Annotated in this window: 219 protein-coding genes, 1 tRNA gene and 1 pseudogene (1 of these 221 only partly in view); 133 read left to right on the top strand and 88 right to left on the bottom strand. The window is 66.5% G+C overall.

Annotation, left to right across the window (positions count from 1 at the left end; all coding sequences use genetic code 11):
• Together BLP88_RS06990 and BLP88_RS06985 are read right to left on the bottom strand one after the other, a co-directional pair.
• On the bottom strand, positions 1-2,778 hold the 5' portion of the coding sequence (locus tag BLP88_RS06990) for an aminotransferase class I/II-fold pyridoxal phosphate-dependent enzyme (RefSeq protein WP_084110895.1). 63 nt of this gene lie to the left of the window's left edge; only the first 2,778 of its 2,841 coding nucleotides appear in the window; its start codon is at positions 2,776-2,778; its stop codon lies off the left edge, out of view.
• Positions 2,779-2,908: 130 nt separating this feature from the next.
• Positions 2,909-3,913 carry an Lrp/AsnC family transcriptional regulator gene (locus BLP88_RS06985; protein WP_074588001.1) on the bottom strand — a complete coding sequence of 335 codons (1,005 nt, stop codon included), beginning with the start codon at positions 3,911-3,913 and terminating at the stop codon, positions 2,909-2,911.
• Between the two features lie 131 nt (positions 3,914-4,044).
• On the opposite strand from BLP88_RS06985, the gene BLP88_RS06980 reads away from it, so the two are divergent.
• From BLP88_RS06980 to BLP88_RS06970, 3 genes are all read left to right on the top strand, one after another.
• Positions 4,045-5,490 (top strand): MFS transporter, encoded by a 1,446-nt coding sequence (locus tag BLP88_RS06980; RefSeq protein ID WP_074588000.1) that lies wholly within the window; start codon positions 4,045-4,047, stop codon positions 5,488-5,490.
• On the top strand, positions 5,487-6,650 hold the full coding sequence (locus BLP88_RS06975) for an amidohydrolase (protein WP_217635139.1): 1,164 nt from the start codon (positions 5,487-5,489) through the stop codon (positions 6,648-6,650). Before BLP88_RS06980 ends, BLP88_RS06975 begins: the two co-directional genes overlap by 4 nt.
• A gap of 91 nt (positions 6,651-6,741) precedes the next feature.
• Positions 6,742-7,134 carry a DUF1304 domain-containing protein gene (locus tag BLP88_RS06970; RefSeq protein WP_074587998.1) on the top strand — a complete coding sequence of 131 codons (393 nt, stop codon included), beginning with the start codon at positions 6,742-6,744 and terminating at the stop codon, positions 7,132-7,134.
• Positions 7,135-7,155: 21 nt separating this feature from the next.
• On the opposite strand, the gene BLP88_RS06965 is transcribed toward BLP88_RS06970, so the two are convergent.
• Positions 7,156-7,824 carry a TetR/AcrR family transcriptional regulator gene (locus BLP88_RS06965; RefSeq protein WP_074587997.1) on the bottom strand — a complete coding sequence of 223 codons (669 nt, stop codon included), beginning with the start codon at positions 7,822-7,824 and terminating at the stop codon, positions 7,156-7,158.
• 140 nt (positions 7,825-7,964) lie between these two features.
• Here BLP88_RS06965 and BLP88_RS06960 point away from each other — a divergent pair, with 140 nt between their 5' ends.
• The 8 genes from BLP88_RS06960 to BLP88_RS06920 all read left to right on the top strand — a co-directional run bounded on the left by BLP88_RS06960 (position 7,965) and on the right by BLP88_RS06920 (position 17,465).
• Positions 7,965-8,927, top strand: a complete 963-nt coding sequence (locus BLP88_RS06960) for an NAD(P)-dependent alcohol dehydrogenase (protein ID WP_074587996.1) — start codon at positions 7,965-7,967, stop codon at positions 8,925-8,927.
• A 129-nt stretch (positions 8,928-9,056) separates the two neighbouring features.
• Positions 9,057-10,439 (top strand): acyltransferase family protein, encoded by a 1,383-nt coding sequence (locus BLP88_RS06955; RefSeq protein ID WP_074587994.1) that lies wholly within the window; start codon positions 9,057-9,059, stop codon positions 10,437-10,439.
• Positions 10,436-10,792 (top strand): GNAT family N-acetyltransferase, encoded by a 357-nt coding sequence (locus tag BLP88_RS06950; protein ID WP_074587993.1) that lies wholly within the window; start codon positions 10,436-10,438, stop codon positions 10,790-10,792. The genes BLP88_RS06955 and BLP88_RS06950 overlap by 4 nt, the downstream gene beginning before the upstream one ends.
• 823 nt (positions 10,793-11,615) lie before the next feature.
• Complete coding sequence (locus BLP88_RS06940) at positions 11,616-13,256, top strand: pyridoxal phosphate-dependent decarboxylase family protein (protein ID WP_084110891.1); 1,641 nt, start codon at positions 11,616-11,618, stop codon at positions 13,254-13,256.
• The gene (locus tag BLP88_RS06935) at positions 13,253-14,638 is read left to right on the top strand and encodes a lysine N(6)-hydroxylase/L-ornithine N(5)-oxygenase family protein (protein WP_074587991.1); all 1,386 of its coding nucleotides are present in this window, start codon (positions 13,253-13,255) and stop codon (positions 14,636-14,638) included. The genes BLP88_RS06940 and BLP88_RS06935 overlap by 4 nt, the downstream gene beginning before the upstream one ends.
• Complete coding sequence (locus tag BLP88_RS06930; RefSeq protein WP_074587989.1) at positions 14,635-15,222, top strand: GNAT family N-acetyltransferase; 588 nt, start codon at positions 14,635-14,637, stop codon at positions 15,220-15,222. The genes BLP88_RS06935 and BLP88_RS06930 overlap by 4 nt, the downstream gene beginning before the upstream one ends.
• Complete coding sequence (locus BLP88_RS06925; RefSeq protein ID WP_074587987.1) at positions 15,219-17,078, top strand: IucA/IucC family protein; 1,860 nt, start codon at positions 15,219-15,221, stop codon at positions 17,076-17,078. Before BLP88_RS06930 ends, BLP88_RS06925 begins: the two co-directional genes overlap by 4 nt.
• 111 nt (positions 17,079-17,189) lie before the next feature.
• A complete protein-coding gene (locus tag BLP88_RS06920; protein ID WP_074587985.1) occupies positions 17,190-17,465 on the top strand; it encodes a hypothetical protein in 276 nt (91 codons plus the stop codon).
• A gap of 7 nt (positions 17,466-17,472) precedes the next feature.
• Here BLP88_RS06920 and BLP88_RS06915 read toward each other — a convergent pair whose 3' ends face one another.
• Positions 17,473-17,982 (bottom strand): tetratricopeptide repeat protein, encoded by a 510-nt coding sequence (locus BLP88_RS06915; RefSeq protein WP_074587983.1) that lies wholly within the window; start codon positions 17,980-17,982, stop codon positions 17,473-17,475.
• Between the two features lie 207 nt (positions 17,983-18,189).
• Here BLP88_RS06915 and BLP88_RS06910 point away from each other — a divergent pair, with 207 nt between their 5' ends.
• Positions 18,190-19,491, top strand: a complete 1,302-nt coding sequence (locus tag BLP88_RS06910; RefSeq protein WP_074587981.1) for a flavin-containing monooxygenase — start codon at positions 18,190-18,192, stop codon at positions 19,489-19,491.
• Positions 19,492-19,655: 164 nt separating this feature from the next.
• Here BLP88_RS06910 and BLP88_RS06905 read toward each other — a convergent pair whose 3' ends face one another.
• Together BLP88_RS06905 and BLP88_RS06900 are read right to left on the bottom strand one after the other, a co-directional pair.
• A complete protein-coding gene (locus tag BLP88_RS06905; protein ID WP_074587980.1) occupies positions 19,656-21,095 on the bottom strand; it encodes an SLC13 family permease in 1,440 nt (479 codons plus the stop codon).
• Between the two features lie 46 nt (positions 21,096-21,141).
• The gene (locus BLP88_RS06900) at positions 21,142-22,260 is read right to left on the bottom strand and encodes a PrpF domain-containing protein (protein ID WP_074587978.1); all 1,119 of its coding nucleotides are present in this window, start codon (positions 22,258-22,260) and stop codon (positions 21,142-21,144) included.
• Positions 22,261-22,497: 237 nt separating this feature from the next.
• On the opposite strand from BLP88_RS06900, the gene BLP88_RS06895 reads away from it, so the two are divergent.
• Entirely contained in the window at positions 22,498-23,436 is a 939-nt protein-coding gene (locus BLP88_RS06895; RefSeq protein WP_074587977.1) for a LysR family transcriptional regulator, read from the top strand.
• A 28-nt stretch (positions 23,437-23,464) separates the two neighbouring features.
• On the opposite strand, the gene BLP88_RS06890 is transcribed toward BLP88_RS06895, so the two are convergent.
• From BLP88_RS06890 to BLP88_RS06870, 5 genes are all read right to left on the bottom strand, one after another.
• On the bottom strand, positions 23,465-24,202 hold the full coding sequence (locus BLP88_RS06890) for a nucleotidyltransferase domain-containing protein (protein WP_217635138.1): 738 nt from the start codon (positions 24,200-24,202) through the stop codon (positions 23,465-23,467).
• A gap of 297 nt (positions 24,203-24,499) precedes the next feature.
• Positions 24,500-25,918 carry an aspartate ammonia-lyase gene (locus tag BLP88_RS06885; RefSeq protein ID WP_074587973.1) on the bottom strand — a complete coding sequence of 473 codons (1,419 nt, stop codon included), beginning with the start codon at positions 25,916-25,918 and terminating at the stop codon, positions 24,500-24,502.
• Positions 25,915-27,072 (bottom strand): M20 family metallopeptidase, encoded by a 1,158-nt coding sequence (locus tag BLP88_RS06880; protein WP_074587971.1) that lies wholly within the window; start codon positions 27,070-27,072, stop codon positions 25,915-25,917. The genes BLP88_RS06885 and BLP88_RS06880 overlap by 4 nt, the downstream gene beginning before the upstream one ends.
• A complete protein-coding gene (locus tag BLP88_RS06875; RefSeq protein WP_074587970.1) occupies positions 27,062-27,733 on the bottom strand; it encodes a DUF1028 domain-containing protein in 672 nt (223 codons plus the stop codon). The genes BLP88_RS06880 and BLP88_RS06875 overlap by 11 nt, the downstream gene beginning before the upstream one ends.
• Complete coding sequence (locus BLP88_RS06870; RefSeq protein ID WP_074587968.1) at positions 27,730-28,164, bottom strand: RidA family protein; 435 nt, start codon at positions 28,162-28,164, stop codon at positions 27,730-27,732. Before BLP88_RS06870 ends, BLP88_RS06875 begins: the two co-directional genes overlap by 4 nt.
• A 130-nt stretch (positions 28,165-28,294) precedes the next feature.
• On the opposite strand from BLP88_RS06870, the gene BLP88_RS06865 reads away from it, so the two are divergent.
• Positions 28,295-29,209 carry a LysR substrate-binding domain-containing protein gene (locus BLP88_RS06865; protein WP_074587966.1) on the top strand — a complete coding sequence of 305 codons (915 nt, stop codon included), beginning with the start codon at positions 28,295-28,297 and terminating at the stop codon, positions 29,207-29,209.
• Between the two features lie 10 nt (positions 29,210-29,219).
• Here BLP88_RS06865 and BLP88_RS06860 read toward each other — a convergent pair whose 3' ends face one another.
• The 3 genes from BLP88_RS06860 to BLP88_RS06850 form a co-directional block, all read right to left on the bottom strand.
• Positions 29,220-29,978, bottom strand: coding sequence for a VOC family protein (locus BLP88_RS06860; RefSeq protein ID WP_074587965.1), 759 nt, complete (start codon positions 29,976-29,978; stop codon positions 29,220-29,222).
• A gap of 49 nt (positions 29,979-30,027) precedes the next feature.
• Positions 30,028-30,642 (bottom strand): TetR/AcrR family transcriptional regulator, encoded by a 615-nt coding sequence (locus BLP88_RS06855; protein WP_074587963.1) that lies wholly within the window; start codon positions 30,640-30,642, stop codon positions 30,028-30,030.
• A gap of 79 nt (positions 30,643-30,721) precedes the next feature.
• The gene (locus tag BLP88_RS06850; protein WP_074587962.1) at positions 30,722-32,731 is read right to left on the bottom strand and encodes a primary-amine oxidase; all 2,010 of its coding nucleotides are present in this window, start codon (positions 32,729-32,731) and stop codon (positions 30,722-30,724) included.
• Positions 32,732-32,852: 121 nt separating this feature from the next.
• Between BLP88_RS06850 and BLP88_RS06845 the strand changes: the two genes are divergently transcribed.
• From BLP88_RS06845 to BLP88_RS06830, 4 genes are all read left to right on the top strand, one after another.
• Complete coding sequence (locus BLP88_RS06845) at positions 32,853-33,293, top strand: hypothetical protein (protein WP_074587960.1); 441 nt, start codon at positions 32,853-32,855, stop codon at positions 33,291-33,293.
• Positions 33,290-34,777, top strand: a complete 1,488-nt coding sequence (locus BLP88_RS06840) for an aldehyde dehydrogenase family protein (protein WP_074587958.1) — start codon at positions 33,290-33,292, stop codon at positions 34,775-34,777. Before BLP88_RS06845 ends, BLP88_RS06840 begins: the two co-directional genes overlap by 4 nt.
• Before the next feature lie 134 nt (positions 34,778-34,911).
• Entirely contained in the window at positions 34,912-36,432 is a 1,521-nt protein-coding gene (locus BLP88_RS06835; RefSeq protein ID WP_074587957.1) for an APC family permease, read from the top strand.
• A complete protein-coding gene (locus tag BLP88_RS06830) occupies positions 36,429-37,235 on the top strand; it encodes an SDR family NAD(P)-dependent oxidoreductase (protein ID WP_074587955.1) in 807 nt (268 codons plus the stop codon). Before BLP88_RS06835 ends, BLP88_RS06830 begins: the two co-directional genes overlap by 4 nt.
• Here the strand turns inward: BLP88_RS06830 and BLP88_RS06825 are convergent.
• Positions 37,171-38,253, bottom strand: coding sequence for an FUSC family protein (locus tag BLP88_RS06825; protein ID WP_074587953.1), 1,083 nt, complete (start codon positions 38,251-38,253; stop codon positions 37,171-37,173). The genes BLP88_RS06830 and BLP88_RS06825 overlap by 65 nt on opposite strands.
• 127 nt (positions 38,254-38,380) lie before the next feature.
• On the opposite strand from BLP88_RS06825, the gene BLP88_RS06820 reads away from it, so the two are divergent.
• Entirely contained in the window at positions 38,381-38,872 is a 492-nt protein-coding gene (locus BLP88_RS06820; RefSeq protein WP_074587951.1) for an SRPBCC family protein, read from the top strand.
• Positions 38,873-39,051: 179 nt separating this feature from the next.
• Here BLP88_RS06820 and BLP88_RS06815 read toward each other — a convergent pair whose 3' ends face one another.
• The 3 genes from BLP88_RS06815 to BLP88_RS06805 form a co-directional block, all read right to left on the bottom strand.
• Positions 39,052-39,465 (bottom strand): VOC family protein, encoded by a 414-nt coding sequence (locus tag BLP88_RS06815; RefSeq protein WP_074587950.1) that lies wholly within the window; start codon positions 39,463-39,465, stop codon positions 39,052-39,054.
• 71 nt (positions 39,466-39,536) lie between these two features.
• The gene (locus tag BLP88_RS06810; protein WP_074587948.1) at positions 39,537-41,147 is read right to left on the bottom strand and encodes an MFS transporter; all 1,611 of its coding nucleotides are present in this window, start codon (positions 41,145-41,147) and stop codon (positions 39,537-39,539) included.
• Positions 41,148-41,359: 212 nt separating this feature from the next.
• Positions 41,360-42,223, bottom strand: coding sequence for a putative protein N(5)-glutamine methyltransferase (locus BLP88_RS06805; RefSeq protein WP_084110888.1), 864 nt, complete (start codon positions 42,221-42,223; stop codon positions 41,360-41,362).
• Positions 42,224-42,585: 362 nt separating this feature from the next.
• On the opposite strand from BLP88_RS06805, the gene BLP88_RS06800 reads away from it, so the two are divergent.
• The gene (locus BLP88_RS06800; protein ID WP_074587946.1) at positions 42,586-42,846 is read left to right on the top strand and encodes a hypothetical protein; all 261 of its coding nucleotides are present in this window, start codon (positions 42,586-42,588) and stop codon (positions 42,844-42,846) included.
• A gap of 151 nt (positions 42,847-42,997) precedes the next feature.
• Here BLP88_RS06800 and BLP88_RS06795 read toward each other — a convergent pair whose 3' ends face one another.
• From BLP88_RS06795 to BLP88_RS06770, 6 genes are all read right to left on the bottom strand, one after another.
• Positions 42,998-44,146 carry an ROK family protein gene (locus tag BLP88_RS06795; protein WP_074587944.1) on the bottom strand — a complete coding sequence of 383 codons (1,149 nt, stop codon included), beginning with the start codon at positions 44,144-44,146 and terminating at the stop codon, positions 42,998-43,000.
• Positions 44,147-44,225: 79 nt separating this feature from the next.
• On the bottom strand, positions 44,226-45,152 hold the full coding sequence (locus tag BLP88_RS06790) for an ABC transporter substrate-binding protein (RefSeq protein ID WP_074587942.1): 927 nt from the start codon (positions 45,150-45,152) through the stop codon (positions 44,226-44,228).
• A gap of 327 nt (positions 45,153-45,479) precedes the next feature.
• Positions 45,480-46,835: an aspartate aminotransferase family protein gene (locus BLP88_RS06785; protein ID WP_245679788.1), complete on the bottom strand. Its 1,356-nt coding sequence runs from the start codon at positions 46,833-46,835 to the stop codon at positions 45,480-45,482.
• Between the two features lie 30 nt (positions 46,836-46,865).
• On the bottom strand, positions 46,866-47,939 hold the full coding sequence (locus tag BLP88_RS06780; RefSeq protein ID WP_074587939.1) for a phosphotransferase: 1,074 nt from the start codon (positions 47,937-47,939) through the stop codon (positions 46,866-46,868).
• A gap of 128 nt (positions 47,940-48,067) precedes the next feature.
• Positions 48,068-48,736, bottom strand: a complete 669-nt coding sequence (locus BLP88_RS06775; RefSeq protein ID WP_074587938.1) for an HAD family hydrolase — start codon at positions 48,734-48,736, stop codon at positions 48,068-48,070.
• A gap of 160 nt (positions 48,737-48,896) precedes the next feature.
• Complete coding sequence (locus tag BLP88_RS06770; RefSeq protein ID WP_074587937.1) at positions 48,897-51,440, bottom strand: ATP-dependent DNA ligase; 2,544 nt, start codon at positions 51,438-51,440, stop codon at positions 48,897-48,899.
• A 38-nt stretch (positions 51,441-51,478) separates the two neighbouring features.
• On the opposite strand from BLP88_RS06770, the gene ku reads away from it, so the two are divergent.
• Complete coding sequence (ku, locus tag BLP88_RS06765) at positions 51,479-52,387, top strand: non-homologous end joining protein Ku (protein ID WP_074587935.1); 909 nt, start codon at positions 51,479-51,481, stop codon at positions 52,385-52,387.
• A 13-nt stretch (positions 52,388-52,400) separates the two neighbouring features.
• On the opposite strand, the gene BLP88_RS06760 is transcribed toward ku, so the two are convergent.
• From BLP88_RS06760 to BLP88_RS06750, 3 genes are all read right to left on the bottom strand, one after another.
• Positions 52,401-53,063 carry a DUF6766 family protein gene (locus BLP88_RS06760; RefSeq protein ID WP_074587934.1) on the bottom strand — a complete coding sequence of 221 codons (663 nt, stop codon included), beginning with the start codon at positions 53,061-53,063 and terminating at the stop codon, positions 52,401-52,403.
• A gap of 7 nt (positions 53,064-53,070) precedes the next feature.
• Positions 53,071-53,574: a DUF6328 family protein gene (locus BLP88_RS06755; RefSeq protein ID WP_074587932.1), complete on the bottom strand. Its 504-nt coding sequence runs from the start codon at positions 53,572-53,574 to the stop codon at positions 53,071-53,073.
• A gap of 517 nt (positions 53,575-54,091) precedes the next feature.
• Positions 54,092-54,532: a hypothetical protein gene (locus BLP88_RS06750; RefSeq protein ID WP_074587931.1), complete on the bottom strand. Its 441-nt coding sequence runs from the start codon at positions 54,530-54,532 to the stop codon at positions 54,092-54,094.
• Positions 54,533-54,731: 199 nt separating this feature from the next.
• Between BLP88_RS06750 and BLP88_RS06745 the strand changes: the two genes are divergently transcribed.
• Complete coding sequence (locus tag BLP88_RS06745) at positions 54,732-55,211, top strand: Dps family protein (protein WP_074587930.1); 480 nt, start codon at positions 54,732-54,734, stop codon at positions 55,209-55,211.
• A gap of 73 nt (positions 55,212-55,284) precedes the next feature.
• Here BLP88_RS06745 and BLP88_RS06740 read toward each other — a convergent pair whose 3' ends face one another.
• The 6 genes from BLP88_RS06740 to BLP88_RS06715 form a co-directional block, all read right to left on the bottom strand.
• Entirely contained in the window at positions 55,285-55,563 is a 279-nt protein-coding gene (locus tag BLP88_RS06740) for an HPr family phosphocarrier protein (protein WP_074587929.1), read from the bottom strand.
• A 49-nt stretch (positions 55,564-55,612) separates the two neighbouring features.
• The gene (gene ptsP, locus BLP88_RS06735) at positions 55,613-57,325 is read right to left on the bottom strand and encodes a phosphoenolpyruvate--protein phosphotransferase (RefSeq protein ID WP_074587927.1); all 1,713 of its coding nucleotides are present in this window, start codon (positions 57,323-57,325) and stop codon (positions 55,613-55,615) included.
• Between the two features lie 34 nt (positions 57,326-57,359).
• Positions 57,360-59,447, bottom strand: a complete 2,088-nt coding sequence (locus BLP88_RS06730; protein ID WP_074587926.1) for a PTS fructose transporter subunit IIABC — start codon at positions 59,445-59,447, stop codon at positions 57,360-57,362.
• A gap of 2 nt (positions 59,448-59,449) precedes the next feature.
• A complete protein-coding gene (locus BLP88_RS06725) occupies positions 59,450-60,433 on the bottom strand; it encodes a 1-phosphofructokinase family hexose kinase (RefSeq protein ID WP_074587924.1) in 984 nt (327 codons plus the stop codon).
• Entirely contained in the window at positions 60,430-61,221 is a 792-nt protein-coding gene (locus BLP88_RS06720; RefSeq protein WP_074587923.1) for a DeoR/GlpR family DNA-binding transcription regulator, read from the bottom strand. The genes BLP88_RS06725 and BLP88_RS06720 overlap by 4 nt, the downstream gene beginning before the upstream one ends.
• A 333-nt stretch (positions 61,222-61,554) precedes the next feature.
• A complete protein-coding gene (locus BLP88_RS06715; protein ID WP_074587922.1) occupies positions 61,555-62,574 on the bottom strand; it encodes a LacI family DNA-binding transcriptional regulator in 1,020 nt (339 codons plus the stop codon).
• 165 nt (positions 62,575-62,739) lie between these two features.
• Here BLP88_RS06715 and BLP88_RS06710 point away from each other — a divergent pair, with 165 nt between their 5' ends.
• The 7 genes from BLP88_RS06710 to BLP88_RS06680 are packed head-to-tail and all read left to right on the top strand — an operon-like array spanning position 62,740 to position 69,561.
• A complete protein-coding gene (locus BLP88_RS06710; protein ID WP_074587921.1) occupies positions 62,740-64,377 on the top strand; it encodes an ABC transporter substrate-binding protein in 1,638 nt (545 codons plus the stop codon).
• A gap of 2 nt (positions 64,378-64,379) precedes the next feature.
• Positions 64,380-65,321 carry an ABC transporter permease gene (locus BLP88_RS06705; RefSeq protein ID WP_074587919.1) on the top strand — a complete coding sequence of 314 codons (942 nt, stop codon included), beginning with the start codon at positions 64,380-64,382 and terminating at the stop codon, positions 65,319-65,321.
• Positions 65,322-65,326: 5 nt separating this feature from the next.
• The gene (locus tag BLP88_RS06700; RefSeq protein WP_084110882.1) at positions 65,327-66,220 is read left to right on the top strand and encodes an ABC transporter permease; all 894 of its coding nucleotides are present in this window, start codon (positions 65,327-65,329) and stop codon (positions 66,218-66,220) included.
• On the top strand, positions 66,217-67,041 hold the full coding sequence (locus BLP88_RS06695; RefSeq protein WP_074587918.1) for an ABC transporter ATP-binding protein: 825 nt from the start codon (positions 66,217-66,219) through the stop codon (positions 67,039-67,041). The genes BLP88_RS06700 and BLP88_RS06695 overlap by 4 nt, the downstream gene beginning before the upstream one ends.
• Complete coding sequence (locus tag BLP88_RS06690) at positions 67,038-67,868, top strand: ABC transporter ATP-binding protein (protein ID WP_084110879.1); 831 nt, start codon at positions 67,038-67,040, stop codon at positions 67,866-67,868. The genes BLP88_RS06695 and BLP88_RS06690 overlap by 4 nt, the downstream gene beginning before the upstream one ends.
• 10 nt (positions 67,869-67,878) lie before the next feature.
• Positions 67,879-68,964 (top strand): C45 family autoproteolytic acyltransferase/hydrolase, encoded by a 1,086-nt coding sequence (locus BLP88_RS06685; protein ID WP_074587914.1) that lies wholly within the window; start codon positions 67,879-67,881, stop codon positions 68,962-68,964.
• 18 nt (positions 68,965-68,982) lie between these two features.
• Entirely contained in the window at positions 68,983-69,561 is a 579-nt protein-coding gene (locus BLP88_RS06680) for a hypothetical protein (RefSeq protein ID WP_074587913.1), read from the top strand.
• Between the two features lie 17 nt (positions 69,562-69,578).
• Here BLP88_RS06680 and BLP88_RS06675 read toward each other — a convergent pair whose 3' ends face one another.
• Both BLP88_RS06675 and BLP88_RS06670 read right to left on the bottom strand, forming a co-directional pair.
• Positions 69,579-71,159: an HNH endonuclease signature motif containing protein gene (locus tag BLP88_RS06675; RefSeq protein WP_074587912.1), complete on the bottom strand. Its 1,581-nt coding sequence runs from the start codon at positions 71,157-71,159 to the stop codon at positions 69,579-69,581.
• Between the two features lie 149 nt (positions 71,160-71,308).
• On the bottom strand, positions 71,309-72,295 hold the full coding sequence (locus BLP88_RS06670; protein ID WP_074587911.1) for an Lrp/AsnC family transcriptional regulator: 987 nt from the start codon (positions 72,293-72,295) through the stop codon (positions 71,309-71,311).
• A gap of 106 nt (positions 72,296-72,401) precedes the next feature.
• Between BLP88_RS06670 and BLP88_RS06665 the strand changes: the two genes are divergently transcribed.
• The 6 genes from BLP88_RS06665 to BLP88_RS06640 all read left to right on the top strand — a co-directional run bounded on the left by BLP88_RS06665 (position 72,402) and on the right by BLP88_RS06640 (position 80,203).
• Positions 72,402-73,868, top strand: a complete 1,467-nt coding sequence (locus BLP88_RS06665) for a DUF3100 domain-containing protein (RefSeq protein WP_074587909.1) — start codon at positions 72,402-72,404, stop codon at positions 73,866-73,868.
• A gap of 44 nt (positions 73,869-73,912) precedes the next feature.
• Positions 73,913-75,142, top strand: coding sequence for an amidohydrolase (locus BLP88_RS06660; RefSeq protein WP_074587908.1), 1,230 nt, complete (start codon positions 73,913-73,915; stop codon positions 75,140-75,142).
• Between the two features lie 86 nt (positions 75,143-75,228).
• A complete protein-coding gene (locus BLP88_RS06655; RefSeq protein ID WP_074587907.1) occupies positions 75,229-75,846 on the top strand; it encodes an alpha/beta hydrolase in 618 nt (205 codons plus the stop codon).
• A 166-nt stretch (positions 75,847-76,012) separates the two neighbouring features.
• The gene (locus BLP88_RS06650) at positions 76,013-77,056 is read left to right on the top strand and encodes a LacI family DNA-binding transcriptional regulator (protein WP_074587905.1); all 1,044 of its coding nucleotides are present in this window, start codon (positions 76,013-76,015) and stop codon (positions 77,054-77,056) included.
• On the top strand, positions 77,053-77,790 hold the full coding sequence (locus tag BLP88_RS06645) for an HAD family hydrolase (RefSeq protein WP_074587904.1): 738 nt from the start codon (positions 77,053-77,055) through the stop codon (positions 77,788-77,790). The genes BLP88_RS06650 and BLP88_RS06645 overlap by 4 nt, the downstream gene beginning before the upstream one ends.
• Positions 77,791-77,851: 61 nt before the next feature.
• Positions 77,852-80,203 carry a glycoside hydrolase family 65 protein gene (locus tag BLP88_RS06640; RefSeq protein ID WP_074587902.1) on the top strand — a complete coding sequence of 784 codons (2,352 nt, stop codon included), beginning with the start codon at positions 77,852-77,854 and terminating at the stop codon, positions 80,201-80,203.
• A gap of 8 nt (positions 80,204-80,211) precedes the next feature.
• Here BLP88_RS06640 and BLP88_RS06635 read toward each other — a convergent pair whose 3' ends face one another.
• From BLP88_RS06635 to BLP88_RS18935, 3 genes are read right to left on the bottom strand one after another with little or no spacing between them, the layout of a single operon-like run.
• Positions 80,212-81,597 (bottom strand): MFS transporter, encoded by a 1,386-nt coding sequence (locus tag BLP88_RS06635; protein ID WP_084110876.1) that lies wholly within the window; start codon positions 81,595-81,597, stop codon positions 80,212-80,214.
• Positions 81,598-81,654: 57 nt separating this feature from the next.
• Positions 81,655-82,344: a DNA alkylation repair protein gene (locus BLP88_RS06630; protein WP_084110873.1), complete on the bottom strand. Its 690-nt coding sequence runs from the start codon at positions 82,342-82,344 to the stop codon at positions 81,655-81,657.
• Positions 82,345-82,376: 32 nt separating this feature from the next.
• Complete coding sequence (locus BLP88_RS18935) at positions 82,377-82,526, bottom strand: hypothetical protein (protein ID WP_175453508.1); 150 nt, start codon at positions 82,524-82,526, stop codon at positions 82,377-82,379.
• Between the two features lie 112 nt (positions 82,527-82,638).
• Here BLP88_RS18935 and BLP88_RS06625 point away from each other — a divergent pair, with 112 nt between their 5' ends.
• Together BLP88_RS06625 and BLP88_RS06620 are read left to right on the top strand one after the other, a co-directional pair.
• Positions 82,639-83,448 (top strand): hypothetical protein, encoded by an 810-nt coding sequence (locus BLP88_RS06625; RefSeq protein ID WP_074587898.1) that lies wholly within the window; start codon positions 82,639-82,641, stop codon positions 83,446-83,448.
• Positions 83,432-84,181, top strand: coding sequence for a LamB/YcsF family protein (locus BLP88_RS06620; protein WP_074587896.1), 750 nt, complete (start codon positions 83,432-83,434; stop codon positions 84,179-84,181). Before BLP88_RS06625 ends, BLP88_RS06620 begins: the two co-directional genes overlap by 17 nt.
• Positions 84,182-84,378: 197 nt before the next feature.
• Here BLP88_RS06620 and BLP88_RS06615 read toward each other — a convergent pair whose 3' ends face one another.
• Entirely contained in the window at positions 84,379-84,759 is a 381-nt protein-coding gene (locus BLP88_RS06615) for a hypothetical protein (RefSeq protein WP_074587894.1), read from the bottom strand.
• Between the two features lie 191 nt (positions 84,760-84,950).
• Here BLP88_RS06615 and BLP88_RS06610 point away from each other — a divergent pair, with 191 nt between their 5' ends.
• Positions 84,951-86,387 carry a GntR family transcriptional regulator gene (locus tag BLP88_RS06610; RefSeq protein WP_175453507.1) on the top strand — a complete coding sequence of 479 codons (1,437 nt, stop codon included), beginning with the start codon at positions 84,951-84,953 and terminating at the stop codon, positions 86,385-86,387.
• On the opposite strand, the gene BLP88_RS06605 is transcribed toward BLP88_RS06610, so the two are convergent.
• A complete protein-coding gene (locus BLP88_RS06605; RefSeq protein WP_074587890.1) occupies positions 86,384-87,739 on the bottom strand; it encodes a DUF445 domain-containing protein in 1,356 nt (451 codons plus the stop codon). The genes BLP88_RS06610 and BLP88_RS06605 overlap by 4 nt on opposite strands.
• A gap of 50 nt (positions 87,740-87,789) precedes the next feature.
• Between BLP88_RS06605 and BLP88_RS06600 the strand changes: the two genes are divergently transcribed.
• Entirely contained in the window at positions 87,790-88,701 is a 912-nt protein-coding gene (locus tag BLP88_RS06600; RefSeq protein ID WP_074588108.1) for a glycerophosphodiester phosphodiesterase, read from the top strand.
• Between the two features lie 89 nt (positions 88,702-88,790).
• Here BLP88_RS06600 and ilvD read toward each other — a convergent pair whose 3' ends face one another.
• Entirely contained in the window at positions 88,791-90,674 is a 1,884-nt protein-coding gene (gene ilvD, locus BLP88_RS06595; protein WP_074587889.1) for a dihydroxy-acid dehydratase, read from the bottom strand.
• 103 nt (positions 90,675-90,777) lie between these two features.
• Here ilvD and BLP88_RS06590 point away from each other — a divergent pair, with 103 nt between their 5' ends.
• Complete coding sequence (locus BLP88_RS06590) at positions 90,778-91,566, top strand: helix-turn-helix transcriptional regulator (RefSeq protein WP_074587887.1); 789 nt, start codon at positions 90,778-90,780, stop codon at positions 91,564-91,566.
• On the opposite strand, the gene BLP88_RS06585 is transcribed toward BLP88_RS06590, so the two are convergent.
• The gene (locus BLP88_RS06585; protein WP_074587886.1) at positions 91,563-92,300 is read right to left on the bottom strand and encodes a fumarylacetoacetate hydrolase family protein; all 738 of its coding nucleotides are present in this window, start codon (positions 92,298-92,300) and stop codon (positions 91,563-91,565) included. The genes BLP88_RS06590 and BLP88_RS06585 overlap by 4 nt on opposite strands.
• Before the next feature lie 126 nt (positions 92,301-92,426).
• Between BLP88_RS06585 and BLP88_RS06580 the strand changes: the two genes are divergently transcribed.
• Positions 92,427-93,182 carry an AzlC family ABC transporter permease gene (locus BLP88_RS06580; protein ID WP_074587884.1) on the top strand — a complete coding sequence of 252 codons (756 nt, stop codon included), beginning with the start codon at positions 92,427-92,429 and terminating at the stop codon, positions 93,180-93,182.
• Complete coding sequence (locus tag BLP88_RS06575; RefSeq protein WP_074587882.1) at positions 93,179-93,490, top strand: AzlD domain-containing protein; 312 nt, start codon at positions 93,179-93,181, stop codon at positions 93,488-93,490. The genes BLP88_RS06580 and BLP88_RS06575 overlap by 4 nt, the downstream gene beginning before the upstream one ends.
• 37 nt (positions 93,491-93,527) lie before the next feature.
• Here the strand turns inward: BLP88_RS06575 and katG are convergent, their stop codons facing one another.
• Both katG and BLP88_RS06565 read right to left on the bottom strand, forming a co-directional pair.
• Positions 93,528-95,822 (bottom strand): catalase/peroxidase HPI, encoded by a 2,295-nt coding sequence (katG, locus tag BLP88_RS06570; RefSeq protein WP_074587881.1) that lies wholly within the window; start codon positions 95,820-95,822, stop codon positions 93,528-93,530.
• A 148-nt stretch (positions 95,823-95,970) separates the two neighbouring features.
• A complete protein-coding gene (locus tag BLP88_RS06565; RefSeq protein WP_074587879.1) occupies positions 95,971-96,588 on the bottom strand; it encodes a TetR/AcrR family transcriptional regulator in 618 nt (205 codons plus the stop codon).
• A 94-nt stretch (positions 96,589-96,682) separates the two neighbouring features.
• Between BLP88_RS06565 and BLP88_RS06560 the strand changes: the two genes are divergently transcribed.
• Entirely contained in the window at positions 96,683-97,012 is a 330-nt protein-coding gene (locus BLP88_RS06560) for a thiamine-binding protein (protein WP_074587878.1), read from the top strand.
• Positions 97,013-97,032: 20 nt separating this feature from the next.
• Here BLP88_RS06560 and BLP88_RS06555 read toward each other — a convergent pair whose 3' ends face one another.
• Entirely contained in the window at positions 97,033-97,563 is a 531-nt protein-coding gene (locus BLP88_RS06555) for a YbhB/YbcL family Raf kinase inhibitor-like protein (RefSeq protein ID WP_074587876.1), read from the bottom strand.
• Positions 97,564-97,628: 65 nt separating this feature from the next.
• Here BLP88_RS06555 and BLP88_RS06550 point away from each other — a divergent pair, with 65 nt between their 5' ends.
• The 3 genes from BLP88_RS06550 (at position 97,629) to BLP88_RS06540 (ending at position 101,369) form a co-directional block, all read left to right on the top strand.
• Complete coding sequence (locus BLP88_RS06550) at positions 97,629-98,300, top strand: O-methyltransferase (protein ID WP_074588106.1); 672 nt, start codon at positions 97,629-97,631, stop codon at positions 98,298-98,300.
• Positions 98,301-98,559: 259 nt separating this feature from the next.
• Positions 98,560-99,780 carry an IS110 family RNA-guided transposase gene (locus BLP88_RS06545; RefSeq protein WP_074588104.1) on the top strand — a complete coding sequence of 407 codons (1,221 nt, stop codon included), beginning with the start codon at positions 98,560-98,562 and terminating at the stop codon, positions 99,778-99,780.
• Positions 99,781-100,301: 521 nt separating this feature from the next.
• Positions 100,302-101,369: a UDP-N-acetylmuramate dehydrogenase gene (locus BLP88_RS06540; protein ID WP_074587874.1), complete on the top strand. Its 1,068-nt coding sequence runs from the start codon at positions 100,302-100,304 to the stop codon at positions 101,367-101,369.
• Here the strand turns inward: BLP88_RS06540 and BLP88_RS06535 are convergent.
• Positions 101,366-101,824: a hypothetical protein gene (locus tag BLP88_RS06535; protein WP_074587873.1), complete on the bottom strand. Its 459-nt coding sequence runs from the start codon at positions 101,822-101,824 to the stop codon at positions 101,366-101,368. The genes BLP88_RS06540 and BLP88_RS06535 overlap by 4 nt on opposite strands.
• Positions 101,825-101,895: 71 nt before the next feature.
• Here BLP88_RS06535 and BLP88_RS06530 point away from each other — a divergent pair, with 71 nt between their 5' ends.
• Positions 101,896-103,032, top strand: coding sequence for a winged helix DNA-binding domain-containing protein (locus tag BLP88_RS06530; protein WP_074587871.1), 1,137 nt, complete (start codon positions 101,896-101,898; stop codon positions 103,030-103,032).
• A 4-nt stretch (positions 103,033-103,036) separates the two neighbouring features.
• Here BLP88_RS06530 and BLP88_RS06525 read toward each other — a convergent pair whose 3' ends face one another.
• The 10 genes from BLP88_RS06525 to BLP88_RS06480 form a co-directional block, all read right to left on the bottom strand.
• Positions 103,037-103,450 carry a hypothetical protein gene (locus BLP88_RS06525; RefSeq protein WP_245679787.1) on the bottom strand — a complete coding sequence of 138 codons (414 nt, stop codon included), beginning with the start codon at positions 103,448-103,450 and terminating at the stop codon, positions 103,037-103,039.
• 207 nt (positions 103,451-103,657) lie between these two features.
• Entirely contained in the window at positions 103,658-103,990 is a 333-nt protein-coding gene (locus BLP88_RS19110) for a hypothetical protein (protein WP_245679786.1), read from the bottom strand.
• 162 nt (positions 103,991-104,152) lie between these two features.
• Positions 104,153-105,283, bottom strand: coding sequence for an aspartate-semialdehyde dehydrogenase (gene asd / locus BLP88_RS06515; protein WP_074587867.1), 1,131 nt, complete (start codon positions 105,281-105,283; stop codon positions 104,153-104,155).
• 308 nt (positions 105,284-105,591) lie between these two features.
• Entirely contained in the window at positions 105,592-105,807 is a 216-nt protein-coding gene (locus BLP88_RS06510) for an NF038396 family protein (protein ID WP_074587865.1), read from the bottom strand.
• Between the two features lie 3 nt (positions 105,808-105,810).
• Positions 105,811-106,374, bottom strand: a complete 564-nt coding sequence (locus tag BLP88_RS06505; protein WP_074587863.1) for a dihydrofolate reductase — start codon at positions 106,372-106,374, stop codon at positions 105,811-105,813.
• Positions 106,371-107,174, bottom strand: coding sequence for a thymidylate synthase (locus BLP88_RS06500; protein WP_074587861.1), 804 nt, complete (start codon positions 107,172-107,174; stop codon positions 106,371-106,373). Before BLP88_RS06500 ends, BLP88_RS06505 begins: the two co-directional genes overlap by 4 nt.
• A 161-nt stretch (positions 107,175-107,335) precedes the next feature.
• Positions 107,336-108,319: an NUDIX hydrolase gene (locus tag BLP88_RS06495; protein WP_074587859.1), complete on the bottom strand. Its 984-nt coding sequence runs from the start codon at positions 108,317-108,319 to the stop codon at positions 107,336-107,338.
• Between the two features lie 9 nt (positions 108,320-108,328).
• Complete coding sequence (locus tag BLP88_RS06490; protein WP_074588101.1) at positions 108,329-110,578, bottom strand: RNA degradosome polyphosphate kinase; 2,250 nt, start codon at positions 110,576-110,578, stop codon at positions 108,329-108,331.
• 103 nt (positions 110,579-110,681) lie between these two features.
• Positions 110,682-111,653: a mycothiol synthase gene (mshD, locus tag BLP88_RS06485; protein WP_074587857.1), complete on the bottom strand. Its 972-nt coding sequence runs from the start codon at positions 111,651-111,653 to the stop codon at positions 110,682-110,684.
• Between the two features lie 226 nt (positions 111,654-111,879).
• The gene (locus BLP88_RS06480) at positions 111,880-112,578 is read right to left on the bottom strand and encodes a winged helix-turn-helix transcriptional regulator (RefSeq protein ID WP_070350330.1); all 699 of its coding nucleotides are present in this window, start codon (positions 112,576-112,578) and stop codon (positions 111,880-111,882) included.
• Between the two features lie 289 nt (positions 112,579-112,867).
• On the opposite strand from BLP88_RS06480, the gene BLP88_RS06475 reads away from it, so the two are divergent.
• The 5 genes from BLP88_RS06475 to BLP88_RS06455 all read left to right on the top strand — a co-directional run bounded on the left by BLP88_RS06475 (position 112,868) and on the right by BLP88_RS06455 (position 116,730).
• Entirely contained in the window at positions 112,868-113,602 is a 735-nt protein-coding gene (locus tag BLP88_RS06475; protein WP_074587855.1) for a permease, read from the top strand.
• A 162-nt stretch (positions 113,603-113,764) separates the two neighbouring features.
• Positions 113,765-114,364: a nitrobindin family protein gene (locus BLP88_RS06470; RefSeq protein WP_074587854.1), complete on the top strand. Its 600-nt coding sequence runs from the start codon at positions 113,765-113,767 to the stop codon at positions 114,362-114,364.
• Positions 114,365-114,501: 137 nt separating this feature from the next.
• Complete coding sequence (locus tag BLP88_RS06465; protein WP_074588100.1) at positions 114,502-115,224, top strand: flavodoxin family protein; 723 nt, start codon at positions 114,502-114,504, stop codon at positions 115,222-115,224.
• Between the two features lie 22 nt (positions 115,225-115,246).
• Positions 115,247-116,332, top strand: a complete 1,086-nt coding sequence (ygfZ, locus tag BLP88_RS06460) for a CAF17-like 4Fe-4S cluster assembly/insertion protein YgfZ (protein WP_074587853.1) — start codon at positions 115,247-115,249, stop codon at positions 116,330-116,332.
• Complete coding sequence (locus BLP88_RS06455) at positions 116,329-116,730, top strand: ankyrin repeat domain-containing protein (RefSeq protein WP_074587851.1); 402 nt, start codon at positions 116,329-116,331, stop codon at positions 116,728-116,730. Before ygfZ ends, BLP88_RS06455 begins: the two co-directional genes overlap by 4 nt.
• Before the next feature lie 17 nt (positions 116,731-116,747).
• Here the strand turns inward: BLP88_RS06455 and BLP88_RS18930 are convergent, their stop codons facing one another.
• The gene (locus BLP88_RS18930; RefSeq protein ID WP_175453506.1) at positions 116,748-116,891 is read right to left on the bottom strand and encodes a hypothetical protein; all 144 of its coding nucleotides are present in this window, start codon (positions 116,889-116,891) and stop codon (positions 116,748-116,750) included.
• On the opposite strand from BLP88_RS18930, the gene BLP88_RS06450 reads away from it, so the two are divergent.
• The gene (locus tag BLP88_RS06450) at positions 116,890-118,416 is read left to right on the top strand and encodes a DHA2 family efflux MFS transporter permease subunit (RefSeq protein ID WP_074587850.1); all 1,527 of its coding nucleotides are present in this window, start codon (positions 116,890-116,892) and stop codon (positions 118,414-118,416) included. The two genes, BLP88_RS18930 and BLP88_RS06450, sit on opposite strands and share 2 nt — an antisense overlap.
• Here BLP88_RS06450 and BLP88_RS06445 read toward each other — a convergent pair.
• The 5 genes from BLP88_RS06445 to BLP88_RS06425 form a co-directional block, all read right to left on the bottom strand.
• Positions 118,394-119,125 (bottom strand): GNAT family N-acetyltransferase, encoded by a 732-nt coding sequence (locus tag BLP88_RS06445; protein WP_074587849.1) that lies wholly within the window; start codon positions 119,123-119,125, stop codon positions 118,394-118,396. The two genes, BLP88_RS06450 and BLP88_RS06445, sit on opposite strands and share 23 nt — an antisense overlap.
• Before the next feature lie 190 nt (positions 119,126-119,315).
• On the bottom strand, positions 119,316-120,341 hold the full coding sequence (locus BLP88_RS06440) for a 6-phosphofructokinase (RefSeq protein WP_074587847.1): 1,026 nt from the start codon (positions 120,339-120,341) through the stop codon (positions 119,316-119,318).
• A gap of 171 nt (positions 120,342-120,512) precedes the next feature.
• Positions 120,513-120,770 carry a PspC domain-containing protein gene (locus BLP88_RS06435; RefSeq protein ID WP_074587846.1) on the bottom strand — a complete coding sequence of 86 codons (258 nt, stop codon included), beginning with the start codon at positions 120,768-120,770 and terminating at the stop codon, positions 120,513-120,515.
• A 101-nt stretch (positions 120,771-120,871) separates the two neighbouring features.
• Positions 120,872-121,168, bottom strand: coding sequence for a hypothetical protein (locus BLP88_RS06430; RefSeq protein WP_074587845.1), 297 nt, complete (start codon positions 121,166-121,168; stop codon positions 120,872-120,874).
• 1 nt (position 121,169) lies between these two features.
• Positions 121,170-122,579, bottom strand: a complete 1,410-nt coding sequence (locus BLP88_RS06425; protein ID WP_084110870.1) for a PspC domain-containing protein — start codon at positions 122,577-122,579, stop codon at positions 121,170-121,172.
• 126 nt (positions 122,580-122,705) lie between these two features.
• On the opposite strand from BLP88_RS06425, the gene BLP88_RS06420 reads away from it, so the two are divergent.
• Both BLP88_RS06420 and BLP88_RS06415 read left to right on the top strand, forming a co-directional pair.
• A complete protein-coding gene (locus BLP88_RS06420; protein WP_074587843.1) occupies positions 122,706-124,028 on the top strand; it encodes an ATP-binding protein in 1,323 nt (440 codons plus the stop codon).
• Positions 124,025-124,693 (top strand): LuxR C-terminal-related transcriptional regulator, encoded by a 669-nt coding sequence (locus tag BLP88_RS06415; protein ID WP_074587841.1) that lies wholly within the window; start codon positions 124,025-124,027, stop codon positions 124,691-124,693. Before BLP88_RS06420 ends, BLP88_RS06415 begins: the two co-directional genes overlap by 4 nt.
• Before the next feature lie 64 nt (positions 124,694-124,757).
• On the opposite strand, the gene BLP88_RS06410 is transcribed toward BLP88_RS06415, so the two are convergent.
• The gene (locus tag BLP88_RS06410) at positions 124,758-125,987 is read right to left on the bottom strand and encodes a pyridoxal phosphate-dependent aminotransferase (protein ID WP_074587840.1); all 1,230 of its coding nucleotides are present in this window, start codon (positions 125,985-125,987) and stop codon (positions 124,758-124,760) included.
• Between the two features lie 255 nt (positions 125,988-126,242).
• Between BLP88_RS06410 and BLP88_RS06405 the strand changes: the two genes are divergently transcribed.
• The 9 genes from BLP88_RS06405 (at position 126,243) to rplL (ending at position 132,729) form a co-directional block, all read left to right on the top strand.
• Positions 126,243-126,315 (top strand) — tRNA-Trp (locus tag BLP88_RS06405).
• A gap of 76 nt (positions 126,316-126,391) precedes the next feature.
• Complete coding sequence (gene secE / locus BLP88_RS06400) at positions 126,392-126,673, top strand: preprotein translocase subunit SecE (RefSeq protein ID WP_074587838.1); 282 nt, start codon at positions 126,392-126,394, stop codon at positions 126,671-126,673.
• 115 nt (positions 126,674-126,788) lie between these two features.
• A complete protein-coding gene (nusG, locus tag BLP88_RS06395) occupies positions 126,789-127,544 on the top strand; it encodes a transcription termination/antitermination protein NusG (RefSeq protein ID WP_074587836.1) in 756 nt (251 codons plus the stop codon).
• Between the two features lie 129 nt (positions 127,545-127,673).
• A complete protein-coding gene (rplK, locus tag BLP88_RS06390; RefSeq protein ID WP_070350345.1) occupies positions 127,674-128,105 on the top strand; it encodes a 50S ribosomal protein L11 in 432 nt (143 codons plus the stop codon).
• Between the two features lie 128 nt (positions 128,106-128,233).
• A complete protein-coding gene (rplA, locus tag BLP88_RS06385) occupies positions 128,234-128,941 on the top strand; it encodes a 50S ribosomal protein L1 (protein ID WP_074587835.1) in 708 nt (235 codons plus the stop codon).
• Positions 128,942-129,147: 206 nt separating this feature from the next.
• Positions 129,148-130,236: a GNAT family N-acetyltransferase gene (locus BLP88_RS06380; protein WP_074587833.1), complete on the top strand. Its 1,089-nt coding sequence runs from the start codon at positions 129,148-129,150 to the stop codon at positions 130,234-130,236.
• Complete coding sequence (locus BLP88_RS06375; RefSeq protein WP_245679785.1) at positions 130,215-131,357, top strand: GNAT family N-acetyltransferase; 1,143 nt, start codon at positions 130,215-130,217, stop codon at positions 131,355-131,357. Before BLP88_RS06380 ends, BLP88_RS06375 begins: the two co-directional genes overlap by 22 nt.
• A 320-nt stretch (positions 131,358-131,677) precedes the next feature.
• Positions 131,678-132,271 carry a 50S ribosomal protein L10 gene (gene rplJ, locus BLP88_RS06370; RefSeq protein ID WP_074587830.1) on the top strand — a complete coding sequence of 198 codons (594 nt, stop codon included), beginning with the start codon at positions 131,678-131,680 and terminating at the stop codon, positions 132,269-132,271.
• A gap of 77 nt (positions 132,272-132,348) precedes the next feature.
• On the top strand, positions 132,349-132,729 hold the full coding sequence (rplL, locus tag BLP88_RS06365) for a 50S ribosomal protein L7/L12 (protein ID WP_074587828.1): 381 nt from the start codon (positions 132,349-132,351) through the stop codon (positions 132,727-132,729).
• Between the two features lie 113 nt (positions 132,730-132,842).
• Here the strand turns inward: rplL and BLP88_RS06360 are convergent, their stop codons facing one another.
• Positions 132,843-133,310 (bottom strand): aminoacyl-tRNA deacylase, encoded by a 468-nt coding sequence (locus tag BLP88_RS06360; RefSeq protein WP_074587826.1) that lies wholly within the window; start codon positions 133,308-133,310, stop codon positions 132,843-132,845.
• A gap of 54 nt (positions 133,311-133,364) precedes the next feature.
• Positions 133,365-134,564, bottom strand: coding sequence for an acetyl-CoA C-acetyltransferase (locus BLP88_RS06355; RefSeq protein WP_074587824.1), 1,200 nt, complete (start codon positions 134,562-134,564; stop codon positions 133,365-133,367).
• A 394-nt stretch (positions 134,565-134,958) separates the two neighbouring features.
• Between BLP88_RS06355 and rpoB the strand changes: the two genes are divergently transcribed.
• The 7 genes from rpoB to BLP88_RS19225 all read left to right on the top strand — a co-directional run bounded on the left by rpoB (position 134,959) and on the right by BLP88_RS19225 (position 147,589).
• A complete protein-coding gene (gene rpoB / locus BLP88_RS06350; RefSeq protein WP_074587823.1) occupies positions 134,959-138,480 on the top strand; it encodes a DNA-directed RNA polymerase subunit beta in 3,522 nt (1,173 codons plus the stop codon).
• Positions 138,481-138,577: 97 nt separating this feature from the next.
• Positions 138,578-142,477, top strand: coding sequence for a DNA-directed RNA polymerase subunit beta' (locus BLP88_RS06345; RefSeq protein ID WP_074587821.1), 3,900 nt, complete (start codon positions 138,578-138,580; stop codon positions 142,475-142,477).
• Positions 142,478-142,870: 393 nt separating this feature from the next.
• Positions 142,871-143,245, top strand: a complete 375-nt coding sequence (gene rpsL, locus BLP88_RS06340; RefSeq protein WP_009358312.1) for a 30S ribosomal protein S12 — start codon at positions 142,871-142,873, stop codon at positions 143,243-143,245.
• Position 143,246: 1 nt separating this feature from the next.
• Positions 143,247-143,717 (top strand): 30S ribosomal protein S7, encoded by a 471-nt coding sequence (gene rpsG / locus BLP88_RS06335; RefSeq protein WP_021472399.1) that lies wholly within the window; start codon positions 143,247-143,249, stop codon positions 143,715-143,717.
• 68 nt (positions 143,718-143,785) lie between these two features.
• Positions 143,786-145,900, top strand: coding sequence for an elongation factor G (fusA, locus tag BLP88_RS06330; protein WP_074587819.1), 2,115 nt, complete (start codon positions 143,786-143,788; stop codon positions 145,898-145,900).
• Positions 145,901-146,132: 232 nt separating this feature from the next.
• On the top strand, positions 146,133-147,323 hold the full coding sequence (gene tuf / locus BLP88_RS06325) for an elongation factor Tu (protein ID WP_070350356.1): 1,191 nt from the start codon (positions 146,133-146,135) through the stop codon (positions 147,321-147,323).
• A 140-nt stretch (positions 147,324-147,463) separates the two neighbouring features.
• The gene (locus BLP88_RS19225) at positions 147,464-147,589 is read left to right on the top strand and encodes a hypothetical protein (protein WP_257028426.1); all 126 of its coding nucleotides are present in this window, start codon (positions 147,464-147,466) and stop codon (positions 147,587-147,589) included.
• 8 nt (positions 147,590-147,597) lie between these two features.
• On the opposite strand, the gene BLP88_RS06320 is transcribed toward BLP88_RS19225, so the two are convergent.
• Complete coding sequence (locus BLP88_RS06320; RefSeq protein ID WP_074587817.1) at positions 147,598-149,046, bottom strand: GH1 family beta-glucosidase; 1,449 nt, start codon at positions 149,044-149,046, stop codon at positions 147,598-147,600.
• Between the two features lie 381 nt (positions 149,047-149,427).
• On the opposite strand from BLP88_RS06320, the gene rpsJ reads away from it, so the two are divergent.
• The 28 genes from rpsJ (at position 149,428) to map (ending at position 167,904) form a co-directional block, all read left to right on the top strand.
• A complete protein-coding gene (gene rpsJ, locus BLP88_RS06315) occupies positions 149,428-149,736 on the top strand; it encodes a 30S ribosomal protein S10 (protein ID WP_003803825.1) in 309 nt (102 codons plus the stop codon).
• A gap of 17 nt (positions 149,737-149,753) precedes the next feature.
• Positions 149,754-150,404 carry a 50S ribosomal protein L3 gene (gene rplC, locus BLP88_RS06310; protein WP_074587815.1) on the top strand — a complete coding sequence of 217 codons (651 nt, stop codon included), beginning with the start codon at positions 149,754-149,756 and terminating at the stop codon, positions 150,402-150,404.
• A 4-nt stretch (positions 150,405-150,408) separates the two neighbouring features.
• Positions 150,409-151,026, top strand: coding sequence for a 50S ribosomal protein L4 (rplD, locus tag BLP88_RS06305; RefSeq protein ID WP_074587814.1), 618 nt, complete (start codon positions 150,409-150,411; stop codon positions 151,024-151,026).
• Complete coding sequence (gene rplW, locus BLP88_RS06300; protein ID WP_070350360.1) at positions 151,023-151,328, top strand: 50S ribosomal protein L23; 306 nt, start codon at positions 151,023-151,025, stop codon at positions 151,326-151,328. Before rplD ends, rplW begins: the two co-directional genes overlap by 4 nt.
• A 29-nt stretch (positions 151,329-151,357) precedes the next feature.
• Positions 151,358-152,197, top strand: a complete 840-nt coding sequence (rplB, locus tag BLP88_RS06295; RefSeq protein WP_074587812.1) for a 50S ribosomal protein L2 — start codon at positions 151,358-151,360, stop codon at positions 152,195-152,197.
• A gap of 12 nt (positions 152,198-152,209) precedes the next feature.
• Positions 152,210-152,491, top strand: coding sequence for a 30S ribosomal protein S19 (gene rpsS / locus BLP88_RS06290; protein ID WP_070350362.1), 282 nt, complete (start codon positions 152,210-152,212; stop codon positions 152,489-152,491).
• A 38-nt stretch (positions 152,492-152,529) separates the two neighbouring features.
• The gene (gene rplV / locus BLP88_RS06285; RefSeq protein WP_074587810.1) at positions 152,530-152,895 is read left to right on the top strand and encodes a 50S ribosomal protein L22; all 366 of its coding nucleotides are present in this window, start codon (positions 152,530-152,532) and stop codon (positions 152,893-152,895) included.
• Positions 152,896-153,717: a 30S ribosomal protein S3 gene (gene rpsC / locus BLP88_RS06280; RefSeq protein WP_070350364.1), complete on the top strand. Its 822-nt coding sequence runs from the start codon at positions 152,896-152,898 to the stop codon at positions 153,715-153,717.
• Positions 153,718-154,134: a 50S ribosomal protein L16 gene (gene rplP / locus BLP88_RS06275; RefSeq protein WP_070350365.1), complete on the top strand. Its 417-nt coding sequence runs from the start codon at positions 153,718-153,720 to the stop codon at positions 154,132-154,134. It begins immediately after the preceding gene.
• Between the two features lie 2 nt (positions 154,135-154,136).
• On the top strand, positions 154,137-154,457 hold the full coding sequence (gene rpmC, locus BLP88_RS19220) for a 50S ribosomal protein L29 (protein WP_074587808.1): 321 nt from the start codon (positions 154,137-154,139) through the stop codon (positions 154,455-154,457).
• A complete protein-coding gene (rpsQ, locus tag BLP88_RS06265; RefSeq protein ID WP_070350367.1) occupies positions 154,454-154,750 on the top strand; it encodes a 30S ribosomal protein S17 in 297 nt (98 codons plus the stop codon). The genes rpmC and rpsQ overlap by 4 nt, the downstream gene beginning before the upstream one ends.
• Before the next feature lie 343 nt (positions 154,751-155,093).
• Positions 155,094-155,462: a 50S ribosomal protein L14 gene (gene rplN, locus BLP88_RS06260; RefSeq protein WP_074587806.1), complete on the top strand. Its 369-nt coding sequence runs from the start codon at positions 155,094-155,096 to the stop codon at positions 155,460-155,462.
• Between the two features lie 3 nt (positions 155,463-155,465).
• Positions 155,466-155,828, top strand: coding sequence for a 50S ribosomal protein L24 (gene rplX, locus BLP88_RS06255; protein ID WP_074587804.1), 363 nt, complete (start codon positions 155,466-155,468; stop codon positions 155,826-155,828).
• Positions 155,828-156,406, top strand: coding sequence for a 50S ribosomal protein L5 (gene rplE / locus BLP88_RS06250; RefSeq protein WP_074587802.1), 579 nt, complete (start codon positions 155,828-155,830; stop codon positions 156,404-156,406). The genes rplX and rplE overlap by 1 nt, the downstream gene beginning before the upstream one ends.
• Before the next feature lie 73 nt (positions 156,407-156,479).
• Positions 156,480-156,878: a 30S ribosomal protein S8 gene (gene rpsH / locus BLP88_RS06245; RefSeq protein WP_074587801.1), complete on the top strand. Its 399-nt coding sequence runs from the start codon at positions 156,480-156,482 to the stop codon at positions 156,876-156,878.
• 18 nt (positions 156,879-156,896) lie between these two features.
• Entirely contained in the window at positions 156,897-157,433 is a 537-nt protein-coding gene (gene rplF, locus BLP88_RS06240) for a 50S ribosomal protein L6 (protein ID WP_074587799.1), read from the top strand.
• 3 nt (positions 157,434-157,436) lie between these two features.
• Positions 157,437-157,820, top strand: a complete 384-nt coding sequence (gene rplR, locus BLP88_RS06235) for a 50S ribosomal protein L18 (RefSeq protein ID WP_074587797.1) — start codon at positions 157,437-157,439, stop codon at positions 157,818-157,820.
• A gap of 29 nt (positions 157,821-157,849) precedes the next feature.
• Positions 157,850-158,524 (top strand): 30S ribosomal protein S5, encoded by a 675-nt coding sequence (gene rpsE, locus BLP88_RS06230; RefSeq protein ID WP_175453505.1) that lies wholly within the window; start codon positions 157,850-157,852, stop codon positions 158,522-158,524.
• A 2-nt stretch (positions 158,525-158,526) separates the two neighbouring features.
• Complete coding sequence (gene rpmD, locus BLP88_RS06225; RefSeq protein WP_074587793.1) at positions 158,527-158,733, top strand: 50S ribosomal protein L30; 207 nt, start codon at positions 158,527-158,529, stop codon at positions 158,731-158,733.
• Complete coding sequence (gene rplO, locus BLP88_RS06220; protein ID WP_074587792.1) at positions 158,733-159,212, top strand: 50S ribosomal protein L15; 480 nt, start codon at positions 158,733-158,735, stop codon at positions 159,210-159,212. Before rpmD ends, rplO begins: the two co-directional genes overlap by 1 nt.
• A gap of 201 nt (positions 159,213-159,413) precedes the next feature.
• Positions 159,414-160,724: a preprotein translocase subunit SecY gene (gene secY, locus BLP88_RS06215; protein WP_074587790.1), complete on the top strand. Its 1,311-nt coding sequence runs from the start codon at positions 159,414-159,416 to the stop codon at positions 160,722-160,724.
• Between the two features lie 5 nt (positions 160,725-160,729).
• Positions 160,730-161,299 (top strand): adenylate kinase, encoded by a 570-nt coding sequence (locus BLP88_RS06210; RefSeq protein ID WP_175453512.1) that lies wholly within the window; start codon positions 160,730-160,732, stop codon positions 161,297-161,299.
• Between the two features lie 105 nt (positions 161,300-161,404).
• Entirely contained in the window at positions 161,405-162,430 is a 1,026-nt protein-coding gene (locus BLP88_RS06205) for a 3-oxoacyl-ACP synthase III family protein (RefSeq protein WP_074587786.1), read from the top strand.
• Positions 162,431-162,495: 65 nt separating this feature from the next.
• The gene (locus BLP88_RS06200; protein WP_218871822.1) at positions 162,496-163,239 is read left to right on the top strand and encodes a glycosyltransferase family 2 protein; all 744 of its coding nucleotides are present in this window, start codon (positions 162,496-162,498) and stop codon (positions 163,237-163,239) included.
• On the top strand, positions 163,236-164,414 hold the full coding sequence (locus BLP88_RS06195; RefSeq protein ID WP_084110867.1) for a cytochrome P450: 1,179 nt from the start codon (positions 163,236-163,238) through the stop codon (positions 164,412-164,414). The genes BLP88_RS06200 and BLP88_RS06195 overlap by 4 nt, the downstream gene beginning before the upstream one ends.
• The gene (locus tag BLP88_RS06190) at positions 164,407-166,122 is read left to right on the top strand and encodes an AMP-binding protein (protein WP_074587784.1); all 1,716 of its coding nucleotides are present in this window, start codon (positions 164,407-164,409) and stop codon (positions 166,120-166,122) included. Before BLP88_RS06195 ends, BLP88_RS06190 begins: the two co-directional genes overlap by 8 nt.
• Positions 166,119-167,045 (top strand): NAD-dependent epimerase/dehydratase family protein, encoded by a 927-nt coding sequence (locus tag BLP88_RS06185; RefSeq protein ID WP_074587782.1) that lies wholly within the window; start codon positions 166,119-166,121, stop codon positions 167,043-167,045. The genes BLP88_RS06190 and BLP88_RS06185 overlap by 4 nt, the downstream gene beginning before the upstream one ends.
• Positions 167,046-167,073: 28 nt before the next feature.
• Entirely contained in the window at positions 167,074-167,904 is an 831-nt protein-coding gene (gene map, locus BLP88_RS06180; protein ID WP_074587780.1) for a type I methionyl aminopeptidase, read from the top strand.
• A gap of 67 nt (positions 167,905-167,971) precedes the next feature.
• On the opposite strand, the gene BLP88_RS06175 is transcribed toward map, so the two are convergent.
• From BLP88_RS06175 to BLP88_RS06165, 3 genes are read right to left on the bottom strand one after another with little or no spacing between them, the layout of a single operon-like run.
• Complete coding sequence (locus BLP88_RS06175) at positions 167,972-168,529, bottom strand: 2-oxo-4-hydroxy-4-carboxy-5-ureidoimidazoline decarboxylase (protein ID WP_074587778.1); 558 nt, start codon at positions 168,527-168,529, stop codon at positions 167,972-167,974.
• 35 nt (positions 168,530-168,564) lie between these two features.
• Positions 168,565-170,025 carry a chlorohydrolase family protein gene (locus BLP88_RS06170; RefSeq protein WP_074587777.1) on the bottom strand — a complete coding sequence of 487 codons (1,461 nt, stop codon included), beginning with the start codon at positions 170,023-170,025 and terminating at the stop codon, positions 168,565-168,567.
• Positions 170,022-170,699 (bottom strand): FadR/GntR family transcriptional regulator, encoded by a 678-nt coding sequence (locus BLP88_RS06165; RefSeq protein WP_074587776.1) that lies wholly within the window; start codon positions 170,697-170,699, stop codon positions 170,022-170,024. Before BLP88_RS06165 ends, BLP88_RS06170 begins: the two co-directional genes overlap by 4 nt.
• A gap of 97 nt (positions 170,700-170,796) precedes the next feature.
• Between BLP88_RS06165 and BLP88_RS06160 the strand changes: the two genes are divergently transcribed.
• The 17 genes from BLP88_RS06160 to BLP88_RS06080 all read left to right on the top strand — a co-directional run bounded on the left by BLP88_RS06160 (position 170,797) and on the right by BLP88_RS06080 (position 185,586).
• Positions 170,797-171,888 (top strand): sugar phosphate isomerase/epimerase family protein, encoded by a 1,092-nt coding sequence (locus BLP88_RS06160; RefSeq protein WP_074587774.1) that lies wholly within the window; start codon positions 170,797-170,799, stop codon positions 171,886-171,888.
• Complete coding sequence (locus BLP88_RS06155) at positions 171,885-172,772, top strand: ABC transporter permease (protein WP_084110862.1); 888 nt, start codon at positions 171,885-171,887, stop codon at positions 172,770-172,772. Before BLP88_RS06160 ends, BLP88_RS06155 begins: the two co-directional genes overlap by 4 nt.
• Before the next feature lie 8 nt (positions 172,773-172,780).
• Positions 172,781-173,797 carry an ABC transporter permease gene (locus tag BLP88_RS06150; RefSeq protein WP_074587773.1) on the top strand — a complete coding sequence of 339 codons (1,017 nt, stop codon included), beginning with the start codon at positions 172,781-172,783 and terminating at the stop codon, positions 173,795-173,797.
• A complete protein-coding gene (locus tag BLP88_RS06145; RefSeq protein ID WP_084110860.1) occupies positions 173,797-174,858 on the top strand; it encodes an ABC transporter ATP-binding protein in 1,062 nt (353 codons plus the stop codon). Before BLP88_RS06150 ends, BLP88_RS06145 begins: the two co-directional genes overlap by 1 nt.
• Positions 174,855-175,733, top strand: a complete 879-nt coding sequence (locus tag BLP88_RS06140; protein ID WP_074587772.1) for an ATP-binding cassette domain-containing protein — start codon at positions 174,855-174,857, stop codon at positions 175,731-175,733. The genes BLP88_RS06145 and BLP88_RS06140 overlap by 4 nt, the downstream gene beginning before the upstream one ends.
• Before the next feature lies 1 nt (position 175,734).
• Positions 175,735-177,369 (top strand): ABC transporter substrate-binding protein, encoded by a 1,635-nt coding sequence (locus tag BLP88_RS06135; protein WP_074587770.1) that lies wholly within the window; start codon positions 175,735-175,737, stop codon positions 177,367-177,369.
• 81 nt (positions 177,370-177,450) lie between these two features.
• Positions 177,451-178,506 (top strand): sugar phosphate isomerase/epimerase family protein, encoded by a 1,056-nt coding sequence (locus BLP88_RS06130; protein WP_074587769.1) that lies wholly within the window; start codon positions 177,451-177,453, stop codon positions 178,504-178,506.
• Between the two features lie 104 nt (positions 178,507-178,610).
• Entirely contained in the window at positions 178,611-179,573 is a 963-nt protein-coding gene (locus BLP88_RS06125) for a P1 family peptidase (protein WP_074587768.1), read from the top strand.
• Between the two features lie 210 nt (positions 179,574-179,783).
• Positions 179,784-180,005, top strand: coding sequence for a translation initiation factor IF-1 (gene infA / locus BLP88_RS06120; RefSeq protein ID WP_009358723.1), 222 nt, complete (start codon positions 179,784-179,786; stop codon positions 180,003-180,005).
• 68 nt (positions 180,006-180,073) lie between these two features.
• Positions 180,074-180,187 (top strand): 50S ribosomal protein L36, encoded by a 114-nt coding sequence (gene rpmJ, locus BLP88_RS06115; protein ID WP_011775570.1) that lies wholly within the window; start codon positions 180,074-180,076, stop codon positions 180,185-180,187.
• 197 nt (positions 180,188-180,384) lie between these two features.
• Positions 180,385-180,762, top strand: a complete 378-nt coding sequence (rpsM, locus tag BLP88_RS06110; RefSeq protein WP_074587766.1) for a 30S ribosomal protein S13 — start codon at positions 180,385-180,387, stop codon at positions 180,760-180,762.
• 43 nt (positions 180,763-180,805) lie between these two features.
• Positions 180,806-181,207, top strand: coding sequence for a 30S ribosomal protein S11 (gene rpsK / locus BLP88_RS06105; protein WP_021472435.1), 402 nt, complete (start codon positions 180,806-180,808; stop codon positions 181,205-181,207).
• A 138-nt stretch (positions 181,208-181,345) separates the two neighbouring features.
• On the top strand, positions 181,346-182,356 hold the full coding sequence (locus BLP88_RS06100; RefSeq protein ID WP_070347947.1) for a DNA-directed RNA polymerase subunit alpha: 1,011 nt from the start codon (positions 181,346-181,348) through the stop codon (positions 182,354-182,356).
• A gap of 63 nt (positions 182,357-182,419) precedes the next feature.
• A complete protein-coding gene (rplQ, locus tag BLP88_RS06095; protein WP_074587765.1) occupies positions 182,420-182,974 on the top strand; it encodes a 50S ribosomal protein L17 in 555 nt (184 codons plus the stop codon).
• Between the two features lie 32 nt (positions 182,975-183,006).
• Positions 183,007-183,915 carry a tRNA pseudouridine synthase A gene (locus tag BLP88_RS06090; RefSeq protein WP_074587764.1) on the top strand — a complete coding sequence of 303 codons (909 nt, stop codon included), beginning with the start codon at positions 183,007-183,009 and terminating at the stop codon, positions 183,913-183,915.
• Positions 183,916-183,985: 70 nt separating this feature from the next.
• Complete coding sequence (locus tag BLP88_RS06085; protein WP_074587763.1) at positions 183,986-185,089, top strand: WXG100 family type VII secretion target; 1,104 nt, start codon at positions 183,986-183,988, stop codon at positions 185,087-185,089.
• A gap of 104 nt (positions 185,090-185,193) precedes the next feature.
• Entirely contained in the window at positions 185,194-185,586 is a 393-nt protein-coding gene (locus BLP88_RS06080; protein ID WP_074587761.1) for a hypothetical protein, read from the top strand.
• Positions 185,587-185,808: 222 nt separating this feature from the next.
• Here BLP88_RS06080 and BLP88_RS18720 read toward each other — a convergent pair whose 3' ends face one another.
• From BLP88_RS18720 to BLP88_RS06035, 10 genes are all read right to left on the bottom strand, one after another.
• Positions 185,809-186,015: a Flp family type IVb pilin gene (locus tag BLP88_RS18720; RefSeq protein ID WP_139163316.1), complete on the bottom strand. Its 207-nt coding sequence runs from the start codon at positions 186,013-186,015 to the stop codon at positions 185,809-185,811.
• A 5-nt stretch (positions 186,016-186,020) separates the two neighbouring features.
• A complete protein-coding gene (locus BLP88_RS06075) occupies positions 186,021-186,629 on the bottom strand; it encodes a type II secretion system F family protein (protein WP_306459183.1) in 609 nt (202 codons plus the stop codon).
• A gap of 279 nt (positions 186,630-186,908) precedes the next feature.
• Positions 186,909-187,862, bottom strand: coding sequence for a type II secretion system F family protein (locus BLP88_RS06070; RefSeq protein ID WP_074587759.1), 954 nt, complete (start codon positions 187,860-187,862; stop codon positions 186,909-186,911).
• The gene (locus BLP88_RS06065) at positions 187,859-189,340 is read right to left on the bottom strand and encodes a TadA family conjugal transfer-associated ATPase (protein ID WP_074587758.1); all 1,482 of its coding nucleotides are present in this window, start codon (positions 189,338-189,340) and stop codon (positions 187,859-187,861) included. Before BLP88_RS06065 ends, BLP88_RS06070 begins: the two co-directional genes overlap by 4 nt.
• The gene (locus BLP88_RS06060; RefSeq protein WP_074587756.1) at positions 189,337-190,542 is read right to left on the bottom strand and encodes a CpaE/TadZ family protein; all 1,206 of its coding nucleotides are present in this window, start codon (positions 190,540-190,542) and stop codon (positions 189,337-189,339) included. The genes BLP88_RS06065 and BLP88_RS06060 overlap by 4 nt, the downstream gene beginning before the upstream one ends.
• Positions 190,539-191,306: a Flp pilus assembly protein CpaB gene (cpaB, locus tag BLP88_RS06055; RefSeq protein ID WP_074587755.1), complete on the bottom strand. Its 768-nt coding sequence runs from the start codon at positions 191,304-191,306 to the stop codon at positions 190,539-190,541. The genes BLP88_RS06060 and cpaB overlap by 4 nt, the downstream gene beginning before the upstream one ends.
• 45 nt (positions 191,307-191,351) lie before the next feature.
• Positions 191,352-192,323, bottom strand: coding sequence for a Tad domain-containing protein (locus BLP88_RS06050; protein WP_245679784.1), 972 nt, complete (start codon positions 192,321-192,323; stop codon positions 191,352-191,354).
• A gap of 71 nt (positions 192,324-192,394) precedes the next feature.
• Positions 192,395-192,808 (bottom strand): TadE family protein, encoded by a 414-nt coding sequence (locus BLP88_RS06045; protein ID WP_074587753.1) that lies wholly within the window; start codon positions 192,806-192,808, stop codon positions 192,395-192,397.
• A gap of 99 nt (positions 192,809-192,907) precedes the next feature.
• Complete coding sequence (locus BLP88_RS06040; RefSeq protein ID WP_074587751.1) at positions 192,908-193,123, bottom strand: Flp family type IVb pilin; 216 nt, start codon at positions 193,121-193,123, stop codon at positions 192,908-192,910.
• A 245-nt stretch (positions 193,124-193,368) separates the two neighbouring features.
• Entirely contained in the window at positions 193,369-194,013 is a 645-nt protein-coding gene (locus BLP88_RS06035; protein WP_074587750.1) for a prepilin peptidase, read from the bottom strand.
• A gap of 307 nt (positions 194,014-194,320) precedes the next feature.
• Between BLP88_RS06035 and rplM the strand changes: the two genes are divergently transcribed.
• The 3 genes from rplM (at position 194,321) to glmM (ending at position 196,806) form a co-directional block, all read left to right on the top strand.
• Positions 194,321-194,764: a 50S ribosomal protein L13 gene (gene rplM / locus BLP88_RS06030; RefSeq protein ID WP_074587749.1), complete on the top strand. Its 444-nt coding sequence runs from the start codon at positions 194,321-194,323 to the stop codon at positions 194,762-194,764.
• Between the two features lie 37 nt (positions 194,765-194,801).
• The gene (gene rpsI, locus BLP88_RS06025) at positions 194,802-195,305 is read left to right on the top strand and encodes a 30S ribosomal protein S9 (RefSeq protein WP_074587748.1); all 504 of its coding nucleotides are present in this window, start codon (positions 194,802-194,804) and stop codon (positions 195,303-195,305) included.
• A gap of 136 nt (positions 195,306-195,441) precedes the next feature.
• Positions 195,442-196,806 (top strand): phosphoglucosamine mutase, encoded by a 1,365-nt coding sequence (gene glmM, locus BLP88_RS06020; RefSeq protein WP_074587746.1) that lies wholly within the window; start codon positions 195,442-195,444, stop codon positions 196,804-196,806.
• A gap of 73 nt (positions 196,807-196,879) precedes the next feature.
• On the opposite strand, the gene mscL is transcribed toward glmM, so the two are convergent.
• The 5 genes from mscL to ptsP (BLP88_RS05995) form a co-directional block, all read right to left on the bottom strand.
• Complete coding sequence (gene mscL, locus BLP88_RS06015; RefSeq protein ID WP_074587745.1) at positions 196,880-197,257, bottom strand: large conductance mechanosensitive channel protein MscL; 378 nt, start codon at positions 197,255-197,257, stop codon at positions 196,880-196,882.
• 69 nt (positions 197,258-197,326) lie between these two features.
• Positions 197,327-198,187, bottom strand: coding sequence for a M15 family metallopeptidase (locus tag BLP88_RS06010; protein ID WP_245679783.1), 861 nt, complete (start codon positions 198,185-198,187; stop codon positions 197,327-197,329).
• A 5-nt stretch (positions 198,188-198,192) separates the two neighbouring features.
• Positions 198,193-199,158 carry a type I pantothenate kinase gene (gene coaA, locus BLP88_RS06005; protein ID WP_074587740.1) on the bottom strand — a complete coding sequence of 322 codons (966 nt, stop codon included), beginning with the start codon at positions 199,156-199,158 and terminating at the stop codon, positions 198,193-198,195.
• Between the two features lie 133 nt (positions 199,159-199,291).
• Positions 199,292-199,570, bottom strand: a complete 279-nt coding sequence (locus BLP88_RS06000) for an HPr family phosphocarrier protein (RefSeq protein WP_074587738.1) — start codon at positions 199,568-199,570, stop codon at positions 199,292-199,294.
• 33 nt (positions 199,571-199,603) lie between these two features.
• Complete coding sequence (gene ptsP / locus BLP88_RS05995) at positions 199,604-201,289, bottom strand: phosphoenolpyruvate--protein phosphotransferase (RefSeq protein WP_074587736.1); 1,686 nt, start codon at positions 201,287-201,289, stop codon at positions 199,604-199,606.
• 117 nt (positions 201,290-201,406) lie between these two features.
• On the opposite strand from ptsP (BLP88_RS05995), the gene BLP88_RS05990 reads away from it, so the two are divergent.
• The 11 genes from BLP88_RS05990 (at position 201,407) to BLP88_RS05940 (ending at position 218,214) form a co-directional block, all read left to right on the top strand.
• Positions 201,407-202,129, top strand: a complete 723-nt coding sequence (locus BLP88_RS05990; protein ID WP_074587734.1) for a TetR/AcrR family transcriptional regulator — start codon at positions 201,407-201,409, stop codon at positions 202,127-202,129.
• A 56-nt stretch (positions 202,130-202,185) separates the two neighbouring features.
• Positions 202,186-204,195 (top strand): PTS mannitol transporter subunit IICBA, encoded by a 2,010-nt coding sequence (locus BLP88_RS05985; protein ID WP_074587733.1) that lies wholly within the window; start codon positions 202,186-202,188, stop codon positions 204,193-204,195.
• Positions 204,195-205,343, top strand: a complete 1,149-nt coding sequence (locus tag BLP88_RS05980; RefSeq protein ID WP_074587731.1) for a mannitol-1-phosphate 5-dehydrogenase — start codon at positions 204,195-204,197, stop codon at positions 205,341-205,343. The genes BLP88_RS05985 and BLP88_RS05980 overlap by 1 nt, the downstream gene beginning before the upstream one ends.
• Positions 205,344-205,495: 152 nt before the next feature.
• On the top strand, positions 205,496-207,388 hold the full coding sequence (gene glmS / locus BLP88_RS05975; RefSeq protein ID WP_074587730.1) for a glutamine--fructose-6-phosphate transaminase (isomerizing): 1,893 nt from the start codon (positions 205,496-205,498) through the stop codon (positions 207,386-207,388).
• Positions 207,389-207,392: 4 nt separating this feature from the next.
• Positions 207,393-207,740, top strand: a complete 348-nt coding sequence (locus tag BLP88_RS05970) for a holo-ACP synthase (protein ID WP_074587728.1) — start codon at positions 207,393-207,395, stop codon at positions 207,738-207,740.
• A gap of 15 nt (positions 207,741-207,755) precedes the next feature.
• On the top strand, positions 207,756-209,444 hold the full coding sequence (locus BLP88_RS05965) for an NAD(P)H-hydrate epimerase (RefSeq protein WP_074587726.1): 1,689 nt from the start codon (positions 207,756-207,758) through the stop codon (positions 209,442-209,444).
• A 10-nt stretch (positions 209,445-209,454) separates the two neighbouring features.
• A complete protein-coding gene (gene glgX, locus BLP88_RS05960; protein WP_074587725.1) occupies positions 209,455-211,743 on the top strand; it encodes a glycogen debranching protein GlgX in 2,289 nt (762 codons plus the stop codon).
• 2 nt (positions 211,744-211,745) lie between these two features.
• The gene (gene treY / locus BLP88_RS05955) at positions 211,746-214,061 is read left to right on the top strand and encodes a malto-oligosyltrehalose synthase (protein ID WP_074587723.1); all 2,316 of its coding nucleotides are present in this window, start codon (positions 211,746-211,748) and stop codon (positions 214,059-214,061) included.
• Between the two features lie 47 nt (positions 214,062-214,108).
• Positions 214,109-215,866: a malto-oligosyltrehalose trehalohydrolase gene (gene treZ / locus BLP88_RS05950; protein WP_074587722.1), complete on the top strand. Its 1,758-nt coding sequence runs from the start codon at positions 214,109-214,111 to the stop codon at positions 215,864-215,866.
• Between the two features lie 72 nt (positions 215,867-215,938).
• On the top strand, positions 215,939-216,976 hold the full coding sequence (gene mgrA, locus BLP88_RS05945) for an L-glyceraldehyde 3-phosphate reductase (RefSeq protein WP_074587720.1): 1,038 nt from the start codon (positions 215,939-215,941) through the stop codon (positions 216,974-216,976).
• 152 nt (positions 216,977-217,128) lie between these two features.
• The gene (locus BLP88_RS05940; protein ID WP_074587719.1) at positions 217,129-218,214 is read left to right on the top strand and encodes an inositol-3-phosphate synthase; all 1,086 of its coding nucleotides are present in this window, start codon (positions 217,129-217,131) and stop codon (positions 218,212-218,214) included.
• 50 nt (positions 218,215-218,264) lie between these two features.
• Here the strand turns inward: BLP88_RS05940 and BLP88_RS05935 are convergent, their stop codons facing one another.
• The gene (locus BLP88_RS05935; RefSeq protein ID WP_074587717.1) at positions 218,265-218,933 is read right to left on the bottom strand and encodes a MerR family transcriptional regulator; all 669 of its coding nucleotides are present in this window, start codon (positions 218,931-218,933) and stop codon (positions 218,265-218,267) included.
• A gap of 121 nt (positions 218,934-219,054) precedes the next feature.
• Between BLP88_RS05935 and BLP88_RS05930 the strand changes: the two genes are divergently transcribed.
• Positions 219,055-219,597 (top strand): DUF2306 domain-containing protein, encoded by a 543-nt coding sequence (locus BLP88_RS05930; RefSeq protein ID WP_074587715.1) that lies wholly within the window; start codon positions 219,055-219,057, stop codon positions 219,595-219,597.
• Positions 219,598-219,626: 29 nt separating this feature from the next.
• On the opposite strand, the gene BLP88_RS05925 is transcribed toward BLP88_RS05930, so the two are convergent.
• Positions 219,627-220,124: a uracil-DNA glycosylase family protein gene (locus tag BLP88_RS05925; protein WP_245679792.1), complete on the bottom strand. Its 498-nt coding sequence runs from the start codon at positions 220,122-220,124 to the stop codon at positions 219,627-219,629.
• Positions 220,125-221,000: 876 nt separating this feature from the next.
• Between BLP88_RS05925 and BLP88_RS05920 the strand changes: the two genes are divergently transcribed.
• Positions 221,001-221,462, top strand: a complete 462-nt coding sequence (locus BLP88_RS05920) for a GNAT family N-acetyltransferase (protein WP_139163315.1) — start codon at positions 221,001-221,003, stop codon at positions 221,460-221,462.
• 105 nt (positions 221,463-221,567) lie between these two features.
• Here the strand turns inward: BLP88_RS05920 and BLP88_RS05915 are convergent, their stop codons facing one another.
• Positions 221,568-222,971, bottom strand: coding sequence for a DUF3100 domain-containing protein (locus BLP88_RS05915; protein WP_245679782.1), 1,404 nt, complete (start codon positions 222,969-222,971; stop codon positions 221,568-221,570).
• Between the two features lie 224 nt (positions 222,972-223,195).
• Here BLP88_RS05915 and BLP88_RS05910 point away from each other — a divergent pair, with 224 nt between their 5' ends.
• Positions 223,196-224,683 carry a chlorohydrolase family protein gene (locus BLP88_RS05910; RefSeq protein WP_074587713.1) on the top strand — a complete coding sequence of 496 codons (1,488 nt, stop codon included), beginning with the start codon at positions 223,196-223,198 and terminating at the stop codon, positions 224,681-224,683.
• A gap of 131 nt (positions 224,684-224,814) precedes the next feature.
• Here BLP88_RS05910 and BLP88_RS19100 read toward each other — a convergent pair.
• A pseudogene (locus BLP88_RS19100) lies at positions 224,815-225,015 on the bottom strand (HNH endonuclease signature motif containing protein); the annotation flags it as partial.

Here is a 225,015-nt window from a genome sequence, read left to right as displayed (position 1 = left end):
CAGGGCCGACATGAACGCCAAGGTTTCGGCCGTGATCACCTGGCCCGGCACCAGCACCGGGAAGCCGGGCGGGTACGGGGTGACGAACGCCGCGGACACCAGCTCCTCGCCCGCCGCCACCCGGCGGGCGAGCTCGCCGGCGTCGAGGTATTCCGTGGCCCCCGGCTTGTACGTCTCGAAGTAGGCGTCCCGCATGTTCCCGTCCGGCGTCAGGGCATCCACCCGGAAGCGATCGGCGAAACGGCTGAAGTCCGGCAGCGGCGGCGGGGAACCGGTCAGCGCCGCCACCCGGGCTTCATGCGCCCGCCGGCCCAGGCCGCTCATGGCCGCCTGCTCGTCCTCGAAGGATTCGGCGAGCTTCACCAGCACCTCCACGAGGTACGCCACCGAGCTGCGCGAGGTGCCGATGTTGGTCATGAACAGCACGCTGTTCCGCGAGGTCTTGTTGACCTGGATGCCGTACTTGTCCATCAGGTACTCGTGCTTGAAGGTGTCCCCGTCCACCCCGGTGAGCCCGATGTGCAGGGTCAGCCGGCTCGGGTCCACCACGAATTCGTCCCGCTGCCAGGACTCGGCCATCGCCGCCAGGCCGTCGCGCAGTGGCATCTGCCGTTGCGTTTCGCGGTATTTCGCCGGGATGAGGTCGCGGGTGCCCAGGATCCGGAAGTACTTCTTCAGCAGCGGATGCCGCGCCACGGCCTGGGCGATGCTCACGGCCAGGTCCGCCTGCCGCTGCACCAGCTCGTAGCCTTCGAATTCCACCTGCCGACGCCCCATGTCCAGCGACGCCAGGATCTGGTAGTTCGGCGAGGTGGAGGTGTGCGTCATGTACGCCTCGTGGAAGCTCTCCGCGTTGAGCTGCCCGAAGTCCTGGTCATGGATGTGGATCATCGAGCCCTGCCGCAGCGAGGTGAGGGTCTTGTGCGTGGACTGGGTGGCGTAGACCCGCAGCCGCGCCTGCGCCGGGTCCGGGATGAGCCGGGTCTGCAGCAGTTGCTCGTCACCCACCCCGTCCAGCCCGACGGCGGCGCTGCCGCCACCTGTGCCGGTCAGCCGCCGCTGCTGCTCGGCGTACCGGCGCGCGTACGCCGGATCGCGGAACTGCTTCTCGAGCTTTTGCGCCGCCGCCATGGCCGTGCGGCGCCGGTAGATGTGGTGGAAACCGGCGAACGCGAACCAGGCCTCGTCCCACAGGAACACCAGGTCCGGCTTGATGGCCAGGCACTCCTCCATAACGCGTTCCACGTCGTAGACGATCCCGTCGAAGGTGCAGTTGGTCAGGGCCAGCATCTTGACCTCGTGCAGCCGCCCGGCCTTCCGGTAGTCCAGGAGCATGCGCTTGATGCTCTCCAAGGGCACAGCGCCATAGAAGGAGAACTCGTCCAGCGGATAGGCATCCAGGTAGGCCACCTGCGCACCCGCCAGCATGAGGGCGTAGTGGTGGGACTTGTGGCAGTTCCGGTCCACCAGCACCACGTCCCCGGGCGCCACGATCGACTGGTGCACGATCTTGTTGGCCGTGGACGTGCCGTTGGTGACGAAGAGCGATTTCTGCGCGCCGTAGGCCCGGGCCGCCAGTGCCTGTGCCTTCTTCAGCGAGCCGTGCGGATCGAGCAGGGAGTCGAGGCCGCCTGAGGTCGCCGAGGTTTCAGCGAGCAGCAGGTTCAGCCCGTAGAACTCGCCCAGGTCGTCGATCCACTTGGAATTGACCACCGAGCCGCCCCGCGAAACGGGCAGCGCATGGAAGACGCCGGCCGGCTTGCGGCTGTACTGCTGCACGGCGTGGAAGAACGGCGCCTCGTAACGCGCGGCCGCGCCGCCCAGCAGGGACAGATGCAGTTCCAGGCTGTCCTGGCGGCGGAACAGCCGCCGGAAGCGCCGGGTCAGGGAACCGGCCAGTTCCTCGATGGACACCCCGGCCACCAGGTAAAGGTCCAGCTCAGGGCGGAGTTCCCCGAGCTTTTCCGCGAGCACCAGGATCCGGTCCATGGGCCGGGCGGGCACCCCGCCGCCGGTGAAGCCTTCCAGGAAACCGCGCAGGTCCCGGCTGAGCCGCTGCCGGCTGCGGGCCACGAAGCCGGGGCGCAGCACGCAGGCCTGGATGTCCGGGTTGAGGAGCACCGCCACCAGGGCATCCTCGAAACTGGGCACGAACACCGGCTCGTAGACGAACTCGTCCGCCGGGCGCCGCTGGGCCAGCAGCTCGGCGCGCATGGCTTCGCGCTCGGCCTCGGACATGTCGTCGATCACCAGCACCTCGAAGCGCCGGCGGGTATCCGCCGGGCTGTCGGGCTGCTCGGTTTCACGTTCCGGGTCCGCCGCTGTGTCGGGAGCCGCCTGCCCGTGCCGGGACAGCCGACGGGTCACCGGCTCGATCAGTGCCAGCGCGGTGGCGTAGTCGCCGTCGTCCAGGCTGCGCCGCAGCTCCGTCACATAAGGCTGCCCTGGAGTGGCCCAGTACATTTCCACGGCTTCCAGCATGGGCAGCAGCCGTGCCGCTTCGGCGGGCAGCCGCCCGTTCCCGGAAACCTGCCCGGACCCATGCCCGACGGCGGCCGCCTGCTTAACGGCGTAGCCCACGTATTCCCACGCATCCACGCGCAGCCGCCAGGCGCTGCTGGGCACCTCGCTGCCGGGAGTCCCGGCAGCTGGGGTTCCGGCTCCGGTGACGTTGCCGGGAAGGCGGGTACCGGCGTCGGGCAGGGGGTCTGAAAGGTGCGGTCCGCTTTGCGGGGCGGCTGCGGCACGGGGCTGGCGGAGGGGCGCTGCGGGAGGCATGGGGATCCTGGGTCTCGTTCTGCTGGTGCCGGTGGCGTCGTTGCCGCCGGCTGTTCCCACTAAACGACGAAAGCCCTGTGGCGCGGGCCGCATTACCTGCGCTTCTGTCTGGAACTCCGGAATGGGCCGACTACTGCGCTTCCCGCCAGAGCGGCAGCGGCACCACGCCGGTGCTGCGGCCGCTCTCGTCCAGGACATGCCCAAGCCGTTTGTAGGTGCGCACCACCGCCTGCCGGGAGATCACCGTGCTGCCCGGTGCACGGGACGCGAGCTCGCGTTCGTGCGCCTGGATCTCCAGGTAATCGCGCACCCAGAAGGTGACCACCAGGTTCTGGGCGCCCAGAACCTGGGCGCTGAGCCGGCAGCTGGCCAGGGCGGCGAAGTAGCGGCCCACCTCGTCCACGTGGGTGGCCGGAACGTTGAGGGCCAGGCTCACTTCGCGCAGGTTCTGCTGCACCACGGCCGCGGTGTCGCAGCGCATGGTGATGTAGCCGGAGGCGAGGAAGCGCTCCACGCGCCGGCGCGCCGTCTGGGCGGAGACCCCGCACGCGGTGCCGAGATCGGCCCAGCCCGCCCGGCCGTCGCGGGCCAGGGCTTCCAAGAGGGCGGCGTCCAGCTTGTCCGGGGAATACGCGGGCGGGGGAGCCATGGACCCCTTGGCCATGAGCCGGGCGCGCGCCGGCTCGAGCGTGCCGCTGCGCCATTCCGAGGCCTGCCGGTACAGCTGGGTCACGAACACCACCTCGCGCCGGGTGACGCCGGGCAGGTCCGCGAAGGCGCCGGTGACGATCGCCATCAGCTCCTCGTGGCTGGAGGCGAAGCAGTCCACGAACAAGTCGTGCGGGCCGGACACCAGGGAGACCGTGCCGAAGGCCGGCTCGGCGCACAGCCGCTCGATCAACGCCCCGTGCCGCTCGGGTGTGGAGGAGAGGTTGATGAACGCGGACCAGCCGGCGCTGAGGTAGCGCGGACCCGGGGACGGCGTGATCCAGGCCAGGCCCTGCCCGGCCAGTGCGCTCCAGCGCCGGGCCACGGTGGGGCCGGACAGTTCCAGGACGTCCGCCACGCGGGACCACTCGGCGCGCGGATTGATCTGGAGGGCGTTGACGATTTCTAGATCCAGCTCGGAGATCATGGCAGATTCTTTCAAATTTGTGCCCTCTGTGGCGGTTTGCATCGAAAATCCACCGGTGCGTGACGGGCTGCATAACGTTGTGACTCGCGCCACCCCCGGCGCCCCCAACGCCCCGAACCCCAAGGAAGCATATGGCAAGCAAGGCAATGCCGCCCCGGACCATGCAACCGGCCGCGGCTGCTCTCACCCGCAGGACCATCATCGGCATGATCCTGGCAATGGCCCTGGTCGAATCCCTCAGCGGCGTCACCCAGGGCTACCTGAATCCGATCCTGCCCGCCCTGGGCCCGGTCTTCGCCATCGACGACCCCGCCATCAACGGCATCTTCCTGATCTCCAACGTCAGCTTCGCCGTCCTCACCCCCATCATCTCCCGCCTCGGCGACAGCTACGGCTACCGGCTGGTGCTGCGCTGGTCCACCGCGGTGGTGGCGCTGGGTGCGTTCACCATGGCGTTCTGGCCCTCGCTCTGGACGGTGACGGTCGGCGTCGTGCTGCTCACCTGTGTGGTGGGCTTCATCCCGCTGATGATGGGCATCCTGCGCGTCAGCAGCCCCGCCCACACCCGCACCGGCGTTAGCGTAATGATCGGCGTCCTCATGATCACCTTCGGTGCCGGCGGTCTGCTGGCCGGGATCATCGGCGCGTCCCAGCCGACCGTCGGCCTCTGGGTCGCCGTGCCGTTCGCCGTCGCCGCGCTTGTTGCCTCCTTCGTCCTGCCCGACGCCGGAACCCCCACCCGCGAAGGCCTCGCCATGGTGCCGCTCATGGCCTGCTCGCTGGGCCTGATCGGCTTCGTGGTGGCTCTGTCCATGGGCCCGGAATGGGGCTGGCTCGATGCCCGCACCCTGCTTGCCGGAGTGCTCGGGCTTGGCCTGCTCGCAGTCTGGGCCCGGATCGACTCCCGGCTGCCCGGTGCGGCTGGGAACGCGAGGCGCTTCATGGACCTGCGCATGCTCGCCAAGCCGCGGATCCGTGCGGTCTCGCTCGCCACGTTCTTCTTCGGTTTCGCCTCCATCAGCTACTTCGGCACCAACGGCATCTTCCTGCACGCCAACCCGGAGAAGGCCGGCTACGGCTTCGCCCTGAGTTCCTTCAACATCGCGGTCATCCTGGCCCTCGGCTCGGTGCTGTCCCTGGTGTCCTCGCTGCTGACCGCACGGGTGCTGCGCAGCTTCGGGGAACGGGCAACCCTGGTGTCCGCCGGCGTGCTGCTGGCCGCAGGCTTCGCCATCATGGCCCTGGCCCACGGTTCCCTGTCCGGATACTGCGCCGGCTTCGCCCTGTTCAACCTCAGCCTGGGCATGTACCAGGCGGGCACCCGTGCACTGTCCGTCGAGGGTGTTCCGCTGGAGGAGACCTCGACGGCGGCCGGCCTGAATGAACTGGCGCTGTCCGTCGGGATCGCGGTGGGCGCCGCCGTCGTGAAGTTGATTTCCTCCAGCACCGCGGACGGCGGCCGGATCAGCGAGGGCGGGCTCTTCGCGATCTGGGGTGCTCTCGCGGTGGCCGCGCTGATTGCCTCGGCGGCCTCGGCCCGGTACCCAAAGCGAGTGACGGCGGAGGTGCCGGCATGAGTGCCGCTGTGACGGCAGCTGCGGCAGTGCAGCAGCAGCTGGAATCCGCCCTCGACCGCTGGGAGGCCGACATCCTCGGCCTGAGCCACGCAATCCACGCGGACCCGGAGCTCAGCGGGGAGGAGTACCGGGCGGCCAAGCGCGTCCGTGCCCTGCTCGGCGCCGCGGGATTCGCCTTCGACGCCGTCCAGCCCTCGCTTCCCACCGCGTTCAGCGCGCGGTACGGCGGCGGGAGCCTGGTGGTGGGGCTCTGCGTCGAGTACGACGCCCTGCCGGACATCGGCCACGCCTGCGGGCACAACGTCAACGCCGCCAGTGCCGTGGGGGCCGCCTTGGCGCTGGCCGCCGTCGCGGACGAACTCGGCATCACCGTCAAGGTCCTGGGCACCCCGGCGGAGGAAAGTTATGGCGGCAAGGTGGCGATGATCGAGGAAGGCTTCTTCGACGACGTCTCCCTGGCCATGATGGCCCATGCCGCCGCGGCCGACGTGGTGGGCGGGACCTCGCTGGCGATGTGCAACTGGGAGGTTCTGTATGAGGGCCGGCCCGCGCACGCGGCCGCCGCCCCGGAAGGGGGCATCAACGCCCTGGACGCCCTGGTGGTGGCGCAGACCGCGCTGGCCCTGGCCAGGCAGCAGCTGCCTGCCGGAGCGATCGTGTCGGTGATCGTCACCGAGGGCGGAAGCGCGGTCAACGTGATTCCGGAACGGGCCGGTGCCAGCGTGGAACTGCGGGCGCCGGACATCGCGACGCTGCAGGTCATCGAGGACCGGGTCCGCCGCTGCCTGGACGGAGGGGCGCTGGCCAGCCGCGCGTCGCTGACCGTGACGCCGTCCGGGCACCCCTACGCCGAACTGCGGCAGGACCGCTACCTGTCCGAGGCCTACCGGAAAGCCATGGTGCTCCGCGGCCGCGACGTTGCCTTCGATCCGGCGCCGGTGGCGTCCACGGACATGGGCAACGTTTCGCTGCTTGTTCCGAGCATCCATCCGCTGGTGGGTTACGAGGTGGGCGGCGCGGTGCATCACACCGCCGAGTTTGCGGCACACGGCGCCACCGCTTCGGCGGACCGGGCGGTGCTCGACGCCGCGTTCGGCCTGGCGATGGCAGCGGCGGCTGCCGCCGTGGATCCGCCGGAACGCGAGCGGCTGCTGGGCTGAGCTGTGTTGGAGCGGCGCTGTGACGGCGGGCGGCGCGGCTTTGGCGGGCGGCGTGCGGCCTGACGGCGGGCGGCGCGGCTAGGATCGGTCCATGACCGTAGCTTCCCTGGTATTCGCGCTGCTCGCCGGCCTCCTGCACGTATACATCTTCACGATGGAATCCATCACGTGGACCCGCCCGGCAACCTGGAAGCGCTTCGGGCTCGCATCCCAGGCCGACGCCGAAACCACCAAGCCCATGGCCTTCAACCAGGGCTTCTACAACCTGTTCCTCGCCGTGGGCGCGCTCGCCGGCATCAGCTTCGTGGTTTTCGGGCGTCCTGAGATCGGCTGGACCCTGGTCTTCGCGTCGTGCGGCTCCATGCTGCTGGCCTCGCTTGTCCTGGCGGCCAGCGGGCGGAAGTACCTCCGCCCTGCGGTGCTGCAGGGCACCACGCCGCTGCTCGCCGTCGTGCTCGGCATCCTGGCGGTCACGCTGGGGTGATGGCCTTTGGCAGCTGCGGGGCTAGCCGGCTGATGCAGGTTTCAACGCTTCGAGGATCAGCTCCAGCCCGTAGCCGAATTCGTTGCCGTAGTCGTAGTCGGGCTGCATGACAACCTGCGTTGCGATCTCAACCAGGTAGGGGTATTCCCCGGTCGCAAACCGTTCCATGATGGGGGCTGCCACCTGGGCCATCGGCTCGCCGCCTGAGACAGGGAGCCCGGCCTCTTGGAGGGCGAACCCGTAGATGTAACTGTCCAGCAGGGAGTAGGCGCGGGCTGTCTGTTCCACGGTGAAGCCTCCCGCGCGCAATGTGGCCAAGGTTGCCTCGTGGTGCTTCAGGGTCTCCGGGCCGGGAACCTTGCGGGACTCCAGCAGTCCGATCGCCCACGGATGGCGCCGTAGCACTTCCCGGGCCGAGTGGGCGCGGCGGCGCATCTGTTCCTTCCACTCGCGGCCGGCCTGCGGTGTGCTGATCTCGGCAAAGACGAGGTCCACTAAGCCATCCAGGATTTCCTCTTTGTTGGCCACGTAGTAGTAGAGGGACATCGGCTTGGTGCCGATGCTCTGGGCGAGCGACCGTATCGACAGGGCGGCGATGCCCCGGGCATCGGCTAGCTCGAGGGCCTTCTGCAGAACCTTCCCGCGGCTGAGCTCAGGCCGGCCCGCTGCGCCTTCGCTTGCACCTGTCATTGCCGATCCTCTCCGCCCTTACGCTTTCGTACAGTGTACGGTAGCTTTTTCGTACAGTGTACGAAAGCTGTTGGCTCATAGGAGGGACTGCCGTGAAAACCCAAGAGCGCTCTCATCGTCAGGGCACCGAAACAACGGACATGCGGGCTATCTTCCGGGAAACCTACGGCGGGCCGGAGGTGCTGCATTTGGAGCGGGTGGCCCGCCCGGCCGTCAAAGGCAAGGATGTGCTGGTCCGGGTCCGGGCGGCCGGCGTCGACCGCGGGGCCTGGCACATAATGACCGGCCGGCCGTACATTGCGCGCCTCGCATTTGGCCTCCGGAAGCCGAAAGACCCGGCTTTGGGCATGGACCTTGCCGGCATCGTGGAGGCCGTGGGGCCCGAGGTCACACAGTTCGCTGTTGGCGACGCGGTCTACGGCAGCGGCCGGGGTTCCTTCGCCGAATACGCCGTTGCGCCGGAGACCAAACTGGCCGCAAAGCCCCGGAATCTTTCGTTCGAGCAGGCCGCGGCCGTGCCGGTCTCCGCCGTCACCGCTTTCCAGGGCCTGCGCGCCGGAAAGATCCAGCCGGGACAGAAAGTGCTGGTGACCGGCGCATCCGGCGGTGTGGGAAGCTACGCGGTCCAGCTGGCGAAAGCCTACGGCGCGCACGTCGCCGGTGCCTGCAGCACTGGAAAGGTCGGCTTTGTCCGCGGCCTTGGCGCCGACCAGGTCATCGACTACACCCGTGAAGACTTCGTAGACGCCGGCCCCTTCGATCTCCTCCTCGACATCGCGGGCAACCCCCCGATTCCGCGCCTGCGTCGTGCCCTTACAGCCACCGGAACGGCGGTCATTATCGGCGGTGAGGGTGGCGGGAAGCTGGGCGGGGGACTGCACCGCCAGCTTGGCGCCGTTGCGCTGTCGCCCTTCATCGGCCAGCGGCTGACCATGCTGTTCGGCCTGGTCGGTACTGCCGACCTTCAGGAAGTTTCCCGGCTTATCGAAGCCGGCGAAGTAACCCCGGCCCTCGACAGGAGCTTCACCCTGGCCGAGGCCGAGGACGCGCTCCGATACCTGGAAGACGGGCACGTGTCCGGCAAGGTGGCGTTGTCCGTTTGATGTTGCTGCCTGCCCGCGCCACGGAATCCGATTCGCCGCGCAGGTGCCCGTCCCGCCAAGCCCCCTGCCCTAATCTGCCAACTCGGCGGACAATGGAGCCAACAGGGAGCATCAGCCGCAGGGGGCGCGATGGGATTCTTGAGGCACGGCGGGTCCACGGACCCGGCCAAGGCAGTTGCCGGGCAGGCCGCCACCGGAGCGCGGCGCGATCCGGTCATCGATATCGCCCGCTTCTTTTGCCTCACCCTGGTGGTCCTCTCGCACTGCATGATGGTCAGCCCGGTGCTCCACGCCGACGGCACCGTGACCACGGAAAACACCCTCATGGAGCAGCGCTGGTTCGAGCCGGTGCTCTGGTGCCTGCAGGTCATGCCGCTGTTCTTCGTACTGGGCGGGATCACCGGGCTTGAATCCTGGCGGCGGCTGCAGGCCCGCGGCGGAACCGGCGTGGACTACGCCCAGCTGCGGCTGCTGCGCCTCATCAGGCCCGCCACCGCCCTGCTTGCCGTGATGTTCCCGGGGCTGTTCGCCGCGCAACTGCTCGGCGTCCACCCGCAAGTCGTCCAATTGATGGCGACCGGTGCGGGAATGCCGTTGTGGTTCCTCGCGGCCTACCTCGCCGCGCAGCTGAGCGTGCCGCTGCTGGCCCGGCTGCACGGGCATGCGCCGTGGCTGACGGTCTCCGCACTGGTGGCCGCGGTGATCGCAGTGGACAGCCTGCGCGGGGCGTTTCCCCTCATCGCCTCGCTCAACATGGTGTTTGTCTGGTGCGCGGTGCAGCAGTTCGGCTTCTTTATCGCCGACGGTTTCCTCGCCGGGCGCAGCAGCGGATGGCTGGTGGGGCTGGTGGCCGGCAGCAACCTGCTCCTCGGGCTCATCACAGGTGCCGGGGTGTACTCGGGGAACATGATCGTGAACCTGAACCCGCCCAACCTGTGCATGCTGCTGCTGGGCCTGTCGCAGGCAGCCACCCTGCAGCTGCTCCGGCCGGGGGTCGCCTGGCTGGCCCGCGTCCGCTGGGTGATGTGGATGGTTGCGGCGGCCGGCCGCCGCTCGATGACCATCTATCTTTGGCACCTGCCGCTTCTCGTGGCGATGACCGGCCTGCTGCTGCTCAGCGACTTCCCCAAACCGGCCGCGGGCACGGCCGCGTGGTGGTGGGCCCGGCCGCTGGTGCTGCTCGCCGTCGTCCTGCTGTTGGTGCCCGTCCTGCTGCTGTGCGGCAGGCTTGAGGAACGCCCCACGGCGGCTGTCCACGCGCGGGGCCGCGCGCCCGCTGCCGTGGTGACGGCCGGCGTCGTGGTGTTCATTCCCATGCTGGACGCAGCGCTGAACGGACTGTCCGTCGCCCTCCTGGGCGGGGGAGCGGCATGCTTCATGCTGGCCGTGTTGCTGCTGGGGCGCGTGGTCGAACCGGCGCAGACGCCGGCGGTTGGTCCCCCGGCGAAGCCCGGCGCGGGGCGTCCGATGCCATTGCCAGAGCCCGGATTACGTGCCAATGTCGAGTCATGACCGAGTTCACGGATTCCCTGGCAGAGTCCTTCCACGGTGACGTCACCACCGTCCGGAACGACAAATTCCACCGTTACGAACTCCTCGTGAACGGTGAGATTGCGGTGATCTCGCAGTTCATGGACCGTCCCGGTCACATCGATTTCATGCACACGGAGACCCGGGAAAAGTTCAAGGGCCGCGGCCTGGCACGGGTCCTGGCACGCTTCGCCCTGGACGATGTGGTGGCCTCCGGAAAGCGCATCATTCCGCACTGCCCGTACATTGCCGCCTACCTGCGCAAGCACGAAGGCTACGAACTTGACGTCGACTGGCCGGCCGAACCGCCCGTCGGTGAGCCCGGCAACGAGTAGGGCCGCCCGGGCTGGTTTGCCCGCCGCCTCTGCCAGTGCCACGCGTGCCAGAACAGCAGCGCGACGCTGGTCAAGGCAGTGAGCAGCAGAACTTGCGGGACGGAGTTCATGAGTATGTAGAGCAGCGGGCCGGCGCTGGACTCTGGCACGGCACCATAGTACGCGGGCCCGATAGTCTCACTGTAAACCCAGCCCATAGCCACCATGAGGGCGCCGTTGAGAACCCACAGCGCCAGGATAAACGGGTTCACGCGGAATCTCCTGGTGCCCTCCGGTGCGCTCGCCGGGTCGTGCGGAAGCGCATTTCCGCCTTCGTCGATCTCCCTGAAGCTTGCACTGGCGCTGTTCGTCTCGTGCATCGTTCCCCCTTGGATGCCGTGCCGCGCCGGGCCCCCGCCGGACGCATTTGCTGTGGACTCTACACGCTGCAACGCCGTACGGGCCTCGACCCAGGCTGGTACATTTTTGCTGGATCACCCCGCTCCAACAGACTATGAAGCCGCGTGCTCCGGGCCAACGAAATCAGGCCCGCGCGAGTGATCCAGCGGAATGTCCGCCGATGGCCGCCCTCGCCCGGAAGCCCCGCCCACGCGCTGCCACCTCGTCCGTGCGCCACCCGCGCAAATGCGGCCGGGCAAATTACAGCACGCCGGTTCGTCCAATCCAGTCAACGCGGCCCGCCCCGTCACACCTCGTGAATTAGGGCACAAAAGTTTGACGAAAAGGTAAGACTAAGTAAGGCTTGCCTTGCCTAACAACGCGGGAAGTGTTGTTGGGCATTTGTTCGAACGAGCGGAAGGAGGCCGACGTGACGTCGCCCAGCATGGAAATCCGGCCCAGTGAGGTTGCACCGGTTGACGTTGAGCCCGGTGTGGTTGAACCCGGCGCCGAAGCCGGTATCACCTCGGAAGAGGACTTTGGTTCCAATGTGGAACTGGCCCTCGCGGCCACCAACCAGCTTTTCAATGCGCGCAATTCGCCCAGCTACGTGGCCCAGGTCCTCCAGGGCGTCAATGCCGTCGCCACGAAGGTCCAGCGGACTGCCCGGCCGTTCACCGGCGTCGGGCATGCCGGGCTCAAGGCGAAAGTGGACGCCGTCGACCTCAGCCGCCCGCTCCCGGACACCGCCGCCGCCCTCGAAGAGTTGGATGAGCTCTACCTGAGGGACGCCATCTACTTCCACGACTCCCGCTACGCCGCGCACCTGAACTGCCCGGTGGTGATCCCGGCACTCGTGGGCGAAGCCGTGCTCTCCGCGGTCAACTCCTCCATGGACACCTGGGACCAGAGCGCCGGCGCCACCATGATCGAACGGCGCCTCATCGACTGGACCGCCGAGCGCATCGGCTTCGGCCCGGAGGCGGACGGCGTGTTCACCTCCGGCGGCAGCCAGTCCAACTTCCAGGCCCTCCTCATCGCGCGCAACCACGCCGTAGCCAAGCTCCGCGCCGCCGGCCCCGAGGGCAGTGAAGCCCGCCTGCCGCACCTGCTGGACCGCCTGCGCATCTTCACCTCCCAGGACAGCCACTTCAGCATCCAGAAGTCCGCCTCCATGCTGGGCCTCGGTTTCGACGCCGTCACCGCCATCCCCACCGCCGCGGACCACCGCATGGATCCGGCCGCCCTCGCCGCGGCTTTGGCGGAAACGCACGACGCCGGCCTGGTGCCGATGGCGGTCGTCGCCACCGCCGGGACCACCGACTTCGGTTCGGTCGACCCGCTCGCCGAGCTCGCCGCCCTGGCCCGCGCCTACGACTCGTGGCTGCATGTCGACGCCGCCTACGGCGGAGGCCTGCTCGTCTCCAACCGCTACCGCCACCTGATCGACGGCGCCCACCTTGCCGACTCCATCACCGTGGACTACCACAAGACCTACTTCCAGCCCGTGAGTTCCAGCGCCGTGCTGGTCCGCAATGGTGCCATGCTGCGCCACGTCACGTACTACGCGGACTACCTCAACCCGGAAAGCGCCGCCAAGGCCCAGGTCCCCAACCAGGTGGACAAGAGCATCCAGACCACCCGCCGCTTCGATGCCCTCAAGCTGTGGCTCACTCTGCGCACCATGGGGGCCGAAGCCATCGGCGCCCTCTTCGATGAGGCCATCGACCTCGCCGGCCGCGTCGGCACGCTCCTGGCCGAAGACCCGGACTTCGAGCTCGCCGCCGAACCCCAGCTGAGCACCCTCGTCTTCCGCTACCGGCCGGTTGTGGACGGCCTCCGGCTCGATGAGGCCGCTTCCGACCGGCTCAACCCCGCCATCCGTGCCGCCGTGTTCGCCTCCGGCGAGGCCGTGGTGGCCGGCACCAAGGTGGACGGCCACCACTATTTGAAGTTCACGCTCCTCAACGCCGAGGCGAGTCGGAACGACATCCGCGAAATCATCGAGCTGCTGCGCCGCACCGGCGCCGGCCTGCTCGCCAGCACCACCAGCGCCAGCACCAACAACAAGGAAAACGCAGCATGAGCACCACGGACACCGCAGCCCACGGAGAAGTCCGGGAATCCGGCCGCATCTACGACCTCGCCGGCATCGGACTCGGCCCCTTCAACCTAGGCCTGGCCGCGCTGAGCGAGCCCATCGACGGCCTGGACGCAGTCTTCCTGGAGCGCCGCGAATCCTTCGACTGGCACCCCGGCATGATGCTGGAACCGGCGCACCTGCAGGTTCCGTTCATGGCGGACCTGGTCACCCTGGCCGACCCGACGTCCAAGTACTCTTTCCTGAACTTCCTCAAGCAGACCGGGCGGTTGTACCGCTTCTACATCCGGGAAAACTTCTACCCGCTGCGCGCCGAATTCAACCAGTACTGCCAGTGGGTGGCCGGCCAGCTGGAATCCGTGCGTTTTAGCACGGATGTGCTGGACGTAAGCTACGACGACGGCGTGTACACCCTTTCCGTGCAGGGCCCGGACGGCGCCGAGGTGCTGCGGGCGCGGCGGCTCGTACTCGGCACCGGCACCAGCCCTTACATCCCGGCCGCCTGTGCAGGGATAGTGGCCGGCGAGAACGCCGGCGGACTTGTCCTCCACAACGCCGAATACCTGTCGAGGAAGAGTGAGCTGCAGTCCAAGCGCAGCATCACCATCGTGGGAAGCGGCCAGAGCGCCGCGGAACTCTACTACGAGCTGCTCAGCGAAATCGACGTCCACGGCTACCAGCTGAACTGGGTGACCCGTTCGGGCCGCTTCTTCCCGCTGGAATACACCAAGCTGACCCTCGAAATGACCTCCCCGGAGTATGTGGACTATTTCCACTCCCTCCCGGCGGAGCAGCGGGACTCGCTGATCGACAGCCAGAAGAACCTCTACAAGGGCATCAACTCGGACCTGATCGACGACATCTACGATCTCCTCTACACCAAGAGCCTCTCCGGAATCGTGGACACCCAGCTCTTCACGCACTCCTCGCTCAACGCCGCCGCCTGGGACGCCGCCCAGGGCGCCCACACCCTGGAACTGCGCCACGAGGAGCACGGCCGCGACTTCACCCTCGAGTCCGAGGCCGTCGTCTTCGCCACCGGCTACAAGTACCAGGAACCAGGCTTCCTGGCCGGCATTGCGGACCGCATCCGCCGCGACTACCGCGGACGGTTCGACGTCTCCCGGAACTACAGCACCGGCGTCGAACCCGGCGAAATCTTCGTCCAGAACGCCGAGCTGCACACCCACGGCTTCGTCACCCCGGACCTTGGCATGGCCGCCTACCGCAACTCCTGGATCCTGCGCGAAATCACCGGCCGCGAGGTCTACCCGATCGAGCGCTCCATCGCCTTCCAGCAGTTCGGCGCACCTGTTGCGGCCGACGCCCCGGTCACCCCGGAAGCACCGGTGGCGGTGAAGGCATGAGCTTCACCTTCCGCCCCGTGGATCCGGTGGCCGACGCACCACTCCTCCACAGCTGGGTGAGCCGACCGTACGCCCGCTTCTGGGGCATGCTGTCCGCCAGCGTCGACGACGTTGTGGAGGAATACTCGCGGATCGCCTCGAGCGGTCACCACCAGGCGTTCCTGGGGCTCGACGGCGGCGAACCCGCCTTCCTGATGGAGCAGTACCAGCCGGGCGAGTCGCCGCTGGCGGACGTCTACGAGGTGCAGCCCGGCGACACTGGCATGCATTTGCTCGTGGCCCCGCCGTCAGGCGAGCCGCAGCCCGGGTTCACCACCGCCGTCATGCAGTCCGTGATGACGCACCTCTTCGAGGACCCGCAGACCGAACGGGTCGTCGTCGAGCCCGATGCCCGGAACCACAAGATCCACGTCCTGAACGAGCGCGTGGGCTTCCGGCCCGAACGGGTGGTGACCCTTCCCGCCGTCGAATCCATGGAAACCCACAAGGAAGCCCTCCTGAGCTTCTGCACGCGGGCCGATTTCCTCGCCACCCTGACCCCCGTGCTTGCCAGCGCAACCGACCCCGCAGGAGAGAGCCGATGACCGCCATTCTCGAAGCATCCGCCCAGTCCGCCGCCTCGGTGGAGCACCTCAACCCCGAAACCTGGGCGGCCGCCAACCGGCACCTGGTGCGCAAGGCCCTCGCCGAGTTCTCGCACGAACGCATCCTGGTGCCGGAACTGCTGGAGCCCGCCAGTGGCGAGGGCGCCGGCGTCGGGCTGTACCGCGTGGTGAGCGACGACGCCGCGGTGGAGTACCGCTTCCGGGCCAGCGTGCTGGAACTCGAGCACTGGAGCATCGCGTCCGGATCGATCACCCGGACCCTGTTCGAGGAAGGCGGGCACCGCGAACTCCCGCTCGATGCCCTGGACTTCATCGCCGAATTCCGCGACACCCTTGCGATCCGTGAGGAGCAGCTGCCGGTCTACCTCGAGGAAATCAGCAGCACCCTGGCCGGTCACGCCTACAAGCAGGGCAACCCGCTGCGCTCGGCCGAACTCGCCGCCGGCATCACTGGCGGGGCGGACGTCGCGGCCGATTTCCAGGCGATCGAACGCACCATGAGCGAAGGGCACCCGTGCTTCGTGGCCAACAACGGCCGCCTGGGCTTCGGGATCACCGACTACCACGCGTTCGCCCCGGAAAGCGGTGCGGAGGTGCAACTGCAGTGGATCGCCGTGCACCGCAGCAAGGCAGTGTTCACCTCCAGCGCAGGCCTGGGCTACCGCCACCACTTCGAGGCCGAACTCGGCGCGGACACGCTGGCCTGCTTCGACGCGGACCTCTCCGCCCGGGGCCTGGACCCGCAGGACTACCTGCTCATGCCGGTGCACCCCTGGCAGTGGGAGAACAAGCTCACCGTGACGTTCGCCGCGGAGATCGCCCAGCGGCACATCGTCCACCTGGGCACCGGCGAGGACACCTACCAGGCCCAGCAGTCCATCCGCACCTTTTTTAACACGTCCGCGCCAAATAAGTGCTACGTCAAGACGGCCATGTCCGTGCTGAACATGGGCTTCATGCGGGGGCTGTCCCCGCAGTACATGAAGGCCACCCCGGCCATCAACGACTGGCTGCACGGGCTCATTTCCCGGGATGCCGAACTACAGGAACGGGGCCTGGCGGTCATCCGCGAGTCCGCGGCGATCGGCTATCACAACCACTACTACGAGGCCGCTTCGGCCAAGGGTTCGGCGTACCGCAAGATGCTCTCGGCCCTGTGGAGGGAAAGTCCGCTGCCCCTGCTGGACCAAGGGCAGCAGCTGACCACCATGGCGTCGCTCCTGCACGTGGACCCCGACGGGGGGTCCATGGCTTCGGCGCTCATCAAGCGCTCCGGGCTGGAGCCCGCCGAGTGGCTCCGCCGCTACCTCGAGGCCTACCTGGTTCCGCTGATCCACTGCCTCTTCGAGTACGAGCTGGCCTTCATGCCCCACGGCGAGAACGTCATCCTGGTGCTCGAGGACGGCGTGCCGGTCCGCGCCATCATGAAGGACATCGCCGAGGAAATCGTGGTGATGGGGGAGCGGCTTGAGCTGCCGGAAGAAGTCTCCCGCATCAAGGCCGACATCCCTGCCGAGGAGATGGTGCTCGCCATCTTCACGGACGTCTTCGACTGCATTTTCCGCTTCCTGGCCGCAATCCTCGCGGAGGACGGAACGCTCGCCGAGGACGAGTTCTGGAAGGTGACGGCCGACGTCGTGCGTTCCTACCAGAAGCGGCACCCGGAACTGGCGGATCAGTTCGCCATGCACGATCTCTTTGCGCCGGACTTCGAGCTGTCCTGCCTGAATCGCCTGCAGCTGCGCAACAACCAGCAGATGCTGGATCTCAGCGACCCGTCGGGCGGGCTGCAGATGGCCGGCCGGCTGAAGAACCCACTCGCCAGGTTCGCCTGAGCGGAGGGGTGGCGCCCCGGCCGGGCGCCACCCCTCGTAAATCGCCCTGAACTGTGCTGCACTGAAGTCATCAGGCCTTGGAACTTGCGGGCCGATGGCGAGGTGGTTGGCATGGCCGAGCGGAATGATGACCATTGGGTCCTGATCGGGCGCGATCAGCTGCGGGGGTCACTTGCGGGAACCTGCGCGTTCGTGGCGCTGCTCTGCTGGTGGATCGGGCTGACGGGCTATGTCAACGCCGGCGGATTCGCCAGCGGTGCGGGTGGGGTTCTCGTGTTCCTCATGCCGCCGGCATGGATCACGGCGCTGGCCGTCGTCTTGATGCGCGGCGTCATCCATCATCCTCCCAAGACGGTCCGCCACACCCCGCGGCGCCCGGGAAAATGACCCGGCGCTACCCTTCGTCCGTGCCCTCCGGTTTCTCCAGCAGGGCGCGCGCGTAGTTTTTCATGGAGCGCTGGTACCGCGGAAGGTGGGGCGCCAGCGCCGTGAGCGCGAGCGAGAGGCCTTCGCGTTCCCGCCCGGTGTCGGCGAGGGCCAGGGCCAGGACGGCATCCACGGCGTCGGAAAGCCGGTCGTGTCCGCGGGCGCGCTCGTCCGTCAGCATCGTCACGCTGATGTCCGGGCGGCCCAGGTTCCGCAGTGAGCTCGCCAGCTGGATGACCGCCCGACGACGGCGCTCACCTTCCAGCCCCGTTTCCAGTGCCTTGCCGTACAAGGGGACGGCGCGTTCCGGATAGCCTGTGGAGTCGTAGGCTGCCGCCAGTTCGAAGTCGGCTTCGGCCGTGCCCTCGGGTAGTTCCGCGCAGAGCTTTTTCATCGCGGTATGGAAGTCGTCGCGCCCGTGCTCGTCCAACGAATCCCAGAGCGCCGCGACGCGGTCTTCCCAGTCACCGTTCTGCATAGGCACAAGAGTAGCGGGAGTGGCGCATGGGGTCTGCCGTGCCTGTGCGACTTCCCGGGCAGAGCTAGCAAGTGCATCAGTATTTCCGATCCCATTGACCGGTTTTATTCGCTATGCAGATGCAGGTGGCCGCGTGATGATGGGTAAACCGTCACACAGGGCGCGATCTTTGATGTCGTGCGCCTCAAGTCACATAGGAGTAATGACATGGCTAGCCAAGAGGTTGAAGTCCTCGTTGTCGGCGCAGGTCAAGCCGGGATCGCAATGAGCGAGCATCTGGGCGAGCGTGGAATCGCGCACCTCGTCCTTGAACGGGACCGCATCGCCGAGCGCTGGCGCTCCATGCGCTGGGATTCCCTGGTTGCGAACGGGCCGGCCTGGCACGACCGCTTTCCCGGGCTGGAATTCAGCGGGATCGAGCCGGGCGCCTTCGCTTCGAAGGACCAGGTTGCGGACTACTTCGAGGCGTACGCGGAGAAGATCGCCGCGCCGGTCCGCTGCGGCGTCGAAGTGACCTCGGTGCGCCGGAAGGCCGGCGCGCCCGGCTTCCACGTGGAGACGAGCGACGGGAATTTCGAGGCCCGTTACGTCGTGGCCGCTACGGGACCGTTCCAGAAACCGGTGATCCCCGCCGTCGTGCCCCAATCCCCAGGGCTCGTCCAGATCCACTCGAGCTCGTACCGCAACCCTGAGCAACTGCCCGACGGCGGCGTCCTGGTTGTGGGGGCCGGTTCCTCCGGCGTGCAGATCGCCGCGGAGATCCAGCGTTCGGGCCGCCAGGTCCACCTCTCGGTGGGACCGCACGACCGGCCGCCGCGGAGCTACCGCGGACGCGACTTCTGCTGGTGGCTCGGCGTCCTCGGAATGTGGGACGCCTCCACGCCTCCGCAGGGCGCGGAGCATGTCACCATCGCGGTGAGCGGGGCCGACGGCGGCCACACCGTTGACTTCCGGGCGCTCGCCGAGGAGGGCATTACCCTTGTAGGCCGCACTGTTGCGTTCGAAAACGGAACCATGAACTTCGCCGGGGACCTGCGGGACAACCTCGCCAGGGGAGACGCCCACTACCTGGGGCTGCTCGATGAGGCCGACGCATACGTCGAGCGGAACGGCCTGGATCTCCCTGAGGAGCCGGAAGCCCGTCTGAGGCGTCCGGACCCGGAGAGTCTCACTGACCCCATTCGCGAACTCGACCTCGCAGGCGCCGGCATCCGCTCGATCGTCTGGGCCACCGGCTTCGCCGTCGACTACGGCTGGCTGCAGGTGGACGCGTTCGACGAAAAGGGCAAGCCGCGGCAGCAGCGCGGCGTTTCCTCCGAGCCCGGAATCTACTTCCTGGGCCTGCCCTGGCAGTCCCGCCGCGGCTCGAGCTTCATCTGGGGCGTATGGCACGACGCCAAGTACGTTGCCGACCAGATTTCCATCCAGCGCAGCTACCGGGCCCACAACGAGGAGCATCCGCTTGTAGCGGGTGGAGCGGCCGGAGTGCCGGCCGGGGTGGCGGGCTAGTCATGGACAGGCCGAAGGCAGGGCGGCTGAATCGCCGCCCTGCCTTCGGTGCGTATGGGTGTTCCTGCGCCCGTCTTTCGGGTCTCCTGTTGCGCCGGAGGGCAGGTTCCCATGCGCTGACCGGACATGGGTCCGGCGGTCTGTGCCGGCTAAATTAGTGCCCGCTACATAATCCCGGTCGGCACGAGCAAGGCCCAGGCCAGCGCCGGGGCGACGAGGACAACGCCGCCTGCGTAAGCCATGAGCTGCCGGTAGACACGCTGCCGGTCGGCGTCGCGGGCGTTGGCGACCACGAGCGCTCCGTCCGTCGAGAACGGCGAAACGTCCACCACGGTGGCGGCGACAGACAAGGCGGCGACAGTTCCCGAGGCGCTCAGCGAGCTGGTTGCCAGCAGCGGACCGGCCAGGGGTATGAACGCGGTCAGCAGGGCGGTGGAGGATGCGAAGGCGGAGCCAACGCCGATGACGTAGCAGAGGACGAGGGCGATCAGCAGCGGTGCGCCGAGTGCCAGGGCCTGTTCGGCGAGGGTGTCAATGACACCGACGTGCTGGAGCAGGGAGACGTAGGTGATCATTCCGGCCACAAGCAGAACCGTGGACCAGGAAATACCGCCGATGAAGGTCTTGTGCTCCTTGATGTTGACGAAAGCCAGGATGAGCCCGGCGGAGAGAGCCACGAACCCGATGGGCATGTGGAAGCCCAGTGTGCACACGAGGATTGCGACGATCAATGCCAACGTAAGCATTTGCTGTCCGTTGGGACGTCCGATGCGTGGTGTGTCCAGGCCGGCATATTCGTTGGCGTGCTTGTCGCGCAGCTTGCCCATTAGGGCGAACACCACAATGGTCAGCGCCGACAGGATGAGGTTGAGCGCGAAGCTGGCCAGGAACAATGCCCCTTGGTCAATGGGGAATTCGTTCTTGTGGGCGATGTCGTGGACCAGCACCCCGGCCACGGAGAGCGGGGAGAAGCCGCCGGCGTGTGCGCCGTTGATGACGAACGCACCCATGAGGACGGGGTGGATGCGCGACTCGTAGGCAAGTCCAAGGGCGGCAGGCGCCAGAAGAGCGACGGCGGCCGGGCTGAAGGTACCAAGTGCGGTCAGGGCGGCAGCCATGAGGAAAAAGACCCACGGAAGGAGCATGGTTTTGCCCCTGACCATTCGGACACAGCTCTGCACAATGATGTCGATCGACCCGTTCCGTTGGGCCATGCTGAAGAAGTAGGTGACGCCGATGATCGTCAGGACGATGCTCGCCGGGAAGTCTTCCAGAATCTGCTTGTCGCTCATTCCGAGGACGAAGTAGCCCACGCCAAAGGAAGCAACCAGCCCCATCACGCCGATGTTCAAGGGCCACTTTGTGGCAACCACGAACATCACAACCAGTATGACGAGCGGGATGATCTGCGTGACGGTCATGGTCGGCTCCGATTCCGAGGCAGCCGTTGGATCGCCCAGGACACCGCCAAACAGGAGGGCGAGCAGGCCCAGGACAGTGATGGCGGCTGCCGTCACCAGCAGCATACGACGGCGGCGCTTGGGCCGCCGGGAACGGTCGTCCAGGTCAGTGCTTGGGGCAGTTTTTTCTGCAGTCTTGGTCATGGTGCTCTCTCTTCGTTGAGTAGCGCTGTTCGGTTGGTAGCCGAGCTCAGTTGGTGGCGCCGGCGAAGGAGGCGCCGACAGTGCTGTCGACGTCCTCGGGAAGGTGGATGGTGGTGGAGGCGATGGTGCGGGCTGTTCGGTCCACACCCACGAACTGGGACCCGTCCCGCTCCTCGCTCCAGGTTTCGATCACTCCGGCCGGCGTGCGCAAGCGCAGGGTGGGGTGGATATTGCCGCCCATGAAGTCGTTCAGGACGGTGCCCGGAGTCCGGGCGGCAAGGGTCAGCGCGATGCTTCCGGTGATGGCCAGGGCCGGGTGCGGCTTGCCCATGGAGAGCATCATGACGTTGACGTCGCTGTCCCTGTCGGAGCGGGCGGGGGGAGCGACGATCGCCACCTTGGGTACGGCGCGGGCTGCCTCGCCGGCGGTTGCTGCGAGGCCCATCCTGACGGCGGCTTCACGCCGGATGCGGTCCAGGATCTCCAACTGCAATTCGACGCCGCCGAACCAGCTTTCGTGCCGCTCCGGGTCAAGGCCCAGCTCCTCTGCCCGGAGGATGACCACCGGTGCTCCGGCGTCCACCATGGAGACGGTCCAGCGGGTTCCGCCGGCCGTGATCGTGTCCGAGGCCGATCCGGTGGGCAGGAGCCGGCCCGTGGTTTTGCCCGCGGGATCCTGGAAACCCAGCCCCACCTGGTGGCCCGGAAACGGTACACCAGGCATGTGTGCTTGAGGCATGATCGGCAGCGCTCCTGAGGGAGTGGCCACCCTCTGGATGATGATCTGGCCGGTATTGGTGTTGCGGGTGACGATTCGGGTGACATCGCCGTCCGGCGCCACCCAGCCTTTTTCGATGGCGTAGAGGCCGACCACTGCCGAGCAGTTGCCGCAGTTGCTGCCCCAGTCCACCGCTGCTTCTTCGATGCCCACTTGCGCGAAGGTGAACTCGACGTCGACCTCCCCGCCAAACGGCCGGTTGAGGATCATGGCTTTGCTGGTTGTTGAGGTTGCCCCGCCAACGCCGTCGATCTGCCGGTGGTCGGGACTGCCAAAGAGCCGCGGAAGCAACACATCCGGGCTCGTTTGGGTCTGTTCCAGATGTGCCGTTTCGAACACCCAGCACTTGCTGGTGCCACCGCGCATCCATTCCGCTTCGATCTTCATGATCTCGTCCTTGCTCTCGATGCCCCACTGAAAAAGGGGACACTTCGAGATTGAGCCAGATCACAAATGAAGACAATGTTGGATATCTAGCAGGGGATGTAGGGTTGCTTAATTCATTGTAAGGAAGCCGAGAGATCCCTCGCCGAAGGAAGGCCCCGCGCCGTAGAGGGCACCGGTAGAAGCAAGCCCTACGGCAAGAATGCATAGAATTAACCATTCCAACTGGAGGGTGAAGGAATGCTAAACGACGACGCTGAAAGACTTTTCGACATCCGGCGCCTGGCACTGCTGGTTGAGGTCGTGGAGCAAGGGTCCATCACGGCTGCTGCCGAATTGATGCTGTACACACCCTCCGCGGTTTCCCAGCAACTCAGGAAGCTTGAGCAGGAGGTGGGGCAGCCGCTGCTGAACCGGCGCTCCCGCGGCGTGGTACCCACGGAAGCGGGCCAAGTACTGGCCGGCCACGCCCGGAAGATCGTGGGGCAAATGAAGGCCGCCCAAGCCGACCTCGAGCAAATCGCGGGACTGAAGCGGGGCTCGCTGGCCGTGGGCACCTTCCCGACCCTTGCCGGATCGTTCCTCCCCTTGGTCATCAGGGCTTTCAAGAAGCGGTACCCCGCCATTGGCCTGTCCCTGCGGAGTGCGCGCTTCGATGAACTCGTCAATGATCTGCAGTCCGGACTCACCGGCCTGTGCTTGCTGTGGGACTATCCGTGGAATCGCTTCCACGACGACACCATCCGCTTGACCGAGGTATTTCAGGAAAGCACTGTGCTCCTCGTGTCCGGCAATCACCCTCTCGCCGACCGTGAGGAGATCCGGATGGAGGAACTCCGCAAGGAATCATGGATCGTCCGCGCTGAGGCCCACCCGGTGGTCGAAGTACTGCAGCGCTCCGCCCATGCGGCCGGTTTTGAACCGGCCATCGGGTTCCTGGCCAACGACTACCAGGAGGCCCAGGCCATGGTCAGCGTCGGTATGGGCGTAGCCATGGTGCCAAAGACTGCCGTTGCCCTCCAGCACCCCGATGTCCGCGTCATCAGCCTTGGCCCGGATGCACCCCGGCGGCGGGTCTTGCTGGCCCAACGCCAGGACAAGGTGTACGCCCCGGCGGAGGTTGCGTTCCAGTCCACCTTGTTGGAGATCGCCCGCGAACGGGCCGAAGAGTACCTGTAAACGGTGGCGGGCAGTTCCCTTTCCCGCGTTAGGGCTTCGCTTCCGTCAAAGCCTCGTTGAAGTGGCGGATGGCCTGGTCAACCCGATCCTCAAGCCCGGCCGGGTCCGCTGGCAGGCCGCTGATGAGCCGGTCCATGTCGCGCAATCCGGCGCGCTCCAGGAGCCGTTTTTCATTGGTGACCCACTCACCCCTGGTGGCAAGCACCGCGTGTGCGGTCATCGCGGCGGAGACTGCAAGGGCGCCGGCGAGCTCGGTCACCCGCCCGGTGGCGGCGTAGGCGTTGCGCGCGTAGCCGAGCGTCATGTCCGCCCTGTCGCGCCAGACCCTCGGGGCGTTCTCTCGGAGGGCCCGGGGGTAGTCCGGGCGCGGCAAGTTGCCGCGGAGCACGCGGTTGATGGCGAGTTCGGCGACCACCAGATAGCTGGGGATTCCGGCCAAGTGGAACAGGAGCGGTTCGATGTGGAACCTGCCGTGCTGCGCCTCGGCCAGTTCGTGCTCAACCACGTCGAGGTCCCGATAGTGGATGTCGACCCGGCGGCCATCGATCTCAAGCCACGCCCCGCCGTTAAAAACCCCGCCGCCCCAGCCGCCGAGCTCGGAAACCGTCCCGTGCCAGCCCAGTGCCCCTAGGTCGCCGGGGTTGAAAACACCGGGGTAGTAGAGCGCGAAGTCCCAGTCGCTGGAGGGGCGGTGCGTGGCGCTTGCCCTCGATCCCCCAAGAGCCACCGCGCGCACTCCCGGCAGGGCGGCGAGGCGATCTGCCACATGATCAACAAACGACGGATCGTCCACGGCGGCACCTCTCCTTCAGAGGACTTTTTCAGCGAGCGTTGCGTTGGTGGGACGCAGGGTCGAGCCCAGCCGCAGGATGGTCACCACCGTGCTCCATTATGCTCGCCCGGCTGATCCGGGCCGTGGTCGGCGTCAGGCATCGCAGAACGGCGCGGCGGCTCATCGCCGGACGCGGGAACGGGTGCATCCCGCCAGCGGGACAGGGCCCCGCACGACGAACTCCTCGCGGCCCGCGCCGCAGCCGGGGTCCTGGGAATCGATCCTGCCCGGCTACCCCAGCCCGGCCAATGACCTCGCCGACAGGGCATCCTGCGTCTCCTGTGCACCCAGCAGGCCGCGCCTGATGACGAGTTCTGCGATGCTCCGGTCCGTGGCGAGGGCTTCCTTCGCCAGTTCCGCTGCGGCCGCGTAGCCCAGGAGAGGGGCCAGGCCCGTGACCACGCTGACCGAGGAGAGCATGCGCTGTTCCAGGATCCGGGTGTTCGCCCTGATGCCGTCAACACAATGGGTCCGGAGTTGCCTGCACGCGACCGTGAGCCAGGCGATCGATTCCAGGAGGGCGTCGGCCATGACGGGCTCGAAGGCGTTGAGCTGAAGCTGGCCGGCCTCGACGGCCATGGTCACGGTAGCGTCCGCGCCGACCACCCGGAAGGCCACCTGGTTGACCATCTCCGGGATCACCGGGTTCACCTTTCCAGGCATGATGGATGAGCCCGCCTGCACCGCGGGCAGGAAGATCTCCGCGAAGCCGGCCTGCGGTCCGGACGAAAGCAGGCGGAGGTCGTTGCAGATCTTGGAGAGTTTGACGGCTGCCCGCTTCAACACGCCGGAGACGAGCATGAAGACGCCGGTATCGCCGGTGGCCTCCACCAGATCGGCGGCGGAGACCAGGCGGAGGCCCGCAAGCGAGTTGAGCTCGGCGATGACGGCGTCCCGATAGCCCGGCGGGGCCGTGATGCCGGTGCCGATGGCCGTGGCACCGAGGTTGGATTCGCGCAGGTGGGGGAGCAGCTCCTCGAGCCGGTTCCCGTCTTCACGAAGGGTTTCGGCGAAGGCCCCGAACTCCTGGCCGAGCGACATCGGCACGGCGTCCTGCAACTGGGTGCGGCCCACCTTGAGGATGCCCGAGAACTCCGTGGCCTTGGCCCCGAAGGAACCGATCAGCCTGGCGTGTTCGGCGCAGAGCTCGGCGATTTCCCGCTGCAGGGCGATCTTGATGGCCGTCGGGTAGACGTCGTTGGTGGACTGGCTGCGGTTCACGTCGTCAATCGGATGCAGCGCGGCGTAGTCGCCCTTGGCACGGCCCATCAGTTCCAGCGCCCGGTTGGCGATGACCTCGTTGGCGTTCATGTTGGTGCTGGTTCCGGCGCCGCCCTGGATGGCGTCCACCACGAACTGGCCGTCCAGGAGCCCGTCCATCACCTCCAGGGATGCCTGTTGGATGGCCGCGGACTCGCCGGGTTCGAGGAGGCCGAGGCCTTCATTGGCGCGTGCCGCCGCGTACTTCACCGCCCCCAAACCCCACACGAGGGACCGCATTGTGCCGATGGTCCGCCCGCTGACGGGGAAGTTTTCGACGGCCCGCAGGGTGCTGATGCCCCAATATGCGCCCTCGGGGACCGCGCGCTCCCCGAGGCTGTCGTGCTCCAGACGGGTTCCCGGTTCCCGGGAAGAAGTTCGATCTGTCATGGTTGGTCCGCCAGGAAGTCCAGAGCTGTCAGCGCAAGGGCGGCGGCGCCGTCGTGGATTGCCTGGTTGGCGGCCGCCCCGACACAATGCGCGGCGAACTCGGGCTGGTGGTTGGCCGCGGGGAAGCAGCCCAGGCCGATGTAGGGGTGGATGGCCGGGACCACTTGGGACACATTGCCCATGTCGGTCGACGCCCGGTTCATGGTGGCCTGCCCGGGCGGTGCGTTGAAGTCCCGGCCCAGGGATTCCGCGTGCTTGGTGTACAGCTCCAGGGCCCGCTGGTCCGTGCGGAACTCCGAATACGGCTCGGACTCCGGAGTGACGGAGAGCTCGCAGCCGGACGCCACGGCCCCTGCTTCGAAGCAGCGGTGCACCCGTTGCTCCAGTTCGCCCAGTTGGGCGAGGGACTCGGCGCGGACGTACCAGCGGCCCTCGGTCTTCTCGGGGATAGCATTGGGCGCCTCGCCGCCTCGGGTCTGGATGCCGTGGACCCGGGTCCCGGACGGCAGCTGCTGCCGGAGCAGACCCAGGGCGACCTGCGCCACCACGAAGGCATCGTTGGCGTTGACGCCCTGCTCCGGATAGGCGGCGGCGTGGGCCGATTTCCCGCGGTACTCCACGTGGTTGTGGGCTACGGCGTAGGGTTTGGCCTCGGCGGAATCGACGGGGCTGGGATGGGCCATCATGGCCAGGTCCAGGCCGCGGAACGCGCCCTTCTTCAGCAGCTCGATCTTCCCGCCGCCACCCTCTTCCGCCGGGGTGCCGTAGACCTCCACGGTGAGGTCCCGCTCGGCGGCGAACTCCGCCAGGGCGACGGCGGCACCGCAGGAGATCGCGGTGATGATGTTGTGTCCGCAGGCGTGGCCGAGGCCGGGAAGCGCGTCGTACTCCGCCATCAGCCCGACGCGCCGGGAACCGTTCCCGACGACGGCGCGCACCGCCGTCGGGAAGCCCAAGTATCCTTCTTCGACGGCGAAGCCGTGGCTGGCCAAGTAGGCGGCCGTCCAACCGGCGGCGCAGTGCTCCTGCCAGCCGAGCTCCGGGTTGGCGTGCAGCGTTTCGGAGAGCGCGATGAGCGCAGCTTGCTGCGCAGCTACCGATGTGAGGACCCGCGTGCGGGTCCCGGCTGCGAGGGCAGTTGCCTCAGCGCCCATCGCCCGGCACCCCGTAACCAACCGACGCCGCAGGGTCCAGGCCGCGCATCACGTAGTCGTTGCGCTGCGGAAGCCAGACCTCTAGCAGCCGGCCGAGCTCACCGATGGGGTCCTCGTGCCAGTCGACCCGCAGGTCCGTGTCCCGCCAGCCATGGCCGGAGACCACCGAGAGGCCCGCCGAACGTACGGGCCCCGCTTCACCGCCGGCTGCCTCGGCGGCCCGCAGGGCAGCCATCAGGCGGACCTCGAGCCCGCCGGTGGTGGCCTCGAACTCATCGCAGAGGGCTTGGACAACGCCGGGTCCGGCGAGCATGTTGCCCGCCGCCACGCTGTTGGGGCCGCGGCCCTCGCCGATCACGCCCAGCGAATATTCGCCGCTGAACACCGCGGATCCGCCGCGGGCGTCCAGCACCACCAGCTGCCGGTAAGCGGCCGCCGGGGATTCCTGCACGACGGCGTCCACTGCCTCCTGCGCGGAATAGCCCGCCTGGAGGCGGTCAAGCAAGGCGGTGCCCAGCCGGGGGTCGGTGATGTTCTGCGAGCTGACGGCCCCCACGCCGTCGCGCAGGTGCGCGCAGCGGGCGGCGACTGCCGGCGAGGAGGAGGAAACCGCGAGGCCGAAGCGGCCGTTGCCGTCGGTGGCGGCGATGCTGAAGGTCACGCCGCGCCCTCCGTGGAAGTCGGGGCGGAAACCACGGCGGTGGCATCGATTTCCACGAGCCACTCGGGCCGGGCCAGTGCGGAGACGACGATCCCGGTGGACACCGGGAACACGCCCTTCAGCCAGCGGCCCATGGTGCGGTACACGGGTTCTCGGTAGCGCGGATCGATGATGTAGACAGTCACCTTGACGATGTCCTCGAGGCTGCTGCCGGCTTCCTTGAGCAGCATGTCGATGTTGGCCATGGCCTTTTCGGCCTGGGCCTCGACGTCCCCGATGCCCACGGACTCCCGCGTTTCCAGGTCCTGCCCGATCTGCCCCCGGAGGTACACCACGCCGTTGGCCACGACGGCCTGGCAAAGGTCGTTGTCGAGGTTCTGTTCCGGGTAGGTGTCCTTGGTGTTGAACGTACGGATGCGCTGATGCTTCACTTGGCCGCTGCCTCTTCGTCTCGCTGGGTGGATGCTTGAGACTCAGCTTCCCTCCGCCGACCGAATCTGTCCAACAGTCCTTTTCGAACAGTTGTATCGAAAAAATTGATGAAGCGGGTATCCTCGTGGAATGGATGTCACGCTCACCCAACTGCGGTATTTCGTAGAAGCCGCGGCCCAGCTGTCCATGACCGGCGCTTCGGTCCGGCTGAACGTCGCACAGTCCGCGGTCTCGGCCGCGATCGCCCAGCTCGAGCGCCATGTGGGCACCCAGTTCTTCATCCGGCAGCGGTCCAAGGGACTGGTCCTCACCCCGGCGGGGGAGCTGTTCCTGCGCGACGCGCAGTCCATCCTGGCCCACGTGGAGGAAAGCCTCGACCACGCCCGCGGCGAAACCCAAAGCGTGGCCGGCCGCATCCGCGTGGCCTGCTTCAGCACCCTTGCGCCGTTCCTGCTCCCGGGCATCCTGAGCAAGCTGCGCGAAGACCACCCGGCCCTGGAAGTGGACGTCATCGAGTCCGACACCTCGGGATGCGTGGCGGCCCTGCTCAGCGGACAGGCCGACCTCGCCCTCTGCTACGACCTGGACCTCCCCGAGGCGATCGCAACCTCGGTGGTCGATACTGCGCGGCCCTACCTGGCGGTACCCCCGGACCACAAGGTTGCGGACGCGGCCAGCGTGAAGCTCTCAGCCCTGAAGAACGAGCCCTTCGTGCTGCTGGACCTGCCGCACAGCCGCGACCTCATGCTGTCCATCGCCCGGCTGGGCGGCAAGGAACCGGACGTCAGGTTCCGCTCGGCGAGCTACGAAACCGTGCGCACCTTCGTGGCGCGAGGGCTGGGTTATTCGATCCTGCACCAGCGCCCGCAGCACGGTTTGACGTACGACGGCGGCAAGCTGGCCACGGTGGAAATCCGGGACGACGTGCCGGAACTGAAGACCGTGGTCGCCTACCTGCGGACGCAGCGCCCTACGGCGCGGGTGCGTGCGGTGGCGCAGGCGGTCCGGCACCAGATCGCCGCCGCGAAGGCGGCGCGTTCGTAGGAACCGGGCCTCAGCCCGAAACCCCTGCCTTGTCCGGGGCGAGGACGCAGAACTCATTGCCCTCGACGTCGGCGAGGACCCGCCAGGACACATCGTCACCCTGGCCGACATCGGCGTCGCTGGCTCCCAGGGCCCGCAACCGCTCTACCTCAGCCTCCAGATCGTCGCCGGCGTACGGTTTCACGTCGAGATGGACGCGGTTCCACACCGTCTCCGGGCCCTCGGTCCGGAGCAGTTCCAGGTACGGACCCACCCCGCTGGCCGAACGCAGCCGCGCGTGATCGTCGTCCACCTCGTGCAGGGTCCAGTCGGTGGCCTCGCTCCAGAACCGGGCCATGGCCCGGGGATCGGTGCAGTTGACCACCACGGTGGCGATCGGGCCGGTGTCCCGGTAGATCTCCCGGGGCTCCAGGACACAGAACACATTGCCTTCGGGATCGGCCAGGACCGTCCACGGGACGTCGCCCTGGCCGATGTCGGCGTGCGTGGCGCCGAGCTCCAGCAGGCGGGCCACTAGCTCATCCTTGTGGGCAGCGGAGGTGGTGGCGAGGTCGAGGTGGGCGCGGTACTTCACGGTTTCGGGATCGGGAACAGCAACCACATCGATGCAGAGCGCGGTGGGATCCGGCCAGTCGAAACCCACCGGCTCAACGTTGGTCACACCGGGTCCTTCGCTGGAAACACCCCAGCCGAGCGCGTCGGCCCAGAACCGGCCAAGCGCCGCGTCATCGCGTGCCTTGAAATTCACCTGAACAAGTCGCAGAGCCATAGTGCCCGAGCCTACAACCCCGGCAACAACCGGTACAGGAGGCACGCGCCTAGCCGGACGACCGCGCAGCCTGCAGGGAAAGCCGCGCCAAGGCACGCTCCACGAGGTGCCGCTGCCGGGAGCCCGTAACCGTATCCGGGTCCAGCATGGAGGTCACGTGCAGGCCCATCATGATGTTCAGCAGCTCATCGGCAACCGCATCCGGATCGGCCAAAGGTGCGCATTCGCCGTCGTGCTCGGCTTGGGCGAGGAAGTCCATCACCAGGCCCCGCCAGTGCAGCAGCGCTTCCCGGCCGACGGCGCGCAGTGCGTCCTCCGTCTGGGCCCGCTGCCAGAAGGACACGGCGACGCGCGCTTCCACAACGGTGAGCGGATCCGCCGGGATGATTTCCAGGCACATGCTCCGCAGCGCCGCGAGCCCGCGGCGTCCCTTGGTGCCGGCGGCGATCCGCTCGTTGGTGCGCTCGCAGATCAGCTCGTAGGAGGCCAGCAGCAGCGCGTCCTTGTTGGGGAAATAGTGGGCCAGCACGCCTGGGGCGGCGTATCCGCATTCCCGGGCGATGTCGCGCATGCTGGCGTTCTCGATGCCCTGCCCGGCGATCAGCCGCCACGTGGTCTCGATGATCGCGCGGCGCCGTTCCTGGTGGTCGACCAAGCGGGGCATGCTGCTCCTTTCGGGACGGATGTGCGACGACGGCCGGGCGCCTGGTCATGCGTGTTACCGCCCGGCCGTCGTCACCTTATCAGTGGCAGTGTTTCGCCGGCTCCGCCGCTGCCGCAGCGTCCGTATCCCGCGCCGCGCAGTGCCCTGCGGACGACGGTGGCACGTTCAGTGTGGGGTTCGCGTCGAAGAAGCCGTGCGGCTTCAGCGTGAAGCCGGTAGTGTCCACGGGCATGATGGGCCAGTCCTCCGGGCGGGGGAAGTGGGTCAGGCCGAAGGAGTGCCACACCACCAGGTCCTGCCCGTCGATGTCGCGGTCCTGCGCCACGTACGCGGGCAGGCCGGCGCCGCCCGGGTGCTGGTTGACGAAGTCGCCCGCGGCGTAGAGTTCGTCCTCGGCGTGCCGGGTGACCCAGAGGTGGTGCCGGGCGAAAGCGGCGCGCGAGGCTATGGAGGAGTTGTCCGCCATGGCCAGCGCGGGCTGTCCCTCGGGGTACAGGGTGTAGCCCACGGGGTGGCCGAGCTGGTTCAGCGATTCGGGATTGCTGATGTGCCAGGCGCGTCCCTTGCTGCCGTCGGCGTCGCGCACGGCCTCGGATTCGCGGGCCAGCAGGGTGCGCTTCTGGGCGAAGGCGTTGCCGTGCGGGTTGCCGGGACCCTTCGGGAGGCGCACGAGGTCGAGTTCCTCCACGCGGTTCGTGTCGCCGTCGAGCATCATGTCCAGGCGGGCGCTGAAAAGGTGCTGGTGGAAGGGTGCGCCCAGGCCGGGGGCGATCTCCGAGGCGTAGGCGTAGGAATTGTCCGGCAGGGCCGCCGTGAACACGATCCCCGTGGCCTTGGCTTCGAACTCGATGGTGCCGTCCAGGTAGAGGTACCAGTAGAAGCCGTAATCGTAGTTGCCCACCGTGGTGAAGAAGGACACCACCAGGCGGCGGTTGCGGCGCACCTCGTTGGAACCGGCCCACTCGTCCGTGTGCTTCCACAGGATGCCGGCGTCCTCCTCGTGGATGCAGATGCCGTTCTCGATAGTGCGCGGGTTGCCGAAATCGTCGGCCACCACGGGGGACATGTAGGTGATCTCGCCCAGGCAGTCGCAGCCGAGCTTGAGCGAGTTCGCGTCCCGGCCCACCAGGTATTCGCCGGAGTCGAAATAGTTCTGCCAGCTCCGGTACGGGGACGGATCGCCGTAGGGGACCACCATTTCGGAGATCGATGCGCGGTGCACCAGCGGGCGGCGGCGCCCGGCGTGCGTGTGGTGGAGCTGGTGCAGCACCAGGCCCTCGCGGGCGTCGAAGCCGACCCGCAGGTCCCAGCCGGCCCAGCTCAGGAGATTGCCTTCCAGCGTGAAGCTGGGGCCTTCGGGCTGGGTGATCTCGATCGGTTTCAGGTCGGTGCGGAGTTCCCCGTGGATGGCGGGATCGGTGTAGTTTCCGTTGACCTCCGGGACCGGCACGGGGCCGTCGTCGATCAGGTGGTCCACGCGGCGGTTCTCCACATCGACGAACGCCACGAGGCCGTCGAGCGGGTGCGCCCAGGCGTGGTCGCCGGGGTGGTCCTGCCGGAAGCCCAGGCCGCGGAGCAGGCGCTTGCCTTCCTCGTTTTCGTATTCGAAGACGCCCGCGGAGAGCGGCGCCACCCGGACCTGCTCCGGGGTGAGCCCGCGGTCCGCGAGGGCGGCCTTCCACTGCGGGTCCGCGGCCAGGATGTCCTCGATGATCCCGAATTCTTCGATCAGCACCGGCAGTTGGCCGTCGACGGCGGGATCCAGTTCGCGCTGTTCCAGGACTTCTCCGGCGGCCAGGGACAGCCGGACGTCGAGAGAGCGGGAGAGGCCGGCGTCCCAGAGCATCGCGCGGACCGTGCGGTCCGGGGAATCGGTCCCGGCGTCATCTTCGGCGGCGTCCGCGTACAGGGCGGACTTGGGCGGCTCCACCAGACCGAGGTAGGCGAAGCGGGTGGTGTCGGCCACCAGGCCGGCGTCCGCCAGGATCCGGCGGGCCTCGTGGATTTCCCGGGCCGAGAGCTGCTCCAACGGGTGCTGGGCAACGGTGGGCTGGGCCGCCGCGAGCAAGGGGGTCGTCTGAAGGGTCATGGCACTTCCTGAAGTCTGATTTTGATGGTACAACTGTTCAACCAACGCATTGATATTAGCCACCTCACAGCCCCGGCGTAAAGTCCCCCGACTGATCGCCGCCGGGCAGGCAGGAAAAACCATGGACCAGATTCCCCGGCAGCCCGGGAGCCTCATCCGCGCCCGGATCCCGGCGGGTATCGTCGGCACCTCGGTGACGGCCGGCGCCGCGGCCCACGTTGCTGCCGCCTTGACCGTGCCCGCCGGTGCCATGGCCTGGTGGATGGCGGCGATGGGCGCGGCCTGCCTGGCCTGCGCTTCGCCGCTGACCCTCCGGGTACGATGCGCGGGGCGCGCAGCCGGGCACCTGCTCGCCATGAGCTCCGTCATGATCCTCATCCACCTGATGCTGCTCGTATCGTCCGGCGCGGGAGGCCATCACGGAACGGCCGCAAGGGCGGCGCCCGGCCACGCGGGTTCCATGCTCGCTGTCATCGCGGTTGAACTGGCGTGCCTGTTGGGCGCCTCCGTGGCGCTTCGCCTGCACCGTAGAACCCTTTCCACAACCAAGGAGCAACCATGAACACCACGCTTTCCCTCGACTGGCGCAGCCAGGCAGATTCCCTCGTGATCGACGGCCGGGCCTTCGTTGACGGACGCCGGGTTGCCGCCGGCGGACAGCCGCCGCGTCCCACCGTCAGCCCCGTGGACGGCCGGTTCCTGGCCGAACTGACCGCCTGCGGCAGCGCCGACGTCGACGTTGCGGTTGCCGCTGCCCGGCGCGCCTTCCCGGCGTGGTCCCGGGTGGGGGCCGAGGCGCGAAAGGGTGTGCTGCTCGCGCTGGCCGCGCTCATGGAGCGCCACGCGGACGAGCTGGCGCTGCTGGAAACCCTGGACAGCGGCAAGCCGATCCTGCAGACCACCACCGTGGACGTTCCTGGAGCCATCTCCACGCTGCGCTGGTACGCCGAAGCGGCCGACAAGCAGGCCGGTGAACTGCCGGCAGTGCCGCCGGGAGCCACCGCGCTCGTCACCCGCGAACCGCTGGGCGTGGTGGCTGCCATTGTGCCGTGGAACTTCCCGCTGGAAATCGCCGTCTGGAAACTCGCCCCAGCGCTGGCGGCCGGCAACACCCTCGTCCTCAAGCCTGCCGAGCAGACCTCCCTGAGCGTGCTGCGGCTGGCCGAACTGGCCGCCGAAGCGGGGCTTCCGGACGGCGTGCTGAACGTCGTCACCGGCTCGGGCCGCGAGGTGGGGGCCGCGCTGGCGCACCACATGGACGTCGATGCGCTGGCGTTCACCGGCTCCACGGCCGTGTCCCGCACGCTGCTCGAAGCGTCCGGCCGCAGCAATCTCAAGCGGCTGAGCCTCGAAGCTGGCGGCAAGAGCTCCAACATTGTCTTCGCGGACACCGAGGACCTCGCCGCCGCGGCCGCCAAGGCCGCCTTTGGGGCGTACTACAACCAGGGCCAGGTGTGCTCGGCGAACTCCCGGATCCTGGTCCAGCGGGAAGTCCACGACGAGTTCGCGGCCCTGCTCGCCACCGCCGCGGCCGGCTACGCCCCGGAGGACCCGCTGGCCGGACTGGGCGGCAACGGTGCGCTGATCAGCAGCACGCACGCCGACGACGTCGAACGCTGGATCGTGCGCGGCCGCGCCGACGGCGAGGTGCTTTTCGGTGGCGAGCGGCGGGAGATCCGCGGCTCCGACGCGTACTTGGAGCCCACGCTGCTGGGCGGCCTCCCCGCGGACCACGATGTCCACCGCGAGGAGATCTTCGGGCCCGTGGCGGTGCTCCAGCCCTTCGACACCGAAGCCGAGGCGGTGCGGCTGGCCAACGCCACGGACTACGGCCTCGCCGCGTCCGTGTGGACCTCGAACCTCTCTCGCGCGCACCGGGTGGCGGGGGAACTGCTCGCCGGCACGGTCTCGGTGAACACTGTCGACGCGCTGGGCAACACCACTCCGTTCGGCGGCTTCAAGCAGTCCGGCTTCGGGCGGGACCTGTCGCTGCATGCGTTCGACAACTACACCGCGCCGAAGACCACGTGGATCCAGTTCGGCTGACTGCATCAGGAGAAGTGATGATCCACATCGCCATTCCCTTGTTTACGTGATGCAGCTCACGCTCCTACGCTGAGTTCATCCCTCCCCAAACCGTCTGCGCAGCAGCAAACTTAAGCAGTAGCAAAGGACCGATCATGGATCAGCCAATCTCCTCAACCAGCCTTGCCCGGGAGCAGAGCAAGCATCTGCAGAAATCCCTCGGCCGCTTCGACATCCTCCTGCTGGTGGTCGCGGCCGTCATCTCGGTGGAGGTCCTGGGCCAGGTTTCGGGCTTCGGCGGCGAAACCTTCACCTGGACCCTCATCCTGGCGGTCACTTTCATGGTCCCGTACGGGCTGATCTTCGCTGAGACCGGCGGTGCCTTCACCGAGGAAGGCGGAGTGTACGTCTGGACCAAGATGGCCTTCGGCCGGGTTGTCGCCGCCATCACCTCCCTGTTCACCTGGGTCACGCAGCCCGTTTGGGTGGGCGGCGCCATGGCGTTCGTGGCCGTGGAGACCTGGTCCGAGTACGTGGGCCACGTTGAGGCCGGCAGCCCGGGGGATTACCTTTTCAAACTGGTGTTCATCTGGATTACGGTGACCTCGGCCATCATCAGCCTGAAGCACGGCAAATGGCTGCCCTCCCTCGGGGCCATCCTCAAAGTGGTGTTCCTGACCTTCTTCATCATCGTCACCCTGGTCTACGGGCTGCAGCACGGCTTCAACGGGCTGGACCTCGGCTTCTTCTCGCCCACCCTCGCCGGCTTCCTCGGCGTCACCCCGCTGCTGCTGTTCTCCTTCCTCGGCTTCGAATCAGGCAACAGCGCCGCCGGTGAGATGAAGAACCCGGCCAAGGACGTTCCCATCTCCGTGGCGCGTTCCTCCATGATCGCCGCCGCCAGCTACCTGCTGCCCATCCTGGCCATCCTCCTGGTGGTCCCCTTGGACCAGATCACCGGTATCGGCGGGCTGTTCGGCGCCGTGGCGACCGTCTACACGGTGTTCGGCCCGGCAGGGGAGGCCATGCTCGCGGTCTCGGCCGTCATCTTCTGCTTCGTGCTGGTCTCGCAGGGCGCGGCCTGGATGATCATCAGCGACCGCATGCAGGCCATGGCCGCCGCGGACGGTTCCTTCTTCGGCGGCTTCTTCGGCCGCTTCCATCCCAAGCTCGGCACGCCGATCCGCGTCAACACCCTTTCCGGCGTCGTGGCCACGCTGTTTATGCTGGCCGCCATGCAGCTCAGCGGCACCAGCAGTGCCCTGTTCGGGGTGGTGCTGACCATCGCCATCTCCACCTTCCTGCTCAGCTACCTCCTGGCGATTCCTGCCGCGGTCAGGCTGCGGAGCAAGTACCCGGACACCGTGCGGCCCTTCAGGGTTCCCGTCTCCGACTCCGTGTTCCGCCTCTTCGGCGCCGTCTGCTTCCTCTGGATTCTCATCGGCTCCTGGGTGGCGGTCTTCCCGGGAACCCTGGATGCCCTTTTCGGCCTGGAGTACGACTTCGAAGCGGTCTGGGGCGTCCCGCAGCTGACCTTCGAAGCCTTCGCACTCGGCACCCTCGGCTGCATCCTCGCCCTGGGAATCGTGGGCTACATCCGCGGCAAGAAGGTCCGTGACGCCGCAGGGCAAGGCACCGCTGCTCCCCTCGACGGCAGGACTACGCTTGGCGTATGACCGCCATCGCGAACGCCCTCACCGCACTCGTCACCGGGGCCACCGCCGGACTGGGTGCTGAGTTCGCCCGGCAGCTCGCCGAGCAGGGCCACCACCTCATCCTGGTGGCGCGCGACGCCGGCCGCCTCCGTTCCGTGGCGGAAGTCCTCGAACGCGATTACAGCATCACCGCGGAGGTGCTTCCCGCGGACCTGGCCGACGACGCCGGGGTGGCCGCCGTCGTCGAACGCCTCCTGGACGCCGCGCGGCCGGTGGATGTACTGGTCAACAACGCCGGCGTCGGCCTGCTGCACTCCTTCGAGAAGAACAGCGCCGACGACGAAAAGCGGCACCTCCGCCTCCACGTCCAGACGCCCATGGAGCTATGCCACGCCGCGCTACAGGGAATGCTGCAGCGCGGCTCGGGCCGGATCATCAACGTGGCCAGCGTGGCGGCGTTCGCCAACCGCGGCAGCTACTCGGCCGCCAAGGCCTGGCAGGTGAGCTTCAGCCGCTGGGCGAACCTCGCCTACGCCGCCCGCGGGGTCAAGGTGACGGCACTCTGCCCGGGTTTCGTCCACACCGAATTCCACGACCGGATGGGCATGGACAAGTCCGTGGCCCCGCGGTGGATGTGGCTCAAGGCGGAGCGGGTGGTCAGCGAGGCGCTGGCGGACAACGCGAACGGCAAGGCCATCTCGATTCCCACCAAGCGCTACAAGCTCGTGACCGCGGTCTCCCGCCTGCTGCCCGCCCGCTTTACGGCAGGTCCGCCGAAGAGGCCCCGGCCGGCCTCCCCGGACGGCGCTTCCGGGAACGGATAAGTACCACCACCGCGATCCCGGTCAGCGCGCCTACGAGGGTTTCGGCGGCGCGTTCGGTGATCAGGCGCCCCGGATCCGTATGCGCGGCCAGCTCGGTCATCAGCAGGATCACCGGAGTGAAGAACACCATGGCCCAGCCGTAGTGCCGGGCCATGAACAGCTCGGTGCAGAACTGGCAGGCGATCACCAAAAGCACCAGCAGGGTCGTCGCCGGGAAATACTGCACGGGAGAGAGCGGCCCCGGGAAAAGCACGAGCGCCACGACGCCCAGGCCCAGGAACGTGCCCACGATCCGGTGGATACCGCGGTGCACGGCGCTGGGCATGTCCGCGCCGGCGAGCGGGACCGCCGCGGCGGCCATCGCCCAGTGCGGATAGCCGCTGCCGCTCAGCACGCCGATGCTTCCCGCCACCCCCACCGCCGTCACGTAGCGCGCGGCATGCACGACGGCGGCCTGCCGGAGTGGCGGGGTCAGGGCCGGCGCGCGGCGCGTGGCACCGGATTTCCAGGCGCGGACCCGGAGCCAGCCCGCAAATCCGACGAGCAGCGAGAACGACGCCGAGGCCACCGCGATCAGCACGGCCACACCGAAGGGGACCGCGACGGGCACCGAGGCGCAGGCGCCGAGTGCGAGGATGCCGAAGAACGGCCCGTTGGGCTTGAGCCGCACCCGGTCGGAGTAAAAGGAGCCCACCCCGGCCAGCAGCGCCTCCACCAGCACCAGCCCCCAGGAATGTATGTGGTTCACGGCAAGGAGGGTGCCCACGGTGACGCCGCCCAGCAGGACCACGGCTGCCTGGAGTTGGTGCTTGAGCCTCAGCTGGTGGCTTTCGTTCCGGCCGTACATTGCGGTGAGGCCGCCGAACACCGCGTACAGGGTGAGCTCGGGCCGGCCGATCGCCAGCAGGAACAGGCTGGGCGCGGCGACGCTGAGTGCGACGCGGACGGCGGAGAGGCGGTCATTGTTCGCGGGGCCGATCTGGTGGAGGTCCCGGGCGTGGGAGAGGAGCTTGCGCACCGGGTGATACCGCCGTTCTTCCTGTGACCGGGCCTTCCGAAAAGTACCAAACCGTGCGGACACCCCGCTATCGACCCGGTCACAGTGTGCGCAGCATCATGGCAGGGTTGCGTGGGAAGATCCTCCCATGACGGTCTCGTTTACCTGCCGGACCCGGCTGGCCATGACCCCGGAGCAGGCCTTCGACCTCTCCCGCAGCGTCGATGTCCATCTTGGCTCCATGGCCAAGTCCCGGGAACGGGCGGTGGCCGGAGTGACCGCCGGCCTGATGACGCTCGGCGACACGGTCACCTGGCGGGCAAGGCATTTCGGACTGCCCGTCCGGATGACCAGCCGGATCACGCAGTACAGCTTCCCGGAATCCTTCACTGACGAACAGCAGCGCGGCCCGTTCCGTGCCTTCCGGCACGTCCACGAATTCCTGCCCGATCCTGCCGGGCCGGACGGGTCCCTGCCCGATTCCTCCGGGCCCGACGGCGGCGGCACCCTCATGCTCGACCACGTCGAGTTCACTGCCCCGCTCGGGATATTGGGCCGCCTCGTGGAGAAGGCCTTCCTGGGCCGCTATATGCAGCACCTGATCGAGGAGCGGAACAGCTACCTGCAGGGTCTCGGGTAGGGGGAGCTGCGGGTTTTCCCCGCCTTGCGGTCTTTTCCCCTCCGGGTTACACGGGGAAAAGTCCGTTTGCCGGGGAAATGTGGGCGGGCATGCGGCAGGCCGGGTGCCGGGCACCATCCGCAACTGACCCATGGCGATGCTCTCGTCGGGCTGCTCCAAGGACCGCTCGAGCGGGTACGCTACTCCGCCACCAGCTCCACTTCGTAGCCGTCGGAGTTGATCAGGAAGGCCGCGTAGTGCTCCGGGCCGCCGGCGTGCGGGTATTTGTCCGCGTAGAGCTCGAACCAGTCGGAGTCCACGGCGAGCTCCCGGATCCGGTCCACGTTGTCCCGGCTGCCGCCATGGAAGGCTACATGGTTCATGCCGGCATCCGTGCGCCGGTGGATGGTGCTGGTGAGGTCCGGGGATTGTTCAACCACGATGTAGGCGGAGCCGAGTTTCCAGCTGCAGCCCTTGGCCCACCGCTGAAACGGCGCGTACCCGAGTTCCGCCAGCAGCCAGCCCCATTCCACCAGGGCGCGTTCCAGGTGCGGGACCCAGATTTCCAAGTGGTGCAGGGACCCCACGGATGAACCCACAGAAGCATCGGCCATCTGCCGAGTCTAAGGCGATGGCCGATGCTTCTGGTAGGAGGCGCCGGCGGGCGGGGCGAAGCGGGACGCCCCTAAGCGACGGCTACAGGTACCTTCTTGCCATCCGGCTGCCGGCCCTCGCCGGAGGCTGGTGCGGTCACCAGGTCGTCGAAGGGCAGCTCGTCCAGGTCGATAAGCGGGTTCTCGTCCTGGGTGGCCACCAGTTCGCGGGCCTCGGCGGCGGTGTCCACGCTCGGCATGGAGCCAGGAAGTGGGCGTTGTGCCGATTCCTTCAGGAAGTAGATCGTGACTGCGCCGACTACGGACGTGCTTATGAGGTAGTAGGCGGGCATCATGTCGTTGCCGGTGCCCTGGATGAGGGCATCGACGATGAGCGGCGTGGTGCCGCCGAAGATCGCCACGGAGAAGTTGTAGGCGATGCCCATTCCGCCGTAACGGCTCGACGTCGGGAACAGGGCCGGGAGCGCCGAGGCCAGGTTGGCGATGTAGAAGGTCACCGGGAAGGCGATCAGGGCCAGGCCGGCCAGGGTGGACCAGATCTCGCCGATGCCGATCAGCAGGAAGGCGGGAATCGAGAACACGATGGTGCTACCTGCGCCGATCCACAGCACGGGGCGGCGGCCGATCCGATCCGAGAGCTTGCCGGTGAGCGGAATACATAGGGCCATGATGACCAGCACGGGGATGGTCAGGAGTGTGCCGTGGACGGGATCGTAGCCCTTGGCCGTGGTGAGGTACGTGGGCATGTAGGAGGTCAGGGCGTAGCCCACTGTGTTGGCGGCGGCGGCGAGGATCATGGCGATCAGGATTTGGCGCCAGTAGGCCTTGATGATCCCGATCGGTCCCTTGGCCACGGCGGCGTCGCCGGCAGCGGCCTCGGCGGCGTGCGCTTCCTGGGCGTCCAGGGCGGCCTGGAACTGCGGGGACTCCTCGATCTTGTTCCGGAAGTAGATCGCGATCGCACCCAGCGGACCGGCAATCAGGAACGGCAAGCGCCAGCCCCATTCCTCCATGGCCGCCTGGCCCAGCGTCAGCTGCAGGACGGACACCAGGGCGGCACCGAGCGCGAAGCCGATGTAGGAACCCATGTCCAGGAAGCTCGCGAAGAAGCCGCGGCGCTTGTCCGGCGCGTACTCGCTCACGAAGGTGGTGGCACCGGCGTACTCACCGCCGGTGGAGAAGCCCTGGACGAGCTTCAGGATCACCAGGAGCGCTGCGGCCCAGATGCCGATCTGCGCGTAGCCGGGCAGGATGCCGACGGCGAAGGTGCTTGCCGCCATCAGCAGCAGGGTCGCTGCGAGGACCTTCTGGCGCCCCACCTTGTCGCCCAGCCAGCCGAAGAAGACGCCGCCGAGGGGGCGTGCGATGAAGGTGGCGGCAAAGGTGCCGAGCAGGAACAGGGTCTGCACCGCCGGGTCGGCTTCGGGGAGGAAAACCGGGCCCATGGTGGTGATCAGGTAGCCAAAGACTCCGACGTCGTACCATTCCATGGTGTTGCCGACGATGGTTCCGCCCAAGGCCTTCTTGAGCATCGGCTGGTCGACGACATTGACGTCGGAAACCTTGAGCCGGCGGCGGACGGGAAACTTCAGTTTTGCGGAACCGCGGGGTGTGGATGGAGTAGGTCCGGAGGCGTTCCTGGCGCCATCCAGAGAGTCGGTAATGCTTTGGTCTGTGGGCATTTGGGCCCCTCCTAGGGAGGTCATTTGCTTGCGACGTACAGCTGCCCCGCTCCGGGCAGGGTTTCAATTTTACGCGGGTTCCGGACACGCCGTGGGCTGCCGCAGTGCCGGCTGGACTGTTCCGGGGCCGATCTGTTGCGTATCGCGGAACGGATTTCACGCCGGAAACCCCGCCAATCCGCGGATTTCCGACACTTCGGCGGCGTCGTTACCTAATTGTGACCTTCGACGGTCGATTCGGGCCTGAAACCGAGCACCACAGTCGCATCGAGCTCTTCGGAGCGGAGCACCTCGGATTGCAGGCCGGCGGCCCCGAACAGGGCCGCCGTCAGCGGTGCCTGCCGGACGCTCGTCTCGATCAGCAGCCGGCCGCCCGGAGCCAGCCACAACGGAGCTTCGGCAACCGTCCGACGCTGGACCGCCAAACCGTCCGATCCGCCGTCGAGCGCTACCAGCGGCTCATGCAGGCGGGCCTCCTGGGGCATCGTCCCGATGTCGTCCGACGGCACGTATGGCGCGTTGACCAGCAGAACGTCCACGCGGCGGCGGAGGGCGGGCGGCAGCGCCGCGTAGAGATCGCCCTCGTGGACCTGCCCGCCGGCGGCCCCGATGTTGCGGCGCGCGCAGCGGACGGCGGCGGGATCGATGTCCGCGGCATGCAGTTCGATTCCTGGAACCTCGGCCGCAAGGGCGGTGCCCACCGCACCGGTGCCGCAGCAGAGATCGACGACGGCGGAGCCCGGCCGTGCGAACCGCGCACCCAGTTCGACGAGGTACTCCGTGCGGCGGCGCGGGACGAAGACGCCGGGAAATACGGCGATGCGGAGGCCCCGGAATCCGGCCCAGCCGAGGATCTGCTCCAGGGGCAAGCCGGCGATGCGCTGCTCGGCCATCCGTTCCAGCTCCGCCGGCGAACCCGCTTCGGCGAGGAGCAGGGCGGCCTCCTCTTCGGCAAAGACGGAGCCGGCGGCGCGGAGCCGGGCGGTAAGGGAAATGTGGGTCGTCAGGGCTGCAATGTTAGCCAATAAATTCGGGGGTTCACAGGCGGCCCTACGTCTGCCTAGGGTAGTGGGCATGGGAACACTGATTTTTGAGTAACCGGCCGGCCCGGGGTTCCCCCGCGCCGCCGTGTTTCAGCCGAAGCAAAAATCCATGCCTGTTGAGGCCCTGCCTCCGCGCCGTTCCCTTTCTCGCGTACCCGGAACCGGAAATCCTTTTTGGGGGCATTCCAAGTTCGGCACCGGAAAAGGTTCTCCACCTTTGAACGCCGCACCTCCGGCACCTTCGACGGCACAGAAGCCAAGGAGAGCACTGTATGCCTGCACATTCCATGAACCAACCCCAAGGCGGCCAGCCCGTAAGCCGGCACCACTGGCTACGCACGGCACCGCAAAGTACCCTGAATAATCCCTTCGTTTCACCGTGGAAAGGAAGAACAATGCCCGCCAAGGATGCATCCCAGAAGATCGCTCCGGAGCTCGCCGAGCACCTGGCCGGAGCCATGGACACGGCGCCGATGCCCGAACCCGCGGCTGTAGCCACCACCTTCGGATCGGCGGAAACAAGAAGTTGGCCGGACGGGAACGGCAAGCGCCGGCACCCCAAGGAACGCGGCGTGAGCCACGGACGCGCAGGCCAAAGCGCAGCCGTGGCGGCAGTGCACCGCACCAGCCGCCCCCAGATGCCGCACTCCTCGTAACAGGCTGACCCAGGCCGCCAACTGGAAATCCGGCCCAACTAGCTCGCACTTAACGTCGTTTTGAGGCGTCATAACGACAACAACTGCCAGTTAGTTGGGCCGTCCCACGTCCAGCGGCCGCAGTAGTGGCGCTGGGTTTGGCGGGGTCTTGCTACTGGCTTAGGCTTTCGCGGCTGGCCTCCAGCACCGATTCCCGGAGCCGGGACTGGGCCAAGGCCAGTCCTGCATACGCCGCTCCGCGGGCCACTGATAGTCCGACCTCTTGCGACGCGACCCTGGTCTCCGGAACGACGGGGAGGCTTTTCGCCAGTCGCCTGCGCGCCTCGGGCAGGACTTCATCCACGAGCGGGCTCAGCCGGCCCACAAAGTACACCGACTCCGGGTCCAGGGTGACTGCAACGGCGCCGACAGCGGTGACGATCGCCGTCGTGAACGCCTCCATCACTTTCGCGCGGGACACCTCTTCCTGCGGCTGGGACCAGAGCGCCTCGATGCCCTCCAGTTCCAGCCCCTGCCGCTTGGAAAATTGGAGGAGTCCCTTGGTGCTCAACAGGCCGTCGAGCGGCTCGTTGCCCACGCCGGAGAAGAGTACACCGCCGAGATCACCGAAAGTCGGAGTGCGCCCCTGGGCGATCTCATGATCAGTACAGCTAGCGAACGTCAGCACGGTACTAAGCATGAACAAAGCAGCATTCCCGATGCTCGCATCATCCCTCAGGATCCCGCGGAGAGACACACTGGCATCGCTCTCAAGGGTCACGGGAGCGTGTAGCCGATCCTCAAGCCAATTCCGGAGAGGAGAATCCTTGAAATTCTTCAGTGGTTCTGCTTTCCCAGGCCCCCTAGTGCCATTGATACGTCCGGGCAAGGCCGCGACGATTTGGCGCAACGGCCCCTCTGTGGAATCACCGGTCTCCGCAATCAACTCCACCAGCCACTCGCCAGTGGTTTCAAGGTCACCGCCCTCGAGGCTCGGCACGGTTGTGTGTCCAAGCTCCCGACCCCTGAGGTCCGTCACCAGGACACAAGTGGTTCTCGCGCCGAGGGAGATGCCGACGATGTGCCCCGCCGTGCCGGGTACATCGAGATACGTAGAGGGCCGGCCGCGGCGCACAACGGCATCGACTCCCTGCTCGATGACGAAGCCGTCAAAAAGGAGCTCATCCACCTTCCGGGACACGGTCGCCTGGCTCAAACGCGTCAATTCGATCAGCCTGCTGCGCGTCAAAGGCGCCTCGGAAAGGACCGCATCAAGGACCGAGGCCTTGTTGTAGTCACCTGTCGTGGCGTTGCTGTTCATTGCACAACCTTAATGCGATATCAGAGCAAAGCCGGACGCGACGGGCCTGTCCGGCTTTGCTCTGATAGGGGCTGATGGACTAGCGGATTGCGGCTTCAGTGATGGCTGATTCTCCAAGGCCCCAGTATTCCAGCGACTCCTTGTATTCGGGGCTCTCGAGGACGGACTGGATGGCCTTCTGGAGGGCAGGCGTCAGCGGTGATCCCTTCTTCAGCCCCATGGCGACGTTGGTGTTGGTGCGGGTATCCATCCGCGGCTCCAGGACGGTGAAGTGGCCGGGCTGCTGGGCCTGTGCCCAGGCCAGGCCGCTGGCGTCGTAGAAGACACCGTCAACCCGCTTGGAGTCCAACTGCGTCAGGGCCTCCTGGACGTTGGGCAGCGTCACGGCGTTGATGGCCGGCTTGCCCTTTTCCTCACAGGTCCACTTCGAGACGTTCGGCAGGTGCTTGAGTTGCTGGGTGGAGCCCTTGGTGACGGCGATGCTCTTGCCGCAGAGTGACTCGTTGGTCAGATTCTGCGGGTTGCCGTCGGGTACTGCCACCGCTGAGCCGCCCTTGAGGTAGTTGATCATGTCCATGACCTTGAGCCGCTCTTCCGTGGCGGACATGGTGGTGGCGGTGAAGTCGTAGCGGCCGCCGTCGATGCCGGGGATGATCGTGTCGAACGCCGTGTTTTCGAACTTCAACTTCAGCCCCAGCTTTTTGGCAACCAGGCGGGCGAGGTCCGGGTTCACGCCGATGGGGGTTGTGTTGTCCTCGGCAAGGAACGTCATCGGCGGCGAGCTCAGATCCATCGCCACGGTCAGTTCGCCCTTGGCCTTGTAGGACGCGGGCAACAGAGCCACCGCAGCCGGATCCGCTTGGACACCTTCCGAAATGTCACGGGTGTTCTGCGTCTTGGGGATTTCCGCCTGCTGGCCGCCCGTTACCGCGCCGCCACAGGCCGTCACGGCCAGCAGGACAGCAAGCCCCGCAGCGGCAGCATGGATCTTGGTGATGCTCTTCATGGTGTTCCCTTCAATTGGTTCACCGCCGAGTAATTCATTGGGGAGGTCGGCTGGTTCAGTACATGGGGATTTGTTGCCTTGGCGCCCGCTGGGCGAGCGATTACTGGCCTCTCGCGCTTGACTCCGACTCTGTGTGACCGGCGTCTCACTGATTAATTTTCATCATGAATGTAAATGGCAACTTTGTCAACAATTTTCTGGTTTTTCCTGCTGCGAGATCTTGGAAGTGAGCCTCGACATAGCCCAAGGGCCCGGGCACGGTGCGATACCGTGCCCAGGCCCTTGCGGTGCGGAACGTCGACGTATGGTGCCGATGCGTGTGCCGAGTCAGCGCAGTTCTTGGAGTACGCGGTCCATGGCCTCGATGAGACGGTCAGCGTCGGTCATGGAGAAGGGCAGCGGCGGGCGGAGCTTCAGGACGTTGCCCTGGGCTCCGCAGGCAGAGATCAGGATCCGCTCTTCGCGGAGCCTGTTTACGATCAAGCCGGCGAGATTCCCGTCCGGGGTCAGGCTGGAGCGGTCGGTGACGAGGTCGACTCCGATGAACAGGCCGCTACCGCGGACCTCCGCCACCTGGTCCAGGTCCTGGGTGATCCGTCGAAGTTCGCTTTGGATCTTCGAACCGACCTTGAGGGCGTTTTCCATGAGGGATTCCTCGCGGATGACATCCAGGACGGCCTGTGCTGCGGCGATGGCGACGGTGTTCCCGCCGAAGGTGTTGAAGTAGCGGATGTTCTTCCCGAATTCCACGAGCAGCTCGGGCTTGAACACTGCCGCGGAGATGGGTATGCCGTTGCCCATTGGCTTGCCCATGGTCACAATGTCAGGGACGATTCCGTGGCGCTGGAAGCCCCACCATTCCTCGCCGGTCCGGCCGAAGCCGGGCTGGACTTCATCAGCGATGTATAGGCCGCCTGCGGCGTGGATTTCCTCAACGATCGGGCGAAGGAAGCCGGCCGGGCCGTCGAAGACGCCGTCGGAGGAGAAGATGCTGTCGGCGATGAACGCCGCTACTCCCACGCCGTGGCGGTGCAGGTCGGCGATCGCCGCACGCACTTGGTCCCGCAGGTGCTCCGCGAGCGGTTTTTCGTCCGAGGCGTAGCGCAGGGCGTCAGGCGCGTCGATGACCCGCACATTGGCGCCCAATGGCACCCCGATGCCCAAGGATGGGGAGAATGACGCCACTTCAGTCGTCAGGCCGTGGTAGGCCCCGGCGGTGACGATGATGCCTTGGTTGCCAGTCACATACTTCGCCACACGCATGGCGAGGTCGTTGGCCTCGGACCCGGTGCAGGTGAACATGATGTGCCCGAGTTCGGCTGGAAAAGTCGAGAGGAGCTGCTCCGAGTAGTCGAGGATGGACTCCTGGACGTAGCGGGTATTCGTGTTCAGCTTCTGCATCTGCTCGTGCACTGCGGCCACGACGCGCGGGTGTGCGTGGCCCACGCTGGGGACGTTGTTGTATACGTCCAGGTATTCGTTCCCTTGGCTGTCAAAGAGCGTGACACCCTGGGCGCGGACCACTTCCACGGGGGTGTTGTAGAAGAGCCGGTAGCTCGGACCGAGGCTCTTGTCCCGGCGTCGAATGTTCTCCTGGATGTGATCCGGGAGTTCGCTGAGGCGATTGGGATCAAAGCCGTTGACCATGGCTCTGGATGGCTTACGGATTTGCGAAGTTTCCATCATTGTTTCCTCGAAGCTTGGTGCTGGAATTCAGGGTGTGAAAGGCGGTTTCGGTGCGGGGGCCGCGGCGGTGGCTGCGAGCCGGTCCCAGTCCGGTTTGGAGTGGGAAAGGAGGTACTCGCGTCTTTCGGGGAGCTGGCTTGCCCGCCACTGCGTTATCAGGGCGCGCAGCAGTAGCCGGGCGGGCGCAGACACTGTCAGGGCCGCGAGCTCCTGAACAGGCAGGGGGCGAACCTTCTGGTACCCCGCCACCACGTTGAGGGCCTGCTCCCAGGGGCTGCCCGGGTCTCTTCCCAGGAGATTGGCCATGGTCACGCTGATGTCGAAGATCAGGGGGGTCCGCACCGTGTCTCCGAAGTCGATGATCCCGGTCACGAAGTCGGCTACATCGGGATCGACCACAAGGTTGAAGGGGCTGAAGTCCCCGTGCACCACTTGGGATGTGAGGCTGCCAAGCAGCGGGACCACCTGCTCGTCGAAGCGGTTGAAAATGTCCTCCGCCAGGGAGCGCTTGGACTTTTCGCCTACGTGGTCAAGCAGCGGCCGCATCCGGTGGAAATGCTTCAGGTCCCACAGGAGCATGCGGTCTGCCCGCGGGTGATCGAAGTCCCGCAAAGCCAGGCCCAGGCGGGCGAGGCTTGAGCCCACCAATTGAAGCTGCTCCGCCGATGCTGCATGATTGGCCAGCAGGTTTCCCGACATGAAGCGCATCACGCGAAGCACCCGGTCGTAGGGTCCGTCCGGTGCGGGGATGTGGACTTCGGGTCTCCCGTCAACGCAACTCACGAGGCGCTGGACCGGAAGCTCGGGGGCGGTCCATTCCAGATGCTGCATGCACGCTGTCTGAAGGTGGACGATCATGGGATCCTCATCCGGCGGGGACACCTTGACCAGATAAGTATCCGCGCCGTCCTGGAGCCTGAACGTGTCATCCTTCTCGGTGGGAATCCGAACCAGCTTCCCTGTCAGGCCATAGAACTCCTCAAGGAGATCCAGGACCGTTAGGTCCGGCATATGTGAATTCCCGCCCAGCAGGCCGCTCTCTGCTGCGACGGCGACGATGAAGTCAGGGTCGCTCGTCGTGGAGTTGGGGGTCGTACTCATGCCACCCTTTCAAAGGGAGTTAGGAAAGCCCGCTTGGCCTGGGCTGCTTGCGGAACAAGCGGGTGTCCCCGCCCACGGCTCACGGCCATGTTCGCTTGCCGTGAGCGGGGAGTCTTAGGAAGCCGGCCCTAGAGGCCGAGGTGTTTGTTGATCTCGTCCAGGGACTTGACAACTTTGTAGTCGTAGCCCGGGCCAATGGGGTCGTAGCCACGGTCCAGCACCCAGAGGTTCCGGAAGCCCATGTCGTGCATCGGATGCATGTCATAGCGGGTGTGCGAGGCGATGTGCAGGAAGTCCTCCGGCTTGGCGTTCAGGGTGTCCAGCATGTACTCGAAGGCCTCGTAGCGCGGCTTGTAGGCCTGGGCTTGCTCGGCGGTCAGCACGGCGTGGAAGTGGGCGCCCAGCTTGGGGATGCTGATTTCCAGGAAGCTGTCGTCGGCGTTGGACAGGGCAACCAGCTTGAAGTTGTCGCCCATGAGCTTCAGCGGAGCCGGCACGTCGTCGTGGGCGCCAAAGCTGCGTACCGCGTCGGCGAATTCTGCGCCTGCACCCGGGGTCGGCCCAATGCCGAAGTACTTGCAGACGCGGTCAAAGGAGCGCTGAAGGACTTCCTCGTACGGCCGGTATTCAAGGACCTCGTCGAAGCGGTAACCGCGGAAAACCTTCTTGAATGCAGGCCACTGCTCTTCAGGCAGGCGGCCATCCAGCAGGCGGAGGGTGGTGGCATCCGTGTCCCAGTTGATCAGGGTGCCGTAGATGTCAAAAGAGATGTACTCCGGCCGTGAGGTGTCTGTCATGATTCCGTCCGTTCGTAGGGGTGGGGAGGGGGCCTCGGTCGATGTGAGCCAACGGGCTTCGGTCCGACCGGGCAGGCGGGTTTTGATTCACTATGAATGTAAATCGCCGAAGTGTAAATTGTCAACGATTTTTTCATTCGCTAGCTCACTCACGGAACGGCTAGTGGGGACGGCCAACGTCCGACGGCGACTTGTCCGGCCGCCAGCCTCGCCACACCGGGTGCCGCATGCGCCCACTTCCGGTCCACTCTCCGAAGGTCACCTCGCCGACGAGCTCGGGGGACACCCAGTGCGCCGTGCGGGCGTCTTCGGCCGGGATGTCGAGAAAGGGCGACTCCGGCTGTTCCAGTTCCTTCACCCGTTTCAGGATGTCGCGCAGCTGCCAGTCCTTGAAGCCTGTGCCCACCCGCCCCGCATACCGCAGCTTGCCGCCGTCGGGAATTCCCACCAGGAGGGCACCGATGCTGCCCCGGCGGGCGCCGGCACCGGGCCGCCAGCCGCCAAGGACCACTTCCTGGCTCTGCTCAAGTTTGAGTTTGAGCCAGGAATGGCTCCGCCGCCCGGGCAGGTAGCGGCTGTCGGCGCGCTTGGCCATGATCCCCTCAAGGCCAAGTTCGGCGGCGCTGTCCAGGATGTCCTCATGGTCGTGATCCAGCACCTCCGACATATGTACCGGGCCGCCCTTGCGGACCTCCTTCACGAAGGACATCAGGCGCCTGCGCCGTTCCTCCAACGGCAGCGAAACCAGCTCCTCGCCGTCGTCGTACAGCAGGTCGAAAAGCATCAACTGCACCGGAGCCACCGCGCGGGCACGCTCTACGTCGTGCGGCTTGGTGAGGTTCATCCGTTTCTGCATCTGCTCGAAGCTCGGCCGGCCGTCCTTGCCGAAGGCCACGATCTCGCCGTCGGCCACGAAATCATGCTCAGGCCAGATGGCGGGGTCGCTCAGCTCCGGGTACGTGGGCGTCATGTCCTTGCCGCTGCGGCTGCCGAGCCGGAGCTTCCCGCGCGAGCGTGAGACCAGCACCCGGAAGCCGTCCCATTTCAGCTCGAACAGCCAGCGGCTCCCGGCCAGGTCCCCGGCCGTGCCCGCGGTGGCCAGCATCGGGGCGTAGTCCGGTGGCGCGGCGAGGGTGCGCGGGCTGGAGGTGCGCGACGTGGCGGCGCCGCGTGCGGCGGGGGCCGCCGCCGGAGCAGTGGCATCGCGGTGCAGCGCCCCGGGCTGTCCGGGCTGTTCCTTCATCAGGTGGATGAGCCACTGCTTGTCCGATTCCCCGGTGCGGATGAGCGCGAAGCGCCGCACGCCGTGCAGGCCGCCGCCTGGCTTGCCGGTGAGGGTGGCGATCACCTCCTTGCCCTCGCGCCACTTCTCGCACTCGTACGTGCCGCTGTCCCAGATGCTCACCGTTCCGGCGCCGTATTCGCCCTTGGGAATGATGCCCTGGAACTGCGCGTACTCGAGCGGGTGGTCCTCCGTGTGCACCGCCAGGTGGTTCTTGTTGGGAGTTTCCGGCACGCCGCGCGGCAGGGCCCAGGACACCAGCACGCCGTGGTGTTCCAGTCGGAAATCCAGATGGAAGGCCCGGGCGTGGTGTTCCTGGATCACGAAGATCCCGCCGGCCGGGTTCTCTTCCGCGTCCGCCTGCTTTCCGGATGGCTTTCCCGCGGCGGGCAGCCCGACGGCGGGAAAGGGTTCCGGAGTTCGGCCCGGATCGCGCTTCCGCACGTAGTCGGCGAGCCGCGGGTGCACGCCGGCCGGTCCGCCGCCGTCGTCCTCTTCATCCCCGCCGAGGTGCGCGGGCGCCTTGCCGGAATGCCCGGCCACCGCGGCGAAGGGATCCTTGCCGTCCTTCACGCGCTTCATAACGGCGGTGAAATCCAAATGCTCGAGTTTGGGGGAGGAGAGCTCCCGCCACGTGCGGGGCGCGGCCACCATGGGGTGCGCGCGGCCGCGCAGGGAGTACGGCACGATCGTGGTCTTGTTCCCGCTGTTCTGGCTCCAGTCAACCAGGACCTTGCCGCCGCGCAGGGACTTCTTCATATCGCTAACCACCAGCTCCGGATGGTCCGCCTCGAGGGAGCGGGCCAGCTCGTGGGCGAACGCCGAGACCTGCTCCCATTTCTGGGTGCCGTCCAGGCCCGCGTACAGGTGGATGCCCTTGCTGCCGCTGGTCACCGGAACCGGGTCCAGGCCGATGTCCTTCAGGATGGACCGGGCCAGCTTGGCCACCTCAACGCATTCGGGTAAGCCGGTGCCGGGCCCGGGGTCGAGGTCCAGGACCAGGCGGTCCGGGTTCAGCATGGTCCCGTCGCCATCCACCTTCCACTGCGGCACGTGGATTTCCAGGGCGGCGATCTGCGCCAGCCAGGTGAGCGTGGCCAGGTTGTTCACCAGCGGATAGTCGTTGGTGTGGTCGCTGTGCTGGATGGTCACCCGGGAAACCCACGACGGCGTGGAGGCATCCAGGTTCTTCTGGAAGAACATCTGCCCGGGGTGCTCCGCGGTGCCCACCCCGTTCACCCAGCGCTTGCGGGTGGCGGGCCGGTCGGCCGCGGCGGGGATCAGGAAAGGCGCGACGGCGGCGTAGTAGTCGAGCACTTCGGCCTTGGTGGTGCCGGTTTCCGGGTAGATGATCTTGCCCAGGTTGGTCAGCGTCAGCGCGCGTCCTTCGACGTTCACCCGCTCCTTCTGGCGGCCTGCCATCTCTTCACCTCCGCCTTGATGTGATGTTCACTTAGTGCATGAGGGCCATTTGGAAGGGTTCTATCGCGTTCGGGCTGGTCAACGTGCCGGTCAAGCTGTACAGCGCCACCGAAGACCACGATGTCAGCCTCCACCAGGTCCACAACAAGGACGGCGGCCGCATCCGCTACCAGCGCAAATGCGAAGTGTGCGGCGAAGTTGTGGCTTACGAGGATATCGACAAGGCCTACGAAGAGGAAGGCCGCACCGTGGTCCTCACCCCGGCGGAACTGAAGTCCCTCCCGGAGGAGAACAGCCGCGAAATCGAGGTGGTGGAATTCGTCCCGTCGGAGCAGCTGGACCCCATCATGTACGAGCGCCCCTACTACCTGGAGCCGGACTCCAAATCGCCCAAGGCCTACATGCTGCTCCTGCGCACCCTGCAGGACACCGAGCGGGTGGCGATTGTCCAGTACGCCCTGCGCCAGAAGACCCGGCTGGGCGCCCTGCGGGTGCGCGGGGACGTGCTGATGCTGCAGTCGCTGCTCTGGGACGACGAGGTCCGCGAGGCCGACTTCCCGGCGCTGGATTCGGACATCAGGATCTCGGACAAGGAACTGGAGATGTCCTCGGCCCTGGTGGACTCCATGGCCCGCGACTTCGACCCCGAAGCCTACACGGATGACTACCAGGTGCAGCTGCGCCAGCTCATCGAGGCGAAGCTCGAACGCGGCGACTCCCTGGACACCGAAGCGACGTTCGGGGTGCAGCCAGGCGAAGGCGAAGGCGGCGAAGTCATCGACCTTATGGAGGCGCTGAAGCGGAGCCTGGACAAGAAGCGCGGCGGAACCAAAACCGGCGCCAAGACTGCCGGGACCAAAGCTTCCAGCAGTTCCAAGGCAAAGGCCGACGACGCGGAGGAGAAAGCCCCCGCCAAGCCCAGGGCCCGGGCGAAGAAGAAAGCCTGAGGCCCCAGGCACGCTAGGCCCCGGTTTCGCGGTGGGGTTCGGCCACCGGCTTCGACTCGGGCGAACCGCGCTCACGCAGGAACACCGAGGCGCCTACAAGCACTGCGACCGCCAGGAATTCGCTCTGCCAGTTCTGGAAGGACTCGAACCAAAATTGGCTGGTTCCCATGAATTCCCAGAGGGAGACCCCCGGCTGTCCGTGGGCCAGTTGTTCTTCGCTGTAGGCTTCCGTGCCGCCCACAGCGTGCATCAGGATCGAGAAAAGGAACAGGATCACCAGCAGGCCGGACAAGGAGTGCTCGTAGACCACCAGGATCCAGCCGCCCTTCCGGACCGGCCATGGCGTCTTTGCGGTGATTTTCGCCTGGCGTGGATCTTCATCCTGTTCCGCTTGCTTTCCTATCGGCTTGGATTCGGATGAACCTTTCTGGAAGAGGAAGACCGTCAGCACCACATACATGGCCATTTGCAGGAATTCCGATTCCCAGTTTTCGAAGACGGCTTCCGCGAAATGCCCGCTTTGCACGTAGGCGAGGAGGCTAACCGCTTCCTCGCCGTGCGCCAGTTGGTCTTCGTTGTAACTGGCCACACCGGAAATCACCATGCCGCCGAAGAAGGCGGCAAAGAGACCGGCATTGACCAGAAGCAGGCCATTGTTCTTCACCCACGAGGGCATGATGCTCCTATTGTCCGTGCCCCGGAGGGCGGCGTGATCGGTAACTGAGCCACAACGGAATGGCAAGGAGCAGGAACAGCAGGACCACCACGATCGAGATCCCGGCGATCAGCGCGGCATTGCGGCCCGCAACGACGTCGTACACCAGGACAGCGGTGCCCACAATCAGCACCGCCACGCCGCACAGGGCGGTCTTGGCCATGTTGTCGGCGCTGGACACCAGCACGGATTTGAGCCGCTTCCGGAACAGCCGCCGGTGCACGCTGACCGGCAGCAGGATCACCGCCGTCGTCAGGGCCGCGGCCATCACGTTAAACAGGTAAAGGCCCACCTGGAATGAATCCAGCGAGTCGAATTTCGCTTGGAACGGCAACGTCAGGAGGAAGCCCGCCAGGATTTGGACGCCGGTTTGCAGCACCCTAAGTTCCTGGAGGAGTTCCATCCAGTTGCGGTCGAGTTTCTGGTTCCGGGACTCGCCGCGATCGTCGTCTTGGTTCTCAGATACGTCCATGAAGCACCCTCCACCGGGCCTTTTGAACTTCACGCTATGGCGTGGCGGCGCGGATTTCAATGGGATGATAAGCCTGCTGACTAATTTCGCCGGAACGCTGGACTCCGTGCCCGCCGACGGTTAGCGTCGGGAGTGCTGGAGAAGTACGCCAACTCACATTGGAGGAAGCGATGGACAGCACTTTCCCTTCACCGGTCCAGCCGGGCGGGCAACTTCCCGGAAGCGGTAACCCGCCGGAGACGCCGCCCGACGCCGGGGACCCGCCGTCGCCGTTCGGGCCGCCGTCGCCGTTACCGCCTGAGCCCCTGCCGCCGGATCCGGGCACCCAGCCGCCGCCCTTTGAACCGCCGCAGCCGCCGCCCACCGAGCCGCCTGTTCCACCGGATCCGGGACCGTTCCCGGTGCCGCCTGGGCCCGACACCTTCCCGGTGCCCGGCGACCCGGATGCGGCCCCGCCGGAGCCGCAGCCGGGTCCGGAGCGCGGCTAGGCCGGCGCTCCGGACGGCGGGCCGTTCGGCTAGGCGGGCAGTTCCATCCGGAATCCGCAGCCGCACTGGAGCACCTTGGTCTTCAAGTAGACATCGAGCAGTTCCACGGCGGGATCTTGCCCCGGATCGTCGGTACGGATGGGAGCCTGCACGCTCCGGTGTGCCGAGCCGGCCAACTCCATGGGGCGCCCGCAGTGGACGTACTCGCCGCCGAATTGCAGGACCCCAATGGTGTTTCCGCGTTCGTTGAGGATGGCGGCTGCGTCCAGGAAGACGGCCGTGTGTGCGTAGAAGGTGTCGCACTCAACGCAGGTGTAGGAAATGTCGACGAGCCCTTCAGTGGGGGGCTTGAGCGGTTCTATGCTGTCCAGGATGAGGTGCTCGGTGGTGTTGCAGGTCCGGCACCAGATGGGCTCCGCGTTGGGTTGTGGCGTCTCGTTGGGAGACGCCGGGTGGGAAATCGTCGACATTGACCGGTTCCTTTCCGTTGACTGAACCTTCTCGGCACTGCTTCGAAAGCCTTCCCGCATGCCGGCCCAGATGCCTCATAATACTAGTAAGCATGCTTACTAAACTAGAGTTCGGGACGTAAGCTGGGCAAGTGGCCCGCTTCGGGGATCGCGCTCCCCGGGCCGGCCTGGCACTGGAACAGCATCGTGAGAGGAAGACATGAAGGCATCGCAAACCCTGGCAACAAACCTGCAGATGGTCCTGACGGATCTGATCGAACTCCAGCTCCAGGGCAAGCAGGCGCACTGGAACATCGTGGGCCAAAACTTCAGGGACCTGCACCTGCAGCTCGATGAACTCGTCGCGGCCACCCGGGCCTTCGCCGACGAAACGGCCGAACGCATGCGGGCCCTGCACGCCCTGCCGGACGGCCGCAGCGCCACCATCGCGGGAGGGACCAGGCTGGAAGCCTTCCCCGAGGGACTCACCGCTACCAAGGATGCCGTCAAGCTGATTACGGCACGGGTGGAGCGCGCCGTGAAGACCATGCGCGACGTGCATGACCAGGTGGACGAGGAAGACCCGACGTCGGCGGACCTGCTGCACGCGATCATCTCCCGGCTTGAGCAACTCGCGTGGATGATCAACGCCGAGACCATGACGGCCGGCACCGCGGTCTCCGAACCCGCGCAAGACTAACCCCTGCCGCAAACCAGAGGAGCGTGCCTTCCCGCGAGGGGAAGGCACGCTCCGTTGTTTCGGCCGGGACCTGCTATTCGGCGTCGTGGTCCGTTTCGAGGATCTTGACCAGCTTGTCCAGGGCTTCGTCGGCCCCGGTGCCTTCGGCGCGCAGCACGACGACGTCGCCCTGGGAAGCGCCGAGGCTCATCAGGGACAGGATGGACGCGGCGTCCATGGCCTCATCGGCGGGTTCGCCCTGGCGGGCAATGGTGACCTCGAGGTCGAGTTCGCCGGCAGCTTCGGCGAAGATCGCGGCGGGACGGGCATGCAGGCCGACGCGGCTGGCGATGGTGGCGGTGCGTTCGCTCATGGTGGGTTCTCCTTGCTGGTTCGGTGGCCTGCGGTTACAGGCCGTGTTCTTAAAGGCCGAGGTCGTTGAGGACGGGCAAGTGTTCGCGGACCGCGGCGCGCGCGGCGGCGGCGCTGGGGGCGGCCAGGGCGATGCCGGCCAGCTCCCGGGCCTGGTCCACGGTGACGGTTTTCAGGACCGCGGCCACGCCGGCCAGGGCCCGTGGGCTCATGGAAAGCGTCGCGACGCCCAATCCGATGAGTACGACGGCGAGGGCGGGGTCGGCCGCTGCCTCACCGCAGACTCCCACGGGTTTGGCCTGGCCGCTGGCGCTGCTCGCCGTGGCGGCGCCGTCGGCGGTGAGCTTGATGAGCCGCAACACCGCGGGCTGCCAGGGGTCGTTCAGGGTGGCCAGGGGGCCGAGCTGCCGGTCGGCGGCCATGGCGTACTGGGTGAGGTCGTTGGTGCCGAGGGAGGCAAAAGACACCTGGCCGAGCACGGTCTCGGCCGTCAGCGCCGCGGACGGCACTTCCACCATCACGCCCGGGGTCTTGAGCCCGGCGGCGTGGCAGAGGTCCGCGAAGCGGGCTGCTTCCTCGGCGGTGGAGATCATGGGGGCCATGACCCAGACCTCGGCCTCGTGTGCGGCCTCGGCGGCGGCGATCGCCTCGAGCTGGCGTTCCAGGACGCCGGGGGAGGTGAGGTCGGTACGGTAGCCGCGCACGCCGAGCGCAGGGTTGGGTTCGTCCGCATTGGTCAGGAACGGCAGCGGCTTGTCGGCGCCGGCGTCGAGGGTGCGGACCACCACCTTCTTCGCCGGGAACGCGGCGAACACGGCCCCGTACGCGGCGATTTGTTCTTCCACGGTGGGTTCGGTGTCGCGGTCCAGGAAGCAGAACTCGGTCCGGAGCAGGCCGACGCCTTCGGCCCCGGCACCGGCGGCCTTGACGGCGTCGGCGCCGGTGCCCACGTTGGCCAGCAGCGGCACGCGGACACCGTCGGCCAGGGTGTTGTCTCCGGTGAACGCGGCCAGGGTGCTCGCCTGGTTGGCCCAGACCTTCGCCGCCACCCGCAGCTCCTCGCCGGGTTCGGCGGTGATGGTCCCGGCGGCGCCGTCGACGTAAACCTCCGTGCCGTCGTCGATCCCGTCCACGCCGGCAGCGGCGACGACGGCGGGCAGGCCCAGCGCCCGGGCCAAAATGGCCGTGTGGGACTGGGGCCCGCCCCCTGAAGTGATCAGGGCGATGACCTTGGCCGGGTCCAGGGTGGCGGTGTCCGCGGGAGCCAGGTCCTCGGCGGCCAGGATGAACGGCACCTCGGAGGCCGGGATGCCCGGGGCCGGCAGGCCGCGCAGTTCGGACACGATCCGGGCCCGGACGTCCAGCACGTCGGCGACCCGCTCGGCCATGTAACCGCCGAGGGCCTTCAGGGTTTCGGCCACCGTGGCGGCGGCCTCCCAGACGGCGCGCTCCGCGGTGCGCGCGCCGCCCGGGGTTTCGTGCTTGAGCAGCTTGATCGCGGACTTGACCAGCATGGGGTCCGCCGCCATCAGGGCCGTCGCTTCGAGGACTTCCTTGCCTTCGCCGTTGGCGTTGGCGGCCCGCTCACGCAGTTCCGCCTGCACAGCCTTGGACGCATCCTTGATGCGCTGTGCCTGCGACTCCACTGTTACATCCGCGGGGATGTTCACGTTCGCGTGTGGTTCCTGGATCGGTTTGGGCATCTGCCGCACCGGTCCCAGAACACGCCCGGGAGCGACGCCAACACCTGAAAAGGTCTGCATGGATTAGTCCTCTGGTTGCTTTCTAACGGCGTTGTCAGGCTGCTGCCGCAACAGTATCAACGGTCTTCTTCACTGCCCAGCGCTTGAGGGCGATGAGCAGGAGCGCGGTGATCACCGTGCCCACCAGGATCGACAGCACCCACAGGAGGAAGCTATCGATGGCGAAGAAGACGAAGATGCCGCCGTGCGGTGCCTTGGAACCGACCGCGAAGGCCATGGACAGGGCGCCGGTCACGGCACCGCCCACCATGCTGGCCGGGATGACACGCAGCGGGTCGGCCGCGGCGAACGGGATGGCGCCTTCGGAGATGAAGGACGCACCCAGCAGCCAGGCTGCCTTGCCGTTTTCACGCTCCGCCAGGGAGAAGCCCTTCTTGTCCAGGACGGTGGAGGCGAGGGCCATGGCCAGCGGCGGAACCATGCCGGCAGCCATGACGGCGGCCATGATCTGCCACGGGGCCTGGTTGGAGACGGACGCCGCACCCAGGCCGGCGACAGCGAAGGAGTAGGCCACCTTGTTGACCGGGCCGCCGAGGTCGAAGCACATCATGAGGCCCAGGATCACGCCGAGCAGGATGGCGCCGGCGCCGGTGAGGCCGGAGAGGCCTTCGTTCAGGGCCTTGGTCAGGGCGACGATCGGTGCGCCGAGGATCAGGAACATCAGGCCGGAAGCGACGAGGGAGGCGAGCAGCGGGATGATGACCACGGGCATCAGGCCGCGCAACCAGCGGGCCACGTTGAGCTTGCCGAGCTGGTGGGCGATGTAGCCGGCCAGCAGGCCGCCCACGATGCCGCCCAGGAAGCCGGCGCCCATGAAGCCGGAGACCGCACCGGCCACGAAGCCGGGGGCGATGCCTGGCCGGTCCGCGATGGCGTAGGCAATGTAGCCTGCCAGGGCCGGCACCAGGAAGCCGAGGGACAGGGCGCCGATCTTGAACAGCACTGCGCCGAGGTAGGCGCCCAGTGGACCCCAGGCCAGGGCCGGGTATTCGGTGGGCAGGTTGAAGAGATTGTTCTCGGCGAGCATCTTGTCGGCGAAGCCGGTGATGTCGTAGCCGCCCAGCAGGAAGCCAAGGGCGATCAGCAGACCGCCGCCGGCCACGAACGGAATCATGTAGGAGACACCGGTGAGCAGCGCCCTCTTCAGCTTCTGGCCGATGTGCTCGCTCTTCTCCGCGGCTTCACGCTCGGCCATGTCCTCGGCGCCGGCGTGCGGGACGCGGTGGGCGCGGGGGTCGTCAATGGCTGCGAGGGCTTCCTGCACCATCTTGCCCGGCTCGTCGATGCCGCGCTTGACCGGGGCGCTGATGACCGGCTTGCCGGCGAAGCGCTCCTTGCCGCGGACGTCGACGTCGACGGCGAAGATCACGGCGTCTGCTGCCGCGATCACGGCGGGGTCCAGCGGCTTGGCGCCGGAGGATCCCTGGGTCTCCACCTGCAGGTCCACGCCGATTTCCTGGGCCGCAGCCACCAGCGAGTCTGCGGCCATGTAGGTGTGCGCGATGCCCGTGGGGCAGGCCGTGACGGCCACGAGGCGCTTCGGGCCGGTGGCGCCCTCCGCGCCGCCGATCGGCGCCGGGGCCGCGCCGGGGGCGGCGAATCCTGCCGATTCCGCGCCCGCAGCGGCAGCCGCGGGAACGGTCACTGCTTCGGCCACGTGGGCGGCGGGCTTGTCGGCGAGGGCGCCGTCCACCAGTTCCACGATCTCCTGCGGCGTGGAAGCTGCGCGCAGGGCTGCCGTGAAGTCCTTCTTGATGAGCGAGCGGGCCAGCTTCGAGAGCAGCTTCAGGTGCTCCTGATCGGCGCCGTCGGGGGCGGCGATGAAGAAGATGAGGTCGGCCGGGCCGTCCTTGGCGCCGAAGTCCACCTTCTGGGACAGGCGGGCCATGGCCAGCGACGGCACGGTCACGGCCGCGGAGCGGCAGTGCGGGATGGCGATGCCGCCGGGCACGCCGGTGGCGGTCTTGGACTCGCGGGCGAAGGCGTCAGTGAACAGGCCTTCCACCTCGGTGGCGCGGCCGGCGTCGGTCACTTTGCCTGCGAGGAAACGGATGACGTCGGCGGGAGCCTCGCCGAGGTTCTGGTCGAGGGCGACCAACTGGGGGGTGATGAGCTCTGTCACTGTTAGTCCTTCGGAAGGGCCGTGATGGTTACGGCGTCGGGAGTTGTTTGGTGGACTGCCGGGACAGTGGAGCCCGGCAGCGAAGCAGCGGCGGCACCGTGGGCCACAGCTTGACGGAGGCAGTCCTGCGGGGTGCCGCCCTGGGTGGCGGCCAGCAGGTAGCCGGCAAGGGAGGAATCGCCGGCACCCACGGTGCTGACGGCCCGGATCGGCGGATGCGTGGCCAGCCACGCGCCGTCGGCGGTTACCAGGACGGCGCCCTTGGAACCGAGTGTTGCAAGGACCGTTCCCACACCGGAGCCGACGACGGCGGCAGCGGCCCGGGCGGCAAGGCCCGGATCCGCTTCCAGTTCCTCGGCGGTGTGGTGGTCCGTGAAGCCGGCCGCGGCGGCCAGTTCGGCCAGTTCTTCCGCGTTCGGCTTCAGCAGGTCCGGCCTGCCGTCCCCGCGGCCGCTGATCGCCGCCGCCAGCGGGGTGCCGGAGGAATCGATCGCGATGAAGGGGGCCGCGCCGTCGTCCGTGCTGCGGAGGCGGGCGGCCACCGTGGCGTAGAAGTCGGCCGGTACCCCCGGCGGAAGGGAGCCTGCCAGGACCACCCAGCTGGCGCCCTGCGAACGCTCCAGCAGCAGCCCGATCAGGGCTTCCTGCTGTTCCGCGCTCAGTTCCGGACCGGGTTCGTTGATCTTGGTGGTGACACCGTCCGGTTCGGTGAGGGTGACGTTGCTGCGCAGCGGTTCAGCGATCGGCAGGGCCGCGAAGGGCACCTTGTCCTCGCGGAGGCCGCTGAGCACGGGGTCGGATTCGCCGCCCGGCAGGACAGCGACGGTGTCCAGGCCCGACGCCACCAGGGCGCGGGAGACGTTGACGCCCTTGCCGCCCGAATGCTGGTGGACGGCGACGGCGCGCTGCACTTCGCCGCGGGCCAGGGCGGCGGGGAGCTCGACCGTGCGGTCGAGGCTGGGGTTGGCGGTCAGTGTGACGATCATGCGAGCACGACGTCCACACCGGCTTCGGCCAGGGCGGCCGAAAGCTCTTCAGAGGGTTCGCGGTCAGTAATCACGGTGTCCACATCTTTCAGGGCGGCGAATTGGACGAGGGTTTCCGCGTCCAGCTTGGAAGAGTCCGCCACGACGACGACTCGGCGTGCGGAGGTGACGAAGGCTGCCTTCACGGCGGCCTCTTCGGGATCCGGGGTGCTGAACCCGAACGTTGCGTGGATGCCGTTGGCGCCCACGAAGGCGATGTCTGGCCGGAGTCGGGAAGCGGAGTCCACGGTGGACTGCCCGACGGCGGCCTGGGTGAGTCCGCGGACGCGCCCGCCCAGGATCTGCAGGGCGATGCCCGGGTTGCCGGAGAGCTTGGCGGCGATCGGGATGGCGTGCGTGATGACCACCAGTTCCCCGGCATTTCCGCCGTTGCCGCGCTGTGCAGCGAGCAGGCCGGCGAGGGTCTCGGTGGTGGAGCCTGCGTCCAGGAGGATGCTTCCGGACGAATCCTCCGGGATGAGGGCCAGGGCGGCCTGGGCGATGCGGAGCTTCTCCGACGGGCGCTGGATGGCACGCTCGCCCACGCTTTCCTCGCGGGTGCTGAGCCGGTCCGTGGGGACGGCGCCGCCGTGCACCCGGCGCAGGCTGCCGGCGGATTCGAGGGCGGCGAGGTCCCGGCGGACGGTTTCGGTGGTGATGCTGAAGCGTTCGGCGAGGTCGGTGACGCTGACCCGGCCGAGCTCGGCGACGAGTCCGGAGATCAGTTGCTGGCGCTCCTCAGCGAACACATACCCTCCATTGCGTACTAGCAGGTTCCCGGCTGGTGACCACGATCACATGATGTGGAATTGCTTGACTCTATCTTTGTTCGTGTGGGTATGTCAATAAAAAACAACACAAACAAAGATCACCAGGCGCGGCTGGTGAAGGAGGCGTAACGCGCCCGTGATGTTGGCGGGCGTCGGCGGGTGGACCCCGCCGACGACGTTCCCTCCCAGTTGCTTCCCATTTCCCGGCCCGGCGCGCGCAACTTCCGCGGATTTCCGGGGTCTCGTCGGGGTGGGTCCATGAGCAACTGGGGGGGAATGTCGTATGCGCCCGGGAGTCCCGGTGCGCGACGCTTAGCGCGTGCTGGATTCCCGGACGATGAAGCGGCCGTCGATGCCGTGGCCGTCCCCCTTGGGGGTGCCACCGAGTTGCTCCACGAGGGCGGCGATCGCGGCGCGGGCAGTGGCTTCGGGCGCAAGGTCCATCGCGGTGATGGGCGGGGTGCTGTTGCGGGTCTGCTCCGAATCCGAGCCGGCCACCAGCAGGAAGTTGCCCGGCGTGGAGATCCCGGCTTCGGCCAGCCGCGCCTGCAGGCCCGCGGCGTGGCGGCCAGTGAGGCAGTACGCGGCGTCCGGCCGGTCGTCCATGGCCAGAATCTGCTCGCCGAGGACCCTGCCGCCGGCCAGGCCGCTGGTTTCGCCCTGCACTAGGACCACCGGTTCCTGCCCCCGCCCGGCGCACCATTCCCGGTAGCGCTTCTCGGTGATGATGTTCCAGTGGTTGCGGTCGGTCCCGACGGCGATCGCCACTTTCCGTGCCCCGTTCTCCACGAGGTGGTCGAGCACCTGGGTGGTGGTGCGGGCGGTGTCGGGTTCGATGAAGCTGCTGTAGGAGTCGCGCGCGGGATCCCGGCCGACCGTGAGGAAGGGGATTTCTTCGGCCAGCAGCAGGTCGATGACGGGATCGTTCTCCACCGGTTCGGTGATGATGAAGCCGTCGGCGGCCAAGGACACGCTGGGGGTTTCCGGCAGTGTGGGATCGCTCAGCAGCATCAGCCCGTACCCGTGCTCCAGTGCGCTCAGCGACGCGGCGCCGGCGAAGCGCACGAAGTAGTCCACGCCGTCGGGCAGGAAAGACTCCAGGGTGTCCAGCGGGCGCAACACCAGCGCGAGGACGCCCAGCCGGTTGTTCCGCAGCCCGCTTGCGACGGCGTGCGGCCGGTAATGCATCCGGCGGGCGATTTCGGCGATCCGGTTCCGGGTGGGGCCGGCCACGATTCCCTTGCCATTGAGGGCATGGGACACCGTGGTCACCGAGACGCCCGCTTCGCGTGCGACGTCCCGGATGGTGGTCCTGGTGCTCCGTGGGCTCATGGCCGGGTCCGCGTGGTCATGGAAACCAGAGTAAGCCCATGAACACTGGACTGAAAACGATTTGGGAAATCTTCTGCAATCTCTTGCCCAAACCGTTTTGGGTAACTAGCGTCACATTCCACATCCAGCCGATTGGGGCGGCGCACAACCATCTCGGGAGACTCAGTGAATAAGAAACTCATCGGCGCAGGGGCTGCAGGGCTCCTGCTGCTGCTTGCCGGATGCTCGAACGGCGGCAACGCCAAGGCACCGGAAACCCTCGATTCGAAGGACCTGCTCGTCACTACTCCGGCACCGACGGCGGAGTTGGACAGGATCGTCTGGAACAACAACTTCGGCGAACCGCCGTCGATCGATCCCATCAAGGCCGCCGACTATCCTGCCAGCGGCGTGGTGTCCAACCTCTGCGAAAGCCTGTTCCAGATCCAGCCGGACTTTTCCATCAAGCCGCACCTGGCCAAGAGCGTCACGAACACCGGCAACACCAGCTACGTGTACGAACTCCAGGACGGCGTCACTTTCTGGGACGGAAAGCCCATGACCGCGGACGACGTCGTGTTCAGCCTCAAGCGGCACCTGGACCCGAAGGAAATCAGCTACTGGGCCTCCAGCGTCACTGCCAACATCGCCTCCGTGGAGAAGACAGGGCCCAGCCAGGTCACCGTGAAGCTCAAAACGCCGGACGCCACCTTCAACAACCAGCTCGCCACCCCGGTGGGCGCCGTGGTGGAGAAGGCCCAGCGCGAAAAGGCGGGCGTGGACTACGGCAACCCCGGAACCGGAGTCATGTGCACCGGACCGTACTCGGTGGGCAACTGGAAGCAGGGCGCCTCGATCACCCTGGAGCGCTACGACGGCTACTGGAAGGCGGATAAGAAGGCCAAGACCAAGCAGGTCGAAATCCAGTTCATCACCGACCCCGCCTCCATCACCAACGCCCTGGCCACCGGCGCCGTGGACGGCAGCTACGACGTTCCGCTGAGCGCCGTGGGCCAGCTCTCCAAGTCCTCCACCGGCCAGCTCTTCCACGGCAAGTCCATGCAGAACATGGCCATCATCAGCACCGGAACCGGCACCCTGGGCGACCCCGCCGTGCGCAAAGCGCTCACCCTGGCCACCGACCGCGAAGCGATCGCCAGGACCGTCTATGAAGGAACCTCGACGGCGGCCCAATCCCTGGTGCCGGCCGGCGGCTGGGCCTACGGTGCCGACGTGTTCGAAGCGGCGCGGAAGAACCTGCCCGCCGTCACGCCCAACCTTGAGGAAGCCAAGAAGGCCATCAAGGACGCCAAGGTGGACCTGTCCAAACCCATCAAGATCGTCTACCCGATCGACCGCACGTTCTACGCGGACATCATTTCCGAGTTCGCCAACGCCGGCGCCAAGCTCGGCCTGAAGGTCGAACCCAGCGGCGTTCCCGGTGCCCAGTTCGGCGCCTTCTTCTCCGACCCCAAGGCCCGCGCCGGGGCCGACGCCTTCGTGACCACCAACTACATGAACGTGGCCGATCCGCTGATCCACCTGGCGGCGATCGCCGGTCCGGGCGGCATGCAGAATTACTCCGGCTTCTCGGACCCGAAGATCACCGAGCTGCTGGACAAGGCCCGCGCCACCAGCGGCGACGCCGAACGCGCCAAGCTCACGGTCGAAGCAGAAGCCCTGATCATGGACAAGGAACCCTGGCTGCCCGTGGTGGACAGCGCCACGCGCCTCTACATGAACAAGCGCGTCACGGGTGCCCCCGCGTCCTTCGTCTACCTCTACTACCCCTGGGCTGCCGAGCTCGGCGGCACCGGCGAATAGCCGTGAGATTCCTGATACGCCGCTTCCTGGCGCTTGGCGGGGTGCTGATCGCCTCCAGCATGATCGTGTTCTGCGCCCTCTACCTGGCCCCGGGAAGCCCGGAGCAGTTCCTGGTCCAGGGCCGCACCGTCAGCCCCGAGGTGCTGGACGCCATTCGGGCCCAGTACTCCCTCGACGATCCCCTTCCGGTGCGCTACTGGAACTGGCTCAGCGGGGTGTTCACCGGGGACATGGGCCGTTCACTGCTGACCCAGCAGGACGTCGGTGCCCTGCTCGCCAGCCGCATCCCCACCACCCTGTCCCTGGCCGCATACGCCGCTGCGCTGATCATCATCTGCGGCATCGGGCTGGGCATCGTGGCCGGCACCCGCGGCGGCGTGGCCGAGCGGATCGTGATCTTCGCGTCCAACCTGGGCATCGCTGTGCCCACGTTCTTCGCCGCGCTTGTCCTGATGTCCGTCTTCAGCGTGGGCCTGGGCTGGTTCCCGGTCTTCGGCGCCGGGGAGGGCGCCGTGGACCGGGTCTGGCACCTGACCCTGCCCGCCCTGGCACTGTCCCTGCCCTCCATCGCGGTCATCGCCCGGATCACCCGGACGGCGATCGTGGAGGAGAGCGAATCCGAACACGTTCTGATCGCCGTCGCCCGCGGGCTGCCCAGGCGCGTCATCCTGTGGCGGCACACGGTCCGCAACTCGCTGCTGCCGGTCACGACAGCGGTGGGCATGCACATCGCGGGCCTCGTCGCGGGCGCGTTCGTGGTGGAGTACGCCTTCACCCTGGACGGCACCGGCGCTCTGCTGGTCAACTCCGTGCAGCGCAAGGACTTCGCCGTGGTGCAGGCCATCGCGCTGATCATGGTGATCGCGTTCGGCGTGGTGAACCTGCTCGTGGACCTGCTCTACACCGTGATCGATCCCCGCGTCCGCCTGAAGAAAGGAGCGTGAGAGACATGGCTATCAAGGAAAAGGCGCCCGCGGCAGCTTTGGCCGCCCCCGCCGCCCCTAGCAACCGGCTGGCAGCCGCCCGCCGCCGTCTTGGCTGGACAGGCATGGCCTGCGTCGGCGTGGTCGGCGCCGTGGTGCTGGCCGCCGTCGTCGGGCAGTTCCTGGCACCCTACGACCCCACAGTGGGTTCGGTCACCCAGCGGCACCTCGGCTCGAGTGCCGAGCACCTGCTCGGCACCGACCAGGCCGGGCGCGACATCTTCTCCCGGCTGCTCGCCGGGGCCCGCACCAGCCTGCTGGGCCCGCTGATCGTGGTGGGCGCGACGGCGGTGGCCGGCTCCGCGCTGGCGCTCACCGCCGTCTGGTTCGGCGGCAAGGTGGACGCCTTCCTGGGCCGGGTGCTGGATGTCCTGTTCGCGTTCCCGAGCCTGCTGCTGGCGATCCTCGCCGTGGCGATCTTCGGCCCCGGGCTGGTCACGGCCTCCATCGCGTTGGCGATCGCCTACATCCCGTACAGCGCACGGGTGATCCGCAGCGTGGCCCTGCGCGAACGGAGCCTGCCGTACGTGAAGGCCGCGGAACTGCAGGGAATCAACGGCTTCACCATCACGGTGCGGCACATCCTGCCCAACGTCTGGACCCAGATCCTCACGGGTTCCACCATCAACTTCGGCTACGCGATCGTGGACCTGGCGGCGCTGTCCTTCCTGGGCCTGGGCATTCAACCGCCGGAAGCCGACTGGGGCCTGATGATTTCGAACGGCCAGGAGTCCCTGCAGCAGGGTTTCCCGGAGCAGAGCCTGTACGCGGGTCTGTGCATCGTGGTCACGGTGGCGGCCATGGCCTACATCGGCGAACGGCTGGGCGGTCGCGCTGCGGCGGGAAGGAGCAAGTCATGATTGCCATCGAGAACTTGGAACTCGGCATCAAGGACCCGGATTCGGGTGCGCTGAAGCCGGTGCTGAAGGGGGTTTCCCTGGAGCTCGGCCGCGGCGAGGCGATCGGCCTGGTGGGCGAATCCGGCAGCGGAAAGTCCATGACGCTGCGCTGCATCCTCGGGATCGGGCCGCGCAACGCGGTGGTCGGCGGCCGGATCATGTTCGACGGCGAGAACCTCCGTTCGCTGCCCACGGACAAGATGCGCCGGGTACGGGCCGGCCGGATCGCCCTGATCTCGCAGAACCCGCATGCGGCGCTCAACCCGGTGCTGCCGATCGAGACGTACCTCCTGGAGGGCATGCCGGAGCTCCGCGATGCCCGTGCCGCGCGGTTGCGGGCAGGGGAGCTGCTGGAGCAGGTGGGCATCCGCAGCGTGGACCGCGTGCTGAAGTCCTTCCCGCACCAGCTCTCCGGCGGCATGCTGCAGCGCGTGGTGATCGCCGGGGCGATTTCCGGCAAACCGGACCTCCTGCTCGCGGACGAACCCACCACCGCCCTGGATGTCACCACCCAGGCCGAGGTGGCGGCCATCCTCGACGAGAAGCGGCGGGACCTGGGCATGTCCATGATCTTCGTGACCCACGACCTGGACCTCGCCGCCGCCGTCACGGACCGGCTCGCGGTGATGCGGTACGGGGAGATTGTGGAAATCGGCACGCCGGAACAGATCCGCGACAACCCGCAGCACCCCTACACCCGGATGCTCATGAGCATCCGGCCCACGCTGGACGGTGTTCAAGCGGTTCCCGCGACGCAACCAGAGATCGGAAGCACCCTGTGAGCAGCAACATCATCGAGATCTCCGGACTCAACAAGACCTTCCGCGTGGGCGGAAAGCACGAACCCGTGCGGGCGCTCGACGACGTGTCCGTCACCGTCCGTGAAGGCAGTTGCCTGGCCGTTGTGGGTGAGTCCGGATCCGGCAAGACCACCCTGGCCCGCGTGCTGGTGGGTCTGGAAACGAAGGATTCCGGCGAGGTGAGGATCGCCGGATCCCCGGTGACGGCTTCGCTCCGGCGGCGCGAACAGCGGCGGCGGGCCCGCGCAGTGCAGATGGTCTTCCAGGACCCCAACGGCTCCCTCAACCGTCGGCTGCCGGTGGGCGCCGCCGTCGACGAGGTGCTCCGGGCGCATTTCCGGCTCAGCGCTGCCGAGCGGAGGGCGCGGGTTTCGGAGCTTTTCCGGAGCGTGGGGCTCACGGACGCGCATGCCCAGTCCCTGCCGGCGAACCTGTCCGGCGGGCAGAAGCAGCGCGTGGCCATCGCGCGGGCCTTCGCCGCCGAACCCCAGGTGATTGTCCTGGACGAAGCGGTGTCCGCACTGGACGTCTCGGTGCAGGCCCAGGTCCTGGACCTGCTCCACGAGCTGCGGCGGGACAAGGGGCTGAGCTACCTCTTCATCACCCACGACCTCTCCGTGGTCCGCACCATCGCCGACGATGTACTGGTGATGCGCCACGGCCAGGTCCTCGAACGCGGTTCCGTGGGCGATGTCCTGGACCGTCCGCGTTCCCCCTATACGAAACTCCTGCTGGAGTGCGCGCCGAAGCCGGGCTGGAAGCCCCGGCGCGGCGTGATTGACCACCTTAACTCAGAGATTGCGAGCTAGACGAAGCCTTATGAAGAATCCAACCATCCGCACCGTCATCGCCCTCGACAGCCCGGATCCTTACGAGCGCGGAAAGCAGCGCGGTGCCGCGCTGGGCGCGGAACTGCTCGGCGGCCTCGACACCTATTTCCGCTTGTTCCGCACGGTCGGACTCCGGGAGGCCACGGTGAGGTCCAACGCTGAGCGGCTGCTCGACGTCGTCGCCTCCTGGTCGCCGCGGCTCGCCGCGGAGATGAGCGGCACGGCAGACGGCGCCGGCGTCGAAACCTGGCAGATCGCGGCGCTGAACGGACGTACCGAAATCCTTTCCCAGGCGCTTGGCGCCAGGCCCGGCGAGTGCTCCACGATCGGGCGTGCGGGCAGCCACGTGTTTGGCGTGCAGACCTGGGACTGGCACGAGGAACTGGACCCGTACTGGCACCTGCAGTCCGTGGCCGGCCCGGCGCGGTCCTTCGTGGGACTCACCGAGCACGGCATGCTGGGCAAGATCGGCATGAACGACGCCGGGGTGTCGGTGTTCTTGAACATCCTCGGCCACCGCGACGACCGGCCCGCCGGCGTTCCGGTCCACCTCATCGCAGCCGAGGTCCTGGCCAACGCTTCGTCCGTGGCCGACGCCGTGGACATTGTGTGCTCCGCCGGCGCCACCACTTCAACCGCGCTGACCCTCATGGATGAGTCCTCCGCGGTGACGGCCGAGATCGGCCCGGGCGCGGCCGTGCTCATCCAGCCGGAGAACGGCACACTGGCGCACACCAACCACTTCCTGGACCCGGGGCTGGCGGCGGGGGAGAAACCCGGGCTCTACGACCCCGATTCCCAGCAGCGTCTTGCCCTGGTGCAGTCCCGGCTGGCTCTGCTTGACGGGCGCCCCTTGCCGGACAGCGTGGAGGAGATTGTGCCGTTCCTGTACTCCGGTCCCGGCGAGCCGGGCCTCTGCTGCATCCCGGCGCCCGACGCCGAGTTCGGCAGGCGCTGGGCCACGCTCGCCACCATCACCATGGAGAACCGCAAGCGGGAGATGCGCGTGGCGAACGGTACCCCGCTCGACGCCCAAGGCCAGGAGTGGCTGGCGCTGACGCCGCCGGTGGGGTGAGGGTTAGGCTGAGGAGCTATGGAAGACACAGGCAACGGAGATTCTTTGTCCTTGCGGGTCGGCGGACTCTCCCGTGAAGAACTCCTGAGCGCACTCGACTCGGCTGACGTCCTGCGCAATGCCCACGCTGAGGTCCTGTTCGAGAACGCGGCTTTTGACGACAGGACGGGGCAGGACGTTGTCATCGTCGAACGAACGGTAGCTGACCTGGGTTTGTCCGGTGGTGCGGTGCTGTCTGAGATCTTCTCGGCCGCGCTGAAGCAGGGGCTCCTGCTTTGCCCGCCTGACATGGGTCCGTACCTGCGCCTTGCTCTGCAAACCCAGACGGCTGCGCTCGACTCTTTAATGTCCTCGGGGCGGGCACCCCGGGGAGCTGTGACGGTTGCTTCGCTGCCCCTGAGCGACGATGACGAGTATCCGAAGGGCTTCTACCTTCGTGTTGTGGATGGGCGGTTGTGGCTGCGCGGCTACCGGTGCGATGACCAGCATGTGTGGTCTCCGGAGGATAGGTTCGCCTTTCGGCTCCCTGATTCAACCGGCGGGAACGGAGACGTGGTTGGACGGGACAGCACCACGCCAGGAGTAGAGAAGCCGTAGCCCGTAAGAGACGGCGGTCAGAAGGGTGGCGGGCCGGAGTCATGACCCGGCGACCACCTTTGGCGGCCCGTCAGTCCTTGGCCCGGGGCACCCGGCGCGGTGTCGGTCGCGGGTATGGGTGGGTGGTCGGTGTGTTTTCGGCCGGTGGGGCTGGTCCATTCGAGGACCCCGGCTCCGGTTTGCCGGAGTTTCCATCGTGAGTGGTGCTTGAGCATGTGGTGGCGCCGGCAGAGTCCGGCGAGGTTTCCGGTTTCGGTGGGTCCGCCCAGTGCGGCGTCGTGGGTGTGGTCCAGGTCAAGATCCCGGGCTTTGATTCCGCAGCCGGGGAAGCGGCATCTGGTGTCGCGGGCGGTGAGGAGGCGTTTGAGGTCTTCGCCGGGCCGGTACCTGTCGACAGCTAGGACGGCGCCGCTAATGGGATCCGTGAGGACCCTGGTCCAGGCGGCGGCCTGGCCGGCGAGAATGCTTGCGGTGGCGGGGTCGATGGGGTGGCGCCCGTCCAGCTCGGCGGGGACCTGTGAGGTCGCGGTGCCGGGGGCTGCGGCCCTGGCGGTGTTGCCTGATGTGTCGGTCCCGAAAGCTCTGCCAGCTGAGCCATTGGACGTCGCGGCGCCTTCCTGGCCGATCAGGGTCAGCACGGGGACGGTGACGTCCACCCGGGCGGTGATGGCTGCGAGGAGACTGTCCGGGGTGTCGTGGCCGGCGGGAGCGCCGCGGAGCAGCAGATCCGCGAGGAGGTCGGCGCGGAGCTGGTCTATGGTGAGCTGATCGGTGGTGGGCTGGTCGGTGCTGCGTTGATCGGCGGTGCGTTGATCGGTGCTGCGCTGGTCCAAGCTGCCGGCAGCTCCGGTGGGCCGGCCGGATGCTGCTGTTGCCTGTTCTCGCGCCAGGTCCGCGTGGGTCTTGGCCATTTGGGTGAGGCGGTCGTGGATGCCGTAGGCCACGGCTGCGGGCAGGACGGCGGCAAGTTCAGCCATGCCGTCCGGCAGCGGTGTGATCCACACACGGCGTTCCTCTCGGGCGCGTTCATGCCGGATGTTCAAGGGTTCGGGCTGGGCTTTCTCGGCTTCGCGGACGGCCAGGCGCCGCACCCGCCCGGGAGCCTGCCGTTCGGCGCAGGCCACCACGACGGCCTCGTACGAGGACAAGGCAGCAGGGTCTTCCAGAGCGCTTCCGGCGTCCTGGATCACCCGGGCGTGGGCCAGGCTGATCCGGCCGTGCGCGAGGGCTCCGAACGTCAAAGGGAAACGGTCCAGGAGTTCGACGGCCTGGCCCAGCTGCCGTTGGATGGTGCGGTCGTTGGTGCGGGTCGCCGTGGCGATCTCGGCCGCCACAGCACGCTGTGCCAGCTCCGCCGCGTCCCACCGAGCGGCGGCGTTGAGACCCGGCCGCACGCCGTCGTCGTGGATGTCCTCATCGGCCAGCACGTCCGCGACGCGGGACGCGAGGGCAAGTGTGTACTCCCGCAAGGCCTGCAACCCGGCGATCGCCGACTCCACGGACTGCAAGGTAGAGACCAGTCCATCAAGCACCAGCAAGGGATCGGTCACCGCATCGGTTTGCGGTGCCCTTCCGTCCGGACTGGTGGTGACCTCCATGAATCCATCACATCACCAGGCTCTGACATTTTTAGCGGGCGTTGATGCTCGGGCTGGGCGAGCGTTCGACGCCGGTGCCGCCGCCTCCGGACGCAGGCCGGTGCCGCCCGCCTCCGGACGCAGGCCAAGCGAGCCGCCGTCGTCGCGCCTTAAACCACAATCCGCCGCCCCGAGGCGTCCAAGCGAATGCCAAGGTGCTTCGGGGTGCGCAGCACGATCGAGCGGTCCACGATCTCGGCGAACGGCAGGCGCTCGCCGAGATGCCGCTCCAGGAGGGTGATGTCTTCGATGCGGCGCAGCCATACCGCCACCACCAGCGAATAGTTGCCCACCGTGGTGGTGACCAGACGGACCTCGTCCAGGCCCACCAGCTTCCCGGCCACGGAACCCACGTGGGTTGCCGGGACCCGCATGAAGAACCACACGTACACCGGCCAACCCGAATACGGCCGGGCCACCTCCAGGCGGATAACCACGCGCTGCTGGGCAAGCACGGTGCTGAGAGCGCTCCGGGTCCGCGCCTGGCTGATGCCTAGTTCGCCGGAAATCCTGGACATGGAGGCGCGGGCGTCCTCACGCATTATCCGGAGCAGGGCACCCTCGACGTCCGCAGGAACCCGGGACAGGACCTCCTTCGGCGCCGGTACGTCCCGTTCCAGCGTCCGTACCTCGCCCTGGCTGAGTGAGCGCAGCCGCCAGACCTGGGCGTCCGCCACTACCTGGATGGACCGGTGCGTACGCATGCTGCGGATGCCTTCCACGGCAGAGAGCCGGTCCAGCACGTAGCGGGAAAGTTCGGCGTCGTCGGAGCACATCAGGGTGACGATCATGTCCCGGCCGCCGGCTGTCAGGTCGATAGTCAAGACTTCCGGATCGCCCGCCAATTGCTCGGCCACCGGGGACATACTGGCGGGCGAGCATTCGATCTCCAGGATTGCCGTGACGACGTCGGTGCCTCGCCCCGTGTAGCAACCCATCCACGCCAGCCCCTGCGCCTGCAGTTGCTCCCACCGCCGGGCGAGCGTGACCGGGTCCGCGCCAACCACTGGAGCCAGCGCAGTCCACGGTGCGCGGGGCCTGACCTGCAGTGCGTGAAGAAGCCGCAGATCGCGCTCATCGAAAACAAGATCCTGCATTCTTCGGCCAACTTTCCTTAATTCCCTGCAATTCTAAGGCCGTGTGATGAGCGTTATATAGCTTTGAAGCCCGTTCGGTTCCATCACTCCCCAGCAAGGAATCCCAATGACTTCATCAACCCTCCTCGCCGCACCCCAGCGCACCAGAGGTTCCCTGGCATGGCTGTGGCCGATCGGCGGGCTCGCGCTGCTCCTGGCGACGCTGAGCCAGCTTGTCGGTCCGCTGGTCATTCCCGTGGGTTTCGCAGCAATCACCATCCTGCCGATGGTGTGGGGCATCCTGGCCGGCGGCATCGTGTCATCGCAGAAGATCCGCCCGCTGCCCAGGAGGTTCCAGTCTGCGGCCGGGGCGCTGATGGGCGTTTCAGTCCTCATCCTGGTGGGGAGCCTGGCCTTCACCATCGGCCCGAACATCCCGCTGCTCTTCCGCGCCGGACCCGCCCTGCTGCTCCAGGAAGCCGGCCATCTGCTGGGCACCCTCATCCTTGCGCTGCCGCTGGCCGTGCTCCTGAAGATGGGTCCCGCCACCATCGGCGCCACCTTCTCCATTGACCGCGAGGGTTCCTTCGCCATGGTCAGCGAGAAGTACGGCACCGACTCCCACCCGTACCGCGGCGTGCTGTCGATGTACGTCTTCGGCACCATTTTCGGCGCGGTCTTCATCTCCCTGCTGGCCTCCGTGACCGCCTCCCTCGGCCTCTTCGACCCGCTCGCCCTGGCCATGGGCGCCGGTGTCGGCTCCGGCTCCATGATGGCCGCCGGTGCCGCGAGCGTCGCGGCACAGTTCCCGGAACTGAAGGACCAGATTTTCGCCGTCGCCGGCACCTCGAACATCATCACCAGCCTGCTGGGCGTCTACGTGGGCATCTGGATCGCCCTTCCCCTCGCGGACAAGATCTACAACAGCCTCATCCGCCGCTTCCCGCACCTGGCGACCGCTTCCGACGCCGTTCCCGCCGCGGGTGCCGCGACCGCCGCAGCTGCCGCGACCGCCGCAGGTGCCACGACCACCACCGCCGCAGCTGCCGTTCCCGCCGCAAGTGCCGCGTCCACTGCCGAGCTCGAATCTGCGGCCGCTGAATCCGCGGCTGCCGAAGACGCCTCCGACGACGCCACCGGGAATCGCGGGCCAGTCCGGGTCCCGCTGTACATCGCGATGCCGGTCCTCACGGTGATCGGCATCTTCATCGCCTCGATCGCAGCCGGCGGTTTCTCGTGGAATATCCTGGGCGGCTATCTCATTATCGATGCGCTGCTGCTGGCGGGCCTGGGCCTGTCCCGGCTGTGCCGCGGCAAGGTGCCCAGCATGGTCTTCATCATCACCCTGGGCGCGCTGGCCTCCAGCCCCGTCTCGCCGTTCGCCAAGGCCCTGATCACCATGGTCACCAGCGTCAACTTCCTGTCCATCTGCACCGTGGTGCTCACCGTGGCCGGCCTGAGCCTCGGCAAGGACATCCCGCTGCTGCGCCGCATCGGCTGGCGGATCGTTCCGGTGGGCCTGGTCGCCATCGCCTCCTCGTACCTCTTCTCAGTGGTTATCGCCCAGTTCACGCTCGGCCTCGGCGCGCACTGACGCAGCCACCGCCACAGCCACCAAAACCAAACCGAAAGGCCACCATGCCCAGCCAAGCCACCGCCGTCGACGTCGACACCCTCAAGAAGGCAGCCTCCGGCACCATCGCCGCCTGGGAAGACCGGCTCCGCGAAGTCAGCCGCATCATCCACGGCAACCCGGAACTGGCCTTCGAGGAGCGGCTCGCCGCGGAAACCCTTGCGACAGTCGCCGAGGAAGCCGGCTTCGCCGTCGAACGCAACGCCTACGGCATGGAGACCTGCTTCGAGGCGGTGCGCGGCAGCGGCGAGTTCACCGTGGTGATCTGTGCCGAGTACGACGCCCTGCCGGAGATCGGCCACGCCTGCGGCCACAACATCATCGCGACGGCGGGACTCGGCGCCGCGCTCGCGCTCGGCGACGTCGCCGACGAGCTAGGCCTGCGCGTGGTCCTCCTGGGCACCCCGGCGGAGGAGCACGGCGGCGGCAAGGCGCTGCTGCTCGAGGCCGGCGCCTGGGAGCAGGCAACCGTGTCCATGATGGTGCACGGCGCCACCGGCGAGGACCTCAGCTGTTCGGTCACCCGTACCCAGGCCGTGGACCGCTTCGCCGTCACCTTCATTGGCCGCGCCGCCCATGCGGCTGCGGCTCCGGACAAGGCCATCAACGCCGGCGACGCCGCCACCATCTCCCTCGTCGCGATCGGCCTGCTCCGTCAGCAGCTCGCCGACGGTATCCGCCTGAACGCCTTCGTGGAGCGCGGCGGCGAGGTCACCAACATCATCCCGGCCCGCACGGTGGTCAGCGCCGAGGTCCGCGCTCACGACCTGAAGACCCTCGAGGACGTCAAGGAACGCATGCTCAACTGCTTCGCCGGCGGCGCCCTGGCGAGCGGCTGCACCTGGGACCTCGCCCCCACCGAGCCGCGCTACGAGAACCTCGTCCAGAACACCCTGCTCGCCGAGGCTTGGGACCGGAACCTGACCGCCCTGGGCCGGACGGTTGTGCAGACCAGCCGCCTGGGCGGCGGCTCCACGGACATGGGCAACGTGTCCCACGCCGTGCCGTCCATCCACCCGATGATCTCCGTGCTGGGCGCCAACGGCGTTCCGCACACCGCCGAATTCGCCGCCGACGCCGGATCCCCCGCGGGCGAGCAGGCCGCCCTTGACGGCGCGCTCGGCATGGCCTGGACCACGATCGACACCGTCACCAACCCCGACGCCCGCGACGCCCTGCTCGCGCTGCAGGACGCCCGCCTTCCCGGCGCCACCCGCAGCCCGGCGCTCGGGTGAGGAACAGCAACAGGCCTCAGGCCGCCGTCGGAAATTGACTCCCGACGGCGGCCTGCCGCGTTGCGTGCCCCGCTAGGCTTTTCCCCATGGATACGGTCCTCTGGTCCAAGCCTGAGAACGAGCGGGCGGGAACGCCCCTGTTGGTGATGATGCACGGCTACGGCACGGACGAGCACCGCATGGCCAAGCTCTTCCCGGAGCTGCCGGAGGAGTTCACTTGCGCCGCGCTGCGCGGTCCCATGGTGATCGGCGACGACTACGGCTGGTTCCTGCTGGACTACTTCCTGGCCAACGACTTCGCCGACGTCATCACGGCCGCCAACAAGGTGTTCGCCTGGATCGACTCGGTGAAGGGCAACCACAGCAGCGTGAGCCTCCTGGGCTACTCGCAGGGCATGGCCATGGCCAGCACGCTGTTGCGGCTGCGGCCGGGCGGCTTCAAAGCGACGGTGGGACTGTCCGGTTTCGTGCTGGACAACGAGCTCCTGTCACTCAGCGAATCCTTCGAAACCCGGCCGCCCTTCTTCTGGGGCCGGGACAAAGCGGACCCCGTAATCAACGAGGATGCCGTGGAATACACCGCAGACTGGCTGGAGCGGCACACCGCCCTCACCGCCCGCACGTATCCCGGAATGGGCCACCGGATCGAGGCCATGGAACTGGCCGATGTGGGCACCTTCCTGCGCCACTATGTCCTGCGCTGACCGGAGCTGCCGCCTGCGCTGAGGTGAGCCCCGCGTAACACTGGCGACGCGTTTGTGCTGCCCTTGATGGACAAAATTGTAAGCGCTTACAATCGCTCGGTGCGGTGAGTCGCCGCACCGTTGAACAAGCGTCGAACAAGCATGGAAAGGGTTGAGGCCGTGTTGCATGGTTAGTGCCCAGCGCGCCACCATCCAGGACGTTGCTGTCCTCTCGGGGTTGTCCATTTGCACCGTTTCCCGGGCCCTGCGCAATCTGCCCAATGTGTCCGAACGGGCCCACCGCAAAGTTGCCGAGGCGGCCGAAAAACTTGGCTACAAAGCATCGTCCGCCGCCGCACGGCTGGCCGGCGGAAGCACGGGCTCGGTTGCCATCATCGCCCCCACGGCCACGGCCTGGTTCTTCGCCCAGGCAGTGGAATCCGCCGAGGAAGTATTCGCCGACGGCGGGCACGACACCGTGCTGCTCAGCCTCCGCAACAGCGCGGAGGTCCGGAACCGCGTGTTCGCCGACCTCGCCGCCCTGCGCCAGCGGGTGGACGGGGTGCTGCTGCTGAACGTCGACCTCGATGCTGATGAGATCGACGCCCTGGCCGGATCCGGCCTCGCGGTCGCGAGCGTTGGAATGACCGGGGTCCCTTGGGATAACGTGGGAATCGACGACGAACACGCCGCCTGGCAGGCCACCTCCCACCTGCTGGAGCTCGGCCACTGGGACCTGGCGGTCCTTTCAGGCCGGGAACTGGGCGGGCATTCGGTCCGCACCAGCAACAACCGCTTGGACGGGTTCAGCCGTGCCCTGGCCGAACACGACCTCACCGTCCACCCGGACCTCGTCGTCAACGCCGGCTCCTCCATCGAAGGCGGACGGCGGGCCATGACCGAACTCATCGCGCACCGCGGGCTGCCGACAGCCCTTTTCGCCGACTGCGACGAAACCGCCTTCGGAGCACTGAAGGCCCTGCGCGAGCACGGCCTGGGCGCCCCGAAGGACGTGTCCGTGATCGGGATCGATGACCACCCCATGAGCTGGTTCCTCGGCCTGAGCACGGTAGCGCAGCCCGTGGCGGACCAGGGCGCCTTCGCGGCGAACCTGCTCTGCGAACGCCTGCAGAACCCGGAGCAGGACCACCTGCCCACCAGCCATTTCCTCGACACGAAACTCATCGAACGCAAGACCACCCGCCGCAACCGCCGAACGGAGAAACCATGACTGAACCCCGCGCCGCCCTGAGCTCCGCCTGGACGGGTGCCTCTGCCCTGCTGTTCGACCTTGACGGCGTGCTGACGCCCACCGCCGTAGTGCACGAACAGGCCTGGCAGGAACTCTTCGACGGGTACCTCACCGCGGCCGGCCACCCGGATGGCTACCGGGAGAGCGACTACTTCGACTTCATCGACGGAAAGCCGCGCTTCAACGGCGTCCGGGACTTCCTGGCCTCCCGCGGAATCACCCTCCCCGAAGGCCCCACGGACGACGCCCCGGACAGCCCCACCGTGCAGGGCCTTGGCAACCGCAAGAACCTGATCTTCAATGAAATTGTGTCCACACGCGGGGTGGAGCCATACGCCGGCTCCGTCCGTTTCATCCACGCCGCGCTGGAGCGCGGACTGAAGCTCGCCGTCGTCTCCTCCTCCCGGAACGCGCCCGCGGTACTCAAGGCTGCCGGGCTGGACGGCTACTTCCCGGTGGTGGTCGACGGCCAGGTGGCGGCCGCCGTCGGGCTCCCCGGCAAGCCCGATCCGGCCACCTTCGACTACGCCGCACAGCTGCTGGAGGTACCGGCGGCCGAATGCGTCGTGGTGGAGGACGCGGTGTCCGGCGTGCAGGCCGGCAGCGCCGGCAACTTCAAGGCGGTGATCGGCGTGGACCGCGGTGCGGGCCGCCAGACCCTCCTCGACGCCGGGGCCACCCTTGTGGTGGACGACCTCGGCGACCTCCTCTGATTCCCCCAAGAAACTCCGAACTCCCCAAACCCCAACTTCTTTTTCGAAAAGGCACACTGCCATGGCACTCATCAGCTCCGACCGGCTGCGCTTCCCCTGCGAGCCGTGGAAGCTCGTGGAATCTGTCCACGTTCCCGGCGACGCCGGCACCCTTGAAACCCTGTTCAGCCTCGGCAACGGCCACCTCGGCATCCGCGGCGGGCACTGGGCGCCCTCGGACACCGACCTCCCCGGCACCTTCATCAACGGCTTCCACGAAATCTGGGACATCAAGCACGCCGAAAACGCCTACGGATTTGCCCGTACCGGGCAGCGGATCGTGTACGTTCCGGATGCCAACAACTTCACGGTAATGGTCGACGGCGAGCAGCTGTCCCTGGCCGAGTCCGCCGTCCGCGACTACCGCCGCAGCCTGGACTTCGCCACCGGCGTGTACGAATGCGCCGTCACCTGGGAATGCCGCTCCGGCGCCATTGTCACCACCGTCGAACGGCGCGTGGTGGGCTTTGACTCCCGCGGCTGCCTGGGCATCGAGTTCAGCCTAAGCTCTGACCGTCACGCCTCGGTGGACATCACCTCCTCGGTGCTCAACCGGCAGGACCAGCCGGTGGAGGACCACTCGGCCCACGACCCCCGGCGCTCGGGCCGGCACGCCGGCCGGGTGCTCCGTCCGCTGCACCTTCAGGGCGCCGACGGCTCGCTCCGCCTCGCCTGGGAAACCGCGGAGTCCCGGCAGCGCATCGGCGTCGCCGTGGACCACTGGATCTCCCTCGAAGGCCAGCCCTTTGAGACCGTTGTGGGGGAGGACGAGTCGACCGTCCGTTACGTCATGGCAGTGAACGACGGCGAGACCTTCCGTCTCGAGAAGACCGTCAGTTACGTGGTCAGTGCAGTGGAGGACACTGTGGATGACCCCGGCGAAGCGCTCGCCGCAGAGGCTGAACTGCGCCTGGTTGCGTTCGACGCCCTGTTGGCCGAAAGCGCCGCGCACTACCGCGACTACTGGGCCACGGCGGACATCGTGATCGGCGGGCAGACCGAAATGCAGCAGGCTGTGCGCTGGAACCTGTTCCAGCTGGCCCAAGCCACCGCACGGGCCGGCGTCGCGGGCATCCCGGCGAAGGGGGTGAGCGGTTCGGGCTACGAAGGGCACTACTTCTGGGACCAGGAAATCTACCTGCTGCCCTACCTCACGTACACGAACCCCGGCGCGGCCCGCCAGGTCCTCGAGTCACGGCACGCCATGCTGCCCGACGCCCGGGTCCGGGCGAAGGAGCTCAGCGTGGAAGGCGCGCTGTTCCCGTGGCGTACCATCAACGGCCTCGAAGCCAGCGCCTACTACGCCGCCGGCACGGCCCAGTTCCACATCGCCGCGGCCATCGCCTTCGCCGCCAACCGGTACCAATGGGCCAGTGCGGACGCCGCTTTCAACAATGAGATCGGTGCCGAACTGCTGATCGAAACGGCCCGGATGTGGGCGTCGTTGGGCTTCTTCGGCAAGGACGGCATGTTCCATATCCACGGCGTTACGGGCCCGGACGAGTACACGGCCGTGGTCAACGACAACCTCTACACCAACGTCATGGCCCGCTTTAACCTGCGGGCCGCGTCTGAACTGGACCACCCGGCCGCGCCGCAGAGCGAGCAGATCATCTGGCGGCAGGCCGCCGAGCGGATGGCCTTGCCCTACGACCCGCACATGGAGGTCCACTCCCAGGACAACGACTTCATGACGCTGGAGCCGTGGGACTGGAACACGCCGCGCTCGAAGTACCCGCTGCTGCTGAACTTCCACCCGCTGGTGATCTACCGCCACCAGGTGCTCAAGCAGGCGGACACGGTGCTCGCCATGTTCCTGCAGTGGCAGGACTTCAGTGCCGTGGAGAAGCAGCGCGCCTTCGACTTCTACGACCCCATCACCACCGGCGACTCCACGCTGTCCGCCTGTGTGCAGGGCATCATGGCGGCCGAGGTGGGCTACTCCGATGTGGCGTTGAAGCACTTCACCGAGGCGCTGTTCATCGACTTGGACAACACCCACGCCAACACGGTGGACGGCGTGCACATCGCCTCGACGGGCGGCATCTGGAGTTCCCTCGTGTCCGGTTTCGCCGGCATGCGGGACCAAGGGGAGACCCTGCACTTCGATCCCCGCCTGCCCGGCGAATGGGAGAGCCTGTCCTTCCGCCTGCGGCTCCGCGGCCAGGTGCTGGAAGTCGAACTGCGGCCGGGAAGCATCGCCCTCTCCGCCAGTGGCACCGGCCTTGAGGTGAGCATCCGCGGCCAGCGCGTCGTCGTCGGGCCGGAAACGGTCACGGTGCCGCTCAACGCGGTTCCCGTTCCGGCGCCGTCGATCTTCCCGAGCATGTTCCCGACCGCGGGCGTACCGGTGGTCGGAACGCTGGAAGGCTAGGTCTCCGTTCATCGATTGCTGCGTAACTGTCGTTTTGCAGGTTCAGAACGACAGTTACGCAGCAATGGACGGGGCAGATCAGCGTCCGCGGCAGGAAAGGCAGCTGGCTCCGCGTCCAGTGGGTGTTCGATCTCGTCCGTCAGCATGCGCGCCGCGAACAGGGCCACGACCGACATCAGCGGGCACACCACCCCGGCGGCCAGGAAGATCAGCCAGATCGGCACCACCTGCGCGAGGGGTCCGGAGAGGGCCATGGACACCGGCATCAGCGCCAGCGATACGAAGAAGTCGAGGCTCGAGACGCGCCCCAGCAGGTGCGGCGGGACCCGGCGCTGCAGCAGCGTGCCCCAGATGACCATGCCCACGCTGCCGGTGGCGCCGAAGATGAACAGCGCGGCGGCCAGTACCCAGAAGTTGTCCATGATCCCGACGGCGGCCAGCGGCAGGCTGCCGAGCCCCCAGGAGGCGAGCATCACCGTGAGGTAGCGCCGGGGCAGCTTGAACGAGGCCGTCGCCAGCGAGGCGATCGCGCCGCCCACCCCCATCACGGCCAGCAGGAACCCGAACATCCGCGAATCGCCGTGGAGCTGGTCGCGCACCACGAACGGGATCAATACCTCGATCGGGCCGATGATGAACAGCACCGACAGGCAGGCCCAGATCAGGGTCCAGAGCAGCCAGGGAGTCCGGAGGGTGTAGCTGACGCCCTCGCGCAGGTCGAGCAGGAAGGACCGGACGGCGCCGCCGGGTCCACGCTGCGTAGCAGGCGACGAATCCCCAGTCCCGTTGGCCGGCACGTCCAGGGCATGCCGGCCCAGGAAGTTCAGCACGATGAACGCCGACAAGTGGCACAGGGACACTCCGGTCACGGCCCACGGCGGCGAGAACGAGGCCACCAGCACGCCGGCCACCGCGGGACCGGCCGCCTGCTGCAGGATGGGCCGCATGGTTCCCTCCATGCCGTTGGCGGCGAGCAGGTCCTCGGCGGGGAGGATCCGCGGCAGGATCGCCGAATACGCCGGGAAGAAGAATGCCGCGCCCACGCCCAGCACGAACGCGCCGGCCGTGAGATGCCACAGCTGAAGCAGCCCGGTCATTGAGAGCAGGCTGATTGTGCCGATTACCAGGAGGTTGGCGCCTTCGACGGCGATGATGAGCAACCGCTGCGGCACCCGGTCCGCGGCGATCCCGCCGGCCAGGACGAAGGCCACCAGCCCGACCGCTGCGGCTGTCGCTACCAGGGACAGCTCCAGCGGCCCGCCGCCGAGCTGGATCACCTGGTACACCATGGCCACGGCCCACATGCCGGAGCCGAAGATGGATATGGCCAGGGCAGTGATCAGCACGCGGTATTCGCGGTGTGCAAAGGGTCGGAGGGCTCGCGGGGCAGCCATCAGCCCAGCCTACCGCCGGACCCGCCCCGTTTCGACGGCCCGCCGTTTCGATGGGAACTAGTGCCGGCGCGGGGACTTCAGCCCGGTCTCCAGTTTGCTGCGGACCTCGCGTTTCACGCGCGAGGCGAGATCGGCGTCGTGCGCTTCGATGAAGGTGCGCACAGCGCCCGGATCCCACGGCACCAGGGAACGCAGCGCCCAGCTGAGCCCCTTAACCACGGTGTCGTCCCGGTCGTGCATGAGGAGTACGACGACGGCGAGCGTCCGGTCGCGGTCGCCGGTTCCCCAGCGGGAGCGGGTGTTGAGGACAGTGGTTGAGACGAGCGCCAGGCGCCGCCACCAGCGGTTGCCGCTCCGCGCCCAGTCGGCAATGTCGGCGTCGCTGATGAGCCCTTCACGCCAGGCCGGGCCGGCGAGGATGGTGCCGAAGGCGTCGGCCTGGCCCCAGGACGCGATCTCGGACCCGAGTTCCTGCAAACGATTAGCGGTCAAGGAGTGGAACGCGGAGTCGTGCGCGTTGATCAATTCCCAGCCCAGCCAGTCATAGCCTGCCGCCCGGAGACCGTCGGCGAGCTCGAAGACGACGGCGGAGTCCGCCGTCGCGATCTGGGCTGAAAACCTGCGCCGAAGGGCACGGAGGCTGTGGGCATCGGCCTTCTCCAACGCGTGCACTTCGTCGAGTACACGCTCCAAAAGATGCCCCGGTCTGGCGTCCCCCGGAGCCCCAGCAGCCAAGCGTGGAGCCACGCTTACATTTTAGGATTCCGGGGGAATTTGGGCTATTGGCCGGCGGCCTCGTCTTCGTCCGGACCTTCGGCGGGATCCTGGCTGTGGAGCCCGGTGTCGTGCGGAACCCAACCCTCGGTTTCGCCTTCGGCGGGTGCGTCGCTGTGGTGCCTGACGTCGTTCAGATTGCTGTTCTTCTTCATTCCGGATACTTCCTGTCCTGGCTTGGACCGGTCCCTGTGAACGGTTCCCAGTCTACGCCGGAGGGATACGCTTAGGCGGAACGCACGAATCCTTTCCAAGGCGGAGGTGAGCATGGCAAAGCGCCCCAACCCGGCAGCGAAGATTGCGCAGGAGACGGTCCACAACGCGATGTTCGACGAGCACGGCAATCCCAAGCCCGGCGTCCACAGCGTGCTCCTGCGCGCGGTGGAGGTGCAGCGGCCGCTGGTCCTTGCCAATCTCCGGCGCCTGCGCCGCCGCCACCCGCACGCCTCGGCCGCGCAGCTGGCCGCCAAACTGGAGCGCGACTACCTGCTCGCCGTCACCGGCGGGGGAGCCGCGGTGGGTGCCACCGCCGTCGTGCCCGGGCTGGGAACGGCGGCCTCGCTGGGGCTGTCCGGGCTGGCCACCGTCGGTTTCCTGGAGGCGACGGCCCTGTATGCGGCGTCGCTCGCCGAGCTGCACGGCATCCACCTGACCGATCCGGACCGCGCCCGCACCATGGTCATGGCGATCATGCTCGGCGAAGAAGGAACGGCCCTGCTCGGCGCGCTCAGCGGACAAAGCCGGGGCCGCGGCAAGGGCGTCACCCAGGCCTGGGGGAAAACGCTCGGCAAGAAGATTCCCGGCAGCAGCTTCGGCCTGGTCAAGGACGCCATCCAGCGTGCCTTCCTCCGCAACCTCCTCAAGCGCCAGGGCACCGCGTTCCTGGGCCGGGCATTGCCCTTTGGGGTGGGTGCCGTGGTGGGCGGCGGCGGGAACCTGATGATGGGCCGGGCCGTGGTGGCTTCGGCCAAGCACGCCTTCGGGCCGCTGCCGGATACGATTCCCGGAGAACTGCTCGCAGACACACCACCGGGCAACAACGCCCTGACGGAAGGAAACCATGGACCTGAACGCTGACCTCGGGGAGGGCCTCGGCTCCTGGACCATGGGCGACGACGCCGCGATGTTCCGGCTCGTCAGCAGCGCCAACGTGGCGTGCGGCTTCCACGCCGGGGACCCGGTGACCATGCTGGACAGCTGCCGCGCGGCGTTCGAACTGGATGTCCGGGTGGGCGCCCACGTGGGTTACCGGGACCTGCACGGCTTCGGCCGGCGCAGCATGGAGATGTCTTTCGACGAGCTCTACGGCGATGTGCTCTACCAGCTGGGAGCGCTCGACGGGATCGCCCACGCCGTGGGCGCCTCGGTGGACTATGTGAAGCCGCACGGTGCGCTCTACAACCGGATCGTGCACGACACCGACCAGGCCGAAGCCGTGGTGGCCGCCATCCAGGCCTACGATCCCGGCCTGCCCGTGCTCGGCCTGCCGGGCTCGGCGTTCCTGCGGCTCGCCGGCGAGGTGGGCCACCCCGTGTTCCACGAGGCCTTCGTGGACCGCGGCTACCTGCCGGACGGCACCTTGGTGCCGCGCTCACAGGACGGTGCCGTGGTGCACGACGCCGGCGCGGTGGTTGAGCGGGCAGTGCGCCTGGCGACCCGCGGCGAACTGGAGGCTGTGGACGGTTCCGTGGTCCGTGTCAGGGCCGATTCCCTGTGTATTCACGGCGACACCCCGGGTGCTGTGGAACTCGCGGCCGCCGTTCGCAAGGGACTTGAAGATGCCGGTGTGGAGATCGCGCCGTTCGCCTAGGAGTCAGTAATCCTCGGCTTACCTTCTGTGGAGTCGCGCCGCGGCGAAGCCGGCGTCGAGGTCCCGCATGAGCGCATCCCATGCTTCCGGGGTGTTCGCCCGGAGCTGCGCGGGTGCCGGCCACTGGGGGAAGACTGTCTGGAAGCGTAGACCCCCGAGGGGCAGCTGGGCGGTGAAAGGCCTGGGGCTGCGGCGTTTCACGCTAGTTCGCCACCATTGAAAGCCAGGGCGTCCACACGGTGGCGCGGGGCCGCGTCGGATCCATGTCCAAACCTCGGCTCCCGGGCGGGGAACCCATCGCTTGGGCCGAGTCCCTCGCGCGCGAGGTCGTAGAGCAACTGGTGGTAGCCCGACAGCGCCAGGGGAGGCACCTGATGGAAGGAAGGAAGGGTCGCATAGGGATGGTCAACCCGGAACAAGGCGAGGAGCGCCCTGTCTTCCTGCGCATCGTTCAGTGTCCGGTAGGCGCCGACCGGGCAGGCTGCCGTAAGCGCCTGCGCATAGAGGCTGAGGCGGTCCACCGGGGTGGTATTGCCTGCTTGACGCCATATGTGGACGAGTTCCGTGCTTTCCAGCATGACCGTGACTCCTTGCTGGCTATCGAGGTGGTACGGGCCCCCGAACCCGCCTTCTGATACACTTAACCTTAGAACTCTAATTTTAGATGTCAATAGACATACAAGGTTAGATGTCAAAGTTTTGAACGCTGCTGGATCGTTTCAAGGGGGTGGCCATGTCCAGTTGGAGAGAGCGACTAGCGTTCGCGCCGTTGGAGACAGCCGAGCGTGGTGAGGAGATCGCACTTCGACTCCGTCATTCGATCGAGCTGGGCGTACTCGAAGATGGCGCCCAGCTCCCCAGCGAAAGCGAACTCGCGGCAAGGATGCGGGTCTCCACGATGACCCTGCGAACCGCCCTCGCCGAGCTTCGTCACTTGGGACTTGTGGAAACACGACGCGGCAAGGGCGGCGGCAGCTTCGTGCGGGCGAACACCGGAGACATCGCCAAAGCCCAGCGGGACACTCTTGCCGCGTACTCCCTCGAGGATCTACGCGACATCCGCGAATACCGTGCCGTTCTGGCCGGTTCAGCCGCGGCGGTGGCGGCCGGCCGGTCGCAGCAGGTCCCTATCGGACGACTCGCTTCGATGGCGGCGATGATCGGGACGGCGAAGACACCAGCTGAAATGATGCGGGCGGATAGTCAGTTCCACGTAGAGCTTGCGGCCACGTCAGGATCCGTCCTGTTCACCCGTCAGGAGATGGCAATGCAAGCCGAGGTCGGGGCGTTGGTGTGGGCCGGGGCTTCCGACCGCCGACGCGCTGCGGCCAAAGAGCACGCGATGATCGTGGACGCAATACGGGCCGCGGACGCCGCTCGAGCCCGGCTCCTCGCCGAGGAGCATGTTCGCCGGGACATGAACCGCCTCATCGACCTGCGATTGTCCCTGGACTCCCCGCCGCCAGGCTCGCTGCCTGCCGATGAAGGCATCGACAACGCCATTTCCGCCGTCGAATCGTTCGCATCAAGGCTCGAAGGGGCAGCGGCTGCATCGATCACGAGCGTCGAAGAAGCCGCCCAGGCGGGCCTCGACCACGCAAAGAAAGGCCGGCTGGATGAGCTGGAGGACGTCTACGACGTAGCGCGCGAGAATCTGAAAGCCATGCCTGCGCTGTACGGGACCGGGTTCATCGCCGAAAAAGGCTACTTCGGCGAACCCGGCTCCATCTGGTGCTACCTTCCGTCGGGCCCGGAGTCGCCGCAGCGATTCGAAATGGATCCGGAGTTCTACGACTACTCGACGGCACCATGGTGGCCGGCGTCCGACGCCGATGACACGGTCCACGCCAGCTACGCCTACATCGACGCCCTGGGAACCAACCAGCACGTCATCACCTTCACCAAACGTGTGACCAAGGCGGGCAAGATGGCCGGCGTCGCTGCCGTAGACGTCCTCGTCAGCCGCCTCCAGACCGAATTCGACCCACTCCTTCGGCCCTTGCCGCCAAACACGTGCATCGTGGATCAAAACGAAGTCGTTATCGCCACCAACACCGCCAGCCTTGTCGGTGTAATCCTCTCCTCCCACCATCAGGCTGAACGAAGAATCGCCCTCCCCTCGGTTCCCTGGAGCCTGTGCCTTAGTGTGAGCGCCGGCGAAAATGCGGCTGTTTCGGACCTGACAGCGTTGGGAGACACGCCCTAGCCGAACACCAGGTGCGCCACCGTGAAGATCGCCAGCCCGGCCAGCGCACCCACCACCGTGCCGTTGATGCGGATGTACTGCAGGTCCTTGCCCACCTGGAGCTCGATCTTCTGCGAGGTCTCTTCGGCGTCCCAGCGGGCCACGGTGTCCGAGATGACGCCGGCAATGTCCGAGCGGTAGGTGTTCACGAGGTACCCGGCGGCGTCGCCGATCCAGGTGTTGACCTTCCCGGCAAGTTCGGTGTCCTCCACAAGCCGGGTGCCGAAGTCACGGACCGCGGCCTTGAAGCGCAGGCTGAGCTCCGAGCCGGGATCGTCGACGGCGGTCAGCAGCGCATTCTTGATGGTGCCCCATGTGCGGGAGGCCAGTTCGCGCACCTCGGGGTCGCCGAGGATCTGCGCCTTGATTCCCTCGGCCCGGGCGATCATTGCCGGATCGTGCTGCAGGTCGTGGGCGAGCTCGGTCAGGTAGGTGTCGATTGAGCGGCGCACCTGGTGGTCCGGGTCCTCCTGCACGGCGCGGACGAACTTGGACAGCTCGGTGTGGACCTTGTCGCCCACCATGTGGTCCAGGAAAGGCGGCACCCAGAGCGGCGAACGGTCCGAGACCAGGCGGTTCACGGTGTCGTGGTTGGTCGCCATCCAGTCCACGGCCCGGTCCACCAGCAGGTCCACCAGGGTGTGGTGGTGACCCTCGGCGAAGAGCCGCTCGGCCATGCGGCCCACGGGCGGTCCCCACGGCGGAGTCAGCACGTGCTTGCGGAACATTCCCTCGATCACGGCCTGCACGTCGTCGTCGTTCAACACAGTGAACGCGCCGCGGATCACCGCGGACCCTTCCTTGGCCACCCGCTCGGGACCGCCGGGGGAGCGCAGCCATTCGCCGGCCTTGCGCGCGATGTCCACGCTCGCCAGCTTGTCCTGCACCACGTGCTCGGAGAGGAAGTTGTTCTCCACGAAGTCGGACAGGGAGGCGCCGATCTGGTCCTTGCGCCGCGGGATGATCGCCGTGTGCGGGATCTTCAGGCCCATCGGGTACTTGAACAGGGCGGTCACGGCGAACCAGTCCGCCAAGGCGCCCACCATGCCCCCTTCGGCCGCGGCCCGCACATATTCCAGCCACGGGTACTGCTTCTGCAGGGCGAACGCCACGGTGAACACCACGGCCATGCCGATCAGCAGGGCCAGCGCCACACTCTTCATCCGGCGCAGCGCCGCGGCTTTGGCGGCGTCGTTCTCGGACACCGCAGTGGAATGCGCGACGGCGGACACCCCGCCGGGGCGCGGCGTTTCCGGTGCGCCGTCCGCATGGGTGTGCGCCGGCGTCGGGATTTGTTCAGAGTTCACCTGCATGTGCCCAGCGTAGCCCCGTGTCCGCCGGGCGGGTGGGCTACCGTGTCAGCATGACTATCGAGGCACCCGGGAGCGACTCCCCGGAAAGCGCCCGCCTGGTGCGGCGGCCGCTGGTCTATGCGCACCGCGGGGCGAGCGCTGTTTTTGCCGAGCACACGCGCGCCGCGTACCTAAAGGCGATCGCCGACGGCGCGGACGGAGTGGAGTGCGATGTGCACCTGAGCCGGGACCAGCACCTGGTGCTCCTGCACGACGCGAACCTGGACCGCACCTCCGACGGCACCGGGCCGGTGGCCGAGAAGGACCTGGCCGAACTGCGCGCCCTGGACTTCTCCTCCTGGAAGGGTGCCAGGATTCCCGAGGAGTACGGCGGGATTTCCGAGCAGTTCCTCACGCTGCCCGAGCTGCTGGACATCCTGCGCGGCGCCGGCCGGGAAATCGGGCTCGCGATCGAACTCAAGCACCCCAGCCCCTACCAGCTCAAGCTCGAAGACCGGCTGCTGGAGCTTTTGCTCCGCGAAGGCTGGGATGCGGAAAGCTCCCGGTTGGACAACATCCTGGTGTCGTTCATGAGTTTCAGTCCGGACTCGGTGAAGCACCTGCTGCGTTACGTTCCGGCCCGGCACATCTGCCAACTGGTGGATGACGTGAGCGTGGAGGAAGTGCGCGAGGAGCTGGGCCTGGGCCGGATCACGGGAGGCGCGGTGGCCAACGTGATGAAGGCGGCCCAGTTGGAAGGCGAACGGATCCTGGACGACTGCGAGGTGGGGCTGGCCGGCCCCGGGATCGACTACGTCCGCAAGCATGCCCGCGCCGTGCAGCGCTGGCTCGACTCCGGCCGCCGCTTCCGGGTGTGGACCGTGGATTCGGAGCGGGACGTGGCACTGTGCCAGGGCCTGGGCATCCACGAAATCACCACGAACAAGCCGGCCCAGGTGCTGGCGCAGCTCAGGGTCGATTAAACCCAACTGGCTGGCAGTTGTTGTCGTTCTGAGCCTTCAAAACGACAACAACTGCCAGCCAGATGACCGGTTACCGCGGCAGGGGCTTGCTAGGCCACCGGCTGCGGCGAGGTCAGGCGGTAGAGGGAGTCGACGTCGCGCACTGCTCCCTTGTCCGCCGAAGTGGCCATGGCCGCGTAGGCGCGCAGGGCCGCGGAGACTTCGCGCTCGCGGCCCACCGGGTGGTAGCCGGTGGTCGCCTCGAGGCGTTCGCGGCGGGCATCCAGTTCAGCGGCGTCCACCAGGAGCTCCAGGGAGCGGGTGGGGATGTCGATGCGGATGATGTCGCCGTCTTCCACGAGGGCGATCGTTCCACCCGAGGCCGCCTCGGGGGAGATGTGGCCGATCGACAGGCCGGAGGTTCCGCCGGAGAAGCGGCCGTCCGTAATCAGGGCGCACTTCTTGCCCAGGCCCCGGCCCTTGAGGAACGACGTCGGGTAGAGCATTTCCTGCATGCCCGGACCGCCCTTGGGGCCTTCGTAGCGGATGACCACCACGTCGCCTTCCTTGACGGTCTTGTTCAGGATCTTCTCCACGGCCTCGTCCTGGGATTCGCAGACCACGGCCGGACCCTCGAAGGTCCAGATGGACTCGTCCACGCCGGCGGTCTTCACCACGGCGCCATCGATGGCGATGTTGCCGCGCAGCACGGCCAGGCCGCCGTCCTTGGAGTAGGCGTGCTCCACGGAGCGGATGCAGCCGCCCTCGGCGTCGGTGTCCAGCGAGGTCCACTCGTTCGACTGCGAGAAGGCGGTGGAGGAACGGACGCCGCCGGGGGCCGCGTGCCACAGGGCCTTGGCTTCCTCGGTGGCCTTGCCGCCGCGGATGTCCCAGTCGTCCAGCCAGCCGTCCAGGTCCGCTGAGTGCACGGAGTGGACATCCTTGTGCAGGAGGCCGCCGCGGTTCAGCTCGCCCAGCAGCGCGGGGATGCCGCCGGCGCGGTGCACGTCTTCCATGTAGTAGGTCTTGTCCTTGGCGACGTTCGGGGCCACCTTGGCCAGGCAGGGCACTTGGCGGGACTTGGCGTCCATCTCGGCCAGGCCGTAGTCCACGCCTGCCTCCTGGGCCGCGGCCAGCAGGTGCAGGATGGTGTTGGTGGAGCCGCCCATGGAAATGTCCAGGGCCATGGCGTTGTCGAAGGCCTTCGCTGTGGCGATGGAGCGGGGCAGCACGGAGGCGTCGTCGCCGTCGTAGTAGCGCTTGACCAGCTCGACGACGGTGGAACCGGCCTTCTCGTACAGCGCCTTGCGCGCGGTGTGCGTCGCCAGCACGGAACCGTTGCCGGGCAGCGAGAGGCCGATCGCCTCGGTGAGGCAGTTCATCGAGTTGGCGGTGAACATGCCGGAGCAGGAACCGCAGGTGGGGCAGGCGTTCTCTTCGATGAGGTTGATGTCCTCGTCGGAGATGGACTCGTCCACGGCGTCGGCGATCGCGTTGACCAGGTCCAGCGAACGGACGGAGCCGTCGGTCAGGGTCACGCGCCCGGCCTCCATGGGACCGCCGGAGACGAACACCACGGGGATGTTCAGGCGGAGCGCGGCCATGAGCATGCCGGGGGTGATCTTGTCGCAGTTGGAGATGCAGACCAGGGCGTCGGCGCAGTGTGCGTTGACCATGTACTCCACGGAGTCGGCGATCAGGTCGCGGGACGGCAGCGAGTAGAGCATGCCGCCGTGGCCCATCGCGATGCCGTCGTCCACGGCGATGGTGTTGAATTCGCGGGGCACTGCGCCCGCGGCGAGGATCGCGTCGGAGACGATCCGGCCCACCGGTGCCAGGTGCGTGTGGCCGGGGACGAATTCGGTGAAGGAGTTGGCCACGGCGATGATCGGCTTGCCGATGTCCGAGTTGGCGACGCCGGAGGCGCGCAGCAGTGCGCGGGCTCCGGCCATGTTGCGGCCGTGGGTGACAGTGCGTGAGCGGTATGCAGGCATGTTCCCCAGTCTCTCGCGCGAATAACCCGGGCACCAAGACGGCGTCAATACTGGTAGTGGCAGTACTAGAGTTGTTCGTGGTCAACGGAAGGCGGCAGGAACAGTGGAACCCGAAGCGTGGCGCAAGGAACTGGGCAACTTCCTGGCCGCCCGTCGTCGTGAGGCGGTGCGCAGCGCCTACGGCCTGCCGCTGGCCCGAGGCAAGGACGTGGGGCTGCGCCGGGAGGAGGTGGCGTTCCTCGCCGCCATCTCGGTCACCTGGTACACGTGGCTGGAGCAGGGCCGCAAAGTGAACCCCTCCCGTGAGGTGCTGGCCTCGCTGGCCGCCGTGCTGCGCCTGGATGCGGCCGGCGAACGGTACCTGTTTACACCGTTCGGCTATGCGGCGCCGGCCCCCGGTCCGGGCACGGCGGAGACCACCGGGCATGTGCAGCGGCTCCTGGACGCCATCGACCCCAACCCGGCGCTGGCGCTGGAGGGCAACTGGGACATCGTGGCGTGGAACCAGGCCTACAGTGAGCTGTTTCCGCGGGTGCTGGAAGTTTCCGGGGCTGAGCGGAACCTGCTGAAACTTGTCTTCACGGACCAGGCTGTCCGCGCCCTCCTGCCCGACTGGGACCAGACCAGCGCCCAGTTCCTGGCCGAGTTCCGGGCGGAGACCGGGTCCCGCATCCAGGACGCGCGCAAGGCCAGCCTCGTGGCCGGACTGCTGCAGTCCAGCCCCGAGTTCCGGACCCAGTGGGAGGCCCATGGCGTCCGCGGCTTCACGCCCCGCACCCGCTCCTTCAACCGGCCCGACGGCGGCACTGAGGTCTACGAGCACCACCAGCTGACGCTCGCCGATGCCCCGTCGCTGAAGTTGATCGTGTACACGCCGGCGTCGCCGTCCTAGACCACCCGGTTGCTCAGGGTGCCGATCCCATCCAGGGTGATGTCCACGCGGTCGCCCGGCTGCACGGCCACGAAGGTGTTGGGCGCGCCGGTCATGACGACGTCCCCGGGCTCCAGGGTGAGCCAGCGCGTGACGTACACCAGGCAGGCTGCCACCGAGGAGGAGAGGTTGAAGGAGCCGGACTTCGCTTTGGTTTCGCCGTTGATGGTCACGGTGGTGGCCACGTTGTCCGGGTCTTCGAGTTCGGTTTCGATCCACGGGCCCAGCGGCGTGTAGTTGGTTCCGGCCTTGCCTTGGAACATTTTCTCGTCGGCCTGGTTCTGCTCCACATTGGTGACGTCGTTGACCACCGTGTAGCCCAGGACGTGGTCCAGCGCGTTCTCCAGCGTGAGGTTCTCCGCGCGTTTGCCGAGGACGGCGGCCAGTTCGCCTTCGATGTTCACCGTGCCGGCCCCGCGCACGGCCACGATGTCCACGCCGGGTGCCGCGACAGTGTGCACGGACTTGTGCCAGGCCTGGATGGGGAGCGGGTGGTTGTTGTTCCCGAGGTTCTGCGCGATGCCCAGGAGTACCGACGGACGCACGGGAGCGAGGAGTTCGGCGTCGCTGGCCGGTGTGGAGGTGCCGCTAAAGGAAGGCTCGTCGGCGAACGGGTCCTCGATGTGCTCCCACCGTTCCCCGCGCAGCACGGCGTGGGTCGGCCCGGACGGGGTCTGCAGACGGGCAATGCGCATGGAGTTCCTCCTCGAAATTCGTCCCGCCAAGCTAACACTATGCTGAACTAAGTTCAATATTCTGAACGAGAGGCTTGGTCCGGGGCGGAGTTAGGGTGCCGGGCGGGGCTGTGATTGCATGAAGGCATGCCCCCGAAGTTGCTCGACTCCCCGGCCGTGAAGGTCGGCCTTTCCATCAGCGTTGCCACGGGACTGTACGGCGTTTCCTTCGGCGCCCTCTCCGCGGCGTCCGGCTTCGACTTCTGGCAGACCATGGCGCTGAGCCTGCTCCTGTTCAGCGGCGGTTCGCAGTTCGCCTTTATCGGGGTGGTGGCCGGCGGCGGTTCCGGGGTCGCGGCGATGACGGCTTCGGCCCTGCTCGGCCTGCGGAACGGCATCTACGGCATGCAGATGAACGCGCTGCTGCTGCCGAAAGGGAAACTCAAGTACCTCCAGGCCCAGCTGAGCATCGACGAAACGACGGCAACGGCGTCGGGCCAGTCCGATCCCGGCGAGCAGCGCCGCGGATTCTGGACCGCGGGGATCGGCATCTACGTCCTCTGGAACCTGTTCACCGCCGTCGGCGCGCTCGCCGGGAACGCGCTGGGCGACCCGAAGCAATGGGGGCTCGACGGCGCTGCTGTCGCCGCCTTCCTCGCGCTGCTCTGGCCCCGGCTGAAGGGCCGCGAGCCGTGGGCGATTGCCGTCGCCTGCGCCGTCGCGACGCTGGTGGCGGTCCCGTTCGTGCCGCCCGGCGTCCCCATCCTCGTGGCGGCCGCGGTGGCAGGGGTCTTCGGCTGGCTTAGCCATGCCCGCAGCGACGAAGGCCTGGAGCCGGACATCGACCCGTATCCGCACCGCCGCGGCGATTCCCGCGGCGACACCGGGGAGGGGGCGGAATGAACCTCTGGCCCTGGATCCTGGCCGCCTGCGTCCTGGCGTACGCCACCAAACTGGCCGGCTATTTCGTGCCGCGCAGCCTGTTGAAGAATCCGCGCACCATGCACATCGCGGGCACCATGACCATCGGGCTGCTGGCCTCCCTCACGGTGGTCAACGCCTTTGCCTCCGGGCAGTCCTTGGCCCTCGATGCCCGGATCGGCGCCCTGGCCGCGGCCGCAATCGCGCTCTGGCTCCGGGCGCCGTTCCTGGTGGTGGTCATCGCCGGCGCCGCGGCGGCTGCGGGACTGCGCCTGCTGGGCTGGGGCTGAGCAGGCCGGCCGCTTCCGCGGCCGGCCGAAGGGTCGCTCAGCGGAGGTCGAAGCGGTCCAGTTCCATGACTTTCGCCCAAGCCGCCACGAAGTCGCGGACGAACTTCTCCCGCGCATCGCTGCTGGCATAAACCTCGGCAAGCGCCCGGAGCTGGGAGTTGGAACCGAAGATCAAGTCGACGGCGGTGGCCGTCCATCTCGTTTCGCCGGTGGAGACATCCCGGATTTCGAAGACGCCCTCCTCCGATTCCGAGGCCTTCCACTGGGTGCCCGGCGAGAGCAGGTTTACGAAGAAATCGTTCGTCAGGACCCCCGGCCGCCCGGTCAGGACGCCGTGCGGTGAACCGCCGAGGTTGGCGCCGAGGGCCCGCATGCCGCCGACGAGCACCGTCATTTCCGGTGCGGAGAGGTCGAGCAGGTAAGCCTTGTCGACCAGCAATGTTTCCGGCTGCAACTTCTCGCCGGGACGCACGTAGTTGCGGAACCCGTCGGCCCGCGGCGTGAGGTACTGGAAGGACTCGACGTCGGTCTGGTCCTGGGACGCGTCGGCCCTGCCCGGGGTGAACGGCACGGTCACGTCGACGCCGCCGTCCTTTGCGGCTTTCTCCAGCGCCGCGCAGCCGCCGAGCACGATCAGGTCGGCCAGCGAAACCTTCTTGCCCCCGTTCATTGCGGCGTTGAATTCCTGTTGCACCGACTCGATCGCCGCCAGGGTGGCATCGAGCTGTCCGGCCCGGTTGATCTCCCAGCTGCGCTGGGGCTCCAGCCGGATGCGGGCCCCGTTGGCCCCGCCCCGCCTGTCGGTCTTGCGGAACGTGGACGCGGCCGCCCATGCCGTGTTGATGAGCTCGTGGATGGAGATCCCCGCGTCCAGAAGCCGGGCCTTGAGGGTGGCGGCGTCCTGCTCGTCGATCAGCTCGTGCTCGACCGCCGGGATCGGGTCCTGCCATAGTTGCGGTTCGGGGACCCAGGGTCCGAGTAGGTGCGGTCCCACCGGCCCCATATCGCGGTGCAGGAGCTTGTACCAGGCCTTGGCGAAGGCCAGCGCAAAGTCGTCGGGGTTTTCCAGGAAGCGCCGGGAGATTTGCTCGTAGCTCGGGTCGATGCGGAGCGAAAGGTCCGTGGTGAGCATGGTGGGCCGGTGCTTCCGCTGCGGGTCGTGTGCGTCCGGAATGATCGCGTCGGCGTCCTTCGCGACCCATTGGTTGGCGCCGGCCGGGCTCTTGCTGAGCTCCCACTCGTGCCCGAAGAGGATTTCGAAGAAGCGGTTGCTCCACTGGGTTGGCCTGTCCGTCCAGGTCACCTCCAACCCCGAGGTGATCGTGTCGCCTCCCTTGCCGGAACCGTAGCTGCTGAGCCAGCCCAGGCCTTGGTTCTCCAAGCCGGCTGCCTCCGGCTCCGGGCCGACGTGCTCGTCGGCATCGCCCGCGCCATGGGTCTTCCCGAAGGTGTGCCCGCCGGCGATCAAGGCGACGGTTTCCTCGTCATTCATGGCCATGCGGCCGAACGTCTCCCGGATGAACGCCGCGGCTGCGGCGGGGTCGGGATTGCCCATGGGACCTTCGGGGTTGACATAGATCAGGCCCATCTCAGTGGCGCCGACGTCGGGCGCCATCTTCCCTTCACCGATATAGCGCTCGTCGCCCAGCCACGTGTCTTCAGGTCCCCAGAAGATCTCCTCGGGCTCCCACACGTCCTCGCGGCCGAAGGCGAATCCGAAAGTCTTGAAGCCCATGGACTCAAGCGCCACGTTGCCCGCGAGAACAAGTAGGTCCGCCCAGGAAATCTTCTGGCCGTACCTTTGCTTCACTGGCCACAGCAGCCGCCGGGCCTTGTCGAGGTTGGCGTTGTCGGGCCAGCTGTTGAGCGGCGCGAACCGCTGGCTGCCGTCGCCGGCGCCGCCGCGGCCATCGTGGACGCGGTAGGTGCCGGCCGCGTGCCAGCTCATCCGGATCATCAGCCCGCCGTAGTGGCCGAAGTCCGCGGGCCACCATTCCTGCGAGGTCGTCAGCACATCGACGATGTCCTGCTTGAGCGCCTCGACGTCGAGGTTCCTGAACTCATCCGGGTAGCTGAACCCCGGCCCGAGCGGGTTCCCTGCCGGGTGGTGGGTGTGGAGCACCGAGAGGTCGAGCTGGTTCGGCCACCAATCGGCATTCGTCCGGGGCCTGTGCCGCTTTGGCTGCGGCGAAGGGATCGCGGGGTTCTCGCTCTCGCTACCATGCGATGTCACGCCGGCGGGGGCGGCCGGGTATCCGTCCTGGGCCTTGCGGTCCGCGCCCTGCGCGCTTCCGTCGGAGGGAACCGGCGGGTAGTCCTGGCGGTCAGACATGTGCTTCCTTCCATATGGCCGAGGCCGAGGTCGGACTCGGGCAGCCGGTCTAACCCTCCCATTTGAGCACGAGCGGGCGGCGAGCTGAACCCCAGCCGGGAAAGAGGAAGCGGGTTGGCGGCGGGCGCCGATCCCACCAGGGAAATAGCTAGAGAAAGACGCCCGGGATGGGCGTTTGTGCGGGCAAAGGGCGGCCGGGCCGCTCGGTGCGGATGGCATCTTCCACCAGCGCCACCGGCCGCTCCCAGGCGTTCGAACCCGGCTCCATGGTGTCCACGGAGCCGATCAGCATGGCCACCAGCCGGATCATGTCCTCGATGGTGATGTCCTTGCGCAGCGAACCCTGTCCCTGCCCGCGGGCCAGCAGGACCGCCATGGAATCGACAAGCCCGCCCGTGATGCCCATCAGCAGGTTGCGCCTTCCGGCGACGGCGCCCAGCAGGTTGGCGTCTTCGCTCGCCACCATCACGACGGCGTCGATCACCTTGATGAGCCCTTCCGCGGCGTCCATTCCCGCGAGGGCCTCCTCGGCCACCGGGTCCACATGCAGCCTCAGCTGGCGGGACAGGGCGGCGAGAACCAGTTGCTGTTTGTCCGCGAAGTTCCGGAACAGGGTGGCCGGCCCGACGCCGGCGGTGGATGCGATGGTCTGCAGGGGAACATCCGGACCCAGTTCGCGGAAACATTGCCTCGCCGCGGTGATGATCTTGTCCACGTTCCGGGCGGCATCGGCCCGGAGTGGCTTGCGTTCTGGGGGCAGACTCATGCTGCCCAGATTAGCAACGCGGGCGCCGCCAACCCCCGAATCGGGGCCGTGGTCGCTTTTTTATGACACGGGCATGCCGTGAAAGACTTGGCCCATGTTGCTCGCCTTCTCCGTAGCCCCGTCCGGCCAGCCCGCCGATGGGAGTGCCGCCGCAGCCGACGGCTCCGTGCACGACGCCGTCGCCGAGGCCGTGAAGATCGTCCGGGACTCCGGCCTGCCGAACCGCACCGACTCCATGTTCACCACCATCGAGGGCGAATGGGACGAGGTGTTCGACGTCGTCAAGCGCGCCACCGAGGCCGTGGGCAAATACGGCAGCCGGGTGTCCCTGGTCATTAAGGCCGACATCCGGCCCGGCTACTCCGGTGAACTCACCGGCAAGGTGGAGCGTCTGGAAGACGCCCTCTCGGCGCAGGAGTCCTGAACGGCCTCTCGGAAGCGGCGTCAGCGCCGCTCGAACACGCCCGTGATCGTGGCGCGGGCCAAGGTGTGCTTGTCCAGCAGCGGCCCGAGCCTAGGCGCTGGCATGCCGCGGGTGAGCCGTAGGTCCGCCACGTCCAAAGCGTGAACGGCCACCACATAACGGTGCTGTCCGGACCCCCGGGGCGGTGCGGCGCCCAGGTAGTCGGCCGTGCCGGCGTCGTTCTTTAACTGGACCGCGCCGCCGGGAAGCAGACCGCTGTTCGCGGTGCCCGCACCGGCCGGCAGTGACATGGTCGCGGCGGGAATTCCGACGACGGCCCAGTGCCAATATCCCGAGCGCGCATCGGGGTCGAAGACGGTGACGGCATAGCCCTTGGTACCTTCCGGGGCGCCGTGCCAGGCCAGTCCGGGCGATTCGTCCTTGCCGCCCGCGACGCCCAGGCGGGCGCTGGTCTGGGCGGGCGGCAGGGTGTGCCCGTCCTCGAAGGATGCGGACTCCACCGTGAAAACGGGCAGGGACTCCGGGGTCTTGTACGGCAATGGACTTCCCATGGATCTACTCTCCCACCATGCCGGCGGCCTTCCCAGCCCGCGGCCCGGGTGCCAGACTGGGGCCCATGTTCGAACACAGGGTCCAGCCCGCTTGGGCAGAGGTCGAAGAATACTTGTCCGCCGCCGTCGTGCATCCCGGTCCCGAACTGGACCGCGCGCTGCGTTCGGCCGTGGACGCCGGGATGCCGGCCATCGAAGTGGCGCCCAACGCCGGGAAGCTGCTCAAGCTGCTGGTGCAGCTGAGCGGCGCGCGCCGGGTGCTGGAGATCGGCACGCTGGCCGGGTTCAGCACCATCTGGATGGCCCAGGGGCTGCCCGACGACGGCCAGCTCATCACCTGCGAGTACCTGCCGCTGCACGCCGAGGTGGCGCGGAAGAACGTGGACGCGGCCGGGGTGGGCCACAAGGTGGACATCCGCGTGGGCCCGGCCCTGGACACCCTGCCATTGTTGGCGGGCGGGGAGTCATTCGACCTCGTGTTCATCGACGCCGACAAGCAGAACGACTCGAACTACCTGGACTGGGCCATCCGGCTCGGCCGCCCCGGCACCGTGATCATCCTGGACAACGTCATCTGGGAAGGCGCCATCCTGGACAACTCCATGGACGAGGTCAACGCCCCCGGGATCACGGCCGCCCTGGACATGCTGGGCCAGGATCCCCGCCTGGACGCCACGGCCATCCAGACCGTGGGCACCAAGGGCTGGGACGGCTTCGCGATCGCGCGCGTGGTGTGAGCTTTTACTCTGCCCCGGGCTGAGCTTGGGGGTGGCTGAAGCAGCCCAACTTTCATGGTCAGCGTTGGTGGTGCACCCCGGAACGGGAGGCACAAAATGCTCCGGTGCGTCCAAAAGCTGGGCTGCTTCAGTCAGGCTGATATGAGTTGAGTTAGTCCTTCCAAAGCACCTCCGGAGCTGTCAGGACGGGATGTATCAGATTCCGTTGAGGACCTGGGGCTTATCCGTGGGCCCTCCCGCACCTTCGGAGGTGTTTGTTATGTCTGTTCAGAGCCTGGGGGCTGCTGGTTCGCTGGTGGTTGTTGCCGTGGATGTTGGCAAGAATGTAGTCGCGTTATCGGTCACCGATGCCGGCCGGCACCGCTTGTTGGGTCCTGTGGATTTTGAGATGACGGGCCGGGGTCTGGACTGGGTCCTCGGTCTTATCAGAAGCAAGCTGGCCGGGTTGGACGTTCCGGTGAAAGTCGGGATCGAGGCGGCCGGGCATTATCACCGGCCGCTGCTGGGACCGTCTGTGTGGCCTGCGGGCTGGCAGGTGCTGGAGCTGAATCCGGCGCATGTGGCCGAGCAGCGCAGGGTCCAGGGACGGCGGCGGGTCAAGACGGATGCCTTGGATTTGGAGGCGATCACGGAGTTGGTGCTGGCTGGCCGGGGTCTGCCCGTCACCGCCCGTGAGGCCGTGATCGGTGAGTTGGGCGCGTGGGCCGCGCATCGGACCCGCAGGGTCCAGGCGCGGACCGCGACGAAGAACCAACTGCTGGGCCAGTTGGACCGGGCCTTCCCAGGGCTGACTCTGGTCCTGCCGGATGTGCTCGGGACGAAAGTGGGAAAGCTCATCGCCGCGGAATTTGCGGACCCGAAGCGGCTGGCCACGCTGGGTGCGGGCCGGTTCATCCGGTTCGCAGCCTCCCGCGGGCTCCAGGTGCGCCGGCCGCTGGCTGATGGGCTGGTTGAGGTCGCGCGCGACGCACTGACCACCGTGGACGCTCCGGTGGCTCGGCAGGTTCTTGGCGCCGATCTGGCACTGCTGACCGAACTCAGCGCGCAGATTGAAGTGGCCGAGGCCGAGATCGCCCGGCTGCTGCCGCTGAGCCCGTTCGCGACGCTTACCACGACTCCCGGCTGGGGTGTGGTGAGGGCCGGTAACTATGCCGGGGCGCTGGGTGACCCGCAGCGCTGGCCCGGGCCATCGCAGATCTACCGGGCTGCGGGTCTATCTCCCACCCAGTATGAGTCGGCAGGCAAACGGCGCGACGGGACCATCAGCAGGGAAGGCAGTGTGGCGTTACGCCGGGCCCTGATTGATCTCGGCATGGGGCTGTGGTTCAACGATGCGCCCGGCCGGGCCTACGCCGATGGACTCAAGGCCCGGGGGAAGAAAGGCGGTGTGATTGCCTGCGCGATGGCGCACCGCGCCACCAGGATCGCGTATGCCATGGTCCGGGACGAGGTCGTCTACGACCCCGCCCGCTGGGCGTGACCATCCCGGCTGACCGCCCTCGGATAGCTGGCCGATCGCGCCGCCGGCGCGAGGGAGCGGTCAACGTGGAGCGCCCGCAGCGCAGCGAGGACGAACGACGTTGACAGCGGCAAGCCGACGGCGCACCATTCAGGGCGGCCGGAAGGCGCGTCAGTTGCGGTATTCATAGGAGGTGCGCCCCCAACCACTTCACAGCTCCGGACGCCGGTGAGACGCTGGAACCGACGAAGGGCCGGATCAGACGCCGCGCAGGCTATGGCGGACGCTCACGCGTTACGCCGCTTCTAGCTTGGCGCCCGGCCCTTCGCCCCGGGTGCAGCCCGAACGACGCCAGATGACCCGGTGAAATGCCCGAGGTCGGATAAGTCAGCGTGGGCGCACCCCGAACCATCGCCGGTCCAGCCAACAAACCGTCAGCCGCCACACCCGATTACGCGCGCCCCCGGCCCCCTCCCCGAGGCGTGAACCGCCGCGCCCTGGACACAGCCTTGACACGACCTATAGCCAGCTAGACTCGATTGGTGACCCAGACGCTGCTTTCCGAACTGACCACCGCTGCCGTGGGCGGACCTGCCTCCCGATATCTCGAGGCGCACACCGAAGCGGAAATCATCGACGCCGTCCGTTCCGCCGACGCGGCGGGGGAGAAACTGCTCATTGTCGGCGGCGGTTCCAACCTTCTGGTCGCGGACGCCGGGTACCCGGGCACCGTGCTGAAAATCGCGTCCGAAGGCTTCACCGTGAACTCCGAGGACAGCTGCGGCGGTGTGTCCGTGGTGGTGCAGGCCGGGCACAACTGGGATGCCTTCGTGGAGCACGCGGTGCTGCACGCCTGGTCCGGCGTCGAGGCGCTCTCCGGCATCCCCGGGGCAACGGGCGCCACGCCGGTGCAGAACGTGGGTGCCTACGGCTCCGACGTCTCGCACACCATCGCGTCCGTGCGCACCTGGGACCGCGGGACCAACGCGGTGAAGACCTTCAGCAACTCGGAACTGAAGTTCGGCTACCGTGACTCCGTCCTGAAGCAGACCACTGTTGAAGGCTCCCCGCGCTACGTGGTGCTCACGGTGGAATTCCAGCTGCCGCTGGGCCGCATGAGCGCCCCCGTCCGCTATGCCGAGCTCGCCCGCGCGCTCGGGGTGGAGCCGGGCAAACGCGCCTACGCGAACGACGTCCGCCGCGAAGTCCTGCGCCTGCGGGCGTCCAAGGGAATGGTCTTTGACCCCGCGGACCGGGACACCTACTCCACCGGTTCGTTCTTCACCAACCCGGTGGTTCCCGCCGCGGACGCCACGGCCCTGCCGGAGGGTGCCCCGCAGTATCCGGCAGGGGCCGAGGGCCTGGTGAAGCTGTCCGCGGCCTGGCTGATCGAGCACTCGGGCTTCGCCAAGGGCTACGGGCTGGACGCCGGCAGCGTCTCGGGCGGCCGGGCCTCGCTGTCCACCAAGCACACCCTGGCCATCACCAACCGGGGCAATGCCAGTGCGGCAGACATGGCCGCCGTCGCCCGCGAGGTGCGGCGGGGCGTCGTCGAACACTTCGGCATCGAACTGCACCCGGAACCGCTGCTGATCGGCCTGGAACTCTAGCGTTCCTCCGGGGTGCGCACCTTGTTGAGCAGCAGGAAGGTCAGGCCGCAGTCCACGGCGCCCAGCAGGAAGATCTGGCTAAAGGCGATGCTCTGCGGTGACGGCCCGGTGGGGGAGACCCAGCCGGCTGCCGCGAAGCCCGCCACAGCTACCAGCATGACGACGGCGGCCAGCAGGAAACTGCGTGCCTGACCGTCCGTTTCGCCCTGCTCCGTCGCCGGCCGCCGGGCGCGGCCGGGCTGGGTCCAGATGGCCAGGACGAGGAACAGGGCGGATGCCCCGGTTCCGGCGAGGCCCGTTGCCTGCACTGCCTGCATGGACGGGCTGAGCCGCACCCCCGAGCCGACGGCGACGGCGAGCCCGCAGGCCAGGCCCACGCCGGCCAGGCACCAGGCGAAGGCCGCCAGGCGCCGGCTCAGGGGCCGCAGGAGCGCACCGCTCTCACCGAAAAGCATGCCTCCAGCCTAGGAAACACGACTGTGCGGAGGCTGGAAGTCCGGTGGGCGGCAGCCCCTAGGATGAGGTCATGGGTTCCGCGACAAGCCGTATCACCGCCAAAGTGATGGGCCGACTCAGGCTCGCCAGCCAGGGCCTCCTGGGCGGGCCGCCCGGAGAGTCCGGCGCCTTCGACTCGGTCGAGGCCTGCGTGCGCCACATGACCGCGATGCAGGCCCAGGACCTCGCCTCGGCCCTGTGGGCCGTGGGGCAGCGGGTTCCCGGCAGCAAGGCATCGGACGTGCGGGCTGCCCTCGATTCCGGCGTGGTGGTCCGTTCCTGGCCGTTCCGTGGCACCCTGCACCTCGTCCCGGCCAAGGATCTGCGCTGGATGCTGGAGATCACCAGCGCGCGGATGGTCCGGACCATGGCCGGCCGGCACCGGGAACTCAGCATCACGGCCGAGGATGTTGCGCATTGCCGGGACATCGCCGGGGAACTGCTGGCTGAGCAAACAGGTGCCACCCGGGAGCAGCTTTTCGAGGCCTTCGAGGAAAACGGCCAGATCACCAAGGCCCAGCGCGGGGTCCACCTGCTGGGGACCCTATGCCTGGACGCATGGCTGGTGCAAGGTCCGATGGCGGGCACGGAGGGAAAAGCCGCAGGCCAGCAGCTGTTCATGCCGTTCGAGGAATGGATTCCCAAACCGCGGAAGCTCGGACGCGAGGAAGGCGTCGCCGAACTCCTGCACCGCTACCTGCGCAGCCACGGCCCGGCCACCCTGGATGATTTCAGCTGGTGGACCCAGATTCCCAAAACCGAGGTGAAGGCCGCGTTGGGCCGGATCAAGGACCGCGTGGTGGAGCTGGAGTTCGAGGAAACCTCCTACTGGCTGTCGCCCGAGGCCGCTGCCCTGCTCGACGACGGCGTCCCCGGCTCCCGCACGCTGCTCGCCTTGCCCGGGTTCGACGAATTCCTGCTCGGCTACAAGGACCGCAGCCTGGTCCTCGCCCCGGAGCACGCCCAGAGGGTGGTGCCGGGCGGCAACGGGGTCTTCAAACGGATGATCGTCGCCGGCGGCTCGGTGACCGGAACCTGGGCGAGGAGCGGCACGGGCCGCACTGCCGCCGTCGTGGCCGAACCGTTCGACCCGGGTGGCCTCCCGCCGGCGGCTGCGCGCTCGTTCGAGGTGCAGGCGGCGAAATACCTCAAGTTCATGGCCGGGTGAGCTGTCAGTTGAGCTGCCGGGGGCTTGGCTCCGGGATGCCGCGTTCGCTGCGTACACGCTTGGCCGAGCGTTCACGGACGGCAAGACTCGCGGAGTAGGCTACGCCGCCAATGCTCAACACCGTCAGGAACAGCGCACCCCACAGTGGGCCCTGTCCCTGGCCGGTGGGTGCGAAGACCAGGACGACGGAAAACACGGCGATGCCGGTGAACACCACGGCCATGACCCACATGCCCCACCACGAGGTGACGATCGCTCCGGAACCGGCCCGGGCGAAGCCGAGCTCGTCGCGGGCGTAACTGTACAAGTCCCCGTTAGCCGTCCGGGACAGGGTGCGCTTCTGGCCGGCCGCGACGGCCTGCTGGTGCCAGGCCGTCATGTTGTCGTCGCGCGCCTGGCGTTCGGGATCAAAAGCCACTCGTCAGTCCTGCCTGATGTCCCTGGTCCGTGCCAGGACATCGTCGTCGTTTAGCCCAGCTATCTCGTCGATGGAGTCGCTTCCGGCTTCTTTGTCTCCCACGGTCCAGGAACCGTTGGCGCTTGAGCAAGAGCATGCGGCCAGCGGGGACTTCTCGCCTCCGGATCGTTGCGCCACCGGCAGGGTTGTCTTCCAGATGCTTGCGGATCACATGGAAGTTGCCCTCGGCGGGGAGACCGCCGGGTTCTGGGCCATGGCAAACCAACTCTGGTAGGCGCGGGGCTGGAGCAGGATCTTGTACTCGCCGGATTCGATGGACAAGACGCTGTCGGCCGAATCCGGTGTGAGCAACGCGATTTCCATGCGTCGTGTGGCAGAGGTCAGCGCCGCGGTTACAGCTGCGACGGCTCCGCTGACACTCAGTTCGCCGCCGGCTTCGACGGTAGCGAAGCCGCGGGCGACCAATGAAGAGGCGCCCCCGAACTGTTGAGCCAGCTGCCGAAGCTGGGCGACGTCGGCGCCCCAAAGGTTTCCTGCCACAAATATTCCCCAACGATAGAAGTGGGCCAAGGTTCTGCGCCGACCCTAATACGCTCCGCATCTCCGCCGCGATGGGGACTCCTGCCCCTGTGGACAAGGGTGAAAAAGCAGGCCCCGGCGGAAAATCCGCCGGGGCCTGGCTTGGGTGCCTTCGCTGGCAGCTTAGAGCGTGCCGGTGGCGATGTTCAGCATGCGGCGCAGAGGCTCGGCCGCGCCCCACAGGAGCTGGTCGCCCACAGTGAACGCGCTGATGTATTCCGGGCCCATTTCGAGCTTGCGGATGCGGCCCACCGGGATGTCCAGGGTGCCGGAGGCAGCAACCGGCGTCAGGTCGGCCATGGAGGCTTCCTTGGAGTTCGGAACCACCTTGGCCCACTCGTTGTCCTCGGCCAGGAGCTTCTCGATTTCCGCCACGGACAGGTCTTCGCGCAGCTTGAGGGTCAGTGCCTGGGAGTGCGAACGCATGGCACCGATGCGGACGCACAGGCCGTCCATGATGATGCGGTTCTCATCGGAGGTGCCCAGGATTTTGTTGGTCTCGACCCCGGCCTTCCATTCCTCTTTGGACCGGCCATTGCCGAGGTCGGCGTCGATCCAAGGGATCAGGGAGCCGGCCAGCGGGACGCCGAACTGGGTGGCGTCGATGTCGGTGCGCTGGTGGGCGAGGACCTTGCGGTCGATGTCCAGGATGGCCGACGCGGGGTCGTCCAATTCGGTGCTCACTTCGGCGTTGAGGGTGCCGAACTGGCTGAGCAGTTCGCGCATGTGGCGCGCGCCGCCGCCCGAAGCTGCCTGGTACGTCATGGAGGTACCCCATTCGACGAGGCCGTTCTTGAACAGCCCGCCGAGGCCCATCAGCATGCAGGACACGGTGCAGTTGCCGCCGATGAAGTCCTTGGTGCCGTTGGCGAGGCCCTTGTCGATGACGTCGCGGTTGATGGGGTCCAGCACGATGATCGAGTCATCGTTCATGCGCAGGGTGGAGGCGGCGTCGATCCAGAGGCCGTCCCAGCCGCGGCTGCGCAGTTCGCCGTGGACCTGCTTGGTGTAGTCGCCGCCCTGGGCGGTGACAATAATGGGCAGCTTCGCCAGCGTCTCAATATCGAACGCGTCCTTGAGCTTGCCTGCGCCTTCAGCGAAGGAAGGCGCGGCACCTCCTGCGTTCGAGGTGGAGAAGAACACCGGGTTGATGTTGGCGAAGTCGCCCTCGTCCTGCATGCGCTGCATCAGGACGGAGCCGACCATGCCACGCCAACCGACCAGTCCAACGGACGGATTAGCTGCTGTAGTCATTGGACCAGTTTAGACATTTGGGCCATTTCGGCGCTGTCGGTTACGTCACCCGGGGCGTGTACGACGGCGGAGGGACGAGCGTAAGCCGGGCTCAGCTTGGCCCATCCGGAAACGGATGGCTGCTGTTGGGGAAGTTCTCCCGGGTAATGGTGATGCTTCCCGGGTGCTGCTCGAACCATCTCCGTGCCTGATCGTCGGTAACGCCATAACGAGGCTTGGGAAGGCCCTTTGACTGTAGGGTTTTCCGGGATGTGGCCGCGATGGGGACTTCTGTCCCTGTGGATAAGTCCTCTGCCGGCGGCTTAATGCTAGCTGTCGCTTTCCTGCAACAGAGCCGCCTTGCGTGCCCGCACCGCGAAGAAAGCACCGAAGGTGAACACCTGGGTGACCACCACCAGCACGATGATGCCCACGATCTTGTTGCCGCCCAGGATCATGGTGAGCCCCACGATCGCGGACACGAGGGCAAGCAGGGGCAGCAGCATGTAGCCGAGCACGAACAGGGTTTCAGGTTTCTTCAGCATTTCTCAGTCTTCCGTCCGGCGCCACGTGGTGATCCGGTAGTTGGTGCCGCTCTTGGATTCGAGCCAGCCTTCGTCCGGTTCGCTGGAGGCAAGTTCCCAGCGCTCCCCGAGCTCAGGCGCGTACGTATCGCCGTCGGTGTCGGAATCGATCACGGTGACCACGGCGACGTCGGCGAGCTCCATCGACTGCCGGTAGATTTCGCCGCCGCCCACGATCCAGACCATCGCGTTGCCGGGAGCGAACTGAGACTCCAGCAGCGCCTCGTCCAGCGAGGACACGACGACGGCGCCCTCCGCCTCGGGTGTGCCGGCCCAACCTTCCTGCCGGGTCACCACGATGTTCGTCCGCCCGGGCAGCGGCCGGTACTTTTCCGGGAACGACTCCCAGGTTTTGCGGCCCATGATGACGGGGTGGCCGGTGGTCAGCGCGCTGAAGTGCTTGAGGTCTTCGGGCACATGCCAGGGCATGGTGCCGTCCCGGCCGATGACGCCCTGCGAAGTCTGGGCCCAGACCATGCCGATCTGGGATGCCAACTCCCGGCCGTCGGGGGATCCTGCGGCGCTCATACGGCCACCGGTGCCTTGATGGCGGGGTGGTGCCGGTAGCCGACCACCTCGAAGTCCTCGAAGCGGTAGTCGAAGATCGACTCGGGCTTCCGGGTGAAGCGCAACTGCGGGTACTCGTAGGGTTCGCGGCCGAGCTGCTCGGTGACCTGATCCACGTGGTTGTCGTAGATGTGCACGTCCCCGCCGGTCCAGACGAACTCACCGGGCTCCAGGCCGAGCTGCTGCGCCACCATCATCGTGAGGAGGGCGTAGGAGGCGATGTTGAACGGCACCCCCAGGAACATGTCGGCCGAGCGCTGGTAAAGCTGACAGGAGAGTCTGTCGTCCGCCACGTAGAACTGGAAGAACGCGTGGCACGGCGGAAGGGCCATGTCCTTGATTTCGGACACGTTCCAGGCCGACACCAGGTGGCGGCGCGAATCCGGGTTCTCAGCCAGGCCCTTCATGAGTCCGGCGATCTGGTCCACGTGGCCGCCGTCCGGGGTGGGCCAACTGCGCCACTGCACGCCGTATACGGGGCCGAGCTCGCCGTCGGCGTCCGCCCATTCGTCCCAGATGGTGACGCCCTGCTCCTGGAGCCACTTCACGTTCGACTCCCCGCGAAGGAACCACAGCAGCTCCAGCGCGAGGGACTTGAAATGCACGCGCTTGGTGGTGATGAGCGGGAAGCCCTGGCTCAGGTCGAAGCGCAGCTGGCGTCCGAAAACACTCCGTGTGCCGGTCCCGGTGCGGTCCGACTTGTGGGTTCCGTTGGCCAGGACATCGCGGAGAAGGTCTTCGTAAGGGGTGGGGATGCTCACGGGTCCAGCTTACTTTAGCCGCCCGTTGAGCAGCCCGATCACGGCGTCTGCGTCGAGTCCTGCCGTGCGGGCCGCGTCCGCCATGCGGTCGACGGCGGCCAGCACGTCCGCCGTCGGCGTGTCGCCAGGGCCGCGGGAACCGGAGTCAACCGGGCCGGCTCTTAGTCGTCGAAGGGTTTGAACTGCTCGACGGCGACAACCCGCCCGCCGTTGCCCCGCGACACATGGCAGACGATCATTTCGCCCGGCGCGAGGTACGGATCCTCCCGCGGAAGAAGCGCGCGGAGTTCGGGACCCATGTGCCCGGCCAGCGTTTTGAGGATGGTCGGCAGTGCAGGCCGGTGCGTGCATACGGCGACCGGCTGCTGCTTGTCGAACAGGGCCGAGACGGTGTCGCCCGTCTTCTTGGGCTTGCGTTCGTGGGCGTGCTCGGTCAGCGCGTCCACCAGCTTGACCTTGGCGCCGGCGGCCTTCGCGTAGGGGGCAATCGTCGCAACGCACCGGGTCCAGGGGCTGGTGACGATCCGCGGCGGTTTCCACGCGTCCAACAGCCGTTGCACGGCAAGGGCCTGCCGCTGTCCGGTCGCGGCGAGCGGACGGCTGCCTTCGGCCTTGGTCCACGAGGACCGAGGCTTGGCCTTGGCATGCCGGACCAGGATCAGGGGCCAGGTATCCAGCTCATTGTTGGCGTGGGCCTTCGCAAGTTCCTTGAGCGGCGCGACGTCGCTGGGATTGCTCAGGTACTGGGCCGCCCGCTCGGGACCTGCCCACATCACCGCGTCGACTTCCTTGCCGTCAGGCTTGATGCCGTTGCCGTTGAGCAGGGCAGCGTTCAGGTGCACAGCCCAGTAGTGGACCACCTTCAGGCCGGCAGTGACGTGGTAGTGGATGGGCGGCAGGGGGATGCCCAGGGTTGCCTGGATGCCGATCTCTTCCGAGATCTCGCGCACCGCGCACTGGGGGATTGTCTCCCCGGCGTCGATCTTGCCCTTTGGCCAGGACCAATCGTCGTACTTGGGCCGATGGATCAGCAGCACCTCAAGGGCGCCCTTGTTCAAGCGCCAGGGGATCGCCCCCGCCGCGGTAACCGCGACTTCCTCGCCGGGATGGTCGGTCTGGTCCGCGATCGGTGTATCGCTCTTCACTGCTGCTGCCTACCGCCGGGAAACTGCGCGCTGGCGGGAGCGGGATGCCAGAAGCCAGGACTGGATGTCCAGCAGGGGAGTCCCATCCTCGGCCAGGTGGTGGCGGGTCCAGTGGCCTTCGTTGTCCAGGTGCCAGCTGGAGGTCCCGGGATCGAGGTAGCGCCGCAGCAGGTCCAGGACCTCGGCGGTGTCTTCGCGGCTGGACAACTGCACCAGGGCTTCCACCCGGCGGTCCAGGTTGCGGTGCATCATGTCCGCCGAGCCGATGTAGACCACGGGGGAGTTGCCGTTGGCGAAGGCGAAGACGCGGGAGTGTTCCAGGAAGCGGCCCAGCACGGAGCGGACCGTGATGTTTTCGCTCAGGCCCGGAACGCCCGGCCGGAGCGAGCAGATGCCGCGCACCAGCACGTCCACCTTCACCCCCGCCTGCGATGCCCGGTACAGGGAGTCGATGATGGCCTCGTCCACCATGGAGTTGACCTTGATCTGCACCCGCGCAGGCAGCCCGGCGCGGGCGTTGCTGATCTCGGTTTCGATCCGGTCGATCAGCCCGGACCGGACGGACCGCGGAGCCACCAGGAGCCGCTTGAAGGTGGACTTCGGCGCGTAGCCGGAGAGCTGGTTGAAGAGCTTGGACAGGTCTTCGCCCACCTGGTCGTTGGAGGTGAGCAGGCCGAGGTCCTCGTAGTAGCGGGCCGTGCGGGGGTGGTAGTTGCCGGTGCCGATGTGGCAGTAACGGCGCAGGCCGTCCACCTCCTGGCGGACCACGAGGGAGAGCTTGCAGTGGGTCTTGAGTCCCACGATGCCGTACACCACGTGCACGCCTGCCTGCTCCAGCTTCCGCGCCCAGGAGATGTTGGCCTGTTCGTCGAAGCGGGCCTTGATTTCCACCAGGGCCAGGACCTGCTTGCCTGCCTCGGCGGCGTCGATCAGGGCGTCCACGATCGGCGAGTCGCCGGAAGTGCGGTAGAGGGTCTGCTTGATGGCCTGGACCTTCGGGTCCGAGGCGGCCTGCTCCAGGAAGGCCTGGACCGACGTCGAGAAGGAGTCGTAGGGGTGGTGCAGCAGGATGTCCCGGCGGCGCATGGCTGCGAAGACATTGGCGGCCTTGGACGTTTCAGACTCGTTCAGGTACCGGGAGGTGTGCGGCACGTGCTTCGGGTAGTGCAGGTCCGCACGGTCGATTCCGGCGATCACGGACAGGCCGCGCAGGTCCAGCGGGGCCGGGACCGAGTAGACCTCGGACTCCTCGATGCCCAGTTCGCGGATCAGGAGCGCCCGGATGTTCGGGTTGATGTCCGTGGTGACCTCGAGCCGGACGGGCGGGCCAAAGCGGCGGCGCAGCAGTTCCTTCTCTAGGGCCTGCAGGAGGTTCTCGGCGTCGTCTTCTTCAACCTCCACGTCCTCGTTGCGGGTGACGCGGAAGCTGTGGTGTTCCACCACTTCCATGCCCGGGAAGAGCTTGTCCAGGTGGACGGCGATGACTTCTTCGAGGGCGATGAAGCGGGCCACGCGGCCCGGGATGGCGCCGGCGCGCGGGCCGTCGATGGAGATCAGGCGGGGAAGCTGGTCCGGCACCTTCACGCGGGCGAACAGTTCCTTGTCGCTCACGGGGTTCCGGACGATGACCGCGAGGTTCAGGGACAGTCCGGAAATGTACGGGAACGGGTGGGCGGGGTCCACGGCGAGAGGGGTGAGGATCGGGAAGACCTTCTCGCTGAACATGGTGCTCAGGCGGTGCTGGGCTTCATCGTCCAGCTCATCCCAATGCATGAGGTGGATGTGCTCGTAGGCCAGGGCCGGGCGGATCTGCTCCGCGAACACGCGGGCGTGGCGCTCCTGCAGCTTGTGGGCGGCCTCGCCGATCTGCTCGAGGACCTCGATGGGGCTCAGCCCGGCGGGGGAGGGCACCGCCAGGCCGGTGGCGATGCGGCGCTTCAGGCCCGCCACCCGGACCATGAAGAATTCGTCCAGGTTGGACGCGAAGATCGACAGGAAGTTGACCCGCTCCAGGAGGAAGAGATCCGGGTCCTCGGCAAGTTCCAGAACGCGGGCGTTGAAGGCCAGCCAGCTCAGTTCACGGTCCAGGAAGCGGTCCGGCGAAATGTCGCCTTCCGGTTCCAGGGACGGGGCGAACTCGGGGATGTCGATGCGGTCCTGCGTGGCCCTGGATGCGGGTACCTCGGAGGAGCCGAAGCGGGGAGGCAAGGTAGAGCCTTTGACCTCGGTCTTGGCTGTTCCTGCCGGTTCCGGGTTCATCGGATTCTCCTTCATTCAGGGCGGGTTTCCTTCAACCCTACAAGTATCTCCGCCTTCCGGAATTCCCCATGACCGGTGCGTGAAGCGGCTTGTCCGCAGCACGTTAATTTTCTGTTAACGGCCCGTACATGACATCCGCATCCCAGCGGACAAAACCGAGTTTCTGGTAAAGCGTCACGGCCGCGGTGTTGTCCGCATCGACGTACAGCATCACCGCGTGCAGCTCGTGCTGCTCCAGGTGCCGGATCCCGGCAACGGTCAGTGCTTTGCCAAGGCCCAGGCCCTGGGCGGCGGGAGTCACGCCCACCACGTACACCTCGCCGATCGGCGGGTGTCCGCCGTGTCCGGGGTGAACCTTTGTCCAGTGGAAGCCAAGCAGTTCACCGGCTTCGTTTTCGGCCAGCAGGAAACCTGCCGGGTCGAACCAGTCTTCATCCATCCTTGCTTCGAGGTCGGCCCGGGTCATGGAGCCTTGTTCGGGGTGGTGCGCGAACGCCGCCTTGTTGGCTGCCAGCCAGGCGCCTTCATCCTGGCCCGGCACGAAGGCTCGGAGGGTGACTCCGTCCGGGAGACCGGCGTCGGGCATTTCCGCCACGGACGCCATCAGGCGCATCCGCCACAACTCCCGGACCGGCTTGTAGGAAAAGCGCGCAGCCAGTTTTGCGGCCGCGGCGTGGTCCCCGTGGGACCAGGCGCTCAGTCCGCGCAGGCCGCGGGTGTCCTGCAGGTAGCCGAGCAGGCGGCCGGCAACGCCCTGGCTGCGATAGCTGGGATGCACTGCCATTTCCAGGACCCCGGTGCCGTCCGGCTCCCCGACAACGACGGCGACCCCCGCCAGATCCTCGCCGCTGGAGGGATCGCTGTCCTCATCCGGGGCGTACAGGGCCAGTGTTGTGAGCAGGTGGTCCGAGGAGCCGGCACCCCGCAGCAGCACCAGGGTCTGTTCGGACAGCGGCGGGTTGCCGTCCGCCTCCTCGGCGGCTGCGGCCAGGGCTTTGATGTCCCTGAGCAGTTCCGGGTCCGCTGCGCCGTTGAGGGCGAGGACCGGCCATTTTTCCGGATGCGCAAGACTCATGCAGCAAGGCTATACGTCCTGCCGCGGAATACATCGGTGTAGTTCGTTTTGCCGGAACTGCGGCGGCCCTGTAAGGTCTATATCTCGTCCGGCTCTTCGGAGCAGGAATACGAGGGGGATCCGCCAGTGGGGCGGCCTCGATACGTTCGACCCGTATGTCCTCCACTACGAATACAGGAAGGCCCGGACTGTGTCCGGGCCTTTTGGTTTAAGGAAGGAACGAGCCTTAGGCGTCGGAAAGCTCGTCGTCCGGCAGCCTGACGAGGGTCAGCCGGTAGCCGACGTTGCGCACCGTGCTGATGAGGTTCTCATGGTCGGCGCCAAGCTTGGCGCGCAGGCGCCGGATGTGGACGTCCACCGTGCGGGTGCCGCCGTAGTAGTCATAGCCCCACACTTCGGTCAGGAGCTGCTGCCGGGTGAATACACGGCCGGGATGCTGGGCGAGGTACTTAAGGAGTTCGAATTCCTTGAAGGTCAGGTTCAGCGGCTGTCCGCTGACCCGTGCGGTATAGCTCGCTTCATCGATCACGACGCCGGCCGCCCGGATTTCGCTCTGGGTTTCCTCTTCCTCCGGGACCGCCCGGGCCATGGCCAGCCGGATGCGTGCTTCGACTTCGGCGGGGCCGGCGGAGTCGAGCACGATGTCGTCAACTGACCAGGCCGAGGACACGGCGGCCATGCCGCCCTCGGTGAGGATCAGCATCAGGGGAGCGCTGAGGCCCGTGGCTTTCAGCAGCTGAGTCAGCGAGCGGGCGCCCACGAGGTCCTTGCGGGCATCCAGGAAGACGACGTCGGTGGGGTCGGTGTCCAGCAGCGCCGTGGGTTCTGCAGGCAGGATGTGCACACGGTGGTTCAACAGTTCCAGCGCCGGCAGGATGTCCACGGACGAGCCGGGGCTGTTCGTCAGGAGCAGGATGTGCGACATAGTTCCTCCAAGGGGCGGGCCGCGCATCATCGGGCGTCTGGACCGGAATTCCACCGGCGTCTGACTGCGTCGTGGAAGCCGGTTACCCCGGAGGAGGGACCTTCGGAAGGACCCGGCAACTCAAACGCTGTTGACAGTTGAGTATACCCGCCGGGCGAATCCAGAACATGGATTGGGGCCGCCTGCCGCAACTTCGGCGACATATTTCTGTCGCATAGGGCAGGATGGGCGAAGGATATTCAACCCCGGGCCGCCGAAGAACGCAGGCCGCAATGAAGTCAGGAATGCAGTGAAGTCTTGGAGCATCGGCGTGGTTGGCCTCGCCATACTCGCGGTCATCGTTGCCGGCTCGTACACCACTGGCGCCGTCATGGTGGGCGTCGGGATCGTGGCGGCGGCCGCCGTCGGAATCGGCTGGCCGCATTTCCTGGCCGTGCCGGCGAAGAAGACCCTCGCGGCGGTCATCGGGCTCAGCGGGATGGGCTCCGCGATCGCAGCCGCCTTCGCTCCCGCGCCGGGATTCCTTGATTACGTTCCCGCGTTCATCGCGGCGGGCGTCATCGCGGTATTCATCGTCCAGTTGGTCCGCGGAACGGGCCAGGCCCAGCGCCTCGAATCGACCCTCGGCAGCTGCGCCGGGGTTCTGCTCAGTTGCCTCGGGGCGGGCTGGATCGCCAGCGTGCGATTCAACGGTGTGCAGGAGATGGTGCTGGTGGCCGGGCTTAGTGCGGCTGTGGCCCTGCTGACGGGGCTGCTCCGCTGGCCCGACCGGATCGTGGCCCCGTTGGGAATCGCCGCCGCCGGGCTGGTGGCCCCGCTCGCCGGTTTGGTGTTCTCCAATATTTCCGTGCCGGCCGCGGCCGTGGTGGGCGTGGTGATGGGTTCAGTGCTCCTGAGTTTCCGGCGCATGGTCACGCTGCGGCCGGGCCGGCTGAACCTGGCCGCCGTCGTGGGCATGGGCGTGGCGCCGGTGTGGGCCGTGGGCTCGCTTTGCTACTTCATCGACAAACTACTCATCTACTAACCGCTAGGATGGCATCATGTCTGTTGTTGCCTTTGAAATCTTCTTCCTCGTCCTGCTCGGCCTGGCCAGCATCTCCATGGCCTGGTTCGCGGGCTTCGTCGTGTACCGCCTGTTCAAGGGCCAGAAGTAACCGATTCCCTGTCGCGCTGAGGTAGAACTGCCGTGCCCTTCGAAATTCCCACGGATCTGACACCCGAACTCGTTCCCCTGTCCTGGCTCATTGGTGAGTGGGAAGGCCGCGGACGGCTGGGCAGCGGTGAAGAGGATTCCGAACATTTCATCCAGCACGTCTCCTTCACCCACAACGGCCTGCCGTACCTGCAATACCGCGCCGAAAGCTGGCTCAGTGACGAGCACGGCACCAAGCTTCGGCCACTGACGGTCGAAACCGGGTTCTGGGCGCTTGAGCGGGAACTGGTTGAGGCCGACGGCGGCCCCGGGCTGGTTCCCGCGGAAATGGTCCCTGTGCTGAAGAACGCCGACGACGTCGAAGCCCGCCGCAATGCCGACGGCGGCTTTGACCTTTCGGTCACTATCACGCACCCGGGCGGTATCACCGAGCTCTACTACGGCCAGATCAAGGGCCCGCAGATCCAGCTCAGCACCGACATGGTGATGCGGGGCAGTCATTCGAAGGAATACACGGCGGCCACCAGGATTTTCGGCCTGGTGGACGGCAACCTGCTGTGGCGCTGGGACGTCTCCACCCCGGGCAAGTCCCTCGAAGCCCACGCCTCGGCGTTCCTGAACAAGGTCTCCTGAACCACAAGGTCTCCTAAACCCAAGGTTTCGCGCCCGGGCGTTCCTGAAGCGCGTTGCCGGGCGGCGTTTCCTGTGCGGCCGTTCCCGGGCACTATGGTTCCTATCCAGGCTCGCGCGGCTACAAGGGGAACGAAGCGATGGTTGAACACACGAAACCGGGCGGTCATAACGGGCTCAAGGCTGTCTTTTTCAACGGCACCCTGAAACCTTCGCCTCAGCTCAGCAATACCGGGGGACTGATCGAGGTCAGCCGCCGCATTATGGAAAAGCAGGGCGTCAGCACCCGGGTTATCCGCACTGTGGACCACGACATTGCCCCCGGCGTCTATCCGGACATGCGCGAACACGGTTGGGCCAGCGATGAGTGGCCCGAACTGTATCCCGCGGTCCAGGAGGCGGACATCGTGGTGCTCGCCGGCCCCATCTGGCTGGGCGACAACTCCTCCCAGACCAAGAAGGTCATCGAACGCCTCTATGCGCACTCCGGCCAGCTCAACAACAAGGGCCAGTGGGCGTACTACCCGAAGGTCGGCGGCTGCCTCATCACGGGCAACGAGGACGGCATCAAGCACTGTGCCATGAACGTGCTGTACAGCCTCCAGCACGTCGGATTCACCATCCCGCCCCAGGCCGACGCCGGCTGGATCGGCGCGGTGGGCCCGGGGCCGAGCTACCTGGACGAAGGCTCCGGCGGCCCGGAAAGCGACTTCACCAACAGGAACACCACCTTCATGACCTGGAACCTGCTCCACCTGGCCCGACTGCTCAAGGACGCCGGCGGCATCCCGGCGTACGGAAACCTGCCGGCCGAGTGGAAAGCCGGAACCCGCTTTGACTTTGAAAATCCGGAATACCGCTAGGCCCAAAGGACTTCTACTGGATATGACTTACAAAAGCCCTCTGTTGTCGCGCCCCGGCGCCGTCGAAGGCGGCGGCGCCGATTCCGGCGTTGCCGCCCACTACGGCGAGCCGCTGCGTGAGCAGCGCGCCCTGGCCGCCGGGACCGCCGTCGTCGATCTCTCGCACCGCGGCGTTGTGACCGTTACCGGGCCGGACCGGCTCAGCTGGCTCAACACCCTCTCCTCGCAGCAGGTGACGAACCTGCCGCCGCGGGTGTCGAGCGAACTGCTGCTGTTGACGGTGCAGGGCAGGATCGAGTTCGACGCGCGGATCGTGGACGACGGCGGCACCGCCTGGCTGCTGGTCGAGGCCGCCGAGGCGGGTCCGCTGGCCGAATGGCTGACCAAGATGAAATTCATGCTGCGCGTGGAGATCGCGGATGTCTCGGCCGAGTGGGCCACGGTGGGTTCCACCAGGCCGGTGGACGCCTGGGCGGACCGGATCGCCTGGGAAGACCCCTGGCCGCACGTGGGCGCCGGCGGATACTCCTACAGCATGGTCGCCGAGGGCGAACACCCCGGACTGGACCGTCCCTGGTTCGAATACCTGATCCCGGCCACCGAGCTCGAGGACGCGGTGGAGGGCCTGGCGCTGGCGGGGACCATGGCCTCCGAAGCGCTCCGGATCGCGGCCTGGCGCCCACGGCTTGGCGCGGAGACCGACGACCGGGTGATCCCGCATGAGCTGGACCTCCTGCGCACCTCGGTGCATCTGGCCAAGGGCTGCTACAAGGGCCAGGAAACCATCGCACGGGTCCACAACCTCGGGCACCCGCCGCGGCGCCTGGTTTTCCTGCAGCTGGACGGCTCCCAGCACACCCTGCCGGAGGCCGGAAGCGACGTGCTCGCCGGCGAGCGCAAGGTGGGCACCCTGACTTCCGTGGCCCAGCACTATGAAATGGGCGCGGTGGGGCTGGCGCTCATCAAACGGTCGGTTGACCCCGCCGAGGTGCTGGCCGTGCAGGACGGCGGCGAACAGTATGCCGCGGCCCAGGAAGTGATCGTCGCACCCGACGCCGGCCAGGTGGTGGGGCGCCAGAGCGGATTCCTGAAGGGACCACACCGATGAGCGAAACACCCGAAAACCGGAGCGCCGAAGACGAAGACGCCGCCCTGGCGGACGCTTTGTTCCACGCCGCCCGCGAGGGGGACAACCCCGTGCTGCGCAGCTACCTCGACGCCGGAGCCCCGGCCGGGATCAGCAATCCTGCCGGGGATTCCCTGCTGATGCTCGCCGCGTACCACGGCCATGCGGAAACAGTGCAGCTCCTGCTGCATCACGGCGCGGATGCCTCCGCGCCCAACGAACGCGGCCAGACGCCGCTCGCCGGGGCGGTGTTCAAGGGGTACCTGGATGTAGTCCGGGTGCTGATCGATGCCGGGGCGGATCCCGACGCCGGGTCCCCGACCGCGCGGGAAGCCGCCCGCATGTTCGGCCGGGCCGAGATCCTGCAGCTTCTGGGCTGACGGCCCTTCAGCCGGGGCTAGGTGGCCATAGCGGCGGCCCGGTGTTCCCGCATGCGATCGCCGAGGCACACAACCTGGCGTCCGGCGTCGTCCTCGAACAGCTGCACACGCGGCTCACTGCGCTCGAGGAACAGCAGGCACAAAAGACTAAGGAAAACCATGGAACAAGTAGCCAAACCCTGGCCTGCCCTATGGTCCCTCGTCATCGGTTTCTTCATGATCCTGATCGACTCAACCATCGTTTCCGTGGCAAACCCGCGGATCATGGAGGGACTCAACGCCGACATCAACGCCGTCATCTGGGTGACGAGCGCATACCTCCTCGCCTACGCCGTCCCGCTGCTCATCACCGGGCGGCTCGGGGACCGCTTCGGTCCGAAAAACCTCTACCTCTCCGGCCTGGTGGTCTTCACCCTGGCCTCCCTGTGGTGCGGCCTCTCCGGTGACGTCGGCACGCTGATCGCCGCCCGCGCCGTCCAAGGCTTCGGCGCGGCCATGATGACCCCGCAGACCATGGCCGTCATCACCCGGATCTTCCCGCCGGACCGCCGTGGTGCGGCCATGGGGCTGTGGGGCGCCACCGCCGGCATGGCCATCCTGGTCGGCCCGATCCTGGGCGGCGTGCTGGTGGACGGCCTGGGCTGGGAATGGATCTTCTTCGTCAACGTGCCCATCGGCCTGATCGGCTTCCTCGCGGTCACCCGCTTCGTGCCGGCCCTGGGCACCCACCGCCACCGCTTCGACATCCCGGGCGTGCTGCTCTCCGCCGTCGGGATGTTCCTGCTCGTGTTCGGCATCCAGGAAGGCCAGACATACCGCTGGGGAACCGTGGTCGGGCCGGTCACCGTCTGGGGACTTATTATCGCGGGCCTCGTGGTCCTGGCACTGTTCGTGGTATGGCAATGGATCCTGGAGCGCCGCGGCGGCGAGCCGCTGCTGCCGCTGGGGCTGTTCAAAGAGCGCAACTTCTCCCTGGGCAACACCACCATCATGGCCGTGGGCTTCACTATCACGGCGTTCCCGCTGCCCACCATCTTCTACTATCAGGTGGTCCGCGGCCTGACTCCCACCCAGTCGGCCCTCCTCATGATTCCGATGGCCGTGCTCTCCGGTGCCTTGGCGCCCTTCGTCGGCCGGCTGATCGACCGGGTGAACCCCCGCTGGTTCGCCGCGTTCGGACTGGTGTGCCTGTCCGCAGCGTTGTTCTGGACCGGCGCCCTCCTCAAGCCCGAGACCCCCATCTGGATGTTCCTGCTTCCGAGCGCCCTGCAAGGCGTGGCCAACGGCTTCATCTGGGGACCCGTTTCCAACGCCACCACGCGCAACCTCCCGCCGCGCCAGGCAGGGGCCGGATCGGGCGTCTTCAACACCACCCGGCAGATCGGCGCGGTGCTCGGATCTGCCGCGATCGCCTCGTTGATCCAGGCCCGGCTCGCCGCCGAACTCCCGGCCCTGCCGGGCGGGGCTCCGGCCGGGGAAGGAACGCAGGGCGGGCAGCTTCCGGAGTTCCTGCACGCCGGGTTCTCGACGGCGATGTCCCAGTCCGTGCTGTTGCCCGCCTGCGCGATCCTGCTGGGAGCCGCGGCGGCGCTGCTGTTCGGCAAGCCGAAAGCCGTCCAGGACTGGGGCGCCGCTGCCCCGCAGGCCGGCGCGGAACAGGACACTAGCGCAGCAGCACGGAAGTGACTGTGCCGCCGTCGGCGAACCCCAGGCTCCGGGCCAGGCCGAGCGCACCGCGGTTGTCGAGCGGGGTGCACCACTGCAGGGTCAGGCCGGACGCGAGCGCCTCGTGGGCAGCGATCGAGGCGGCGAGCGTGCCGAGCCCCTGGCGGCGCAGTTCCGGCCGGACCAGGACACCCATGTCCGCCAGGATGCCCTCCCACTCCGCATAGGCGCCACAGGCCACCGGGCTTCCGTTGCCGCCGGAGTCATCCATCACCGTGAAGCAGTGGGTCATGGAGTTCAGCCGGGCTTCGTTGGCGTCGTCGGGCGGGCACATGCCTTCCAGCTCGATGGCCTCGGGGTGGCCGTGCGAAACCGTCACTTCGCCGCGGGGGTGGGCGAGGGGCAGGTCGTCGGCGAACAACAGGGCCGAGGTGCCCAGGCCATGGCCGCCGTGCTCCCGGCTCAGGCGCAGCAAGGTGGCGTGTTCGCTAAGTTCTTCATCGCTGTACTTTGCGGCAGCTTCGGTGGCCCAGGCCGGACCGAGCAGCGCCGAATGCCCGAAGAGCCTGACGAAGGTGATGGAATCCGAGCCGTCATCTTCCCGGACCAAGCGCTCGCTGCCGGACGCTTCGGGGGAGAAACGTACGTGCGCGAACGCGGCGTCGTCGAATCCGAGATGCCGCGCCCAGGCCAGCAGGACGATGTCGGCAGATCCTTCAGCAAATCCCATGCCTTGAGTCTAGGCAACACGGGAACCTCTGCAGAGCGGAACGGAACGGTACGGGCCCGCACCGGAAGGTGCGGGCCCGTTTGGCGTGTTTCGCTTTAGCCGAACAGCACAGCCTTACCCGAGCAGCACAGCCTTACCCGAACAGCACAGCCTTACCCGAGCAGCACAGCCTTACCCGAACAGCACAGCCTTACCCGAACAGCACAGCGGCTTCGTCGTAGCGGTGCTGCGGGACGGTCTTGAGCTTGCCCAGGGCCGTTTCGAAGCCGACGTGCACGATGTCGGTGCCGTTGAGCGACACCATGGTGCCCCAGCGGCCCTCCACCACGGAGTCGATGGCTGCCATGCCCAGGCGGGTGGCCAGGACGCGGTCGAAAGCGGAGGGGACGCCGCCGCGCTGGATGTGGCCAAGGATGGTGGCGCGGGTTTCGATGCCGGTGCGGGCTTCGATTTCCGGGGCCAACTGGTCCGCGATGCCGCCCAGGCGGGGCCGGCCGAAGGTGTCCAGCCCGCGTTCCGAGTGCGGGGCCTCCATATGGTCCGGTACGAAGCCTTCCGCGACGACCACCAGGGGGGCGCGGCCACGGTCGTGGGCTTCCTTGACCCATTCGGTGATCTGGTCGATCGAGACCTTCTGTTCGGGGATGAGGATCGCGTGGGCGCCGGAGGCCATGCCGGCGTGCAGGGCGATCCAGCCGACGTGCCGGCCCATGACCTCGGCGATCATGCAGCGGTGGTGGGATTCGCCGGTGGTGCGCAGCCGGTCGATCGCTTCGGTGGCGATCTGCACGGCGGTGTCGAAGCCGAAGGTGTAGTCGGTGGCGTCCAGGTCGTTGTCGACCGTCTTGGGCACGCCCACGATCTTCAGCCCGGCGTCGGTCAGCCGCTTGGCCGCAGCCAGGGTTCCTTCGCCGCCGATCGCGATCATGGCGTCGATGCCGAGTCGGTCCATGTGGCCCTTGATGACCTCGGGGCCGCCGCCGTTTTCGAAGGGGTTGGTGCGGGAGGTGCCCAGGATGGTGCCGCCCTGCTTGGCGATGCCGCGGACCATGGTGCGGGGGATTTCGATGATGTCGCCCTCGACCACGCCACGCCAGCCGTCGCGGAAACCGACGAACTCGTGTCCGTGGATGGCGATGCCCTTCAGGACAGCACCGCGGATCACGGCATTGAGTCCGGGGCAGTCGCCGCCGCTGGTGAGGATTCCAATTTTCATGAGCGCTCAAATCCTGGCTAGGAGGTATACGTGCAGAGCGCCACGCTGAGCTCCCCTAGATTGTAGGCGGCAATGTGGGGTAGGACACAAACGAGGATGGCTGGCAGGGATGAGCTCCCGGAAACAATGCCGCAACATTCGCTCCGCGGACGGCTGGAACGTGCCCCGGAATCAGGGGCGGTTGCGGCCGCGTTCCTGGAGGAAGGATTCCAGCGCGATGCTTCCGTCCTGCGCGGGGAGCAGCAGCCACGCCAGCACGTAGACGACGATAGCGGGCCCCGGCAGGAGGCAGAAGAGCAGGAAAGCGACGCGGACATACGCGACGTCGACGTTCAGTTTTGCCGCGATGCCTCCGCAGACGCCGCCGAGCCAGCGCTGGGGCCCGCGCTTCAGGCCGATGCTTCGGATGATGCTGAAGAATTTGTTCATGGTTCGAGCCTTCCTTGTTCGGGATGCTTTGTCACGCCCCAGGCGGGCGCCGGAACCGGCACCCGCCTGGGTCAGGGGAAATCGCTGGAGAGCGAAAGTGCTTACTGCCCCGGGAGGTTTCCGTTCGCGGAGTCTTGTTCCGCGTCCTTTGCCGTGGAATTCCGTGAACGGGCCGAGATCAGGCCGCCGACGATCAGCGCCGCGCCTGCACCGATCATGAGCCCGATCAGGACGTAGTTGGCGTTCAGGACCACCAGTCCGAGCTTGGAGATGACGATCAACGCTGCGAGGGCCACGACGACCAAGCCCCACACCACGGTGCCGACCCGGGGACCCTGCTCCTGCTGGGTGCCGCCTGCGTTGGAGCCGTAGACCGGTCCCGGTTCCTGCGTGCTCATGTCAGTTCCCTTCCTGGATAGTGACGTTGCTGAAGGTGCCGTCCAGTTCGATGACCAGGCTGGCACCGGGCTTGCCGGTGTTGAAGTACCGCAGTTCGTCGTCCTGTGCGTTCCCGGTGCTCCCTCCGGCGCCCTTGAGGTTGGCGAAGGTCATGTCCGCCTTGAGTTCAACGGGCACGGTGTCCGGGATGATCACCTTGATGTTGCTCGCGGTGATGTCCAGCGGCACCACCAGGCCGGATTCCAGCGGTTCGTCCAGTTCCAGCCTGGTGAGGTCCACGGTCCCGTTCGCTCCGGTGATGTTGTAACCCTCCCTGGCATCGGCCTGGGTGAGCGGGATCCATTGGGTGTTTTCCATGGGGAACCGGTCGCCGCGGGGCACCAGGTTGAAGATCGCGCCGATCACCAGCGCCATCACCGCGAGGAAGCCCAGGAATCCGGAAGTCCGTCCGCGGAGACCGGCAACCAGGATCCCGAGACCGAGCACCGCGGCACCGCTCGCCCAGACCACCGCATTGGCGGCGTCGCCCAGCTGGATGGTCCCGCCGGCGTCGAGCAGTTTGATGGTGCCACCCACCAGGAGCGCCGCTCCCGCAGTAATTGCGATGATCGCCGCCCCGGGTCCCTGCCGGCGCGGTCCGCGCGGCTGCCCGCCCTTCCACTGCGGCTGCGTCGGGGTCTGTGGAGGAGTCGGGGCACCCGGGTATCCGGGCCCCGCGTAGACCGGCCCTGCCGGGATGCCCGACGGCGGTGCCTCGCCCGGGATCGGCAGGTTCGAGGTGGCGGGGGCAGCGAAAGCATTTGCGCCGCCATGCATGTCCGGCACCGCCGGGACGGTTCCGCCCTGCGGGGCTCCCGGTTCAGGTCCGGCGTAGTACGGTGCACCAGCATACGGGGCGCCCACGGTAGGTATGCCGTTCCGGTTCCTGTTCCGCTGGACCAGGAAGTAGACCAGACAGGCAACCGCGCCCACCCAGAAGAGCGTCCAGAAGAGTCCGGGTGCGCCGTCCCAGCCCCATCCCCAGACGCCGCGGCCGAGTCCGGGAAGGCCGATGATTGTGGTGATCAGCGCCCCTGTCATGCCTGCGGTCCAGCGGCCGGCGCCGGCTTCCTGTGCGTGGATGCGGCCGTCCGGTTCCGGCAGCAGGGCCCAGGCCACGCCGTAGAGCAGGACGCCCACCCCGGCAAAGATTGCCAGGACCACGAAAATGCCGCGGACAATAAGCGGGTCGACGCCAAAGCGGTGGGCGACGCCGCTGGCAACGCCGCCGATCCACCGGTCCTGACCGCGGGCGATGCCCTGGCCGCGGATCCAGTCGAAGAAGTTTTGTGGGGGCCGGGCTCCGGGTTCACCGCTGTGGCCGGTTGCTTCGCCCTGTCCCGGGGTTCCGGGTGTGCTGTTCGCGTTCATACCTTGATCCTGCCGCCCGGACGGCAGCGTCCTCTACTGGGGGATACCCTGAACCGTCCCTGAGGGACCCCTGGGATACCCCGGTTCCAAGGGCCGCGGAGCCCTGATCCGTGTTTGGATGGAAGCATGACAAGCCCTGCCCCACGCCCGCCGCTGGTCCGTAGCGGCGATCGCATGATTGCCGGCGTGTGCAGCGGCCTCGCGGCGCACCTGGGCTGGCCAGTGAAGTACCTGCGGATCGGTATGCTCCTGGCCGCCTTCGCCGGCGGTGCCGGGCTGGTGTTCTATGCCTGGCTCTGGATCCTGGTCCCGACGGCGGACGAAGGCGCCCGGCGCGCGGCCCGCAGCCCGGCGTCGCCCATTGCCCCGGCGGTAAGTTTGCCTGCCCCGGGTGCGGCGGCGTCCGCCCCCGGCGGGCTGTCATCGGTCCGGGTGGCTGCACCGTGGTTCACCGGCCGGGGGATCAGGTACGGCAAGGAGTTGCTGCTTGGTGCCGGGCTCCTGTTCGTGGCCGGGATCCTCGTCGCGCAGCAACTGGGCGTCGACCTTCCGCTGGGCACCCTGATTCCGGCGGCGGCCATCCTTGGCGGCGCCGCCATTGCCTGGATGCAACTGGATGAGAGCCGCCGCGCAGGGCTGAGGGACAAGACCAAGGCGGACCAGGCCGGAGGCTGGGTCCGGCTTGCCGCGGGGCTTGCACTCGTCGTGGCCGGAGTGCTGGTCATGGTGTCCGGCTCGGGTTCCTGGGAGCAGACCTGGCTGGCGCTGCTGGCCTCGGTGGCGGTGCTCGGCGGCGTGGCCCTGGTGCTCCTGCCATGGGGCCTCAAGTTCTGGAAGGATCTGGAGAACGAACGGGCGGGCCGGGTCAGGGAAACCGAGCGGGCGGAGATCGCCGCCCACCTGCATGATTCCGTGCTGCAGACGCTCGCCCTGATCCAGCGGCGCGCAGGATCGGAGCAGGACGTCATCCGCCTCGCCCGGGCCCAGGAGCGCGAACTCCGCGGCTGGCTGTACCGGGACCAGGCCGCCGACGCCGGGCACCTGGCGGACCGGATCAAGGCCGTCGCGGCCGAGGTGGAAGACACCCACGGGCACCTGGTCGAGGTGGTCAGCGTGGGGGATGCGCCCATGACGGAGCGGCACGAAGCCTTGGTCCAGGCCGCCCGCGAGGCAATGCTGAACGCGGCACGGCACGGCGGTGGCGCGGTGTCCGTCTATCTGGAGAGCTCGGACACGGGAAGCGACGTCTTCGTCAAGGACCGGGGGCCGGGGTTCGATCCCGCGGCCGTCCCGCAGGACCGCCTGGGCGTGCGCGAATCGATTGTCGGCCGGATGAAAAGGCACGGCGGCACGGCCGTGATCGACAGTGGCCCGTCCGGAACCGAAGTGCGGCTCAGCCTGCCGGCGGCGGCAGGACCGGACGAACGCAACGGAGAGGGTAAACCATGAACGAGGCAGGAACGGCGCTCCGTAGCGTCCGCGTAGTGGTGGTCGATGACCACACCATTTTCCGTTCCGGACTGAAAGCGGACCTCGATTCCCGGATCGACGTCGTCGGCGAAGCGGGCACGGTGGACGACGCCGTCCGGGTCATCGCCGAACAGCGGCCGGAGGTGGTCCTGCTGGATGTCCACCTGCCGGGCGGCCTGGGCGGCGGCGGGCGCGAGGTGATCACCAAGTCCGCCCCACTCCTGGGCACCACCAGCTTCCTTGCGCTGAGCGTGTCCGATGCCGCGGAGGATGTGGTGGCGGTGATCCGGGCGGGCGCCCGCGGTTACGTCACCAAGACCATTTCCGGGGCCGAGATATCCGACGCCGTGATCCGGGTCGCGGACGGCGACGCGGTGTTTTCGCCTCGGCTGGCGGGTTTCGTGCTGGACGCCTTCGGAACGTCACCGGCGGAGATCGCCGACGACGAGCTGGACCGGCTGTCCGCCCGCGAATTGGAGGTCATGCGGCTCATCGCTCGCGGCTACAGCTACAAGGAGGTCGCCAAGGAGCTGTTCATCTCCATCAAGACAGTGGAAACGCACGTCTCTGCGGTACTGCGGAAGCTCCAGCTCTCCAGCCGGCACGAACTGACCAAATGGGCGGCCGAACGCCGCTTGCTGTGAGGCGCAAACTGGCCCGGGACATGAAGAACGCCCCCTCGGCGGAGGGGGCGTTCTTCATGTTTGATTACTTGGCCTGGCCGAGGAAGTCCTGGAGGCGGCGCACGCCTTCGGCGAGGTCCTCGTCGCCCAGCGCGTAGGAGAGCCGGACGTATCCGGAGGGGCCGAAGGCCTCGCCCGGAACGATCGCCACCTCCACCTCATCCAGGATCAGCGAGGCAAGCTCGGCGGAAGTGGACGGGCGGACCGGGCCGTTCGCCGTCGGGAATTCCTTGCCCAGCAGGGCGCGGACGTCGGCGTAGACGTAGAACGCGCCGGTCGGCGTCGGGCAGTCAACGCCCTCAATCGCGTTCAGTCCCGCCACGATCGCTTTCCGGCGGCGGTCGAAGGCAACCTTCATTTCGTCGACGGCGGTGAGCGGGCCCGAGACCGCGGCGAGGGCGGCGATCTGCATGATGTTCGAGACGTTGGAGGTCGCGTGCGACTGCAGGTTGGTGGCGGCCTTGATGACGTCGGCCGGGCCGATCATCCAGCCGACGCGCCAGCCGGTCATGGCGTAGGTCTTGGCCACACCGTTGAGGATGACCACCTTGTCGCCGAGTTCCGGAGCGGCGGTGGCGATCGAGGTGAACGGCACGCCGTCGTAGGTCAGGTGCTCGTAGATTTCATCGGTGACCACCCAAAGACCCTTCGCAGCAGCCCACTTGCCAATTTCGGCCACCTGCTCCGGGCTGTACACCGCACCGGTGGGGTTGGACGGGGAAACGAAGAGCAGGATCTTCGTCCGGTCCGTGAGGGCGGCTTCGAGCTGATCCACGGTGACCAGGTAACCCTGCTCGGGACCGGCGAAAACTTCCACCGGCACACCACCGGCAAGGCGGATGGCCTCCGGGTAGGTGGTCCAGAACGGGGTGGGGATGATGACCTCATCGCCCGGGTCGAGCAGGGTGGCGAACGCGTTGTAGACGGCCTGCTTGCCGCCGTTGGTCACCAGGACCTGGGACGCTTCGACCTTGTAGCCCGAATCGCGGAAGGTCTTCTCCGCAATGGCCTTCTTCAGTTCCGGCAGCCCGGCTGCGGGGGAGTACCGGTGGTTCTTGGGGTCGCCGGCGGCCTCGATGGCGGCCTTGACGATGTAGTCCGGGGTGGGGAAATCAGGTTCCCCCGCGCCGAAACCGATGACGGGACGGCCGGCGGCCTTGAGTGCCTTCGCCTTGGCATCAACGGCAAGGGTGGCGGATTCGGCAATGGCGGAAATTCTCTGTGAAACGCGGGCGGGAGCTGTTCCGGCAGGCATGTGGGACCGTTCTTCGCTGGCAGCGTGAGCTGGATGATGGGAAACGACGTGATCTACTCTATGCTGTTCTGCGGACGCCCTGCGGGCCGGCTTGGGAAAGTGACGGCTGCAGCGGGCAGCCGGGATATCCGGACACACCGGAACTGTCCCGGTTCGACTATCGCGAAGTTCTTGCGTAGACTGGTTCACCGGTGTTGAAAAACATCACAATGGTTCGCGCCTCTGGCGTGGCCCAAATACATGGATTCGTTCCATAGGGTAGTGGCGCAATTGGTAGCGCAGCGGTCTCCAAAACCGCAGGTTGCAGGTTCGAGTCCTGTCTGCCCTGCGCAGGCTGTTCCGGTTCAGTCCGGGGCAGACGCGGTAACGGTTCTGATCAGAACCGGGTCAACAACGTTGCATGGATGAGTGAGGACCGGGTGACCGAAACAGCTGCAAGCAGCTCGAAGGGCCGACCTGCCAGGAAGGCCGACGCCGGCTTCTTCGCTCGAATCACCCTCTTTGTCCGCCAGGTAATAGGCGAACTCAAGAAGGTCGTCGCTCCGACCCGCAAGGAACTGATCAACTACACCCTTGTGGTGCTGGTTTTCGTGGCCGTCATGATGCTCATCGTCACTCTGTTGGACCTGGCCTTCGGTACCGGAGTCAGCTGGGTGTTCGGCGGGTCAGGCGCTACGGACCGCTAAACGGATCACTCCGCAAGCCGTGCGGAAATCCCCGGAAATTCAAGGGATTTTGCAGGGTTTGCGGAATTGAGCCATTTAAATAGGCAAGTTAGGCAATGAGGAAGCAGGAGACCAAGTGTCTGAGCAGGAGCTCGAGGTAAACGAGACTGAGCTGGATGGAAGCACGGACGCGGCGGCGGAGGCCACCGAAACGTCCGAGGCTGAATCTGCTGCGCCTGAAACCGAAGAAACCGGCGACGACGCCCTCGCCGCCGCCGCTGCAGCCGCACCGGTCGATCCGGCCGAAGAATTCAAGGCCAAGCTCCGCCGCCAGGAGGGTGACTGGTACGTCATCCACTCCTACGCCGGTTACGAGAACCGCGTGAAGGCGAACCTCGAGACCCGCATCCAGACCCTGGACATGGAAGATTACATCTTCGAAATCCAGGTGCCCATGGAAGAAGTCGTTGAGATCAAGAACGCCCAGCGCAAGGTCATCAACCGCGTCCGCATCCCCGGTTACGTCCTGGTCCGCATGGACCTGACGGATGCTTCCTGGGGCGCCGTCCGCCACACTCCCGGCGTCACCGGCTTCGTGGGCAACGCCCACAACCCCGTGCCGCTGCGCCTCGACGAGGTCTTCTCCATGCTCGCCCCGGTCTTCGAAGAAGAGCAGGCCGAGAAGGGCAAGCCGGTCAAGCAGAGCGCCGCACCGGTCGCCGTCGACTTCGAGGTCGGCGAGTCGGTCATCGTCAAGGAAGGCCCCTTCGAGACCCTCCCCGCGACCATTTCGGAAATCAAGCCCGAATCCCAGACCCTCGTGGTGCTGGTTTCGATCTTCGAGCGCGAGACCCCCGTGACCCTGGCATTCAACCAGGTCACCAAGATCTGACCCACCCAAGATTTCGTTCTGCTTCCGCCTGCTTAGCGGTGGTGGAACGGCCGGCCGCCTCGCCATGGCGGCCAACAACCTGAGGCACGCTCCCGTGTCCCAGGACGCTATTTAGAGAAGGACCCTACATTGGCTCCCAAGAAGAAGGTCACCGGCCTCATCAAGCTGCAGATCCAGGCAGGTGCCGCCAACCCGGCCCCGCCGATCGGTCCTGCGCTTGGCCAGCACGGTGTCAACATCATGGAATTCTGCAAGGCGTACAACGCTGCGACGGAAGCCCAGCGCGGAAACGTCATCCCGGTTGAAATCACGGTCTACGAAGACCGCTCCTTCACCTTCATCACCAAGACCCCGCCGGCTGCAGAGCTCATCAAGAAGGCTGCAGGCGTTGCCAAGGGCTCGTCGACCCCGCACACCGTGAAGGTCGCCAAGCTCACCCAGGCACAGGTCGAGGAAATCGCTTCCACCAAGATGGAAGACCTCAACGCCAACGACATCGCGGCTGCTGCCAAGATCATCGCCGGCACCGCCCGCTCCATGGGCATCACCGTCGAAGGCTAATCACAGCCTTCAACCGCCGGGCAACCGGCACTTGAAATCATTGAAATGTTGGCAGTCCCCGGACTTCCAACCGTGGCAGGGCCGAGCGCGGTCCGCAGACCACAACTGCACAAGGAGAAACAAGCAGCATGGCAAAGCGCAGCAAAGCATATGAGGCAGCCGTAGCCAAGATCGAGGCTGGCAAGGTCTACGCCCCGTTCGAGGCAATCAGCCTGGCAAAGGAAATCAACCCGTCCAAGTTCGACGCAACGGTTGAGGTCGCTTTCCGCCTCGGCGTTGACCCCCGCAAGGCCGACCAGATGGTCCGCGGCACGGTCAACCTCCCCCACGGCACCGGCAAGACCGCCCGTGTCCTGGTGTTCGCAACCGGTGACAAGGCTGAAGCAGCAATCGCTGCCGGCGCCGACTTCGTTGGTTCCGACGACCTGATCGAGAAGATCGCAGGCGGCTGGACCGACTTCGACGCAGCCGTTGCCACCCCTGACCTCATGGGTAAGGTCGGCCGCCTCGGTAAGGTCCTCGGCCCGCGTAACCTCATGCCGAACCCGAAGACCGGCACGGTAACCCCGGACGTCGCGAAGGCTGTCAACGACATCAAGGGCGGCAAGATCGACTTCCGCGTCGACAAGCACTCGAACCTGCACTTCATCATCGGCAAGGCTTCCTTCGACGCCATCAAGCTGGCCGAGAACTACGCCGCAGCCCTCGAAGAGGTCCTCCGCCTGAAGCCGTCCGCTTCCAAGGGCCGCTACATCCAGAAGGCCACCGTCACCACCACGTTCGGTCCGGGCATCTCCGTCGACCCGAACGTCACCAAGGTCCTGACCGAAGCCTAAGCTTCACCAGTTCCGCTTCAAGAAGCCGCCCGGCACCAGCCGGGCGGCTTCTTGCGTTTCCCATCGGCTCCCAAATCCCGCTTCGCTCGCTTCGGGTCCCTCGCCTAAGTGGGCCCTCGGCCTTGGACCCCTCGCGTGTTAGCGCCCAACCCGCTCCCCGGCCTCGCACGCTCGGCAGGGGACCCCTCGCGGGTTAGGCTTGGCACATGGTCGACGCTGCGGAAGCCACCATCCACGAACTCCACCTTCCGGCCAGTTTGGACGGCGCGGAAGCCGCGGAGTTCCGCGAGTATTGCGAGGTCCTCGACCGGATCCTGCTGGAGCACTGGGGCCACCTCGATCTCGCCGCCTCACTGCCTGCACGGCTCACCAGTTGGGCGGACAACGACTACCGCAGGCTCCGGAACTTCTACCTCCGCGCCGACGGGCGGATTGTCGGCCGGGGATTCGTCGAACTCTCCCTTAAAGACAACCTCAGCAGCGCCTGGCTGCGGGTGGACATCGCCGCGCCCTACCGCCGCCGTGGGCTGGGCGGCAAGCTGCTCCGGCACCTCGAGTCGGTGGCGCGGGAGGAAGGCCGCAGCGTCCTCATGGCCAGTTCCGGCGACCCCGACCGGCCGGAAAACGGGCCGGAAGTCCTGGCGTCCCCGGTGGGCACCGGAGCGGTGCCCAGGAATGCCCCCGGTACGGCGTTCGCGCTCCGCCACGGCTACTCGCTTGCCCAAGCCACGCGGTACAGCACCCTGGTGCTGGACGGCGCACCCGATTGGGCGGCACTCATGGCAGAAGCGGAGGCGGCATCCACCGATTACGAGCTCCTCGCCTGGACGGACAGCTGCCCCGAGGAACTCGTGGACGAATTCGCCGTCCTGATGGGCCGGATGAGCACGGACGCGCCCGTCGGCGGACTGGAGTACGAGGCGGAGGCCTGGGACCGGGCCCGGGTCCGCACCCTGGAGCAGGAGACGGCGGACGAAGGCCAGACCTGCCTGGTCGTCGCCGCCCGCCACCGTGCCAGCGGCGAGCTGGGTGGCTACACGGCGCTTTATGTGGACCCGCTTAAGCCGTGGCTGGGGGAGCAGGACGATACGCTTGTGGCAGCAGGGCACCGTGGCCACCGGCTCGGCATGAGGCTGAAAATCGCCAATCTGCGGCGCCTGAAACTGGAATATCCCCGCGTTGAACGAGTGACCACGATGAACGCAGAGGAAAACCGCTACATGTTGGCGATCAACGTGGCACTTGGCTTCGCACCCACGGGTGCCTACGGCGAATGGCAGAAGAGGACTGGATGACGGACGACGTGGAGATTGGACAGCTGTGGATCCCCGATTCCTTGGCGGCGGCCGACGCCAAGGACTTCCTTGACGCGGTCGAGGTGAGCAGGAAGGTCCGCATGCAACTGTGGGGCAGCGACGACCTCGCCTATACCCCGCTCGAAAAACTCCTCGAAATGGCGGATCCCTACGAACGCCAGATCATCCTGGTCGCGCGGATCGACGGCAGGATCATCGGCACCGTGGACATTGCACTGCCCCTCGCCGACAATCTCGACCTTGCCGAATTCACCCTGGACATTCTCCCCGAGTTCCAGCGGCGCGGGGCCGGGCGGCGGCTGCTGGAAGCGGCCGAACAGCTCGCCCGGGCCGAAGGCCGCACCATGGCCATGGTGGACACCAACCATCCCGCAGCATCCCTGCAGGGCGACGCCGGAGGCCAGCTGGTCCCGGGCAGCGGCCTGGGCTCCGTGCCCATGGCCAGCCGGGAGGTGGACTTCGCGCAGCGGGCCGGTTACACCCTGCAGCACATTGAGCAGTTCAGCTCCTGCGCGCTTCCGCTCGATTCGAAGCTTGTGTCCGAACTCGAAGCGGAGGCCGACGCCGCGAACGGCGGCCGCTACCGCATCCACCACTGGACGGACCGCTGCCCCGAAGAGTGGCTGGACGCCGTCGCCGCCCTGGAAAATGCTGCCGGCGAAGCGGTCGACGACGACGCGGCGGGGGGCGTTGAGGAGCAACTGGTGTTCGACGCCGGGATGTTGCGTGAGGCGGAGGACGCCGCCATCGCGCAGGGCCGCCGGACGGTTGTCACCGCCGTCGAGCACCTCGCCAGCGGCCGGATCGTGGGACTGACCACCATCGGCGTGCTCGCGCAGCGCCAGGACGTAGTGTTCCAGGACGACACCACCGTGCTGCAGGAGCACCGCGGAAACAAGCTCGGCCTGCTCATCAAGGTCGCCAACATGCAGCGCCTGAGCGAGCAGTTCCCGGACGCCCGGGTGATCTACACCTGGAACGCGCCGGAGAACCGCTACCTGCTGACAGTGAACAAACAGCTTGGATTCACGACGGCGGGCGTCACCGGACTCTGGCAGAAGGAACTGCCGGCACGGGCCGGGACCACGTCCTCCGAGTGAACCGGGCGGGTCCCGGCGGGCGCCGATTTGGAATAGCGCGGCGTCGTCCCGTAACCTTGAAGTACCAAAGACCGTCGGTTGACGGGAATCCACTTTCCGGAACAAAGCTCACCACTGAGCTGCGCCCGGAAAGATCCAGCGGATTCCCGGACGAAGGACCCTGACAAAAGGGCGGCCGGCGCAGGTGAACGAAGCAAGTCTCCGTGGTCATGGACCGCGTCGAGCCAAGCCCCGTGCATCTGCGCGGGGCGTTTTTCGTTGTAGCTCTCTTTCTTGAGCGGGGACCCGGAAGACCGGCACTATTCCCCGGAAGGAGGGTTATGGCAACGCCCAACAAGGTCTCCGCAGTAGCTGAGATCACGAACGATTTCAAGGAATCGACCGCCGCTGTCCTGACCGAATACCGCGGGCTCTCTGTTGCACAGCTCAAGCAGCTGCGCGTTTCTCTCGGCCAGGACACCAAGTTCTCGGTCGTCAAGAACACCCTGACCGCCATTGCAGCCAAGGAAGCCGGTGTCGAAGCATTCGACGGCCAGCTTGCAGGCCCCACCGCAATTGCGTTCATCAAGGGTGACGCGGTTGCCGCCGCCAAGAGCCTGACGGACTTTGCCAAGGCCAACAAGCAGCTGATCATCAAGACCGGCTACTTCGAGGGCAAGGCTCTGAACGCAAGCGAAGTTGCCGCCCTGGCAGCTCTCGAGTCCCGTGAGCTGCAGCTCGCCAAGGTTGCCGGTGTCCTCAAGGCTCCTGCTGCCGCTGCTGCACGCATCATCGACGCTCTGCGCATCAAGCTTGAAGAAGAGGGCGGCGCTCCGGCACCGGCCGCTGAAGAAGCTCCGGCTGCCGAAGAAGCTCCGGCCGCAGAAGAAGCTGCCGCTCCGGCCGAAGCCGAAGCTGCAAGCGAAGAGAACTAAGTTCTCTCCCCAATCAAACTCCGGTGCGGCAGCGGGCATGGCCCGCGCAGGCACCACCTAAAGGAAGGACGCCAATCATGGCGAAGCTCAGCAACGAAGAGCTCATCGAAGCTTTCAAGGAACTGACCATCATCGAGCTCTCCGAGTTCGTCAAGCTCTTCGAAGAGACCTTCGAAGTTACCGCTGCTGCTGTTGCAGTTGCCGGCCCGGCCGGTGGCGGCGCAGGCGCTGAAGAAGCCGAAGAGAAGAGCGAATTCGACGTTATCCTCGAATCCGCTGGCGACAAGAAGATCGCAGTGATCAAGGAAGTTCGCGCCATCACCTCCCTCGGCCTCAAGGAAGCCAAGGACCTGGTTGACGGTGCTCCGAAGGCTGTCCTCGAAGGCGCCAACAAGGAAGCTGCCGAGAAGGCCAAGGCTCAGCTCGAAGAAGCTGGCGCAACCGTTACCCTCAAGTAACTCGTTTGCTCAAGGAAACCCCGTCCGGTCCGCCGGGCGGGGTTTCCTGCGTTAAACCCAACTGACTCGTAGTTGTGGCCGTTTTGAGCGTTCAAGACGGCCACAACTTTCAGTCAGTTGGGTTCGCTGATGTCCGCGATGGTGGCACCCAGCGCCGTCGTGAGGGAATCAGCGTCCACGAAGGCGCTGTAGCCGTGGGCCCCGGCGCCCATCGAGATCCGCCGGCCCGCAATGCTGGCGTCCGCGTAGACAGGCCATGCGGTGGTGCTGCCGAGGGGTGTGATGGTCCCGCGTTCGTAGCCGGTCGCTTCCAGCGCGACATCGGCGGGTGGCAGCGAGAGTTTGTTGACCCCCAGCAGGGTCCGCAGCTTCGGCCAGGAAATCTGCCGGTCGCCGGGAATGAGTGCGAACAGGAAGCTGCCGTCCCGGTGCTTGACCACCAGGGACTTCACGATGTCCGCCGGCCTGATCCCGAGGATTTCAGCGGCCTCCTCCAGGCTTCGGGCAGCCTGCCGCTCCACGAGCTGCACCTCCAGTCCGCGGGAGCGGGCGTCGGCGAGGAACCGTTCGGTACCGTTCACGTATCTTTCCTTTCGCGGCCCGCACCCGGCCCGCCTCTCACGTCCGGCGAGGATTCAGTCGCGGTAGAGCAGGAGCGCCTCGCCCTGGCCGCCGCCTCCGCAGAGCGACACAGCCGCCCTGCCCGTTCCCCGGCGCTTGAGCTCGTGGGCCGCGTGTAGGGCCAGCCGCGCACCCGAGGCCCCGATAGGATGGCCGAGCGCGATCGCGCCGCCGTGGATGTTGCACTTCTCCAGAGGGTAGGACAGTTCCTTGAGGGACTGCACGGCTACTGAACCGAAGGCTTCGTTGATTTCGATGAAGTCCAGGTCCTCCACTGCCCAGCCCGCATTCGCGAGGGCCCGTTTGATGGCGTTGGACGGCTGTGCGTGCAGCGAGTTGTCCGGACCGGCGACCTGCCCGGGTTTGCCGACCACCGCGAGGTACTCCAGGCCTTTCTCCTCGGCGTAGGCGCGGCTGCACAGCAGGAGCGCGGAGGCGCCGTCGGACAGGGGGGAGGAGTTGCCCGCCGTGATGGTGCCGTCGCTGGCAAACGCCGGCCGGAGCGGCGCCAGGGTGTCCAGCGTCGTGTCCGGGCGGATGCCCTCGTCTTCGGTCACCACCACCGGTTCGCCCTTGCGCCGCTTCACGCTGATGGGGGCGATCTCGCCGTCGAACACCCCTTCCTTGACGGCGACCCCGGCGCGGCGGTGCGAGGCGGCCGCCACTTCGTCCTGGGCCTTGCGGTCGATGCCGAGCGTGACGTTCCGGGTTTCGGTGGACAGGCCCATCGACTGGCCGTCGAAGGCATCGGTGAGGCCGTCGTGGGCTGCGACGTCCAGGGCCTGGATGGCCCCGTAGGTCCAGCCCTGCCGGGAGCCGGGAAGCAGGTGCGGGGCCCGGGACATGGATTCCTGGCCGCCTGCGACTACCACGGTGGCGTCGCCGCTGCGGATCAGCCGGGCCGCGTCGATCACGGCCGTGAGTCCGGAAAGGCAGACTTTGTTGATCGTGACGGCAGGGATGTTCCACCCGACGCCCGCCGCGATGGCGCTTTGCCGGGCGGGGTTCTGGCCGGCGCCTGCCTGCAGGACCTGTCCCATGATGACGGCGTCGACCTCGCCGGCGCTGATTCCGCTGGCCGCGATGGCCGCCGAGATCGCGTGCGCCCCGAGTTCGACGGCGGTGAATCCAGCCAGCTGGCCGTTCAGCCGCCCCTGTGGGGTGCGTGCCGCGGCCAGGATGACAACGTCGTTGTTGTCCTGTGGGTTGCTCATTTTCTCTCTTCCGTTCAGGAACCGGTGAGCCAAGGCTACAACGCATGGTGTGCCTCACAATGTCAACGTCGGGGCGGGGCAGGGCATTCCGCGGGGTGCTGGTAGGTGCCTGCGGCAACCTTGCTTGCAATCGGCGCGGAAGTGGGGTAGACACGTAGCGCGATTTGCCGTAGTGTGGATATTTGCGTCTTCCCTGTTAACCTTCAGCCTTCATATAGCGGTGGGCTTTACCTCTCAGCTGCGCCATTGACGTGCCTTTCACCGGGCAAATCACGGCCGGCAGGGACCCGGGTCATATAGCGGAACCGGATTGGTGCCCTGCGGACTTTTGCGTCCGCGGGATACAAAACGGGGGAGATCTGAAAACGCCTGAAGGTCTGTGGAAGGATCCCTCTTGGTCGCCTCGAGCACCTCTAATGTAAATAACGCAGGAACCGCTATCAATGCCGACAGCACCGACGGTGCTACTCGCCGGCTCTCATTCGCAAAGATTCACGAACCGCTTGATGTTCCGAATCTCCTCGCACTGCAGACGGACAGCTTTGACTGGCTCGTCGGAAACGAACGCTGGCAGGCGCGGGTTGCGAAGGCCGTCGAGGAAGGTGACCTGAGCGTCGCCACCACGTCCGGACTTGCCGACATCTTCGAAGAGATCTCCCCGATCGAAGATTTCCAGGGCACCATGTCCCTGAGCTTCTCCGAGCCGGAGTTCGCTGACCCCAAATACACCATGGCCGAGTGCAAGGACCGTGACGCCACCTACTCGGCGCCGCTGTACGTCAAGGCCGAGTTCATGAACAACAACACGGGCGAAATCAAGCAGCAGACCGTGTTCATGGGCGACTTCCCCCTCATGACGGAGAAGGGCACCTTCGTCGTCAATGGCACCGAGCGTGTCGTCGTCTCCCAGCTGGTCCGTTCCCCGGGCGCCTACTTCGAGCGCGCCGCGGACAAGACCAGTGACAAGGACATCTTCACCGCGCGCATCATCCCGTCCCGCGGTGCATGGTTCGAGCTCGAAATCGACAAGCGCGACCAGGTGGGCGTCCGCCTCGACCGCAAGCGCAAGCAGTCCGTCACCGTGCTGCTGAAGGCCCTCGGCTGGACCGACGGCCAGATCCTTGAAGAGTTCGGCCAGTACGACTCCATGCGCGCCACGCTGGAGAAGGACACCACCGAAACCCGCGAAGACGCGCTCCTGGACATCTACCGCAAGCTGCGTCCGGGCGAGCCGCCCACCGTCGAAGCTGCCGAGGCCCTGCTGCGCAACCTCTACTTCGAGCCCAAGCGCTACGACCTCGCCAAGGTCGGCCGGTACAAGATCAACCGCAAGCTCGGCATCGACCGCTCCCTTGGCGACAAGGAAGCCTCGGTCCTGCACGTCGAAGACATCGTCGCCATGATCAAGTTCCTCGTCGCGCTGCACGCCGGCGAGAAGACCATCACGGGCAAGCGCGATGGCGAAGACCACGAGATCCGCGTCGAGATCGATGACATCGACCACTTCGGCAACCGCCGCATCCGCGCCGTCGGCGAACTGATCGAAAACCAGGTCCGCACCGGCCTGTCCCGCATGGAGCGCGTCGTCCGCGAACGCATGACCACGCAGGACGTTGAGGCCATCACGCCGCAGACCCTGATCAACATCCGTCCCGTGGTGGCAGCGATCAAGGAGTTCTTCGGAACGTCCCAGCTGTCCCAGTTCATGGACCAGAACAACCCGCTCTCGGGCCTGACCCACAAGCGCCGTCTCTCGGCACTGGGCCCCGGCGGTCTGTCCCGTGACCGCGCCGGCATGGAAGTCCGAGACGTCCACCCGTCGCACTACGGACGTATGTGCCCCATCGAAACCCCTGAAGGCCCGAACATCGGTCTGATCGGTTCGCTGGCGTCCTACGGCCGCATCAACCCGTTCGGCTTCATCGAGACCCCGTACCGCAAGGTTGCCGGCGGTGTGGTGTCCGACGACGTCGAATACCTGACTGCCGACGACGAGGCCGAGGTGCTGATCGCCCAGGCAAACGCGCCCCTGGACGCGAACAACAAGTTCTCCGAAGAGACCGTGCTTGTCCGTGCCCGTGGTGGTGGCGGCGAGCCCGTGCTCGTTCCCGCCGAGGACGTCCAGTTCATGGACGTTTCCCCGCGCCAGATGGTGTCCGTGGCTACGGCCCTGATCCCGTTCCTCGAGCACGACGACGCCAACCGCGCCCTCATGGGTGCGAACATGCAGCGCCAGGCCGTGCCGCTGGTCCGCTCCGAGGCCCCGTTCGTGGGCACCGGCATGGAGCGCGCCGCAGCCGTTGACGCCGGCGACGTCGTCATCGCCAAGAAGGCCGGTGTGGTCAGCGAAGTTTCCGCCGACCTCGTCGTCATGCTCAACGACGACGGCACCGAGTCCAGCTACCGGATCAGCAAGTTCGCCCGCTCCAACCAGGGCAACTGCTACAACCACCGCGTCCTGGTGAACGAAGGCCAGCGCCTGGAAGTCGGCGGCATCATCGCCGACGGCCCGGCAACGGACGAAGGCGAGCTCGCCCTTGGCAAGAACCTCCTCGTGGCATTCATGTCCTGGGAAGGCCACAACTTCGAGGACGCCATCATCCTGTCCCAGCGCATCGTCGCTGAGGACGTCCTGTCCTCCATCCACATCGAGGAACACGAGATCGATGCCCGCGACACCAAGCTCGGTGCCGAGGAAATCACCCGTGACATCCCCAACGTGTCCGAGGAAGTCCTGGCAGGCCTGGACGAGCGCGGCATCATCCACATCGGTGCCGAGGTCGAGGCCGGCGACATCCTGGTCGGCAAGGTCACCCCGAAGGGTGAAACCGAACTGACCCCGGAAGAGCGCCTGCTGCGCGCGATCTTCGGTGAGAAGTCCCGCGAAGTCCGCGACACCTCCCTGAAGGTGCCGCACGGCGAGTCCGGTACGGTTATCGGCGTTCGCGTCTTCGACCGCGACAACGACGACGAGCTGCCCCCGGGCGTGAACCAGCTGGTCCGCGTCTACGTCGCCGCCAAGCGCAAGATCACCGACGGCGACAAGCTCGCCGGCCGCCACGGCAACAAGGGTGTCATCTCCAAGATCCTGCCGGTCGAGGACATGCCGTTCCTCGCCGACGGTACCCCGGTGGACATCGTCCTGAACCCGCTGGGTGTTCCGGGCCGTATGAACGTCGGCCAGGTCCTGGAAACCCACCTCGGCTGGGTTGCCAAGACCGGTTGGAAGATCGAAGGCGAGCCGGAGTGGGTCAAGAACCTGCCGAACCTGCCGCGCGAGACCTCTGCCAACCAGACCCTCGCCACCCCGGTGTTCGACGGTGCCCGCGAAGAGGAAATCACCGGCCTGCTGGACTCGACGAACGTCACCCGCGACGGCGACCGCCTGATCGACTCCTCCGGCAAGACCCGCCTGTTCGACGGCCGCTCCGGCGAGCCGTTCCCGGACCCGATCTCCGTCGGCTACATGTACATCCTGAAGCTCCACCACCTGGTGGACGACAAGATCCACGCCCGCTCCACCGGCCCGTACTCCATGATCACGCAGCAGCCGCTGGGTGGTAAGGCACAGTTCGGTGGCCAGCGCTTCGGTGAAATGGAAGTGTGGGCCCTTGAGGCCTATGGCGCTGCCTACACGCTCCAGGAACTGCTCACGATCAAGTCGGATGATATCCACGGCCGCGTGAAGGTCTACGAAGCCATCGTCAAGGGCGAGAACATCCCCGAGCCGGGCGTTCCGGAATCCTTCAAGGTCTTGATCAAGGAAATGCAGTCGCTGTGCCTGAACGTGGAAGTCCTTTCCACGGACGGTACGACGATCGAAATGCGTGACTCTGATGACGCAGTCTTTACGGCTGCGGAAGAACTGGGCATCGATCTGTCTCGTGCAGAGCCCAGCTCCGTAGAAGAGGTCTAGTGAGCCGGCGACGGCGGCCTCCCGCCGCCGTCGCGCTCCTCCTCTTTCCGTAAACCAAGACTCCAGAACTTAGAGAACAAGAGAGAACAGGGACCACATGTCCAGCGAATCCTCCTTCGGCCTCATGCAGATCGGCCTCGCCACCGCGGAAGACATCCGCGGCTGGTCTTACGGTGAGGTCAAGAAGCCGGAAACCATCAACTACCGCACGCTCAAGCCCGAGAAGGACGGCCTCTTCTGCGAGAAGATCTTCGGCCCGTCCCGCGACTGGGAATGCTACTGCGGCAAGTACAAGCGCGTGCGCTTCAAGGGCATCATCTGTGAGCGCTGTGGCGTCGAAGTCACCCGCGCCAAGGTGCGCCGTGAGCGCATGGGCCACATCGAACTGGCCGCCCCCGTCACCCACATCTGGTACTTCAAGGGTGTTCCCTCCCGCCTGGGCTACCTCCTTGACCTCGCGCCGAAGGACCTCGAAAAGGTCATCTACTTCGCCGCGTACATGATCACCAGCGTCGACGCCGAGAGCCGCCACGCCGAACTGCCGAACCTCCAGGTGGAGCACGACCTCGAGAAGAAGCAGCTCGTTGACAACCGCGACAGCGACATCGCCGCGATCGCCCGCGACCTTGAGGACGAGCTTGCCCGCCTCGAGGGCGAAGGCGCCAAGGCCGCCGACAAGAAGAAGGCCCGCGACTCCGCCGACCGCCAGATGGCGAACGTGCGCAAGCGTGCCGACGCCGAGATCGAGCGCCTCGAGCAGGTCTGGGACCGCTTCAAGAACCTGAAGGTCGCCGACCTCGAAGGCGACGAGGCCCTGTACCGCGAACTGCGTGACCGCTACGGCATGTACTTCGAAGGCTCCATGGGTGCCGAAGCGATCAAGAAGCGCCTTGAGAACTTCGACATGCAGGCAGAGGCCGAGGCACTGCGCGACACCATCCAGAACGGCAAGGGCCAGCGCAAGACCCGCGCCCTGAAGCGCCTGAAGGTCGTCAACGCGTTCCTCACCACCAACAACAGCCCGCTCGGCATGGTGCTGGACGCCGTCCCGGTGATCCCGCCGGAACTGCGCCCGATGGTCCAGCTGGACGGTGGCCGCTTCGCGACCTCCGACCTCAACGACCTCTACCGCCGCGTGATCAACCGCAACAACCGACTCAAGCGACTGCTGGACCTCGGTGCCCCGGAGATCATCGTCAACAACGAGAAGCGCATGCTTCAGGAAGCTGTTGACAGCCTCTTCGACAACGGCCGCCGCGGCCGTCCGGTCACTGGTCCGGGCAACCGTCCGCTGAAGTCCCTGAGCGACATGCTCAAGGGCAAGCAGGGCCGTTTCCGCCAGAACCTGCTCGGCAAGCGCGTCGACTACTCGGGCCGTTCGGTCATCGTCGTCGGCCCGCAGCTGAAGCTGCACCAGTGCGGCCTGCCCAAGCAGATGGCCCTGGAGCTCTTCAAGCCGTTCGTGATGAAGCGCCTGGTTGACCTCAACCACGCCCAGAACATCAAGTCGGCCAAGCGCATGGTCGAGCGTTACCGTCCGCAGGTCTGGGACGTGCTGGAAGAGATCATCACTGAACACCCGGTGCTGCTCAACCGTGCACCTACCCTGCACCGCCTCGGTATCCAGGCGTTCGAGCCGCAGCTTGTTGAAGGCAAGGCCATCCAGCTGCACCCGCTGGTCTGTGGCGCCTTCAACGCCGACTTCGACGGCGACCAGATGGCAGTGCACCTGCCGCTGAGCCCCGAGGCCCAGGCTGAGGCCCGCATCCTGATGCTGTCCTCGAACAACATCCTGAAGCCGTCCGACGGACGTCCGGTGACCCTGCCTTCGCAGGACATGATCATCGGCCTGTACCACCTGACCACCAAGCGGGTTGGTTCGGCCGGTGAAGGCCGCGTGTTCTCCTCGGTCGCGGAAGCCATCATGGCCTACGACGCCCGCGAGCTGCACCTGAACTCCCAGGTGAAGATCCGCCTGGAGAACTTCGTGCCGTACGCCGGCTGGGAAGCTCCGGAAGACTGGGAGCCCGGCCAGCCCGCGCTCGTCCAGACCTCCCTGGGCCAGGTCATCTTCAACCAGACCCTGCCCGAGGACTACCCCTGGGTTGAGGCTGTTGCGGACAAGGGCGAGCTCTCCCGCATCGTCAACGACCTTGCCGAGCGCTACCCGAAGGTCGTCACGGCTGCCACCCTGGACAACCTGAAGGATGCCGGTTTCTACTGGGCAACCCGCTCGGGCGTCACCGTGGCCATCTCCGACATCGAGGTTCCGGACGCCAAGCCGGGCATCCTTGCCGGGTACGAGACCATGGCCGCCAAGATCCAGGGCCAGTACGACAAGGGCCTGATCGACGACGACGAACGTCGCCAGGAACTGATCGAAATCTGGAACAAGGCGACCAACGAGATCGCCCAGGTCATGCGCGACAGTCTGTCGCCGATGAACACCATCAACCGCATGGTGTCCTCCGGTGCCCGTGGTAACTGGATGCAGGTCCGCCAGATCGCGGGTATCCGTGGTCTTGTGGCCAACCCGAAGGGTGAGATCATCCCGCGTCCGATCAAGTCCTCCTACCGTGAGGGCCTGTCGGTGCTGGAATACTTCATCGCCACGCACGGTGCCCGTAAGGGTCTTGCCGACACCGCTCTGCGTACCGCCAACTCGGGTTACCTGACCCGTCGTCTGGTGGACGTTTCGCAGGACGTCATCGTCCGCGAAGAGGACTGCGGTACCGAGCGCGGACTGAACGTCGCGATCGCCGTGCCGGACTCCAACGGTGAGCTGATCCTGGACGAGAACGTCGAGAACAGCGCGTACGCACGTACCCTGGCTGTCGACGTCGTCGACTCCAACGGAACGGTCCTGGCTCCGGCCGGAACCGACTGCGGCGACGTCGTCATCGACGAACTGCTCGCTGCGGGCATCACCCAGGTCAAGGTTCGCTCCGTGCTCACCTGTGAGTCCAAGGTCGGCACCTGTGCGCTCTGCTACGGCCGTTCGCTGGCCACTGGCAAGACCGTGGACATCGGCGAGGCCGTGGGCATCATCGCCGCACAGTCCATCGGTGAACCCGGTACCCAGCTGACCATGCGTACTTTCCACACCGGTGGTGCCGTCTCCGCAAGCGGTGGCGACGACATCACCCAGGGTCTGCCCCGTATCCAGGAGCTCTTCGAAGCCCGTACTCCGAAGGGTGTTGCGCCGATCGCCGAAGCGGCCGGCCGTATCACCATCGAAGAGTCCGAGCGCCAGATGCGCCTGATCATCACCCCGGACGACGGTTCCGAGGAGATCGCCTACCCGGTGCTGCGCCGTTCCCGCCTCCTCATCGAGGACGGCGAGCACGTCAGCGTCGGCCAGAAGCTGATCAACGGTCCGGTGGACCCGAAGCAGGTTCTGCGCATCATGGGTCCGCGTGCCGCCCAGAAGTTCCTGGTGGACGAGGTCCAGGGCGTGTACCGCAGCCAGGGCATCGGCATCCACGACAAGCACGTGGAAGTCATCGTCCGCCAGATGCTGCGCCGCGTGACCGTCATCGAATCCGGCGACTCCGAGCTGCTCCCGGGCGAGCTCGCCGAGCGTGCCCGCTTCGAAGACGAGAACCGCCGCGTGGTGTCCGAGGGTCTTACCCCGGCTTCCGGTCGTCCGGAACTCATGGGTATCACCAAGGCGTCCCTGGCTACCGAGTCCTGGCTGTCGGCAGCTTCCTTCCAGGAGACCACCCGCGTCCTGACGCAGGCGGCCATGGAAGGCAAGAGCGACCCGCTGCTTGGCCTCAAGGAGAACGTCATCATCGGTAAGCTCATCCCGGCCGGTACGGGCCTGCCCCGTTACACCGAGGTCACCGTGGAGCCGACTGAAGAAGCAAAGGCAAGCCTGTTCACAGGCCCCAGCGCCTTCACCGACTTCTCGTACGACGCCTTGGGCGGCGACGGAGCTCCCGAGTTCCACGCCATCCCGCTGGATGACTACGACCTGGGCAACGACTTCCGCTAAGCGGAAGCCTGAACCAAGCGGTCAGGAAGCCCCCGTGTCCACCAGGACGCGGGGGCTTCCCTGCGTCTGGGGCAGCGGACGGTGCGCGACGGCGGCGGGCGGCTGCCGCCGTCGTACACCGTTTTAAGGCGGCTCGGCAAGCCATGCTAGACTTTTCGTAATTGTTCTGTGTGGCAGTGGATGAAGGCCGCCACGGCGTCATTTTGGTTTTGTTCTCATGACGGCGGGTGGAGCCTGTTTCCGGGTTGCGGGCAACTTGCGCAACGAATGCCGCACTTTTGCACGCCCACCGGACCTTCGGGGCCGGCAGCTGCATGAGCAACGCCAAAGCTTCCACAACCCAGGCTGGCGCCTGGGGTGGGGGCAGAGATCAAAACAACGGAGAACACGAAAGTGCCTACGATTAACCAGCTGGTCCGCAAGGGCCGCACGCCGAAGGTCTCCAAGACCAAGGCTCCCGCGCTGAAGGGCAGCCCGATGCGCCGCGGTGTTTGCACCCGCGTCTACACCACCACCCCGAAGAAGCCGAACTCGGCCCTTCGTAAGGTCGCACGTGTGCGCCTGAACGGTGGCGTTGAAGTTACCGCCTACATCCCCGGTGTTGGCCACAACCTGCAGGAGCACTCCATCGTGCTCGTCCGCGGTGGTCGTGTTAAGGACCTCCCGGGTGTCCGCTACAAGATCGTCCGTGGTGCACTCGACACCCAGGGTGTGAAGAACCGCAAGCAGGCCCGCAGCCGCTACGGCGCAAAGATGGAGAAGAAGTAATATGCCTCGCAAGGGTCCGGCCCCCAAGCGGCCGCTCGTTTCCGATCCCGTTTACGGCTCCCCGTTGGTCACCCAGCTGATCAACAAGGTCCTGATCGACGGCAAGAAGTCCACTGCAGAGCGCATCGTTTACGGTGCTCTTGAAGGTGCCCGTGCGAAGACCGGCGGCGACCCCGTTGCCGCTCTGAAGAAGGCCATGGACAACGTCAAGCCTTCCCTCGAGGTCCGCTCCCGCCGTGTCGGTGGCGCCACCTACCAGGTTCCCGTCGAGGTCAAGCCGGGCCGCTCCACTGCCCTGGCTCTGCGCTGGCTCGTGGGCTACTCGAAGGCCCGCCGCGAGAAGACCATGACCGAGCGCCTCCAGAACGAAATCCTGGATGCCTCCAACGGTCTCGGTGCCGCTGTGAAGCGTCGCGAAGACACCCACAAGATGGCCGAGTCCAACAAGGCCTTCGCCCACTACCGCTGGTAAAAACTTCCGTTCGCCGCCGGCTCCCCGAGCCGGCGGCGTGCGTGTAGTTCATCCGAAAGGGAGACCCCGTGGCACAGGACGTGCTTACTGACCTCAACAAGGTCCGCAACATCGGCATCATGGCCCACATCGATGCCGGCAAGACCACCACTACCGAGCGCATCCTGTTCTACACGGGTGTGAACCACAAGATCGGCGAAACGCACGACGGCGCTTCGACGACCGACTGGATGGAACAGGAAAAGGAACGCGGCATCACCATCACGTCTGCCGCCGTGACCTGTTTCTGGAACAAGAACCAGATCAACATCATCGACACCCCCGGCCACGTTGACTTCACCGTTGAGGTTGAGCGCTCCCTGCGCGTCCTCGACGGCGCTGTTGCCGTCTTCGACGGCAAGGAAGGCGTGGAGCCGCAGTCCGAGACCGTGTGGCGCCAGGCTGACAAGTACAACGTTCCGCGTATCTGCTTCGTCAACAAGATGGACAAGCTCGGTGCGGACTTCTACTTCACCGTGGACACCATCATCAGCCGCCTCGGTGCCAAGCCGCTGGTCATGCAGCTGCCGATCGGTTCCGAGAACGACTTCATCGGTGTCGTGGACCTGCTCGAAATGCGTGCCCTGGTGTGGCCCGGCGATGCCAAGGGTGACGTCACCATGGGTGCGTCCTACGAGGTCCAGGACATCCCCGCCGATCTCAAGGAAAAGGCCGAGGAATACCGCGCCCAGCTCGTTGAGACCGTGGCCGAGGCTTCCGAAGAACTCATGGAGAAGTACCTCGAGGGCGAAGAGCTCACCCTCGAGGAGCTCAAGGCCGGCATCCGCAAGATGACTGTCAACTCCGAGATCTACCCGGTCTTCTGTGGTTCTGCCTTCAAGAACCGCGGTGTGCAGCCGATGCTGGACGCCGTCGTGGACTTCCTGCCGAACCCGCTCGACGTTCCTGCCATGGTGGGCCACAACCCGCGCAACGAGGAAGAGGAACTGACCCGCAAGCCGTCTGCCGAGGAGCCGTTCTCGGCCCTCGCGTTCAAGATTGCCGCGCACCCGTTCTTCGGCCAGCTGACCTTCGTCCGCGTGTACTCCGGTCACGTCGAAGCCGGCGCCCAGGTGGTCAACTCCACCAAGGGCAAGAAGGAGCGCATCGGCAAGCTGTTCCAGATGCACGCCAACAAGGAAATGCCGGTTGACGGCGCTACCGCAGGCCACATCTACGCAGCGATCGGCCTGAAGGACACCACCACGGGCGACACCCTCTGCGACCCGCAGAACCAGATCGTCCTCGAGTCCATGAGCTTCCCGGAGCCCGTGATCTCGGTGGCCATCGAACCGAACTCGAAGGGTGACCAGGAGAAGCTCTCCACGGCCATCCAGAAGCTCTCCGCTGAGGACCCGACCTTCCAGGTCTCCCTCAACGAAGAGACCGGCCAGACCGTTATCGCCGGCATGGGCGAGCTCCACCTGGACATCCTGGTGGACCGCATGCGCCGCGAGTTCAAGGTCGAGGCAAACGTGGGCAAGCCGCAGGTTGCTTACCGCGAAACCATCAAGAAGGCTGTCGAGAAGGTCGACTACACCCACAAGAAGCAGACCGGTGGTTCCGGTCAGTTCGCAAAGGTGCAGGTTTCCTTCGAGCCGATGGACACCACCGATGGCGAATTCTACGAGTTCAAGAATGCCGTCACCGGTGGCCGTATTCCGCGTGAATACATCCCTTCGGTCGACGCCGGTATCCAGGACGCCATGCAGTTCGGTATCCTCGCCGGCTACCCGATGGTGGGCGTGCGTGCAACCCTGATCGACGGCGCTTACCACGACGTCGACTCCTCGGAAATGGCGTTCAAGATCGCCGGTTCCCAGGTGTTCAAGGAAGGTGCCCGCAAGGCCAACCCGGTGCTCCTCGAGCCGCTCATGTCCGTTGAGGTCCGTACTCCCGAGGAGTACATGGGCGATGTCATCGGTGACCTCAACTCCCGTCGTGGCATGATCCAGTCCATGGAAGATGCTGCGGGCGTGAAGGTTGTCCGTGCCAACGTTCCGCTGTCCGAGATGTTCGGTTACATCGGTGACCTGCGTTCCAAGACCCAGGGCCGCGCTGTGTACTCGATGACTTTCGACAGCTACGCGGAGGTCCCGAAGGCTGTTGCCGACGAGATCATCCAGAAGACCCGCGGCGAGTAATCAGCTTCGGAAAATCCAAGGGTGCCTGCCGTCCGGGAGCGCATCCGATGCAGTGGCCGGACCGGAGTCCAGGCTTCGCTCCGGCCCTGCATCAACGGATCACGGGACCGAATCCGGTCCCTGGATCCGAAAATTTCACCAAAACCAAAGCCCCCAAGTAGACTTGCTGAAGTTCTGCCGCGAAAAGCGCGGTTGAGGAGCACGTCACTTGAAATCGTTCTAGGAGGAACCTGTGGCAAAGGCAAAGTTCGAGCGGACTAAGCCGCACGTCAACATCGGCACCATCGGTCACGTTGACCACGGTAAGACGACGCTGACTGCCGCCATTTCCAAGGTGCTGTACGACAAGTACCCGACTCTCAACGAGCAGCGCGACTTCGCGTCGATCGACTCTGCTCCGGAAGAGCGCCAGCGTGGTATCACCATCAACATCTCCCACGTTGAGTACCAGACCGAAAAGCGCCACTACGCACACGTGGACGCCCCGGGTCACGCTGACTACATCAAGAACATGATCACCGGTGCTGCCCAGATGGACGGCGCAATCCTCGTGGTTGCCGCCACCGACGGCCCGATGGCTCAGACCCGCGAGCACGTTCTGCTCGCCCGCCAGGTTGGTGTTCCCTACCTGCTGGTCGCGCTGAACAAGTCCGACATGGTTGAGGACGAGGAACTCCTCGACCTCGTCGAAATGGAAGTTCGCGAGCTGCTCAGCTCCCAGGGCTTCGACGGCGACGACGCTCCCGTCATCCGCGTTTCCGGCCTGAAGGCTCTGGAAGGCGACCCGGTATGGGTCAAGTCCGTTGAGGACCTGATGGAAGCTGTCGACGAGTCCGTTCCGGACCCGGTTCGTGACCGCGACAAGCCGTTCCTGATGCCGATCGAAGACGTCTTCACCATCACCGGCCGTGGCACCGTTGTTACGGGCCGCGCCGAGCGTGGCACCCTCGCCATCAACTCCGAAGTTGAGATCGTCGGTATCCGCCCGATCCAGAAGACCACCGTTACCGGTATCGAGATGTTCCACAAGCAGCTCGACGAAGCATGGGCCGGCGAAAACTGTGGCCTCCTGCTCCGTGGTCTGAAGCGCGACGATGTCGAGCGTGGCCAGGTTGTCGTCAAGCCGGGTTCCATCACCCCGCACACCGACTTCGAGGCAAACGTCTACATCCTCTCCAAGGACGAAGGCGGCCGCCACAACCCGTTCTACTCGAACTACCGCCCGCAGTTCTACTTCCGCACCACCGACGTGACCGGCGTCATCACCCTCCCCGAGGGCACCGAAATGGTCATGCCGGGCGACAACACTGAGATGACCGTTGAGCTCATCCAGCCGATCGCAATGGAAGAGGGCCTCGGCTTCGCAATCCGCGAAGGTGGCCGCACCGTTGGTTCGGGACGTGTTACCAAGATCATCAAGTAGTTCCTGCTTGTAGATTCTGAAAAGAACCCCGCCGCTTCTGCGGCGGGGTTCTTTTTGTTCCCGGGGGGATTGTTCCCCGGGGACCGGCGGCCGGCATTGCCCGGCCCTGATAACGTTGCCGGTGGAGAGAGGAGTCATCCGTGGAGTTCCTGATTGTGCTGGCCATCCTTGCCGCGGCGGCCGGCGGCGTCCTGTGGGGCAGGAAGTATTTCCGGCATGAAATCGACCGGGCGAAGCGGATCCGCCGCGCCAACAAGAACCAGTAACCTGGCCGTCAGCCTGCTTGGGCGTGGCCCCGGTTGCGCCGTGCCCGGCTGAGCGACCTATACCAGTGGAAGGATTCCTTGGGCGTTCGCTGCAGGGTTTCGAAGTCCACGTGCACCAGCCCGAAGCGCTGCGAATACCCCGCAGCCCATTCGAAGTTGTCCAGCAGGGTCCAGACATAAAAACCGAGCAGCTGCACGTCGCGGGCAATCCCGGCCGGCCCGGTGGCAGCCAGCACATGGCCCAGATGCCCGGCCAGGTAGTCGATCCGTTCCTGGTCGCGCAGGGTGCCTGAAACGCGGGCCGGTTCCGGGAAACTGGCGCCGCTTTCGGTGATCACCACCGGCGGCAGGGCTTCCCCGTAACGGTCCTTGAGCGCACGAAGCATCAAGCCCAGGTGCTCGGGGGCCACCGGCCAGCCGAAGCCGGTCACTCCGTACTCGGGAAACGGCACCAGGTGGAAGGGCAGCTTCGCCATCATTTCGCTGTCCCCCGCGGGCGTGCTGTGGGTGCCACCGCCGGCTGCGATCCTCACCGGGTAGTAGTAGTTGACCCCGTAGAAGTCCAACGGTTGGTGGATGAGCCGCATGTCCTCGTCGGAGGCATTGCCCAGAACCTTGAACCAAGGGCGCACAAGCAGCGGGGGAGTCGGATAACTCCCGGTGAGGAGCGGGTCGGCGAAGATCCTGTTCACCAGCAGGTCGAAAGTGGCGGCCATCAGGCCGTCGCGGTAACCGGTGCCGGCTGGACTGACTGGTGCATGCATGTTGGCCACGCCGATGCGGCCGAGGGCCCCCGCGGCACGGAGCGCCTGGACCGCGAGCCCGTGCCCCAGCAACTGGTGGTGCACGGCGGGGAGCGCATCGAAGAGCAGTTGCCGGCCCGGAGCATGGACGCCGAGCCCGTACCCCTGCAGGGAGACCGAGACCGGCTCATTCAACGTGACCCACTGCGCCACGCGGTCGCCGAGGCGGGCTGCCACGAGGGAAGCATAGTCGCCGAAACGTTCGGCCGTCGCACGGCTGAGCCAGCCGCCGTCGTGCTCCAGGGCCAGGGGAGTGTCCCAGTGGAAGAGGGTCACCATGGGCGAAATGCCGGCGGCGAGCAGTTTGTCGACCAGGCGGTCGTAGAAGTCCAGCCCCTGTTCGTTCACGGCCCCCTTGCCGTCGGGCTGGATGCGGGGCCAGGACAGCGAAAAGCGATAGGAGTCGACGCCGAGTTCACGCATCAGGGCGATGTCCTCGCCGCTGCGGTTGTAGTGGTCACAGGCGACGGCGGCCGAACCGCCGTCGCTGATCGCTCCTGGTTTCTCCGCGAACGCGTCCCAGCTGGACGGGCCCCGGCCGTCCACGTCCAGGGAGCCTTCGATCTGGAAGGCGGCGGTGGCCACCCCGAGGATGAATCCGGCAGGAAGCTGCTGTGCAAGTTGCTCGACGTTGGGTCCATCCTGGACGGTCATGCCCCCATCATGATCACCGCCGGGGCCGATGGCAACGGGTCCCGGCCGCCCGATTCGCATCTGCCGCGGAATTCCGGCATACTAGATGAGTTGTTCAAGCGCTCCTTCGCGTCCCGATCCGGATAATGCCGGGTGCAGGGTCCAGGCTGGAGCCCAAACATAACCCGGATCCCCCAAGGAAATGCGTACTGCTTCGCGTGAAAATCGCGACACGCCCGACCGCGGGGGTCGGAGCATCGGCGGCTTGAGGAACCCGGTTTTCCGGATTCAAGCCGTGCGGTGGGTGGTGGTAGAACCTCAATTGCTTCGGCAGCCACGGAACGCAAGTAAACAGGGCAGCCCTAACCCAGGGAAGCACAGACTGAAAGAGAGTCAGGCGACATGGCGGGACAAAAAATCCGCATCCGGCTGAAGTCATATGACCACGAGGTCATTGATGTTTCAGCACGGAAGATCGTTGAGACGGTCACGCGCGCAGGCGCAACGGTAGTCGGCCCGGTGCCGCTTCCGACGGAGAAGAACGTGTACTGCGTTATCCGCTCTCCCCACAAGTACAAGGACAGCCGTGAGCACTTCGAAATGCGTACTCACAAGCGTCTGATCGACATCATCGACCCCACGCCCAAGGCTGTCGACTCGCTCATGCGTCTCGACCTGCCGGCCGACGTGAACATCGAAATCAAGCTGTAGGGAGGTGCTGAGAGACTATGACCGCAACCCGTAACGTAAAGGGCCTGCTGGGCACGAAGCTCGGCATGACCCAGGTCTGGGACGAGAACAACAAGCTCATCCCGGTAACTGTCGTCCAGGCTGACTCCAACGTCGTCACCCAGCTGCGCAACGCAGAGGCCGACGGCTACGTCGCCGTTCAGATCGGCTATGGCCAGATCGATCCCCGCAAGGTCACCAAGCCGCTGGCTGGTCACTTTGAAAAGGCCGGCGTGACCCCCCGCCGCCACGTCGTCGAACTGCGCACTGCAGACGCCGCCTCTTACGAGCTGGGCCAGGAGCTTTCTGTTGAGCTCTTCGAAGCCGGCCAGAAGATCGACGTCGTCGGCACCAGCAAGGGTAAGGGCTTCGCCGGTGTTATGAAGCGTCACGGCTTCTCCGGTGTCGGTGCTTCCCACGGTGCGCACAAGAACCACCGCAAGCCTGGTTCCATCGGTGGCGCATCCACCCCGAGCCGCGTCTTCAAGGGCCTGAAAATGGCCGGCCGCATGGGCGCCGTACGTCACACCACGCTGAACCTCACCGTTCACGCCGTTGACGTTGAGAAGTCGCTGCTCCTTATCAAGGGTGCCGTCCCCGGTGCCCGCGGCCAGGTCGTACTCGTACGTTCCGCCGTGAAGGGAGCCTAGTTCAATGACTAGCACTGTGAAGGTAGACCTGCCTGCAGAGATCTTCGACGTCCAGACCAACGTGCCGCTGCTGCACCAGGTCGTCGTCGCCCAGCTCGCTGCCGCACGCCAGGGTACCCACAAGACCAAGACCCGCGCTGAAGTTTCCGGTGCCGGCCGCAAGCCGTTCAAGCAGAAGGGTACGGGCCGCGCCCGCCAGGGCTCGATCCGCGCTCCGCACATGACCGGTGGTGGCATCGTCCACGGCCCGACCCCGCGTGACTACGCCCAGCGCACCCCCAAGAAGATGAAGGCCGCTGCTCTCCGTGGCGCCCTGTCGGACCGCGCCCGCAACGGCCGCATCCACGTCGTCGCTGAACTGGTTGCCGGCACCAAGCCGTCCACCAAGGACGCCCTGGCGACGCTGAAGGCTGTTACCGAGCGCAAGAACCTGCTCGTCGTGATCGAACGCGCCAACGACGTTGCTGCACTGTCCGTGCGCAACCTCGCCGACGTCCACACCCTCTACGTGGACCAGCTGAACACCTACGACGTTCTGGTCTCCGACGATGTGGTCTTCACCAAGGCTGCTTTCGAAGCGTTCGTCGCTGACAAGGCAAAGAACGAGGAGGCCGCCAAGTGAGCGTCACCACCATCAAGGACCCGCGCGACGTCGTCATCGCACCCGTCGTTTCGGAAAAGAGCTACGGCCTGATCGACGAGGGCAAGTACACCTTCCTGGTGGACCCCCGTTCGAACAAGACCGAGATCAAGCTGGCCGTGGAGAAGATTTTCTCCGTCAAGGTCGAATCGATCAACACCATCAACCGTGCCGGTAAGCGCAAGCGGACCAAGTTCGGATGGGGACAGCGCAAGAGCACCAAGCGTGCGATTGTCACCCTGAAGGAAGGCACTATCGACATCTTCGGCGGTCCGCTCGCGTAGCGGAGACCACTTTAACGAGGAAATGAATTATGGGAATCCGTAAATACAAGCCGACTACCCCGGGCCGCCGTGGCTCGAGCGTAGCCGACTTCGCTGAAATCACGCGATCGACTCCGGAAAAGTCGCTGCTGCGTCCGCTGCACAAGACCGGCGGCCGTAACAACACCGGTAAGATCACCACCCGTCACAAGGGTGGTGGACACAAGCGCCAGTACCGTCTGATCGACTTCCGTCGCCACGACAAGGACGGCGTCAACGCCCGCGTTGCCGAAATCGAGTACGACCCGAACCGTACGGCTCGCATCGCGCTCCTGCACTACGTTGATGGCACCAAGCGTTACATCATCGCCCCCAACAAGCTGTCCCAGGGCGACTTCGTTGAGGCCGGTCCCGACGCTGACATCAAGCCGGGCAACAACCTGCCCCTGCGCAACATCCCCGTCGGTACCGTGATCCACGCAGTTGAACTGCGTCCGGGTGGCGGCGCCAAGATGGCCCGCTCCGCCGGTGCTTCGGTGCAGCTCGTTGCCAAGGAAGGCCGTTTCGCCCAGCTGCGTCTGCCCTCCGGTGAAATCCGCAACGTTGACGTGCGCTGCCGCGCAACCGTCGGCGAGGTCGGCAACGCCGAGCAGTCGAACATCAACTGGGGCAAGGCCGGCCGTATGCGCTGGAAGGGCGTCCGCCCGACGGTCCGTGGTGTGGCCATGAACCCGGTTGACCACCCGCACGGTGGTGGTGAAGGCAAGACCTCCGGTGGCCGTCACCCGGTCAACCCCAACGGCAAGCCCGAGGGCCGTACCCGCCGCCCCAACAAAGAGAGCGACAAGCTTATTGTTCGTCGCCGCCGTACTGGCAAGAACAAGCGATAGGAGCCTGGACACATGCCACGCAGCCTGAAAAAAGGTCCTTTCGTTGACCAGCACCTCTTTGTGAAGGTCGCCAAGGAAAACGAAAAGGGCACCAAGAACGTCATCAAGACCTGGTCCCGCCGTTCGATGATCATCCCGGACATGCTGGGTCACACGATCGCCGTTCACGACGGACGCAAGCACATCCCGGTGTTTGTCACTGAGTCGATGGTCGGGCACAAGCTCGGCGAATTCGCTCCCACGCGGACTTTCCGCGGCCATGTCAAGGACGACCGTAAGGGCAAGCGCCGCTAAGGCGCTCGTTCTACGGCTAAGACGAGAGAAGGAAAGCAATGGAAGCCAAGGCTATTGCGCGTCACATCCGCGTAACGCCTATGAAGGCCCGGCGCGTCGTCAACCTTGTTCGTGGCAAGCAAGCGAACGAGGCTCTGGCAATTCTGAAGTTTGCCCAGCAGGCAGCTTCGGAGCCGGTATTCAAGGTAGTTCAGTCGGCAATGGCGAACGCCCGGGTCCTCGCGGACCGCGACGGCGTTGCCTTTGACGAGGGCGACCTCTACATCAGCGAAGCGTTTGTTGACGAGGGCCCGACCATGAAGCGGTTCCAGCCGCGTGCACAGGGTCGCGCCTACCAGATCAAGAAGCGCACGAGCCACATCACCGTGGTAGTCGCTACCCCGGAGAAAGAGGAGGCTCGCTAAGTGGGACAGAAAGTAAACCCGCACGGGTTCCGACTCGGTATCACCACCGATCACGTTTCGCACTGGTTCGCTGACAGCACCAAGAACGGCCAGCGGTACAAGGACTTCGTTCGCGAAGACATCCGTATCCGCCAGCTCATGTCCACGGGCATGGAGCGCGCCGGCATCGCCAAGGTCGAGATCGAGCGCACCCGCGACCGCGTCCGCGTGGACATCCACACGGCACGTCCGGGCATCGTCATCGGCCGCCGCGGCGCCGAAGCCGACCGCATCCGCGGCGAGCTCGAGAAGCTGACCGGCAAGCAGGTCCAGCTGAACATCCTCGAGGTCAAGAACCCGGAGATCGAAGCACAGCTGGTTGCCCAGGGCGTTGCTGAGCAGCTGACTTCCCGCGTGGCATTCCGCCGTGCGATGAAGAAGGCCATGCAGTCCGCACAGCGTGCGGGTGCCAAGGGTATCCGTATCGCCTGCTCCGGTCGACTGGGCGGCGCGGAAATGTCCCGCTCCGAGTTCTACCGCGAAGGCCGTGTGCCGCTGCACACCCTGCGCGCGAACATCGACTACGGCTTCTACGAGGCCAAGACCACCTTCGGCCGCATCGGCGTGAAGGTCTGGATCTACAAGGGCGACGTCACCGCCAAGGAACTGGCTCAGCAGGCAGCTGCTGCTCCGTCCCGCGGCCGTGCCGGCGACCGCCCGGGCCGCCCGGGTGGCGACCGCCGTCGTCGTAACGACCGTCCGGCAGCTGAGGCAGCACCCGCTGCCGCTGAAGCTCCGGCCGCTGAAGCTGCTGCTCCGGCAGCAGAAGGAGGACAGGCTTAAATGCTTATCCCACGTCGAGTCAAGCACCGTAAGCAGCACCACCCGGGTCGTTCCGGCGCTGCCACGGGCGGCACCAAGGTCAACTTCGGTGAGTTCGGTATCCAGGCCCTGAGCCCGGCATACGTGACCAACCGCCAGATCGAATCCGCCCGTATCGCGATGACCCGCCACATCAAGCGTGGCGGTAAGGTCTGGATCAACATCTACCCGGACCGTCCGCTGACCAAGAAGCCGGCCGAAACCCGCATGGGTTCCGGTAAGGGTTCCCCGGAGTGGTGGGTCGCAAACGTCAAGCCGGGCCGGGTTCTCTTCGAACTCTCCGGTGTCAATGAAGAGGTAGCTCGCGAGGCACTGCGCCTGGCAATCCACAAGCTGCCGTTGAAGGCACGCATTGTGCGTCGCGAAGGTGGTGAATAGAAATGGCAGTAGGGTCGAAGGATCTCGCACCCGCACAGCTGGACGGTTTCGACAACGAGCGTCTCGTTGAGGAACTCCGCAAGTCCAAGGAAGAGCTGTTCAACCTGCGTTTCCAGTCCGCCACCGGCCAGCTGGAGAACCACGGTCGTCTGCGCGCGGTAAAGAAGGACATCGCACGCATCTACACCGTTCTCCGTGAGCGCGAGCTGGGCATTCGTGCCGAGGTTGCCGCACCGGTTGTGGAAGCCAAGGAAGAAAAGAAGTCCAAGAAGGCTGCCAAGGCTGAAAAGGTCGAGGCTGAAGCTGGAGAGGACGCCAAGTGAGCGAGAAGGAAACTGTGACGGAAGCAGCAGCCAGCGCTGAACAGCGCGGTTACCGTAAGACGCGTCGCGGCTACGTTGTCTCGGACAAGATGGAAAAGACCATCGTTGTCCAGGTTGAAGACCGCGTGAAGCACGCTCTGTACGGCAAGGTTATTCGCCGCACCTCGAAGATCAAGGCTCACGACGAAGAGAACACCGCCGGCATCGGCGACCTCGTCCTCATCGCCGAGACCCGCCCGCTGTCCGCTACCAAGCGGTGGCGCCTGGTGGAGATCCTCGAAAAGGCCAAGTAAATCCGACGACGGCCTGCCGGCAGGGATTCACTGGAAGGGCCCGCATTCCGCAAGGGATGCGGGCCCTTCCGCGTTTCGGTCCCGCGGCCGAAGCATGCTAGGATATTGAGTTTGTATGGCGCCATTTGTGTGTCTGCAACCAACCTCGTAAACAATCGTGCCATGGCATACTGCCCCGCGCCGGTTTTCCCGGCAAGGGAAGCTGATGCTTCTGGCATGGGCGTTTAGGCCTGCTCTGGCAAAATCCAGGCAGGTCCAGAGACACCCCGATCAACCGTTCCGCAAGGCTCATTCCGTATGCACGTTTTCGGCTTGAGAACCGGCGCGACGCAAGGAGTAAAAATTGATTCAGCAGGAGTCGCGACTGAAGGTCGCCGACAACACGGGTGCTAAGGAAATCCTTACCATTCGCGTTCTCGGTGGTTCCGGCCGTCGCTACGCAAGCATCGGCGACGTCATCGTCGCAACCGTCAAGGACGCTATCCCGGGCGGCAACGTAAAGAAGGGTGACGTCGTCAAGGCTGTCATCGTTCGCACCAAGAAGGAACGCCGCCGCGCGGACGGTTCCTACATCAAGTTTGACGAGAACGCAGCTGTGATTCTGAAGAACGACGGCGACCCCCGCGGTACCCGTATCTTCGGCCCGGTTGGCCGCGAGCTTCGCGACAAGAAGTTCATGAAGATCGTCTCCCTGGCTCCGGAGGTGCTGTAACCCATGGGTGCAAAGATCAAGAAGGGTGACCTCGTTCAGGTCATCACCGGCGCCAAGCAGGACCGCGGCGGCGACCGTGGCAAGCAGGGCAAGGTTCTGCGCGTATTCCCTGAGGCCAACCGCGTGCTCGTGGAAGGCATCAACCGCGTAACCAAGCACACCAAGGTCGGACAGTCGCAGCGCGGCACCAAGACCGGCGGCATCGAGATCGTCGAGGCCCCGATCCACATCTCGAACGTGGCTCTGGTTGACCCCTCGACCAAGAAGCCGACCCGCGTCGGTTTCCGTGTTGAGACCGTTGAGAAGGACGGCAAGAAGAAGACCGTTCGCATCCGCGTGTCCAAGGCCACCGGGAAGGACATCTAATGACTGAGACTCTCGAGACTCCGGTAAAGATCGTTCCGCGTCTGAAGACCAAGTACGCCGAAACCATCAAGCAGTCCCTGCTTGAGGAATTCAAGTACGAGAACGTGAACCAGGTTCCCCGCCTGGTGAAGGTCGTTGTGAACATGGGTGTTGGAGATGCCGCCAAGGACTCCAAGCTGATCGACGGCGCTGTCCGCGACCTGACCCTGATCACCGGCCAGAAGCCGCAGGTCACCAAGGCCCGCAAGTCCATCGCCCAGTTCAAGCTGCGCGAAGGCATGCCGATCGGTGCGCACGCCACCCTCCGTGGCGACCGCATGTGGGAATTCGTGGACCGTCTGGTCAGCCTCGCCCTGCCCCGTATCCGCGACTTCCGCGGCCTCAACGGCAAGCAGTTCGACGGCAACGGCAACTACACCTTCGGTCTGACCGAGCAGGTTATGTTCCACGAGATCGACCAGGACTCCATCGACCGCGTCCGCGGTATGGACATCACGGTTGTGACCACCGCCAAGACCGACGACGAAGGCCGTGCACTGCTCAAGGCACTCGGCTTCCCGTTCAAATCCGAAGACTAATTAACTACGTAACAGGTCCGCTGCGCGCTGAGGCGCACAGCGGAAACCGCTACGAGGAAGGGCAAGAGCCCAAATGACTATGACAGATCCTGTCGCAGACATGCTTACGCGTCTGCGCAACGCCAACTCGGCATACCACGACTCCGTGACCATGCCGTACAGCAAGCTCAAGGCACGCGTTGCCGAGATCCTGAAGGCAGAAGGCTACATCGCTGCCTGGAAGGAAGAGGAAGCTGAAGTTGGCAAGAAGCTGACCATCGACCTCAAGTTCGGTCCGAACCGCGAGCGTTCGATTGCCGGTGTCCGCCGTATCTCCAAGCCGGGTCTGCGCGTTTACGCGAAGTCCACCAACCTGCCTCACGTGCTGGGTGGCCTGGGTATCGCAATCCTGTCCACCTCTTCCGGCCTCCTGACTGACAAGCAGGCCGGCAAGAAGGGCGTGGGCGGCGAAGTCCTCGCGTACGTCTGGTAACGGGAAAGGAAGAGAATAATGTCACGTATTGGACGTCTCCCCATCACCGTTCCCGCCGGCGTCGACGTCAAGGTTGATGGCTCGGTCATCAGCGTCAAGGGCGCCAAGGGCGAGCTGACCCACACTGTGGCCAGCCCGATCGAGGTCACCCTGGACGAAGGCACCCTGACGGTCACCCGCCCGAACGACGAGCGCAACTCCCGCTCGCTGCACGGCCTGACCCGTACCCTCATCGCCAACATGATCGAAGGCGTTACCAAGGGCTACGAGAAGAAGCTTGAGATCGTCGGTACCGGTTACCGCGTCCAGGCCAAGGGCTCCGACCTTGAGTTCGCTCTCGGTTTCAGCCACCCGGTCAACGTCGCCGCTCCGGAAGGCATCACCTTCACGGTTGAGGGCCCGACCAAGTTCTCGGTCGCCGGTATCTCCAAGCAGCAGGTCGGCGAGGTTGCTGCCAACATTCGCAAGCTGCGCAAGCCCGACCCCTACAAGGGCAAGGGTGTCCGTTACGCCGGCGAAGTTATCCGCCGCAAGGTCGGAAAGGCTGGTAAGTAAACCATGGCCATCGCAATTAATAAGAAGCGCACGAACAAGAGCAAGGCAGCTGCCCGCAGCCGCCGCCAGCTTCGTATCCGCAAGCGTATCGTCGGTACGGCTGTCCGCCCCCGCCTGGTGGTCAACCGCTCCGCACGTCACGTATTCGTCCAGGTTGTCGACGACAGCAAGGGTGTCACCGTGGCCTACGCTTCCACCCTGGAAGCCGACCTGCGCGCGTTTGACGGTGACAAGACCGCCAAGGCCAAGCGCGTTGGCGAGCTCGTTGCAGAGCGCGCAAAGGCTGCCGGCATCGAAGCTGTTGTCTTCGACCGCGGTGGTAACAAGTACCACGGCCGCATCGCCGCCGTCGCTGACGGTGCACGCGAAGGTGGGCTGGCACTGTGACCGTTGAAAATAACGAAAAGGACATTCAGGTGACTGAAGCTGCAGCTGCTGAGGCAACTGAGACCGCTGCTGCCACCGACGACCGCCGCGGCGGCCGTCGCGGCGGCGAGCGGGGCGACCGTGGCCAGGGCCGCGGCGACCGTGGTGGCCGTGGTGGCCGCGACGGCGGTCGTGAGGCCGAGAAGAGCCAGTTCGTAGAGCGCGTTGTGACCATCAACCGTGTCGCCAAGGTCGTCAAGGGTGGTCGTCGCTTCAGCTTCACCGCCCTCGTCGTCGTCGGTGACGGCAACGGTCTGGTCGGCGTCGGCTACGGCAAGGCCAAGGAAGTTCCCGCCGCCATCGCAAAGGGTGTCGAAGAGGCCAAGAAGTCCTTCTTCCGCGTCCCGCGCGTCGGCAACAGCATCCCGCACCGCGTGCAGGGTGAGGCCGCAGCCGGCGTCGTCATGCTGCGTCCTGCTTCCCCGGGTACCGGTGTTATCGCCGGCGGTCCGGTCCGTGCAGTACTGGAGTGCGTCGGTATCCACGACGTTCTCTCCAAGTCGCTCGGTTCCTCCAACGCCATCAACATCGTTCACGCGACTGTTGACGCCCTGAAGCGACTGGAAGAGCCCGCTTCCGTGGCGGCCCGCCGTGGCCTGCCGCTGGACGAGGTTGCTCCGGCTGCTCTGGTGCGCGCCATCCAGAACCAGAAGGCAGGTGTCTAGTCATGGCTAAGAACCTGATTCCCTCCGACGCCAAGTTGGAGATCACCCAGATCAAGGGCGTCATCGGCGCCAAGCAGAACCAGCGCGAGACCCTGCGCTCCCTCGGCCTCAAGCGCATCGGACACACCGTTGTCCGTACCGCCGACGCCGTGACCGTGGGCATGCTCAACACGGTTCCGCACCTCGTGAATGTTGAGGAGGCGAAGTAATGGCCGAGAACAAGACCGCCGAGGCTGCTGACAAGCAGCACGCGCTGAAGGTCCACCACCTGCGTCCCGCCCCGGGTGCCAAGACTGCCAAGACCCGTGTTGGTCGTGGTGAAGGCTCCAAGGGTAAGACCGCCGGTCGCGGTACCAAGGGTACGAAGGCCCGCTACCAGGTCAAGGCTGGCTTTGCCGGCGGCCAGCTGCCGCTGCACATGCGCCTGCCGAAGCTGCGCGGCTTCAAGAACCCGTTCCGGGTTGAGTTCCAGGTTGTGAACCTGGACAAGCTCAACGAGCTGTTCCCGGAAGGCGGCGCTGTGACCGTCGAGGCTCTGGTCGAGAAGGGCGCTGTTCGCAAGAACCAGCCCGTGAAGGTGCTGGGCACCGGCGACATCACCGTCAAGGTTGACGTCACCGCCCACGCTTTCTCCGCCAGCGCTGCGGAAAAGATCGCAGCAGCAGGCGGCACCACCACCGCTCTCTAAGGGATCCGTCCCGGGAAGCGGCGGGGGTTCCATCCTGCTGTGAATCAACTCCCGGTGTGCGGGGCTTCGGCCCTGCGCACCGGGAGTTTTTTCGTTTCGGGGCCTCCCGATTGTTCGCATGGCGCATACAACAGCTAAACTCGGGTGTTGGGTTTCATAGGGCCCATCGTTACCTTTGGATTTTTCTACTCAGGAGGACGCTTGCTTAGCGCATTCGGCCGGGCGTTTCGGACGCCTGATTTGCGACGCAAGCTGTTGTTCACGCTGGGAATCATCACAATCTTCCGCTTGGGTGCATTCATTCCCTCGCCTGGTGTGAGCTACCAGAATGTGCAGCAGTGCTTGCAGGGCGGTCAGACACAAGGGAGCCTGTACCAGCTCGTGAACCTGTTCAGCGGCGGCGCGCTGCTGCAGGTGTCCATCTTCGCGCTGGGCATCATGCCCTACATCACCGCAAGCATCATCGTGCAGCTGCTCCGCGTGGTGATCCCACGGTTCCAGCAGCTGTATGAAGAGGGCGCCTCGGGCCAGGGGAAGCTGACCCAGTACACCCGTTACCTGACGATCGCCCTGGGCCTCCTGAACGCCACCACCCTGGTGTCCCTCGCGCGTTCCGGCCAGCTCCTGCCGAACTGCCAGCTGCCCATCATCCCGGACAGCAGCATCATCACCACCATCCTGATCATCATCACCCTGACGGCCGGTACCGGCCTCATCATGTGGATGGGTGAGCTGGTGACCGAGAAGGGTGTCGGCAACGGCATGTCCCTGCTTATCTTTACCTCGATCGCGGCCACGTTCCCCACCTCCCTCGGCGCCATCTGGACCTCCAAGGGCCCGGGCACCTTCTTCACCGTGCTGGCCATCGGCCTGGTGACAGTTGCCCTGGTGGTCTTTGTTGAGCAGTCCCAGCGCCGCATCCCGGTGCAATACGCCAAGCGCATGGTCGGCCGGCGGACAGTGGGCGGAACCAGCACTTATATCCCGATCAAGGTGAACATGGCCGGCGTCGTGCCCGTTATCTTCGCTTCCTCGATGCTTTACCTGCCTGGCCTGATTGCACAGTTCAACCAGCCGAAAGCGGGGGAGCAGATGGCCCCGTGGGTGGAATGGATCAACAACAACCTCACCAAGGGTGACCACCCCATTTACATGGCGCTCTACTTCGCCATGATCGTTTTCTTCACGTACTTCTACGTAGCCATCACCTTCAACCCTGAAGAAGTGTCGGACAACATGAAGAAGTACGGCGGGTTTATTCCGGGCATCCGGGCGGGTAAACCGACCGCGGACTACCTGCAGTACGTGCTTTCCAGGATCACCCTCCCCGGAGCCATCTACCTCGGCTTCGTTGCGCTGATCCCGCTGATCGCCCTGGTCCTGATCGGCGCCAACCAGAACTTCCCGTTCGGTGGCACCTCGATCCTGATCATGGTGGGCGTCGGCTTGGAAACCGTCAAGCAGATTGATGCGCAGCTACAACAACGTCACTACGAAGGGCTTTTGCGATGACGAGAATGCTGATCATTGGACCTCCGGGTTCGGGCAAGGGTACCCAGGCCGACCGGATTTCGGGACGCCTGGGTGTAGTCGCCATCTCCACCGGCGACATCTTCCGTGCCAACGTCAAGGGAGAAACGCCCTTGGGCATCGAAGCCAAGAAGTACATGGACGCCGGCGACTTCGTTCCGGACGCCGTCACCAACAAGATGGTCCGCGACCGCCTCGGCGAGTCCGACGTCGAGAACGGCTTCCTGCTCGATGGCTACCCGCGCACCACCGCACAGGTTGACTACCTCGACCAGATCCTCGCCGAAGGACAGCAGAAGCTCGACGTGGTGCTTCAGCTGACCGCCGACGACGAGGAACTCGTCAGCCGCCTGCTCGGCCGCGCCAAGGAAACCGGCCGCTCGGACGACAACGAAGCTGTCATCCGCCACCGCCTGGACCTGTACCACGAGCAGACCGAAGCCGTGGTGGCGAAGTATGCCGAACGCGGCATCCTGACCCAGGTGGACGGCATCGGCGGCGTCGACGAGGTCACCGACCGCGTGCTGCTCGCCATCGAAGCGGCCAAGGCCATCTGAACACGGCGCTACTGACGCTTCCTGAAAGGGTGCGTCCCGTACCATGAGTGCGGGATGCACCCTTTCTTGTGTTTCCCGTTCCGGACTGGATATTTGGGGGAGCGGATGGCTGGAGCGGCGCCGGGACAGAGCCGGATCACCGGCGTGGAGGTCTACCTGCCGCCCGGGCGCCTGGACACGTCCGGCGTCGAACAGCGCCTCAGGCGGGAGAGCCCCGGCTTCAAGGTTCCCGCCGGCCTGATCCACCGGGTGACCGGGATCCGCACCCGCAGCGTGATGTCCGCAGTGGAGCAGGCCTCAGACCTCGCCGTCAACGCGGCCGCCAAGGTCCTCGCCGAGCGCGGGCTGCAGCCCGAGGACATCGATCTGCTCATCTTCGCCTCCGCGAGCCAGGACATGGTGGAACCGGCCACCGCGCACATGGTCGCGGCGAAGCTGGGCCTGCACTGTCCGGTCATGGACGTCAAGAACGCGTGCAACAGTTTCCTGAATGGACTCGAAGTGGCCGACTCCTTCGTGGCCGCTGGGCGCTACCGGCGGGTCCTGGTGGCGGGCGGGGAATCGCCGTCGCGGGCCGTCCGCTGGGAGGTGCCGGACTTCGATACCTTTGCGGCGTCCTTCCCCGGATACACCATGAGCGACGGTGGTTATGCCGCCTTGGTGGAGCCCGCGGACGGTTCCACGGCAGGGGTCCTGGGGTTCGGCTTCTCCGCGAAAAGCACGCACTGGTCCGTGGGCACCCTCGCCGCCGGGGGCTCGGCCTACCCGCGGGATCCGGACGCCACCTACTTCTCCATGGACGGGGAAAAGCTCAAGGACGCTTTCCTGGATCTTGGCAGCGGCATCCTGCACTCAACCCTCGAACGGCTGGGCCTGGGCTGGGAGGATTTCGCGGTGGTCTGCGTCCACCAGGTCAGCGCCCCCTACCGTGAGGTCTTCGCCCGGGGCGCCGGGGTACCCGAGGCGAGGCTGGTGCCCACGGTGGAGGACTACGGCAACCTGGCCTCCGTGACCCTGCCGCTGCAGCTGAAGCTGGCTCTGGACAGCGGGCGCTGCGGACCGGGGGACCTGGTGGCCCTGGTGGGCCTTGCAGGCGGCGTCAGCCTGGGCCTGGCAGTGGTGCGGCTGTGAGCGGCGGGCTTTCCGGCCCGGTTAATTCAAGCACCGGTCTTTCAAGTACGACGGCGACCCGCCCGTTGAGCATCGCGGTGCCGGCCCTGAACGAGGAAAAGCTGATCCGGCAGACCCTCGAATCGCTGGCCGCCCAGCAATACAAGGATTTCACGGTGGTGGTCGTGGATAACGGTTCCACCGACCGCAGCTGCGAGATCGCGGCGGCCTTCGCCGCTGAGCACCCGGGGATGGACATCAGGCTGCTTCACGAAAGCCAGAAAGGCACCGGCGCCGCTGCGGACACCGGCATGCGCTTCGGTGCCCGGCACGGCGCCACCTGGCTGGCCCGCACCGACGCTGATTGCTTGGCCGCCCCCGACTGGACCGAGCGGATTGTCGCCGCGTTCGGCGAGGGCCTGGAACTGGTGGCCGGGCAGCTGCTGCCCAGGGAGGACGAAGGGATCACGGCGGGCGAGCGGCGCATGATGCTGCTCGCCGTCGAGGTGGCCTCGCTCTTCGGCCGGATCCGGCCCGGGAACAAGGGCAAAGACTACCTGGGGCCGTACCAGATGCTCCCGGGCTGCAACATGGCAATCACCGCGGAACTGTACCTTCGCTCGGGCGGATTTCCGCGGAGCAGGATCGAGGACCTCCACGAGGACCGGGCCCTGTCCAACCGGGTCCGCAAACTCAGCCGGGCCTACGCACTGCGCCGGGATGTGGTGGTTTACGGCTCCTCCCGGCGCGTAAAGGCCTGGGGGCTGAAGAACACCCTCGCCTGGTACGCCGACCACCGCTACAAGCCCGAGGTGGTGGACATCCGGTGAAGCGCCGGGAACTGGAGCGCTGGGAGCGGCGGCTCCACTTGGGCGCCCACCCGGTGCTGTACCCGCTGATCCGCGGGCTGGGGTACCGCCGCCCGGTGCAGCGGATCCCCGGGCTCGGGATCCTGGTCAGCGACGCCGGGCTGCTGCGCCAGGTCCTGATGGACAACGAACGCTTCGTCAAACACGGACGGTCCGCGTCCGGCGGGCTCTGGACGCCGGTGGTGGGACCCAAGGCCCTGCTCAACATGGACGGGGCCGAGCACCTGGAAATGCGCCGGCGGCTCGGCGGGGTGTTCACCGCCCGCTCCGTGGCAGTCATGGTCGAACCGGCGGCGGCAAGGCTCCGCGACCGGCTGGAACGCGAACTGCCGGCCGGGCGCGGCGTGGACCTCGTCCGGGAAGTGAAGGAGCTCTCCGGCGGCGTGATTGCCGGGATCCTCGGCCTGCCCGCGGACGCCCCGGGCCGCCTGCCGGACCGGGACCTGTTCGACCTCGGCACCTCCATCACCTCGCTGGTCCGGCTGGGCCGCCACGAACTGACCCCGCCGCAGGCCGCCAAGGCGCGTTCCGCCGTCGAACGCCTGGCCGGACCGGCCCGCGCGGCTTACCGCGACGGCGCCCCCGACACCTTCCCCGGGCGCCTGCGGGAACTTGGCATGAGCGAACAGGAAGCCCTGGGGGTGGTCAGTGCTTTCGTGATCGTTGGTACCGAGACCCTGGTGTCCTTCATCCCCAGGATCGTGGCGCTGCTGGCAGACGCCGGCCGGCTGTCCGCGCTGGCCGCGGACCGCAACGGACTGCCCGCCGCCGTCAACGAGGGCCTCCGCTTCACCGTACCCTCACCGATGATGCTGCGCGACGCCGTCGCCTCCGGAACGCTGGGCGGTGTCCGGTACCGGGAGGGGGACCGGCTGCTGCTGTCCACCATCCACGCGGCCAAGAGCCTGGGTGGCTTCGACCCGGAACGGACCGTCCCGCCGCACGCACGGCAGCTTTGGTTCGGTGCCGGCCCGCACTTCTGCATCGGCATGCCCCTGGCGATGGCCCAGATCAACTCCACCCTGGAGAGCCTGCTGGATATCTACGCCCGGCAGCCGTGGCGGATCGTGTCCCGGCGTGTCAAGCACCGCGTGCTCATCCCCGGATACGAGACCCTGGAGCTCGCCAATGAATGATGACTTCTCCGGCGCCGACCTGAGCGCCGACCTGATCGCCGGAGTCTACGCGGCCGCCCGGCGCTGGCCGCAGCGCCCCGCCATCACGGCACCGGGCAGGAAAACACCGTGGCGGAAGGCACCCGGGCGCACCATCAGCTACGCGCAGCTCGTGGAGGGAATCGAGGCGACGGCCACCGCCCTGCGGTCCGAAGGCTTCGGGGCGGGGGAGCGGATGCTGTTCTCGGTGCGGCCAGGGCCGGATGCCTTCGTCCTGGCGCTCGGCGCCGTCCGGGCCGGCGGCTCCATCGTCTTCATCGATCCCGGGATCGGCCCGGCGCTGTTCCGGGACCGCGCGGAACTCGCCGCCCCGCGCTGGGCCGCCTCGGAATCCCTGCTGTACGCGCTGAGCAGCAAGGGCCCCCTGCGCCCGCTGGCCCGGCGCCGGGGCCTGCTGCTCCCGGACTACGGCGCCTTGGATATGCGGCACTTCTACTCCGGACCGTGGCTGCCGGGAGTGCCGCGCGGGGCCCGTCCGGTGAAGGAACTGTCGGGGCATGTGCGCGGAGGTGGCCGGACCCATGGCGGACCGTTGCCGGTGCCCGATCCCGCCCCGCACCAGGAAGCAGTCATCATCTTCACCTCCGGTACCACCGGCCATCCCAAGGGCGTGGTCCACACCCGCGGTTCGCTCGGGGCGGGCTTCGGGCAGCTGACCCGGCGCTGCACCTTCGCCGCGGGGGACAGGATCCATTCCGAACAGCTCATGATGGGCCTGCCGGCCCTGATCGCCGGAGCACACTGGACCATGCCCGCCTACGGCTTCTCCGCCCACATCGATCCGCTGCGGCTTGCCACGGAACTCGGTCCCCTTCCCGGAAAGTACGACGGCGCCACGCACCTTTTCCTGGTGCCGTCCCAGCTGGCGCCCATCCTGGACGCCGTCGAAGCCGGGACGGTGGTGCTGCCGAGCACCCTGCGGACCGTGATGCTCGGAGCGGCGCCCGTGCTGGCCCCGTTCCTGGAACGGGCGATGCGGCTGCTGCCTGGCGTGGATTTCAAACTCATTTACGGCATGACCGAGCTGCTGCCCATCGCGATTGCCGACGGCGCGGAAAAGCTCGCGTTCGCCTCCGGCGCGGAGGCGGAGCTGACGGCTCCGGACGGCAGCGGGGAAGGCGACTTCCTGGGCGCACCCCTCCCGGCGGTGCGCATCAGGGTGGCTGAGGACCACGAGCTGTTGGCCGGCGGACCGAATATGTGCCGCGGCTACCTTGGCAAACCGGACATGTTCGAACACGCCACCGGAGACCTCGTCCGGCTGGACCACGGCGGTCCGGACGGCAGCGTCAGGCTGGTGATGATCGGCCGGAAGAAGGACATGATCATCCGCGGCAAGACCAACATCTACCCGGCGCTGTACGAACCCTTGATCGGGAAGGTCCGCGGCGTGGCGGAGGCGGTGCTGGTGGGCGTGCCGGACGGAATCGGCGACGAGGCGGTGTGGCTCGCCGTCGTTCCCTCCCCGCGGGAGGACCCCGGCAAGGTGAGGGCCCGGCTGCTCCGTGAACTGCCGCGGCTGATTGACGAGTCCGCGCTGCCGGACCGGATCGAAACCATGCACGAACTTCCCGTGAGCGGCAGGCACCGCAAGACCGACCGGGCGAAACTGCGCGAGGATTTCGCCGCCCTCGCAGCCGCTTCGAAACAGGCAGGAACCCGGGCATGAGGATCGCGGTCACGGGAGCGGGCGGTTTCATCGGCGGCGCCATCGCCGCTGCGGCGGAGGCCCGCGGCTGGGAGGTGGTCCGCTTCGGCCGCCGCCAGGGCCCCGGGATCCTCTCCTGGGACCTCGCCGGACTGCCGCCCGCCCGGCCGCCCGCGGTGGACGCCGTCGTACATGCCGGTGCCCTGGTGGCGGACTGGGGACCGGCGAGGCCGTTCCACCGCGTCAACGTCCTGGGCACCCGTGCCGTCGCCGAAACCTTCCCCGGAACCCGGCTGGTGCACATTTCCAGTTCCAGCGTCTACCCCTGGTGGGAGGACTGCAGCGACCGGGCAGAGGAGGAAGTCGCGGCGCGGCACCTGGGCGCCTACGGCCGCAGCAAGGCGCTCGCCGACGTCGAGGCCCGCCGCCACCCCGACTCCCTGGTGCTGCGCCCGCACGCCGTCTACGGTCCGGGCGACCGGACCCTGTTGCCCCGGCTGCTGTCCAACATCCGTGGCGGTGCCTTGTTGAGCGTCGGCCGGCCGGACGTGCTGCACCAGCTCACGCACATCGGCAACCTCACGGCGGCGGCGCTCGCGGCCTGCACCTCTGGCGTGCGCGGCCCCGTGAACGTCGCTGACGCCAACCCCGTGCCGCTCGGCGCCGTGCTGCGGGAGGTGCTGGACGCCACGGGTCACGACGACGTGGCCGTGAAGTACATTCCGCGGCCTGTGGCCATGGCCCTGGCCGGCGTGTCCGAGACGGTGGCGCTTGCCGCCGGCAGGCCCCCGCGGCTCACCCGCTACGCCGTGAGCCAGCTCGGCAGGCAGCGGACGTACCGCCTGGACCGGCTCCGCGGTGAGCTCGGAGTTGAGCCGATTTCGACCACGCTCGCGGATGCGGGAAAATGGATGGCAGAGCCAAGGCACGTGCGCCCTGCATGAGCCGTTGAGAGCAACCCCCGAGGAGACCATGGCGTTCGGCCAGCCCCGTATCGAATACAAGTCCAACCAGCAGATGCGCAAGATGCACGAGGCCGGGCTGGTGCTCAGCCGCGCCCTGGACGCCGCGGTGGCCGCAGCGAAGCCGGGCGTCAGCACCCGCGAGCTGGACGCAGTTTTCGCCGCCGTGCTCAATGAAGCCGGGGCGAAGTCCAACTTCCTCGGCTACCACGGCTTCCCGGCCACCATATGCACCTCGGTCAACGAGGAAGTGGTCCACGGCATCCCGGGCGACCGCGTGCTGCAGGACGGCGACATCATCTCGATCGACGGCGGCGCGATCGTTGACGGCTGGCACTCCGACTCCGCCCGCACCGTGATCGTGGGCACCGCGGACCCGGAGGACCAGCGCCTCTCTGATGTCACCGAGGAAGCGATGTGGCGGGGCATCGCCGGCCTGGCCAAGGGCAAGTTCGTGGGCGACATCGGTAACGCGATCGACGACTTCGTTTCGTCCGTTCCAGGCAAGCCGCTGGGCATCCTGGAGGACTACGTGGGCCACGGCATCGGCTCCGAAATGCACATGGCCCCGGACGTGTTGAACTACCGCACCGGCCACCGGGGGCCGAAGATCCGCCCCGGGCTGTGCCTGGCGATCGAACCGATGCTGGTCCGCGGCGGAATCGAAACCGCCACCCTCGAGGACGACTGGACCGTGGTCACCACCGACGGCCAGCGTTCCTGCCAGTGGGAGCACTCCGTCGCGGTGCACGAAAAGGGCATCTGGGTCCTGTCAGCGCCCGACGGCGGTGCGGAGCGACTTGCGCCGTTCGGTGTCACCCCGGTGCCGATCCCGGCCTGAGCCTGCCGGACTCACTGAATAGACAACAAAGGCGAGGTGCCCACACGGGCGCCTCGCCGTCGTCGTTCTATGCCTCGGTGAGGGCGTTTTCCGGATCGTCCAGCTCGGCAACGAGCTTCGTGAGGCGGATGGCGACCAGTTTGCGCAGTTCCTCCCGTATGGCGTCGCACTCCGCTTCGGGTGAGTTCGCCAAGCGGGCGCGGAGCGCGGCCAGCATCTCGTCGTTCGTCAGTCCGGTTGCACAGATCAGGAAGACGTGGCCGAATTTTGCTTCGTAGGCGTCCTGGGCTTCGTTCAGGGCCTGAAGGGCTTCCTCGTCCCGGTCCATGCGGGCGGATTCCTGCTTGGCCCACCGCAGCCGCCGGCCGGTGAAGCCGTCGTGCGTGGATCCCAACCGCCTCAACCCGACGTGGGAGGCGACCACGTTGGCGTCGCTCAGTGCTGTGACAGCTGAGCGCGCCTTTGCGATCAGGTCGTCAAAGTCACTGAACGGCCGTTGACGGTCAACGTCGATCGCCCAGTCTTCCACGGGCAGGTGGCACAATTCGGGCATCACTTTGATGAACTCGTCACGGGGGAGGCCGTTGAGCCGGTTGACTCCGAGCATTTCAACAGAGGTGTTCAAGACAGTTTCCTTTCATGGTCAGCGGATGCAGGGCCTCAGCGGAGCGGGAAGCTCGCCGGCAGGAGCTCTTCGGTCGGCCGCCGCGCGTGGTCCGAGATGCTCAGGGAAGCGATGTAGAGGTCCAGGAATTCCTGCGCCTGTTCCCGGTACCCGCCTGTGTCAACGGTGACGATCTCGCCGCCGTCGACCACTGTGCGTCCGGCGACGACAACGCGGGTGATGTCGCGGCCGTCCGCGTTCATCACCATGGTGCGGATGGGGTCGGCGTAGGGGCCGATGTGGTCGCCGCTCAGGTCCAGGACGAAGTAGTCGGCCTGCGCGCCGGGGGCGAGCCGGCCAAGGTCCGGGCGGCCCAGCGCTTCGGCCGGGTCCAGCGTGGCGGAGCGGAAGAGGTCGGCGGCCTGGGCGCTGCTGCGGTTACCGGTGGCTGCCTTGGTCATCCCCATGGCCAGGTCCATGGCGCGGATCATGTTCGGCGGGGCGGAGTCCGTGCCCAGCACGATCCGGATGCCGCGGTCGCGGTAGGAATCGTAGTTGTCCAACATGCCGCCGTAGTGCGCCATCGGGATGGGGCAGAGCAGGACGCTCGTGCCGGAGCCGGCGAGCAGCGCGAGGTCGTCCCCACTGCCGAAGGCCTCGGGCATGAGCGGGTGCCCCGGGATTGTCCAGGCGTGCGGGATGAAGGTCCGTTCGCCCAGGAAGCCGAGGTCGGCGAGGTACGGCAGGGAGCGCTTGCCGGTCCGGGCGATCATGGTTTCGATCTCGAAGAGCCCCTGGGCGGCGTGCAGGCGCACCGGAATGCCGAGGTCGTCGGCGGCCTTACGGGTCAGGCGGAGGGTCTGTTCGGTCTGGGTCTCGATCCGGGCGGGCAGCAGGGCGGTGCGGATGAGCCCGCCGGCCCGGCCCTCGTAGTCCTGCGCAAAGCGGATGGCGTCCTCCAGCCCCTCAAGGCCGCGCCGCTCGTCCTCGTGAAGAAGCACGCCCGTGCCGTCCGTATATGGCACGGCTGTGCGGTAACTGGGGCCGAGGTAGGCGCGGACACCGAGGGCTTCGACTGCCGCGGCTGTGTCCGCCATGTCCTGATAGTCCTCGCACCATTCGTGGTAGCTCTCGGAGGCGATGGGCATGAGGGTGGTGATGCCGTTGCGGACCAGCTGGGAGAGTGCGAATTCCCGGCGGAAGCGGGCCTGTTCCCGCGTGAAGACGGCTCCGTGGTCCTTCAGATAGGCCTCGGACCAGACGAGTCCCAGGCGCGTATCCGGGCCGTGCCAGGAGTCGAAGATCGCGTGGTCGATGTCGGCCAGCGCGTTCAGGTCGATGAAACCGGGGGAGACGATCGCCTGGCCGGCATCGATGTCCGTGTCCACCGCCCCGGAGTAGTCCCGGCCGACAAAGAGGATGGTCCCGTCCTCGTGGACCAGTTCGGCGTCGGGCAGGATGCAGTGGTCGCCGTCGGCGTATCCGATCACGAAGGCGGCCTTGATGCGGGTGATCATTTGTTCTCCAAGTCGTGAGCCTGGCGGTCCAGGATGGCCCCGGCCACCAGCATGGCGTCCTGCACGGAGCCGTCCCGGATGGCCTCGAAAAGGTCGTCGTGGTTGTCATGCCCGGCGTGCGCGGCGCGGTCGAGGCCGGCGGCGGAGGTCCAGGAGCCGTCGATGTTGGCGGCCAGGGAACCGTAGATGCCGGCCAGGAGCTGGTTGTGAGCGGCATCCACCACGGCGCGGTGGAAGTCGATGTCCGCCTCGCGGAACCCGTCGTCATCCCGGGCATCCGCGGCGGCACGACGGCGGCGGAGCGCGTCCTCGAGCCTGTCCAGGTCGGCCTGGTCCCGGCGCTGTGCGGCGAGGGCCGCCGCAGGCACGTCCAGGCTGCGCCGGACCTCGACCGCTTCGAACGGGTCTGCGTCCTGGAAGCCCCTGCGGAGGGCGATCTCCTGTTCATCGACGGCGGCAACGAACGTCCCGTCGCCCTGGCGGGTCACGAGCAGGCCGGCGTGCACCAGCGCACGCAGGGCTTCGCGCAACGGGGCGCGGCTCAGTCCCAGGGCCCTGCCCAGTTCGGGTTCGGGCGGGATGCGGTCTCCCAGACCCCATTCGCCCTGCCGAATCCGTTGACGGATGTCGTCGATTGCCTCATCGACCACGCTGCGCCGTCCGTTCACCGCCATGGTGCCCCCTCTGGTTCTTACGTCCACGAAGCGTCTCACATGGCTGTTTGAAAATCCACCCTTTCGTAAGACGTCTTACGAGTGTATCTTGATCGGCATGACCCAGATCACAGAAACACTTCCTGGCTCGAGGTCTTCACTAGACGGGGAAATCCCCGCCGTCCGCCTCGGCATCCAGTTCACCCGCTACCCCGGAATGGAGCAGCTGCCGCTGCCCGATTCGCTCCGCCAGGCCGTCGACGACGGCTTCACGCTCGTGGTCCTCAACAACATCGCCGCGGAACTCGCGGGCGGAGTTGCGGACACCCTGGACGAGGTGGCAGCGGAAGCCCGGCGCGCCGGCGTCGAACTCCAGCTGGGACTGGGCTGCGCGGGTCCTGCCGGCGATCCGGCCACGGTCCGGGCGGATCTGCGCAGGGCTCTGGTACGGGGCCTGGAACTCGGCATCACGGAGTTCTTTGTCTACACCCGCTCCGAGCGGGAAGGCCTGGTGGAGCAGGGGCGCTATCTGGACCACGCCGCGCAGCTGCGCCTCATCCGGGCCAACCTCGAATCCCTCGCCGCGGACGCCTTGGAGCACGGTGCCCGGATCAACGTCAAAACCCACGAGGACCTCGCCTCGGCCGAGGTGCTGGCCCTGGTGCAGGGACTGGACCCCGCGGTCTTCGGCATCGGACTCGATGTGGCCAACCTCGTGGTCCGCGGCGAGGACCCGCACGCCGTTGCGAACACACTCGGCCCCATGGTCCGCATGACCCACCTGGAGGACCTGGTGCTCTTCCCGGTGCCCCACGGCTACCGGCGCCGGCTGCGCGCGGTCGGCGAAGGCGTCCTCGACTGGGACGTTCTCCTCGGCGGCCTGCTGGCCGCCGGGGTGCGCGACTTCACCCTCGAACAGCACCGTGGAATGTTCGACACGCCCGTTTTCGACCGGTCGTGGTTCCGCCACGAGCCCCACCTTGACGCCCCTGAACTCGGCCAGCTGGCCCGGCTCGGGGTCCTGACGCACGACGGCGTGGCGCGCGGGGACATCCCGCCCCTCACCGGCTGGGACGATGACCCCGCCCCTGCCGAACGCCGTCGGCAATTGCTCCACAGCGCCGCAACGTTGCGGCGGATCCTCAACTCGATCGGTGCCCGGATAGCTGCCCCGGCCACGATCCTTTCCGGAGAGGAAGGACTCTCATGACCGCATTAGCCGCCCCGCAGGCCGTTGTCCCGGCCAGGCGCCGGCCCTTCACCAGCTTCCTCAAACGGGACAGGAGGCTCACGCTCGCCCTGTCCCTGCTGGCCGCCCTGGTGGTGCTGACGCTGCTCGGCCCGCTGTTCTGGCGGATCCCGCCCGAAGCCATCAACCTCGGCGCGGTCCTCCAGGGCCCCAGCTTCGCGCACCCGATGGGCACGGATGACACCGGCCGCGACGTGATGTCCCGCTTCCTTGCCGGAGGGCAGACGTCCATCCTTGCCGGCCTGGCCATTGCCCTCATCGGGGCCATCGTGGGCTGCGTGACCGCCCTTCTGGCCGGCTCCATGCGCGGTTGGGTGGACACCCTCTTCACCTGGCTGAGCAACTCGATCCTGTGCTTCCCGGCCCTCCTGCTGGCCATGGCCATCGCAATGGCGCTCAAGCCGGGCGTCACGGCGGCTGTCATCGGCCTGTCCCTGCATTCCTTCCCCTGGTACATGCGGACCCTCCGCGGCGAGGTGATGCGCCTGTACGGCCAGGATTTCATCCGCTCCACCATGGCGATCGGCGCCCACCCCGGCCGGGTCCTGTTCCGGCATGTGCTCCCGCACCTGGTGCCGATCATGATCCTGCAGATGGCGGCCGTGTTCGGTGCCGCCGTGCTGTCCCTGGCCGCCCTCGGGTACCTCGGACTCGGAGCCCAGCCGCCCACCGCCGAATGGGGCGAAATGATCACCGAAGGCCAGCAGTTCTTCCTCACCGGCCAATGGTGGATCGCCGGCTTCCCGGGCCTCGGCCTGCTCACCGCCGTCACCCTGACCACCGTCATCGCGGACCGGGCCCGTGAGGTCCTGGACCCGCGCGGCGAATTCACCCAGGCGAAGTGAGGCTTGCGATGACCAGCACCCTTCTCAAGCGCCTCGGCGTGGCCCTGGCCACGATTTTCGGGGCCTCGATCTTCACCTTCGTCCTGCTCCGCAAGGTCCCCGGCGACCCGGCCCGGGCCATCGCCGGGGACACCGCCACCGAGGAAACCGTCGCCGCGCTCCGCCAGTCCATGGGCCTGGATGACAACCTGTTCGTCCAATACGGCAACTACATGGGCTCCCTGCTCCGCGGCGACTTCGGATTCTCATACAGCACGGGCAACAGCGTGGGCACGCTCCTCGGCCAGCGGCTACCGGCCACCCTGGAACTCGGCCTGTTGTCGGTGATCATCGCGATCGTCGCCGCCGTCCTCGCCGCGAGCTTCGCGGTCTATTCACGACGGCGGTGGCCGGACCAGGCGGTCCGGGCGGCTTCCTCCCTGGCCATGGGTTCGCCGCCGTTCTGGATTGCGCTGCTGGCCCTGATGGTCTTCTCCATCCAGCTCGGGATTTTCCCGGGACCGGAAGGCCGACTGTCCCCGGGCATGCTCAAGCCGCCGAACATTACCGGGATGTTCACCGTGGACTCGCTCCTTGCCGGGCAATGGGGAACTTTTGCCAACGCGGCGTGGCACCTGATCCTGCCGGCAGCGATCGTGACCCTAGGCCCCTTCGCCTTCCTTAGCCGGCTCTACCGCAACCAGCTGCGCGGCACCCTGAGGGAAACTTTCGTAGCCGTCTCCCGGAGCCACGGACTGCGCCGCTTGCCCGTGTACAACCGGCACGTGGCACCGCACGGGTTGCTGTCCCTGCTTCCCGCCGCCTCCCTCCTCTTCGCCGACCTCCTCGCCGGCAGCCTGCTGGTGGAGAAGGTGTTCGGCTGGCCCGGCATCGGCTCCATGACCGCAGACGCCATCATCCAGAAGGACTTCGCCGTGGTCCAGGCCGTGCTCCTGCTGGCGGCCGTCCTCTACGTGGTGGTCAGCCTGCTGGCCGACCTCCTCATGACCGCAGCCGATCCCCGCACCCGAGTAGGAGCACGCTGATGCAAAGCAACTCCCTTTCCCTTCCCGCTCCCCGAGTGGCGGGCGACGGCGGCCCGGACGCCGAGCGCCATGACCCCGTGCTCAGCGTCCGCGGACTGCGCACCGACTTCGTGACCGCCGTCGGGACCGTTCACGCGGTCCGCGATGTCTCCTTCGACCTCCGCAAGGGGCAGCGGCTGGCGATCGTGGGCGAATCCGGTTCCGGAAAGTCCGCCATGGCCATGTCCCTGATGGGGCTCGTGCCCCCGCCCGGCCACGTGGCCGGTGGCAGCGTCAAGCTCAACGGCACCGAGATCGTGGGCCTGGACGACGCCGGGATCTCCAAGGTCCGCGGCAAGGACATCGGCCTGGTGTTTCAGGACCCCATGGCCGCGCTGGATCCGCTGAAGACCATCGGAAGCCAGTTCGTCGAAACCATCCGGGTGCACCAGGACGTCTCCGTCAAGGCTGCCCGCAAGATGGCCGCCGACCTGCTGGGCGAGGTGGGTGTCAACGATGCAGCCCGCCGGCTCTCCGACTACCCGCACCAGTACTCCGGCGGCATGCGCCAACGCGTGCTGATCGCCATGGCCATCGCCAACGATCCCTCCGTGGTGGTCGCAGACGAACCCACCACCGCGCTGGACGTCACCACCCAGGCGCAGGTCCTGGATCTGTTGGCCAAGATCTGCGATGAACGCGGCAACGCGCTGGTGCTGATCACCCACAACCTGGGCATCGTCGAAGAACTCTGCGACAGCGTCAACGTCATGTACGCCGGGCGCTTCGTCGAGTGCACCAGCACGGAGGCGTTGTTCGCCTCGCCGGGCCACCCGTACTCGAAGGCCCTGCTGGACTGTGTCATCGACCCCGCCACCGCACGGCGCGGCGCCCTGCCGGCCATCCCCGGCTCGCCGCCGGACCTCTCGGTGGACGAACCCGGCTGCCCGTTCGCGCCGCGCTGCCCGATCGGCCGGGACCAGGAACGCTGCGCGGTCGAAAGGCCGCAGCCGCGCACCCTGTCCAACGGCGCCGTCGTCCGCTGCCACTTCGCTTACGACACCCAGGGAGAGACAGCATGAACATCGAAAATGCCACCCCGCTCCTGCGGGTGGAGAAGCTGAACAAGTCCTACGCCAAGGGCATCGGCAACAGGCACCGCACGCAGATCCTGCGCGATGTCTCCTTCGAACTGCGCCGCGGCCAGACCCTGGGCCTCGTGGGGGAGTCCGGCAGCGGCAAGTCCACCACAGCGGCCTGCGTCATGGGCCTGACGGACGCAGACAGCGGTCTGATCGAGTTCGACGGCGTGAACCTCACCACCCTCTCCAAGCCCGAAATGCGCAGGATGCGCCGGCGGATCCAGATGGTCTTCCAGGACCCCAACGGCTCCCTCGACCCGCGCTTCACCGTGGCGGACCTGGTGGAGGAACCCCTGATCGTGCACGGCGTCAAAGACCCGGCCGAACGGTCGCGCCGGGTGTCCGAGGTGCTGGACCGGGTGGGCATCAGCGTCAAGCAGGCTGAGCGCTACCCCTTCGCCTTCTCCGGCGGCCAGCGCCAGCGCATCGCGATCGCCCGTGCCTTGGTCCTGAACCCGGACCTGGTGGTGCTGGACGAACCCGTGAGCGCCCTGGACGTCTCCATCCAGGCGCAGGTCCTGAACCTGCTCAGCGAACTGCAGGACGAACTGGGCCTGACCTACCTCTTCATCGTCCACGACCTCGCGGTGGCCCGGCTCATGAGCCACCACATCGCCGTCATGAACGCCGGGGAGATCGTGGAGGCCGGACCCTCCGCGGACGTCTTCGAGAACACCACCCACCCGTACACCCGGGCGCTGCTGGATGCTGTCCCCGGCGCCCACCGGCGGTCAGCACAGCAACGGACAGCACAGCAAGGAACGACGGCGGCGCTCGCCGCGGCCGGCATGGCCGACGCCCTGGAAGGAAAGTGACATGAGGACCCACCTGAAATGGCCGGCGGTCATCGGGAAGGCAGCCCTGAAGCGGACGACGGCGGCGCTCGCCGCCGTGGGCCTGCTCGCGCTTGCCGGTTGTGCCCAGCCCGCGGCGTCATCCCGTGCGGCTGACCGGCCCTTCACCGTGAACTGGGCCGCGTCCCTGACCAACATTGACCCCGCGTTCGTCTGCGCGGGCGCCGAAAACAGTTTCGCCAGCAACTTCTACGCCCGCCTGGTCAAGCTCGACGAAGAACCCCAGGCCGACGGCACCCTCGTGGCGGTCAACGAACCCGAACGGGTCAAAGGGGACCTCGCCACGTCCTGGACTGTGTCCCCGGACGGGAAGTCGTACACCTTCTCCCTGCACCCCGGGGCGAAGTTCGCCAACGGCAACCCCCTCGACGCCGAGGCCGTGCGGTACTCGATCATGCGCAACCTCACCATCGGCGGTTGCGGCGCCCTGGGCCTGCAGGTCGGCCTGACTGACCCGCCCCTGATCAGCGACGTCGTCGTCGTGGATCCGCAGACCGTGCGGCTGGAACTGTCCCGGGCGTACCCGGCGATCCTGGTAACGCTCGCCCAGAGCCGCGGCTCGATCTACGACCCGAAGGTCATCAAGGAACACGGCGAAGACAAGAAGGGCGTGCCCAACCAGTGGCTGGCCTCGCACACCGCGAGCAGCAGCGGCCCCTACGTGCTGGACGAATACGTGGCCAACAACTACGCCGTCCTCACCCGGAACCCGAACTACTACGGCACGCCGGCCAGGGAAGCTGAAGTACGGGTCAACTTCATCACCTCCATCCCCACGCTGATGCTGCAGGCCCGGCGCGGCGAAGCGGATGTGACCCTGGGCCTGCCGCCCTACGTGGTGCACCAGCTGAGCCAGGAGGACTGCTGCCGCGTCACCACCGCCCCGGCCTTCGCGCCGGTGACGGTGTCGCTGGACAACGCCTCGGGCACCACGGCCAATCCGAAACTGCGGGAAGCGCTCACCTATGCGGTGCCCTATGAACAGATCAAGGCCAGCGTGGCCTACGGCTACGCGGACAGCTACTACGGTCCCTTCGTCCCCGGCATCCCGGGCTTCGACGCGCAGCGCTCGGCGCCCAGGCCGCTGGACAAGGACCGGGCGCGCGCCCTGGTCAAGGAATCGGGCATCACGGATCCGCAGATCGACTTGATGATCAACCCGTCATCGCCCGGTGTGTCCACGCTCGCGACCATCCTCAAGTCCTCCTGGGAGGACATCGGGGTGCGCGTGAACATCGATTCCCAGACCCCCACGGCCTTCGCCACCAGGTTCAACACCGGCAAGTACCAGTCGGCCCTGCTGTTCGAAAGCGGCGGCGCCGTGGCCGCGTACGAGCTGCGCAAGAAGATGACCTGCGGCAGCACCTTCAACAACCAGCACATCTGCATTCCGGGAACCACGGAGCTCATGGACAAGCTCAACGCCGCCCCCGACCTGGACTCGCAGCTGCCCTACATCAACGCGCTGGTGGACGCCTGGCGGGCCAACTCGCCCACCATCATCCTCTACCGCGCACAGTTCACCGCCGTGCTGTCGGACCCGGTCAAGCACTTCGAGTACTCGCCGACGTTCGCCTTCAACAACTGGGGACGCTAGCCGCGCCCCGCCCGCCGGAGACCGCTCCACGCGCTCCCCGGCGGGCCCCAAGACCTCCGAAACCAGTAAGGACAAAGAAAAATGCGAATTGGTGTTGATGGAAGCAAGATCCCCCACGAAGCCGGGGACTCCGCGGTCCGCATCCTCGAACGCGCCCACGCGATGGGACTGGAAGGCGTGTACTTCCGCAGCGTCATGGACGTCTCGCCCACCCTGGACCGCGGGCTGCTCGCCGAAGTCCGATCCTGCGCCGACGAGCTGGGCCTCTACCTGCAGATGGGCCTGGCCAAGGTCAACCCCTATGCGGCCGCCGAGGCGCCCCAGGTCCGCCGGCTGGGCGACGGCGACTACACCCGCGGCATGGTGAGGATGATCGAAGCGGCGCACGAGGCCGCAGGGGTCACCGAGCTGTGGGTGGCCTGCGCCAACTACCAACGCGGAATGCCCGGCTACTACGTCTTTGACCGTTTCCGCACGGACGCCCCGTGGCCGGACCAGCTGGTGGCGATCGAGAAGTTCCTGCGGCTGCTGGCCCCGGTGGCGCGGGACCACGGCGTGCACCTGAACATTGAAACCCACGAGGAGATCACCAGCTACGAGGTGGTGCGCCTGGTCGAGGCCGTGGGTCCGGACGTCCTGGGCGTCACCTTCGACACCGCCAACGTGGTGGTGCGCGGCGAGGACCCGGTGGCCGCGGCCCGCCGGGTGGCCCCCTATACCCGGGCCACGCACCTCAGGGACTTCGTGCTGGGGGAGCAGGACGGCGTGTTCGGCCGCGTCTTCGCCCCCATCGGGCAGGGGTCCATCGACTGGGATGCCGTGCTGGGCATCCTGCACGCGGCCAACCCGGAGCTCCCGCTCTCCATCGAGAACGCCGGACCCACCCTGCACCTGCCCATCGGCCTGGACGATCCCGCCTGGCTCGCCGTGCACCCGGACCTGGACCAGGCCGAGGTCGCCCGGATCCGGGAGATGGCCGCCGCGTACCAGGCACGCGTGGACCTCGGTGAGGCCCTGCCACTGACGGAGCTGAGGGCCGTCCCGTACGACGGCGACCGCTTCATCGAGGAATCTGCCCAGGCTCTTCGTGCCTCCCTCGCCCGGCTCGGCATCGCGGAGGGCGTCAACGCCCGCTAAAACCCATGAGCGCGAACGTACAGTTGCGGCCCTAAATTCGCCGGGAAAGGGGCCCCAACTGTACGTTCGCGCGTATCCGGACCGCCGTGGAGCACAATGGCCACATGGCATCCAAGATCACGGACGTTCCGGGAATCCGCGTGGGGCAGGTCCAGAAGACCGGAGACGGCTGGCTTTCCGGGGTGACGGTGGTGCTGCCGCCGCCGGGAACCGTGGGCTCGGTGGATGTGCGCGGCGGCGGTCCCGGTACCCACGAAACCGACGCCCTGGATCCCACCACCCTCGTCCCCACCGTGGATGCCGTGGTGCTGACCGGCGGCAGCGCTTACGGCCTGGCCGCAGCGCACGGCGCCCAGCGCTGGTGCGAAGAGCAGGGCCGCGGGTTCCCGGTAGCCGGCGGCGTGGTGCCGATCGTCCCCGCCGCAGCCATTTTCGACCTGGGGCGCGGCGGCGACTTTGCCGCCCGGCCCGGCCCGGACATGGGCTACGACGCGGCAGCCGCCGCGGCCGCATCCGGCGAGCAGGCCGACGTCGTACGCGGGAACGCCGGCGCCGGCACCGGAGCAGTGCTCGGCAGGGGCGCGTTCAAAGGCGGGGTGGGCACGGCCTCCCTGACCCTGGACGGGCTCTCCCCGGACGGGCCCGTGGTGGTGGGCGCCATCGCCGTGGTGAACGCGCTGGGCCTGCCGGTCGGGGCGGACGCACCGGAGGTGCCGGGGAAACCGGAGTTGAACACGACGCTCGCCGTCGTCGCCACCAATGCCGCCCTGGACCCGGCGGAGTGCAAGCGGACCGCCGCGGCGGCACACGCCGGTCTCGCCCGGGCGCTGGATCCCTCCCATACCCTCGCCGACGGCGACACGGTCTTCGCGCTGGCGACCGGCGCCGTCGCGCTCGACCGGAGCACGGAACAGGCGCGGCAGATTTCCTTGATCACCCTGCAAAGCGCGGCCGCGGAAGCGGTCCGCCTCGCCATCCTTGACGGCATCGCCGCGGCCGAAACCATCACGACGCCGGCGGGGGAGTTCCGCGCATTTCCGGCCGGGGAACGTGGCCGGGAAGGGTGACAGCAGGATGCCCCTGCGCTAGCATGAGCGGATTTAACATTCGGCCCGCTTTGCCGTAGTGTTGTCTGTTGGTTGTCTGCACAGCCACGCCCATTTACAGATCCGGATTTCCGGGTCCTCCGGTGGGCAGGAAGCGGCAACCGAAAACCCAAAAACGTCCGCAGGGATTCCCTTGGGAAGGACTGCGGCAAACAACAGTTAGCGGAGGATATGGCCAAGAAGGACGGGGTCATTGAGATCGAGGGCGTTGTGACCGAGGCTCTGCCCAACGCGATGTTTCGTGTTGAGCTGACCAACAAGCACATCGTTCTTGCACACATCTCGGGGAAGATGCGCCAGCACTACATCAGGATTCTCCCTGAGGACCGGGTAGTGGTGGAACTGAGCCCTTACGACCTCACACGTGGTCGCATCGTCTACCGCTACAAGTAAATTGCTGGGCGGCAGGGCATCAGCCCGCGCCGTTCCAGCCGACCACCTGCAACACGCAAAGGAACGCCATGAAGGTCAAGCCGAGCGTTAAGCAGATCTGCGACAAGTGCAAAGTGATCCGCCGTAATGGCCGGGTCATGGTGATCTGCGAGAACCCGCGCCACAAGCAGCGCCAGGGCTAATTCCCGCCAGGGAATCAGCGCCCGCAAGGGCAAACCTGGGCTGTGCCCACGCAAGTAAATAAAGGCAGCACAAGCTGCGCTGGGACATTGAGCAACACAGAGCCCGGACAGCGAACCCCCGGTCGGAGGCTGGGGCCACACTGAAAGTGTGGGTGTACTGCCTACGACCTCCGGTTTATTCAAGGAGTACCGCCACTATGGCTCGTCTCGCTGGCGTAGACATTCCCCGCGAAAAGCGGTTGGAAATTGCGCTTACTTACATCTACGGCGTGGGCAAGACCCGTGCAAAGGAAACCCTGGCTGCCACCGGCATCAGCGCTGACGTTCGCGTCAAGGACCTGACTGACGCCGAGCTGGTTCAGCTGCGTGACTACATCGAGGGCAACTACAAGGTTGAGGGTGACCTTCGCCGCGAGGTAGCCGCCGACATCCGCCGCAAGGTCGAGATCGGCAGCTACGAAGGCCTGCGCCACCGCAAGGGCCTGCCCGTACGCGGTCAGCGTACGAAGACCAACGCTCGTACCCGCAAGGGCCCGAAGCGCACCGTCGCCGGCAAGAAGAAGGCTGGCCGCTAGAAATAGCGGTTGTCTTCCCCGATAACTTTCTGTAGGAGAAAACATGCCCCCCAAGACTCGTGGAGCGGTCCGTAAGCCGCGTCGCAAGGATAAGAAGAATATTGCGCTCGGCCAGGCGCACATCAAGAGCACCTTCAACAACACCATCGTGTCCATCACGGACCCGACCGGTGCTGTGATCTCCTGGGCTTCCGCCGGTGAGGTTGGCTTCAAGGGCTCCCGCAAGTCCACCCCGTTTGCCGCCCAGATGGCTGCCGAGGCTGCTGCAAAGCGCGCCCAGGAGCACGGTCTGCGCAAGGTTGACGTTTTCGTCAAGGGCCCGGGATCCGGACGCGAGACCGCAATCCGTTCGCTGCAGGCCGCTGGCCTCGAGGTTGGCTCCATCCAGGACGTCACCCCCAGCGCCCACAACGGTTGCCGCCCGCCGAAGCGCCGCCGCGTCTAATTGACTCTGCTGCGGCCTGCCGTACGCCGCCCGGACAATCCATTTGTCCGGGCGGCGCGGCCGGCAGCGACGGAAACAAGCCGATTTCCACTACCTGTGTTGCGTCATATAGCGGATGCTCGCCGAAAGGAAACCTAAGTGCTTATTGCACAGCGCCCCACTCTGTCTGAAGAAGTAGTCTCCGAGAACCGCTCGCGTTTCATCATTGAACCGCTGGAACCGGGCTTCGGCTACACCCTCGGCAACTCCCTCCGCCGTACCCTGCTCTCCTCCATCCCCGGTGCCGCTGTTACCAGCATCCGGATCGATGGTGTGCTGCACGAGTTCACGACGGTTCCGGGTGTCAAGGAAGATGTCACCGAGATCATCCTGAACATCAAGAACCTCTCCGTGTCCTCCGAGCACGATGAGCCGGTTGTCGCGTACCTGCGCAAGCAGGGTCCCGGAGTCGTCACGGCAGCGGACATCGCTCCGCCCGCCGGCGTCGAATTCCACAACCCGGATCTGCACATTGCCACGCTGAACTCGAAGGGCAAGTTCGAACTCGAACTGACCATCGAACGCGGCCGCGGCTACGTTTCGGCAGCTCAGAACAAGTCCGGCGACTCCGAGATCGGCCGTATCCCGGTCGACTCGATCTACTCGCCGGTCCTGAAGGTGACCTTCCGCGTGGAAGCCACCCGTGTTGAGCAGCGCACCGACTTCGACAAGCTGATTGTCGACGTCGAGACCAAGCCGGCCATCGCCCCGCGCGATGCCGTCGCTTCCGCAGGCACCACCCTGGTGGAACTGTTCGGTCTGGCCCGCGAGCTGAACACCGCAGCTGAAGGTATTGAGATCGGCCCGTCGCCCACCGACGCAGCCCTGGCTGCCGACATGGCACTGCCGATCGAGGATCTGGACCTCACCGTCCGTTCCTACAACTGCCTCAAGCGTGAGGGCATCCACACGGTGGGTGAACTCGTTGCCCGCTCCGAGGCTGACCTGATGGACATCCGCAACTTCGGTGCCAAGTCCATCGACGAGGTCAAGGCAAAGCTGGTGGAACTGGGCCTGTCCCTGAAGGACTCGCCTCCCGGTTTCGATCTTGCAGCCCGCGCCGCAGCCATCGAAGAGGACGACGCCGCGTTCAGCGACGACGAGCTCTAACACAGATCTTGGCCATCGGGTCCCGGACGGACCAGTACGGCCTTCATTACAGGAGAAATTACTATGCCTACCCCCACTAAGGGTCCGCGCCTCGGAGGCGGTCCGGCTCACGAGCGCCTGATGCTCGCGAACCTGGCAGCATCGCTGTTCGAACACAAGCGCATCACCACCACGGTCACCAAGGCCAAGCGCCTGAAGCCGTACGCAGAGCGCCTGGTCACCTTCGCCAAGCGTGGCGACCTCGCTTCCCGCCGCCGCGTGCTCGGCCTGATCAGCAACAAGGGCGTTGTCCACGAGCTGTTCACCGACATCGCGCAGGCAGTGGAGAACCGCGAAGGCGGCTACACCCGCATCACCAAGATCGGCAACCGCAAGGGCGACAACGCTCCCATGGCTGTCATCGAGCTGGTTCTCGAGCCGGTTTCCCCGAAGCAGGCTGTTGTAGCCGAGGCCACCAAGGCTGCCGAGAAGGCTGCTCCGGTTGCTGAGGAAGCTCCGGCTGAAGAGGTCGCTGAGACCGAAGCCGCCGAGGCTCCCGAAGCCGCTGCCGAAGAGGCTCCCGCCGCTGAGGAAGCTGCCGAGGCTCCGGCCGAAGAGGCCGCCAAGGACGAGAAGTAATTCGCTGAATTCTTCCCGATAGACTTGGGTCTATGAACGAACAGGAACCCGCTGCCCCCGTTTCCGGAGGCGGCGGGTTCTTGCGTATCCGGATGGATCTTTCGTACGACGGCGGGCCGTTCAGCGGCTGGGCCGTGCAGCCCGGACTGCGCACCGTGCAGGGGTGCCTGGAGTCCGCGCTGGAACTGGTCATCCGCCGTCCGGTCCGGGTCACCGTGGCGGGCCGCACCGACGCCGGCGTGCACGCCCGCGGCCAGGTGGTCCATGTGGACCTCTCGCCGGAGGAATGGTCCCGCCTATCCCGTGGGGGACTGTACGAACCGGCCGCTGCCCTGCAGCGCAAGCTGCGCGGGGCGCTCAGCAGGGTCCTGGAGGGGCACCACGGTGCTGGTGGAATTCGCGGTGCCATTGAAATCCACGACGCCGGCTTGGCGCCGTCGGGCTTCGACGCCCGCTTTTCCGCGCTGTGGCGCCGTTACAGCTACCGGATCGCCGACGGTCCGCAGCGGTGGGATCCGCTGCTGAGGGGCCTGACGCTTTGGCACAAGGTTCCGCTGGATGAGGCCCTGATGAACCACGGCGCGGCCGAGCTCCTGGGCCTGCAGGATTTCCGGGCCTATTGCCGGCCCCGGGAGGGCGCGACCACCATCCGGGAACTCCAGGCCTTCGAGTTCGACCGCGGGGACGACGGCGTTCTCGTGGCCACTGTCCAAGCCGACGCCTTCTGCCACAACATGGTCCGTGCGCTGGTCGGCGCCGCCCTGCGGGTGGGGGAGGGGCTGGAAACACCGCAATGGATGCACGAGCGCTTGCTCGCCGGCGTCCGCGATGCCAAATCGGTGCTCGCAGCCCCGCATCCCCTGGTCCTTGAACACGTGGCGTATCCCGCCGACGACGAACTCCATGCCCGGGCGGAGCTGACCAGGGCTAAGCGGGAGTAGCTTTCAGCCGCAGTTTCCATGGGAAGGTCTGCCCATGGGACTTTGCGACTTGGTTTGGCAGGATGCTGGGATGACCTCGTTTGTTGGTGCTGACCCTGCCCAGTTGCGGGCCCTCTCGAAGCAGATGGCGAAGAGCGCCGACAAGATCGGTGCCTTGACCAGGAACCTTTCCTCGTTCCTGGATGCGCCCGCCGCGTGGCTGGGACCGGACATGCAGGGCTTCCGCCAGTCGTGGCAGAGCGAGCTGATGCCGCGCTCAAAGTTCGTTGTGCAGAGCCTCCTGCAGGCCGCCAAAGCGCTTCAGGCCAACGCCGACGAGCAGGAGAAAGCCAGCCAGGGAGCGGCCGGGGCGGGCGGCGGCCCTCCAGACGGCGGATCCGGCAACGGTGACCGCAGGGATGAGTCCCGGGGTTCCGCCGGATCGAGGACCGGGCGCGGCGATGACGACGGCGGTGATCACGGCGGAGAGACACCAGGGCAGGAACCCTTCCCTGGAGGGCTCGGCGAGCCGGTGCCCGGCGAATCGGTCCCGAAGCCCGACACGCCGCCGTGGAAGTCCGACCCGGATTCGCAGGAACATGGTTCCGACGACGCCGGACTGGGGGAGCACGCCACTAAGGTGGGCGTTGAAGCAGCGGCCAATGCCGCCGCGCCCCTGATTCCGAACGCCTCGCGGAACCTGCTCCACTTCCTCGGGAACTCCGGCGAACCCCTCGAACAGGACGTAGACCAAATCCTTGAGGATGCCCCCGGCTTCTCCAGCCAGGCGGATGCCGACGTTGAGAACCTTGCCAAGAGCGCCGTCGAGGACGCCAGGAATTCCGGCGCAACCGGGCCGGTGACGTATCCGGTGAACACTGGCTGGAAGGGCTATTACATCGGTAAGGATGAGAGTGCTGACTGGTTCTACGCCAGTGGCGGGCTCAGCTACAGCACCCAGGGGCAGGTAACGGTGTACCCGCCAAGCACGGCTGGTGGGGAGTGGACTTACAAGACAGAGACCAGCGTGAGCTATCGTGACCGTTACAACTGGGACGGGGGCAAGTCCACGGACATCGGACCCTTGAACGTATCCGACGAACAGCTGGGAAGGCTCAACGAGGTGGGCATCGCGCAGAACTACAACATGACAGGTGAGTCTTCCACGCGCCAGAGCTCGGGAACCATGAAATGAGCGCGCGTGCGATGCTTTGCCTCGCGATAGCCGGGCTCTTGCTGGCTGGATGTGCGGTTCCGGGGGATTCCGGCCGCACACGGAGTACGACGACAGGAACAGACATGGAAACTGAATCCAACGCACCTGCCGATGCGCGCGCCGTCGTGGATTCCCTCTTCGAACCTTTCGGGCTCGCACTGCCGGCAGATGCCCGGGATTTCACAGTGGACCGGAGCCCGCTGGAACCGTTTCAGAACGCGTCCCTAACCACTTTCACGGCGGACAGTGCGGAGATGACTGCCGCCTGCGAATCCGCGGGTGCAATGGTGGCTCCGGATGCCCGAATCGTCGCGCAGGACGCGAAGCTCCTCCGCGGTGTTCATCTCGAGGAGGGCTCAACGCTCTGTTCCAAGGACTCGGACTACGGCCGCGGCCCTGCGTTCCGGGCGGTTATCCCGCCGTCGAAGACCGGGACCGTTTACGTGGCTGTTTACCAACTGCCGGCGGGGCGCTGAGCGCCCACATCCCGAACGTTGAATGACCCCCTTCCGGCTCTGGGTACCGGAAGGGGGTCGGGATGACCACTGCGGCTCTGGGTACCGGGTGGTCGGTTTAGCGGCGCCCCCTCGCAAAGGGTGCCAAATCGGGTACCTCCCTCCGACAGGTCCAGCAACTGCCGGTGGTGGCGTCGAGGTACTCCAATGCCTGCCCAGACAGGCGGCTTGGTGGTTGGAGGGTCAGGGGAGGCCTAGGGCCGTTTTCAACGTGGCGTTGAGGTAGTCGTAGTGCCCACTCAACGCCAAACCGAACGCGGTGACTCCTACCATGATCAGCGTGATCATGAAGGCCATCAGGACCGAATACTCGGTGGCCATGCTTCCGCGCTCTTTGTCCTCGGGTGCATGCTCTGCGGGGACGCTGTCGTCCCGTTCCTGGCCTGACATTGCCGCTACCCCGCGAACATCGCGGCGATGGACAGTACCGCCGGACCCAGGATGATCACGAGCAAAGCCGGGAAAATGCAGGTGATCAGGGGGAAGAGGATCTTGACCGGGATCTTCATGGCATGTTCCTCGGCACGCTGCCGGCGCTTGAGCCGCATTTCACCGGCTTGCGCCTTGAGTACCTTCGCAATAGCGATGCCGTAGGCGTCGGCTTGGACGACTGCCCGGACGAAGCTGCGGACGTCCCTCACATCCACGCGCTCGGAAAGGTCCAAGTAGGCTTCCTTCCGGCTCCGACCCACCTGGATGTCCTGGAGGGTCCGGATGAACTCGTCGGCGAGGGGCCCTTTTCCGTTCTCTGCAGCCCGTGCCATGGCGGCTTCGAACCCAAGGCCTGCCTGGACCGAGATGAGCATCTGGTCCAAGGCGTTGGGAAGAGCCAGCTTCATTGCCTCCCGACGCTTCTGGGCGTTGGAACGGATGAGGATGTCCGGGACGAAATAGGCGAGGGCAGTTGCTGCGAGACCAAGGAGCGCCTTGCCGGGTGAGCGGTCCCCGAGATAGAGCATGACTCCGAGGACCGCGCCGCCCAAGGCCATCAGCGGCTTGACCATCAGGATTCTTTCCAGCGGCCAGTCTTTGGGCCGCCCGGCTCCGGCCAATTGCTTGTCAAGCCAAGCCACGTACCCGGCTGGTGCAATCTGTCGGGAAATGCCTGACAACCATTGGCCGGCATTTGCCGGCCTGACGGCGACGGCTGTTTTCTGTCCGAGGTTCCTCCGAATGTTCCGCATGGCGGCGCGGTCTCCGGTTAGAGCGAGCCACACCATCCAGGACACTGGCGCAACTATTGCCAGCATGGCGGCATATGCGTAGATCTGCATGACTGACTCCTAGTACTTCGGCTTGATGAGACGGTTGAGCCAGAGAGAACCCAGGGTGAGCATGACTACCGTCACGGCAATCATGACGAATCCGGGGAACGTAGACGTAAACGTCTGCGCGTACAGGGGATTGATGAAGCACAGCACCACAAACATGACCACCGGAAGCGCGACGAGGACCAACGCCGAGACCCTTCCTTCTGCGCTGAGTGCACTCACCTGCCTGCGGATCTGGTTCCTGTCACGGATGGTTTCGCCCACATGGTCCAGGACTTCCGCCAGATCGCCGCCGACTTCGCGATGGATTTCAATGGCCTGAGTAATCCACGTGAAGTCCTCGTTCGAGGTCCTGGCGGCGACTTCGTTCATCGACTCGCCGAGATCCCGGCCGATCCTGGTTTCGTTCACAATCCGGGTGAGTTCCTCGGACATCGGGGATTCGCTTTCCTTGGCCGCCGCGTCGACGGCCCGCAGTAAGCTATGGCCGGCCCGCATACCACCAGTCAGCATTTGGAGAGTATCTGGGACCTGTTCATCGAACCGTGACTGGCGCCGGTACGTCAGGAGCTTCAACGTCAGGAACAGACCCAACATGGCGACAAGGCACATCAGGATGGCGAACAAGAGGCCTGCAAGGAGAAATCCGACAACGCCGGCGAGTAGCACTACGACGCTTGAAATTAGGATGTAGTCAGATGCCTGCTTCTTGAGCCCGGCCGCATCCAGCCGGGCCTGAGAGAGCAGCCCGCCCGAGCCACTATGGATCCTTGAGTCAATGGCCCCTTTTGCATTATCGGTAAGTACCGTCAAAGCTGATTGTCGGGCTTGGATTCCAGGCTGGCGCCGTTGGAGGTCGAGGGTCCGGCTGGGCTTGAGCACCAACAGCACCACGAGCAGCAACGCCAGGTATACCCCGACCAGCCCCGCCACCAACATGATGGACTGGCCAGCAGCGGCGTTCATCGCCGTACCCCCGGAGCAAAGGCACCGAACACCGCCGGTGAAACCGGAATCCCGAGCTCCGCGAAGCGGTCGGTGAACCGGGGGCGTACACCCGTGGGCATCGGCTTGCCGAGGAACCGGCCGTTGGCATCGACCCCTGCCGAGTAGTCGAAAACGAAGGCATCCTGAAGGGTCACGATGTCGCCTTCCATGCCCTGGACCTCGGTCAGGTGCGTGATGCGGCGGGTACCGTCACGCAATCTGGTGATGTGCACAATCAGGTTCACCGCGGAGGCGACCTGCTCCCGGATGGCCCGCAGTGGTAGGTCCATGCCCGCCATGAGGACCAAGGTTTCCAAGCGGGCGATTGCGTCGCGCGGCGAGTTGGCGTGAACGGTCGAGATGGAGCCGTCGTGGCCGGTGTTCATGGCCTGGAGCATGTCCAGGGATTCTCCGCCGCGGACCTCGCCAACCACGATGCGGTCGGGACGCATGCGCAGGGAGTTCCGCACCAGGTCGCGGATGGTGACTTCCCCGCGCCCTTCAATGTTGGCCGGACGACTTTCCAGGCGGATGACATGTTCCTGCTGCAGCTGGAGTTCCACCGCGTCCTCGATGGTGACGATCCTGTCGTCCGGAGGGATGAAGGAGGAGAGAACGTTCAGCAAGGTGGTCTTGCCGGTACCGGTACCACCGGAAACAATGATGTTCATCCGGGCCAGCACGCAGGCCCGGAGGAGTTCTGCCATTTCCGGCGTCAGGCTGCCGAACTCGATGAGTTTGTTGACCGTCAGTGCCTCCCGGCCAAACTTTCGAATGGTGAGGGATGGGCCGTTTACGGCCAGAGGCGGGATGATGGCGTTCACGCGGGAACCGTCGGCAAGGCGTGCGTCCACCAGGGGTGACGATTCATCAATGCGGCGGCCGACCCGGGAGACGATCCGTTCGATGACTTTGCGAAGGGCTTCGTCTGAAGTGAATTTCGCTTCTGTCTTGAATAGCCGGCCATACCGCTCGACATAGACGCTGTCGTATCGATTGACCATCACTTCAGTGATTTCCGGATCGTCGAGGAACCGTTGGATCGGTCCGTGCCCCAGGACATCATCGATGATTTCGGAGGTCAGGCGATGACGTTCTGCGGCAGTGAGGGGAACCTGCTCGGCATCGACCACGAGCTTCAGCTCGTCGCGGACGTACTGGTGCAGTTCCGCCTCGTCCAAGCTGGAGTCTGTCAGCCGCGAGCCCATGCGTTCGTACAGGGCCGCGGTGGCGCGCTCCTTGAGGCTCCCAAGTGCCTCACTGGCGAGGGCTGTAGATTGCGTTCCAACTTCACGTTGCGAAACGGCTTGAGCTGCCTCGGCCGCACGGACTTCCTGGAAACGGCTGAGAGTGGGAGACTCGGTTGACGCCGCGTAGACCCCATCGTCCGGAGCAGTGGCTCCGCCGCCGGAGGGTTCGTCACCGTGAAGGCTTTCGAGCCTGCGTGAGAGGTTCACCGGACTACCGCCCTTCTGTGGAGTTGCTTGTGGGTTCGTTCGTCCCAATTGGGCTTGAAGCGTTCAACTAGGGAACGGAGTCCCTTGGTTGCAGAATCCCGCCTGTTGTCCTGCAGCAGGGGGACGCCCTTATTAGTGGAGAACGGCAGAGTTTTTGAACGCGGAATGGCGACATCCACCGGAACCCCGATGGTCGCCTCCACATCCGGAAGCCTCAGACCACTCTTCGGATCGGCCATGTTCAAGACGACATGGCGGTGCTGCGGTAGCAACTGCAGTTCGTCGAGAACGCCGAGGCCGGTGCGAAGACCGCGGATACTGGGGATATCCATGCCGCAGACCCACACGGCGTCGGTGGCCTGTTCCAAAGCCGCCAGGACGTGCTCGCCGAGACCCGGAGCCGTGTCGATGACGACGTACTGGAATTCGTGCCGTAGCTGTTCCAGGAGGTTTGTGACATGCTCGGCCTTGATGCGGTCCATCTCCACGGGGTTCCGGGGAGCGCAGAGCGCGTAGATGCTCGCCGGGTGGACGCTTAGGTAGGTCTTGAGCACCATGGAGTCCTGGCTGGCCGGCCCGAGGACGGCGTCTGTGATCGTGTGCTCGGGTTCCAGGAGCAGACCGCTTGCGACATCGCCGAACTGGAGGTCCAGGTCCACGATGACGACGCCCATCGGGGCCATCGCGCCGAGTCCCACGGCGAGGTTGGTAGCCACGGTGGTCTTGCCGACGCCTCCCTTGGGGGACATGACGGCGATGATCCGTCCGCCCGACGCTTGGTCCGGAGACTCGGCAGCACTTGGCGCGAGCCCCCGACGGCGACCTGCCGCCGCGAGGCTGGCGCGCTCCACCATGACCCGGATGCCATCGGCTTCGGCAGCCGGGGACAGAATGTCCCTGACGCCGGCGCGCATTGCCGCCAGGACCAGTTCCGGCGTCTGCTCGGCAGCGAGGACTACGCTGATTTCCGGGAACTGCAGGTCGAGCAGAGAAGCGTGCTTGAGGGAATCGGTGACGTCCAGCCCGGGGCCGAGGATGAGGACTTCCGGCGGCTCGCCGAGGAGCTGGCTCAGGATGTCCTGCGGGCCTTCCGGGAGGTAGTCCGCCTGGAACCATTGCAGGCTGCCACTCATTCCGGCTGTAGCCGAGCGGACCCTGCGTTCGAAGTCGGTGTCCGGTGTGATCAGAATGAAGCGGCTCATCGGATTACCTTGCCGAGAGTCATGACGCCCGAGTTGCCTTGGGTGGCATCGGTAGGTTCCTTGCTCAGGTACACCGCTCCGAACTCGACAGCGAAAACGATCTTTTCAACGTCGGTGGCCGGGCGGGCAAGGGTCACCAGATATGTACCTCGCCCAGAAGATTTTTTATTGGATTTGAGCGAGCTGCTGTCATCGGACTGGGACGTTTCCGAGGCGGTTTCCGAGAGAGTCCCGGTACCATCCTGGACTGCGGTGACAAGGACCTTGTGGAGCGACAACTGTGTCATATCCCCGACCTTCTCGTCCTTGGGCTTGAAGGACATCAGCACTCCAACGGTGTCCCCGGCTTGAATATTGCCGCCAACGACACGTTCGATATCGAGCTTGACGGTCACTTCCTGGAGACCTGTCGGCACTTCCACCCGGCCACGGCCGACTTGTGAGCCTGGATCCACCATGCGGGAAGTGAGCACTTGTTCGCCGGGCATGAATTCGATGGATGAGACTTTGCTTCCCAGATCATCAAGGTTCCTGACGCTGTCCTCCGCGATGGCGGACCGCGGCACGGCCTTTTTGACCACGCTGTCCCCGAACTTAGCGACAGCAGTGCCGGCCGGAATTTCCTTTTGTACGACGTAGACCTCTTCGGTCTCCGTGTTGGCCAGGGCACGCCTGTCGGCGCCCTGGACGTAGATAAGGAGCATCACCGTTCCAATAACTGCCACGACAAGCGCAGCGATGCCTCCCAGTAGGCGTGTTTTCACTTTTCCTTCTCCTTGTCACTGCGCGAATCGGGCGGTGCCCTCCCGCTATTTGATGAGTTTGACGACGACGGTGCCGAGGTTTTGCCCAGACCCGGCCCCACCGCCTTCGGCGTCTTCGAGGGTTACGTACTTGACGAATTGGCCGATGATGCAGCGGGCGTTGCCCGCAGAGCACGCAAGGTTTGAGTTGCCCAAAGCGGCAGTGGTGTTGTGGTATTCGTACGGGGCGCCCTGGCCGAACTTCCAGCCCACGACGCTGAAGGTCGCGTAGCCGATAATGTGGAAGGTTCCCGTATTTCCGGAACCAGAGGCGCTGTCAAAGACCGGGAAGGTGACTTCGACCGTCTCCCCAGCGCTGAGATCGTTGAGCCAGCCCTGCAGGATGATTTCGCACGCTGTGGGCTTGTTGTTTCCGGGATCGCTTCCAACAACGTTGCCGGTGGTTGTTACCGCGTAGCAGTCAGCATCGGGATCCTCCAGCCAACCCCAGCCTCCGGGGATGGTGTGACCGGAGGGATTGGTGCAGGTTACCCCTGGCTTCCAAGAGATTTTTTGCATCTCCCCGGTGGAAACTGAATTGCTCAGGTCAAAGCATTCGTCCGAGAACGCGAGTGGAAAGGCCCCGCCGCCGCCCGGAAAGGTCAGTCCCGCCGTTGCTTGCGCACCGACGCTAGCCGGTGGTGCGTTCAGTGCGCTGGCGAACATCTTGCTGAGGAAGCCGGCTCCGCTGGTGCCGTTCAGGGTCGTTGTAGTAACCGTTACCTGGTTGGCGACGCTGAGGTCCACCGACTTGACGGTGGAGGCGTCGTCCCTGGCGTTTCCATTCGCCAAGGAAGCGGCTGCGGCGTCGGCCTGCGCTTGGGTGCATCCTGCGCTCGAAGCACAGATCTGCGCGACGGCGAGGGCGCCGGCGTCGGCGCCGTTTTGCAGTTCCGTACGTTCGACGTAGATCTGCCCGACATCAACGGCCATGGCCCCGGCACCAATGAGGACCAGGAGTAGCAGGGCGACCGTCACTCCGGCGGCGCCCCGTTCCCTGCCATTGGCGCGGACTTTATCCGCACGATGGCGTGGTTTCGAATTCACTGTTAGCCGCCGCATCGCATTGCCCCCACTCCTGTGCTGGTGAATGTCCCCGCGAAGGAAACAAAATTTCCGGAGACATTTAGAGCGAATCCAGTGAGCGAATTCGCCGTGTATTGGGCGGTTACATTGACGGTGTCTCCAGGTTCGCAGTCAATGTCATGGCTAAAGGAAATGGGGCCACTTAGGCTAGGTGCCCCTGCCGTGCCGGCCGCAGTTGCCTTGCCCCAGTCGTCCGTAATTGCGTACGTCCGGGCCGCTTCCCTGGCGGCTTGGGTTACCGAGATCTGCACGCCGAGTGCGTGGGAGAACTCGATGATCCCGGCCACCAGGAGGAGCAGGAAAGGAACGACAAGGGCAAATTCAACGGCGACAGCGCCCCGGGATTCTTCCCTGGCGCGGTCTTTTTGGTGTTTCATGTGACCCCCCAGATGGCCGATTTGTGTGGTAAATACCCAGAAAAGGATGGTGCCGCGCCCGCGTTGAGCGGACGCGGCACCAAGCGAGACCGCTGCGGCTTACGGCTGGCCGTTCTGCCAGCCATCGACAGTGGTGCTCAAGTCTGTGAACCAGGCGTTCAGCTCGGTTCCGAAGAGGCCGACGCCGACGATGATGGCGAAGGCGATGAACGCAATGAGCAGCGAGTACTCAGTCGCCGTCGCGCCCTTTTCGGAGGTGAGCCGGTCCTTGAGGCCGGCAATGTAAGAGACCACAGAAAGCATGAGAGATGACATTGGAAAATCCTTCCCAGATAAGAGATTTGTTTGAAACGAATTCCAAGCCGCCCCCATATCCAGCGGTTCGGATTTCGATAGCAAAAGAATTCACCCGGGGGTGGGAAGGTGGCAAGGCATAGCGGTACTCGTCTTTTTCCGGGTCATCTTGACGGTTTTTCTCCGAGTACTCAGTTTCTTTTCCGGGCACTACTTGGAAGCGTCAGTGTGCCGTTCGTCAAGTGCTCAGGACCGTCTGCGGGGACCTAGGGGAGGAGGAGCAGGGTGCCGATTGCGGCGGCGAACATCGGAGGACCGTGCGGGCTCTCTTTCCGCGCGTTTACGCGCCCCAAGCGCAACATCAGTACCGTGAGTAAGCCGCCTACCACGAACCCCAGCAGTCCGCCGTAGAACACTTGCTTCCAACCCAAGTAGCCCAAGTACACGCCGAGGGGTGCCGCGAGCTTCACATCGCCCATTCCGATGCCCGCGGGAGAAATTAATCCGAGAATCAGGTACCCGGCGAAGAGTACTGCCCCGCCGGCAGCTGCCCGGAGCAGCCCTCCCCAGTCCGAAGTGAGTGCCGCTGAGGCCACGAAGAGGGCCAAACCGGCCGTCAGAAGTCCCAACACCAGGGGGTTCGGCAGCAAATGCAAGGCGATATCAATGCGCGACAGTTGCGCCGCCATTATCGCCAGGAGGAGAAAGGCCGGCAGCTCGGGGGAAATGCCAAAACGCCACGCAAACAGGACGAACAGTAACGCGGTGACTGCCGCCGTCGTAAGCCTTGCCCAAAAGGGCGGCATGCCGCCAAGCCGCGGCAGCCAGCGTGCGATGGCTAGGTCGGCCAGCAGGCTCAACCCGGCGCCCGCGATACCCGCAAGCACAAGCACCTCAGGAGCGGCGGTCACGGGCGCCTCCTTTGCGGCAGCGGGCAGTTCCCCCCATTCTGGCCCCGCAGGGCCGCTGAAGCCGTCATTTTGACCCTGCAAGTCCCTTCGGGCTATTCTTGATAGTCGTTGTGCGTGTCCTTTCTCGATGACACCTGCCCGCCCGGGGATCCAGTTGCAGGATCACTAACCCGGGGAGCATTTCGAGACCTTGGGATGACTGGTTACATAGAGCCCTCACCTCTGTTCCGGTAGCGCATACCTAGTAGGTCCGCGCTTGCGCGTGTGGCCTAAAACATGAACGCCAGAACAAGAACGAGGCAAAACCGTGCGTACGTACACCCCGAAGCCCGGCGATATCAACCGCCAGTGGCACGTCATTGACGCCACCGATGTTGTCCTTGGTCGTCTTGCCAGCCAGACCGCAACACTGCTGCGCGGAAAGCACAAGCCGACCTTTGCGTCCCACATGGACATGGGCGACTTCGTCATCATCATCAACGCCGAGAAGGTCGCACTGACCGGCGCCAAGCTGGAGCAGAAGCGCGCTTACCGCCACTCCGGCTACCCGGGCGGCCTGACCTCCGTCAACTACGCGGAACTGCTCGAGTCCAACCCGGTTCGCGCCGTGGAAAAGGCAGTCAAGGGCATGCTCCCCAAGAACTCCCTCGCCGCTCAGCAGCTGAGCAAGCTCAAGGTCTACCGTGGCGCTGAGCACCCGCACGCTGCCCAGCAGCCGAAGACTTTCGAAATCACCCAGGTCGCCCAGTAGTCCTGGCCACCAAACAACTTTTTATACAAGGAGAATCGTGGCTCAGAACGAAGAACTGACCAACGAAGCCGTTGAGGCTGAGGAACTGACCAGCTACACCTCTGAAAGCGCAGCAGCTGACGCTGCGCCGAAGAAGGAGCGCCCCGCGCTGACCGTTTCCGGTGCAGCTGTTGGCCGCCGCAAGGAAGCCGTTGCACGCGTTCGCGTTGTGCCGGGCTCCGGCAAGTGGACCATCAACGGCCGCGAACTGGCCAACTACTTCCCGAACAAGCTGCACCAGCAGGAAGTCAACGAGCCCTTCAAGATCCTCGAACTTGAAGGCGCCTACGACGTCATCGCCCGCATCCACGGTGGTGGCCCCTCCGGCCAGGCCGGCGCCCTGCGCCTCGGTGTTGCCCGTTCGCTGAACGAGATCGACGTCGAGAACAACCGCCCGACCCTCAAGAAGGCTGGCTTCCTGACTCGTGACGCCCGCGTCATCGAGCGTAAGAAGGCCGGTCTCAAGAAGGCACGTCGCGCCCCGCAGTACTCGAAGCGTTAATTCGCTTATCCGGCCTTGGCCGGAGCCAGGAAGCCCGTTCCGCCGTTTTCGGCGGGGCGGGCTTCTGCCGTTAACATGGCAACCCGCCGAGTCGGTCGAATCGGGGAGGGCCGCCCTTCCACTAGACTGAGTCCCGATGTCTAGATTATTTGGAACAGATGGCGTGCGCGGTCTCGCGAACGGGGCCCTCACCGCTGAGCTCGCATTGCAGCTTGCCCAAGCCGCCGCCGTCGTACTTGGCCATGACCGTACCCCGGACGGAAAGCGGCCGCGTGCCGTCGTTGCCCGTGACCCGCGGGCGAGCGGCGAGTTCATCGCCGCTTCCGTAGAAGCCGGCCTCGCCAGCTCGGGAGTCGACGTCTTCGACGCCGGAGTGCTGCCCACCCCTGCGGCCGCCTACCTGGTGGCGGACCTCGACGCCGATTTCGGTGTCATGATCTCCGCCTCGCACAACCCGGCACCGGACAACGGGATCAAGTTCTTCGCGCGCGGCGGACACAAGCTGCCCGACGACGTCGAGGACGCCATCGAGGCGCAACTCGGCAAAGAGCCCTCCCGCCCGCTGGGAGGCGACGTCGGACGCATCCAGCGCTTCTCCGACGCCGAAGACCGCTACATCGTCCACCTGCTCACCACCCTGCCGCACCGCCTGGACGGGCTGCGCGTGGTCCTGGACTGCGCGCACGGCGCCGCGAGCGGCTGCTCCCCGCAGGTCTTCAAGGATGCCGGCGCGGACGTCATCGTCATCGGCGCCGAGCCGGACGGCCTGAACATCAACGACGGCGTCGGCTCCACCCACCTGGGCCCGCTGAAGGAAGCAGTGCTGAAGTACGGCGCGGACCTGGGCATTGCCCACGACGGCGACGCCGACCGCTGCCTGGCCGTGGACCACGAAGGCACCGAGGTGGACGGGGACCAGATCATGGCCATCCTCGCCCTGGCCCTCAAGGACGCCGGAAAGCTCCGGGACGACGTCCTTGTGGCCACCGTAATGAGCAACCTCGGCCTCAAGATCGCCCTGCGCAAGGCCGGCATCACCATCCGCGAAACCGCAGTGGGGGACCGCTACGTCCTCGAGGAAATGCGCGCCGGCGGATACAGCCTGGGCGGCGAGCAGTCCGGCCACGTGATCTTCTCCGACTACGCCACCACCGGCGACGGCGTGCTCACGGGCCTCCAGCTGGCGGCCCAGGTGGCGCTCACCGGACGTTCCCTGAAGGAACTCGCCACGAGCATGACCAAGCTCCCGCAGCTGATGATTAACGTCAAGGGCGTGGACAAGTCCCGCGCCGCCACCGATGAAGGCGTGGCCGCCGCGGTGGCTGCAGCTGAGCTTGAGCTGGGTGATACCGGCCGGGTGCTGCTGCGCCCCTCCGGTACCGAGGCCCTGGTGCGCGTGATGGTCGAAGCCGCGGACATGGACACCGCCCGGCGGATCTGCACCGAGCTAGCCGGAGTGGTGGAGGACCGCCTCGCCATTCCGCGCGAACTGCCGGTCTGACAAAACGGATAGACAAGAAATGGCTGCGGCCCGCTTCCCGATGGAGGCGGGCCGCAGCCGTCTTTGGTTTGGGCTACTTGCGGGCCGCCAGGCTGTCCCGGATTTCGGTGAGCAGGGCGATCTGCGGATCGACCTCCGCCTCCGGCTCCTTGATCCCGAGCTTCGCGTTGCGGCGCTCGATCAGGTGGTTCATGGGCACAATGACGATGAAGTAGATGGCGGCTGCCACGAGGACGAAATTGATGATGGCGGCGATAACGCTGCCATAGGCGAAACCTTCCCAGGACATGCCAGCCAGGTCCTTCGCGCTGAAAAGCCGCGCGATCAGGGGAGTCAGGAGGCCTTTGACGATCGCGTCGACAACCGCGTTGAAGGAGGCGCCGATGACAACGGCCACGGCGAGATCGATAACGTTGCCCTGCATGAGAAACTTCTTGAATCCGCTCAACATGGCACCAAGGTAGCGCAGGCTGATTAATAGCCGCTTACCTTCGGCACAAATCCGGGGGTCGTGTCGCAGTTAGAAATACCCCGGCGCCGGCTCCAGGCCGAAGTACTCTTCCACCGTCAGAATGCCGCGCTTCGCCATGTCGCCCGCAGCCTCGGCACCGATGTAGCGCAGGTGCCAAGGCTCGTAGTAGTAGCCGGTGGTTTCATGGAGCATCCACGGGTAGCGGACCACGAAGCCGTATTTGTAGGCGTTGGCCTTCACCCAGACGGCCGCCGGCTGCTCGGCAAAGCAAGGCTGGAAGCTGCAGGCCCCGCCGCCGTCGCCGATGTCGAAGGCCCAGCCCGTCTGGTGTTCGGAGAAGCCGGGGCGGGCCGAGGCCGTGTCCGCCGCTGCCTGGCCGCGGCTGCTGACGTAACCGCTGTACGTGGCCGTCTGGCTCTGGAAGGAACGGTAGCCCGAGGCGAGGGTCAAGGTGACTCCGCCGGCTGCGGCGGCCGCGAAGAGCCTGGCGGCCGCTGCCGCCGTCGTGCTGTTCAGCAGGGCGGACTCACCGCTCGTGGCGAGCTGCACGGCAGGCTGGACCAGGTCCGGCGGGACAAACTGCCGCGGCGTGAGCGGCCGGTGCTTATTGACCACCACCCAGGGGCTGCGCGGATCGCTGAGCGAATGCTGCTTCGCGAGGGACGCCGACGGCGGCAGCGCGCCAGTGGCGGGAGCCGGAGCCGTGTGCCTGGCAGCTGTGGGAGTGGGACTGCCGGTGGGGGACGGAACGGTGGGGGACGGCACGGTGGGAGACGGAACCGCAGAAGCCGACGTGCCGGAAGGCGGCCCGCTCACCTCCGGCGTGCAGGCCGTCAGGGCCGCCAGGCCGGCGCCCACGGCGAGGAGCCCCATGAATGACCGGCGGCCAGGGCCGCTTTTCTGGCACACGTGTGCTAGACCTTTCGCAGGAGCATCCTGCGGATGGTGTGGTCGGCCTCCTTGGTGAGGACCAGCTGGGCGCGGCCCCGGGTAGGCAGGACGTTCTCTTCGAGGTTCGGTTCGTTGATGCGCTTCCAGATGCCGCGGGCCGTCGCTTCCGCCTCGGCGTCGGAGAGCGTTGCGTAACGGTGGAAGTAGGATTCCGGCTGCGCGAAGGCGGTGCCGCGCAGCTTCCTGAAACGGTCCACGTACCATTCCTCGATGTACGAGGTCTTCGCGTCCACATAGATGGAGAAGTCGAAGAAGTCGCTCAGGGCCAGGCCCTGGCGCCCGTCGTGGCGGGGACGTGCCGGGGCGAGGACGTTCAGCCCTTCCACAATCAGCACATCCGGGCGGCGGACTACCACTTCCTTGTCCGGCACGATGTCGTAGGTGACGTGCGAATACCAGGGGGCGCGGACTTCCTCGGCCCCGCCCTTGATCTCGCTGACGAAACGCAGGAGCGCGCGGCGGTCGTACGATTCCGGGAAGCCCTTGCGTTCGAGCAGGTGCCGCCGCTTGAGCTCCGCGAGGGGATAAAGGAAACCGTCGGTGGTGATGAGCTCCACGTTCGGGGTGCCGGGCCAGCGGCGCAGCATCTCGCGCAGCACACGGGCGATGGTGGACTTCCCGACGGCGACCGAACCGGCCACGCCGATCACGAAGGGCGTGCGCTGGGTCTGTTCGCCCAGGAACGTGGTGGTGGCCGCGTGCAGCTGGTGGGATGCCTCCACGTAGAGGTGCAGGAGCCGCGAAAGGGGCAGGTAAACCTCGCGCACTTCGTTCATGTCGAGGGGGTCGCCCAGGCCCCGCAGCCTGATGATGTCTTCTTCGTTGAGAGGCTGCTCCATCTGCGCGGCCAGTCGGGACCAGGTCTGCCTGTCCAGCTCTACGAATGGCGATGAAGTGTCGCCGTTCGCCTCGTTGCGTTGCAATGTCACCTAAGTGATTCTGCCCCTCCCGGTCTCCAACACGAAATGCGGGCAGTGCAAGCCCGGTCAGGAACGGGGGATTGAACAGCGGATGAACGGGCAGCCCGCGCCCGGCGGGAAGCGGGCTGCCCGGCGGGTGCTGCTACGCGGCGTCGTGGTCCGTTTCGAGGACCTGGACGAGGTAATCGAGGGCCTGCTCGGCACCGTCGCCCTCCGCCCGGAGCACCACGACGTCGCCCTGCGCGGCGCCGAGCGTCATGAGCGAAAGGATGCTCGCGGCGTCGAGCGCTTCGTCAGCGGGGTCACCCTGCATGGCGATGGTGACCTCCACGGGCTGCTCGCCGGCGGCTTCCGCGAAGAGCGCGGCCGGGCGGGCGTGCAGGCCGGAGCGGCTGGCGATGGTGGCTGTGCGTTCGGGCATGGGTTACTCCTTGGTGTAGCTGGTCGAAAGGATTTAGAGGCCGAGCTCTTCGAGCACGGGAAGTTTGGCGCGTACCCACTCGCGGGCTTCGGTGGCGCCGGGCGCCGAGAGGGCCAGCCGGGCCAGTTCCTGCGCCTGTTCGAGGGTGACGGTCTTCAGGACGGTCCCGACGGCGGCCAACGAGCGGGCGGTCATGGACAGTGTGGTGACGCCCAGGCCCGCGAGGACGACGGCGAGGGCCGGGTCCGCGGCGGCCTCGCCGCAGACACCCACGGGTTTGTTGCCGCCTTCCTGTGCCGAGCCCTCCACCGTCAGTTGGACGAGCCGCAGCACGGCCGGCTGCCAGGGCGTGTTGAGTTCGGCGAGGGGGCCAAGCTGGCGGTCCGCCGCCATGGCGTACTGGGTGAGGTCGTTGGTGCCGAGCGAGGCGAAACCGACTTCGCGCAGCACCGCGGCCGCAGTCAGTGCGGCGGAGGGAACCTCCACCATCACCCCGGGCGTCTTCAGCCCGGCTGCGGAGCACAGGGAGGCGAACCGTGCGGCTTCGGCGGCCGTGGAGATCATGGGCGCCATGACCCAGACGTCGGCCTCGGATTCGGACGCGGCGCGGGCAATCGCCTCAAGCTGGCGCTCGAGGACGCCGGGCGTGGTGAGGTCGGTGCGGTAGCCGCGAACGCCGAGGGCAGGGTTGGGTTCGGTGGCGTCGGTGAGGAAGGGCAGCGGCTTGTCCGCGCCGGCGTCGAGCGTGCGCAGCACCACCTTTTTGCCGGGGAACGCATCGAACACGGCCTTGTACGCGGCGGCCTGTTCGTCCACGGAGGGCTCGGTGTCGCGTTCGAGGAAGCAGAACTCGGTGCGGAAGAGGCCCACGCCCTGGGCGCCGAGGCCGGCGGCGGCGACCGCGTCCTTGGCGCCTCCGACGTTGGCGAGCAGCGGCACCGGGTGGCCGTCCGCCGTCGTGCCGTTGCCGTCAAAGCCGGCCAGCGTGGCCGAGGTTTCCGCCCAGGCTGCCGCGGCCGCGCGCTGTTCAGAAGAGGGGGCGACGGCAACGAAGCCGGCCGCGCCGTCCACGTAGATTTCCGAACCGTCCGCCACCTCGTCCACGCCGTGTGCCGCAACCACGGCGGGCAGGCCCAGGGAGCGGGCGATGATGGCGGTGTGGGACTGCGGTCCGCCGCCGGAAGTCACCAGTGCCAGGACCTTGGCGGGGTCCAGGGTTGCGGTGTCGGCCGGGGCGAGGTCCTCAGCCACCAGGATGAATGGTGTTTCCGAGGAGGGGATGCCGGGTGCGGGCACGCCGCGCAGTTCGGCGACGATGCGGGCGCGGACGTCAAGCACGTCCGTTGCGCGCTCGGCCATGTACCCGCCAAGGTTGTGCAGCATCTCGGCCACGGACGCCGCGGCTTCCCAGATGGCGCGTTCCGCAGAGGTGCCGGCGTTGATGAGCTTGGCGGCCTGCTTCAGCAGCATGGTGTCCCTGGCCATGAGCGCGGTGGCTTCCAGGACGGCTTTTCCGTCGCCGGTGGCGATATCTGCACGGGCCTTGAGGCCGTCGTGCACGGACTGCGCTGCGGTCTTCAGGCCCGCGACGGCGGCTTCCGCGGTGATGGCCGGATCCAAGCGTTCGCCCGACGGCGGTTCGGTCACCGCCTTCGGCATCCGGCGGACGGGGCCGACGATGCGGCCCGGGCTGACTCCTACCCCTTGGAAATTCTGCACTGAATCCTCTGCTTCTCTTCGTTGCACGGGATCCGGCGGCGACGGCACCGCGGATCTGCGAAAAATTGCTTGTGAGCCACTTCATATAGCAGCGCTATAGGTGCTAGGGTAGCGGCTATGAGTTCCGATGACCAGCTTCCGCCCAAAGTCCGGCTGCTCCGCGCGGCTGCCGAATTGCTGGCGAATTCAGAAGGGTCAGCGGTCTCAACCCGCCAGATCACCAAGCTGGCGGGGGTCACGGCACCCACGCTCTACCACCACTTCGGCGACAAGGAAGGCCTGTTCGACGCCGTCGTTTCGGCCGGCTTTGAGGAGTACGTAGCGGGCGAGCGTGACTTCGCACCGTCCGGGGAACCCCTGGAGGACATCCGGCGCATGTGGGACAACCACGTGGCGTTCGGACTAGCCCAGCCCCACCTGTACTTGGTGATGTTCGGCAACATCAGGCCGGAAAGCCGCCCGGCGGTCGTCGCAGACGCCGAGGCGCTCCTGGAGGAAATGCTGAACAAGGCCGCGATCGCCGGCCAGCTCAACGTGCAGCCCCGCGAAGCGGCACGAAGCATCCTTGCGGCCAACGTGGGCGTCACGCTCATGCTCATCTCCGAACCGGTGGAAGACCGGAACCTCGAGCTCTCAACGATGACCCGGGATTCCATGATCTTCGCCGTCTCCACGGAAACCGCCCGTGGCGCCGCAGCGGAGGACTCCGGCAAGTCCTCCGTGGTTGTTGCGGCAATCGCCCTGAATGCGGCACTGCAGGCCTCGCATTCGGATCAACTGTCCAGCTCTGAACTGAAGCTCTTCCTTGAGTGGCTTCACCGCATTTCCAGCAGCTCCTAAGGGCTGCCTCTGCATCGACTAGCCCGCGCCGTCGCGGGATACCGTTAGGAATTCACATGGCAACAGAGACCGTTGCAAAGCCCCGGACCAGCCTGCGCGTTCGCGTCCAAAAATTCGGAACATTCCTGTCCGGCATGATCATGCCCAACATCGGCGCCTTTATCGCCTGGGGCATCATCACCGCCCTATTCATCGAAAAGGGCTGGATCCCCGTGCCCGCGCTCGGTGGCTTCGGCACCAACGCCGAAGGAGTTCCCAACGTTGGCCTTGTTGGCCCGATGATCACGTACCTCCTCCCGCTGCTCATCGGGTATACGGGCGGCAAGATCGTCTACGACGTCCGCGGTGGCGTCGTGGGCGCCATCGCCACCATGGGCGTCATCGTCGGCGCCGGCATTCCGATGTTCATCGGCGCCATGATTATGGGTCCGCTGGGTGGCTGGACCATCAAGAAGCTTGACTCCCTCTGGGACGGCAAGATCCGCCCCGGCTTCGAAATGCTGGTGAACAACTTCTCCGCCGGCATCTGGGGCGCATTGCTGGCCCTGCTCGGCTTCTATGGCATTTCCCCGCTGGTCACTTGGTTCAGCCAGGGCGCCGGAAACGTTGTCCAGTTCCTGGTCAGCAACAACTTGCTGCCGCTGACCAGCATCTTCATCGAACCGGCCAAGGTCCTCTTCCTCAATAACGCCATCAACCACGGAGTGCTCACGCCGTTGGGCATCCAGCAGTCCCTCGAGCAGGGCAAGTCCATCCTGTTCCTGCTCGAAGCGAACCCCGGCCCGGGCCTTGGCTTGCTGCTGGCCTACATGTTCTTCGGCCGCGGCGCCGCCAAGGCTTCCGCTCCGGGTGCCGCGATCATCCACTTCCTCGGCGGTATCCACGAGATCTACTTCCCGTACGTGCTGATGAAGCCGATCTTGATCCTCGCCACCATCGCGGGCGGCATGACCGGTATCGCAACACTCGCCCTCACGAACTCCGGGCTGGTGGCTCCGTCCGCTCCGGGATCGATTTTCGCGGTCCTTTTCCAGACGTCGCGCGACAGCTACGTCGGCGTGATCCTCGCCGTAGTGCTGGCGGCAACGGTGTCGTTCCTGATCGCCTCCCTCATCCTCCGCACCTCGAAGGACAAAGGCGAGGACGACCTCAGCGCCGCAACCGCCCGGATGGAAGCGATGAAGGGCAAGAAGAGCTCCGTGTCCTCCGCGCTGGTCGGCGAGCGAAGCGACGTCGCCGTCCTGACCCGCCCGGTCCAGAACATCGTGTTCGCCTGCGACGCCGGCATGGGTTCCAGTGCGATGGGGGCCACGGTCCTGCGCAACAAGATCAAGGCGGCCGGCTTCCCGGACGTCAAGGTCACCAACTCGGCCATCGCCAACCTCAGCGACACCTTCGATGTGGTGGTTACGCACCAGGACCTCACGGAGCGCGCCCAGACGAAGACCTCGAGCGCCGTTCACTATTCGGTGGACAACTTCATGAACAGCCCCAAGTACGACGAAATCGTGGAGCTCGTGAAGACCAGCAACACGGAAGGCCCCGCAGCTGCCCACGTTGACAGTGCGGTCGAGACCCAAGTACCCCAAACCCAGGGTGCGCATGCCGCCGAGTCGGCTGCCGCCGTCGGGGGCAAGGGCGTGCTGCTGCCTGAAAGCGTGATCCTGGACGGCACCGCGCGTGACCGCGACGCGGCCATCGACGAAGCGGGGAAGCTGCTGCTGGACCGCGGCGCCGTGGACACCACGTACGTCCAGGCCATGCACGAACGCGAGGAGTCTGTGTCCACCTACATGGGCAGCTTCCTGGCGATCCCACACGGAACCAACGACGCCAAGGTGCACATCAAGCACTCGGCGGTGTCAATCGTCCGCTATCCCGAGGGCATCGACTGGGGCGGCAAGCAAGTGAAGTTCGTGGTCGGCGTGGCCGGCCTCAACAATGAACACCTCCACATCCTCGCGTCCATCGCGAAGATCTTCACCAACAAGGCACAGGTTGCCCAGTTGGAGGAAGCCAGCACGGTCGAGGAAATCCTGGAGCTGTTCGGAAAGGTCAACGCATAGTGAGGGCAGTCCATTTCGGGGCAGGCAACATCGGGCGCGGATTCGTGGGGCTGCTGCTGCACGAGGCCGGCTATGAGGTGGTGTTCGCAGACGTCGCGGACGCGCTGATCAGCCAGCTCGCCGCCGCGGACAGCTATGAGGTGCACGAGGTCGGCGATAACCCGGCGGCCAAGACCGTCGACGGGTTCCGCGCGCTGAACTCCGGCACCCAGGAAGCCGCCGTCGTCGAGGAAATCTCGACGGCGGACGTGGTCACCACGGCGGTCGGCCCGCACATCCTGAAGTTCGTGGCACCGGTGATTGCCCGCGGGCTCGCCGCCCGCAAGGCCTCGCTGCCGCCGCTGCAGGTGATGGCGTGTGAAAACGCCATCAACGCCACGGACATCCTGCGTGAGGAGGTCCGGGCGGCCTGGGACGAATCGGCGGGTGACCTGGACGCCGTCGCGGTCTTTGCCAATACCGCAGTGGACCGGATTGTCCCCAACCAGGCGCCGGGCCAGGGCCTGGACGTCACGGTGGAGACATTCCATGAATGGGTCATCGACCGTACCCCGTTCGGCGGCAACGCTCCGGTGATCCCGGGGGCGACGTTCGTGGACGAGTTGGGCCCGTACATTGAGCGCAAGCTGTTCACGGTCAACACCGGCCACGCCTCGGCGGCCTACTTCGGCTACGCGGCAGGGCTGGAAAAGATCTCCGATGCCATGGCGGACCCCGCCGTAGCCGCGAAAGTCCGGGCCGTGCTTGACGAAACCAAGGCGCTGCTGGTGGGTAAGCATGGTTTCGACGAGGCCGAGCAGGAAGCGTACGTGCAGAAGATCCTGTCCCGCTTCACGAACCCGCACCTGCCGGACACGGTAGTTCGCGTGGGCCGTGCGCCCTTGCGGAAGCTGAGCCGGCATGAACGGTTCGTCGGCCCGGCCGCGGAACTCGCCGAGCGCGGGGAGACGCCCGTGGCCCTGCTGGGGGCGATGTCCGCCGCGCTCCGCTTCGACGACCCCGCGGACGACGAAGCAAAGGAACTGGCTGAAACCCTGGCCACGCTGGACGCCGCCGAAGCCACGCAGAAGATCACCGGCATTGCACCGGAACACCCGCTGTACGCCGGAGTGCTTCGCCTCGTTACGGACCGGAAGGCGGAACTCTAGGCGCCAATCCGTTACACGCCTTGATGGTGCGGCCCTCCCTGAACCTGGCCGTTCGGGGAGGGCCGCACCGTTGCGCGTTCATTGCAGGTGATGCGTCACATTCGCCTGACATCCCACCTCCGTTGTCTCCGAGAACAGTTAGGCTTGTGTCCATGTGTGGAATCGTTGGTTATGTTGGTAATTCGTCCCGTCCGGCAGGCGCCGGACACGGAGCCCTGGATGTCGTCCTCGAAGGCCTGCGCCGTCTGGAGTACCGCGGCTACGACTCGGCAGGCGTGGCGGTTGTCGCCGACGGCGCCATTTCGTCCCGGAAGAAGGCGGGCAAGCTCGGAAACCTCCTCGGTGAACTTGAGGCACAGCCCCTGCCTGAATCCCTGACCGGCATCGGTCACACCCGCTGGGCAACCCACGGCGGCCCCACCGACGGGAACGCCCACCCGCACCTGGCCGACGGCGGACGCCTGGCCGTGATCCACAACGGCATCATCGAAAACTTCGCGGAACTGAAGCAGCAGCTCCTGGCCAAGGGCGTCGAATTCGCCTCCGAAACGGACACCGAGGTCGCCGCCGCGCTGCTCGGCGACATCTTCCGCAACCAGCTCGGCGGCGATTCCTCCAAGGGATCCCTGACCGAAGCCATGCAGCTTGCCTGCCAGCGCCTCGAAGGCGCGTTCACCCTGCTGGCCGTGCACGCGGACCAGCCCGGCGTCGTCGTCGCGGCACGCCGCAACTCCCCGCTCGTCGTCGGCCTCGGCGAGGGCGAAAACTTCCTCGGCTCCGACGTTTCGGGCTTCATCGACTACACCCGCCGCGCCGTCGAACTGGGCCAGGACCAGATCGTCACCATCACCGCCGACTCCGTGGACATCACGGACTTCTTCGGCGCCCCCGCCGAGGGCAAGGAATACACGGTCGACTGGGACCCGGCATCTGCCGAAAAGGGCGGCTTCAACTCCTTCATGGAGAAGGAAATCCACGACCAGCCTGACGCCGTGGCTCAGACCCTGCTGGGCCGCTCGGACCTCAACGGCAAGCTGACCCTTGACGAACTCCGCATCGATCCCGAGCTCCTGAAGCAGGTCGACAAGATCATCGTCCTGGCCTGCGGCACCGCCGCCTACGCCGGCCTCGTGGCCAAGTACGCCATCGAGAACTGGTGCCGCATCCCCACCGAGGTGGAGCTTGCCCACGAGTTCCGCTACCGCGACCCGATCGTTGACGCCAACACCCTGGTGGTCTCCATCAGCCAGTCCGGCGAAACCATGGACACCCTGATGGCCGTCCGTTACGCCCGCGAACAGGGCGCCAAGACCATTTCCATCTGCAACACCAACGGCTCCACCATTCCGCGTGAATCCGACGCCGTGCTCTACACGCACGCCGGCCCGGAAATCGCCGTGGCCTCCACCAAGGCCTTCCTGGCCCAGATCACCGCGGCCTACCTGCTGGGCCTCTACTTGGCCCAGCTGCGCGGCAACATCTTTACCGGCCAGATCAAGGACGTCCTCGCGGACCTGTCCAAGATCCCGGCCAAGATCCAGAAGATCCTGGACGCCTCCGGTCCGCTGCGCGAACTCGCCCGCAGCATGAAGGACGAAAAGTCCGTGCTGTTCCTGGGCCGCCACGTCGGCTTCCCGGTGGCACTCGAGGGTGCGCTGAAGCTGAAGGAAATCGCCTACATCCACGCAGAAGGCTTCGCCGCCGGCGAGCTCAAGCACGGCCCGATCGCCCTGATCGACGAAGGCCAGCCGGTCTTCGTGGTGGTGCCGTCCCCGCGCGGCCGCGATTCCCTGCACTCCAAGGTGGTCAGCAACATCCAGGAAGTCCGCGCCCGTGGCGCCCGGACCCTGGTGATCGCCGAAGAGGGCGACGAAGCCGTGCGCGACTACGCCGAGCACGTGTTCTACGTCCCGGAGACGCCCACGCTGCTCATGCCGCTGCTGACCACGGTTCCGCTGCAGATCTTCGCCGCGGAACTGGCAGGAGCCAAGGGCTACGACGTGGACCAGCCTCGCAACCTCGCGAAGAGCGTGACCGTAGAATAACCGCATGATTGTTGGCATCGGAGTAGACGTCGTAGACATCGAGCGGTTCGAACGGCAGCTCGAACGGACCCCCGGACTGCGGGACCGCCTGTTCGTGCCCGCCGAGCGGGAGCTCCACGTGCGGTCCCTCGCGGCGCGCTTTGCGGCGAAGGAGGCCGTGGCCAAGGTGCTCGGCGCTCCGGCCGGCATGAACTGGCAGGACTGCTGGATCGGCCTGGATGAGAACGGCCCCACCATCAAGGTCCAGGGCACGGTCCTCGCCGTGGCCGACGCCAAGGGGGTCAAGACCTGGCACCTGTCCATGAGCCATGACGGCGGCATCGCCACGGCCATGGTCGTCGCCGAAGGCTGACAAAACCACACCACGATGATCAGCGCCTTCACCGGAACACAGGTCAGGGAAGCGGAACAACCGCTCCTGGACTCCGGTGAGGGCGCTGTTCTCATGCAACGGGCAGCGCACGGGCTGGCGGCCGCCGTCGTCCGTGAACTGCAGCGCCGCGGCCGCCGGATCTACGGCTCCGCCGTGACCGTGCTGGCCGGCAAAGGCAACAACGGCGGCGACGGTCTCTTCGCCGCAGCGAAACTCGCGTCCCGGGGGATGCGCACGACGGCGGTCCTCACCGCGGATGCGGCCCACCCCGAGGCGCTGGCCGCTTTCCTCTCGGCCGGCGGACGCGCGCACCGGCTCGCTCCGGAGAACGCCGAAGAGCTTGCCGTGCTCACCGCCGGCGACGACGCCATCATCGACTCGGTGCTGGGCACCGGGGCGCGCGGCGGCCTGCGCGGCGCCGCGGCGGAACTGGTGTCCCTGCTCCAGGAACTCCGGCCAGCACTGGTGGTGGCCTGCGACATCCCAAGCGGCGTGGACGCGGACACCGGCGAGGTGCACTGGCCCGTGCTGCCGGCCGACGTGACGGTCACCTTCGGCGGGATCAAGGCCGGGCTGCTGGCCGACCCCGGCGAGGAGTACGCCGGGCGCGTTGAACTGGTCCGGATCGGCATTGAGCACAGGCTTCCGGCGGCGTCGCTGCTGCGTTTGGAGGCCCCGGATCTCACGGCCCTGGTCCCGTCGCCCGGCCGACGGGACCACAAATACAGCAGGGGAGTGCTCGGCGTGGTGGCCGGCTCGGAACGCTACCCCGGGGCCGCGGTGCTCTCGGTCCAAAGCGCTTCTGCGACCGGGGCCGGGATGGTGCGCTACCTCGGACCGGGAAGCGTGGCCCGGCACGTCCTGGCCCGCACGCCCGAGGCGGTCGTGGAGGAGGGAAGCCCCGGCCGGGTCCAGGCCTGGCTCCTTGGTCCGGGAATCCCGGACCCGGAACCTGGCGAGCCCGACGGCGACGAACAGCTCCGGCGCGTCCGCGACACGCTGGAGGCGGCCCGGGCAGCCGGCCAGCCCGTCGTCGTCGACGCCGGAGCGCTCGGGGTGCTCCCCGCCCGCTGCCCCGCCCACTGGATCCTCACCCCGCACGCCGGCGAACTGGCCGCGTTCCTGTCGAGGCGCCACACCGCCCGCGGGGAAGCGGCAGTGACGCGGGACGACGTCGGGTCCCGGCCGCTGCACTTTGCCCGCCTGGCTGCGACGGACAGCGGCGCCACCGTGCTCCTCAAGGGCGCCACCACACTTGTCGCCTCGCCGTCGGGGGCGGTTTTCAGCCAGTCCGAAGGCACGCCGTGGCTCGCGACGGCCGGCAGCGGTGATGTGCTGGCCGGGCTGCTCGGTTCGCTGGCAGCGCAATACGCGGAAACCGCCATGGACGACGACGGGCCTTTCGCCGCGCTCGGAATCGCCCCGGAGGACCGGTGGGCCGCGGCAGCAGCTGTGGCTGCCAGCCTGCACGGACGCGCCGGTAGCCGGGCGTCGGACGGCGGGCCGCTGACGGCCCGTGCCCTCCTGCGGGAGCTCCCGGAACGCTGGCCGGCCTGGGGAACGGGGACAAGGTCACGTAGCGTATCGATGACGGGCCGCGACCCAATCCGTCATGCGGCCGTGTTACTTTGGCACATCGCCGCACCGCCTCGCGCGGGCGGCGGAACCTTGTCCGCTACCTGAAGGAGAAGCGATGGAAGTATGGCCCGGATCGGCGTATCCGTTGGGCGCGAGCTTTGACGGCAGCGGCACCAACTTCGCACTTTTCAGCGAGAACGCGGAGAAAGTGGAGCTCTGCCTGATCGACGACGACGGAACGGAACAACGCGTCGAGCTGAGGGAAGTGGACGGCTACGTTTGGCATTGTTACCTGCCCGCCGTGCAGCCGGGCCAGAAATACGGCTACCGCGTCCACGGTCCGTACGATCCTCCGGCCGGGCACCGCTTCAACCCCAACAAACTCCTCCTGGACCCCTACGCCAAGGCGGTCCACCGGCAGATCGACTGGGACCCCGCCCTCTTCTCCTACAACATGGGCGACCCCGACTCCCGCAACGACGCCGATTCGGCGCCCCACATGATGCTGGGCGTGGTCATCAACCCGTTCTTCGACTGGGCCGGGGACCAACTCCTGCGGATCCCGTACCACAAGTCCGTCATCTACGAAGCCCACGTCAAGGGCCTAACCCAGCTGCACCCGGAAGTCCCCGAGGAGCAGCGCGGCACCTACGCCGGCGTGGCGCACCCCGCGGTGATCTCCCACCTGAAGAAGCTCGGCGTCACCGCGATCGAACTCATGCCCGTGCACCAGTTCACCAACGACGGCATCCTCCAGGACCGCGGCCTGAACAACTACTGGGGCTACAACACCATCGGCTTCTTTGCCCCGCACAACGGCTACAGCTCCAAGGGCGACACCGGCCAGCAGGTCCAGGACTTCAAGGCCATGGTGCGTTCGCTCCATGACGCCGGCATCGAAGTGATCCTGGACGTGGTGTACAACCACACGGCCGAGGGCAACCACCTCGGGCCCACCCTATCCTTCAAGGGCATCGACAACTCCGCCTACTACCGGCTGGTTGAAGGCGACTTGAAGCACTACATGGACTACACCGGCACCGGAAACTCACTAAACGTCCGCAACCCGCATTCGCTGCAGCTGCTGATGGATTCGCTGCGCTACTGGGTGACCGAGATGCACGTGGACGGTTTCCGCTTCGACCTCGCCTCCACGCTGGCGCGCGAGTTCTACGACGTCGACAAGCTGTCATCCTTCTTCGAACTCATCCAGCAGGACCCCGTGGTGTCCCAGGTCAAGCTCATCGCCGAACCCTGGGACGTGGGGCCGGGCGGTTACCAGGTGGGCAACTTCCCACCGCAATGGACGGAATGGAACGGCAAGTACCGCGACACGGTGCGCGACTTCTGGCGCGGTGAACCAGCCACCCTGGGCGAATTCGCTTCGCGCCTCACCGGGTCCGCCGACCTTTACGAGCACTCGGGCCGCCGGCCGGTCGCGTCCATCAACTTCGTGACCGCCCACGACGGCTTCACCATGGCCGACCTCGTCTCCTACAACGAGAAGCACAACGAGGCCAACGGCGAGAACAACAACGACGGCGAATCGCACAACCGTTCCTGGAACTGCGGGGTGGAGGGCCCCACCGAGGACCCGAAGGTCCTGGCCCTGCGGGCCCGCCAGCAGCGCAACTTCATCGCCACGCTGCTGCTGTCGCAGGGCGTGCCCATGCTCCTGCACGGCGACGAACTCGGGCGCACGCAGCGCGGCAACAACAACGGCTACTGCCAGGACTCCGAGCTGACCTGGATCAACTGGGACAGCGTGGACCAGCCGCTCGTCGAATTCACGGCGGCCGTCAGCGCCCTGCGCGCCAAGCACCCCACCTTCCGGCGCAGCCGCTTCTTTGACGGCCGTCCGGCGGTGCGCGGCGAGGGCGAACGGCTGCCGGACATCGTCTGGCTCGACGTCGATGGAAGCACCATGACGCCCTCGGACTGGGACAGCGGCTTCGGCCGCTCCGTGGGCGTGTTCCTGAACGGGGACGGCATCCGCGGCCGTGACAACCAGGGCCGCCGCATCACGGACGTGAACTTCCTCCTGTACTTCAACGCCCACGACGACGAGGTGTCATTCAAGGTGCCCTCGGACGAGTACGCGCCCAAATGGGACGTGATCATCGATACCGCCGGCGGCAGCGCCGACACCAAGCCCGTCGAAGCGGAATCACAGCTCCCGGTGGGTGCCAAGGCCCTGGTGGTGCTGCGAGCCCACACCGCCCCGGATGTCGAGCCGGACCACTCCGTGGCCGCGTCCCTGGCGGCACTCTCGCAAACTTCCACCCCCGAGACGGCATCCCTGACGGCGCCGGCCACGGCGCCGCCCGTTGCCGAGGAACGCAAACCGGCACCGATTGTCTCCACACCGGCGAGCAAACCGCGGAAGAAGTCCACGAAAGGGTAACCATGAAGACACCCGTTTCCACGTACCGGCTCCAGATCCGCCCCGGGTTCACCCTCGGGGACGCCGCAGAGCTCACCGGCTATCTCAGATCGCTCGGCGTGGACTGGGTGTACGTGTCCCCGATCCTCACGGCGGAGGAAGGCTCCCTGCACGGCTACGACGTCACGGACCTGTCCTCCATTGACGCGGCCCGCGGCGGCCCGGAAGGGCTGGCGGCGCTCGCCGCGGCGGCCCGGAAGAACGGCCTGGGCGTGCTGGTGGACATCGTCCCGAACCACATGGGGGTGGCCTCGCCGCCGCAGAACGCTTGGTGGTGGTCGCTGCTGAAGGAAGGCCGCGCCTCACGGTACTCGGAGGCGTTCGACGTCGACTGGGACGCCGCGGGCGGCAGGATCCGGATCCCCGTGCTGGGCAGCGACGACGATCTGGACCAGTTGGAGATTGACGACGGCGAACTGCGCTACTACGAGCACCGCTTCCCTCTGGCCGAGGGCAGCCACACGCCCGGGGACAGCCCCCGGGAGGTCCACGCGCGCCAGCACTACGAGCTGGTGGGCTGGCGCCGGGCCGACGCCGAACTGAACTACCGCCGCTTCTTCGCCGTCAGCACCTTGGCCGGTGTGCGGGTCGAGGTTCCGTGGGTGTTCGAGGAAACGCACGCCGAGATCAGCCGGTGGTTCCGGGATGGGCTCGTCGACGGGCTGCGGGTGGACCACCCCGACGGGCTCGCCGACCCGGCCGGCTACCTGGCGAGGCTCAAACAAGCGGCTGGCGGCGCCTACGTGCTGGTGGAGAAGATCCTGGAACCGGGGGAGGAGTTGCCGGAGACGTTCGACTGTGAGGGGACCACGGGGTACGACGCGCTCGCCGACGTCGACCGGCTTTTCATCGATCCCGACGCCGGACCGCAGCTGGACGCCCTTGATGCCCGCCTGCGCGGCCAGGCCGCACCGCCGGACTACCAGGAGATGATCCACGGCACCAAGCGGCGCATCACGGACGGCATCCTGCGCTCGGAGATCCTCCGGCTGGCCCGGCGCATCCCGGACACCCCGGAGCTCCCGCGGTCCGCCGTGGCCGATGCCCTCGCCGAAACCATCGCCGCATTCCCCGTGTACCGGACCTACCTGCCGCACGGCAAGGACATCCTCGTGGAAGCGGTGGAGGACGCCGGACGGGCCCGGCCGGACCTCGAACCGGTGCTGCGGCAGCTGCTCCCCATCCTCCTGGATGCCGGGGAGGAACCTGGCCGCCGCTTCCAGCAGACCTCCGGCATGGTCATGGCCAAGGGCGTGGAGGACACCGCCTTCTTCCGGTACACCCGGCTGGGCACGCTCACCGAAGTGGGCGCCGACCCCACCGAATTCTCCGTGGCGCCCGCGGAATTCCACACCCGCATGGCCCGCCGCCAGTCCCGCCTTCCGCTGTCCATGACCACCCTCACCACGCACGACACCAAGCGCAGCGAAGACACCCGGGCGCGGATCTCCGTCATCTCGGAGGCCGTGCCGGAGTGGGCCGCCTTCCTGGACCGGGTGCAGGAGCTGGCCCCCATTCCCGACGGCCCGTTCGCGGCGCTCCTGTGGCAGGCCATCGCAGGCGCCTGGCCGGCCAGCCGCGAACGGCTGCAGGCGTTCGCGCTCAAGGCGGCCCGCGAAGCCGGCAACTCCACGAACTGGACCGACCCGGACACCGCCTTCGAAGCGGAAGTGGCCGCCGCCGTCGACGCCGCCTTCGACGTCCCGGAGGTGGCCGCTCTCCTGGCCGGATTCGTCGCGGAACTCGAACCATACGGCTGGTCCAACTCGCTCTCGGCCAAACTCGTGCAGCTGACCATGCCCGGCGTGCCCGATGTGTACCAGGGCACGGAGTTCCGGGACGGCTCCCTTACCGACCCGGACAACCGGCGGCCGGTCGACTTCGCGGCGCGGGCCGCCGCCCTGGAACGGCTCGACGGCGGCGAGCGGCCGGCGTCGTTCACTGACGAGGACACGAAACTGCTGGTGGTTTCCCGTGCCCTGCGGCTGCGCCGCGACCGGCCGGAGCTGTTCGGCGGCTACCGGCCCCTGGCCGCGGCCGGGTCGGCGGCGGACCATGTCATCGCTTTCGACCGTGGCGCCGACGGCGGCGGGGCCGTCACGGTCGCGACCCGCCTGCCGAAACGGCTGGAGCTCGGCGGCGGCTGGCGGGATACCGTGATCGAGCTGCCGGCCGGGTACACCGACGAGCTCACGGGACGGGCCCATCCTGCCGGAGCGGCCGCCGTCGGGCAGTTGCTCGCCGACTATCCCGTGGCCCTGCTGGTGCCCGCCCGCTGATCCTTCCAACCACCTTCACAACAGGACATCCACCACAGGGGGAAACCATGCCGGACCACGCCACCGCACCGAGCCCGTACGATGTCTGGGCGCCGGCGGCGGGTTCCCTGGCCCTGGTGTCCAGCGGTGGGGAGTACCCGATGGAGAGACTTCCCGAGCCGGCCGCCGGCTGGTGGCGGGCGCCCGGGTTCCAGGGCGGGGACGGCGTGCCTTACGGCTACCTCGTGGACGGGGAAGGGCCGTTCGCCGACCCGCGCTCCCGAAGGCAGCCCGAAGGCGTGCACAGCCTGTCCGCAGGGTTCGACGCCGGGGCGCACCGCTGGCAGGACGGCGGCTGGGCAGGCCGCGGCCTGAGCGGTTCGCTCATTTACGAGCTGCACATCGGCACGTTCACCCCCGAGGGCACCTTCGACGCGGCCATCGGAAAGCTTGACTACCTGGTGGAGCTCGGCGTCGACTTCGTGGAGTTGCTGCCGGTCAACGCCTTCAACGGCACCCACAACTGGGGCTACGATGGCGTGCTGTGGTACGCGGTCCACGAACTGTACGGCGGTCCTGCCGGCTACCAGCGCTTCGTGGACGCAGCCCACGCCGCGGGGCTGGGCGTCATCCAGGACGTCGTCTACAACCACCTGGGACCCAGCGGCAATTACCTGCCGAAGTTCGGTCCCTACCTCAAGTCCGGTCCCGGCAACACCTGGGGTGACTCGGTGAACCTGGACGGGCCGGACTCAGACGAGGTGCGCCGCTACATCCTGGACAACGCCGAGATGTGGCTGCGGGAGTACCACGTGGACGGGCTGCGGCTCGACGCCGTCCACGCCCTCCGCGACGAACGCGCGGTGCACATCCTGGAGGACCTGGCGGTCCTGGCCGACCGCATCGCGGCGGACACTGGCATTCCCAAGACCCTGATCGCCGAATCGGACCTCAACAATCCGCGCCTCATCTACCCGCGGCAGGCCAACGGCTACGGGCTCGCGGGCCAGTGGAGCGACGACTTCCACCATGCAGTCCACGTGAACCTGACGGGCGAGACCGCGGGTTACTACGCCGATTTCGCCTCCCTGGCCGTCCTGGCGAAGGTGCTGCGGCACGGCTTCTTCCACGACGGCAGCTACTCCAGCTTCCGCGCCCGGCACCACGGACGGCCCATCCGGCAGGACCTCGCCCATCCGGCCGCGCTTGTGGTCTGCAACCAGAACCACGACCAGATCGGCAACCGGGCCGCCGGCGACCGGCTCAGTGCGTCGCTGTCCTACGGGCGCCTGGCCCTGGCCGCGGTGCTGACCATGACTTCCCCATTCACGCCCATGCTGTTCATGGGTGAGGAATTCGGCGCCTCGACCCCCTGGCAGTTCTTCACCTCCCACCCCGAAGAATGGCTGGGCAAGGCCACGGCGGAAGGCCGCCTCAAGGAATTCGAGCGCATGGGCTGGGACCCGGCCCTGGTGCCGAACCCGCAGGACCCGGAAACCTTCCTGCGTTCCAAGCTCAAGTGGGAGGAAACCGGGCAGGGAGACCATGCCCGGCTGCTCGCGCTGTACCGGGACCTCGGGGCCCTGCGGCGCACGACGCCGGAACTCACCGACGGCGGCTTCGAAGCCACCGATGTGGACTTCAACGAGGACGAACGCTGGCTTGAACTGGTGCGTGGCAGCGTGCGGGTGGTGTGCAACTTCGGTGCGGACCCGTTGTCCACCGACCTCGACGGCGGCCTGCTGCTCGCCACGGATCCCGCCGTGGCGTTGGAAGGCGGCACGCTGACCCTCCCGGGTGAGACGGCCGCCGTCGTACGGACCTGACTCATTCGGACCTCCTGACCACATGCCGGACGCCACGGCGCCGCTCCGGACGCCGGTGGCAGGATGGTACGCATGACTTATGTGGCCGCGGACACCCGCTACGACACCATGCCCTACCGCCGCGTCGGACGCAGCGGTCTCAAGCTTCCCGCCATCTCGTTGGGCCTCTGGCACAACTTCGGCGATGACAAGCGCTTCGAAGAGCAGCGCGCCATCCTGCGCCGTGCCTTCGACCTGGGCGTGAACCACTTCGACCTCGCCAACAACTACGGTCCCCCGGACGGCTCCGCCGAGACCAACTTCGGCCGCCACCTGCGCGACGACTTCAAGGCGTACCGCGATGAGCTGGTCATCTCCACGAAGGCCGGTTACTACATGTGGCCGGGCCCCTACGGTGAGTGGGGTTCCCGCAAGTACCTGCTCTCCAGCCTGGACCAGTCCCTGCAGCGCATGGGCCTGGACTATGTGGACATCTTCTACAGCCACCGCCCTGACCCGGAAACCCCGCTGGAAGAGACCATGGGCGCGCTGGACCACGCCGTCCGCTCCGGCAAGGCGCTCTACGCCGGCATCTCCTCGTACACCCCCGAACAGACCCTCGAGGCTGCCCGGATCCTGAAGGAAATGGGTACGCCGCTGCTGATCCACCAGCCCAGCTATTCGATGCTGAACCGCTGGACCGAGAACGGCTCACCCAACCTGTACGAGGCGCTGGACCAGGTGGGGGCAGGCTCCATCGCGTTCTCGCCGCTCGCCCAGGGGATGCTGACCGACCGCTACCTCCACGGTGTTCCCGCGGATTCGCGCGCAGCCAAGGAACGCTTCCTGTCCGAAAAGGCCCTGACCGAGGAGAAACTCAGCCGCGTCCGCGGCCTGAACGCCATCGCCGAAGGCCGCGGACAGACCCTGGCGCAGATGGCTATCGCCTGGATCCTGCGCGAGCAGCCCAAGGGCTCGCCGGTGACTTCTGCGCTGATCGGCGCGTCCAGCGTTGCCCAGCTCGAGGACACCCTCAGCGCCATCCACAACCTCTCGTTCACCCAGGAGGAGCTGACGGCCATCGACGAGTTCGCCGTCGAATCCGACATCAACCTCTGGGCACAGAAGTAGTCCCGCAATGTAACGTGCGTGGCCGGGAACAAAACCGGCCACGCCCCTGTTGCGTATAATGCAAATTGCGCCGAATGGCGCCGTGTCGATGGCCGCCGCCGCACTGGGCCGGCCGGGTTCGGCACCTGAGCTTAGTTCTCCAAAGGAGTCCCGTGTCTTCACATCCGATTCGCGTTGCCATCGTCGGTGTCGGCAACTGCGCCGCCTCCCTGGTCCAGGGCGTCCACTATTACCGCGACGCCGACCCCCAGGCCACGATTCCCGGCCTGATGCACGTCGAGTTCGGCCCGTACCACGTGGGCGACGTTGAGTTCGTTGCCGCCTTCGACGTCGATGGCAAGAAGGTCGGCGTCGACCTGGCCGATGCCATCGGTGCCAGCGAAAACAACACCATCAAGATCGCCGAGGTTCCGCCCACCGGCGTGACCGTGCAGCGCGGCCACACCCTGGACGGCCTGGGCCGCTATTACCTTGAGACCATCGAGCAGTCCACCGAGGAACCCGTCGACGTTGTGCAGGCCCTCAAGGACGCCAAGGTCGACGTCATGGTCTGCTACCTGCCGGTCGGCTCCCAGGAAGCCGCCGAGTTCTACGCCCAGTGCGCCATTGACGCCGGCGTGGCCTTCGTCAACGCCCTGCCCGTCTTCATCGCCGGCACCAAGGAATGGGCCGACAAGTTCACTGCCGCGGGGGTCCCGATCGTGGGCGACGACATCAAGAGCCAGATCGGTGCCACCATCACGCACCGCGTCATGGCCAAGCTCTTCGAAGACCGCGGCGTCACGCTGGACCGCACCTACCAGCTGAACGTTGGCGGCAACATGGACTTCAAGAACATGCTCGAGCGCGACCGCCTGGAATCCAAGAAGATCTCCAAGACCCAGGCCGTGACCTCCAACGTCCAGGCCGAAATCCACGCCGACGACGTCCACATCGGCCCGTCCGACTACGTGGCCTGGCTCGATGACCGCAAGTGGGCCTTCGTCCGCCTCGAAGGCCGCAACTTCGGCGACGCTCCGGTCTCCCTCGAATACAAGCTCGAAGTCTGGGACTCCCCGAACTCCGCCGGCGTCATCATCGATGCCATCCGCGCGGCCAAGATCGGCCTGGACCGCGGCATCGGCGGCCCGCTGCTCTCGGCCTCCAGCTACTTCATGAAGTCCCCGCCGGAGCAGTTCAACGACGACCTCGCCCGCGAGAAGGTCGAAGCCTTCATCCGCGGCGACATCGAACGCTAAGGATTCAGCGCGAGGCGCTCTCCCGTCGCCACGGGGGAGCGCCTCGCGCTTTAAGCGCTGCCGCCGTGGAAGCGGCGGATGGCGTGGCTGGCCTGGGCGAGGGCCAGCAGCTTGAGCAGCAGCTGGGAATGCATGTGCATCCCGACGGCGGCCGTCAGGATGGCCCGGTCGAGGTCGGCGGCCTCGGCCGTGAGCTGCAGGTCCAGGCCGGCGATCGTGTCCATGGCGGCGCTGTAGGCGTCCAGGACCTCCGGAGACACCGGGACGCCGAGCGCTTCCATATGTGCCAGCTGGGCGTCGAGGGCGCTCCGGGCGTCGCTCTCCTCGTCGGGCCAGTCCCGCAAACGCACGACGGCGTCGCCCGGCCGTGCGGACGCCACGCCTTCGCCGCGCGGAGCTTCGCCGCTGGTTCCTTTAGCGTCGTGCGCTTCGGCGCCGTGCGGTTCGAGCTGCAGCACCACGCGCTGCACGGTGGCCAGCACCTCAAGGCGCGGCGCACCGCCGTCGGCCGCTGAGAGGATGGTGCGGATTTGCTCGATCCCCAGCCCCACAATCTGCCGCAGGGCCTGGATCAGCTCCAGGCGCCGGAGGTGGTGTTCGCCATAGCGCGCCCGGGTGGCGGTGACCGCCTCGCCGGGCCGGAGGAGCCCCTCGCGCAGGTAGTACTTGATGCTCGCCGTGCTGATTCCGCTGCGGGCGCTGAGCTCGTTCAGCTGCACTGCTCCTCCTGCGGCATGATTCCTTGGGCCCGGCTTCCCAGCGGATCCGGCCATTGGATAGCGGAGCCGGCCCGGACTATCTTGATGTACAACAATGGGATAGTGCTCCTATCCTAAAGCCATGGAGCACTGGAATGTCCTTCTTGTCAGTCATGTGGTGGCGGCCCTGTTCGTGCTGGTGATCGGCCCGGCCCAGATCCTGCGCCGCCGGCGGGACCGGATCCACCGGACCATGGGTTACCTGTGGATCGCGGCGATGTACTACGTCTGCCTGAGCAGTTTCTGGATCGTTTCGGGCGGCCACTTCTCGTGGCTTCACGGGCTTTCGGCGTTCACGCTGGTGACGGTGACGCTCGGCCTCGTCAGTGCCATCCGCCGGAACATCCCGGCGCACCGGGGCAACATGGTGGGCAGCTACATCGGAACGGCCATCGCCTTCGGCTTCGCCGTCGCTGTGCCGGGCCGCGCCATTCCCCGCCTGCTCGCCGCCGACCCAGGCACCGCGGTCTTCGTGGCCGCGCTGGTGGCGGGCTCTGTCGCGGCGGTCTACCTGTCCTTGTTCCGGGGAGCCTTGAGCGGGGGCTTAAACGCAAACGGTCGACGGCGGCCACTTGCCGCCGTCGACCGTTCACCTGCCGGTCATTCACCTGCCGGCCGGGCCTGATTCGTCTGGTCCTGAACCGTCCGAAGGGTTTAGCGCCGTCCGGCCTGCAGGCCTGCGCGGGCCATGGCGTCCGCGTACGAACGGCCCATTTCGATCAGCCATTCGGTCTGGCGCTCCTTGGAGCCGGCAAAGGCGCGGCCGTGCAGTGAACGGGCCTTGTAGACCTTCAGGCCGCGGCGCCAGATCAGCTGGTTGTCCGTCTTGAGGAGCATCTGCGCCAGGCGGTTGGCTTCGGTGCCGTGGGCGACGATCGCCGAGGCACGAGGAACGAGCTTCAGGAAGGTGATCAGCGGCTTGAGGCCGGCACTGACCTGCTCGGGGGTGAGCTTGCCGTTGGCCTCACCCGGGGTGAACCAGGGGTGGGTGTTCCACGGCATCATCCACTCCGGACGCAGGCCGAGCTGGAACTGCAGGCCCAGCAGGCGGGTGGCGGCGGCGTCGTCGCCGGCCCAGACGGTACCGCGCGGGGACGCTTCGCTGGTGTTGGAGAACAGGGTGACGATCCGGCAGTCCTCCACCGAGTGCATCGGGTCCACGTAAGGCACCTCGAAGCCGGGGCGGAGCTTGCGCAGGAATTCGACGTGCTCGTTGACCGGGGCGATGTGCGGATGGAAGAACGGGTCCTCGGGCAGCGCGGGGGCTTCTTCGGGTTCTTCAGCTGCCTTGGCCTCGACGACGGCCACGGACGCCGTGGCCGCGGGCGTGGGCTCAGCGGCGGCAGGCTGCGCGGCGACGGGCGCTTCGGGAGCGGTTGCCTCGGCGACCGGCGCTTCAACAGCGACCGCGGGCGCCTCAGCGACAACCGCCGGCCCCTCAACAGCGGCGGCTTCAACGGCTTCCGCGGGGGCGGCTTCGACAGGAGTGGCTTCCTCGACGACAGCGGCGACGGGGACTACCCGGCGGGTGATCACGGGGCCGGCCTTGGGCATCGACTTGGACGAGGCTTTCTTCGGCGTGCTGGCCTTGGCGGCCGTCTTCGTGGCGGCCTTGGGTGCTGCCTGCTTCGCCGGGGTCTTCGCCTTGGCCGGGGCATCGAAGCCATCGTCATCGTCGTCGTACAAGCCGTCGAAGAGTTTGTCGAGTTCGTCGTAGCCGGAGTCGTAGTCGTCGTCGATCTCGGGACCCTGCCCGAAGCCCTCTTCGTACCGCGATGCGATATCGCTGCGGTAGTCCTCGTCGTAATCCTCGAAATAGTCCGGTTCAGCCAGGGCGGTCATGAGGGCGGGGGTCTCCTCGGGTCGGGCAGGGGCCGGTTCCGGGCGCGTGGGGGCACGTCCGTTCCGGGCCAGTTGATGGGGAGGCTCTCCGGGGTGCCGGTCGAGCTTTTAGATCTTAGCAAGCCTCGGGTGGTCTGCTGTTCTTTCCGCGTTCATTTGACCGGGTCTCAGGCGTAGCCTCGGGTCATGGGCGGACACGATGCGTCGAAAATCACCTTGCGCCGGCTCTCAGCAGCCGACGAGGAGCGGCTCGTGGCCGCTTCGCCGCTCTTCGACGGGCCGGTGACGCCGGATCTGGCCCGGCTCTTCCTCCAGCTCGCCGGCCACCACCTGCTGCTGGCCGAGAACGCCGCTGGTGCCGCCGTCGGCTTCATCAGCGGTGTGGAAACGACCCATCCGGACAAGGGCACCGAGATGTTCCTCTATGAGCTCGGAGTCGCCGAAGAGTGGCGCCGTCGGGGAGTGGCATCGCGCCTGATCGGCGCCCTGGCGGACATCGCCCGGGAGCTGGGCTGCTACGGCATGTGGACCGGAACCGAAAGCGACAACGACGCCGCACTGGCCACCTACCGGGCCACCGGGGCGGCGATCGTGCCCGGCACGACGATCGTGGTGTACAACTTCCCACCGCGCGAGGCGCCGCCCTGAGCCGGGCGTCAACGCGACAGGGCGGGCGGCCCGGGAGAGAACCCGGACTGCCCGCCCTGTTGGCGGCGTCAGTGCCTGGACATGAATGCCCTGGACGTGAATGCCCTAGACGTGGATGACGAACTGGGCGAGGGCCGCAGCAGCCACGAAGCTCGCCGTGAAGGTCAGGCATGCGACGATCACGGTCTTCCAGTTCAGCGACCGCAGCGCTTTGACATCGCGCCCGATGTTCATGCCCAGCAGGGCGATGGACCCCAGGCCCACGTACAGGGCGTCCAGATTGTGGGTCAACGCAACGATCGTGGAACTGAACGGCATGAACGGAGCCGTTGCCAGGGTGGCGAGTCCCAGCACCCAGACGCTGGAGGGTACGGCCGGGACGTACTTGGCGAGGACGAAGGCCAACGCCGTGAGGCCGGCGAGGACTACGACGCCGATGACGTCGTTGAGGCTGCTCGCCTTGGTTCCCAGTGCGTTGAGCAGGATGCCGACGGCGATGCTTGCACCGAACGCGATGAGCCAGGTCTTCTTGCTCATGCGTACCTCCGGGTCCTGGATGACTGCGGTGACGTCCAGTTCCTTTTCGGCCGGGGCCTTGGCCTTGGCGATGACGTTGCCGAAGCGGTCGAGGCGGCGGCCTTCATCATCGCGGCGGAAGATCCGGGACCAGAACTTGTAGAGGCGCAGTGACATCGGCAGCGAGACGAAGGCACCGGCGTAGAAGCCGACGAGGTTGGTCACCAGGTTGGACAGGGCGGCGAGGGCCATGATCTCCGGAGCCTGCTCCGGGTAGATGATCGACAGCGCGGCGACGCCGCCGAGCATCATGGATCCGGAGCCGAGGCCCAGGCCGAGGGCCAGGGCCTTGGGGTCGAAGATGCCCATCCCGCCGAGCACGCCGGCGAGCAGGGAGATGAATACTGCGCCGAAAACGCTGCCCAGCAGCCACACGGAGAATACGCCGCGGTAAACCGGGGACTTCACGCCGAAGCGCTGCAGGGCGTAAGCCAGGTAGGACTCGCGGTCAATGGCCCACGTGGCGCCGATGGCCATGCGGCCCATGCCGAGGGCGACGGCGACCGGCAGCGCGAGGATGATGGTTCCGAAAATGTGGCCGACTTCCTGGAGCACGATGGCCGGGCCGAGGGTGGTCAGCTTGGACAAGGACGGTCCCACATGGGTGCCGAGGGCCGCCAGGAACATCACGATGCTGACGTTCAGGAGTACCGAGGAAACCGCGCGGCTGGGGCCGGAGATCGGGCGGGCCTTCTGGATGCCGGCCACGGCGCCCATCAGCACTGCCCAGAGGACCGGCATGAGCACGATTGCGGCGCTGCCCAGGGGAATCTTGTGCGTTCCGAGCAGGATGGCCACCACGCAGATCGCGGTGGACAGCAGGATCATCGACATCCATTGCCATGCGCTCGGGGTGAAGAGGCTGCTCGCGCGCCCGTCGACCTTGACGGCGCGCTCATCCACCTCCGGAGTGGTTGTGGACTGGTGCTTCATTGGGGTGCATCCTTCGTGTGCGGGGTTGGTGTGGCATCATTTGCCCACACCATTTGGTATACCAAAAATGGTAAGGTGGATCACGGCACAATGCAAGGTATCTCACACATCCCGCTGTCCGCCCTGTATTCCTGCGAATCACTGGGATGCGGGCGCTCGGTGTTGATTGTGGGCCGTTTTTCATCTGGGATACCGCACATCGATTTTTCGACTTGGAGGGGTTCATGATTATTCAACTTTCCGCCCGCTACGTCCTGGGCTTCGACGGGACGGGTCACGTGCTGTTCCGTGATGGGCACGTGGTGATGGAGGGCAGCGAGGTGATCTACGTCGGCACCGCCTATGACGGGCCCGTCGACGAGCACCGCGACTTCGGGCAGAGCCTGATTGCCCCGGGGTTGATCGACCTGGATGCCCTGACCGATATCGACCACATGATTTTCGATTCATGGCCCACCGATGAAACCGGTCCGGGCATGCAATGGTCCGAGGATTATTTCCTCAACCGGCGCCGCGATGTCTTCACCCCGGAGCAGCGCCAGAACGTGCGCAAGTTCGCCCTGGCCCAGCTGGCACTGCACGGGGTGACCAGCTACATGCCGATCGCCTCGGAGATCCACAGCTCCTGGGCCGAAACCTTCGAAGAGCTCCAAGGCATGGCGCAGACCAGCATCGGACTGGGCCTGCGCGGCTTCCTTGGACCGGCCTACCGTTCGGGCATCAACGTCACGGACAACAGCGGCCACCGCGTGATCCTGTTTGATGAGGAGGAAGGCCGCAAGGGTCTCGCCGACGCCGAACGCTTCCTTGACTATGCCGAGGAGCTTAACCACCCGCTGATCACCGGCGTCCTGCTCCCGTGCCGCATCGAGACGCTCTCGGATGAACTGATGCGCGGCACCGCTGCCTTGGCCCGCGATCGCGACGCCCTGGTCCGGCTGCACTGCCTCCAGCAGCCAAACGAGGACGGTTTCCTGCTCAAGCTCACCGGACGCACGGTCCTGGAACAACTCGTGGACACGGGGCTACTGGAAACCCGGCTCCTGATTCCTCACGGCGTGGTGATCGACGGCACCGACCCCGCCTCCCGCGCGGAGGGCGGCCCGCTGGACCTGCTTGCCCGCCACGACGTCAGCATCATCCATTGCCCGCTGACCTCGTTCCACTATTCCGGCATGCTCAGCTCCTTCGACGCCTTCGCCGCTGCAGGGGTCAACATGTGCCTGGGCACGGATTCGTTCCCGCCGGACCTGGTCAAGGGGATCGACGTCGGAACCCACCTCGCCCGGATCGCCGAGGGCAGGCGCGACGCCGGCAAGGTGTCGGACTTCTTCGACGCCGCCACCCTCGGCGGCGCCAAGGCCCTGGGCCGCGAAGACCTTGGAAGGCTGTGTCCCGGCGCCCAGGCTGACATCATGGTGGCTTCCCTCGGGGACTTCCGGGACGGGGCGGTGGAGGACCCGCTGCGGACCCTCATCCTCAACGGCTCGGCACGCAACATCACCGACACCTACGTCGCGGGCCGCCCTGTCGTGGTCGACGGCGGGCTCCCGGGTCTCGACCTGGACGAGCTGCGGGCGGAAGGCCAGCGGCTCTTCGATCAGATGGTGGCGGCCTACGGCGAACGCGACTACCGCCGTCGGGATGCGTCCGAACTCTTCCCGCCGGTTTATGCGGCGGCGGAGGTTCCGGCCGGGGCCGCGCGGAGTTGAAGCCTGCGCAACTGAAGAAGCTGCGCAGCTGAAACCGCGGACCTGAACCTCTGAAGATCCAAGACACACGTTGGCCATAGGGCGGTCACGGACGACGCGCGTGACCTTCGGTGCGGCCTCCGCCAAACTGCCTAGAACGGCGGATCAGTGGCCGAACTCGGCACAGGGGGCTTTGCGGTGACTGCAGTGTCGGTCGCGGGTATGGGTGGGTGGTCGGTGTGTTTTCGGCCGGTGGGGCTGGTCCATTCGAGGACCCCGGCCCCGGTTTGCCGGGGTTTCCATCGTGAGTGGTGCTTGAGCATGTGGTGGCGCCGGCAGAGTCCGGCGAGGTT

The sequence above is a fragment of the Arthrobacter cupressi genome (genome assembly GCF_900099975.1).
Taxonomy (GTDB): Bacteria; Actinomycetota; Actinomycetes; order Actinomycetales; family Micrococcaceae; genus Arthrobacter; species Arthrobacter cupressi.
Note: the sequence above shows the minus strand (reverse complement) of the source record. Positions and strands in the feature narration are given on the sequence as shown.

Coding starts and splice junctions, on each gene's coding strand:
- BLP88_RS06675 (WP_074587912.1), bottom strand. CDS start 71,159: ATGGAGGTCACCACCAGTCCGGACGGAAGGGCACCGCAAACCGATGCG.
- BLP88_RS06985 (WP_074588001.1), bottom strand. CDS start 3,913: ATGATCTCCGAGCTGGATCTAGAAATCGTCAACGCCCTCCAGATCAAT.
- BLP88_RS06555 (WP_074587876.1), bottom strand. CDS start 97,563: ATGGGAAGTCCATTGCCGTACAAGACCCCGGAGTCCCTGCCCGTTTTC.
- BLP88_RS06140 (WP_074587772.1), top strand. CDS start 174,855: ATGAACATCGAAAATGCCACCCCGCTCCTGCGGGTGGAGAAGCTGAAC.
- rplX (WP_074587804.1), top strand. CDS start 155,466: ATGGGTGCAAAGATCAAGAAGGGTGACCTCGTTCAGGTCATCACCGGC.
- BLP88_RS06770 (WP_074587937.1), bottom strand. CDS start 51,440: ATGGCAGGCCGCCAGAAGGAGCGGGTGAACGTCGAAGGACGCGCGCTG.
- BLP88_RS06490 (WP_074588101.1), bottom strand. CDS start 110,578: ATGAACCCGGAACCGGCAGGAACAGCCAAGACCGAGGTCAAAGGCTCT.
- BLP88_RS06145 (WP_084110860.1), top strand. CDS start 173,797: ATGCAAAGCAACTCCCTTTCCCTTCCCGCTCCCCGAGTGGCGGGCGAC.
- BLP88_RS06505 (WP_074587863.1), bottom strand. CDS start 106,374: ATGAGCGCCGCAGGATCCCCCGACGGCCGGGAGTTGGCATCCCAGATC.
- BLP88_RS06345 (WP_074587821.1), top strand. CDS start 138,578: ATGTCCAGCGAATCCTCCTTCGGCCTCATGCAGATCGGCCTCGCCACC.
- mshD (WP_074587857.1), bottom strand. CDS start 111,653: ATGAGTCTTGCGCATCCGGAAAAATGGCCGGTCCTCGCCCTCAACGGC.
- rplR (WP_074587797.1), top strand. CDS start 157,437: ATGGCCATCGCAATTAATAAGAAGCGCACGAACAAGAGCAAGGCAGCT.
- BLP88_RS06550 (WP_074588106.1), top strand. CDS start 97,629: ATGTTCGAACACAGGGTCCAGCCCGCTTGGGCAGAGGTCGAAGAATAC.
- BLP88_RS06535 (WP_074587873.1), bottom strand. CDS start 101,824: ATGCTTTTCGGTGAGAGCGGTGCGCTCCTGCGGCCCCTGAGCCGGCGC.
- BLP88_RS06530 (WP_074587871.1), top strand. CDS start 101,896: ATGGGTTCCGCGACAAGCCGTATCACCGCCAAAGTGATGGGCCGACTC.
- rplL (WP_074587828.1), top strand. CDS start 132,349: ATGGCGAAGCTCAGCAACGAAGAGCTCATCGAAGCTTTCAAGGAACTG.
- BLP88_RS06965 (WP_074587997.1), bottom strand. CDS start 7,824: ATGACAGGTGCAAGCGAAGGCGCAGCGGGCCGGCCTGAGCTCAGCCGC.
- BLP88_RS06835 (WP_074587957.1), top strand. CDS start 34,912: ATGGATCAGCCAATCTCCTCAACCAGCCTTGCCCGGGAGCAGAGCAAG.
- BLP88_RS06775 (WP_074587938.1), bottom strand. CDS start 48,736: ATGACAGACACCTCACGGCCGGAGTACATCTCTTTTGACATCTACGGC.
- BLP88_RS06685 (WP_074587914.1), top strand. CDS start 67,879: ATGAAGAATCCAACCATCCGCACCGTCATCGCCCTCGACAGCCCGGAT.
- BLP88_RS06645 (WP_074587904.1), top strand. CDS start 77,053: ATGACTGAACCCCGCGCCGCCCTGAGCTCCGCCTGGACGGGTGCCTCT.
- glmS (WP_074587730.1), top strand. CDS start 205,496: ATGTGTGGAATCGTTGGTTATGTTGGTAATTCGTCCCGTCCGGCAGGC.
- BLP88_RS06045 (WP_074587753.1), bottom strand. CDS start 192,808: ATGAAACACCAAAAAGACCGCGCCAGGGAAGAATCCCGGGGCGCTGTC.
- infA (WP_009358723.1), top strand. CDS start 179,784: ATGGCCAAGAAGGACGGGGTCATTGAGATCGAGGGCGTTGTGACCGAG.
- BLP88_RS06920 (WP_074587985.1), top strand. CDS start 17,190: ATGGCCGAGCGGAATGATGACCATTGGGTCCTGATCGGGCGCGATCAG.
- BLP88_RS06800 (WP_074587946.1), top strand. CDS start 42,586: ATGCCCGCCAAGGATGCATCCCAGAAGATCGCTCCGGAGCTCGCCGAG.
- BLP88_RS06580 (WP_074587884.1), top strand. CDS start 92,427: ATGCCCCCGAAGTTGCTCGACTCCCCGGCCGTGAAGGTCGGCCTTTCC.
- BLP88_RS06780 (WP_074587939.1), bottom strand. CDS start 47,939: ATGAGTACGACCCCCAACTCCACGACGAGCGACCCTGACTTCATCGTC.
- rplV (WP_074587810.1), top strand. CDS start 152,530: ATGGAAGCCAAGGCTATTGCGCGTCACATCCGCGTAACGCCTATGAAG.
- BLP88_RS06755 (WP_074587932.1), bottom strand. CDS start 53,574: ATGGACGTATCTGAGAACCAAGACGACGATCGCGGCGAGTCCCGGAAC.
- BLP88_RS06380 (WP_074587833.1), top strand. CDS start 129,148: ATGGTCGACGCTGCGGAAGCCACCATCCACGAACTCCACCTTCCGGCC.
- BLP88_RS06435 (WP_074587846.1), bottom strand. CDS start 120,770: ATGAACAAATTCTTCAGCATCATCCGAAGCATCGGCCTGAAGCGCGGG.
- BLP88_RS06650 (WP_074587905.1), top strand. CDS start 76,013: ATGGTTAGTGCCCAGCGCGCCACCATCCAGGACGTTGCTGTCCTCTCG.
- BLP88_RS06725 (WP_074587924.1), bottom strand. CDS start 60,433: ATGATCGTCACACTGACCGCCAACCCCAGCCTCGACCGCACGGTCGAG.
- mgrA (WP_074587720.1), top strand. CDS start 215,939: ATGACTTATGTGGCCGCGGACACCCGCTACGACACCATGCCCTACCGC.
- BLP88_RS06085 (WP_074587763.1), top strand. CDS start 183,986: ATGACCTCGTTTGTTGGTGCTGACCCTGCCCAGTTGCGGGCCCTCTCG.
- rplQ (WP_074587765.1), top strand. CDS start 182,420: ATGCCTACCCCCACTAAGGGTCCGCGCCTCGGAGGCGGTCCGGCTCAC.
- map (WP_074587780.1), top strand. CDS start 167,074: ATGGCGTTCGGCCAGCCCCGTATCGAATACAAGTCCAACCAGCAGATG.
- BLP88_RS06445 (WP_074587849.1), bottom strand. CDS start 119,125: ATGGGATTTGCTGAAGGATCTGCCGACATCGTCCTGCTGGCCTGGGCG.
- BLP88_RS06680 (WP_074587913.1), top strand. CDS start 68,983: ATGGAAGACACAGGCAACGGAGATTCTTTGTCCTTGCGGGTCGGCGGA.
- BLP88_RS06135 (WP_074587770.1), top strand. CDS start 175,735: ATGAGGACCCACCTGAAATGGCCGGCGGTCATCGGGAAGGCAGCCCTG.
- rplA (WP_074587835.1), top strand. CDS start 128,234: ATGGCAAAGCGCAGCAAAGCATATGAGGCAGCCGTAGCCAAGATCGAG.
- BLP88_RS06845 (WP_074587960.1), top strand. CDS start 32,853: ATGGACCAGATTCCCCGGCAGCCCGGGAGCCTCATCCGCGCCCGGATC.
- BLP88_RS05930 (WP_074587715.1), top strand. CDS start 219,055: ATGGAGCACTGGAATGTCCTTCTTGTCAGTCATGTGGTGGCGGCCCTG.
- BLP88_RS06455 (WP_074587851.1), top strand. CDS start 116,329: ATGAGCGAAACACCCGAAAACCGGAGCGCCGAAGACGAAGACGCCGCC.
- katG (WP_074587881.1), bottom strand. CDS start 95,822: ATGTCTGACCGCCAGGACTACCCGCCGGTTCCCTCCGACGGAAGCGCG.
- BLP88_RS06440 (WP_074587847.1), bottom strand. CDS start 120,341: ATGAAAATTGGAATCCTCACCAGCGGCGGCGACTGCCCCGGACTCAAT.
- BLP88_RS06070 (WP_074587759.1), bottom strand. CDS start 187,862: ATGAACGCCGCTGCTGGCCAGTCCATCATGTTGGTGGCGGGGCTGGTC.
- BLP88_RS18930 (WP_175453506.1), bottom strand. CDS start 116,891: ATGGTTTTCCTTAGTCTTTTGTGCCTGCTGTTCCTCGAGCGCAGTGAG.
- BLP88_RS06090 (WP_074587764.1), top strand. CDS start 183,007: ATGAACGAACAGGAACCCGCTGCCCCCGTTTCCGGAGGCGGCGGGTTC.
- BLP88_RS06915 (WP_074587983.1), bottom strand. CDS start 17,982: ATGCAGAACGGTGACTGGGAAGACCGCGTCGCGGCGCTCTGGGATTCG.
- ptsP (WP_074587927.1), bottom strand. CDS start 57,325: ATGCAGACCTTTTCAGGTGTTGGCGTCGCTCCCGGGCGTGTTCTGGGA.
- BLP88_RS06670 (WP_074587911.1), bottom strand. CDS start 72,295: ATGCAGGATCTTGTTTTCGATGAGCGCGATCTGCGGCTTCTTCACGCA.
- BLP88_RS06880 (WP_074587971.1), bottom strand. CDS start 27,072: ATGGGCGCTGAGGCAACTGCCCTCGCAGCCGGGACCCGCACGCGGGTC.
- rplO (WP_074587792.1), top strand. CDS start 158,733: ATGGCCGAGAACAAGACCGCCGAGGCTGCTGACAAGCAGCACGCGCTG.
- rpsJ (WP_003803825.1), top strand. CDS start 149,428: ATGGCGGGACAAAAAATCCGCATCCGGCTGAAGTCATATGACCACGAG.
- BLP88_RS06170 (WP_074587777.1), bottom strand. CDS start 170,025: ATGATCACCCGCATCAAGGCCGCCTTCGTGATCGGATACGCCGACGGC.
- BLP88_RS06655 (WP_074587907.1), top strand. CDS start 75,229: ATGGATACGGTCCTCTGGTCCAAGCCTGAGAACGAGCGGGCGGGAACG.
- rplF (WP_074587799.1), top strand. CDS start 156,897: ATGTCACGTATTGGACGTCTCCCCATCACCGTTCCCGCCGGCGTCGAC.
- BLP88_RS06165 (WP_074587776.1), bottom strand. CDS start 170,699: ATGGCGGTGAACGGACGGCGCAGCGTGGTCGATGAGGCAATCGACGAC.
- BLP88_RS06125 (WP_074587768.1), top strand. CDS start 178,611: ATGGCATCCAAGATCACGGACGTTCCGGGAATCCGCGTGGGGCAGGTC.
- BLP88_RS06715 (WP_074587922.1), bottom strand. CDS start 62,574: ATGAGCCCACGGAGCACCAGGACCACCATCCGGGACGTCGCACGCGAA.
- BLP88_RS06665 (WP_074587909.1), top strand. CDS start 72,402: ATGACTTCATCAACCCTCCTCGCCGCACCCCAGCGCACCAGAGGTTCC.
- BLP88_RS06640 (WP_074587902.1), top strand. CDS start 77,852: ATGGCACTCATCAGCTCCGACCGGCTGCGCTTCCCCTGCGAGCCGTGG.
- glgX (WP_074587725.1), top strand. CDS start 209,455: ATGGAAGTATGGCCCGGATCGGCGTATCCGTTGGGCGCGAGCTTTGAC.
- secE (WP_074587838.1), top strand. CDS start 126,392: ATGAGTGAGGACCGGGTGACCGAAACAGCTGCAAGCAGCTCGAAGGGC.
- rpmC (WP_074587808.1), top strand. CDS start 154,137: ATGGCAGTAGGGTCGAAGGATCTCGCACCCGCACAGCTGGACGGTTTC.
- rpmJ (WP_011775570.1), top strand. CDS start 180,074: ATGAAGGTCAAGCCGAGCGTTAAGCAGATCTGCGACAAGTGCAAAGTG.
- BLP88_RS06430 (WP_074587845.1), bottom strand. CDS start 121,168: ATGAGCACGCAGGAACCGGGACCGGTCTACGGCTCCAACGCAGGCGGC.
- BLP88_RS06750 (WP_074587931.1), bottom strand. CDS start 54,532: ATGTCGACGATTTCCCACCCGGCGTCTCCCAACGAGACGCCACAACCC.
- BLP88_RS06805 (WP_084110888.1), bottom strand. CDS start 42,223: ATGCCCACTACCCTAGGCAGACGTAGGGCCGCCTGTGAACCCCCGAAT.
- rpsK (WP_021472435.1), top strand. CDS start 180,806: ATGCCCCCCAAGACTCGTGGAGCGGTCCGTAAGCCGCGTCGCAAGGAT.
- rpsH (WP_074587801.1), top strand. CDS start 156,480: ATGACTATGACAGATCCTGTCGCAGACATGCTTACGCGTCTGCGCAAC.
- BLP88_RS06410 (WP_074587840.1), bottom strand. CDS start 125,987: ATGCCTGCCGGAACAGCTCCCGCCCGCGTTTCACAGAGAATTTCCGCC.
- BLP88_RS06420 (WP_074587843.1), top strand. CDS start 122,706: ATGACAAGCCCTGCCCCACGCCCGCCGCTGGTCCGTAGCGGCGATCGC.
- BLP88_RS06660 (WP_074587908.1), top strand. CDS start 73,913: ATGCCCAGCCAAGCCACCGCCGTCGACGTCGACACCCTCAAGAAGGCA.
- rpmD (WP_074587793.1), top strand. CDS start 158,527: ATGGCTAAGAACCTGATTCCCTCCGACGCCAAGTTGGAGATCACCCAG.
- BLP88_RS06480 (WP_070350330.1), bottom strand. CDS start 112,578: ATGTCGCACATCCTGCTCCTGACGAACAGCCCCGGCTCGTCCGTGGAC.
- rpsS (WP_070350362.1), top strand. CDS start 152,210: ATGCCACGCAGCCTGAAAAAAGGTCCTTTCGTTGACCAGCACCTCTTT.
- BLP88_RS06565 (WP_074587879.1), bottom strand. CDS start 96,588: ATGAGTCTGCCCCCAGAACGCAAGCCACTCCGGGCCGATGCCGCCCGG.
- BLP88_RS06635 (WP_084110876.1), bottom strand. CDS start 81,597: ATGGCTGCCCCGCGAGCCCTCCGACCCTTTGCACACCGCGAATACCGC.
- BLP88_RS06160 (WP_074587774.1), top strand. CDS start 170,797: ATGACCCAGATCACAGAAACACTTCCTGGCTCGAGGTCTTCACTAGAC.
- ygfZ (WP_074587853.1), top strand. CDS start 115,247: ATGACTTACAAAAGCCCTCTGTTGTCGCGCCCCGGCGCCGTCGAAGGC.
- rplJ (WP_074587830.1), top strand. CDS start 131,678: ATGGCAACGCCCAACAAGGTCTCCGCAGTAGCTGAGATCACGAACGAT.
- BLP88_RS06745 (WP_074587930.1), top strand. CDS start 54,732: ATGAAGGCATCGCAAACCCTGGCAACAAACCTGCAGATGGTCCTGACG.
- BLP88_RS06810 (WP_074587948.1), bottom strand. CDS start 41,147: ATGCCCACAGACCAAAGCATTACCGACTCTCTGGATGGCGCCAGGAAC.
- BLP88_RS06790 (WP_074587942.1), bottom strand. CDS start 45,152: ATGAAGAGCATCACCAAGATCCATGCTGCCGCTGCGGGGCTTGCTGTC.
- BLP88_RS06510 (WP_074587865.1), bottom strand. CDS start 105,807: ATGCTGAAGAAACCTGAAACCCTGTTCGTGCTCGGCTACATGCTGCTG.
- BLP88_RS06375 (WP_245679785.1), top strand. CDS start 130,215: ATGGCAGAAGAGGACTGGATGACGGACGACGTGGAGATTGGACAGCTG.
- BLP88_RS06210 (WP_175453512.1), top strand. CDS start 160,730: ATGCTGATCATTGGACCTCCGGGTTCGGGCAAGGGTACCCAGGCCGAC.
- BLP88_RS06465 (WP_074588100.1), top strand. CDS start 114,502: ATGGTTGAACACACGAAACCGGGCGGTCATAACGGGCTCAAGGCTGTC.
- BLP88_RS18720 (WP_139163316.1), bottom strand. CDS start 186,015: ATGTCAGGCCAGGAACGGGACGACAGCGTCCCCGCAGAGCATGCACCC.
- BLP88_RS06585 (WP_074587886.1), bottom strand. CDS start 92,300: ATGCGCATTGCCCGTCTGCAGACCCCGTCCGGGCCGACCCACGCCGTG.
- BLP88_RS06185 (WP_074587782.1), top strand. CDS start 166,119: ATGAGGATCGCGGTCACGGGAGCGGGCGGTTTCATCGGCGGCGCCATC.
- treZ (WP_074587722.1), top strand. CDS start 214,109: ATGCCGGACCACGCCACCGCACCGAGCCCGTACGATGTCTGGGCGCCG.
- BLP88_RS06910 (WP_074587981.1), top strand. CDS start 18,190: ATGGCTAGCCAAGAGGTTGAAGTCCTCGTTGTCGGCGCAGGTCAAGCC.
- BLP88_RS06130 (WP_074587769.1), top strand. CDS start 177,451: ATGCGAATTGGTGTTGATGGAAGCAAGATCCCCCACGAAGCCGGGGAC.
- BLP88_RS05965 (WP_074587726.1), top strand. CDS start 207,756: ATGATCAGCGCCTTCACCGGAACACAGGTCAGGGAAGCGGAACAACCG.
- BLP88_RS05985 (WP_074587733.1), top strand. CDS start 202,186: ATGGCAACAGAGACCGTTGCAAAGCCCCGGACCAGCCTGCGCGTTCGC.
- BLP88_RS06150 (WP_074587773.1), top strand. CDS start 172,781: ATGACCAGCACCCTTCTCAAGCGCCTCGGCGTGGCCCTGGCCACGATT.
- BLP88_RS06545 (WP_074588104.1), top strand. CDS start 98,560: ATGTCTGTTCAGAGCCTGGGGGCTGCTGGTTCGCTGGTGGTTGTTGCC.
- rplD (WP_074587814.1), top strand. CDS start 150,409: ATGACTAGCACTGTGAAGGTAGACCTGCCTGCAGAGATCTTCGACGTC.
- BLP88_RS06885 (WP_074587973.1), bottom strand. CDS start 25,918: ATGACAGATCGAACTTCTTCCCGGGAACCGGGAACCCGTCTGGAGCAC.
- rplE (WP_074587802.1), top strand. CDS start 155,828: ATGACTGAGACTCTCGAGACTCCGGTAAAGATCGTTCCGCGTCTGAAG.
- BLP88_RS06560 (WP_074587878.1), top strand. CDS start 96,683: ATGTTGCTCGCCTTCTCCGTAGCCCCGTCCGGCCAGCCCGCCGATGGG.
- BLP88_RS06320 (WP_074587817.1), bottom strand. CDS start 149,046: ATGACCGTCCAGGATGGACCCAACGTCGAGCAACTTGCACAGCAGCTT.
- BLP88_RS06865 (WP_074587966.1), top strand. CDS start 28,295: ATGGATGTCACGCTCACCCAACTGCGGTATTTCGTAGAAGCCGCGGCC.
- BLP88_RS05970 (WP_074587728.1), top strand. CDS start 207,393: ATGATTGTTGGCATCGGAGTAGACGTCGTAGACATCGAGCGGTTCGAA.
- BLP88_RS06960 (WP_074587996.1), top strand. CDS start 7,965: ATGCGGGCTATCTTCCGGGAAACCTACGGCGGGCCGGAGGTGCTGCAT.
- rplC (WP_074587815.1), top strand. CDS start 149,754: ATGACCGCAACCCGTAACGTAAAGGGCCTGCTGGGCACGAAGCTCGGC.
- BLP88_RS06980 (WP_074588000.1), top strand. CDS start 4,045: ATGGCAAGCAAGGCAATGCCGCCCCGGACCATGCAACCGGCCGCGGCT.
- BLP88_RS06895 (WP_074587977.1), top strand. CDS start 22,498: ATGCTAAACGACGACGCTGAAAGACTTTTCGACATCCGGCGCCTGGCA.
- asd (WP_074587867.1), bottom strand. CDS start 105,283: ATGACTACAGCAGCTAATCCGTCCGTTGGACTGGTCGGTTGGCGTGGC.
- BLP88_RS06700 (WP_084110882.1), top strand. CDS start 65,327: ATGGCTATCAAGGAAAAGGCGCCCGCGGCAGCTTTGGCCGCCCCCGCC.
- BLP88_RS06760 (WP_074587934.1), bottom strand. CDS start 53,063: ATGCCCTCGTGGGTGAAGAACAATGGCCTGCTTCTGGTCAATGCCGGT.
- BLP88_RS06355 (WP_074587824.1), bottom strand. CDS start 134,564: ATGAGCAACCCACAGGACAACAACGACGTTGTCATCCTGGCCGCGGCA.
- BLP88_RS05910 (WP_074587713.1), top strand. CDS start 223,196: ATGATTATTCAACTTTCCGCCCGCTACGTCCTGGGCTTCGACGGGACG.
- rpsM (WP_074587766.1), top strand. CDS start 180,385: ATGGCTCGTCTCGCTGGCGTAGACATTCCCCGCGAAAAGCGGTTGGAA.
- BLP88_RS06940 (WP_084110891.1), top strand. CDS start 11,616: ATGGAAATCCGGCCCAGTGAGGTTGCACCGGTTGACGTTGAGCCCGGT.
- glmM (WP_074587746.1), top strand. CDS start 195,442: ATGTCTAGATTATTTGGAACAGATGGCGTGCGCGGTCTCGCGAACGGG.
- BLP88_RS06950 (WP_074587993.1), top strand. CDS start 10,436: ATGACCGAGTTCACGGATTCCCTGGCAGAGTCCTTCCACGGTGACGTC.
- BLP88_RS06060 (WP_074587756.1), bottom strand. CDS start 190,542: ATGAGCCGCTTCATTCTGATCACACCGGACACCGACTTCGAACGCAGG.
- BLP88_RS05925 (WP_245679792.1), bottom strand. CDS start 220,124: ATGCACTCGGTGGAGGACTGCCGGATCGTCACCCTGTTCTCCAACACC.
- BLP88_RS06815 (WP_074587950.1), bottom strand. CDS start 39,465: ATGGCCGATGCTTCTGTGGGTTCATCCGTGGGGTCCCTGCACCACTTG.
- BLP88_RS06040 (WP_074587751.1), bottom strand. CDS start 193,123: ATGTCATCTCTCATGCTTTCTGTGGTCTCTTACATTGCCGGCCTCAAG.
- BLP88_RS06860 (WP_074587965.1), bottom strand. CDS start 29,978: ATGGCTCTGCGACTTGTTCAGGTGAATTTCAAGGCACGCGATGACGCG.
- mscL (WP_074587745.1), bottom strand. CDS start 197,257: ATGTTGAGCGGATTCAAGAAGTTTCTCATGCAGGGCAACGTTATCGAT.
- rplP (WP_070350365.1), top strand. CDS start 153,718: ATGCTTATCCCACGTCGAGTCAAGCACCGTAAGCAGCACCACCCGGGT.
- BLP88_RS06620 (WP_074587896.1), top strand. CDS start 83,432: ATGGACCTGAACGCTGACCTCGGGGAGGGCCTCGGCTCCTGGACCATG.
- ku (WP_074587935.1), top strand. CDS start 51,479: ATGAGGGCCATTTGGAAGGGTTCTATCGCGTTCGGGCTGGTCAACGTG.
- BLP88_RS06605 (WP_074587890.1), bottom strand. CDS start 87,739: ATGCAGGTGAACTCTGAACAAATCCCGACGCCGGCGCACACCCATGCG.
- BLP88_RS06850 (WP_074587962.1), bottom strand. CDS start 32,731: ATGACCCTTCAGACGACCCCCTTGCTCGCGGCGGCCCAGCCCACCGTT.
- BLP88_RS05915 (WP_245679782.1), bottom strand. CDS start 222,971: ATGAAGCACCAGTCCACAACCACTCCGGAGGTGGATGAGCGCGCCGTC.
- BLP88_RS06930 (WP_074587989.1), top strand. CDS start 14,635: ATGAGCTTCACCTTCCGCCCCGTGGATCCGGTGGCCGACGCACCACTC.
- BLP88_RS06600 (WP_074588108.1), top strand. CDS start 87,790: ATGACTATCGAGGCACCCGGGAGCGACTCCCCGGAAAGCGCCCGCCTG.
- BLP88_RS06450 (WP_074587850.1), top strand. CDS start 116,890: ATGGAACAAGTAGCCAAACCCTGGCCTGCCCTATGGTCCCTCGTCATC.
- BLP88_RS06840 (WP_074587958.1), top strand. CDS start 33,290: ATGAACACCACGCTTTCCCTCGACTGGCGCAGCCAGGCAGATTCCCTC.
- BLP88_RS06935 (WP_074587991.1), top strand. CDS start 13,253: ATGAGCACCACGGACACCGCAGCCCACGGAGAAGTCCGGGAATCCGGC.
- BLP88_RS06080 (WP_074587761.1), top strand. CDS start 185,194: ATGGAAACTGAATCCAACGCACCTGCCGATGCGCGCGCCGTCGTGGAT.
- BLP88_RS06615 (WP_074587894.1), bottom strand. CDS start 84,759: ATGCTGGAAAGCACGGAACTCGTCCACATATGGCGTCAAGCAGGCAAT.
- BLP88_RS05920 (WP_139163315.1), top strand. CDS start 221,001: ATGGGCGGACACGATGCGTCGAAAATCACCTTGCGCCGGCTCTCAGCA.
- BLP88_RS06695 (WP_074587918.1), top strand. CDS start 66,217: ATGATTGCCATCGAGAACTTGGAACTCGGCATCAAGGACCCGGATTCG.
- BLP88_RS06190 (WP_074587784.1), top strand. CDS start 164,407: ATGAATGATGACTTCTCCGGCGCCGACCTGAGCGCCGACCTGATCGCC.
- ilvD (WP_074587889.1), bottom strand. CDS start 90,674: ATGCCTGCATACCGCTCACGCACTGTCACCCACGGCCGCAACATGGCC.
- BLP88_RS06925 (WP_074587987.1), top strand. CDS start 15,219: ATGACCGCCATTCTCGAAGCATCCGCCCAGTCCGCCGCCTCGGTGGAG.
- BLP88_RS05990 (WP_074587734.1), top strand. CDS start 201,407: ATGAGTTCCGATGACCAGCTTCCGCCCAAAGTCCGGCTGCTCCGCGCG.
- BLP88_RS06625 (WP_074587898.1), top strand. CDS start 82,639: ATGGCAAAGCGCCCCAACCCGGCAGCGAAGATTGCGCAGGAGACGGTC.
- BLP88_RS06820 (WP_074587951.1), top strand. CDS start 38,381: ATGACGGTCTCGTTTACCTGCCGGACCCGGCTGGCCATGACCCCGGAG.
- BLP88_RS06955 (WP_074587994.1), top strand. CDS start 9,057: ATGGGATTCTTGAGGCACGGCGGGTCCACGGACCCGGCCAAGGCAGTT.
- BLP88_RS06905 (WP_074587980.1), bottom strand. CDS start 21,095: ATGACCAAGACTGCAGAAAAAACTGCCCCAAGCACTGACCTGGACGAC.
- BLP88_RS06415 (WP_074587841.1), top strand. CDS start 124,025: ATGAACGAGGCAGGAACGGCGCTCCGTAGCGTCCGCGTAGTGGTGGTC.
- BLP88_RS06075 (WP_306459183.1), bottom strand. CDS start 186,629: ATGGTCAAGCCGCTGATGGCCTTGGGCGGCGCGGTCCTCGGAGTCATG.
- BLP88_RS06830 (WP_074587955.1), top strand. CDS start 36,429: ATGACCGCCATCGCGAACGCCCTCACCGCACTCGTCACCGGGGCCACC.
- rplB (WP_074587812.1), top strand. CDS start 151,358: ATGGGAATCCGTAAATACAAGCCGACTACCCCGGGCCGCCGTGGCTCG.
- BLP88_RS06855 (WP_074587963.1), bottom strand. CDS start 30,642: ATGCCCCGCTTGGTCGACCACCAGGAACGGCGCCGCGCGATCATCGAG.
- BLP88_RS06740 (WP_074587929.1), bottom strand. CDS start 55,563: ATGAGCGAACGCACCGCCACCATCGCCAGCCGCGTCGGCCTGCATGCC.
- BLP88_RS06970 (WP_074587998.1), top strand. CDS start 6,742: ATGACCGTAGCTTCCCTGGTATTCGCGCTGCTCGCCGGCCTCCTGCAC.
- BLP88_RS06575 (WP_074587882.1), top strand. CDS start 93,179: ATGAACCTCTGGCCCTGGATCCTGGCCGCCTGCGTCCTGGCGTACGCC.
- BLP88_RS18935 (WP_175453508.1), bottom strand. CDS start 82,526: ATGAAGAAGAACAGCAATCTGAACGACGTCAGGCACCACAGCGACGCA.
- BLP88_RS06795 (WP_074587944.1), bottom strand. CDS start 44,146: ATGAACAGCAACGCCACGACAGGTGACTACAACAAGGCCTCGGTCCTT.
- BLP88_RS06425 (WP_084110870.1), bottom strand. CDS start 122,579: ATGAACGCGAACAGCACACCCGGAACCCCGGGACAGGGCGAAGCAACC.
- BLP88_RS06975 (WP_217635139.1), top strand. CDS start 5,487: ATGAGTGCCGCTGTGACGGCAGCTGCGGCAGTGCAGCAGCAGCTGGAA.
- BLP88_RS06205 (WP_074587786.1), top strand. CDS start 161,405: ATGGCTGGAGCGGCGCCGGGACAGAGCCGGATCACCGGCGTGGAGGTC.
- BLP88_RS06900 (WP_074587978.1), bottom strand. CDS start 22,260: ATGAAGATCGAAGCGGAATGGATGCGCGGTGGCACCAGCAAGTGCTGG.
- rpsG (WP_021472399.1), top strand. CDS start 143,247: ATGCCTCGCAAGGGTCCGGCCCCCAAGCGGCCGCTCGTTTCCGATCCC.
- BLP88_RS06785 (WP_245679788.1), bottom strand. CDS start 46,835: ATGGAAACTTCGCAAATCCGTAAGCCATCCAGAGCCATGGTCAACGGC.
- BLP88_RS06000 (WP_074587738.1), bottom strand. CDS start 199,570: ATGCCCGAACGCACAGCCACCATCGCCAGCCGCTCCGGCCTGCACGCC.
- treY (WP_074587723.1), top strand. CDS start 211,746: ATGAAGACACCCGTTTCCACGTACCGGCTCCAGATCCGCCCCGGGTTC.
- BLP88_RS06155 (WP_084110862.1), top strand. CDS start 171,885: ATGACCGCATTAGCCGCCCCGCAGGCCGTTGTCCCGGCCAGGCGCCGG.